This is a genomic window from Bacillus yunxiaonensis (genome assembly GCF_037104695.1).
Classification (GTDB): Bacteria; Bacillota; Bacilli; order Bacillales; family Bacillaceae_G; genus Bacillus_A; species Bacillus_A yunxiaonensis.
This window is the reverse complement of sequence record NZ_JBAWSV010000001.1, coordinates 1-230,686: the sequence shown is the minus strand read 5'-3', so window position 1 is coordinate 230,686 and position 230,686 is coordinate 1. Positions and strand designations below refer to the sequence as shown.

230 protein-coding genes, 8 pseudogenes, 2 riboswitches and 3 other annotated features (1 of these 243 cut by a window edge) are annotated in these 230,686 nt (G+C 35.3%); of the genes and pseudogenes, 66 read left to right on the top strand and 172 right to left on the bottom strand.

The genetic code is table 11. The annotated features are described in order from the left end of the window. From WAX78_RS01170 to WAX78_RS01150, 5 genes are all read right to left on the bottom strand, one after another. Positions 1–995: the 5' portion of an aspartate aminotransferase family protein gene (locus WAX78_RS01170; protein ID WP_336480484.1), read on the bottom strand. Its footprint begins 316 nt before the window's first position; the window shows 995 of its 1,311 coding nt (coding positions 1–995); it begins with the start codon at positions 993–995; the stop codon falls past the left edge of the window. Between the two features lie 826 nt (positions 996–1,821). After that, a complete protein-coding gene (locus WAX78_RS01165) occupies positions 1,822–3,294 on the bottom strand; it encodes an NAD(P)/FAD-dependent oxidoreductase (protein ID WP_336480483.1) in 1,473 nt (490 codons plus the stop codon). 221 nt (positions 3,295–3,515) lie between these two features. Beyond that, entirely contained in the window at positions 3,516–3,674 is a 159-nt protein-coding gene (gene yjcZ / locus WAX78_RS01160) for a sporulation protein YjcZ (RefSeq protein ID WP_336480482.1), read from the bottom strand. A gap of 107 nt (positions 3,675–3,781) precedes the next feature. Next, positions 3,782–5,527 (bottom strand): adenine deaminase, encoded by a 1,746-nt coding sequence (gene ade / locus WAX78_RS01155; RefSeq protein WP_336481328.1) that lies wholly within the window; start codon positions 5,525–5,527, stop codon positions 3,782–3,784. 51 nt (positions 5,528–5,578) lie between these two features. Beyond that, a riboswitch (purine riboswitch) is annotated at positions 5,579–5,682 on the bottom strand. Positions 5,683–5,949: 267 nt separating this feature from the next. Then, entirely contained in the window at positions 5,950–7,581 is a 1,632-nt protein-coding gene (locus tag WAX78_RS01150; protein WP_336480481.1) for an APC family permease, read from the bottom strand. Between the two features lie 56 nt (positions 7,582–7,637). Next, positions 7,638–7,717, bottom strand: a riboswitch (ZMP/ZTP riboswitch). A 339-nt stretch (positions 7,718–8,056) separates the two neighbouring features. Here WAX78_RS01150 and WAX78_RS01145 point away from each other — a divergent pair. Continuing rightward, positions 8,057–8,821, top strand: a complete 765-nt coding sequence (locus WAX78_RS01145; RefSeq protein WP_336480480.1) for a DUF4397 domain-containing protein — start codon at positions 8,057–8,059, stop codon at positions 8,819–8,821. Between the two features lie 161 nt (positions 8,822–8,982). Then, positions 8,983–10,215, top strand: coding sequence for an aminopeptidase (locus WAX78_RS01140; protein WP_336480479.1), 1,233 nt, complete (start codon positions 8,983–8,985; stop codon positions 10,213–10,215). Between the two features lie 327 nt (positions 10,216–10,542). Here WAX78_RS01140 and WAX78_RS01135 read toward each other — a convergent pair whose 3' ends face one another. Further along, positions 10,543–11,682 carry a BA2291 family sporulation histidine kinase gene (locus WAX78_RS01135; protein WP_336480478.1) on the bottom strand — a complete coding sequence of 380 codons (1,140 nt, stop codon included), beginning with the start codon at positions 11,680–11,682 and terminating at the stop codon, positions 10,543–10,545. A gap of 176 nt (positions 11,683–11,858) precedes the next feature. On the opposite strand from WAX78_RS01135, the gene WAX78_RS01130 reads away from it, so the two are divergent. Continuing rightward, the gene (locus WAX78_RS01130) at positions 11,859–12,251 is read left to right on the top strand and encodes a YueI family protein (RefSeq protein ID WP_230575774.1); all 393 of its coding nucleotides are present in this window, start codon (positions 11,859–11,861) and stop codon (positions 12,249–12,251) included. Between the two features lie 175 nt (positions 12,252–12,426). Here the strand turns inward: WAX78_RS01130 and WAX78_RS01125 are convergent, their stop codons facing one another. After that, complete coding sequence (locus WAX78_RS01125) at positions 12,427–13,782, bottom strand: hemolysin family protein (protein ID WP_413789162.1); 1,356 nt, start codon at positions 13,780–13,782, stop codon at positions 12,427–12,429. A gap of 359 nt (positions 13,783–14,141) precedes the next feature. Here WAX78_RS01125 and WAX78_RS01120 point away from each other — a divergent pair, with 359 nt between their 5' ends. Then, positions 14,142–14,633: a chromosome segregation protein gene (locus tag WAX78_RS01120; RefSeq protein ID WP_336480476.1), complete on the top strand. Its 492-nt coding sequence runs from the start codon at positions 14,142–14,144 to the stop codon at positions 14,631–14,633. Positions 14,634–14,684: 51 nt separating this feature from the next. On the opposite strand, the gene hcp is transcribed toward WAX78_RS01120, so the two are convergent. The 16 genes and pseudogenes from hcp to WAX78_RS01040 all read right to left on the bottom strand — a co-directional run bounded on the left by hcp (position 14,685) and on the right by WAX78_RS01040 (position 33,603). Then, complete coding sequence (gene hcp / locus WAX78_RS01115; RefSeq protein WP_336480475.1) at positions 14,685–15,971, bottom strand: hydroxylamine reductase; 1,287 nt, start codon at positions 15,969–15,971, stop codon at positions 14,685–14,687. 106 nt (positions 15,972–16,077) lie between these two features. Beyond that, the gene (locus WAX78_RS01110; protein ID WP_336480474.1) at positions 16,078–16,674 is read right to left on the bottom strand and encodes a hypothetical protein; all 597 of its coding nucleotides are present in this window, start codon (positions 16,672–16,674) and stop codon (positions 16,078–16,080) included. Between the two features lie 404 nt (positions 16,675–17,078). After that, positions 17,079–18,929 (bottom strand): hypothetical protein, encoded by a 1,851-nt coding sequence (locus WAX78_RS01105; RefSeq protein ID WP_336480473.1) that lies wholly within the window; start codon positions 18,927–18,929, stop codon positions 17,079–17,081. Beyond that, positions 18,919–20,733 (bottom strand): AAA family ATPase, encoded by a 1,815-nt coding sequence (locus tag WAX78_RS01100; RefSeq protein ID WP_336480472.1) that lies wholly within the window; start codon positions 20,731–20,733, stop codon positions 18,919–18,921. Before WAX78_RS01100 ends, WAX78_RS01105 begins: the two co-directional genes overlap by 11 nt. Before the next feature lie 83 nt (positions 20,734–20,816). Further along, on the bottom strand, positions 20,817–21,077 hold the full coding sequence (locus WAX78_RS01095) for a LemA domain protein (RefSeq protein ID WP_336480471.1): 261 nt from the start codon (positions 21,075–21,077) through the stop codon (positions 20,817–20,819). Between the two features lie 190 nt (positions 21,078–21,267). Then, positions 21,268–22,695, bottom strand: coding sequence for an arginine-ornithine antiporter (arcD, locus tag WAX78_RS01090; protein ID WP_336481327.1), 1,428 nt, complete (start codon positions 22,693–22,695; stop codon positions 21,268–21,270). Positions 22,696–22,935: 240 nt separating this feature from the next. After that, the gene (locus tag WAX78_RS01085; RefSeq protein WP_413789161.1) at positions 22,936–24,426 is read right to left on the bottom strand and encodes an ABC transporter permease/substrate-binding protein; all 1,491 of its coding nucleotides are present in this window, start codon (positions 24,424–24,426) and stop codon (positions 22,936–22,938) included. Beyond that, positions 24,413–25,402, bottom strand: coding sequence for an ABC transporter ATP-binding protein (locus WAX78_RS01080; protein ID WP_413789144.1), 990 nt, complete (start codon positions 25,400–25,402; stop codon positions 24,413–24,415). Before WAX78_RS01080 ends, WAX78_RS01085 begins: the two co-directional genes overlap by 14 nt. Positions 25,403–25,505: 103 nt before the next feature. Then, the gene (locus WAX78_RS01075) at positions 25,506–26,063 is read right to left on the bottom strand and encodes a YdcF family protein (RefSeq protein WP_336480469.1); all 558 of its coding nucleotides are present in this window, start codon (positions 26,061–26,063) and stop codon (positions 25,506–25,508) included. 471 nt (positions 26,064–26,534) lie between these two features. Next, a complete protein-coding gene (locus tag WAX78_RS01070) occupies positions 26,535–28,253 on the bottom strand; it encodes an alpha-keto acid decarboxylase family protein (RefSeq protein ID WP_336480468.1) in 1,719 nt (572 codons plus the stop codon). A 429-nt stretch (positions 28,254–28,682) separates the two neighbouring features. Beyond that, positions 28,683–29,912: an MFS transporter gene (locus tag WAX78_RS01065; RefSeq protein ID WP_336480467.1), complete on the bottom strand. Its 1,230-nt coding sequence runs from the start codon at positions 29,910–29,912 to the stop codon at positions 28,683–28,685. Position 29,913: 1 nt separating this feature from the next. Beyond that, the gene (locus tag WAX78_RS01060) at positions 29,914–30,450 is read right to left on the bottom strand and encodes an NADPH-dependent FMN reductase (protein ID WP_336480466.1); all 537 of its coding nucleotides are present in this window, start codon (positions 30,448–30,450) and stop codon (positions 29,914–29,916) included. A gap of 163 nt (positions 30,451–30,613) precedes the next feature. Continuing rightward, positions 30,614–31,249 carry a response regulator transcription factor gene (locus WAX78_RS01055; RefSeq protein WP_336480465.1) on the bottom strand — a complete coding sequence of 212 codons (636 nt, stop codon included), beginning with the start codon at positions 31,247–31,249 and terminating at the stop codon, positions 30,614–30,616. A 13-nt stretch (positions 31,250–31,262) separates the two neighbouring features. Next, positions 31,263–32,381, bottom strand: a complete 1,119-nt coding sequence (locus WAX78_RS01050) for a GAF domain-containing sensor histidine kinase (protein ID WP_336480464.1) — start codon at positions 32,379–32,381, stop codon at positions 31,263–31,265. 193 nt (positions 32,382–32,574) lie between these two features. Then, a pseudogene (locus tag WAX78_RS01045) lies at positions 32,575–32,943 on the bottom strand (IS110 family transposase); the annotation flags it as partial. 231 nt (positions 32,944–33,174) lie between these two features. Further along, positions 33,175–33,603, bottom strand: a complete 429-nt coding sequence (locus tag WAX78_RS01040) for a DUF4367 domain-containing protein (protein WP_336480463.1) — start codon at positions 33,601–33,603, stop codon at positions 33,175–33,177. Between the two features lie 737 nt (positions 33,604–34,340). Here WAX78_RS01040 and WAX78_RS01035 point away from each other — a divergent pair. Next, positions 34,341–34,847, top strand: coding sequence for a DinB family protein (locus tag WAX78_RS01035; RefSeq protein ID WP_336480462.1), 507 nt, complete (start codon positions 34,341–34,343; stop codon positions 34,845–34,847). 480 nt (positions 34,848–35,327) lie between these two features. On the opposite strand, the gene WAX78_RS01030 is transcribed toward WAX78_RS01035, so the two are convergent. Beyond that, positions 35,328–35,825, bottom strand: a complete 498-nt coding sequence (locus tag WAX78_RS01030; protein ID WP_270709576.1) for a P-loop nucleotide/nucleoside kinase family protein — start codon at positions 35,823–35,825, stop codon at positions 35,328–35,330. Positions 35,826–36,164: 339 nt separating this feature from the next. On the opposite strand from WAX78_RS01030, the gene WAX78_RS01025 reads away from it, so the two are divergent. Continuing rightward, entirely contained in the window at positions 36,165–36,323 is a 159-nt protein-coding gene (locus WAX78_RS01025) for a hypothetical protein (RefSeq protein WP_336481382.1), read from the top strand. A 170-nt stretch (positions 36,324–36,493) separates the two neighbouring features. Here WAX78_RS01025 and WAX78_RS01020 read toward each other — a convergent pair whose 3' ends face one another. Then, positions 36,494–36,874, bottom strand: a complete 381-nt coding sequence (locus WAX78_RS01020) for a hypothetical protein (protein ID WP_336480461.1) — start codon at positions 36,872–36,874, stop codon at positions 36,494–36,496. A gap of 594 nt (positions 36,875–37,468) precedes the next feature. Here WAX78_RS01020 and WAX78_RS01015 point away from each other — a divergent pair. The 5 genes from WAX78_RS01015 (at position 37,469) to WAX78_RS00995 (ending at position 42,895) form a co-directional block, all read left to right on the top strand. Next, positions 37,469–38,050, top strand: a complete 582-nt coding sequence (locus WAX78_RS01015) for a Crp/Fnr family transcriptional regulator (RefSeq protein WP_336480460.1) — start codon at positions 37,469–37,471, stop codon at positions 38,048–38,050. Positions 38,051–38,177: 127 nt separating this feature from the next. Next, a complete protein-coding gene (locus tag WAX78_RS01010; RefSeq protein ID WP_336480459.1) occupies positions 38,178–39,194 on the top strand; it encodes an NAD-dependent epimerase/dehydratase family protein in 1,017 nt (338 codons plus the stop codon). Positions 39,195–39,406: 212 nt separating this feature from the next. Beyond that, on the top strand, positions 39,407–40,837 hold the full coding sequence (locus WAX78_RS01005; RefSeq protein WP_336480458.1) for an IS4 family transposase: 1,431 nt from the start codon (positions 39,407–39,409) through the stop codon (positions 40,835–40,837). Between the two features lie 251 nt (positions 40,838–41,088). Then, positions 41,089–41,700, top strand: coding sequence for a hypothetical protein (locus WAX78_RS01000; protein ID WP_336480457.1), 612 nt, complete (start codon positions 41,089–41,091; stop codon positions 41,698–41,700). 604 nt (positions 41,701–42,304) lie between these two features. After that, on the top strand, positions 42,305–42,895 hold the full coding sequence (locus WAX78_RS00995; protein ID WP_336481326.1) for a class I SAM-dependent methyltransferase: 591 nt from the start codon (positions 42,305–42,307) through the stop codon (positions 42,893–42,895). A gap of 41 nt (positions 42,896–42,936) precedes the next feature. Here the strand turns inward: WAX78_RS00995 and WAX78_RS00990 are convergent, their stop codons facing one another. The 9 genes and pseudogenes from WAX78_RS00990 to asnB form a co-directional block, all read right to left on the bottom strand. Continuing rightward, positions 42,937–43,485 (bottom strand): cysteine hydrolase family protein, encoded by a 549-nt coding sequence (locus tag WAX78_RS00990; RefSeq protein ID WP_336480456.1) that lies wholly within the window; start codon positions 43,483–43,485, stop codon positions 42,937–42,939. Positions 43,486–43,616: 131 nt separating this feature from the next. After that, a complete protein-coding gene (locus WAX78_RS00985) occupies positions 43,617–44,105 on the bottom strand; it encodes a hypothetical protein (RefSeq protein ID WP_336480455.1) in 489 nt (162 codons plus the stop codon). Between the two features lie 293 nt (positions 44,106–44,398). After that, complete coding sequence (locus WAX78_RS00980; protein ID WP_336480454.1) at positions 44,399–45,046, bottom strand: nitroreductase family protein; 648 nt, start codon at positions 45,044–45,046, stop codon at positions 44,399–44,401. A 189-nt stretch (positions 45,047–45,235) separates the two neighbouring features. Beyond that, positions 45,236–46,105 carry a D-amino-acid transaminase gene (dat, locus tag WAX78_RS00975; RefSeq protein WP_336480453.1) on the bottom strand — a complete coding sequence of 290 codons (870 nt, stop codon included), beginning with the start codon at positions 46,103–46,105 and terminating at the stop codon, positions 45,236–45,238. Positions 46,106–46,692: 587 nt separating this feature from the next. Continuing rightward, positions 46,693–47,259: pseudogene (locus WAX78_RS00970) on the bottom strand (N-acetylmuramoyl-L-alanine amidase); the annotation flags it as partial. A gap of 196 nt (positions 47,260–47,455) precedes the next feature. Further along, the gene (locus tag WAX78_RS00965) at positions 47,456–47,785 is read right to left on the bottom strand and encodes a hypothetical protein (protein ID WP_336481325.1); all 330 of its coding nucleotides are present in this window, start codon (positions 47,783–47,785) and stop codon (positions 47,456–47,458) included. A gap of 18 nt (positions 47,786–47,803) precedes the next feature. Continuing rightward, on the bottom strand, positions 47,804–48,292 hold the full coding sequence (locus tag WAX78_RS00960; RefSeq protein WP_336480452.1) for a GNAT family N-acetyltransferase: 489 nt from the start codon (positions 48,290–48,292) through the stop codon (positions 47,804–47,806). 16 nt (positions 48,293–48,308) lie between these two features. Then, positions 48,309–48,668 carry a GNAT family N-acetyltransferase gene (locus WAX78_RS00955; protein ID WP_336480451.1) on the bottom strand — a complete coding sequence of 120 codons (360 nt, stop codon included), beginning with the start codon at positions 48,666–48,668 and terminating at the stop codon, positions 48,309–48,311. 97 nt (positions 48,669–48,765) lie between these two features. Beyond that, complete coding sequence (gene asnB / locus WAX78_RS00950) at positions 48,766–50,667, bottom strand: asparagine synthase (glutamine-hydrolyzing) (RefSeq protein WP_336480450.1); 1,902 nt, start codon at positions 50,665–50,667, stop codon at positions 48,766–48,768. A 224-nt stretch (positions 50,668–50,891) separates the two neighbouring features. Between asnB and WAX78_RS00945 the strand changes: the two genes are divergently transcribed. Then, positions 50,892–51,350: an Hsp20/alpha crystallin family protein gene (locus WAX78_RS00945; RefSeq protein ID WP_336480449.1), complete on the top strand. Its 459-nt coding sequence runs from the start codon at positions 50,892–50,894 to the stop codon at positions 51,348–51,350. Positions 51,351–51,376: 26 nt separating this feature from the next. On the opposite strand, the gene WAX78_RS00940 is transcribed toward WAX78_RS00945, so the two are convergent. After that, positions 51,377–51,964 carry an SCO family protein gene (locus tag WAX78_RS00940; RefSeq protein ID WP_336480448.1) on the bottom strand — a complete coding sequence of 196 codons (588 nt, stop codon included), beginning with the start codon at positions 51,962–51,964 and terminating at the stop codon, positions 51,377–51,379. Positions 51,965–52,126: 162 nt separating this feature from the next. Beyond that, positions 52,127–52,585: a helix-turn-helix transcriptional regulator gene (locus WAX78_RS00935; protein ID WP_336480447.1), complete on the bottom strand. Its 459-nt coding sequence runs from the start codon at positions 52,583–52,585 to the stop codon at positions 52,127–52,129. Positions 52,586–52,719: 134 nt separating this feature from the next. Here WAX78_RS00935 and WAX78_RS00930 point away from each other — a divergent pair, with 134 nt between their 5' ends. Further along, complete coding sequence (locus WAX78_RS00930; protein WP_336480446.1) at positions 52,720–53,700, top strand: MBL fold metallo-hydrolase; 981 nt, start codon at positions 52,720–52,722, stop codon at positions 53,698–53,700. A gap of 102 nt (positions 53,701–53,802) precedes the next feature. On the opposite strand, the gene WAX78_RS00925 is transcribed toward WAX78_RS00930, so the two are convergent. From WAX78_RS00925 to WAX78_RS00910, 4 genes are all read right to left on the bottom strand, one after another. Continuing rightward, positions 53,803–54,645, bottom strand: a complete 843-nt coding sequence (locus WAX78_RS00925) for a DegV family protein (protein ID WP_336480445.1) — start codon at positions 54,643–54,645, stop codon at positions 53,803–53,805. Between the two features lie 152 nt (positions 54,646–54,797). Further along, a complete protein-coding gene (locus WAX78_RS00920) occupies positions 54,798–55,049 on the bottom strand; it encodes a DUF2535 family protein (RefSeq protein ID WP_141524979.1) in 252 nt (83 codons plus the stop codon). 155 nt (positions 55,050–55,204) lie between these two features. Beyond that, positions 55,205–55,948, bottom strand: a complete 744-nt coding sequence (tatC, locus tag WAX78_RS00915; protein WP_336481324.1) for a twin-arginine translocase subunit TatC — start codon at positions 55,946–55,948, stop codon at positions 55,205–55,207. A gap of 82 nt (positions 55,949–56,030) precedes the next feature. Further along, the gene (locus WAX78_RS00910) at positions 56,031–56,207 is read right to left on the bottom strand and encodes a twin-arginine translocase TatA/TatE family subunit (protein ID WP_098307191.1); all 177 of its coding nucleotides are present in this window, start codon (positions 56,205–56,207) and stop codon (positions 56,031–56,033) included. A gap of 215 nt (positions 56,208–56,422) precedes the next feature. Here WAX78_RS00910 and trhA point away from each other — a divergent pair, with 215 nt between their 5' ends. Continuing rightward, positions 56,423–57,079 carry a PAQR family membrane homeostasis protein TrhA gene (gene trhA, locus WAX78_RS00905; protein ID WP_336480444.1) on the top strand — a complete coding sequence of 219 codons (657 nt, stop codon included), beginning with the start codon at positions 56,423–56,425 and terminating at the stop codon, positions 57,077–57,079. 30 nt (positions 57,080–57,109) lie between these two features. Here the strand turns inward: trhA and WAX78_RS00900 are convergent, their stop codons facing one another. The 5 genes from WAX78_RS00900 to WAX78_RS00880 form a co-directional block, all read right to left on the bottom strand. Then, entirely contained in the window at positions 57,110–57,829 is a 720-nt protein-coding gene (locus tag WAX78_RS00900) for a lysophospholipid acyltransferase family protein (RefSeq protein WP_336480443.1), read from the bottom strand. Between the two features lie 113 nt (positions 57,830–57,942). Next, positions 57,943–58,578 (bottom strand): FMN-dependent NADH-azoreductase, encoded by a 636-nt coding sequence (locus tag WAX78_RS00895; RefSeq protein ID WP_336480442.1) that lies wholly within the window; start codon positions 58,576–58,578, stop codon positions 57,943–57,945. 331 nt (positions 58,579–58,909) lie between these two features. After that, complete coding sequence (locus WAX78_RS00890; protein ID WP_336480441.1) at positions 58,910–60,904, bottom strand: penicillin-binding transpeptidase domain-containing protein; 1,995 nt, start codon at positions 60,902–60,904, stop codon at positions 58,910–58,912. Positions 60,905–61,159: 255 nt separating this feature from the next. Continuing rightward, positions 61,160–61,648: a dihydrofolate reductase gene (locus tag WAX78_RS00885; protein WP_336480440.1), complete on the bottom strand. Its 489-nt coding sequence runs from the start codon at positions 61,646–61,648 to the stop codon at positions 61,160–61,162. Positions 61,649–61,668: 20 nt separating this feature from the next. After that, the gene (locus WAX78_RS00880; protein ID WP_336480439.1) at positions 61,669–62,625 is read right to left on the bottom strand and encodes a thymidylate synthase; all 957 of its coding nucleotides are present in this window, start codon (positions 62,623–62,625) and stop codon (positions 61,669–61,671) included. 270 nt (positions 62,626–62,895) lie between these two features. On the opposite strand from WAX78_RS00880, the gene WAX78_RS00875 reads away from it, so the two are divergent. Then, the gene (locus WAX78_RS00875) at positions 62,896–64,353 is read left to right on the top strand and encodes a serine hydrolase (protein WP_336480438.1); all 1,458 of its coding nucleotides are present in this window, start codon (positions 62,896–62,898) and stop codon (positions 64,351–64,353) included. A gap of 95 nt (positions 64,354–64,448) precedes the next feature. Here WAX78_RS00875 and WAX78_RS25105 read toward each other — a convergent pair whose 3' ends face one another. From WAX78_RS25105 to WAX78_RS00850, 6 genes are all read right to left on the bottom strand, one after another. Further along, positions 64,449–64,790, bottom strand: coding sequence for a serine hydrolase domain-containing protein (locus tag WAX78_RS25105; RefSeq protein WP_413789143.1), 342 nt, complete (start codon positions 64,788–64,790; stop codon positions 64,449–64,451). Positions 64,791–64,883: 93 nt separating this feature from the next. Continuing rightward, positions 64,884–65,048 (bottom strand): serine hydrolase, encoded by a 165-nt coding sequence (locus WAX78_RS25100; RefSeq protein WP_413789142.1) that lies wholly within the window; start codon positions 65,046–65,048, stop codon positions 64,884–64,886. Between the two features lie 29 nt (positions 65,049–65,077). Beyond that, the gene (locus tag WAX78_RS00865) at positions 65,078–65,707 is read right to left on the bottom strand and encodes an HAD-IB family phosphatase (RefSeq protein ID WP_336480437.1); all 630 of its coding nucleotides are present in this window, start codon (positions 65,705–65,707) and stop codon (positions 65,078–65,080) included. A 135-nt stretch (positions 65,708–65,842) separates the two neighbouring features. Continuing rightward, the gene (locus WAX78_RS00860; RefSeq protein ID WP_336480436.1) at positions 65,843–66,418 is read right to left on the bottom strand and encodes a YpjP family protein; all 576 of its coding nucleotides are present in this window, start codon (positions 66,416–66,418) and stop codon (positions 65,843–65,845) included. Between the two features lie 378 nt (positions 66,419–66,796). Continuing rightward, positions 66,797–68,059 carry an ABC transporter permease gene (locus WAX78_RS00855; protein WP_336480435.1) on the bottom strand — a complete coding sequence of 421 codons (1,263 nt, stop codon included), beginning with the start codon at positions 68,057–68,059 and terminating at the stop codon, positions 66,797–66,799. Then, the gene (locus tag WAX78_RS00850; protein WP_336480434.1) at positions 68,052–68,762 is read right to left on the bottom strand and encodes an ABC transporter ATP-binding protein; all 711 of its coding nucleotides are present in this window, start codon (positions 68,760–68,762) and stop codon (positions 68,052–68,054) included. Before WAX78_RS00850 ends, WAX78_RS00855 begins: the two co-directional genes overlap by 8 nt. Before the next feature lie 231 nt (positions 68,763–68,993). Here WAX78_RS00850 and WAX78_RS00845 point away from each other — a divergent pair, with 231 nt between their 5' ends. Then, a complete protein-coding gene (locus tag WAX78_RS00845; RefSeq protein WP_336480433.1) occupies positions 68,994–69,539 on the top strand; it encodes an HAD-IIIA family hydrolase in 546 nt (181 codons plus the stop codon). A 178-nt stretch (positions 69,540–69,717) separates the two neighbouring features. Here WAX78_RS00845 and WAX78_RS00840 read toward each other — a convergent pair whose 3' ends face one another. From WAX78_RS00840 to WAX78_RS00815, 6 genes are all read right to left on the bottom strand, one after another. Continuing rightward, complete coding sequence (locus WAX78_RS00840; RefSeq protein WP_336480432.1) at positions 69,718–70,158, bottom strand: GNAT family N-acetyltransferase; 441 nt, start codon at positions 70,156–70,158, stop codon at positions 69,718–69,720. Then, positions 70,155–70,628, bottom strand: coding sequence for a tRNA (N6-threonylcarbamoyladenosine(37)-N6)-methyltransferase TrmO (gene tsaA / locus WAX78_RS00835; RefSeq protein ID WP_336480431.1), 474 nt, complete (start codon positions 70,626–70,628; stop codon positions 70,155–70,157). Before tsaA ends, WAX78_RS00840 begins: the two co-directional genes overlap by 4 nt. Positions 70,629–70,764: 136 nt before the next feature. Beyond that, the gene (locus WAX78_RS00830; RefSeq protein ID WP_336480430.1) at positions 70,765–72,204 is read right to left on the bottom strand and encodes a GntP family permease; all 1,440 of its coding nucleotides are present in this window, start codon (positions 72,202–72,204) and stop codon (positions 70,765–70,767) included. A gap of 76 nt (positions 72,205–72,280) precedes the next feature. Then, complete coding sequence (locus tag WAX78_RS00825; protein ID WP_336480429.1) at positions 72,281–73,477, bottom strand: iron-containing alcohol dehydrogenase; 1,197 nt, start codon at positions 73,475–73,477, stop codon at positions 72,281–72,283. A gap of 190 nt (positions 73,478–73,667) precedes the next feature. Then, complete coding sequence (locus WAX78_RS00820; protein WP_336480428.1) at positions 73,668–74,330, bottom strand: HAD family hydrolase; 663 nt, start codon at positions 74,328–74,330, stop codon at positions 73,668–73,670. 14 nt (positions 74,331–74,344) lie between these two features. Then, complete coding sequence (locus tag WAX78_RS00815; RefSeq protein WP_336480427.1) at positions 74,345–74,986, bottom strand: class I SAM-dependent methyltransferase; 642 nt, start codon at positions 74,984–74,986, stop codon at positions 74,345–74,347. Between the two features lie 184 nt (positions 74,987–75,170). Between WAX78_RS00815 and WAX78_RS00810 the strand changes: the two genes are divergently transcribed. The 3 genes from WAX78_RS00810 to WAX78_RS00800 all read left to right on the top strand — a co-directional run bounded on the left by WAX78_RS00810 (position 75,171) and on the right by WAX78_RS00800 (position 78,175). After that, positions 75,171–75,968: a lipid II flippase Amj family protein gene (locus tag WAX78_RS00810; RefSeq protein WP_336480426.1), complete on the top strand. Its 798-nt coding sequence runs from the start codon at positions 75,171–75,173 to the stop codon at positions 75,966–75,968. A 316-nt stretch (positions 75,969–76,284) separates the two neighbouring features. Beyond that, positions 76,285–77,211 carry an ABC transporter permease subunit gene (locus tag WAX78_RS00805; protein ID WP_336480425.1) on the top strand — a complete coding sequence of 309 codons (927 nt, stop codon included), beginning with the start codon at positions 76,285–76,287 and terminating at the stop codon, positions 77,209–77,211. After that, complete coding sequence (locus WAX78_RS00800) at positions 77,204–78,175, top strand: peptide ABC transporter permease (RefSeq protein WP_336480424.1); 972 nt, start codon at positions 77,204–77,206, stop codon at positions 78,173–78,175. The genes WAX78_RS00805 and WAX78_RS00800 overlap by 8 nt, the downstream gene beginning before the upstream one ends. A 204-nt stretch (positions 78,176–78,379) precedes the next feature. On the opposite strand, the gene aspS is transcribed toward WAX78_RS00800, so the two are convergent. Then, the gene (gene aspS / locus WAX78_RS00795; protein WP_336480423.1) at positions 78,380–79,672 is read right to left on the bottom strand and encodes an aspartate--tRNA(Asn) ligase; all 1,293 of its coding nucleotides are present in this window, start codon (positions 79,670–79,672) and stop codon (positions 78,380–78,382) included. 109 nt (positions 79,673–79,781) lie between these two features. After that, positions 79,782–79,994 (bottom strand) — a binding site (T-box leader). Positions 79,995–80,055: 61 nt separating this feature from the next. Next, complete coding sequence (gene ileS / locus WAX78_RS00790; protein WP_336480422.1) at positions 80,056–83,157, bottom strand: isoleucine--tRNA ligase; 3,102 nt, start codon at positions 83,155–83,157, stop codon at positions 80,056–80,058. 54 nt (positions 83,158–83,211) lie between these two features. Beyond that, positions 83,212–83,454 (bottom strand) — a binding site (T-box leader). Between the two features lie 257 nt (positions 83,455–83,711). On the opposite strand from ileS, the gene WAX78_RS00785 reads away from it, so the two are divergent. Then, positions 83,712–83,948, top strand: a complete 237-nt coding sequence (locus WAX78_RS00785; protein ID WP_336480421.1) for a hypothetical protein — start codon at positions 83,712–83,714, stop codon at positions 83,946–83,948. Between the two features lie 38 nt (positions 83,949–83,986). Here the strand turns inward: WAX78_RS00785 and WAX78_RS00780 are convergent, their stop codons facing one another. Continuing rightward, the gene (locus tag WAX78_RS00780) at positions 83,987–84,844 is read right to left on the bottom strand and encodes a nucleoside-diphosphate kinase (RefSeq protein WP_336480420.1); all 858 of its coding nucleotides are present in this window, start codon (positions 84,842–84,844) and stop codon (positions 83,987–83,989) included. Positions 84,845–84,916: 72 nt separating this feature from the next. Between WAX78_RS00780 and WAX78_RS00775 the strand changes: the two genes are divergently transcribed. After that, positions 84,917–85,129 carry a hypothetical protein gene (locus tag WAX78_RS00775; RefSeq protein WP_336480419.1) on the top strand — a complete coding sequence of 71 codons (213 nt, stop codon included), beginning with the start codon at positions 84,917–84,919 and terminating at the stop codon, positions 85,127–85,129. A gap of 65 nt (positions 85,130–85,194) precedes the next feature. Here the strand turns inward: WAX78_RS00775 and WAX78_RS00770 are convergent, their stop codons facing one another. The 6 genes and pseudogenes from WAX78_RS00770 to WAX78_RS00745 all read right to left on the bottom strand — a co-directional run bounded on the left by WAX78_RS00770 (position 85,195) and on the right by WAX78_RS00745 (position 92,387). Further along, on the bottom strand, positions 85,195–86,811 hold the full coding sequence (locus tag WAX78_RS00770; RefSeq protein WP_336480418.1) for an amidohydrolase: 1,617 nt from the start codon (positions 86,809–86,811) through the stop codon (positions 85,195–85,197). 12 nt (positions 86,812–86,823) lie between these two features. Beyond that, entirely contained in the window at positions 86,824–88,317 is a 1,494-nt protein-coding gene (locus tag WAX78_RS00765; RefSeq protein WP_336480417.1) for a sodium:solute symporter family protein, read from the bottom strand. Then, positions 88,314–88,514 (bottom strand): DUF3311 domain-containing protein, encoded by a 201-nt coding sequence (locus WAX78_RS00760; protein ID WP_413789141.1) that lies wholly within the window; start codon positions 88,512–88,514, stop codon positions 88,314–88,316. Before WAX78_RS00760 ends, WAX78_RS00765 begins: the two co-directional genes overlap by 4 nt. Positions 88,515–88,867: 353 nt before the next feature. After that, positions 88,868–90,208 (bottom strand): aspartate aminotransferase family protein, encoded by a 1,341-nt coding sequence (locus tag WAX78_RS00755; RefSeq protein WP_336480416.1) that lies wholly within the window; start codon positions 90,206–90,208, stop codon positions 88,868–88,870. A 51-nt stretch (positions 90,209–90,259) separates the two neighbouring features. Then, positions 90,260–90,610: pseudogene (locus tag WAX78_RS00750) on the bottom strand (aldehyde dehydrogenase family protein); the annotation flags it as partial. Positions 90,611–90,797: 187 nt separating this feature from the next. Then, positions 90,798–92,387, bottom strand: coding sequence for a PucR family transcriptional regulator (locus WAX78_RS00745; protein ID WP_336480415.1), 1,590 nt, complete (start codon positions 92,385–92,387; stop codon positions 90,798–90,800). 357 nt (positions 92,388–92,744) lie between these two features. Here WAX78_RS00745 and WAX78_RS00740 point away from each other — a divergent pair, with 357 nt between their 5' ends. Next, positions 92,745–93,434, top strand: coding sequence for a YjjG family noncanonical pyrimidine nucleotidase (locus WAX78_RS00740; RefSeq protein WP_336480414.1), 690 nt, complete (start codon positions 92,745–92,747; stop codon positions 93,432–93,434). 665 nt (positions 93,435–94,099) lie between these two features. Here the strand turns inward: WAX78_RS00740 and WAX78_RS00735 are convergent. From WAX78_RS00735 to WAX78_RS00725, 3 genes and pseudogenes are all read right to left on the bottom strand, one after another. Further along, positions 94,100–94,672 (bottom strand): annotated as a pseudogene (locus WAX78_RS00735) (SDR family oxidoreductase); the annotation flags it as partial. 18 nt (positions 94,673–94,690) lie between these two features. Next, complete coding sequence (locus tag WAX78_RS00730) at positions 94,691–94,942, bottom strand: Rossmann-fold NAD(P)-binding domain-containing protein (protein WP_336480413.1); 252 nt, start codon at positions 94,940–94,942, stop codon at positions 94,691–94,693. A gap of 329 nt (positions 94,943–95,271) precedes the next feature. Beyond that, on the bottom strand, positions 95,272–97,488 hold the full coding sequence (locus WAX78_RS00725; RefSeq protein WP_336480412.1) for a PDDEXK family nuclease: 2,217 nt from the start codon (positions 97,486–97,488) through the stop codon (positions 95,272–95,274). Between the two features lie 505 nt (positions 97,489–97,993). On the opposite strand from WAX78_RS00725, the gene WAX78_RS00720 reads away from it, so the two are divergent. Further along, positions 97,994–98,587, top strand: a complete 594-nt coding sequence (locus WAX78_RS00720; RefSeq protein WP_336480411.1) for a hypothetical protein — start codon at positions 97,994–97,996, stop codon at positions 98,585–98,587. Then, positions 98,580–98,765 (top strand): annotated as a pseudogene (locus tag WAX78_RS00715) (HNH endonuclease); the annotation flags it as partial. The gene WAX78_RS00720 and the pseudogene WAX78_RS00715, both read left to right, overlap by 8 nt. 730 nt (positions 98,766–99,495) lie before the next feature. Here WAX78_RS00715 and WAX78_RS00710 read toward each other — a convergent pair. Further along, the gene (locus WAX78_RS00710) at positions 99,496–99,966 is read right to left on the bottom strand and encodes a hypothetical protein (protein WP_336480410.1); all 471 of its coding nucleotides are present in this window, start codon (positions 99,964–99,966) and stop codon (positions 99,496–99,498) included. A 308-nt stretch (positions 99,967–100,274) separates the two neighbouring features. Between WAX78_RS00710 and WAX78_RS00705 the strand changes: the two genes are divergently transcribed. Further along, the gene (locus WAX78_RS00705) at positions 100,275–100,736 is read left to right on the top strand and encodes a DUF4429 domain-containing protein (protein WP_336480409.1); all 462 of its coding nucleotides are present in this window, start codon (positions 100,275–100,277) and stop codon (positions 100,734–100,736) included. A gap of 240 nt (positions 100,737–100,976) precedes the next feature. Here WAX78_RS00705 and WAX78_RS00700 read toward each other — a convergent pair whose 3' ends face one another. Continuing rightward, complete coding sequence (locus WAX78_RS00700; protein ID WP_336480408.1) at positions 100,977–101,630, bottom strand: Ltp family lipoprotein; 654 nt, start codon at positions 101,628–101,630, stop codon at positions 100,977–100,979. A gap of 110 nt (positions 101,631–101,740) precedes the next feature. Further along, the gene (locus tag WAX78_RS00695) at positions 101,741–101,995 is read right to left on the bottom strand and encodes a hypothetical protein (RefSeq protein WP_336480407.1); all 255 of its coding nucleotides are present in this window, start codon (positions 101,993–101,995) and stop codon (positions 101,741–101,743) included. Between the two features lie 600 nt (positions 101,996–102,595). On the opposite strand from WAX78_RS00695, the gene WAX78_RS00690 reads away from it, so the two are divergent. From WAX78_RS00690 to WAX78_RS00680, 3 genes are all read left to right on the top strand, one after another. Then, positions 102,596–102,808 carry a hypothetical protein gene (locus WAX78_RS00690; RefSeq protein ID WP_336480406.1) on the top strand — a complete coding sequence of 71 codons (213 nt, stop codon included), beginning with the start codon at positions 102,596–102,598 and terminating at the stop codon, positions 102,806–102,808. Between the two features lie 123 nt (positions 102,809–102,931). Next, positions 102,932–103,309: a hypothetical protein gene (locus tag WAX78_RS00685; RefSeq protein ID WP_336480405.1), complete on the top strand. Its 378-nt coding sequence runs from the start codon at positions 102,932–102,934 to the stop codon at positions 103,307–103,309. Between the two features lie 481 nt (positions 103,310–103,790). After that, on the top strand, positions 103,791–104,147 hold the full coding sequence (locus tag WAX78_RS00680; RefSeq protein WP_336480404.1) for a hypothetical protein: 357 nt from the start codon (positions 103,791–103,793) through the stop codon (positions 104,145–104,147). Between the two features lie 211 nt (positions 104,148–104,358). On the opposite strand, the gene WAX78_RS00675 is transcribed toward WAX78_RS00680, so the two are convergent. Next, on the bottom strand, positions 104,359–104,496 hold the full coding sequence (locus WAX78_RS00675) for a DUF3956 family protein (RefSeq protein ID WP_336480403.1): 138 nt from the start codon (positions 104,494–104,496) through the stop codon (positions 104,359–104,361). 500 nt (positions 104,497–104,996) lie between these two features. On the opposite strand from WAX78_RS00675, the gene WAX78_RS00670 reads away from it, so the two are divergent. After that, positions 104,997–105,209 (top strand): DUF6366 family protein, encoded by a 213-nt coding sequence (locus WAX78_RS00670; protein WP_336480402.1) that lies wholly within the window; start codon positions 104,997–104,999, stop codon positions 105,207–105,209. Between the two features lie 447 nt (positions 105,210–105,656). Here WAX78_RS00670 and WAX78_RS00665 read toward each other — a convergent pair whose 3' ends face one another. From WAX78_RS00665 to WAX78_RS00650, 4 genes are all read right to left on the bottom strand, one after another. Then, entirely contained in the window at positions 105,657–106,169 is a 513-nt protein-coding gene (locus WAX78_RS00665; protein WP_336480401.1) for a cysteine hydrolase family protein, read from the bottom strand. Between the two features lie 36 nt (positions 106,170–106,205). Next, complete coding sequence (locus tag WAX78_RS00660; RefSeq protein ID WP_336480400.1) at positions 106,206–106,403, bottom strand: hypothetical protein; 198 nt, start codon at positions 106,401–106,403, stop codon at positions 106,206–106,208. Further along, entirely contained in the window at positions 106,378–106,998 is a 621-nt protein-coding gene (locus tag WAX78_RS00655; RefSeq protein ID WP_336480399.1) for a DNA/RNA non-specific endonuclease, read from the bottom strand. Before WAX78_RS00655 ends, WAX78_RS00660 begins: the two co-directional genes overlap by 26 nt. Positions 106,999–107,224: 226 nt before the next feature. Next, on the bottom strand, positions 107,225–109,144 hold the full coding sequence (locus tag WAX78_RS00650) for a hypothetical protein (RefSeq protein WP_336480398.1): 1,920 nt from the start codon (positions 109,142–109,144) through the stop codon (positions 107,225–107,227). A gap of 1,013 nt (positions 109,145–110,157) precedes the next feature. Between WAX78_RS00650 and WAX78_RS00645 the strand changes: the two genes are divergently transcribed. Beyond that, a complete protein-coding gene (locus WAX78_RS00645) occupies positions 110,158–110,520 on the top strand; it encodes a helix-turn-helix domain-containing protein (RefSeq protein ID WP_336480397.1) in 363 nt (120 codons plus the stop codon). A gap of 29 nt (positions 110,521–110,549) precedes the next feature. Here the strand turns inward: WAX78_RS00645 and WAX78_RS00640 are convergent, their stop codons facing one another. The 6 genes from WAX78_RS00640 to WAX78_RS00615 all read right to left on the bottom strand — a co-directional run bounded on the left by WAX78_RS00640 (position 110,550) and on the right by WAX78_RS00615 (position 119,070). Further along, positions 110,550–112,457 (bottom strand): TnsD family Tn7-like transposition protein, encoded by a 1,908-nt coding sequence (locus WAX78_RS00640; protein WP_336480396.1) that lies wholly within the window; start codon positions 112,455–112,457, stop codon positions 110,550–110,552. A 212-nt stretch (positions 112,458–112,669) separates the two neighbouring features. Next, entirely contained in the window at positions 112,670–114,301 is a 1,632-nt protein-coding gene (locus WAX78_RS00635; protein ID WP_336480395.1) for an ATP-binding protein, read from the bottom strand. Positions 114,302–114,303: 2 nt separating this feature from the next. Further along, positions 114,304–115,569 carry a Mu transposase C-terminal domain-containing protein gene (locus WAX78_RS00630; RefSeq protein ID WP_336480394.1) on the bottom strand — a complete coding sequence of 422 codons (1,266 nt, stop codon included), beginning with the start codon at positions 115,567–115,569 and terminating at the stop codon, positions 114,304–114,306. An 8-nt stretch (positions 115,570–115,577) separates the two neighbouring features. Continuing rightward, the gene (locus WAX78_RS00625; RefSeq protein WP_336480393.1) at positions 115,578–116,393 is read right to left on the bottom strand and encodes a hypothetical protein; all 816 of its coding nucleotides are present in this window, start codon (positions 116,391–116,393) and stop codon (positions 115,578–115,580) included. Next, on the bottom strand, positions 116,390–117,199 hold the full coding sequence (locus tag WAX78_RS00620; protein WP_336480392.1) for a TnsA endonuclease N-terminal domain-containing protein: 810 nt from the start codon (positions 117,197–117,199) through the stop codon (positions 116,390–116,392). Before WAX78_RS00620 ends, WAX78_RS00625 begins: the two co-directional genes overlap by 4 nt. A 77-nt stretch (positions 117,200–117,276) precedes the next feature. Further along, positions 117,277–119,070 (bottom strand): TnsD family Tn7-like transposition protein, encoded by a 1,794-nt coding sequence (locus WAX78_RS00615; RefSeq protein ID WP_336481322.1) that lies wholly within the window; start codon positions 119,068–119,070, stop codon positions 117,277–117,279. Between the two features lie 347 nt (positions 119,071–119,417). On the opposite strand from WAX78_RS00615, the gene tnpA (WAX78_RS25095) reads away from it, so the two are divergent. The 3 genes and pseudogenes from tnpA (WAX78_RS25095) to WAX78_RS00605 all read left to right on the top strand — a co-directional run bounded on the left by tnpA (WAX78_RS25095) (position 119,418) and on the right by WAX78_RS00605 (position 120,475). Next, a complete protein-coding gene (gene tnpA, locus WAX78_RS25095; protein ID WP_413789140.1) occupies positions 119,418–119,582 on the top strand; it encodes an IS66 family insertion sequence element accessory protein TnpA in 165 nt (54 codons plus the stop codon). Continuing rightward, a pseudogene (locus WAX78_RS00610) lies at positions 119,564–120,078 on the top strand (LysR family transcriptional regulator substrate-binding protein); the annotation flags it as partial. The gene tnpA (WAX78_RS25095) and the pseudogene WAX78_RS00610, both read left to right, overlap by 19 nt. A gap of 31 nt (positions 120,079–120,109) precedes the next feature. Continuing rightward, a complete protein-coding gene (locus WAX78_RS00605) occupies positions 120,110–120,475 on the top strand; it encodes a hypothetical protein (RefSeq protein ID WP_336480391.1) in 366 nt (121 codons plus the stop codon). Positions 120,476–120,706: 231 nt separating this feature from the next. On the opposite strand, the gene tnpC is transcribed toward WAX78_RS00605, so the two are convergent. The 12 genes from tnpC to WAX78_RS00545 all read right to left on the bottom strand — a co-directional run bounded on the left by tnpC (position 120,707) and on the right by WAX78_RS00545 (position 132,230). Continuing rightward, the gene (gene tnpC / locus WAX78_RS00600) at positions 120,707–122,272 is read right to left on the bottom strand and encodes an IS66 family transposase (protein WP_461781918.1); all 1,566 of its coding nucleotides are present in this window, start codon (positions 122,270–122,272) and stop codon (positions 120,707–120,709) included. Between the two features lie 51 nt (positions 122,273–122,323). Then, positions 122,324–122,680 (bottom strand): IS66 family insertion sequence element accessory protein TnpB, encoded by a 357-nt coding sequence (tnpB, locus tag WAX78_RS00595; protein WP_336480389.1) that lies wholly within the window; start codon positions 122,678–122,680, stop codon positions 122,324–122,326. Beyond that, positions 122,677–122,997, bottom strand: coding sequence for an IS66 family insertion sequence element accessory protein TnpA (tnpA, locus tag WAX78_RS00590; protein WP_336480388.1), 321 nt, complete (start codon positions 122,995–122,997; stop codon positions 122,677–122,679). The genes tnpB and tnpA (WAX78_RS00590) overlap by 4 nt, the downstream gene beginning before the upstream one ends. A 477-nt stretch (positions 122,998–123,474) precedes the next feature. After that, a complete protein-coding gene (argS, locus tag WAX78_RS00585; RefSeq protein WP_336480387.1) occupies positions 123,475–125,163 on the bottom strand; it encodes an arginine--tRNA ligase in 1,689 nt (562 codons plus the stop codon). Between the two features lie 48 nt (positions 125,164–125,211). Then, positions 125,212–125,427: a binding site (T-box leader), on the bottom strand. A 40-nt stretch (positions 125,428–125,467) separates the two neighbouring features. Beyond that, positions 125,468–126,244 carry a class I SAM-dependent methyltransferase gene (locus WAX78_RS00580; RefSeq protein WP_336480386.1) on the bottom strand — a complete coding sequence of 259 codons (777 nt, stop codon included), beginning with the start codon at positions 126,242–126,244 and terminating at the stop codon, positions 125,468–125,470. Between the two features lie 45 nt (positions 126,245–126,289). Continuing rightward, the gene (locus tag WAX78_RS00575; RefSeq protein WP_336480385.1) at positions 126,290–126,724 is read right to left on the bottom strand and encodes a BrxA/BrxB family bacilliredoxin; all 435 of its coding nucleotides are present in this window, start codon (positions 126,722–126,724) and stop codon (positions 126,290–126,292) included. Positions 126,725–126,808: 84 nt separating this feature from the next. After that, the gene (locus tag WAX78_RS00570) at positions 126,809–127,192 is read right to left on the bottom strand and encodes a thiol-disulfide oxidoreductase DCC family protein (RefSeq protein WP_336480384.1); all 384 of its coding nucleotides are present in this window, start codon (positions 127,190–127,192) and stop codon (positions 126,809–126,811) included. 5 nt (positions 127,193–127,197) lie between these two features. Then, positions 127,198–128,325, bottom strand: a complete 1,128-nt coding sequence (locus tag WAX78_RS00565) for a conserved virulence factor C family protein (RefSeq protein WP_336480383.1) — start codon at positions 128,323–128,325, stop codon at positions 127,198–127,200. Positions 128,326–128,388: 63 nt separating this feature from the next. After that, positions 128,389–128,727: a single-stranded DNA-binding protein gene (locus WAX78_RS00560; RefSeq protein WP_336481321.1), complete on the bottom strand. Its 339-nt coding sequence runs from the start codon at positions 128,725–128,727 to the stop codon at positions 128,389–128,391. A 159-nt stretch (positions 128,728–128,886) separates the two neighbouring features. Beyond that, positions 128,887–129,618, bottom strand: a complete 732-nt coding sequence (locus tag WAX78_RS00555; RefSeq protein WP_336480382.1) for a Bax inhibitor-1/YccA family protein — start codon at positions 129,616–129,618, stop codon at positions 128,887–128,889. Positions 129,619–129,693: 75 nt separating this feature from the next. Next, the gene (locus WAX78_RS00550; RefSeq protein ID WP_336480381.1) at positions 129,694–131,586 is read right to left on the bottom strand and encodes an ABC-F family ATP-binding cassette domain-containing protein; all 1,893 of its coding nucleotides are present in this window, start codon (positions 131,584–131,586) and stop codon (positions 129,694–129,696) included. Further along, positions 131,583–132,230: an HD domain-containing protein gene (locus tag WAX78_RS00545; protein ID WP_336480380.1), complete on the bottom strand. Its 648-nt coding sequence runs from the start codon at positions 132,228–132,230 to the stop codon at positions 131,583–131,585. Before WAX78_RS00545 ends, WAX78_RS00550 begins: the two co-directional genes overlap by 4 nt. 109 nt (positions 132,231–132,339) lie before the next feature. Between WAX78_RS00545 and WAX78_RS00540 the strand changes: the two genes are divergently transcribed. Continuing rightward, positions 132,340–132,804 carry a hypothetical protein gene (locus tag WAX78_RS00540; protein WP_336480379.1) on the top strand — a complete coding sequence of 155 codons (465 nt, stop codon included), beginning with the start codon at positions 132,340–132,342 and terminating at the stop codon, positions 132,802–132,804. A gap of 146 nt (positions 132,805–132,950) precedes the next feature. Here WAX78_RS00540 and WAX78_RS00535 read toward each other — a convergent pair whose 3' ends face one another. From WAX78_RS00535 to WAX78_RS00525, 3 genes are all read right to left on the bottom strand, one after another. Continuing rightward, positions 132,951–134,876, bottom strand: coding sequence for an LTA synthase family protein (locus WAX78_RS00535; RefSeq protein ID WP_336480378.1), 1,926 nt, complete (start codon positions 134,874–134,876; stop codon positions 132,951–132,953). A gap of 307 nt (positions 134,877–135,183) precedes the next feature. After that, positions 135,184–135,729: a hypothetical protein gene (locus WAX78_RS00530; protein WP_336480377.1), complete on the bottom strand. Its 546-nt coding sequence runs from the start codon at positions 135,727–135,729 to the stop codon at positions 135,184–135,186. Positions 135,730–135,845: 116 nt separating this feature from the next. Next, positions 135,846–136,322 (bottom strand): glutathione peroxidase, encoded by a 477-nt coding sequence (locus tag WAX78_RS00525; protein WP_336480376.1) that lies wholly within the window; start codon positions 136,320–136,322, stop codon positions 135,846–135,848. 224 nt (positions 136,323–136,546) lie between these two features. Here WAX78_RS00525 and WAX78_RS00520 point away from each other — a divergent pair, with 224 nt between their 5' ends. Together WAX78_RS00520 and WAX78_RS00515 are read left to right on the top strand one after the other, a co-directional pair. Next, entirely contained in the window at positions 136,547–136,756 is a 210-nt protein-coding gene (locus WAX78_RS00520; protein WP_336480375.1) for a DUF3925 family protein, read from the top strand. 88 nt (positions 136,757–136,844) lie between these two features. Further along, a complete protein-coding gene (locus WAX78_RS00515; RefSeq protein ID WP_336480374.1) occupies positions 136,845–137,816 on the top strand; it encodes an MBL fold metallo-hydrolase in 972 nt (323 codons plus the stop codon). A gap of 174 nt (positions 137,817–137,990) precedes the next feature. On the opposite strand, the gene WAX78_RS00510 is transcribed toward WAX78_RS00515, so the two are convergent. Together WAX78_RS00510 and WAX78_RS00505 are read right to left on the bottom strand one after the other, a co-directional pair. After that, positions 137,991–138,674 carry a DUF3600 domain-containing protein gene (locus tag WAX78_RS00510; protein ID WP_336480373.1) on the bottom strand — a complete coding sequence of 228 codons (684 nt, stop codon included), beginning with the start codon at positions 138,672–138,674 and terminating at the stop codon, positions 137,991–137,993. Continuing rightward, entirely contained in the window at positions 138,674–139,249 is a 576-nt protein-coding gene (locus WAX78_RS00505; RefSeq protein ID WP_336480372.1) for a sigma-70 family RNA polymerase sigma factor, read from the bottom strand. The genes WAX78_RS00510 and WAX78_RS00505 overlap by 1 nt, the downstream gene beginning before the upstream one ends. Before the next feature lie 213 nt (positions 139,250–139,462). Here WAX78_RS00505 and WAX78_RS00500 point away from each other — a divergent pair, with 213 nt between their 5' ends. After that, the gene (locus WAX78_RS00500; RefSeq protein ID WP_336480371.1) at positions 139,463–140,446 is read left to right on the top strand and encodes a quinone oxidoreductase family protein; all 984 of its coding nucleotides are present in this window, start codon (positions 139,463–139,465) and stop codon (positions 140,444–140,446) included. 31 nt (positions 140,447–140,477) lie between these two features. Then, the gene (locus WAX78_RS00495; protein ID WP_336480370.1) at positions 140,478–141,098 is read left to right on the top strand and encodes a zinc dependent phospholipase C family protein; all 621 of its coding nucleotides are present in this window, start codon (positions 140,478–140,480) and stop codon (positions 141,096–141,098) included. 48 nt (positions 141,099–141,146) lie between these two features. Here WAX78_RS00495 and WAX78_RS00490 read toward each other — a convergent pair whose 3' ends face one another. The 4 genes from WAX78_RS00490 to WAX78_RS00475 all read right to left on the bottom strand — a co-directional run bounded on the left by WAX78_RS00490 (position 141,147) and on the right by WAX78_RS00475 (position 145,404). Beyond that, positions 141,147–142,316 carry a DEAD/DEAH box helicase gene (locus WAX78_RS00490; RefSeq protein ID WP_336480369.1) on the bottom strand — a complete coding sequence of 390 codons (1,170 nt, stop codon included), beginning with the start codon at positions 142,314–142,316 and terminating at the stop codon, positions 141,147–141,149. A 19-nt stretch (positions 142,317–142,335) separates the two neighbouring features. Then, the gene (locus WAX78_RS00485) at positions 142,336–142,863 is read right to left on the bottom strand and encodes a hypothetical protein (protein WP_336480368.1); all 528 of its coding nucleotides are present in this window, start codon (positions 142,861–142,863) and stop codon (positions 142,336–142,338) included. A gap of 90 nt (positions 142,864–142,953) precedes the next feature. Further along, the gene (locus tag WAX78_RS00480; RefSeq protein WP_336481320.1) at positions 142,954–144,642 is read right to left on the bottom strand and encodes a formate--tetrahydrofolate ligase; all 1,689 of its coding nucleotides are present in this window, start codon (positions 144,640–144,642) and stop codon (positions 142,954–142,956) included. Between the two features lie 81 nt (positions 144,643–144,723). Continuing rightward, the gene (locus tag WAX78_RS00475) at positions 144,724–145,404 is read right to left on the bottom strand and encodes a class I SAM-dependent methyltransferase (protein WP_336480367.1); all 681 of its coding nucleotides are present in this window, start codon (positions 145,402–145,404) and stop codon (positions 144,724–144,726) included. A gap of 209 nt (positions 145,405–145,613) precedes the next feature. Between WAX78_RS00475 and WAX78_RS00470 the strand changes: the two genes are divergently transcribed. Together WAX78_RS00470 and WAX78_RS00465 are read left to right on the top strand one after the other, a co-directional pair. Then, complete coding sequence (locus WAX78_RS00470; RefSeq protein WP_336480366.1) at positions 145,614–145,952, top strand: permease; 339 nt, start codon at positions 145,614–145,616, stop codon at positions 145,950–145,952. Positions 145,953–146,310: 358 nt separating this feature from the next. Then, the gene (locus WAX78_RS00465) at positions 146,311–146,817 is read left to right on the top strand and encodes a hypothetical protein (RefSeq protein WP_336480365.1); all 507 of its coding nucleotides are present in this window, start codon (positions 146,311–146,313) and stop codon (positions 146,815–146,817) included. A 138-nt stretch (positions 146,818–146,955) separates the two neighbouring features. Here the strand turns inward: WAX78_RS00465 and WAX78_RS00460 are convergent, their stop codons facing one another. From WAX78_RS00460 to ytfJ, 4 genes are all read right to left on the bottom strand, one after another. After that, positions 146,956–147,165, bottom strand: a complete 210-nt coding sequence (locus WAX78_RS00460) for a hypothetical protein (protein WP_336480364.1) — start codon at positions 147,163–147,165, stop codon at positions 146,956–146,958. Positions 147,166–147,238: 73 nt separating this feature from the next. Next, complete coding sequence (locus WAX78_RS00455; protein WP_336480363.1) at positions 147,239–147,559, bottom strand: hypothetical protein; 321 nt, start codon at positions 147,557–147,559, stop codon at positions 147,239–147,241. Between the two features lie 52 nt (positions 147,560–147,611). Continuing rightward, a complete protein-coding gene (locus tag WAX78_RS00450) occupies positions 147,612–148,388 on the bottom strand; it encodes an oxalate:formate antiporter (RefSeq protein WP_336480362.1) in 777 nt (258 codons plus the stop codon). Positions 148,389–148,549: 161 nt separating this feature from the next. Beyond that, positions 148,550–148,975 (bottom strand): GerW family sporulation protein, encoded by a 426-nt coding sequence (ytfJ, locus tag WAX78_RS00445; RefSeq protein ID WP_336480361.1) that lies wholly within the window; start codon positions 148,973–148,975, stop codon positions 148,550–148,552. Between the two features lie 134 nt (positions 148,976–149,109). Between ytfJ and WAX78_RS00440 the strand changes: the two genes are divergently transcribed. Further along, entirely contained in the window at positions 149,110–149,895 is a 786-nt protein-coding gene (locus WAX78_RS00440; RefSeq protein WP_336480360.1) for a GNAT family N-acetyltransferase, read from the top strand. Between the two features lie 80 nt (positions 149,896–149,975). Here WAX78_RS00440 and WAX78_RS00435 read toward each other — a convergent pair whose 3' ends face one another. The 5 genes from WAX78_RS00435 to WAX78_RS00415 are packed head-to-tail and all read right to left on the bottom strand — an operon-like array spanning position 149,976 to position 152,378. Then, the gene (locus WAX78_RS00435; RefSeq protein WP_336480359.1) at positions 149,976–150,269 is read right to left on the bottom strand and encodes an antibiotic biosynthesis monooxygenase family protein; all 294 of its coding nucleotides are present in this window, start codon (positions 150,267–150,269) and stop codon (positions 149,976–149,978) included. Positions 150,270–150,312: 43 nt separating this feature from the next. Further along, positions 150,313–150,756, bottom strand: coding sequence for a GNAT family N-acetyltransferase (locus WAX78_RS00430; RefSeq protein ID WP_336480358.1), 444 nt, complete (start codon positions 150,754–150,756; stop codon positions 150,313–150,315). 16 nt (positions 150,757–150,772) lie between these two features. Continuing rightward, complete coding sequence (locus tag WAX78_RS00425) at positions 150,773–151,258, bottom strand: GNAT family N-acetyltransferase (RefSeq protein WP_336480357.1); 486 nt, start codon at positions 151,256–151,258, stop codon at positions 150,773–150,775. Then, positions 151,255–151,806, bottom strand: coding sequence for a 2'-5' RNA ligase family protein (locus WAX78_RS00420; RefSeq protein ID WP_336480356.1), 552 nt, complete (start codon positions 151,804–151,806; stop codon positions 151,255–151,257). The genes WAX78_RS00425 and WAX78_RS00420 overlap by 4 nt, the downstream gene beginning before the upstream one ends. Positions 151,807–151,811: 5 nt before the next feature. After that, positions 151,812–152,378, bottom strand: coding sequence for a GNAT family N-acetyltransferase (locus WAX78_RS00415; protein WP_336480355.1), 567 nt, complete (start codon positions 152,376–152,378; stop codon positions 151,812–151,814). A gap of 232 nt (positions 152,379–152,610) precedes the next feature. On the opposite strand from WAX78_RS00415, the gene WAX78_RS00410 reads away from it, so the two are divergent. From WAX78_RS00410 to WAX78_RS00400, 3 genes are read left to right on the top strand one after another with little or no spacing between them, the layout of a single operon-like run. Further along, complete coding sequence (locus WAX78_RS00410) at positions 152,611–153,510, top strand: ABC transporter permease subunit (protein ID WP_336480354.1); 900 nt, start codon at positions 152,611–152,613, stop codon at positions 153,508–153,510. Beyond that, positions 153,507–154,550 carry an ABC transporter permease subunit gene (locus WAX78_RS00405; protein ID WP_336480353.1) on the top strand — a complete coding sequence of 348 codons (1,044 nt, stop codon included), beginning with the start codon at positions 153,507–153,509 and terminating at the stop codon, positions 154,548–154,550. Before WAX78_RS00410 ends, WAX78_RS00405 begins: the two co-directional genes overlap by 4 nt. Positions 154,551–154,565: 15 nt before the next feature. Beyond that, a complete protein-coding gene (locus WAX78_RS00400; protein WP_336480352.1) occupies positions 154,566–155,186 on the top strand; it encodes a DUF1648 domain-containing protein in 621 nt (206 codons plus the stop codon). A gap of 44 nt (positions 155,187–155,230) precedes the next feature. Here the strand turns inward: WAX78_RS00400 and WAX78_RS00395 are convergent, their stop codons facing one another. Continuing rightward, positions 155,231–155,662, bottom strand: coding sequence for a GNAT family N-acetyltransferase (locus WAX78_RS00395; protein WP_336480351.1), 432 nt, complete (start codon positions 155,660–155,662; stop codon positions 155,231–155,233). A 129-nt stretch (positions 155,663–155,791) separates the two neighbouring features. On the opposite strand from WAX78_RS00395, the gene pdxR reads away from it, so the two are divergent. Next, a complete protein-coding gene (gene pdxR, locus WAX78_RS00390; protein WP_336480350.1) occupies positions 155,792–157,186 on the top strand; it encodes a MocR-like pyridoxine biosynthesis transcription factor PdxR in 1,395 nt (464 codons plus the stop codon). A gap of 91 nt (positions 157,187–157,277) precedes the next feature. Here pdxR and WAX78_RS00385 read toward each other — a convergent pair whose 3' ends face one another. The 3 genes from WAX78_RS00385 to WAX78_RS00375 form a co-directional block, all read right to left on the bottom strand. Then, a complete protein-coding gene (locus WAX78_RS00385; RefSeq protein WP_336480349.1) occupies positions 157,278–159,020 on the bottom strand; it encodes a SulP family inorganic anion transporter in 1,743 nt (580 codons plus the stop codon). Positions 159,021–159,089: 69 nt separating this feature from the next. After that, positions 159,090–159,530, bottom strand: coding sequence for a DNA mismatch repair protein (locus WAX78_RS00380; RefSeq protein WP_336480348.1), 441 nt, complete (start codon positions 159,528–159,530; stop codon positions 159,090–159,092). Beyond that, positions 159,520–159,885 carry an ArsR/SmtB family transcription factor gene (locus tag WAX78_RS00375; RefSeq protein ID WP_336480347.1) on the bottom strand — a complete coding sequence of 122 codons (366 nt, stop codon included), beginning with the start codon at positions 159,883–159,885 and terminating at the stop codon, positions 159,520–159,522. The genes WAX78_RS00380 and WAX78_RS00375 overlap by 11 nt, the downstream gene beginning before the upstream one ends. 291 nt (positions 159,886–160,176) lie before the next feature. On the opposite strand from WAX78_RS00375, the gene WAX78_RS00370 reads away from it, so the two are divergent. From WAX78_RS00370 to WAX78_RS00355, 4 genes are all read left to right on the top strand, one after another. Next, positions 160,177–161,052, top strand: a complete 876-nt coding sequence (locus WAX78_RS00370; RefSeq protein WP_336481319.1) for a phosphotransferase — start codon at positions 160,177–160,179, stop codon at positions 161,050–161,052. A gap of 36 nt (positions 161,053–161,088) precedes the next feature. Further along, positions 161,089–161,511: a GNAT family N-acetyltransferase gene (locus tag WAX78_RS00365; protein ID WP_336480346.1), complete on the top strand. Its 423-nt coding sequence runs from the start codon at positions 161,089–161,091 to the stop codon at positions 161,509–161,511. 16 nt (positions 161,512–161,527) lie between these two features. After that, the gene (locus tag WAX78_RS00360; RefSeq protein WP_336480345.1) at positions 161,528–162,400 is read left to right on the top strand and encodes a GNAT family N-acetyltransferase; all 873 of its coding nucleotides are present in this window, start codon (positions 161,528–161,530) and stop codon (positions 162,398–162,400) included. A gap of 573 nt (positions 162,401–162,973) precedes the next feature. Further along, on the top strand, positions 162,974–163,528 hold the full coding sequence (locus WAX78_RS00355) for a TetR/AcrR family transcriptional regulator (RefSeq protein WP_336480344.1): 555 nt from the start codon (positions 162,974–162,976) through the stop codon (positions 163,526–163,528). 345 nt (positions 163,529–163,873) lie between these two features. On the opposite strand, the gene WAX78_RS00350 is transcribed toward WAX78_RS00355, so the two are convergent. From WAX78_RS00350 to alr, 5 genes are all read right to left on the bottom strand, one after another. Beyond that, on the bottom strand, positions 163,874–164,155 hold the full coding sequence (locus WAX78_RS00350) for a cupin domain-containing protein (RefSeq protein ID WP_336480343.1): 282 nt from the start codon (positions 164,153–164,155) through the stop codon (positions 163,874–163,876). Between the two features lie 45 nt (positions 164,156–164,200). Beyond that, entirely contained in the window at positions 164,201–165,619 is a 1,419-nt protein-coding gene (locus WAX78_RS00345; protein ID WP_336480342.1) for an MATE family efflux transporter, read from the bottom strand. Positions 165,620–165,664: 45 nt separating this feature from the next. Continuing rightward, on the bottom strand, positions 165,665–167,137 hold the full coding sequence (locus WAX78_RS00340) for an aldehyde dehydrogenase family protein (RefSeq protein ID WP_336480341.1): 1,473 nt from the start codon (positions 167,135–167,137) through the stop codon (positions 165,665–165,667). Between the two features lie 13 nt (positions 167,138–167,150). After that, entirely contained in the window at positions 167,151–168,428 is a 1,278-nt protein-coding gene (locus WAX78_RS00335; protein ID WP_336480340.1) for an NAD(P)/FAD-dependent oxidoreductase, read from the bottom strand. A gap of 758 nt (positions 168,429–169,186) precedes the next feature. Continuing rightward, positions 169,187–170,362 carry an alanine racemase gene (gene alr / locus WAX78_RS00330; protein ID WP_336480339.1) on the bottom strand — a complete coding sequence of 392 codons (1,176 nt, stop codon included), beginning with the start codon at positions 170,360–170,362 and terminating at the stop codon, positions 169,187–169,189. A gap of 166 nt (positions 170,363–170,528) precedes the next feature. Between alr and WAX78_RS00325 the strand changes: the two genes are divergently transcribed. Continuing rightward, positions 170,529–170,990, top strand: coding sequence for a DinB family protein (locus WAX78_RS00325; RefSeq protein WP_336480338.1), 462 nt, complete (start codon positions 170,529–170,531; stop codon positions 170,988–170,990). Between the two features lie 79 nt (positions 170,991–171,069). Here WAX78_RS00325 and WAX78_RS00320 read toward each other — a convergent pair whose 3' ends face one another. From WAX78_RS00320 to spoIIP (WAX78_RS00240), 17 genes are all read right to left on the bottom strand, one after another. Further along, positions 171,070–171,264 (bottom strand): 4-oxalocrotonate tautomerase, encoded by a 195-nt coding sequence (locus WAX78_RS00320; protein ID WP_336480337.1) that lies wholly within the window; start codon positions 171,262–171,264, stop codon positions 171,070–171,072. A 21-nt stretch (positions 171,265–171,285) separates the two neighbouring features. Beyond that, positions 171,286–172,074: a 2-keto-4-pentenoate hydratase gene (locus WAX78_RS00315; protein WP_336480336.1), complete on the bottom strand. Its 789-nt coding sequence runs from the start codon at positions 172,072–172,074 to the stop codon at positions 171,286–171,288. A 5-nt stretch (positions 172,075–172,079) separates the two neighbouring features. Next, positions 172,080–173,105: a 4-hydroxy-2-oxovalerate aldolase gene (dmpG, locus tag WAX78_RS00310; RefSeq protein ID WP_336480335.1), complete on the bottom strand. Its 1,026-nt coding sequence runs from the start codon at positions 173,103–173,105 to the stop codon at positions 172,080–172,082. A gap of 3 nt (positions 173,106–173,108) precedes the next feature. After that, positions 173,109–174,017, bottom strand: a complete 909-nt coding sequence (locus WAX78_RS00305; protein WP_336480334.1) for an acetaldehyde dehydrogenase (acetylating) — start codon at positions 174,015–174,017, stop codon at positions 173,109–173,111. A 33-nt stretch (positions 174,018–174,050) separates the two neighbouring features. Next, positions 174,051–174,830 carry a 2-keto-4-pentenoate hydratase gene (locus WAX78_RS00300; protein WP_336480333.1) on the bottom strand — a complete coding sequence of 260 codons (780 nt, stop codon included), beginning with the start codon at positions 174,828–174,830 and terminating at the stop codon, positions 174,051–174,053. Positions 174,831–174,900: 70 nt separating this feature from the next. Beyond that, positions 174,901–176,370 (bottom strand): aldehyde dehydrogenase, encoded by a 1,470-nt coding sequence (locus tag WAX78_RS00295; RefSeq protein WP_336480332.1) that lies wholly within the window; start codon positions 176,368–176,370, stop codon positions 174,901–174,903. Positions 176,371–176,382: 12 nt separating this feature from the next. Next, positions 176,383–176,841 (bottom strand): RidA family protein, encoded by a 459-nt coding sequence (locus WAX78_RS00290; RefSeq protein WP_336480331.1) that lies wholly within the window; start codon positions 176,839–176,841, stop codon positions 176,383–176,385. Beyond that, positions 176,813–177,856: an amidohydrolase family protein gene (locus WAX78_RS00285; RefSeq protein WP_336480330.1), complete on the bottom strand. Its 1,044-nt coding sequence runs from the start codon at positions 177,854–177,856 to the stop codon at positions 176,813–176,815. The genes WAX78_RS00290 and WAX78_RS00285 overlap by 29 nt, the downstream gene beginning before the upstream one ends. Next, positions 177,841–178,380 (bottom strand): 3-hydroxyanthranilate 3,4-dioxygenase, encoded by a 540-nt coding sequence (nbaC, locus tag WAX78_RS00280; protein WP_336480329.1) that lies wholly within the window; start codon positions 178,378–178,380, stop codon positions 177,841–177,843. Before nbaC ends, WAX78_RS00285 begins: the two co-directional genes overlap by 16 nt. Positions 178,381–178,402: 22 nt before the next feature. Then, positions 178,403–178,945: an adenylyltransferase/cytidyltransferase family protein gene (locus tag WAX78_RS00275; RefSeq protein WP_336481318.1), complete on the bottom strand. Its 543-nt coding sequence runs from the start codon at positions 178,943–178,945 to the stop codon at positions 178,403–178,405. 33 nt (positions 178,946–178,978) lie between these two features. Then, positions 178,979–179,725, bottom strand: coding sequence for an IclR family transcriptional regulator (locus WAX78_RS00270; RefSeq protein WP_336480328.1), 747 nt, complete (start codon positions 179,723–179,725; stop codon positions 178,979–178,981). Between the two features lie 156 nt (positions 179,726–179,881). Further along, complete coding sequence (locus WAX78_RS00265) at positions 179,882–181,357, bottom strand: 4-hydroxyphenylacetate 3-hydroxylase family protein (protein WP_336480327.1); 1,476 nt, start codon at positions 181,355–181,357, stop codon at positions 179,882–179,884. A 334-nt stretch (positions 181,358–181,691) separates the two neighbouring features. After that, positions 181,692–182,837 (bottom strand): stage II sporulation protein P, encoded by a 1,146-nt coding sequence (spoIIP, locus tag WAX78_RS00260; protein ID WP_413789139.1) that lies wholly within the window; start codon positions 182,835–182,837, stop codon positions 181,692–181,694. Positions 182,838–183,051: 214 nt separating this feature from the next. Further along, the gene (locus tag WAX78_RS00255; protein WP_336480325.1) at positions 183,052–184,011 is read right to left on the bottom strand and encodes an SPFH domain-containing protein; all 960 of its coding nucleotides are present in this window, start codon (positions 184,009–184,011) and stop codon (positions 183,052–183,054) included. After that, the gene (locus WAX78_RS00250; protein ID WP_336480324.1) at positions 184,011–184,442 is read right to left on the bottom strand and encodes an NfeD family protein; all 432 of its coding nucleotides are present in this window, start codon (positions 184,440–184,442) and stop codon (positions 184,011–184,013) included. The genes WAX78_RS00255 and WAX78_RS00250 overlap by 1 nt, the downstream gene beginning before the upstream one ends. A gap of 665 nt (positions 184,443–185,107) precedes the next feature. Beyond that, the gene (locus WAX78_RS00245; RefSeq protein WP_336480323.1) at positions 185,108–185,848 is read right to left on the bottom strand and encodes a M15 family metallopeptidase; all 741 of its coding nucleotides are present in this window, start codon (positions 185,846–185,848) and stop codon (positions 185,108–185,110) included. 347 nt (positions 185,849–186,195) lie between these two features. Next, the gene (gene spoIIP, locus WAX78_RS00240) at positions 186,196–187,350 is read right to left on the bottom strand and encodes a stage II sporulation protein P (RefSeq protein WP_336480322.1); all 1,155 of its coding nucleotides are present in this window, start codon (positions 187,348–187,350) and stop codon (positions 186,196–186,198) included. An 89-nt stretch (positions 187,351–187,439) separates the two neighbouring features. Here spoIIP (WAX78_RS00240) and WAX78_RS00235 point away from each other — a divergent pair, with 89 nt between their 5' ends. Beyond that, positions 187,440–187,730: a hypothetical protein gene (locus WAX78_RS00235; protein ID WP_336480321.1), complete on the top strand. Its 291-nt coding sequence runs from the start codon at positions 187,440–187,442 to the stop codon at positions 187,728–187,730. A gap of 153 nt (positions 187,731–187,883) precedes the next feature. On the opposite strand, the gene csaA is transcribed toward WAX78_RS00235, so the two are convergent. Both csaA and cbpA read right to left on the bottom strand, forming a co-directional pair. Further along, positions 187,884–188,213, bottom strand: a complete 330-nt coding sequence (gene csaA / locus WAX78_RS00230) for a chaperone CsaA (protein WP_336480320.1) — start codon at positions 188,211–188,213, stop codon at positions 187,884–187,886. A 154-nt stretch (positions 188,214–188,367) separates the two neighbouring features. Further along, positions 188,368–189,015, bottom strand: coding sequence for a cyclic di-AMP binding protein CbpA (gene cbpA, locus WAX78_RS00225; RefSeq protein ID WP_336480319.1), 648 nt, complete (start codon positions 189,013–189,015; stop codon positions 188,368–188,370). 265 nt (positions 189,016–189,280) lie between these two features. Between cbpA and WAX78_RS00220 the strand changes: the two genes are divergently transcribed. From WAX78_RS00220 to WAX78_RS00210, 3 genes are all read left to right on the top strand, one after another. Next, positions 189,281–190,168 (top strand): hypothetical protein, encoded by an 888-nt coding sequence (locus WAX78_RS00220; RefSeq protein ID WP_336480318.1) that lies wholly within the window; start codon positions 189,281–189,283, stop codon positions 190,166–190,168. Positions 190,169–190,398: 230 nt separating this feature from the next. After that, positions 190,399–191,712: a hemolysin family protein gene (locus tag WAX78_RS00215; RefSeq protein WP_336480317.1), complete on the top strand. Its 1,314-nt coding sequence runs from the start codon at positions 190,399–190,401 to the stop codon at positions 191,710–191,712. Beyond that, positions 191,709–192,191 carry a DUF456 domain-containing protein gene (locus tag WAX78_RS00210; protein ID WP_336480316.1) on the top strand — a complete coding sequence of 161 codons (483 nt, stop codon included), beginning with the start codon at positions 191,709–191,711 and terminating at the stop codon, positions 192,189–192,191. Before WAX78_RS00215 ends, WAX78_RS00210 begins: the two co-directional genes overlap by 4 nt. A gap of 25 nt (positions 192,192–192,216) precedes the next feature. Here WAX78_RS00210 and WAX78_RS00205 read toward each other — a convergent pair whose 3' ends face one another. Next, positions 192,217–192,837, bottom strand: coding sequence for an NAD(P)-dependent oxidoreductase (locus WAX78_RS00205; RefSeq protein WP_336480315.1), 621 nt, complete (start codon positions 192,835–192,837; stop codon positions 192,217–192,219). A 105-nt stretch (positions 192,838–192,942) separates the two neighbouring features. Further along, entirely contained in the window at positions 192,943–193,140 is a 198-nt protein-coding gene (locus tag WAX78_RS00200; protein ID WP_336480314.1) for a hypothetical protein, read from the bottom strand. 187 nt (positions 193,141–193,327) lie between these two features. On the opposite strand from WAX78_RS00200, the gene WAX78_RS00195 reads away from it, so the two are divergent. After that, entirely contained in the window at positions 193,328–194,113 is a 786-nt protein-coding gene (locus WAX78_RS00195; protein ID WP_336480313.1) for an SDR family oxidoreductase, read from the top strand. An 80-nt stretch (positions 194,114–194,193) separates the two neighbouring features. On the opposite strand, the gene WAX78_RS00190 is transcribed toward WAX78_RS00195, so the two are convergent. Further along, the gene (locus WAX78_RS00190; protein ID WP_336480312.1) at positions 194,194–194,652 is read right to left on the bottom strand and encodes a spore coat protein; all 459 of its coding nucleotides are present in this window, start codon (positions 194,650–194,652) and stop codon (positions 194,194–194,196) included. A 32-nt stretch (positions 194,653–194,684) separates the two neighbouring features. Then, positions 194,685–195,872 carry a cardiolipin synthase gene (gene cls / locus WAX78_RS00185; protein WP_336480311.1) on the bottom strand — a complete coding sequence of 396 codons (1,188 nt, stop codon included), beginning with the start codon at positions 195,870–195,872 and terminating at the stop codon, positions 194,685–194,687. A gap of 158 nt (positions 195,873–196,030) precedes the next feature. Between cls and WAX78_RS00180 the strand changes: the two genes are divergently transcribed. Then, entirely contained in the window at positions 196,031–196,120 is a 90-nt protein-coding gene (locus WAX78_RS00180) for a YjcZ family sporulation protein (protein WP_098310481.1), read from the top strand. 235 nt (positions 196,121–196,355) lie between these two features. On the opposite strand, the gene WAX78_RS00175 is transcribed toward WAX78_RS00180, so the two are convergent. The 5 genes from WAX78_RS00175 to uptA form a co-directional block, all read right to left on the bottom strand. Next, entirely contained in the window at positions 196,356–197,222 is an 867-nt protein-coding gene (locus WAX78_RS00175) for a TIGR03943 family putative permease subunit (protein ID WP_336480310.1), read from the bottom strand. A gap of 3 nt (positions 197,223–197,225) precedes the next feature. Beyond that, on the bottom strand, positions 197,226–198,122 hold the full coding sequence (locus tag WAX78_RS00170) for a permease (protein WP_336480309.1): 897 nt from the start codon (positions 198,120–198,122) through the stop codon (positions 197,226–197,228). A gap of 211 nt (positions 198,123–198,333) precedes the next feature. Next, complete coding sequence (locus tag WAX78_RS00165; protein WP_098310478.1) at positions 198,334–199,275, bottom strand: magnesium transporter CorA family protein; 942 nt, start codon at positions 199,273–199,275, stop codon at positions 198,334–198,336. Positions 199,276–199,613: 338 nt separating this feature from the next. Beyond that, positions 199,614–200,993, bottom strand: a complete 1,380-nt coding sequence (locus WAX78_RS00160; protein ID WP_336480308.1) for a putative polysaccharide biosynthesis protein — start codon at positions 200,991–200,993, stop codon at positions 199,614–199,616. Between the two features lie 345 nt (positions 200,994–201,338). Continuing rightward, on the bottom strand, positions 201,339–201,941 hold the full coding sequence (gene uptA / locus WAX78_RS00155) for an undecaprenyl phosphate transporter UptA (RefSeq protein WP_336480307.1): 603 nt from the start codon (positions 201,939–201,941) through the stop codon (positions 201,339–201,341). 153 nt (positions 201,942–202,094) lie between these two features. Between uptA and WAX78_RS00150 the strand changes: the two genes are divergently transcribed. Then, the gene (locus tag WAX78_RS00150; protein WP_336480306.1) at positions 202,095–202,301 is read left to right on the top strand and encodes a hypothetical protein; all 207 of its coding nucleotides are present in this window, start codon (positions 202,095–202,097) and stop codon (positions 202,299–202,301) included. Then, entirely contained in the window at positions 202,279–202,530 is a 252-nt protein-coding gene (locus WAX78_RS00145; RefSeq protein WP_336480305.1) for a GNAT family N-acetyltransferase, read from the top strand. The genes WAX78_RS00150 and WAX78_RS00145 overlap by 23 nt, the downstream gene beginning before the upstream one ends. 38 nt (positions 202,531–202,568) lie before the next feature. On the opposite strand, the gene WAX78_RS00140 is transcribed toward WAX78_RS00145, so the two are convergent. Continuing rightward, the gene (locus WAX78_RS00140) at positions 202,569–203,186 is read right to left on the bottom strand and encodes an NUDIX hydrolase (RefSeq protein WP_336480304.1); all 618 of its coding nucleotides are present in this window, start codon (positions 203,184–203,186) and stop codon (positions 202,569–202,571) included. A gap of 82 nt (positions 203,187–203,268) precedes the next feature. Then, positions 203,269–204,342, bottom strand: coding sequence for a CotH kinase family protein (locus WAX78_RS00135; RefSeq protein WP_336480303.1), 1,074 nt, complete (start codon positions 204,340–204,342; stop codon positions 203,269–203,271). Positions 204,343–205,181: 839 nt separating this feature from the next. Between WAX78_RS00135 and WAX78_RS25090 the strand changes: the two are divergent. After that, positions 205,182–205,250: pseudogene (locus tag WAX78_RS25090) on the top strand (CotG/ExsB N-terminal domain-containing protein); the annotation flags it as partial. Between the two features lie 17 nt (positions 205,251–205,267). Here WAX78_RS25090 and WAX78_RS00130 read toward each other — a convergent pair. The 7 genes from WAX78_RS00130 to WAX78_RS00100 form a co-directional block, all read right to left on the bottom strand. Beyond that, complete coding sequence (locus tag WAX78_RS00130) at positions 205,268–205,897, bottom strand: hypothetical protein (protein ID WP_336480302.1); 630 nt, start codon at positions 205,895–205,897, stop codon at positions 205,268–205,270. Beyond that, positions 205,816–206,175 carry a hypothetical protein gene (locus WAX78_RS00125; protein ID WP_336480301.1) on the bottom strand — a complete coding sequence of 120 codons (360 nt, stop codon included), beginning with the start codon at positions 206,173–206,175 and terminating at the stop codon, positions 205,816–205,818. Before WAX78_RS00125 ends, WAX78_RS00130 begins: the two co-directional genes overlap by 82 nt. Positions 206,176–206,275: 100 nt before the next feature. Further along, a complete protein-coding gene (locus tag WAX78_RS00120) occupies positions 206,276–206,893 on the bottom strand; it encodes a phosphoserine phosphatase 1 (RefSeq protein ID WP_336480300.1) in 618 nt (205 codons plus the stop codon). 14 nt (positions 206,894–206,907) lie between these two features. Continuing rightward, positions 206,908–207,453: a short-chain dehydrogenase gene (locus WAX78_RS00115; RefSeq protein ID WP_336480299.1), complete on the bottom strand. Its 546-nt coding sequence runs from the start codon at positions 207,451–207,453 to the stop codon at positions 206,908–206,910. Positions 207,454–207,476: 23 nt separating this feature from the next. Beyond that, the gene (gene fosB, locus WAX78_RS00110; protein WP_336480298.1) at positions 207,477–207,893 is read right to left on the bottom strand and encodes a FosB/FosD family fosfomycin resistance bacillithiol transferase; all 417 of its coding nucleotides are present in this window, start codon (positions 207,891–207,893) and stop codon (positions 207,477–207,479) included. Between the two features lie 329 nt (positions 207,894–208,222). After that, positions 208,223–209,875, bottom strand: coding sequence for a peptide ABC transporter substrate-binding protein (locus tag WAX78_RS00105; RefSeq protein ID WP_336480297.1), 1,653 nt, complete (start codon positions 209,873–209,875; stop codon positions 208,223–208,225). A 239-nt stretch (positions 209,876–210,114) separates the two neighbouring features. Then, a complete protein-coding gene (locus tag WAX78_RS00100) occupies positions 210,115–210,567 on the bottom strand; it encodes a methylated-DNA--[protein]-cysteine S-methyltransferase (RefSeq protein ID WP_336480296.1) in 453 nt (150 codons plus the stop codon). A 251-nt stretch (positions 210,568–210,818) separates the two neighbouring features. On the opposite strand from WAX78_RS00100, the gene namA reads away from it, so the two are divergent. Next, entirely contained in the window at positions 210,819–211,859 is a 1,041-nt protein-coding gene (gene namA / locus WAX78_RS00095; protein WP_336480295.1) for an NADPH dehydrogenase NamA, read from the top strand. A gap of 29 nt (positions 211,860–211,888) precedes the next feature. Here the strand turns inward: namA and WAX78_RS00090 are convergent, their stop codons facing one another. Both WAX78_RS00090 and WAX78_RS00085 read right to left on the bottom strand, forming a co-directional pair. Next, entirely contained in the window at positions 211,889–212,548 is a 660-nt protein-coding gene (locus WAX78_RS00090) for an oxidoreductase (RefSeq protein ID WP_336480294.1), read from the bottom strand. A 77-nt stretch (positions 212,549–212,625) separates the two neighbouring features. Further along, a complete protein-coding gene (locus tag WAX78_RS00085) occupies positions 212,626–212,769 on the bottom strand; it encodes a hypothetical protein (protein ID WP_098310466.1) in 144 nt (47 codons plus the stop codon). Positions 212,770–213,040: 271 nt separating this feature from the next. Between WAX78_RS00085 and WAX78_RS00080 the strand changes: the two genes are divergently transcribed. Continuing rightward, complete coding sequence (locus tag WAX78_RS00080; protein WP_336480293.1) at positions 213,041–213,979, top strand: metal ABC transporter substrate-binding protein; 939 nt, start codon at positions 213,041–213,043, stop codon at positions 213,977–213,979. Between the two features lie 502 nt (positions 213,980–214,481). On the opposite strand, the gene WAX78_RS00075 is transcribed toward WAX78_RS00080, so the two are convergent. Next, entirely contained in the window at positions 214,482–215,432 is a 951-nt protein-coding gene (locus WAX78_RS00075; RefSeq protein WP_336480292.1) for a CobW family GTP-binding protein, read from the bottom strand. A 180-nt stretch (positions 215,433–215,612) separates the two neighbouring features. On the opposite strand from WAX78_RS00075, the gene WAX78_RS00070 reads away from it, so the two are divergent. Then, complete coding sequence (locus WAX78_RS00070) at positions 215,613–216,515, top strand: aldo/keto reductase (RefSeq protein WP_336480291.1); 903 nt, start codon at positions 215,613–215,615, stop codon at positions 216,513–216,515. 39 nt (positions 216,516–216,554) lie between these two features. Here the strand turns inward: WAX78_RS00070 and WAX78_RS00065 are convergent, their stop codons facing one another. Further along, positions 216,555–218,027 (bottom strand): flavin monoamine oxidase family protein, encoded by a 1,473-nt coding sequence (locus WAX78_RS00065; RefSeq protein ID WP_336480290.1) that lies wholly within the window; start codon positions 218,025–218,027, stop codon positions 216,555–216,557. Between the two features lie 181 nt (positions 218,028–218,208). On the opposite strand from WAX78_RS00065, the gene WAX78_RS00060 reads away from it, so the two are divergent. Further along, the gene (locus WAX78_RS00060) at positions 218,209–218,400 is read left to right on the top strand and encodes a DUF3896 family protein (protein ID WP_154713261.1); all 192 of its coding nucleotides are present in this window, start codon (positions 218,209–218,211) and stop codon (positions 218,398–218,400) included. 138 nt (positions 218,401–218,538) lie between these two features. On the opposite strand, the gene WAX78_RS00055 is transcribed toward WAX78_RS00060, so the two are convergent. Further along, the gene (locus WAX78_RS00055) at positions 218,539–219,606 is read right to left on the bottom strand and encodes an FUSC family protein (RefSeq protein ID WP_336480289.1); all 1,068 of its coding nucleotides are present in this window, start codon (positions 219,604–219,606) and stop codon (positions 218,539–218,541) included. Positions 219,607–220,090: 484 nt separating this feature from the next. Beyond that, a complete protein-coding gene (locus WAX78_RS00050) occupies positions 220,091–220,657 on the bottom strand; it encodes an AAA family ATPase (RefSeq protein WP_336480288.1) in 567 nt (188 codons plus the stop codon). 679 nt (positions 220,658–221,336) lie between these two features. Between WAX78_RS00050 and WAX78_RS00045 the strand changes: the two genes are divergently transcribed. Both WAX78_RS00045 and WAX78_RS00040 read left to right on the top strand, forming a co-directional pair. Beyond that, entirely contained in the window at positions 221,337–221,747 is a 411-nt protein-coding gene (locus WAX78_RS00045; RefSeq protein WP_336480287.1) for a DUF1259 domain-containing protein, read from the top strand. A 75-nt stretch (positions 221,748–221,822) separates the two neighbouring features. Continuing rightward, the gene (locus WAX78_RS00040; RefSeq protein ID WP_336480286.1) at positions 221,823–222,824 is read left to right on the top strand and encodes an LLM class flavin-dependent oxidoreductase; all 1,002 of its coding nucleotides are present in this window, start codon (positions 221,823–221,825) and stop codon (positions 222,822–222,824) included. A gap of 177 nt (positions 222,825–223,001) precedes the next feature. Here WAX78_RS00040 and WAX78_RS00035 read toward each other — a convergent pair whose 3' ends face one another. Together WAX78_RS00035 and WAX78_RS00030 are read right to left on the bottom strand one after the other, a co-directional pair. After that, positions 223,002–224,267 (bottom strand): MDR family MFS transporter, encoded by a 1,266-nt coding sequence (locus WAX78_RS00035; RefSeq protein WP_336480285.1) that lies wholly within the window; start codon positions 224,265–224,267, stop codon positions 223,002–223,004. 73 nt (positions 224,268–224,340) lie between these two features. Further along, the gene (locus tag WAX78_RS00030) at positions 224,341–224,799 is read right to left on the bottom strand and encodes a DUF3939 domain-containing protein (RefSeq protein WP_336480284.1); all 459 of its coding nucleotides are present in this window, start codon (positions 224,797–224,799) and stop codon (positions 224,341–224,343) included. A 384-nt stretch (positions 224,800–225,183) separates the two neighbouring features. On the opposite strand from WAX78_RS00030, the gene WAX78_RS00025 reads away from it, so the two are divergent. After that, entirely contained in the window at positions 225,184–226,224 is a 1,041-nt protein-coding gene (locus tag WAX78_RS00025; protein WP_336480283.1) for a YkvI family membrane protein, read from the top strand. Positions 226,225–226,271: 47 nt separating this feature from the next. On the opposite strand, the gene WAX78_RS25085 is transcribed toward WAX78_RS00025, so the two are convergent. The 5 genes and pseudogenes from WAX78_RS25085 to WAX78_RS00005 all read right to left on the bottom strand — a co-directional run. Further along, positions 226,272–227,090 (bottom strand): methyl-accepting chemotaxis protein, encoded by an 819-nt coding sequence (locus WAX78_RS25085; RefSeq protein WP_413789160.1) that lies wholly within the window; start codon positions 227,088–227,090, stop codon positions 226,272–226,274. Positions 227,091–227,210: 120 nt separating this feature from the next. After that, positions 227,211–228,110: pseudogene (locus WAX78_RS25080) on the bottom strand (HAMP domain-containing protein); the annotation flags it as partial. 550 nt (positions 228,111–228,660) lie between these two features. Then, the gene (locus WAX78_RS00015; RefSeq protein ID WP_413789159.1) at positions 228,661–228,960 is read right to left on the bottom strand and encodes a hypothetical protein; all 300 of its coding nucleotides are present in this window, start codon (positions 228,958–228,960) and stop codon (positions 228,661–228,663) included. Between the two features lie 520 nt (positions 228,961–229,480). Beyond that, complete coding sequence (locus WAX78_RS00010) at positions 229,481–229,852, bottom strand: DUF3979 family protein (RefSeq protein WP_336480280.1); 372 nt, start codon at positions 229,850–229,852, stop codon at positions 229,481–229,483. A 228-nt stretch (positions 229,853–230,080) separates the two neighbouring features. After that, positions 230,081–230,686 (bottom strand): methyl-accepting chemotaxis protein (locus WAX78_RS00005; RefSeq protein WP_336480279.1); only part of this gene is annotated, 606 nt, incomplete at its 5' end.

The window sequence follows — 230,686 nt, the reverse complement described above, 5'->3', positions numbered from 1 at the left end:
TCAGCAGCCGCTTCTGGTAAACGATGCTTCTCCGTATATTCAATCACCGCTAAAGCTGTCGCAGCGGAAAGAGGATTTGCACTTAATGTATGTCCACTCATTACAGAACGAGAACCACGCATAATCGGTTCCATCACGCGATCACTTACCATAGTTGCTGCCATCGGTGTATAGCCAGCTCCTAATCCTTTTCCTAGCGTCATAATATCCGGCTGAACACCCCAATGTTCCATCGCAAACCATGCACCGGTACGGCCAAGTCCTGTCATGACTTCATCAGCAATAAATAAAATATCATAATGCTCACAAATATCCTTAATCACCTTATAATAATCCTTCGGCGGTACAATTGCTCCCCCAGCTGCGCCGATAATTGGCTCAGCAATAAATGCCGCAATATGCTCCGCTCCAATACGTTCAATTGCTCTCTCTAACTCTGTTGCACATGCAAGTTGACATGTCGGATACACCTTTTGTACTGGACAGCGGAAACAATACGGTGCTGGTAATGTCGGATAATCTTCCAACATGGAAACAAAGCGTTGCCTACGCAGTGGATGCCCAGACAATGATAATGCTCCCATTGTAATTCCGTGATAACTCATCCAGCGAGACAAAATTTTATTTTTCCCTTGAATACCGCGCTCTTGAAAATGTTGAATCGCAATCTTCATTGCCGTTTCATTTGCCTCTGTACCACTATTAACGAAAAAACTCCAATTTAAATCCCCCATATTTAAATCGCTCAGCTTCTTCGCAAGCTTCTCTGCCGGCTCACTCGTAAACTGCGAGCGATATACAAATGCAATCTCCTCTGCTTGCTGCTTAATAACTTCTGCAATCTCTTTTACGCCATGTCCGATACTTGCTGTAATTGCTCCTGACGAACCATCAAAATATTTATTACCGTTTTGATCATATAAATATACACCCTCCCCATGCGAAATCATCGGATAAGGTTGACCAACAAGTGGTTTAATTAAGTAATCGCGCATGACGCTTCCCCCGTTTCTTCGACTCATATGTAAATATGAAGAAAATCGACTTTTCCCTCATAAAAAAAGAACTCTCTGCTTATGCAGTGAATCTATTAAAAAGCCATTATTATAGAATATAAAAATAAATGCATAAAAATGAAATAGAAAGAAATTTCAGAAATAACTAAGTGGAAGTCAACAATATTCTCTCTACATCCCCCTCCTTACACAAACACAACCAGTAACTAAAAAATCCCCCTTACTCCTCTCTTCTAAAATAACCTTCGAAGTAAAAACATGTTGTTAATGTGTAAACTTCGACAACCCTCTAGTAAATCTCCTTCCTTTTTCTTCACTTTATCCCGTATACTTTCAAATAAATTTAGACAAAATTCAACAAGGGAAAAATTTCTATTAACCAATCATCTCCTCTCACTTCTTTAATTCTTAAAATAGAAACCGCATTGCTTCTTAGCGCAAAACGAAAGAGAGCCCTATGACAAAGAACAACAGGTTAGTATAACAATCAAATTTAATTCCCTAACTTGAGATTTTTAATAAAGTGAAACTTCGATGGTAAGGGATTTCTTCACTTTTCTCTCAATCTTGAGGTGGGGGTCTTACTGCCCACGAATAACGGGATAAATTTATTTCTTCTACCTTTCCAACACCTATAAGTGCTAAATTACATACTATGTTCTAATTCTTATAAATAGCTAACTATCAGTGATTTCCATTGTATATTATATTTTTAATAGACATGTCATTTCATTCAGTTGATGAATTAATCCTAAAAAAAACGATCTTATTTTATACAATAAGATCGTTTTTCTTCTATTATATATTACCCCACTACAACTTCTTCTCTTTTTTCTGTTTTACTCGTTAAATGTTCTACAATGTGACGAGCGATGTGAACGCCGCATGCACTTGCTTGCGCTAGTCCGCGTGTTACGCCAGCACCGTCTCCGCCTAAGTATAAGCCGGAAATTTCAGATTCAAAATGTTCGGTTAGTTTCGGTCTTGCGGAGTAAAATTTCGCTTCTACACCGTAAAATAATGTATGTTCAGATGCAATACCTGGTGTGACATGATTCAATGCTTCTGTCATTTCAATTAAACTTTTCATTGTATTGTATGGTAACACAAGACCTAAGTCACCTGGTACTGCTTCTTTTAATGTCGGCTCAAGGAAACCTTCTTGAATACGCTTCGGTGTAGAACGACGACCTTTTAAAATGTCTCCGTACTTTTGTACCGTAACTCCGCCCATTGAAATACGGTTTGCTAGACGTGATACTTCATGCGCGTATTCGTTCGGCTGATCGAATGGCTCTGAAAATTGATGTGATACTAAAAGCGCAAAGTTCGTGTTATCACTGCCAAGCGCAGGATCTTTGTACGCATGACCATTCGCTGTCATAATACCGGAGTGGTTTTCAACAACAACGTGACCAGACGGGTTACTACAAAATGTACGTACTCGCGTTCCGACAGATGTATTGAATACGAATTTCCCTTCATAGAGATGCTTGTTGATTTCCTCCATCACAATGTTTGAAGTTTCAACACGAACACCAATATCAACTTGGTTCGTGATCATTTTTAAACGGCGCTTTTTCATAATTTTTGTTAACCAAGCAGATCCATCACGCCCTGGTACAATTACTATTTTTTTCGCAGATAGCATTGTTCCGTCTTTTAAAACAATGCCGCGTACGACATGTTCATTCTCTACTTTTTCAGTTACGATGTCGTCTACTTCTATTTTAAATTTCATATCGATTTTCTCTTTTAAATATTCGAAAATGCTTTTTAAAATTTCTAAGTTTTGTTCAGTACCTAAGTGGCGAACTTGTGCACGCAATAGTTTTAATCCAGCTGCGTAAGCGCGTTTTTCGATATCACGAACTTCATCTGTTAATGGATCTGTAATTGAAGTAGTTGCACCGTGTGCTAAGTTAATTTCATCCACATATTTGATTAAATCCATTACAGTCGATGCAGATAAATAGTCTGTCATCCAACCACCGAATTCACTTGTAATGTTAAATTTCCCGTCTGAATATGCCCCTGCACCGCCAAAACCATTTGTGATTGAACATGCTGGTAAACATCCTGCATGATCTTTCTTTCCAGCAGCAGGTGGACACTTCGTTATTTTCTTCTGAAGAATCGGACAATTACGACGATAAATATCATGTCCTTTATCAATTAACAGCACTTTTGCATCTGGCATTTTAACAATTGTTTCATAGCAAGTAAAAATCCCAGCAGGACCTGCACCTACAACAATTACATCATAGTTCGTATTCATCTATTCATTCCCCCATTGCATTCCTTAGAAAACCCTTACTAAAAGTACCATGTTCTATTTGGAATGTCAACGGATTTAACGAATTATACGTAAAATAACAACGTTAATGTTCGTGAAAAAACTATTTTATCTCTATTTTTTGGTTAAATAAGGATTTTACAAAAGAAAGAACCGATTAATGTATAATTAATCGGTTCACCATGACGCTCTTTCTAAATAACCTAGAAGCGCACGCAAGTAGCTCCAATGATAATTAGTAAAATGAATAGCACAACAATGATCGCAAAGCCAAATCCAAGTCCACAGCCTCCAGCGCCATAACCTCCGTAGCCACAGCCACCGCCGTAGCCACAGCCATAACCTCCACCATAACCCCACATAGTTTTTCACTCCTTACATCCATTTAAAATAGTTTACATTGACAAAATATGTAGGACGAACGTCATTTTGTATGTGTGTTTGCCTAGTAATAAAAAAAATCTCCAGCTTAGCTAGAGATTTCATCTACTGTGTAGTCAATATTTACCGGAATGTGTTCAAATTTCGTAACGTCGAATAATCCATCTACTGTCATTTTTAAATTCGGGATTACTGGTAAAGATAAAAAAGATAGTGTTAAAAATGGGTTAAATTCAGTTTGTGCACCAAGCTGTTGTAAGCTTGTATTGATTGCTGTTATTTTTTTATAGACAAATTCCGAACATTCTTCTGACATAAGTCCAGCAATGTTCAACGATAATTGTTCAAGTACTACACCATTATTTACAACAACCATACCGCCTTGTATGTTATGAATAGTTGTAATTGCCTGTAATAGGTCTTCATCATTTGTTCCAACCGCGATAATGTTGTGAGAATCATGAGCAACTGTTGTCGCAATAGCCCCTGATTGAAGACCAAATCCTTTCACGATTCCAATTCCAATTTGTCCTGTTCCTTTATGACGCTCTACAACCGCTATCTTTAATTGATCGTCTCTCACGGACGGAATAAAATATCCTTTTTCTATCGTTACTGTCTCGATAATATGTTTCGTAATGAGCTGATTTGAAACAATTCCAATGATATTTGCAAGCATACCTTTTCCCATATGCAATTGTAAATCTTTTTCACTGATTGCAGGAAGATGTACAGAGTTTGTAACCGCTTCGCATTGCTTTTCTTTCATTTCTTCTCCAACATATTGTCCATTTGCTGCAACGCGTACCCCTTTTGTGTATACTTCATAAATCGAAAACGTTTCTAAATCATCAAGTAAAAGAAAGTCCGCGTCATATCCTGGTGCAATTGCCCCTTTTGTCTTTAAACCGTAACACTGTGCTGCATAGAAGCTTGCCATTGAAATAGCAGTAATCGGTGCAATGCCTTTCTTAATTGCAAAGCGCACATTATAATCAATACTTCCTTCTTCAATTAAGTCGTCTAAATGTTTATCATCTGTGCAAAATATACAACGTTGTGCATTTTTTTCTGTGACAGCTTCTAATAACGCCTCTACATTTTTCGCAACAGATCCTTCCCGGAGCATGACATACATGCCACGCTCTAAGCGATCTAACAGTTCTTCTTTTGTCGTACATTCATGATCCGTTGTAATCCCAGAAGCCCTGTATACATTGATATGCTGTGCACTTAGTCCAGCTCCGTGACCATCAATACAATTGGTTAATAGTAATTTGTTTAACATATCATCTTTCGCTTCAAAAACAGCTGGAAAATCCATTACTTCTGCAAGTCCTAACACTCGTGGATGTTTCAAGAATGGAGATAAATCTTCCGCATGCAATACTGCACCAGCTTGTTCAAACGATGTTGCAGGTACACATGATGGAAGCATCATATATACATCAAGAGGAAGATTTTCAGATGTATCTAACATAAATTGTATACCATTTGTGCCATGTACATTGGCAATTTCATGTGGATCGGCAATGACAGTCGTCACACCATGTGGAAGAACAACTTTTGCAAATTGTCCTGGCGTTACCATAGAAGATTCAATATGAACATGAGCATCAATTAACCCTGGACATACATAACGGCCTTTCGCATCGATTTCTACTTTTCCTTTATATGTTCCAATGCCAGCAATTACACCTTCTGTAATTGCAATATCTCCGCTCATGATTTCTTTTGTAAATACATTTACAATTTTCGCATTTCGAATAACAAGGTCTGCTTCTTTCTTTCCATTTGCAATAAAAATAAGGTTCTGTAACTGTTGTTTGTTCATCATGATGTTCACGCTCCCTATAAAAATATACGAGAATAAACAGATGCCGCGCACATCTTGATTTACTCTCGTAGTCAAACTATTTATTCGGTAGTTTGGTAGAAACTTGTGGACCATATCTCCACGATTATACGAGAAATTTCTAGATTAATTTTCACATAGTCTAACTGGTCTCTTTAAAAAAAGCAAGATTTTTTACATATCTATGTTTTTTATATTCTCCTACAACTATCTTAAAGATATAAAAAACGACTCTGTCTTTTTTACATAACTGTATGAATAACATTCCTACGCTAAGGAGTTGTCTATTTGTACAGCTCACTCAAACTGTCGTCTCATTATCTCAACCATTCTAATTATTTATAAAGAAAAACGCAGCACATCGCTGCGTTTTTCTTTATAAATATGGGAATGCAAAAAATTTACACCGCTTGACTTTTAGAAGAAAATTCACTCTTACCATCTTGACCTGATAAAGATTCATTAATTTTCTCAGCTTCTATCATGTATTCTGTATAACTTCCACTTCTTACTCCCCAAAAATAAAAGACAAGGGCTATTACTGTAATAAGAAGCATGTCCCAACCATATGGGATTATATTCATTCCGCCAAATTTGTAACTACCAAGATATGAAATCGTTACCATACACAGTAAATATACAATTAACCAAATGCTTGAACGGAGTTGATTTTTGAATCCGCGCCATTTATTTTTATATTGATAATAAAAATAAATCGGTAATCCAATTGCCATGATGAACAATACCTCACCTGTTAGCGGCCAACGTGCCCAATACAAAGTAAGAGATGCAAAAACAAATCCACACGGAGCAATAAAATTAGCTCCCTTTAAACGAAATGGTCGATATAAATGTCCTGCTGTATTTCGTAATGTCATCAGTGCAATTGGCCCCATAATGTAAGAAATTAACGTGGCAACTGAAATAATTTCAGCTAAAACACCCCATCCACGAAATAATATTAAAAAAAGAAAACATATACATAAGTTCAAAATTAATGCTGGACGAGGAACACCATACACAGGGTGTAAAACACCTAATTTTTTTGGGAGATAACCATTTTTCTCCATTCCATAAACCATACGAGCTGTTGTTGCAGTATAAGTAGTTCCAGACCCAGATGGAGAGATAAACGCATCGGCATACAGTAAAATAACTAGCCAATTCATTCCGAGTGCAATTGCCAAATCAGCAAACGGAGAATTGAAATGTAAATGATTCCATCCTTTTGCAATTACCACCGGATTTACTGCTCCGATAAAGGCAATCTGCAGTACAACATATACAACCGTAGCAATCAAAATTGATCCAATGACTGCAATTGGAATAGAGCGGTTCGGCTTATTCGCTTCGCCGGCCATATTGATTGGACTTTGAAATCCATTAAAAGCAAATACAATTCCAGAAGTAGCAACTGCCGTGAGCACACTTGCCCATCCATATGGTGCCATCCCCTGTGAAGTTGTAAAGTTACTTTCTTGAAATCCGACAAATAACAAGGCACCAGCAGTAATTCCAGGCACAATAATTTTAAATATTGTAATCCAAGTATTCGCCTTTGCGAAAAGATTAACTGTCCAATAGTTTAGGAAAAAATATACAAAAAGTAATATAGATGCAACGAGTAATCCTTTAGATGTTAGTACATTATCTTGCACAAGTGAATGTGTCCAACTAGCCCATTTCCACGGCCATGTACTCATATATTGAACTGAAGCAATGGCTTCTACAGGAATCGTGGAAGTAATTGCAATCCAATTGGCCCACCCTGCCAAAAATCCAACCAATGAACCGTGGGAATATTGTGGATACTTTACCATTCCTCCTGTTTCAGGAAACATAGCTCCAAGTTCTGCGTAAGACAGTGCAATAAATAAAATAACGACCATACCAATCATCCAAGAAAATATAGCAGCTGGCCCCGCAATTTCTGCAGCTCTCCAAGCTCCAAATAACCATCCTGAACCAATCATGGAACCGAGCCCCGTCATAGTAAGGGAAAACGTTCCCATCTTCCTGTGCATAGAATTCATCCCAATCTACTCCTTTTCTATAATAGAAAAATAAAAAGCACTTGATAGAAATATCAAGTGCTTGCCCAGGCGCGCGGCTCATAAATCCATATGCTCCCTCATGGTAATCCATGTTGCGCCAGTTACATATGGGAATTAAATTCTTTTTTTAATATACAATACTATTAGAAAATTAACAATAGATTTAATACATTTTATATAATTCAAAAACAAACATATAATTATTTTTTGATAATAACAATTTATTATCTTATCTTTTCTTTTCAAAATATAAAAAACGCAGTTAAAGCTTTCATAAATCATTTATTTCCAAAACTTAATGTTACAAATGCTAATTTTGTACGAAAATATTCTTTAACTTTTACCATAAAAAATCAATTGTAACAGAACTTTTTCCTCATCAACAGTTATCAAGTACTTATGACATTTGTACATGCATATAGTTGTAATAATGATACTAGAGGAGGGAAAATAAATGAATCCATCTGAAGTAGAAAAGTATGCGCAGCAAGCTGCAATGTATGAGCAACTTGCCTGTTATTACAAATATATAAATCCACAAAAATATATGGAATTATATTTGAAACACTATAAAGCTATGAAACAATTTGTACAGGCTTACGAACAAAGCCGGATATCACTACCACATTCAAGCGAACAATCATTACCATCTCACGTTCGAATCTTACACGCTTCTCCTGATGCATCCACTGTTGATATTGTCATAAATGGACAAAAAGTGGTGAAAAACATTTCGTTTAAGCAACATAGTCCATACCTTTCACTTACACAAGGACAATACCGCATTGATATCGTACCTGCCGGTGATGAAACTCCAATCTTTTCAGCTCTGGTTCCTATAATGGGGAACCATGCATATACCCTTGCGGCAGCTGGTAATGTTGATAAACTTCAACTGTTACCTCTCATTGATAATACACCTCTACCATACGGTCAAGCAAAAATACGATTCATCCATTTATCTCCTGATACCCCCGAAATAGATGTAGCTTTAAAAGATGGAGAAAAACTGTTCGAAAAGGTTGCATTTAAACAGGCAACAGATTACTTGCAAGTAAGTCCTGGCGTAGCAGATATAGAAGTATCAGTTGCGGGAACAAAAAACGTTGTATTAACAATTCCCGAAGTGAAAATTGAGGCAAATAAAATTTATACAATTGTTGCACTTGGTTATGCAAATAAATCACCAAAATTGGAAAGTTTGTTTTTGACAAATTAAATTTTTCACAAACATATCATCATTTCTAATTTTATAAAGCAGCCTCTAGTATGTACAATCTAGTTACTTTATTATTTCATAAATAACGAAAACAGAATAGAAAAAATATTCAATTTAATTTATAATTTTATAGGAATCTATATATTTCCAGGAGGTTGCTCATGACTCATTTTGAAGAAAATTTAAAAAAGTACGCACAATTAGTTATACAAATGGGGATCAATATTCAAGAAGGACAAACTCTCGTCATCCATGCACCTATCACATCTGCTCACTTAGTTCGTGAATTATCAAAGCAAGCCTATAAATCAGGAGCAAAAAATGTCCATGTCGAATACTCAGATGAAGACTTAACGTTAATTAAGTACTTATATTCGCCACTAGAAGGTTTGAAGGAATTTCCTCATTGGAAAGCAAAGGGGCTCGTTGAATTAGCTAAAAATAATGCTGCTTTTTTATATATCGATGCATCTAATCCTACTCTTCTACAAGATATTAATGCAGAAAGACTTGCAATCGCTATGAAAACAAATGCTTCTGGTATGAAGGAACTTAACGAATACCGAATTAGTAGTCAATGTAGTTGGTCAATTATTTCTGTACCAACCATCGAATGGGCCTCTCAAATTTTCCCTGAACTCAATGCAGAAGAAGGCGTCAATAAATTATGGGATTTGATTTTTAAAATTACAAGAGTAACTGATGATAATCCAATACAGGCATGGCAAGAACATATTCAATTATTAAATAGTAAAGCACATCATTTAAATGAGAGAAAGTATAAAAAACTTCATTACAAATCTGATATAACAGATTTAACTATCGAACTCCCTGATAACCACAAATGGCTAAGTGCACAATTTCAAAATAAATTACATACTCCATTTATACCAAATATGCCAACAGAAGAGGTATTTACTGTTCCATTAAAAACAGGAGTAAACGGTGTAGTAGGAAGTACAAAACCCTTAAATTACGGTAGTACATTAATCAAGGATTTCTCTCTTACTTTCCGTGAAGGAAAAGTTGTTGCTTGTTCAGCTGAAACTGGTTATGAAACATTGAAAAAGTTACTGGAAACAGATGAAGGAGCTTTGCATTTAGGAGAAGTGGCACTTGTTCCGCACGATTCACCCATATCTAATACAAACGTTGTCTTTTTCAACACATTATTTGATGAAAATGCATCCTGTCATCTCGCATTAGGTAATGCACTTCCTATGTGTATTCAAGACGGTATTAATATGAGTAAAGAAGAACTTCAAGGAAATGGATTAAACGATAGTATTACTCATGTCGATTTTATGATTGGATCTCCAGATCTTGATATTGACGGTGAAACGTCAGACGGAAAACTAGAGCCTATCTTTAGAAAAGGTAATTGGGCATTTTAATTTTTGTGTCAAATCATAAAAATTTAGATTTTAAATAAAGTGAAACTTCCATCAGTGGAGAGCTTTTTCATCTCCCTCGCTTCTCCCTGAATCTTGAGGTGGGGGTCTTACTGCTCGTTAATGCGGGATAAAATTGCCATAAAAAATATCAACTCATTTTGTACACTCCACATTTTGATATGACAACATTCCTTTTAACAAAAACACACCGTTCTTATTTTGAACGGTGTGTTTTTAAATTTAACAAACTAACGCACTATTGCATTTCTTGACACAAATAATAGGTACAATTATCCACAGCACTACTATAATACATTTCACTTTATTTTATATCGATTTTTCAAAAGAAATATGAAATTCTGTCCATTCTTCTGTTGACTTACATGTAATAGACCCTTTATGTTTTTCCACAATTTGCTTACAAACAAATAAGCCAATTCCAGTTCCTAACTTTTTTGTCGTTACAAATGGTTCAAATATTGTTTCAATATTTTTTGGCGGAATCATCGGGCCATTATTTTTAATAAAAATATGTATTAGTTCTTCATCTTCACACACATCAATAACAATTCTCTTACTTTCTGCCACTCCTTCAAGAGCGTCAATAGAGTTCATTAAAATATTTAAAAACACTTGCCTAACTTCACTTCGATACCCGATAAATGGTATTGGATACGGCAGATTTTTCTCAATAGAAACATTTGCATTCACTAAGCTTGGATATAAGAACTGGATAATATCATGAAATAAATCATTCAGCCAAAACCGCTCTGCTTCATTCCAAATTTCTTTTTTAGAAACAAGTAAAAATTGAGAAATTCTAAAATTTAATTGGTCAAGCTCATGCGAAATAATATCTAAGTACGGAAGATGGGGTTGATCTGATTGTAACAGTTTTACAAATCCCATAATAGAAGTTAGCGGATTGCGAAACTCATGAACGAAACTTGCTGACATTTGTCCCAAAATTGTCAATCTCTCTTTATGTGTTTCGTTAATAAATTGTTGCTTTTCTTCTAAATTTTTCGAGATAATTTCTGAGTATTTCAAAACTGTATAATAGATTAGGCGGTCAAAACAAGTATGTATTTTTGCCATGATTGGTTTCAATTCACGAGCACTCACATCTAATTCACACATTGCCTCAAACAATTCATTTCGCCCTATATTCGCATTATAGACAAAGTCTCCAATATTTGCATCTGCCCCCGCGCGCTCAATGGCGATTTTCTCACATAACGTCCTAATATGTTCAACTTCTTTCTCTTTCATAATGAGTTCCATCATTAATGTTAGTAAATTTTCCCCGTTTTCAATAATTTCGTCTTTAAACGGATCGTTTTCTGAAATAATAATTTTGTTTTTCCAGTTCTCTACGAATTGTTGACTATTCTTTTTTAAGTAGGTACAAAACATTTTACTAATATCCTTATCGATTGGAAAAACCCCCATTCCCTCCATCTCCATACGAAAAATACCCTATATATTTTGAATATTAACACAAAAAACGAATTTCGTTAAGAGAGTAATGTCACATTTTGTTATTTCATGTTGATAAAATTTTAAAATATAGTACGTGAAATTATATTTTTGCATCCTTTTCATTTCTTTCGTACAATAGAAATAGGAAAGGTGTGAAAAAAATGGGAAATAAAAATGTGGAAGATTATCTTCAAGAAGGCATTCATGGACAAAAACAAAACAAACCTGAAGAACGAAATATGTTTTTAAGCACATTGCGTGAGCGTGTAGAAATCGCATTAACGATTGGGCAAGTGATGCAAACAAACGTATATACAGCAGTAAAAGAAAGTATGGGTTCTTCTCAAGGGTTAACATTGTATGTGAACGGTAGCATCGCTTACCCACATTTATCTAAATACATTAAATTAGCAAACGAAAAACAAGTACCGTTTACAATTGTACAAAATAAAGATACAAACACACCAATCGGCCTTGTACTCGCGCATGATACAGCGGTTGAGAAAGAGCATATTTATGTAGAAGATGAGATTTATAAGCAAGAAATGAACTAACAAAAATGCACCTGACTAAAAGTCGGGTGTATTTTTCGTATTAATGTGAAAATATTTTTACGAATGCGACGGCAATTCATCCCCACCTTAAACTGGGCTATGCCCCGCGCATTTTGAAGATGGGGTTTTCTTGCCATTTTTCGATAAATAAAAAAACCTTACCATATGGGCAAGGCTATGAACTTACTTGTTCTTGAAGCGACACATGTTGTTCTGTTACTTCTACAGGCTGCGGTGCAATCTGCTTCGTCACTTCAATTTGTTTAATGTAATGACCATCTAATTCAACAATACGAAACTTATAATTTTCAATGTCCACAATACCACCTTGTTCAATTTCAAGGTGTTCTGTTAAAATCCAACCGCCAATTGTATCAACGTCTTCATCGTTAATTGAAAGCCCTAATAATGCATTAACTTCACTAACAAGTACTTTTCCTTCTAAAATTATTTTCGTTTCGCTAATGCGTTGAATCTCCGGCTTTTCATCCGTATCAAATTCATCTTGTATGTCACCAACGATTTCTTCTAATATATCTTCAACTGTTACAAGTCCAGATGTTCCGCCGTATTCATCCACTAAAATTGCCATATGTGTGCGTTCACGCTGCATTTTCACAAACAAATCATGAATAGCAATTGATTCAATAATTTGGATAATCGGACGAGCATACTGTGCAACGGTTTCTTTATTTGCACCATTATGTTTCACAAAATCTGTAAAAATATCCTTAAAATTCACAAAACCAATAACATGATCTTTATCGCCGTCAATGATAGGATATCTTGTATACTTCTCATTTGACATCAATTGCATTGCTTCCGTAACAGATTGCTCTTTTTCTAAAATTACCATCTCTGTGCGTGGAACCATAATTTCTTTCGCAAGTCGATCATCAAATTCGAAAATCTTGTTTACATATTTATATTCCGATTGATTAATTTCACCATTTTTATAACTCTCTGATACGAGCATACGTAACTCTTCTTCTGAGTGTGCTACCTCATGCTTATGCATTGGCTTTAACCCAAACATTCTCGTAACAATACGTGCCGAACCATTTAATGTCCAAATAAATGGATACGCTAGTCGATAAAAAAGGATAAGCGGCTTTGCAACTGCTAAACTAATTCCTTCTGCCTTTTGAATTGCCAATGTTTTTGGAGCTAACTCACCTACTACGACGTGAAAAAAAGTAATAAATATTAAAGCTAGAGAAACAGATAAGACGGATCCCAACGAGGGAGGCACTTCCAATCTTGCAAAAATCGGATCAAGCACACGTGTAACCGTCGGCTCTCCTAGCCATCCAAGGCTGAGTGCTGTCACTGTAATTCCTAACTGACACGCTGATAAATACTCGTCTAAGTTTGTAATGACTGTTTTCGTAGCCGTTGCACGTTTATTTCCTTCTGCAATTAAATAATCGATGCGTGAACTCCTAACTTTGACAATTGCATATTCAGACGCAACGAAGAAAGCAGTTAAGGCAATTAAAACAATGACCATACTTATACTAAATATGTCCAAATACATTTCCTTACTCACTTTGTAAGTAAGGAAGCCACCTCCTAATGGTTTTATTCTAAAGAAAGGACTTCTCTAACAATCTTACAAGTTTCTACACTAGCAATCACCTTTTATACATTATATGCATACATAAAAAAGATATTTACGTTTATGATAACGAAACTTATACTCTCCGTCAAATAAGAGAAACAGCTGAAATTAGACAACTTTTGTTCATTTTCGAGATGTTTCCTTTCTTACAAATTTATTTTTGTGAATAAGCACTTTCTTTGCCGATTTCCCACTTCTTTTGTCAAGCATGCAGGGAACGAACAAGCTATCACGAAACCTTCTAACAACAAGGTATGGGAGGGGTTATTGTGGAATATAAAACGCCGATGATCGCCAAAAAATTAGGTACAAGTCCAAAAGCTGTCATCCGTCTTGCACAGCAAATTGGGTTAGAATTAAAAAAGAATAAATTTGGACACTATGTTTTTTACGAACAAGATTTACAACAAATGCTTGAATTTCAACGCTCTGTATCGAACCAAGAACATGAATCATCTTCTTATCATGCTGCTCAAGCAGCACCATCCAATGAAATGCAGCAATTTATAACACAATTAAAAGACATTTCCTTACGCTTGGATCGACTAGAAGAAAAATTACAAGAAAAAGCAGATGATGTTGTGAATTATCAATTGTTACAACACCGTAATGAAATGGAAGAAATGAACGCAAAAATTGAGCAATTGGAAATGGCACTTAAACGAAAAGAACCAATTTATATTACGCAAGAAGTAGCAGCAGCAAAACAGGAAGAAAAACCGAAGCGCCGTAAAATGCTTTTAAGTATTTTTGGATTTTAATATATCATAATAAAAAAAGACGATGTTCTTCATAAACATCGTCTTTTTTTATTATGATAGCATAGCTTTCATATCTTCTTCTGCTGTTGTAATTAGTTTTAAGCGAAATGCATCTTGTAACACTTGCAGTACGCCTGGTGATATAAATTCCGGCGCTTTTGGACCGATGCGAATATCTTGAATACCGAGGCTAAATAACCCAAGTAATATCGCTACAGCCTTTTGCTCAAACCAAGACAGTACAATACTGACTGGCAGCTCATTCACTTCACATTGAAACGCTTCTGCTAAAGCTACTGCAATTTCCACTGTTGAAATCGAATTATTACATTGCCCCAGATCAATATAACGTGGTATATTCGTTTCTGGTACAACGCCATAATCTACATCATTAAAACGAAATTTCCCGCAAGATGTCGTTAAAATAACTGTTTCTGCTGGTAAAGATGTTGCTAATTCACGGTAATATTCTCCACCTTTTCCCGGCGCATCACAGCCAGCAATTACAAAGAAACGTTGAATTTTACCAGCTTTCACAGCATCAATAATTTCTGATGCCAACGATAATACCGTCTCATGATGAAATCCTGTTATTAATTGTTCTTCTGATTCCATTTGTACATCCGGAAGTTTCAATGCCATTTCAATAAGCGGTGTAAAATCATCATTTTCAATTTTACGTACTCTCTCTAACCCTGCAACGTCATAAGAAAAGAAGCGATCTGCATATGTTCCTTTAATTGGCATAACACAATTTGTCGTTGCTAATATAGCTCCTGAAAATTTTTCGAATAAGCGACGCTGATCGTACCAAGCCTTACCGATGTTCCCTTTTAAATGTGCATATTTTTTCAACTGCGGATAGCCGTGTGCTGGCAGCATTTCAGAATGTGTATAAATATTGATATTTTTTCCTTCTGTTTGCTTTAATAACTCTTCTAGAGCATATAAATTATGCCCTGTCACAATAATCGCTTTTCCATAGGCACGATTTTGTGTAATTTGTACTGGTTCCGGCACTCCAAAATGTTCAGTATGTGCCTTATCAAGTAGTTCCATCACGCGAATAGCAGCTTTTCCGACTTTCATTGCCATATCTAAATGTTCTTGTTCATTAAAGTTTGAATTTGTTAACGTCATATATAGAGCTTCATGTGTTACTGCATCTACAAACGGATCTGTGTACCCTAGTTGCGCTGCATGGGTGCGATATGCAGCAATTCCTTTTAAAGCAAAAACGATAATATCTTGTAAGCTTGCAATTGTTTCGTCTTTACCACAAACTCCAATCACTTTACATCCGCCGGTAGGCGTTTGTTCACATTGATGACAAAACATCATTCCCATCCCCTCTCTAGCAATCTTTACAATGTAAGCGTAATACAAATTGCTATTGGAAGGTGTGATGATAATCACATGGAATGATGCAATTTTGTGACACTATTCATCTTGTTAACATAATTTTTTTACTGTTCTCTTTAATCAACGCTTGCGCATGTGCATTTCCTTGAATCACATCACGAAACTCTTTTAAAGAATACATATGAGTTAATCCTTTCATAACATGAATGCGAACCGGTACACCTTGCAGTTTATCATTAATAGCGAACGAATCATCAATTGGTTCAATTGGAAACCCTAATGAACGTAGGTACATATACATACGCTTTGTTACAACCGCAATATACCACTCTGCTTTTACTTCTAAAGCATATATAAATAAAATCGTCGCAAGTTGTTTAAATTGTCCACGACCGCGAGATGTTTTTGCAATGCTTAATTTTCCAATTTCGTACACGTTTTTTAAACCTTGTATATATTCATTTTCAGAAAACGGGTAAAAAAACTCGGAATTTGATTGCTCAGGTGTTTTATAACTTATACATTCGACAGTTCCGATATAATGATTTTCTTCTACCAATAAAAATCTTGAAGGTGTTAAATTCCGTTCTACAAACATTAAGTTTCGTTCTTCACAAAAATCTCCCCATAATTGTTCGAACCAGAAATGGTCTTCCTTTGTTTGAACACGTTGGAACATACTCCACCGCCTTTCTCATCACCCTTTACTTTTTTGTTAGCGCTTTCAACATCTATCATATAAAAAGGAAACATGCTATGCAAGAAAAACTATTTCTTTATTTATAGTTTCCATATATGAATCATGATTCCTGTATTACTTTTATATTTATATAAAAAATTTACAAAAAACATGACAACATCTACAAAAAGGAAACATGTTACATATAGGAAATAATATACTCACCTTAAGGTTCAGAGGAAGCAAAAAATAAGTGGGGATAAAGTCCCCCACTAATAAAGTGAAACTTCCATCAGTGGGGGTTTTTTTCATCCTCCACTGATGGAAAGCTCTCACCAATCGGGCGTATGCCAGCAGTTATCCCTCACCTATCTTCTGTAGAAAAGCGGGATAAAAATTTCACTTTATTTCCTCATCTCCGCTAACCAATGCTGAAAAATATTTACTAGTTCTTTTTTCCCTGCCAGCCTCTCTTCTCCCTTTTTCGTTTTATACGGATACAATTGTAAAAATACACCACAACCTGCTTCAATTTTTTTCGCATGCATATTGCTTCCTGGATATACACATATAACTTCATAAATCGCACGGCGATGAAATAATCGTTTTCCATTCTGCTCTTTTACATATTTAATTGACCAATATTTGTACATCTGTTCGGTTGCTCTCGTATTTCCAACTGGTTGAAAAATGTTATACATCGGACTATATTTCACTTCAATAATTATAGATGATTGATATTCGTATGCAGTTTCTCCTCTTTTATAACAATCAATACGGATATCTGGCTTTTTTGTGTCTTCTCCATTATAAAAATGACTATTTTTACTGAGCGCAATAAGCGGATGTGTTTCAATTAAATCATTAAATGCCACATGCAACTGCAAATCTTTATTGTCTAACACAATTGTGGTTCCATCTTGTAAACCGTCTAAATAAAAATAAGATTGAATTTGCTCTGCAATTGACAAGTAATCAATAAAACCAATCTCTTGAAGAATTGCAATAACAGTAAAATACGCATAGTACTCATAGATTAAAAATGTCGGCTTATAAACAAATAAAAACGATGGTTCTAATTCATTGCGATGCGGTGAAAATTCAAGCTGATGTAATAATTGATGATATACAGGAGGCAGCGAATGCGTTGTAAGCGTGGCTTCTTCCCGAACCCCTCTCCAAAACGGTGTGTATAGAAGATATGAAAAATATGTGAGTGTACTTTGTAAAATTGTATAGAGCACTTTATACTCTTGAATTTTCATTGCCATTTTACGTAGGTCAGTGTCTTTTAACAAATGAATGTTGCGATATTTTTGTTTGTCTCGTTCGGTCACAGATCCATTTCGTTCAATTGTTTGTAAAATGGTATGTACTGCTTTTTTCTCTTCTCTCCGCGTTTGTTGTTCACTCTCTAGTTTCTGAATAGTTTCACGTAAAAATGAATCAATTTCTAATAGCTTGTTATAAAATTGCTTCGTTTTATATTTTACATAGCCATTTTCTTTACAATGCTTTTGCTCTCTAAAGCAGCGATTATACCATTTTGCATACGGTTTTTTCTCACGTGTAATGATGCTTTTTCTTGTTGGTTTTCTCTCTCTCATCTCCCATATATATTCTTGTTCGAAATTTGTTTTTTGCTGAACTTCATAATATAACTGCTTTACTTTTTTCATTTTTTGCGGCAGCGTACGGAGCATGCGCATATATGAATAATCTTCAATATCTGTAAACGTAACAAACGTCTTTTTATAATACCCACGATCTAAAATAATTCCACCTAGCACAGACTTTACATATTGCTGAATTAACTCTAGCTGATCATCAAAAAAGTTTTTCGGAACAATTTGAAATGCTCCGTAAAATAGTTCTTCTCCAACCTGCACTTCAAAATGATATACACCACAGCGCCATGGATATAAATAGTCTGTTTTGCCATGCTCATACAGTAAAGCAGTACGTTGTCGTTCATGGAGTTCATATTTCCATTCCATATGTTGCTTTTGCCCTTCATATACTTTATTCCAAATAAACGTAACCTTTATTGACTTTTGTGATTGTATATGTAACCGTAGCGGTTTTAATTCTTGAATTTTGTACACACACGAAGAAATTGAAATTGGCGAAGCACAAAGTTTATTCAATACAACATGCTCCCCCTTCTCTTCTGCACCTACTATTATTTTCAGTACAAAAGGAAGCCTCTCTCCTGTCTCCATAATTTCGGTTTCATACGCACTCTCATTTAACATATCCGTACAGCTCCAATTCCCGCCGTTTTTGCTTCATGTACATTAGAGAATGTTCAAAAGTTGATACACGATTTGCAAGTGCTGATTGCAGCAATTGTACAAGAGACATCTCTTTTTTTCCCTCTTCACGAAGCAATGCACCAATTGTTGCTTCTGTACCACGTAACTTCGTTAAAATACGTTGTTTTATTTGAAGGTCAAATGCTTCTTCACGACTTATTAACAAAGATCGGCCTTCATCACATGGAATATTTTTTAAATAAGATGCAATTGCTGACGCAACGCGAAATGAAATTCCCTTTGAAGTATCGTGAAGAAATAACAGTTGATGCATTTTATCTAATAACTCTAGCTCTTCATCTGTAAATACATCAAGCATTGCCTTACGATGAACCCAGTTCATTCGAAATTCTGATGCGGAAACAGAAAATGCAAACGGGAAATGTAACGTTTTTCGCTCCACCATGTTCATTTCACAAAATGGAATTTTTTGAAGTAATACAACGTTTACACGATCTAATAAACGGTCAGATAGCTCCTTTGTTGTTTCATCAAAATTAACTGTACCAATAAAAATGATATTATCACTAATTTCAATTTGTGATGGTATATCCTGTTCTTTTTCATTACAAGCTGCATACAAAGATAAAATACGATTTTTCCGATCTAACTGCAGGAGAGATAAAAAAGGAGTAAACCAATGCTCAATATACGACATATTCATTTCATCAAATACAATCATATATAATTGATTTGGATTTTCAGCGGCTTCTAAAAGTGTCCGTACAAGTTTTGTTTCACTTTCCATATACGTTCCATTTGAATGTAGATAACCTAGTACATCATGAGGTTCTTGATAGGATGGTGACACTGGAACCCAAATAAGATTTTTTCCAAATGTTAATCCGAGTGCTTCCGCATAGGTTTGCACAAATTGTGATTTTCCAATACCAGGCATACCCCCTACTATTGTTAATAGATTTGTCTTTACACAAATATGAAAATTGTAAATATCGCTCTCATCCATATATAATTCTTTTTCTGCGATAATTTGCTTTACATATTGTAAAAATGAATGTTCACGTTCATTCCATTCATTTCCTTTCTCTTGTTTACCTGTATCGATAATTTCAATTTGTTTTCCACTCTCTTTTACTTGTTTTTCTAACTGTTCATACACTTCTGTTCGAACAAAAAACAAACTATTCTCGACATTCATCTCGGCATATTGCATCCAATCATCTATATCAAGGTAACGAACATCCCCCCTCTGCTCTCGATACATAATGGCACTATACGAAGGCTTCAAAAATATATTCCCATATATCCGTCCTTCATACCATAACAACTCTGGCGTACCGAAATCATGAGGGAATTTTGGTATCAAAAATGAAACATATCCTTTTCCAAGTTTTCTTTCCAATGCTTCTCTCGCCTTTGGAGCTGATAGTTTAGGAGAAGGAATCATTTTATAGGAATTTGCTATTTCACGTTCTTCAGCACGTATTAATTCCACATATAAAGCACCTCCTGTATAAGAAAGACGAAATAACAACAATTGTTTTTCTTGTTTTCCTTCTTTTATAGTTGCAAAAAACTTTTCATTTTGTTTATTTTTATATAAACCCTCAAATATATAAGAACTTTCTCCAAAAGCAGCTTCAATAATGTTTGGAATCGGTGAAAGACAAATGACAAAAAATGAGCCTTTCTTCTCCTTCTGCTCTTCTACAAATTTCCCAACAAAACGCATATGCTGTAATCTTTTTACAAAGCTTGGATGAAGAGCTTTCTCTAGTTTCATCTCGCTCACCTTCTTTTTTCGATGCTTTTATCATTGTATGAACAATAAAAGCAAACTAGAAACAAAAAACCTGACGCTTATCGTCAGGTTAAATGAGAACCTTGTTTTTCTTGAAAAATTGCATTGTGGGCAATCTTCATTTTTGCTAATACATAACGTAATGTATCTTCTGCATTCTCGTCTCCGTGTAAATTCATATTGGCTAAAACTTCTACAGAACACGCTAAATTCTCTACCGCTCCGCGCAGTTCGGGATGTCGATTAAAGAACGATTCTTGCACTAATAATTTCCGAACATCTTTTGCTAACTCTACAATTCGCACCAATTTTTCCGTCTCTTCCATAACAATCCCCTCCTACACACCTTATAAACTAAATATTCTGTTAATTAATAAAAATCCCTGCTATTTCTTTTAAAATTGATACATAAGAAACCACGCAGAAGCACTGATTCCCTTTTAGATAAACCATATCCACCAATAAAAAAGGATTTATGCTCTCACTTTAGCATAAATCCTTTTTGAATTGATATGTTTACATTCCAATCTTTCCAGTAGCTAACATATAAATAGACGCACATGCTGCGAGTAAAATGACAATCATCACATATTGTTCAGCACGGGTAAAACAACGATTTCCTTGTTCTTTTCTTGCAGCGACATACACGATAAGTCCAATACCATATACTAAAGAAACAAGTAATAGGTTTTTCAATCCAGCTGCATACACAAGCCAGAAACCATATACTGATGCCATAATAGCAAGTATCCCATCTTTCAATCTGTTTCCTTCATATGCCTTTGTAATTACTAATTTCAACTGATATAGTGCTGAAAATACATATGGAAGTAAAATTGATGTTGATGCAATAAAATACATGATTTGATATGTGGATGCTGAAAATAACACAATAATAAATATTGTTTGGGCAACACAGTTTGAAATCCATAATGCCATATGCGGTGTATGATTTTTATTCGTTTTTGTAAATACCTTTGGAAATACACCGTCTTTTCCGGCCACGTGAGAAATTTCCGAAACAAGTAAAAACCAGCCGATTAATGTACCGATAAGAGAAACGATTAATCCTAAGTTAATAACCAATGCTCCCCATGGACCAACGACATGTTCAAGTACATGTCCCATTGACGGCGTTTCAAGTGCTGCTAGTTCCTCTCGTGACATCGCCCCTAGCGATAAAACAGAAATAAGAATATAAATACTCATTACTAGCAGTAAACCAAATACAGTTGCTTTTCCAACATCACGACTACGTTTTGCTCGTCCTGATAAAACGACCGCTCCTTCTACACCAATAAATACCCAAAGCGTAACGAGCATCGTGTTCTTCACTTGTCCAAATACAGAAGATAATGAGACAGTGCCTTTTCCCCAAAAGTCATGCGTAAATGTATCCCAACGAAACGCCGTAATCATAATTACAATAAATAGCACAATTGGAACAAGTTTACCAATTGTCGCAATAAAATTCAAAATAGAGGCTTCACGAATTCCAAGTAAAATAAGAAAATGAAGCGTCCACAATACGAGTGATGCACCGATGATAGCCGGGACATTATTACCGCCTTTAAAAATTGGGAAAAAATATGCTAATGTGTTAAATAACATCATAATTGTTGCAACGTTGCCTAAAATTCCAGCAATCCAATATCCCCATGCGCTGTTAAATCCAATATATTCCCCAAATCCAGCGCGTGCGTAGCTATAAATACCACCCTCAAGTTCAGGCTTTCGATATGCCAACGATTGATATACGAGGGTAAGCGGAATCATTCCTAGCCCTGTAATACACCAACCAATTAAAATAGAACCGCTGTTGGCCCCTGTTGCTAAATCGTGCGGTAAACTAAATGCCCCGCCTCCAACCATTGTTCCTACTACAAGTGCGATTAATGGAAAAAATCCTAATTTCTTTTCTATTGGTATCACCCCATCTGCAATTTCTTGATGTCTTCTTTCCGTTCTAACAGGCATTCATATTATGAGTCATTTATATATCCAATACGTACCCTGAAAATGACGAACTGTTTCATGTTATATTCTTTCAGAAAAACATTACTTATTCTAAAAGAAAACGAACAAAAATGGAATACTTTTTCGAAAAAAAGTATAAGTATGCATAAAAAAAGTCGTTTATTTTTGTATAAACGACTTTTCAAAGGTTATATTTGTAATTTATGTCTATTTCAACAGTCCTTCTTTTTGTAAAAATTCATGTGCTACGTTCTCTGCTGCTTTCCCTTCTACATTCACTTCATAATTCATTTTGCGCATTTCTTCATCGGTAATTTTTCCAGCAAGTTTGTTTAGTGATTTTTCAATCTCTGGATATTTCTTTAACGTTTCTTCGCGTAATAATGGTGCTCCTTGATAGGGCGGAAATAATCCTCTATCATCTTCTAGTACTTGTAGACCATATTGCTGTAATTCACTGTCTGTTGAATAGGCATCAATGACATTTACATCACCAGATTGAACCGCATTATAACGCAATTTTGGTTCCATTGTTTTTAAATTCGAAAACTGTATATTATATAGCTTTTGTATTCCTTTATATCCGTCTTCTCGATCTGCAAATTCAAGTGTAAATCCAGCTTTCATATGAGAAGAGACGTTTTTCAAATCAGAAATAGTTTTTATGTTATACTGCTCCGCGATTTGTTTTGGCACTGCTAATGCGTATGTATTGTTATATTTCATTGGTTTTAACAGCTTCATATTATATTTCTGCTCCATGCCATTTCGCGCCTGCTCATATACTCCTTGACGATCTGTACTTTTTGGTTCTTCTTTTACGAAAGTTGATAATGCTGTTCCTGAAAATTCCGGATAAATATCAATTTCTCCAGATTTTAATGCTTCAAATACAAAAGACGTTTTTCCAAAACCTGGTTTTGTTTCTACTTTTAAATCGGTATCCTGTTCAATTAATTGTTTATACATCTGAATTAAAATTTCCGGTTCTGAACCAAGCTTACCAGCAATTATGATATCTTTCTTCTGTGTACTCCAAAGAAAAGGTGCGATTATAATTACAACTACAGCAACTGTTGTAACAACTATTCGCCTTGATGAATATCCTGCACGCTCAATCATGCGTAGCACTCCATCAAAGAACAATGCTAATAGTGCAGCTGGAATAGCACCTAACAAAATAAGAGCGTGATCATTTCGATCAATTCCAAGCAAGATAAGCCTTCCTAATCCCCCGCCTCCAATTAAAGCGGCTAATGTCGCTGTACCAACAATTAGTACCATTGCTGTCCGAATCCCTGCCATAATAAAGGGCCAGGCAAGTGGTATTTCTACTTTCCATAATCGTCTCCAGCCGTTCATACCCATCGCTCTTGCCGCCTCAATAAGCGATGGATCTAGTTTGCGAATACCTGTATATGTATTTCTTAAAATAGGAAGCAATGCATAAGTAACAAGAGCGATTATAGCTGGAACCTTTCCGATACCAACTAATGGAATTAATAACCCAAGAAGCGCTAAGGAAGGAATGGTTTGCATGACAGCAGAAGTACCAATAACCCATTCGGCAATGCGTTCTCGTCTTGTTAACAAAATTCCAAGTGGAACCGCGATAAGAACTGCGAAGAATAAAGCAATCAACGAAATTTGTAAATGTTCCAAAAGAGCACTTAACAGTTCCTGTTTACGCTCTTGCATCGTTTGTAATAATGCTGACACTGTCTATCCCCTTTCTTTCATTTGATTGACTATGAACGATATGTTGACTTGTTAATGTACCAATATATGTACCATTTTGTTCGATTGGTATTTCTTTTTCATGTTTTAAACGAAGTAAAGCATCTTGCAAGGTAACTTCAGTCGATAGTGGGGTACCATCAACTCGTTTCCCTTCTTGTACCAATACGGATACTTTATCCTCTACTTTTCTATTATCATACCAAGTTGATAATCTTGGCTTCCCAATAAATTCTTCTACAAATGCATTTGCGGGATTTTGTAAAATGACTTCTGGCGTATCAAGTTGGACAACTTTTCCATCTTTCATTATACAAATGCGATCACCAAGCGATAACGCTTCTTGCATATCATGTGTTACGAAGACAATTGTTTTTTGAATCTTTCTTTGTAAGGCTACTAAATCACGTTGCAACTGCCCACGACTTAAAGGGTCCAGTGCACTAAATGGCTCATCCATTAAAACAATTTTCGGATTAGCAGCAAGTGCCCGCACAACACCAACACGCTGCTTTTGACCGCCAGATAATTCATCTGGCATACGTCCCCTATATATATTGGGATCCAAATCAACCATTTCTAATAATTCATCAACACGCTTTTGAATTTTCGTTTTACTCCATTTGCGCATTTCTGGTACAACCGCAATATTTTCTGAAATTGTCATATGCGGAAATAACGCAATTTGTTGCAATACATAGCCAATATCCCATCGTAATTCATGAATGTTATAATCCCGAATGTTCTTTCCATCAATAAAAATGTCGCCTTCTGTTGTTTCAATTAATCGATTAATCATCTTCATTGTCGTTGTTTTCCCACACCCACTCGGGCCAATCAAAACAAAAAATTCCCCTTTACGAATCTCTAACTGTAGAGAGTCTACTGCCTTCGTTCCATCATCAAATGTTTTTGAAACGTGTTCAAATTGAATCACATACACAACTCCTTTTTCATTCTCTCTTCCATTCTCACGGAAATTCGAGCTATTTTCAAATGATTTGTTTTTTTAAAAATAAAAAAGAGCTCTATATTGAGCTCTAATGATCCACTAAAATTGTTTTCATAATAGCTGCATATTCACGTATATATGCCTTTTTCTTTGAACGCTTTGGCGTTGGTGCAGCAAGCGATTCCATCCTCATCCCTAAACGATTTGCAATAATTTTTGTTCGGTATAAATGATAAGTGTTGCTTACTACAACAGCATGCTTCACATCATATAAATCAATAGAAAACTTTATATTTTCATATGTACTTGTAGAACGATCTTCGAGTAAAATTCGTTCTTCTTCAATACCGTTTTCCATTAAATAACGGCACATACTAAGTGCTTCTGGAATATCCTCGTCGTCTCCTTGCCCACCAGATACAACTACTTTTACTTTTGGATGTATCTGTAAATAACCTAGTGCTGCATCTAAGCGATATTGTAGTGATAATGATGGTTTATCTCCAAATAATTTTGCACCTAAAATTAAAACGTACGGTGCCGTATGGCTTACTTTTTCATTGGCAATTTTCTTAATGCGATATGTTATATAAACAACATATAATGGCGGCAATAACAACAGTAATAATAAAAACCATTTATTCATATAGCAGTTCTCTCCCTTTCCTTATATTATATAAAAGAAAGGGATTATGCAGAAGTACTTTATCTTGTGGTTCGCACTTGATTTCAAAAAATAGCGAGGTATCCATATTAAATATATATAAAGACTTGTAAAGATTGAATTTAAAAGCCTGTATTTCTTGTTGAAGAATCACACCCGTTTGTTTAAGTGTAATAATTCACAACCAAGATTCCAAGTTCTTCCTATTAACTCTTACCCACATGGACCACCATTTTTTTAGATAATCCATAATGTTCACATGAGTTAAAAAACAACATCAAAATGATGGTATTTTTTGTCCATCTGGGAGTAACAGAAAGAATTGCTTAGCAAAGTTTAGGTAGCTAATAGAAGGAAGCGGCTTAAAAATGCTAATTTTTCTCCATAACCATTTTTCAAGGGTACCCCTTAAAGATTAGATCCATCTGTCAGGAACACTCGTGTTATTCGGGACTATTTCTGGCTGCGCTGCGTCTCCTGCCTCTCCATATAACTGCGCATCTGTCGCATATATTCGGGTGCGTCCATCGGATTCCCGGCGATCATTTCAATGATACAGAGTCTTTCGGCACGTTCCTTTTCAGCTTGGGTTATAGCTTGATCAAGCTCTCCATAGGTCCGGACCGTAACAGTAAACGCGTTGCCTCCAAAGACTTCGGCCAGCTTAGTGTAAGACCATCGAGGGATTTGGTTGTACTTTTGATCTTCTGTTTTGACATTCAAATATTTCTCGATCGTATAACCATCGTTGTTCAAGACGAAGATTATGGGCTTGCAGCCGTAATAGAGCATGGAACTGATCTCCTGGGCTGTTAGTTGCAAGGAGCCGTCACCTGTAAACAGCAACACTCGGCGTTCCGGAGCGGCGATAACAGCACCGAACGCCGAGGGGGTTGCGTAACCGATGGATCCCCAGCCTCCTTGCCCAATATATGTTACATTGCTCGGCAGTCTCACCTCAGCCATTCCATTGTAGAACGTCCCTGTCTCGGCGATCACAATATCGCCTTCTTTCAGCATGCGCTGAAAAAGAGGATAATAGCCGGACGCCATTAGAGGCTCTTCGGCACTAGCTATGACTTGATCGTAAGGGAATAACAAATTTCCTGCCAAACCTTGACCTATGTAACCCACCTTCTGCACTGCAAGCAGCATGTCGGCTGCAAAAACATTCGGATATTCCGCCTCAGCGACCTTGACCATGTCCGGTTGAATATTGACAGTCACCAGCGGGTTCAGCTTTGCGGTAAAATTCGCAGTGTTGGTGTCCGCCCATAACATGCCGACCGCAATGATACAGTCTGCATTTTCCACCGTACTTTGGACTTGAGAACTTCCGAAAGAACCTAGGTACATTCCGATATAATTTGGATGGGTTTCGTCGAATGCCCCCTTTCCAAACATCATCGTCACAACAGGCACATTCATAGCGTCGGCCAGCCGTCGAACTGCTGTCTGAAGGCCAAAGCGCATTGTTTTGGCATCCACCAGAATAACCGGCCTGTGAGCACGCTCTAGCATCCGACGGACGTGATTCGCCGCAGCCTGAAGGGCTTTTAGGTTGGACGTTGGACGCGGCGGCATCGGCTCTTTCCGGGCATTGATCGGCTTGGTCACTATATCATCAGCCACAACCAGGTATACCGGCTTTTTCTTTTCCTTAGCAATGCGAATCGCAGCCGGAATTTCAATCTTGGCGTTTTCCGGCGTAAGCACCGCGGTATAAACCGTAATCTGCTCATACACCTTGCGGAAAACATCAAAATTCCCATCCATTAGGGTGTGGTGCATCAGCTTGTGTTCCTTTTGATCCTTCTCAGGAGGCGCACCCACAATGTGAATGATTGGCACATGCTCGCTGTTGGCTCCCGCTATCGCATTGCAGGCGCTGAGCTCCCCGACCCCGAAGGTCGTAATAAGAGCAGACATCCCTTTGATTCTTGCGTAGCCATCCGCAGCATAACCTGAGTTTAGTTCGTTCCTTCCATTTATAAACCGGATGCCGTTATACCGCTCCAGGGTATCAAGCAGTGTAAAATTATAGTCCCCTGCGACGCCGAAAATTTCGGTAATGCCCTCCAGCTTCAAGCAATCGAACAAATATTGGCCAACTGTTTTTTGAGCCGTTCCGGTTGGCGAGCCAGAGCCGCCCTCCGCCATCATTTTATCCATCGCTCACTCACTCCTTATCCATTTCTTGGGCTTGTTCTATGTAATAGTACCCTTTTAATAGTTCCCTTTCATTGAACAGGTTATCCGGCATGCGGAGCGATGAGCGATCTTCTGTGCGTTATATCCTTTAATTATTTTGTTCAAGTAATGGTAACATTGACGAAATGATATTATAAGAAAAGATAGTAGGGACATTCAATCCTTACTATCTTTTCTGTTAATATTTACATGTCTTTAAATTAAATCCCCGCTATGTTTCTAGCCTTGACGCTGCCCTGCATTTTGGGCATTGCGTGCTTTCTTTGAAGAAGTATGATCTTGCGTTTGATTTCCTTTATGCTTAGCAGAACCTAATGCTTTTGTTTTTCCCATATCATTTCACACCTTTTTTAGAATGTTACATCTATATGATGTGTATTAGATTCGCTACTATACAACCGTTTTATTGGTAATATCAACTCGTTCTTGTCGCTGCACTTTCACATACAAAAATCCCATACTCGCCGCGCCAATTAATAATATGCTCAGTGCATAAAACGGAACCATAACACCAATTTGGGACACAAATGTTGTAAAGGCAAGAAGAAGAATGACGCGTACACCTGTACCAACAAACCGAAATAGACTATCAACACGTCCAATTACTTCGTTTGGAACTTGTTCCATCATGAGCACATTGCGTGCAACACGTGTGCCAGCATTTCCAATCGCCATAAAAATAGCAAGGCCATACAGTAAAAAGACTGATGGCTTTATAATCATTACGGTAATTGAAATTGTATAAATGAACATCGTTAATACAATTGACACTTCTGTTTTTACATATTTCATAAGAATTGGAATACCAATTCCTGCAAACATTGCACCGATACCGTACATCATTCCTTCCGTACCATATACGGATCCACTTTCCTTTAACACATCCGAAATGTACACAGGCATTAAATAGTTTGTCATCATGACACCGATAAACGGCATATATGTCGCAAATAGAAACCAAAATAATTTCTTTCTTTTCTTCATAAAATGAACGCCTTCAAAAATTTGCTTTGTGAATGGTTGTTTTCCGCTTTCTGTACTCTGTCTTGTATAAGGAATAAATGACAACAATATAAATGCGCCTACATATGCTAACATATTGATGAATAAAATCCATTTCACAGCAACAATTGTAATCATAAAGCTGGCGACCGCACCAGCGATAACTTGTGTCAATTGTCCCTGTATTTCCATCGTTCCACTTAATGATTTATAATGTTCCGGTGCAAACGCTTCTTGATTAAAGGCGAAAATGTTCGGATAGAATACTAAATAATAAAATGAACCTGTTATATACAGTACAATGTAATGTATTGTTTCATAGGAATGACCTGTGAATCCCCAACATACCATAATACCAACAGCAATTGCTCCAATGGCTTCATTCACTAAGAGTAGCGTTTTACGAGAAAAACGATCAATACAATGTCCAATAAACGGTGTACACAAAAACATAACAAGTGTAGATATAATTGAAATATAGCCAAACATTGTATTTCCACCTGGTGATGTTACAAGTAACCACGAAATCGTAATCATCGTAATGCCGGAGCCAATGGCCGATAAGCTATTGGCTCCAAGAATATAGTACAACCGAGAATCACGGTAAAGAGATGACATATTAATCAGCTCCTAACTGTTTTTTCAGTTCTGGAAAAATGCTCATGTATCCTCTCAATTCTTTTAATAAATCCGCAATAAGTGGTTTTGCATCTTCACCTAGTTCTTCGTTCTGTACATGAAGACTATCAATGACAACCTGTTTCGGAATGACATTTGCATATACACCTCTTGCAACAATGCGCATACTATTTAATGCATTTATACCGCCTTTACCGCCGCCTGCAACTGCAAGAAGTCCAACCGGTTTATGCATAAACTCGCTGCTTCCAAGAAAATCAAATGCGTTTTTCAGTGCACCGCTCATTGCATTATGATACTCCGGTGTGCAAAGTACAACACCATCCGCTTCTTTTACAAGCTGCTTTAACTTTGTTACTGCTTGTAATTCATATTGAGAATTTTCTCCGTTATATAACGGAAGCGCTTCAATAGCTAAATCATATAATTCTCCATCATAAGTCTGTGCAATATGTTTTGCAATGACGCGAGTTTTACCAGATTTACGTGGTGTACCGTTAATTACAACTAGTTTCATGATTATTTCTCTCCCTTATTTGAATTTCTATGTTTATCTTATCAGAAAATTCCCTCTTATAAACCGTAAAAAAGACGGAAAACGATTGAGAAAATAGTATGAAAAAATAAAACAGAAACTCATACGAAAGTATGAGTTTCTGTTTTATTTCAATTACCCCTTCTTATACAACACCATGTTTTACCGCATACAGGGCTGCTTGCGTTCGATCATCTACATTTAATTTAGCAAGGACATTTGAAACATGTGTTTTTACAGTTTGTTCTGTAATATGTAGCTCCACTGCAATTTCCTTATTACTTCTTCCTTTAGCGATTTCACGCAGCACTTCTTTTTCCCGCTTCGTTAGCATAGATAAACTATCTTGTTTTATCTCAACTGTTGCTTGGCGTCCTAATAAAGCAGGCGTTACTTTCGGATGGAAATTAGCATTCCCTTGATAAACTGCAATAATAGAAGCTACAAGTTGATCCGGTTGTACTTCTTTTAATTGATATCCATCTGCACCTGCTTCGAGTGCTGGAAGAACATAATCTTGTTCTGAAAAACTGCTTAACATAAGTATTTTAATAGATGGATCATATTGTTTCATACGCTTCGTTGCTTCGATTCCATCCATTTTCGGCATCGACACATCCATTAATACGACATCAGGTCGTTTTTGTTGAATAAATTGCAATGCCTCTTCTCCATCTCCCACTTCACCAATAATGTCAAACTCTTCTTTTGTCTTTAAAAAGAAAACAAGACCTCTTCGTACAATGTGATGATCCTCTACAAGTAACAGTCTAATTTTCAATGAAATTCCCCTTTCAAATGGGTAATTGAATCCCAATTTTCGTTCCTTCTCCCGGTTTCGTTTGAATATGAAACTTCCCTTTCATTAACTCAATACGTTCTTGCATATTTTTCAAACCAAGCGCAGAATCTCTTACTTTTTCTTTCATAAACCCTACTCCGTTATCTTCGATTTGAAACTTCAACATATTGTTTTCTATTTTTATATGTACAAATACTTTTTCACAAGATGCGTGTTTTTTACAATTATGGAGCGCTTCTTGGCTAATACGCCATAGCATTTCTTCCATTTCATCGCTTATCGAAATAACTCCATCAATTCGCATGGTTACATGGATACCAAGTAAATTCCCATAATTCTGAATTGCTTCAGCAAGACCTTTTTCTAACCCCTCAGGTCGTAATTGCCAAATTAATAATGTCATCTCTTGCAGTGCCTCTTGTGATAACTCTCCTATATACATCAACATCTCTTGTAGTTCTTTATCCTTCGTCATATCAATCGTTCCTCTAGCCGTTAACATAATTGAAAAGAGAAGTTGTTTGACAGAATCATGTAAATCACGTGCTAGTCGATTTCTTTCTGCCACTACTACGTATTTTCGTTCTTTCTCAACCAACCTAATACGTTGAATCGTTGTCCCAATTTGAAGAGCAATCGCTTCTAATAAAGCTAATTCTCCTTCTGTAAAGTGCGTTTTATGGGGAGAAGCGACATTTAATAATCCAAACTTTTCCTCTCCTGCTTGAAGGGGAATCGTCGCATGATGAGTAATACTCTCTGTTTCTCCCCATTCAAATTCAATCGCATCTTCAATTCGCTTACATTCAATAATATTTGTTGCTTTTTGCAAACGTCCAGCAACAAATCGATCAATACACCAACAATCCCCTTCACACATTGGTTTCTTTTCTTCCCATGTAAGTGCTGGTGGCAAATTTGTATCGACAAGCATTCGATGCGTTCCTTTTTCATCAATAAAAAAAATCCATCCTGTTTGCAAATTCATAACTTGCAATAGCGTATGTAGTACTTTTTCTAACATTTTCTGCAAATCAGTCGCTTCATTTAATAACTCGGCAATTTCTTTTAACGCTTGTAATCGATGCATTTGTTTTTCATTTTCATTCATGTTCCATCACCATTTCTTATTATAACATCAAGAAAATTTCAAATACTACAAATAAATAAAAACTTCTATAATGTAGTGTAGTGCTTTCCGAGAAGAAAATAAAAAATCCCTCTTGGAAATAGCACTATTTTTATACCGTAAACAGTTGTTTTTTATCTTTTAAAACACTTACAGGAAGTTAGTATTTTCAGTCCTAATCTACCTCTGTTTCGATTAATTCAACATCGTCAGATGTTGAATCTCCCGCAAGCTTTAATGCTTCTTGATAAAACTTCTCCGAGCTGACATTTTTTGTTCTTTTGTCGTAAACAGAATCCCAAGGAATACCTGTTGCTTGTGCGTGTTTTACAGGGTCATATTTTTGCCCCGTTTTAAGCATCATATATAGGATTTTGGCAATCTTTCCACACATATGTCCAATTGCTGTTTTCCCATTCATTTTACGCTCTACAAGACGATGATAATAGGAGCTGAATACGGACGGTTGCTTTTTCATCGCAATGATAATCATCGCCATTTGAAAGAGAACACGACGTGCATCTCGAACACCACTAAAGGTCATTAAAGCGATTATGCTGCGAAATTTTCTTTACTATGAGGGTTTAGAGGCTCGTGGTAAAGAAAACGTGGAATAAATAACGTTCATCGGAGAATAGCTATCCCATGTTTTTTTATTTTTTGAAAGGGGGCTGGGGAAGAGTTCCCCAGTAGGGGTAGTGACAGGGTTGCTGTCATAGACTGCAAAGTATGAAACAATAAAACTATAAAAAGTGCGCCGTACAAGTGAATAACGTTAATTCATTGACTTTGCGATTTCTAACATTTTTTCTTTCGGTAATCTTGAACTTTGCATTTCTACATATGTTCCAGCTTGTGTCCAACGAAGTAAACCACCCATAATGAGTTCTCCGTTCTTATCCAATTTCCCACTATCTCCCCATTTTGAAAAATAACCTTTGTTTCCATTGATATCGATTTGTTCAGCACGAGGGAACTCTTCATCGAATAATGGAATTCTTTTGCTCAGATGAATAGCAACCATCAGCTTTGTATCCTTGCTATCCATATAATGTAGCCTTATCCAAGGGGATGTTTTTGTATCTAATGTCCAATCATCTGGAATCTTTTTTGGAAATAAAATAGTGAAATCAACTTTTCTCTGTATTTCTGGAATAGTGGTGCTGTTGTGATTATACTTAATTTCTTTAGCCATGATTGTCATTGGATAACTAATTAAAAGTATAAAGGTAATGAATAAACGAAATGGAACTATCAATTTATTACCTCGATTCTAATTAATTTTTCTGACAGGTAGTATTTCCAAACTATCATTTTTTATTAAATAACCTGTCTCTTTTGTTTAACGAAGGATCATGTATGTTCCATACACATTCAGTTAACCTTTCTGTGTCTCACAATCATGTAGCATAATCCAAAAAATTGAAACCCGATAGGGTTTATTTGGTATGCAAATCTTTAAAGAACTTACACTGGATCTTTAGAAAAAAGAAAAAATCTCACGTGAAATTAAACTTATACAATCTTAGCTTGATGGGCATGGGGTAGCACGCACATTTTAACATTTTTATACGCTAAGGGATTCTCAAAACTCATTTCTGCTAATTCCATTTGAGATTTTGATTTAGAGATAAGTTTTGAGACAGATTTAAAGCTATCTTTACGACATTTTAAGGTGAATTTTGTTTGTCTCAAATACCTACGTTTTTGAGACTTCTTTATGCTTTTTATTTGTATTTGATAATTTAAAAAACCTAAAATATACATAAACTTGCACATTTTAGGCTCATTATTTTTATTGGGGTAAAGATACCCTTAGCGACAGAAAAATGGTCAAGAGATTTCATCCGAAAAAAAATCGTGTATAATAGTTGAAGAATCCATTTCGATGTATAGAACACTATACTATTCGAAATAACATCAGAATCTAGGAGGGATATAATGAACGATACGCTTGAGCTATTTCGTTACCATGTTTGGGCTAATAAAAGAGTTTTTGATCATTTAAAGAAACTTCCTGATGATCTGTATCGTAGACCGCTAAAAAGTGTATTTCCTACCATCAGCGATGCATTAGCACATATCTATTCTGTGGATAACACTTGGATAAGCATAATGTCCCATGAAAGTCCTGAGGACATTTATGCTGCAATGACTAGCTCGCGTGAAGAGGTAAACGATGCCACGCTCGATGCATTTGAGGCTTACTTTGATAAAATAACGGCTCGATATGAAGAGTTTATTTTGAACCATCAATCTAATTTAGAGACAATATCTGAGTATCCGCTTAAATTCGGTGTGTTGCGGGCTAATTACAACGATCTCATTAGACACGTGGTTAATCACGGCACATATCACCGTGGTAATATTACTGCAATGCTTAGACAAATGGGTTATGAAGGTATTTCTACAGACTATGGATTTTACCTTTTTGAACTGAAACGATGAACACTCCCTCGGGGGTGTTTCTTTATAAAGGTCGTCCTCGATTTGTCTCCGAAGTATTTTCTCCTGTATTTTCTTCACGTTTCCAATCGTTACATGTAAATCTAGGGCGAATTGATGTCCATCTACGATATTCGTAAATTTAGTCCCTTAGCGTATATTTTCGTTAAAATGTTGGCGGTACGCCAAATTCGTAAGATGAGCTTTATTTAAGTTTTAAAGGTTTCTTTTGTTATTTTGTTATACTACTCATTCATTGAATAAAAAAACATGTATTCCGTATACATGTCAGGTTAACATAACGTAACATTATCGGGATTCAATGTATTTAGAAGACTATTAAAAGTCCTCCAGATTGTTTAACTGGAGGACTTTCGTATTCACATAATTATCGAAAGCGGAAGTTATTTTGGAGATAGGTTTGCTTACTCCTGGAAGGAGACTCAATTCTTATGGTTCTATAACGCTGTGTTAAACTTCTTGTTATTCTTTTCCGCTAAACTCTAAAATATTTAAACCCTCAGATTCTTTTGGTGATTCAAAAAAACTAGTAACATGAATAAACACCGCTTCCGTGTCAAAAGCTTCCCTTTCGGGTTGTTCGTTACGCCTTTGTGCAATTTGACGTAGGCATTGCTCGTTATTTAGATTAAGGAAAATGAGTTGATGGCTTGCATTGACTTCTGATGCCATATCCAAAAACCATTTTCGCAGTTTTTGAGTGTTAGCTGGAAAATCCATCACTACATCTGTACCGACACTTAATATGTTTTGGACATGTTTTTTCACCAACGGTTTGAGCTGTGCTGAGAATTTTAGATAGTCCTCAAATGATGCCAACTGATTGGGATAAAGAGATGACAGCCATTCATCCTCAGACAACAGTACCGCATTTTTATCTATCGCCCATTGTTTTGATTTAGTTGATTTTCCTGCACCCATTTTTCCACAGAAAAAGTATAGCGTGCCCAATTGTTTCATATTTTTTAACTCCTCGTGTTTATTTTATTTTTCTACCTCTAAACCGAACTACCTAAGTTTAACCGCTTCTCCTTTTTTTTAATTGTACCATTTCAAAATAACGGTTTGTCAGGATTTTCAGATGTATATTGTATACATGATTGGTTAACATAACGCAACATTATCGGGATTCAATGTATTTAGAAGACTATTAAAAATCCTCCAGATTGTTTAACTGGGGGACTTTCGTGTTCACATAATTATTGTTGTAGGAAACTAATAAAGTAATCAGGTTTACTTCAGTAAAATAAGGTATATTATATTTGTTGAATAGATTTTCTTTAAAGACAAGAAAAGTAGGTGAACAAAGTGGGAAAATATCAATTGGATTACAAAAGTCAGGTAGCTGTGACAAAGTTTCATGAAAAACAGACGCCTGCCAAATTTGATAAAAAGCAGCAAATTGAAAAATTGCGTGCGGAGTATTTGAAAAAGAAGCAAAAACAAACAGATAAATAAATTGTGAAAAATGCTATAAATATTTATTCATAGAGAGTTAACATAACGTCCTATTATGGGAATTCAATGTATTTAGAAGCCTATTAAAAGTCCTCCAGATTGTTTAACTGGAGGACTTTTGTGTTCACATAATTATCGTTCTCGGAAGTGTATTTAAAACCACCATTAACTTAATAAGAGTCTAATATCTCAAGTTTCTTAGCTAATACCCAACCACTTAGACCATAAGATGCACAAATGTTGTAATAAAAATAATTCCCTTTTATTAATGTTTCCTCTAATTCTTTAATATCTTCATAGCATATAGGCCAGCAATAAGATTTTTGTTGCTCTAATAATTTCTTATTCTCTTTAAAAAAATCTGGAAGTGGAACTTTGTCTATATTAAAAATAATGCTGTTACTTATTTGGGTTTCAAAAAAATGTGCTAAGACACCTGAAAAAACTATATATACATTGTCTCCTGATTCAGTAAGAGTGTGAATACGAATTTCTTCTTTCTCAAGATTAACTTGGTATGAAACAATTGTATTATCGTGAACACTTATCATAATTTCACTCCTTAAATTATAGATATTTGATTTTTGTTTCTTCAATATTATTTTTCTAATTGTAACATTTGAGAGAACTGACTCATTAAGGTTTTTAGATGTATAGGATATTCATATAAGGTTAACATAACGTAACATTATCAGCAGTAACCAAACCCCAGAAAGCCATTCATGCCAAGAATTTGCCAGCCTTCCGTTCCCTCTACTGTATGCAGGATTTCATGTATCCCTGTCACAATAGCATTTGGCAGTTCAAATCGGTCTCGTTGCCTACATGAAATTCTGCATATCCTTAGCGTATAAAATCCGCGTTTTGTCGTCAGTACCCCATGCCCATCAAGCTAATATTTTGAAGTACCCCCAAAACGAAATTTTTATCTCTTGATATTTATTTATGAAAATTAAATTCATTTTTTCGTTTTGGGTAACAGCCAATTTCTTAAGTTGATGGATGTGTTGCTACCCTAATAAGTGCTAATCGTTGATTGTATTGAATTTTAAGTAAATCTATTATGTTGCTTGACATGGTTAAATGCTATAATAGTAAATTGTGGATAAAGGATATGCCTTATATGTTTAGAGAGGTGATGAATTATGCTTAATAAGCCGAGTGATTATATTGAAGCTGGTTTGAAGCTGGAGTTGGAAGAAGATTTAAAATACTTATTTAATTCAACAGCTGATATAAAGATGGTACCAAAGGGTACAATTGTTTTAAGGCAGGGGCAAAGAGTTTCTTCACTGTATTATATTCATAAAGGAATTATGAGAGGCTATTATATAGATGCTGCAGGGAATGATGTGACAAAATGTTTTGCAGCTGAAACGGAATTTGCCTGTGCAGAGGGTTTATTAAGAGTTGAAGAAGCTAGATTTAGTGTAGAAAGCCTGCAAGACAGCATTTGTGTAGTTATTCCGTATAATGCCATAGACCAAGGTATGAAGAAAACTAATCAAATGAAGGTTATATTCGCTAATTATATTCAGAAGATTCTTGTTGGTATGCTAAATCGAGAACAGGCGTTACTTATGAAAGATGCACTGGAAAGGTACATGGAGTTTAAAAGAGAGTATTCTTCTTTAGAAAGTAGAATAAATCAATCATATATTGCTTCTTATATTGGAATTAGAGCAAGCTCACTTAGTAGAATTAAGAGAAGTATGAAAATAGAATAAACGTTTTTAGGAAACATCAAATAAAAGTATTTGGTGTTTTTTTATTGCAATTTACATATGTCAATTACAACAGGCTATTATCGCATTATGATAGCTGGTGTAATCACTGATTTAGGAGGATTTATTTATGAAGAAAATTTCCTTGGTAACAGGTGCAAATGGTCATTTGGGTAACAACTTGGTAAGGGAATTATTAAAAAGAGGAGAAACTGTTAGAGCAAGTGTACGAGATTTAAATGACAAAGAACCATTTATAGGCCTTGATTGTGAGATCGTCTACGCCGATTTGAGGGATAAAGACTCACTTCATAAAGCACTTGATGGAGTAAATACCTTATATCAAGTAGCTGCTGTATTTAAACATTGGGCACAAGATCCTGAAAAAGAGATAATTATTCCTAATGTTGAGGCAACTCAAAATATAATGGAGGCTGCTAAAGAAGCAAATGTAAGAAAAATAGTATATGTAAGCTCCGTAGCAGCATTGTCATTGGACAAGACAAACTTAAAGGGTAAAATTGATGAAACTACATGGCTTGAAAACAGTCATGGAAATGCATACTTTGATTCAAAAGCACGAGCTGAAAGAACAGCTTGGGAGCTGGCAGAAAAATATGATTTGGATATGGTTAGCGTCCTTCCTGGTGCAATGATTGGTGGAGAGTTTTTAAAGAAAACTCCAACCATACTGGCCTTCGATAGTATTCTTTTAGGAAAGATGAAAGTTAACTATATAAGTGAAATGACGCCAATAGATGTAACTGATGTTGTGAAAGGTATGATTACTGCAGCGGAAAAAGGTGTAAGAGGTACAAGATATATCTTAGCTAATGAAGAGCCTGTAACTTCAGATGATATCATTAAAATTGCAAAAAAATTTATTCCTAGTCTTGAGATACCACAAAAATATACTAAAGAACAGTTGTTAAATTTAGCTGATAAACTTGAGTCTGAAGCAAAGGAAAAGAATACTCAGCCATCACTACTTAGAAGTCAGGTAGAATTATATTATGGTGGAATAAATAGACACTATGACCTTACTACATCAAGACAGGATTTGAATTTTAATCCTAAGTTGGGTGAAGTGGCATTAGAAGAGTATTTTAAACGGGTTTTTGCTAGCCTAAGAAAAAAATCCTTATAATGAATCGGCTACACTTAACTGGACAATAAAATAAAGGTCAAGTAGACTTACCGCCAATTCTGGGCATACTTCTAACTCACATAAGTGAACAGTCCCAGAAACTTTATATGGGGTCCCACCACATCGCCATCAAGTTAAGAGGAATTTGTATCTATATAACGAAAAAAACGCTATTCTTTTTGTAGAAATATACAAAAAGGATGGCGTTTTTGATGAATCCTATCATTTCAAATGAACTGAATCTTTTCGCACAAGAGCTACAATACTTTTTATCTCCAGTAGTCCTACAAGATATCGCCAAACAAGTTGGCTTTGTACAGCGATCTAGTAAGTATCAAGCAAACGAACTCATTGCCCTTTGCGTATGGCTAAGTCAAGAAATCGCTAGCGCATCACTTACACAATTGTGCAGTCAGTTAGAAGCTTCAACAGGGGTACTGATGAGCTCAGAAGGATTGAATCAACGCTTTAATCCAGCCGCTGTCGCATTTCTTCGAGAAGTCTTTACTTCTCTTCTCACACAAAAACTCTGTTCAAATCACTCACTTTCTGCACACATGATCTCTACTTTCAATCGTATCCGTATTTTAGATGCGACAATGTTTCAACTGCCTGAACATTTCGCCACTAACTATCAAGGGTCAGGTGGGAGTAGTAATACGGCAGGCGTAAAAATTCAATTGGAATATGATTTACTTAGTGGTCAATTTCTTAACGTGCAGCTTGGACCAGGAAAGAATAATGATAAAACATACGGTACCATCTGCATTGAAACCATAGAGGCGGGCGATTTGTGTTTACGTGATCTTGGTTACTTCGATTTAGGAGACTTACAAACTATTCATGATAAAGAGGCTTACTATATCTCGCGGTTGAAGCTGAATACACGCATTTATATCAAGAACCCTGAGCCAGGATACTTCAACAACGGCACGTTAAAAAAGCAAACAGAATACATACAGCTTGATATGACACAAATGATGTCGAGCCTAATCCCCGGTGAAACGATAGAAATCTCCGAGGCATACATTGGGCAAAATCAGAAGCTTCCAGCACGTGTCATTATCCATCGTTTAACCGATGATCAAACGCAAACACGCCTGAAAAACCAAGCGATACGTGAAAAGAAGAAAGGCATTGTCATGAAGGATAAAAGTAAACGTTTAATGGGCATGAATGTATATATCACGAACACGTCGCTAGAAGAAGTACCAACGAACTACGTGTACTCATTGTATTCACTTCGTTGGCAGATTGAAATTTTGTTTAAAACCTGGAAGTCATTTTTTGAAATTGATGAATGTAAAAATATTAAAAGAGAACGCCTAGAATGTCATTTATATGGACAACTCATCGGCATTCTCCTCTGTTCTTCTACGATGTTTCAAATGCGACAGTTTCTGCTTGAAAAGACAAAGCAGGAACTGAGTGAATACAAAGCGATTTATATGATTAAAGACTATTTTCCATTACTGTTTCAAGCGATAGCCGTTGGAACAGAGGAACTTTTGAAAATTCTGCATCGCCTTTATCAGCTGCTTAAAAAGAACGGTCGTAAATGTCATAGATATAAGAAGATGACCGTCTTTGATATTCTAGGGATTGTGTATAAAACGACGGTGAAGCATAGACAAGCTGCCTAGCGAAAAAATCGCGTTTTAATAGGCTTCTTTAGCATGCCTATTTTTCTATCACTTGCTAGTTTTGAAACAAGGATCATTTTGTATCTATTAATTTACTTTGTTAGCTTGATGGGCATGCGTCAGTACCCCTTAAAGAAAATTGGATTTTTAGGTTAAAATTTAGAAGAGGTTGTGAAATTCTGTACTTAAAGTAACTGGCAGGATAATTGAACAAAGTTAGGAAAGAATATACCATAAAAAGGTTCGAGAAAATGAAAAAAATCGTTTTTGTAGTCTTGGTTTTGTTAATTTCTATTGGTACAGTTGAGAAAGTATCTGCTCGTTCTTTACAATCAACTGATGATACATTAGAAGCTGTTAAAAACCAAGAATTATCAATAATACAAGCAATTGAATTAGCATATCCATCTGCATTGAAATGGAATAAAAACGCTCAATTATTACAGGGAGTTAATATAGACAGAGATAAGCCCGGGAAGTCAATTGGGAGCAATGGTAAAAGAAAATACTGGAATATTGATTTTGGGGTGCCAGATACTAATAAAATATTTTTAGTCACTATCTATGAGGGAAAAATTGTTGAAGCAAAGGACGTAACTGGGAAAGGTGATTCTCCTTATCCTAAAGAAAGGTTTATAAGATTGGAAGATATTAACTACGACTCTCCTCAGTTACTTAAAAAAGCATTAGAATTAGGTGATATTCATCCAGGTAAAGATTGGGCTAAAGGCTATAATTTTATAATTAGAAAAGACACAGAGAGAAACATTAACCTAATATTAGTGATAGGTTGGAATGGTGACCAGACAAAAATGAAAGCAGTGGGCTTTAATGCTTCAACAGGAGAATATATTAAACCATAGTATGTAATTTGTTGTTTCTTCTTCAACAATTAAAAGAGCGATACATATTAGTCATGTATAATATGTATCGCTCTTTATTTTTTATGACTTTTTACGATTTAGATCTTGATAATATCTAATCCTTACTATCTTTACTCATAATATTTATATGTCTTTAATAAAAAAAGACCCTCTTGCTGCGGAGTCTTTTTTCTATGTACGCCAATGCTCCAAAATAAAGGAAAGAGTTACTGCTCAAGAGCGTACCCACATTATAGAAAGAGATGCACTGGTATTATCATTATATTTCATATTGTATTGTATCATCTAATAGTTTTCTAGATAGTTGATTATTCTTATTTTTAAGTTCCTCGATGCTTCACATCTGCGGATACGCCTCCCGCTATGGGCTATTTCCTCCTCCAAAACCAATTAACCCCTTATATAATTCCTCTGTTTTAAACTCTTTCGCGTATAGTATGTAGTCTTTTACTTTTAACTAATTTATTCTGAAAAGACTACGGAAATAAAGGAATTCAAAAAATTATAGAGAAAAATAGAAAAGGGAATTTATACCTCCTGAATTTTTTCAACATTAAAACAAGAGAAGAAAGGTATGAGTAATTTGAGTGTATTGAACAAATTAATTGAACAAGCTAAAAATCCAAAAGGTTTTGTCGGATCATCTATGCTATGCATCATGAATGTGGCTCATACCAGTATGACCAAATGGGCTTTAAGCAACATTGAAATTATTGAACATGCGAACGTGCTCGATATTGGTTGCGGCGGGGGGAAAACAGTACATACTCTCTCGAAAATGAATCCTCACGGAAAAATATACGGTATAGATTATTCCGAACAGGCAGTAGAAAACTCTATCAAAACAAATAAAAAAGATGTGGATTCAGGAAAAGTTCTTATAAAACAAGCAAGTGTATCTTCTATTCCTTTTTCAAATCACTTTTTTGATATGATTACTGCATTTCAAACACATTATTTTTGGCCAGATTTAGAGAATGATATTAAAGAAATATTTCGTGTGTTAAAACCAAATGGCTATTTTATCATTGTGGCTGAGCTCTATAAAATAAAGTATCATATGACAAAATTTAAAACAAAAGAAGATGTAGAAAAATTACTAAAAGAAACTGGATATAACAACGTGATATTTCATGAACATAGGGGATCGATTTGTATAGTTGCAAGAAAATAGCAAAAACGCCAGAATCCTTATTTTTCTGGCGTTTTTTCCTTTTACTTTACTTCAGCTTGTAAACAAGACTTTAAGTGCTGTAATGCAAATTTATGCCCTTGGTCATTAAATGACGCAACTGCCTTTTCGTATACGGCAATACGAAATCCCTTGTTATAAGCATCTACTGCTGTATGTAACACACAAATATCTGTGCAAACACCAACAAGATGCACTTCTTGTATCCCTCTTTCTCGAAGCTTAATTTCTAAGTCCGTTCCAGCAAAAGCGCTGTACCGTGTTTTATCCATGTAGTATACATTTTCATTATTTTTGTATTTTTCGTATACATTTTGCAATTCACCGTATAAATCTCTTCCTCTTGTTTCTGCTATATTATGCGGTGGAAATAATCTAGTCTCTGGATGATAAGAATCATTTTCTACATGTTTATCAACGGCAAACACAACATAATCTCCAGTTTCAATATGCTGCTTCGTTATTTCTACAATATACTCTTCTATAACTTGCGCTGGTTTTCCACATGTTAGCGCCCCATCTTCTGCTACAAAATCATATGTATAATCAATATTAATAAGTGCTCGTTTCATCTTTCCTCTTCCTTTCGTTTCACATTAAACAATAGAAAACGTGTTATAACGACGACTTATTACAGATTCGACATATGTTATAACAATCCCTATGAAAACAAAAGAAACCTGCTCCTAGAGCAGATTTCTTCTTACTGTGCTGGTTTATTTTCAAACTTCGCCTGGGCAAAGTTAATTACTTTTCCATTTGGATCATTATTTTCATATTGGATTGCTGTTACGGTATGAATACCTGGTTGTAATGTCTTTTCTTTTAATGCAACTATCGTTTGTGTTAGTTCGATTACTTGATGCGTTTCTTCAAATTGTTTATCAACATATACAAACACTTCTTTATCCTGTTGGAAATTTGCAAGTTCGATTTCTACTTGTTGAATAATCGTATCTTTTTTGATAAATACTACAGGCACACTCCCATTTTCTGATGTACCATCTGGCGTAGTAACTTTCACTGTTCCTTCACCAACTGAAGTTATTCCTTCTGGGAATGGATATTTGCTTTTTTGCTGTGCATTAACAGTTTGTTCTTGCCGCGTTTCTTCCTTTACTTTCTTTTCTTTTGTTACTCCGCAACCTACTAACAACATAACAGATAATCCAGTGATTATGAATTTTTTCAAAATCCATTCCCCCTGTATCTTAATGTTAATTTATTATATAAAAATAATTTTAGAATATATGCATCTATTTGAAACACTTTCATAAACAAAGCACGTTACTTTACACAACTTACTGTACCATACTTATCCCTCTATTATCATCATTATTTGCCCAAGAAATTTTTAGTAAATCTTTTTCAGTATTCTTTACAGCCTCTTAATTATATATTTCCTTCATTTCTACATGAAAAATAATCTTAGTCCTTACAACTAAGATTATTTCAACGTTTATCTCTATTAATAGAAGCCTTACTTTATTTAATAAATTTTGTAATTTCTGCTACTTCTTTTCGAGCTAACTTTTTCGGCTGATCCTTTGGATGCCCTAACGAAATAACCATATTAATTTGTTTATCAGATTCAATTTGTAAATAGCTTCTTAGCTCATCCTGTGCTAATAACACCGGTCCTGTCATTGGACATGTACCAAGACCGCGAGCATGGGCCGCGAGCATCAAATTTTGTGCAGCTAAACAACTGCTTTTAATCCCTTCTTCTTCCCAAATAGACTCTGGAACAAAATCAATCGGATCAAAAATCTTTTCACGAAACTTAGACTGATATGGCGTTGCTAAACAAATGATTAAAACAGGCGCATCTGAAAAAGCTGTTGCGTATGGTCCAAAAGAACGAGTCAATAACTTCGCTGCTTTTTCTTCTCCTTTTTCTGTAGCCTCTTCTGCTCGTTTATGTAATGCATTCCATGTCATTTCTTCTATGTCTTTGATTTTGTCACGATTCATAATAACGACAAATTCCCACGTTTGTGAATTTGTATCACTCGGTGCATATCTCGCACAATCAATAATTTCTTCGATATCTTCCACAGAAACGTCTTGCTCTGTAAATTTACGAACGCTACGGCGCCCATGAATAATCTCTTTGAATGCTTGATAATCCATATAATTCAAAATCCCCTTTTATAACGTTTTCAAAATCCCTACCTGTCTGATTATATCATATAACCAAAAAAAGCTGGACTTGTTCCAGCTTTTTAAGTTTTTATTTTATCCCGCTATTCGCAGGCAGTAAAAGCCCGATTAGGCGGACTTTCTATCAGTGGAGGATGAAACCTCCCACTGATGGAAGTTTCACTTTATGTTAGCAGTATAAACACTTTCTTTATACGCAGCCTGCAACTTTTTTATAACTCGTTGTTCTTCCGTTTGGTACCAATCTTTCCCAATTTGCGTTACTGGTACAATTTCAATAGGCGTAGCTGTAAAAAAACACTCCTCCGCTTCATATACTTCTTGAAGGGAAAATTGGCGTTCTTCTACAGGAATATTCAACTGCTTTGCTAAGGAAATTACGTGATGACGTGTAATTCCATACAAAATAAATTGATTCGCAGGGTGTGTAATAAGGGTTCCATTTTTTACGATAAAGAAATTAGAATGACACCCTTCTGTTACAATGCCATTACGAACTAAAATTGCTTCATAATAGCCTTCTTTTGCAATTTTATTTTTAATCATGATATTAGGAAGTAGATTAAGAGATTTAATATGACAACGATGCCAGCGTATATCTTCAGCTGCTGTCGCTTTAATTCCATTTTCTATAAGAGAAGTTGGCCTCGGAAATGGTACGATATTTGCATAATATGTAGGTTGGAGATTTAATTCGAACAAGTGATTTCTAGGTTGTACACCTCTCGAAATTTGAATATATACATTCCCATCTTCTTTAAATTGATTCTTTTCAATCAATTGTTGCAATTGAGAAATAAGTTCTTCTTTTGAAAATGGTGGTTCTAATTCAATTTCCTCCATAGATCGGAAGAAACGATCTAAATGGAGATCTAATAAATGAGGCTTCCCATCATATAAACGAAATACTTCATATACTCCATCCCCAAACTGTAGCCCTCTCTCTTCTAATGAAATCATTGGTTCTTTCTCTTTCGTATTCACAATGCTTCCATTAAATAAAATCCAATCTTTATGAACACTTTTCATAATCTCTCGCCTCCTCTTCATATATACTTCCATTGTACAACTTGAATTATTTAAAAAGAAAGAATTTTCACTCTTTTATACAACAAAAAACTTCTCTACATTTATTGTTATTCTTAAGAAAATCATAAAATTAATTTGTAAAAGATAAAATTACAGTAACGTAAATTACTCCTCCCTTAAATGCTAACACAATCTACAAAAGGACTTGCTCATAACATATATATATACATAAAATATTAGACGCGAACCGTTTAAGGTATCTAATTCTCACAGTTTTTTATCTCCTAAAAAGGGGGGATTAGTTTGGGGTTTCTCGAAGGATATAATAGTTTCAGCGGGGCATTTTCGCCTTTAATTGTACGTTCTATTCATTCTTATAGTCAGAATTGGAAGCAGCGATTTCACAGGAAACAGCGCCAAAAGCTACGAATGAATAAAAGAAGACGTTATTATCTCAAGCAATTATCATAACGGAAAGCCTCTTTGTACATTGAAAAAGTATAGTTTTCTACTCACAAAAATTAGGGATCCCTGTAAAATACATGGAACCCTAGTTTTTTAGTATACATCCCATTTTAAAGATTTGTTGGAGGATTCGGATTCTCTTTTGCGGGCAATCCCATAATATTCACAATTCCGCGTGTATAGGCTTGACATATATCTTCAATAAATTGTTGATTCTTTAGTAAATTTGCATCAAGCGTTGTGTCAATAAATGCTGTTTCTGTTAAGAGAGCGTCCATCGTTGTTTCTCTTAATACTGCATAATTTGCCGTTTTAGCACCGCGGTCACGCAAACCATACTGAGTTAAAACAGAACTTACTGCTTCATGCATTTTTGCTTGTTTTTCTGCCGCAGAACTACCGCTTGGGAGACCATTATAAATATAGTCTTCATAGCCTGTCCCACCACCGTCATTAATATGAAATGAAATGAAGAAATCAGCATTATATGAATTAGCGATATTTGCCCGTTGTGATAATGCTAGGTATACATCGCTATCACGTGTCATTTCAATGTCCACATAATAGTTCGCTAGTAAAATATCACGAACACGCTGTGCAACTTGTAACGTAAGATTTTTTTCTACTAAGCCATTTCCAACAGCACCGGAATCATATCCATCATGTCCTGCATCAATGACAAGTTTCATCAGTCATTCCCTTTCTTTCCCTTGATTAAAACGCATATTATTGTGCTTGTCTTATTTTATTCATAAAATTGATAGAATGTGACAATGATAAAGTGAAACTTCCATCAGTGGGGCTTTTCTTCATCCCCCACCTATCTTCTCAACCTTGAGGTGAAGATTTTACTGCCCGCAAATAACGTGATAAATAAAAACCGCCTTATGAAAGACGGTTTCCATCATCTCGTTTCAACCAATTTAAAATAAAAATATAAGTTTGATAGTGGATATATCTCATACAAAATAGACAGAATAGAATTCCCATACCAATACCGCTATACAGTAAACCTAATTTTAAAAAAATTGCAATTGGTGGTGGGAAAAAAGTGATTTTTTGCAAAGTATATAACGCAAGAAACAATATTGAAAACAAAGGGAAATATCGCCACTCATATGGTGTACGCTTCTTATTCAATATATTTTTCACAAGTAATTGAAATAACTCTGCAAATAAAAAACAGCTTAAAACTATAATAAGCGCTAGTGTCATTCCCATACACTTCCCACCTTATTTTATAATGTACTGATAAAATAACACATCTTGCCACTCATTAAACTTATAGCCAACCTCTCGAAAACATCCTACATATGTAAATCCCATCTGTTCATGCAACTTCACACTTATGTCATTCCCCTTTGTAATCCCCGCAATAATAGTGTGATGCCCTGCTTCTTCAGCCAATTGAAGTATGCGACCTAGCAATTTCTTCGCAATACCTTTCCCACGCGCTTGCTTTCCCACATAAACTGAAATTTCTACCGTCTGCTTATATGCCTCTTTTTCCCGAAATGGTGATAAAGAGCAATACCCAAGTACGATACCATCTTCTTCAGCAACGATGACTGGGTACATTTCATTATGTGCATCAAACCACACATTCATTTCTGTTAATGATTTCTCTTGCAAATCAAATGTAGCGGTTGTATGTACAATTGCGTCATTATATATATGTAAAATAGCTCTTACATCTTCTCTATATGCGCTGCGAATTTCCATTTCTTCTTCTCCCCCATTACAATTGCTTTATATAAACATGATTATTTTGTTGAAAGCCAAATTGTTCAAAAAACGCTATCACTCTTTCATTCTTATCTATAAGTGTGATTTCAATCTCTTTCACGTGATCTCTTTTGACAATTTCTTCAAACGTGTAATAAGCATTTGTTCCATACCCGTATCCTTCATAATCATGATGAATGAGAAGATACGATAAAATGGCTTTACTTTGTTGCACAGTATAATCAATAATCCCTACGTATGTATCGTCTGCTTTTATACAATACGCTACATCTTGAGCTGGTAGATCATGAGAAGAAAACATTTCTTCTATTACTAAACCTGTTTCATTGATAACTTTTTCAAACGTTAACATAACTATTTCACCTTCATTCTTATTATTATTGTATCAAGTAGGACAAGTATTTATGAAAAAAACCTTAAGATAACAATGTTATCTTAAGGTTTTCTATTTATACTAAGCTATAAGCACGCTTTGTTTCTTCATGGAACACATTTGTATCATATTTATGCTCAACAAAAATTTGATGCCATACCATAAATGCAAGTACTGTCCAAATTTTACGGCTGTAATCGCCTTTATCTGCACAATGCGCTTCTAATAAGTTTAATACGTACTGCTTGTCGATTAAATGCTCTGTTTTGCTTTCTTTAATAATGTTTACAGCCCAATCATGCATTTCATCTTTTAACCAGTGACGAATTGGTACTGGGAAGCCTAGTTTCTTACGATCTAATACGTGATCTGGTACAATACCGCGTACAGCTTCACGTAAAATTGCTTTTGTTGTACCGTTTGCAATCTTTAATTCTGTTGGAATTTTAGATGCAACATCAAATACTTCTTTATCTAAAAATGGTACACGAAGTTCTAATGAATGCGCCATTGTCATTTTATCAGCTTTTAATAAAATGTCACCGCGCAGCCATGTGAACATGTCAATGTATTGCATTTTGCTTACATCATCGTAATTCTTAATGTCATCATACAATGGCTTCGTAATATCCATGTAATTCACACTCTCATTGTAGTGCTTCATAAGCGCTGCTTTCTCTTCTTCACGGAAAATTTTCGCATTTCCATAGTAACGCTCTTCAATTGGTGTACATCCGCGCTCTAAGAAGCTCTTTCCTTTGAATCCTTCTTTTAACGCACCACTTAACGCTTTTAGCACACGCTTTCCTGGACTAGGAATGTAAGAGAACATTTTTAAAGAGTTTGGCTCACGATAAATGTTATATCCACCAAACAGCTCGTCTGATCCTTCACCAGAAAGAACAACCGTCACATGCTTACGCGCTTCTTTCGCAACGAAATACAACGGTACAGCTGCTGGGTCCGCTAACGGATCATCCATATGCCACATAATTTTCGGGAATTCATCCATGAATTCTTGCGGTGTTACGAATACGCTATAATTTTTCACACCTAATTTTTCTGCTGTCTCTTTCGCTACGTCAACCTCACTAAAACCGCGACGATCAAAGCCTACAGAGAAAGTTAACAGATTTGGATTCATTTCTTTCGCAATAGACGCGATAATCGATGAATCAATACCACCAGATAAAAATGAACCTACTGGTACATCACTACGCATATGCATTTTTACAGAATCGTATAATACGTCGCGAATTGCTTGAATATGCTCTTCTTTCGTTGCATCAGATGCATTGAAATATGGTTGCCAATAACGGCGAATTTCCATCTCTTTACCAAGCTCTTTTACAAAGTAATGACCCGGCTCAATTTTGTTAATATCCACTGTTAATGTTTCAGGCTCCGGAGCATATTGATACGTAAAGTAATGTTGTAGAGAAGCTGGATTTACTCCTTTATCTTCCATCACATGTAAGATACTTTTCTTTTCAGATGCAAAGAACGTTGTATCTCCGTGCTGTGCAACGTAAAGTGGCTTAATACCGAAATGATCACGCGCACCGAAAAGTTTTTTCTCTTCGCGATCCCAAATCATAAATGCAAACATACCACGAAGGTAATCTACACATTTTTCTTTCATATGAGCATACAATGCAATGATTACTTCTGTATCAGATTGCGTCGCAAATGTTGCACCTTTTTCAAGAAGCATTTCACGAAGCTCTACATAGTTATAAATTTCACCATTAAAAATAATTACATAACGATCATTTTCATAGGTTAACGGCTGATGTCCTGCCTCTAAGTCAATAATACTTAAACGGCGGAAGCCAAATTGTACATGTTCATCACGGAAGTATCCTTCATCGTCTGGACCACGGTGAAAGATAATCGTATTCATATTTTCAAATTGATGTTTTTCTTCTGCTGAAAACTCTCTAGGGTTTTCACATAAACATCCTACAAAACCACACATACTTTCTTACCCTCTTTCGGTTTTCATTCTTTTTCTATACTACTAACCCTATTTATACTAGCATAATCATAACAATATGGCGACAAAAAGTACAAAAAAACCGCTCCTATTCTTATCTTATCCTTCATCAACTTTCAATTTCTTACACAACTGAAAAAAAACACACTCACATTTAGGCATTTTGGTCATATGATATTTCAGATTTATCTTTAGGAGGAGAAATTATGAGTGATGAACAAAAACCTTCACGTCCGCCATTTCGAAGTTATTTAAAGCAAATTGATGACTTTTTCGAACAAACTCCGCTTCGTGATGTTATTGCAGATATGAATCACTTTTTCCAAAAAGGAAATCGTTTATTAACATTCCCTGTTGATTTATTTGAAGTAGGAGAAGACCTTGTTATAAAAGCTGAACTTCCTGGTGTTCAAAAACAACAAATTCAAATTGAAATACAGGGTGAATACTTAAAAATTTCCGTAAAAGAAGATGTTTTAGGAGAAGAAATAAAAGAATCACATAATTATTATCGCCGCGAACGCGCAGTGTCAGAAGCTTCCCGCATGATTAAACTACCGTATACGATTAATAAAAAACAAGCGAAAGCTTCTTATCAAGATGGCATTTTAGAAATTCGTGCTCCAAAACTTCCGCAGCAACATGATATTTTATCGATTGAATAAAAAAGGATGCCCATTCGCATCCTTTTTTACTGTGTTAAACGCTTAATATCACGTAGTATATCATCATACGGTGTATTCGTAATACCACTATATTTCTTCAGGACTTTCCCGTTTTGATCTACTAAATAAAATGATGTCCCATGAACAACTTGATCTGTATTTTCAGGTTTGTCAACAAGCATTTGGAAATTTTTCTTTGCAAACTTTTCAATGTCATCTTGCGTATACCCAGTTAACAAATTCCAGTTCTTCGTATCATCTGTGAACTTTTGTGCGAACGCTTTTAAATTTTCGGGCTTATCTACCTCCGGATCAACACTGAACGATACAAACTGAACATCTAGTTTTTGTTCTTTTGCTAACTTTTGTAATTTCGCCATATTAGCCGTCAGTGGCGGGCATACCGTTTGACAGTGTGTAAATACGAAATCCGCTACCCACACTTTTCCTTTTAAATCTTTCGTGCCAAACTTTTCACCATTTTGATTTATGTATTGAAAACTTTCAACATCCCAATTTAATGGATTTCGAAGTTTTGATCCTGAACTGCATCCAGCTAAGACTAGTAAGCAAAGAGCAGTAAGAATACCAATCCATTTTTGATATTTCTTCATTCTAGAACACCCTTCTCTCTTTCAAAATATAACATTTCTTCTATCCTATGCTAACGAACAGTAAGAGTCTGATTTGTAAGATATTCCTATCAACACAAGGACAATCCTACTAATGAAAATTTCACTTTATTGTAACAAAGATAAACACTACAAGAGAAGTGTTTACTTCACTTGTTCACTAAATCGTACTAATTTTTCAATAGCTTCTTCTTTATTGAATGTGCTAAACCATCTATAATCTTCGTCATCTAAAATACGATAATGTTGACTGACAATATTTTGCTGTAAGCAAAAAGGACCCTTTTTCTCAATTTCCTTCCACCATACATGTCCACCCATCGTTTTTTCTTTTTTATATTCAATATGATGATGAGAAATTGTTTGGACAACTTCAAGAGCAGATCCCCCAAACGCAGTTTGTAACACTTCGCTATCTTGAAACAACGCACATACCGCAACAACAGTCGTCCACGAAGGTGAATTGCGTTCTTTTTCAATTTGAACTAGCGTCTTTTTGGAAAGACCTAAAATCTCTGCCATTTCTTCTTGTGTATAATTATGTTCTGTTCGAATCAGCTTCATTCTTTTCGCGATTTTCAATACCACTTGATCTTTATTCATATGAACACCTCTTCTTGCTTTGTAAAGATTACCTCGTTGTAATTTTACACTTTTTTAATAATTAGTCAATTTCATTGACTTCTTTCCTTAACAACACTTCAATACAATAGTACTAATAGATTTCATGTGAGGTGATGTTCATGTGTGAAAAGCGTTATGAGAACATGGATAATATTAGTACAAAAAAACCAATAAGAGAATTTTTACGGTGGAGAAAAGAACGCAACCAAAAGAAGAAAGACTTTTCTTTCGTTATAGAACAATCGCCTGTAAAACAAGCTGCATTTTTACGTGCAAATAAATATAAAACAACCGTTACATGGATTGGCCACTCGACATTCCTTATTCAAACAAATGGACTCAATATTTTAACTGATCCTGTATGGTCTAAAAAAGTTAAAATTGTACCACGACTTACAGATCCTGGACTGATTCTTGAAGAACTACCGCCCATTGATGTGGTACTTATTTCTCACGGTCACTACGATCACCTTGATTTTCCAACGCTTCGTCAACTAAAATCGGATGTACTATATTTAGTGCCAAGCGGTTTAAAAAAGTTATTTTTACGAAAGAAATTTTTCCATGTTGAAGAATATAACTGGTGGGAACATACAGTAATTGATAATGTACATTTGCACTTTGTTCCAGCTCAACATTGGACGAGAAGATCATTATTTGATATGAACTCCTCTCATTGGGGAGGATGGATCATTGACAATAAAACAACCGAAGAAACGATTTATTTTTGCGGTGATAGCGGATATTTTCGGGGGTTTAAAGAAATCGGAGAACGTTTTACTATTGATATTGCCCTCATGCCAATTGGAGCCTATGAACCCGAATGGTTTATGAAAATATCACATATTTCTCCAGAAGAAGCAGTGCAAGCGTTTTTAGATATAAAAGCAAAACATTTTATCCCCATGCATTACGGTACATTTTCGCTCGCAGATGAAACGCCAAAGGAGGCAATTACAAGACTTCGTAACAATTGGAATTTACGAATGCTCCCTTGGGAACAATTGCACGTTTTATTTCTTGGGCAAACATATATTGCTACTTCGCCTTCCGTACAAGAAGAAAAAGTAAACAAAGAAAATACGCATGTATAGTACATTTACAAAATCAGTACATGATTATGCGTGTTTGTATCGTGCACATTATTTTTTGTACTACACAAAAAAGCTACTTGAATATAATCAAGTAGCTCTTTTCTATTCTGCGAAATAAGAGAATCCAATCGCCCCAACACCTGTATGTGTACTAATAACAGGTGTTGTAAAGAAAATTTCTGATTGTGTAAATCCACTAATCTTTTCAACTGCCTCTTTCATCTTCTGCGCTAACGGTAATGCTTTTGCATGTGGAATTGCAACTGCTTTTACTGTTTTACCAGCTATATCTTCTTCAAATATTTTCGCTAATGTTTTTACGACTTGTCCTTGACTACGTACCTTAGTAATCGGATTGAGGACCCCGTCTTCAACACTAGCAATCGGCTTAATATTTAATAAAGATCCAATCATTGCTTTTCCTTTACCAATACGACCGCCTTTTACAAGATTTTCTAACGTATCAACGACAACGAATAGACGCGTGTTTTTTCTAACTTCTTCAACACGTTTTAAAATATCTTCTAAAGAACGTCCTTCTTGCGCCATTTTCGCTGCCTCAATTACTTGATATCCTAAAGCATGAGTAATCAATAAAGAATCTACTACCGTTACTTTTGTATCTGTCATTGTTGCCGCACTGCTTGCTGTCGCAACTGATCCACTTAGGCCATGTGTTAAGTGAATCGAAAGAACTTGGCTGCCGTCCTCGCCTAAACGATCATACAATTCTACAAATGAGCCAACTGCTGGCTGAGATGTTTTTGGCAATTCTTCCGATTTTTCCATTTCATCAATAAACTCATCAGGTTGTAAATCTACACGATCTAAATAAGTTTCTCCGTTCACAGAAATTGATAATGGGATAACATGAATATCATATTTCTCAATCACATCTTGTGATAAATCTGCCGTTGAGTCTGTAACAATTTTAATTTTTTGCATATTTTACTTCTTCCCTTTCCACTACGCTCTCCCTGTTATTATACTAGTATTCCCACTGCTTTCAACAGTTTGAGGTGATTTTCCGACAAAATCCTCGCTTTTCGAAGCAAAAAATGTAAGGCAGAGCACTTTTGCTCTGCCTTACATTTTTTCTATGCATTTTTTTCTAACGTATTTGTTTCATATACATTTGAATAATCATTCCATTTTAAACAACTTCGCAAATATTCTCGAAATGAGTACGAAAATCTTGGTTGTTTTTGTTTTTGAATTTTGGAGATAAAGAGCTGAAGACGCGACTGAATTTGAAACGCTAATGGGTGCTGTGTTTGTAGCACAGGAATTTCGACCACCTTTACGCATTTTCCTGTTGGATGAGTAAAATAAAAACTCTTCATAATCACGATATCAATCCTCTTTTTTTTTGGATTTATAATGTTAGTATAAACCGACAAAGACAAAAAGTTTGTCTAAATTTTGGAGAAGCAATAATTTTTTTCTTCTTTATATTGTATACGCTTACATGAATAGTATAACAAATAAATAAAAAAAGTGCCTGTTATAAAGGGGCACTTTTCGATCCAAAATCATTTTCACGACTTTGTTTACGCTTATACACAATTTTCGACAGAATGATACTAATTTCATATATACATATAAGAGGTACCGCTACTAAACTATGAGATAAAAAATCAGGTGGCGATATACATGATGCTATAATAATTAACATAACATATGCATATCTCCTTATACGTTGCAGCAAGGATGGCGTTAACAAGCCTATACTTGTTAAGAACATAACAACAATAGGTAATTCAAATATAACTGCAAATGGTACCGTTAAATTTAATACAAAATAAAAATATTTCTCAGTTGTAAACATCGTATTAAACATCTCATTTCCAAGCTGCGTTAAAAAGTGAAATAAAAACGGCATCACAATAAAATATCCGAAACATAGGCCTGCAATAAATAATATAAATAACACAGGAATGTACATTAAAGTCATTTTTTGTTCCTTCGGATGCAAACCCGGCTTTACAAATAACCATAATTGAACTGCAGCTATTGGTATTGTACAAACAATTGCACAGAGCGAAGCAATGGAAAAGAAAATCCATAACACATCACTTGGACCTAAAACTGTCAATTTCATTGTTAAATCTTTCACCAGAAAAAAATAAATATCTTTTGCGTATACAAATCCTATAATTAAGAAAAAAACAAATGATAGGACGGTAATAATTAAACGCTTTCGCAATTCACTAATATGCTCTATAACACTCATTTCTCGATCATCCATTTTTTTCACCACTCTTTTTCATCAGATAAAAAAGATGCAAGAGAGATTCCCGCCTTACATCTTTTCTAAATTATACAATATATTATTTACGTTCTTTATCTTGAAAAGCATCATCTGTTAATTCTTTTGTTGATTTCTTAAATTCTTTTAAAGTTTCTCCTAAAGCTCGTCCAATTTCAGGTAATTTTTTGGGACCAAATAAAATAAGTACGGCTACTAAAATTAAAATTAAGCCTGGAAAACCAATATTTGAAAACATATTTCCATCCCCCTTATAAGTAGATTGAATGGTTCTACTATCCCTTAATTTCATTTTGTCAAAAAAGTTTGTAAACGTCAATGTATCCGCTGTCTTTTGTCAAAAAAATTTGAAAATATAATTTTTATACAATTTTCATTTCCTATTCCTTTTGTATATGATATGGTGAAAGAAACTATACTCCTCATTTTACTATGTGAGAAAGGAGTCGAAACATGGCTCAAAAGATGACTCGAATGACTCAGTTTGTTAAAGAAGAAATCGCAAATGCAATTACACATGGCATCGGTGCCATTTTAAGTATTCCTGCGTTAATTATTTTAATTATTCACGCATCAAAGCACGGAACTGCATCAGCAATTGTTGGATTTACTGTATATGGTGTGAGCATGTTTTTACTATATTTATGTTCAACGCTATTACATAGCATTCATCATCCAAAGGTAGAGAAGTTATTGACTATCTTAGATCATTCTGCCATTTATTTATTAATTGCCGGCACATATACACCATTTTTACTCGTTACACTGCGCGGGCCACTGGGCTGGACATTACTCGCAATCATTTGGACATTAGCAATTGCCGGAATCGTCTTTAAAATCTTTTTTGTACGTCGTTTTATTAAACTATCGACTTTGTTTTACGTCATTATGGGCTGGCTCATCATTGTTGCTATTCAGCCGTTATATGAAAACTTAACAGGGCATGGCTTTTCCTTATTATTAATCGGTGGAATTTTATACTCTGTCGGCGCCATCTTCTTTTTATGGGAAAAGCTCCCATTCAATCATGCAATTTGGCACGTATTTGTATTAGGTGGAAGTGCGATGATGTTCTTCTGTGTTTTATTTTATGTATTACCTGTAGCGTAAAAAAGTCTCAGCTTTATAGCTGAGACTTTTTTACTTATTTAGCTGACCCGCAATAATATCTTGCGTATATTTCGTTAATTCTTTAATATCCATATTTTGATATTGTTCTGCTGTAATTGGTTTCGAAATTGTGACTGTTGCATGCGCCGGTTTCATTCGATTACCGTTTGCTTCAAACATTTTATAAGTCCCGTCCACTGTTACTGGTAAAATCGCTACACCTGATTTGACAGCAAGATGGAAACTACCAGCTTTAAATTCTCCCATTCCAGCACCCTTACTACGAGTTCCTTCTGGAAAAATAATGATAGAATGTCCTTGCTTCAACAGCTCAATTCCATCTTTAATAGCTTGTAAAGATTGACGGCGATCCTTGCGATCCATAAATACACAGTTCATCAATTCCATCCATGTAGATACAAGTGGAAACTTTTTAATTTCTACTTTCGAAACAAATCCAATTGGCTTATTTAAATAGCCCATTAAAACAGGAATATCCATATCACTTTGATGATTACTTACTACTAGCACTGGCTTATCCTGTGGTACATTTTCAAGTCCATTCACTTGTACTGTTGATCCAGCTACATGAATCATCTTCTTACCAAACCAATTTGTTGTTTTAAACACCAGACGATCTTTTTCTTGCGGCGATAGTGTATGTAACTTTCGTTTTATACGCCACATTCTTGGCGTAATACCAATTACTATTAAAATTAAGTAAAAAATCTTAAAAACCGTTTGAATCATATAGAACCCCCACATATTGTAATTCCGTACTTCATTATACTAGACAAACGAAGGAAAAAGAAGAAAAAATGTCCAAACGACAAGCGTTTGGACATTTTTTATAATATGATAGATTAGAATTGTTTTGCTAATTCACGTGCTTTTTCAATTGCTTGTTCCTTAATTTCAGGTGCCTGTGCAGGATTTGCACTCATACCTTCTACTGCAATATATTCTACTTCCGTTACACCCATGAAATTTAACATCGCTTTTAAGTGGTTACCGCCAAAATCCATTGCTGCATATGGTCCTTCAGAGTAAACGCCGCCTGTTGCTTGGATATGAAGCGCTTTTTTGCCTTCTAATAAACCAACTGGACCATTTTCAGTATATTTAAATGTTTTACCTGCAATTGATAAATTATCTAAGTATGCTTTTACAACTGGTGGATAGCTCAAGTTCCACATTGGTGTTACAAATACGTATTTATCTGCATGCATAAATGTTTCTAAGTTCCCACTCATTGCTGCAACTTTTTGTTGTTGGCTTTCACTTAATGTTTCAAAGCCTTCTCCTGCCCCAAGTTTCCCCCAAGCAGCAAGCACTTCACCATCAATTGCGGGTACGTTTGTATGGAATAAATCAATTGTTACAACGTCATCTTGTGGATTCGCTTGTTTGTAAGCATCAATAAATGCTTCTCCTACTGCCATGCCAAATGATACTTCTGCTGGATTTGGATTTGCTGTAATAAATAGTACTTTTGTCATATTGATTTCTCTCCCTTTTTTCTCTTCGTTAATATCTTCAATTCGAGATTTTATTATTGAAAAGTAAACAACTTACCTTACATAAGTAATAATATATAATTAACGTTTATCTGTCAATAAAAATAGTAACTTTTTTTTCGTAAGTAAATAACTACATTGCGCAAAACTTTCATCGGTGAAAGAAATCCATAACCAAGTTACGGAAAGTTATCAACAATTAGAGGCATATCGGCAGTTATTTCCCTCTCTTCTTTGGTTTCTCATCATCTTCAAGTAGAAATATCAAAAAAAATAAGCTATCTCACTTTTGAATGAGATAGCTTATTGTCCATCACTTTTGAAACACACGTTTGACTTTCTCAGCTGGAATACTACTTCCACCTCTACCTTTTACATCTTCAATCATCATTGCCACAACCATATTTGGAGAATTTGCATCAAATGCAACAAACCACCCTAACTCTTTACCATCCGCTTCTTTTGATTCTTTTAATTCCGCTGTTCCTGTTTTTCCAGCAAGCGTAATACCATCTAATTTTGCAATCTTACCTGTTCCTTCTGGATCATTCACAACTTTTATTAAAGCGTCTTTCAAAATAGCACCGTTCTCTTTTGATACCACATTTTCTTTCCATGCCTTTACCTGCTTTTCATCTTTTAAAAGGTGTGGAGATGGAATATTTCCCTCATTTACAATTGGCGCATAAGATAATGCAACGTGAAGAGATGACATTAAAACTTCCCCTTGACCATACCCTGTATCAGCAAGTTGAATATCATTTTTTATACCATCTTTTGCAATTTGCGAAGTTGCAAATCCATATTCAATCGGTAACTTTTCACCAAATCCAAATTTCTTCGCTTCTTCTATAAACTTATCTTTACCAATTTTTAATGCTTCCTGCGCAAAATAAATGTTATCAGAATACATCATTGCTTTTTCAAAATCAACTGGATTGACATCTTTGACACGCGTTACATAATAGTTACCCCAAGAAGAATCTTTTGCCCATTTTACACCATCAATTTTAATAGATTCTTTTGGATTTAGTACTTTTGTTTCTAAACCAATTGCGCCTGTAATTGACTTAAAGACGGAGCCAGGTGCGTATACTTGGGTAAACCGATTTGTCATCGGCTTTTTCGGATCATTATTCCAAGCATCTCGCTCTGCTTTTGCTGACTCTCTTATCATAGCGTTTGGATTGTATGATGGACTACTTACAAGCGCTAATGTTTCTCCTGTTTGTGGATGCACTGCTGCACTTGAACCCGCTTCGCCCTTCATTTCTGCATAAATTTTTTGTTGCAAGTTCCCATCAATCGTAAGTGTAATATTTTCGCCATCTTTCGCTTCTTTTTTAGAAAGTTCTTTCAATTCTTTTCCTTTTGCATCGGCAATATAAACACGTCCGCCTTTTTCACCGCGGAGTTTATCTTCAAAAACACTTTCTAGACCTGTTCTTCCAATAGGATCATCGGCTTTATATCCTTTCCCTTCCATTTTCTTTAAATCCTCTGCATTCACTTTCCCCATATAACCAGTTAAATGTGCCGCAGCTTCTCCTAAAGGATATGTCCGAACATTCACTGTACGCGTCGCTACACCGGGCATAGATATGTAATCATTTTCATTTGCACCCTCAGGCAAAATAGAAAGCGGAACATAGTAGCCTGGTTGTACCCATTTCGCTGTTAATCTCTTTTCGATATCTTCAACCGACATATTTAATAATTTTGCTAATGTTTCTTTAGTTTGCTGAGCTGATTCACCTAATTTCCCAGGCACAACTCCAACTTCTGAAGCTTTCCCATTCGTTGCTAATCCACTTCCGTTCCTGTCATAAATTTCACCGCGCTTTGGCGAAAATGATTGAACAAGTACTTTATCATCTTGTTTCATAGTTGGAAAAATAAATGATGGATTCCAATCAACCTTCCAGACGTCCTTATCTCCATCCTTTTCTTTCACAAATTTTGCATCATTTTCAAACGTAATCTTCCCGCCGATTGTATCCATGCTTACTTTAAAAGGTACATTCGCATTATTTTTCTCATCTTTTTTGTCTTCTTTTTTCGTTACTGCTTCTACTTTTAAATTTTCAACCGCAATTCCTGTATAAACATTTTCATATTTCTTTACAAAATCTTCTTTTGTAATCGACTGCTTTGCCTCTTTCGATAACTGTTCATACATTTTATCAAACTTTTGTTCATTCCATGCTTTTGCATATGTATCCATCGCTTGCTCTGGCTTCTCTTCTTTCCCGCAGCCTACTATGAATAGCATTGAAAAAATAAAAAGTATTCCCCATAGTTTTTTCACTTCTTCTCCTCCTTTACGCCTCGATGTTATTATAATATAAAACTCCAATTTTACAAAAATATCCCAATATAAAGAGCGATGCAATATGCACCGCTCTTTATATTATTCCTTCTATAAATCTTATTTTCTTCTTTTAATAAGATTGTGAACAAACAGAAGAAGTTATATCATTATTTCGTTTAGAAAAGATACGATTCACTATTTACCTAAAGATAAAAAAGCTTAGTATATGTCACATACCAAGCTTTTTTATCTTTATTTTCGTTTACCATACACATGATAAGCATATGTATATGGATTTTTCTCATCTGTCACGCCTTGTTCTACAGATATTTCTTCCCACTCATCATAATTGATTTCCGGGAAGAATGTGTCGCCTTCAAATACTTCTTCAATTTTCGTAATGTACAAGCGATCCGCAAACGGAAGAACTTCTTTAAAAATCTCTGCACCGCCAATCACAAAAATTTCTTCATTCAGTTGCTCGTCCATTTTCTGCACATCATCAATAGAATGGATGACTTCACAGCCTTCCATTTCATAATTTTTGTTACGAGTTAAAATAATATTTGTTCTCCCAGGTAAAGGTCTTCCAATAGATTCAAATGTTTTTCTTCCCATAATCATTGGATGTCCCATTGTTACTTTTTTAAAATATGCCAAATCTGCCGGAAGATGCCAAGGCAATTGGTTGTCTTTACCGATTAGACGATTTTTATCCATTGCTACAAGTAATGAAATCATATATATCCCCCTATCTTCGTTTACACAGCTACCGGTGCTTTAATTGCTGGATGCGGATCGTATCCTTCTAACACAAGATCATTCATTTCAAAATCAAAGATAGATTTCACATCTGGATTTAGCTTTAACGTTGGGAACGGACGCGGTTCACGTGCTAATTGTTTTTCCACTTGTTCAAAATGGTTTGTGTAAATATGTGCATCACCAATTGTATGAACAAACTCACCCACTTCTAAACCACACTCATGCGCAATTAAATGTGTTAATAACGAATAACTAGCTATATTAAACGGAATACCGAGGAAAATATCACCGCTGCGTTGATATAGCTGACAAGATAATTTCCCATCTGCCACATAAAATTGGAATAATGTATGACAAGGTGGCAGTGCCATACTTGGTACATCTTCCGGATTCCATGCGGATACAATTAAACGGCGGGAATCTGGGTTTTTCTTAATCATATCAATTACGTCTTGCAATTGATCAAGCGTTTCTCCAGCAGTCGTTTTCCAAGCACGCCACTGTTTCCCATACACATCTCCTAAATTACCGTAACGCTTCGCAAATTCGTCATCTTCTAACACTTTTGTTTTAAACAATTCCATTTGTTCTTCATATTGCTTATTAAATTCTTCATCTTGCTGAGAACGCAGTCCAAAGTCTGTCATATCTGGCCCTGTATACGTATCGCTCTCTATCCAATTTTTAAACGCCCATTCGTTCCAAATATTATTATTATGCTGCAACAAATAACGAATGTTTGTGTCACCTTTCATAAACCAAAGAAGTTCGCTCGCTACTAAACGAAACGGCACACGTTTTGTCGTAAGTAACGGAAAACCTTGACTTAAATCAAAGCGCATTTGATACCCAAATACAGATACTGTTCCTGTACCAGTGCGATCTTCTTTTCTCGTACCGTTTTCCATAACGTGACGGCACATATTTAAATATTCATACTCTGCGTGTTTCATCAAGTAACCTTCTTTCACAATTGCTTTATGTAACATTATTTTTTCCTATATGGAGTTTATCATATATGCATTTGAATTTCACACAGCCTTTTTAGTAAAAAACTCTCTCGTATAGAATACACGCGCAGAAACCTAGTATTAAAAAAATTTTTCACCTTCAAAATCTGACATAATTTTGTAAATCTTTCCCACAAAAAGAAAAAGGGTTTTCCTATCCTTTTCAAGAAACTATAGTGCGGAAGTAAATAATATATGAGTGGAGGTTTTACTATGCAAAAAATTGAAATGCCTCTTACAAGTAAATTACATACAAAAATCCAAAACATGATGAAAGATTTAAACGTCCCTGGAGCTGCAGTTGCTATCGTAAAAAACGGAGAAGTAGTATTCTCAGAAGGTTATGGGTTCCGTGATACAAAAAATAAAAAATCAGTTACCCCAAAAACGTTATTTGCAATTGGTTCATCGACAAAAGCATTTGGTACACTTTCTTTAAGCTTACTCGCACAGCAGCAAAAATTTAATTGGGATACACCTGTGCAAACGTACATTCCAACTTTTTCACTTCATGATCCGCTAGCAAGCACACAAACAACAGCTCGTGACCTAGCATCTCACAGGACCGGCGTTAGTCGTCATGATACATTATGGTATGTCTCTTCTTTAACTCGACAAGAAATCGCTGAAAAAATTCGCCACTTAGAACTAGATGCACCATTTCGCTCGGCATTTTTATATAACAACTTAATGTATGCCACGATTAGTTATATTGCTGAAAACATTACAAATCAAACATGGGAACAATATGTAACAGAACATATTTTAGAACCTCTCCATATGGAACGCACAAATTTTTCAGTTAGTACTTCACAAAAATCAGATGACCATGCACTTCCTTATATCGAGAAAGATGAAAATATAACAGAAGTACCTTTCTGCAACCTTGATACCATTGGCGCTGCTGGATGTATGAACTCAAATATAGAAGATATGGCAAAATGGGTGTTACTTCATTTAAATAAAGGAAAAGTTGGTGAACATGAACTACTTGCACAAGATTTGCTCCAACAAATGTATACACCACATATTCCAATTCCAGATGATCCAATGTTCGCTCTGCCGGAATGCCCATTAAACAGCTACGGTCTCGGCTGGTTTATTAGTGCCTATCGTGGACATAAAGAAATCCATCACGGCGGAAATATCGATGGATTCACATCTCTCGTTTCTTTTATGCCAGAACATAATATTGGTCTTGTCGTGTTAACGAATTCCGGTAAAACGTTACTTCCTTCTTACCTTGCGCATCAAATTTATGATGAATTGCTTGGATTAGAACCAATTGATTGGCATAAACGTGCTGTAGAAGATACAGCACAGCTTAAAGAAATAATGAAAGAAATGAACAAGCCACTACCACAAGTAAAGGAAACCGTTCTTTCACATCCGTTAAAGGATTATACCGGAACGTTCGAACATCCTGCTTACGGAACAATAGAAATACACAAACGAAATGAAACTTTATACTTAAAATTTGCCTCATTTGATATTGAAATGAACCATCATCACTATGATATGTTCAGTACAAAATGGGATGTTTTCCAAATGGAAATGAACATATTAGTTTCTTATGAGATGAATACAGCAGGTGTACTAAACGAGCTTAAACTGCACCTACCAGCAACGTTAAGCACAAAGCCACTTCTGTTTACGAAAACTGAAAAATAGAATTTTCACTAGTAAAGTTTATTCCCAAAATAAAGAGCGCTGACTTTTGTGCAGCGCTCTTTTCCTTTAAACAATCCTACTTGTAATTCGGCTCATTACATAGTAAGAGATGCAAATATTTCTCCAATAATGCCCTTCATTTGATGAACTCCTAAATCTGTATTTGTCATAATGACAACACCTATTTCTAAATACGGATAAGCAACCAGCATACATTGAAATCCTATCCCCCAACCAAGTGAGAAAATTTCAATTTTTTCTCCTGAACCATCGAGAAAAACGCCTAGACCAGTCCATTCTTTACAACCTTGTGAAGTAATGAGTTCTTTTGCCTTATTTTCAGAAAGACCAATTTTACTTTTACCTTTTAAAGAATTCATTAATTCAATTACTAAAATTGCTAAGTCTGTTGGTGTTGTCCAAAGTCCAGAAGCCACTGGATATGGATAGATTGGATATTCACCATGAACTATTTCTCCTTTTTTATTGTGACCACAAGAAAATTGTCCATTTCTTACTTTTAACAGCGTTTATTCTAATGTGCTGTTTTTCATATGTAACGTTTCAAAAATATGTTCATTCATTAACACCGTAAAAGGTTTACCACAAACATCTTCTATTAATTGCTGTATGATACAAAAGCCTGCATCTGAATATTGAAAGTCACTGTCTGGTTCATACATTTTCTCCGACATATTCCCCTTGCTACCTTTCCCACTTTATACTATTTTGAATTCACAACACTTACAATTTCTTTTGGCATATTCACAATATAATTCGGAGATTCATCCCGTACCGTTTCTATCACATCATAGCCCCAGCTTACCCAAATTACTTCTACACCAATTTTTTTACAAGATACAATGTCTCGAAGTTCATCTCCAACATAAATCACATCGGAATTTTGTAGTTTATTTGCTTTTAAAAATTTCTTTATCACTTTGTCTTTTCCAAAAATGTTATTAGAACAAAAAACATCATGAATAAAATCAATTTCATTATGACGTAAAAATTCCCGAATATGCTCCTCAGCATTCGATGATACAATAACAATTTCATAGCCGCTCTCTTTCAACGTCTGCAAAACATCTCTTATTCCATCGAACAAAGTAAGATTTGAGATCGATGGTTGATATAATTTATAAAACTCTAATGCTATCATAGGGATTTTGTACAGAGGCACGTGAAGCAATTTACACCTCTCAGGAATTGATAACTTCCGCAATGCTTCAACATCCTCTTCTCTTACCTGTTTAAAACGGTGTTTCTCTGCTATTTCATTGAAAATAGGAATAAAGATATCTTTAGAATCTACTAACGTACCATCAAAATCAAAAATAACATATTTATTCATTACGAATGCTCCTTGTTATCATGACTTTTATATTCTTTATACTTATGAATTCTCTTTCAAATTGATATTACCTTTTATTTACTTTTTCTTCATCTCCAAAAAAAGAACAAGGCATATAACCTTGTTCTCCTTTTCCTATGAAAGCCATTGCGGCGGTGTATTTGTATTCCAATAAATATCCCCAAGCTCATGGTGTGCTGTAAAATCATCTTCATAACGATGATAATGAAAATTAAAATAATAGCCGTCTTGCGGCGGATGATCTCGTCTCACGTGAAAACGCAGTAAGTCATTTCCGGTTTTTGTATCATAAACATGAAAAATTTTTTCATGTTTTCCACCTGCGGGCTTTTGCGAAATCGCTAAAGACTGTAATGAATCTTCTGGTGTAGTCTTTGCAAGTTCTGCAATTGCTTCTTCTATTTTCGGCAATACAATACCCTTAAACTCATCTTCAATTACTGGTCCAATTTTCGATCCAAATTTCTCCATTGATTGCCGCTCTGCTTCTTGCATCGCATAAGAGAGAAATACTTCTGGGCTTATCTCATTTTGTTTTTCATCCAATGTATACGGCGTTCGCTCTAGATTTTGCTGTTTTGTAGGCTTGTCCGCTTTTGCATTGTCAAGTAGCACAGAAGGAGGTGTTACTAATCCAAATGTAAATATAGTAATTAATGTGACGAGCGTCTTTTTCATCCAATTTGGCATTTTACATACCTCCCTTTCTTTGCTTATGTTTTTATAACTGTTTCTTCCATTATACAAAATGATGCCAATTTTTGCACTTTACAAATTTATTAACGTTAACATTATTTATAAAAATTTGAATATGGAATAGTAAGATTTCATACAATAAGTATTATTCTTTGGTTTTACTAGGAGGTTTTTCTTTTGAATCTCGATCTTCTCTTTTCAGGTGTAAGCATTGTTGTTCTCATCTATTTTATGTATGTGTCCATTACAGATTAACAAAAAGAGCTATACAGCTCTTTTTTTGTTAAGTATAAAGTTCAACTAACTATTAGCAGAGATTTTTCTTCATTCTCCACTGATGGAAAACCCAACCAATCGGGTTCTTACATACATTTATATTCCGCTTACTTTTTTTGCTTTTTCAGTATCTTGATGAGAGAGTCTTACCGCCCGTTTGTTCGGGACAAATAAAATCCACACTGTTATTAAGATTGCAACTCCCGCACAAATTCCAGCAGCCATGACATAAAATTGCGCTAGTACAACAATACCGTATACAAATAAAGCTGGTATAAACAAATATCCCTTCGCCTTCTGTGAAAGCCATAGTTTCTTTCCGTCTGAACAATATAACTGTAAAAATAGTTTTCCAGAAAAAACTTTCCATATGTCACTTGAATAACGAAATATTGCAAATGAAGCAAACAAAATAACGATTGTAGCAATCCACCATGGTGCAATCCAAATCGCATTTGCACTAACAAAGACAATGCGAATGTAAAAACCACCTGCATCACCCGAACGAAAATATTCCTTTAAAAATGCTTCAATGATTCTAGAATCATTGCTATTTCCTATTAATATACGTTTAGAACGCGGAAATAGCCACGGCTTCGCTGCATTTGTAGGTTTTTGTACCTGACCTCCAAATGCCATAATTTGTGTTGTCCATCTCATTTCTTCTCTTTTTTCTTTTTCAATTTCTTTAAAGAAGAAGCGATGATAGTGCATTTTTTCTTTTACTAAGAAAAAACTTATGATAAAGAGAAGTAAAAAGAAAAAAAACGTATAAAAAGACTGTTGTAGTATATATCTAAATGTTATACCTACATATACAATCCCTACAAAAAAGAGAATACTTTTTATAATTATTACTTGCCACTGCTTATGGAATCGAACATCAATATAGCGTTGCAACAGGGCAAATGTGAAACGAAAACAAGTCAAAAACACAAAACAGAAAAAAGCTTGCACACCAGTTCCATTCAAACTTTTCAAAAAAATTGGTAGACATAGAATGATTATAAGTGCACTTGTGAAACAAATGCGACAAAAAGAATAGACCATTCCATATTTCATCATTTGTTTTATATAACTTGGAAATTGAATTAAAAACAAACTATCCGCTTGTTCTAAAAACGAGCGTACACTTCTTGAAAATGTCGCTACATAAAATATAAGAAATCCGGCAGAGCAATATAATACATCTTCAGATGTCAGTCCATGCTTCCAAAGTGAAGCATAATAGATCCAGCTAAAGACAAGCGCTGGAACAATTAAGTATAATGCAATCGTCCAATCGACAACGGATCGTATCGCCCTCCACTTTCGTTTTACCTCATGAAACAACCTTCTATAAAATAGTTTTCTAATCATGTTGTTCCCGCCTTACAATTACATCAAAGCAATCTAACAATGTGCCTTCTGGCATATTAGCAAGCGTTTGAATGCTATGTAGATTTCCATTTGCAAATAATGTTCCTTCTGAAATTAATAAGAAACGCTCACATATTCTTTCTGCTGTATCTAGCACATGCGTGCACAGTAAAATACCTGCACCGCGTTCCTTTTCTTTATACAAAAAATGAAGAAAATCACGAGTCGCTGTCGGATCTAATCCAATAAACGGTTCGTCAATAATATAAAAGTCTGGTTCTGTTAAAAAAGCTAAAATAAGCATCGATTTTTGTTTCATTCCTTTTGAAAACTTCGATAAATATTCATGCTTATGCTTGTCCATCCGAAACGTACGTAACAACTCATCCGCTTGGATTTCCCAGCTTCCTGATTCAACATCCCTGGCGGCCATTAATAGTTCAATATGTTCCCACAATGTTAAGTAATCATAATATGTCGGATGTTCAGGTACATATGCATACGGATTCTTTTTATCTCCAAACGAAACTTCCCCTTCCATATGCGCCAATAATCCAAGAATCGATTTTATTGTTGTACTCTTTCCTGCTCCGTTTGCGCCAATTAAAGCAACTAGTTCACCTTGTTCAATTGAAAAAGCAATATTATGAATCGTTTGTTCTCCAGCTTCGTATCCAGCCGATTTTATGTTAACTTGCAGCACATGTACCCCTCTCTCTCTACAGAAAATTACAATAAATACCTATGAAAATAATAACATATTTTTCTATAAAAATACTTTTCAAACTAAAACGCAGCAAAGATGCAATTCATATGCAGGAAAACAATGTTAATAGTAGAATCCTTTATATTCTGAGGTCAAAATATTTTTTGTTATTCCATGCACACCTTTTTATAAAACATTTCTAGCAAACGACGAGAAAGGACATATACTATGACAAATAAACGAAGCATCGAAGCTATTTTTATCGATCGTGACGGTACAATCGGCGGCGATACAACGATTCATTATCCTGGAAAATTTCAGTTATTTTCATTTACTAAGATAACTCTAGATAAGCTAAAAGAACAAAATATACAACTATTTTCTTTTACAAACCAACCTGGTATTGCTGATGGTAAAGCAACAAAAGAAGACTTTATTGAGGAATTAGAAGCATTCGGTTTTGACGACATATATCTTTGTCCGCACCGGCACAGTGATGGCTGTACATGTCGTAAACCTGAAATAGGAATGCTTCTTCAAGCAGCGAAAAAACATGATCTCGATTTAACAAAATGTGTTGTAATCGGTGATCGCTGGAGTGATATTGTTGCAGGTATAAAGGTCGGTGCAACAACGATTTTAGTACAAACAGGGGCTGGATATGATGCATTACATACATATCGTCATAAATGGGCTAATATGGAGGCTAATTATATTGCAGAAAATTTAGAATATGCTGTTTCATGGCTCTTTACACAACATATCTTACAATAAAAACAGCAATGCCATGTAAAATGGCATTGCTGTTTAATCAGCTCACTCGTCCTTGCATACCTCAACTGTGAAAATACTAAAATTATTTCTCTATAAAAAGCTTGTCCCTACATATTCATATATTATGAGACTGAATCGCCATATGCTTGGTTATGTATCACTAGTTATATATGGATTTTTATAAATTCAATTCATAATGAAAATAGCGATCATCTCTTATATAACCGTTCCCTACATATAAATGCTGTGCTGTTGCATTATCTACTTCCGTTTGGAGCTTTAATCCTTTTGCACCTGTCTCCACTGCAAATTGCTTCGCCTTTGCTAACAATTCTTTCCCTACCCCAGTTCCTCTTGCTTCCTTTCGCACAAATAAATCATTTAAAATCCATAACTCTTTCATCGAAATAGACGAAAAAGAAGGATATAGCTGCGTAAATCCAACGTATTTTCCATCTTCTACTGCCACAAAGATAACGGATTCTTTTCGTTCTATACGTTCACGTAAAAATTGTTCTGCTTCTTCAATATTAGAATCTTGTCTATAAAACATACGATATTCATTAAATAGTGTTGCTACTCCTTGTAATTCTTCTATAGATGCTTGATATATTTTCACTTCTCTTCGCTTCCTTTCCAATAGTTCTTCATTAAATCCGTTGCCCAATCTGGCTGCCGGATTTCTTCTCTTGGCAAAAACTCTTTCATAACTGGCTTCATATCTAAAATAGGGGTACCATCAATCGCATCTAACCCTTGCACTACTAATTTCTTTCCTTCTCTACGTACTACTTTTACAATTGTAGCACCTAATTTATTCGGACGATTTTTCCCTCGCTGTGCAAAAATACCAACTTTCGGATACTCTTCATTATTTCGAGGATGTCTTGCCGTGTACTGAATGTTGTCATCTGTTACTCTATCAAAATAAAAAATAACTTCGATATGTGAAAATTGTTCAATCCCTTGTAAACTCTCTTCTGTATATGAATCCGTCAATTCAATAACAGACTCGATTTCTCCCCACAAATCATCTTCCACAGCAATTCGTTCATTATGTACAAAAGCGATCGGTTGTAACGAAAACATCGTATCCCCCCTTTTTTGTAACCCCTTACATTATAATATATTTTCTGAATACTTTCCAGGAATAATATATCAGTTTACATAATGATATTATGTGAAAAAGAAGAGAAAGCATTTAACTCTCTCTTCTTTCTGAATATTATACAAGACCTGTTAAGCTATACGTGCCAATTACAACAAATACCGCTACGGTTTTAATAATTGTAATCGCAAAAATGTCACGATACGATTGTTTATGGGTTAATCCCGTTACTGCAAGTAGTGTAATAACGGCCCCATTATGCGGTAATGTGTCCATACCACCTGATGCCATTGCAATAATACGATGCATAACTTCTAATGGAATATTAAATTGCTCCGCAGCTGCAATATATTTATCAGACATTGCACTTAATGCAATTCCCATTCCCCCAGAAGCCGATCCTGTTATACCTGCAAGTACATTTGTCGTAACCGCCCCATTAACAAGCGGATTCGTAAAAGTTGTTGAAATACTATCACGAATTACCCCAAATCCTGGAAGCGCTGCAATTACGCCGCCAAATCCATATTCTGCACCTGTATTCATTGCCGCTAGTAATGCTCCGCCAATACTTGCATTTAACCCGGTTTGAAAATCTACAAATACACGCTTCCAATTTAAAAGAATTGTTGTTACGATGCCAATTACAAGTGCTAATTCTACTGACCACACCCCAAGTACTCCAGCCAGTTCTACTTTCCCAAAACTTTTTAAACCAATGGATGCAAAATCAAAACCATTTGGATACCATTTTGGAATAGCAATTGTAAAAAGTTTATTCATCACACCTACTAAAATAAGTGGAACAAAGGCGAGCACTTGACGAAGCGGTGTAATATCAACCGTTTGAATTGACGGTTTTACACTTTGTTCTGCTTCGATGGCTGCTGCCATTTCAGCACTTCCATCTTTAAATCCATAATACCCCTCGCCTTGCGCTTCTGCTTTGCGACGGCGCCTTTCCAAATACACCATACCAACTATGAAAACAAAAATAGCTCCTGTAATTCCTAAGAAAGGACCCGCATAAATATCTGTCTTGAAAAAGGTTGTCGGAATAACATTTTGAATTTGCGGTGTTCCTGGAAGTGCATCCATTGTAAAAGTAAGAACCCCAAGCGCAATTGTACCAGGAATGAGACGTTTCGGAATATTTGCCTCGCGAAACAAATTAGCTGCAAACGGAAATATAGCAAATGCCACAACAAATACACTGACACCACTGTATGTTAAAATAGCCCCCATTAATACAATTGCAAGTATAGTCCGTTTCACACCAACAATTTGGATAATTGTCTTTGCGATAGATTCTGCGATTCCTGACATCTCAACTACTTTTCCGAAAATCGCTCCTAGTAAAAATACAGGGAAATATAATTTAATAAAGCCAACCATTTTCTCCATAAAAATATTTGAAAAAAAAGGCAAAACGTAAGTCGGTTCTGTTAACAAAACAGCAAACAGAGCACAAATCGGTGCGAATAAAATGACAGAAAATCCACGATATGCCACAAACATTAGCATACTAAGTGCTAATAAAATGATTACTAATTCCATATGTTCCTCCTTTGTAATTTCCAAGGAAATTTTTATAGAATTTTCAGTTTATTTAACTTGGATTGGTTTTATATTTTCACACAATTTCTTCGCAATCTATAAAGTTATAATCGTAACAAATTCGATATAATTCTATCACTTCCCCATACGAAGGAATGCGAGGATTGTTACTTGGACTCCCACTTGCAAGTGCATCTTTCGCCATCTTTGCTATAACCATTTCAAACTTATCTTTATCTATCCCATATTCTCTCATATTTGGAATACGTAAATCTGTGCAAAGATGCTTTATTTCATTAACAGTAAGATGTGCAAACCCTTCATCTGATAACGCTTTCAAATCTGGTCTAATTGTACGCCCAATATCCGAGAGACGTTTCACTGTATAATCTTTCGTAAACTCTAATACCGCTGGAAGTAGCATTGCATTTGATAAACCATGAGGAACATGAAACATTGCTCCAATAGGACGGGACATTCCATGAACTAATGTTACAGACGCATTTGTAAAAGCAATTCCAGCTTGCATTGACGCAAGCATCATTTGCTCCCGAGCTTCTATATTCTGTCCATCTTCATAAGCAATACGAAGGTATTTCATAATCTTTTCAATTGCTGAAAGTGCAAATATATCAGTAAGAGGTTGTGACAATCGAGAAATATATGCCTCTACCGCATGACATAACGCATCTATTCCAGTTGCAGCTGTTACATGAGGTGGAGTAGACACTGTTAATAATGGATCCACAATAGCTACTTGAGGTATAAAACTTGGATGCTTAATCATCATTTTTACATCTGTGCTTGTATTTGTAATAACAGTCGCACTCGTAACTTCAGATCCTGTTCCGGCAGTCGTTGGAATAACAATAAGAGATAGTGGTACCTTTGTTATCGGATATTGATTACCAACGTATTCTCCAATATCCCCTCCGTTTGTTGCGATAACAGCAACGGCCTTTGCAACATCAATACAACTTCCTCCGCCAAGTCCTATAACAAGATCACATTCATTCTCATAACAAGCAGCTAACGCTCGTAATACATGCTCATCTGTCGGCTCAGTATTCACATCAACAAAAGTCACAACTTCTATTTTTTTGGCTGTTAACATTTTCCTGCACCTGTCTACATAACCAAGCTCATTCATAATAGAATCGCTTATTATCAATGCTTTCTTGCCATACTGAATTGCCTTTTCTCCTAGTTTTTCTAACGCATTTGTTCCATATAAGACTGTCTCAGGTACTCTAAATTCTGAAATTCCTTGCAAATATACCCCTCCTTCTTTCTTCATCCGTATACTAGCTACGCTAGAAATAACAGTTTACATAACAAGCTACTTTTACAATTCCACTTCGCAACTAAAATTCCTCTTTCAAATGCCAAATATAGTCATTTTTTATAACATCTATATACAAAAAAAGACAAGGTGACCACCTTGTCTTTCCAAACAAATTTTATCAATCTATTTTTTCTAATACATAAACAAACTTCTTTATATTTTCTACTTCTTCAATAATATGAGTAGCTCCCGCTGCCACTAATTCTTCTTTACTGCCATATCCATACATTACTCCGATAGAATCAATTCCAACTTGCTGCGCTCCAATTATATCATGCTCTCGATCGCCTACCATAACCACATGACCTTTCTCTAAATCGTGATATGTATGTAAAATATGCTGGATAATGTCCGTTTTTGCAATACGTGTCCCATCTAAGTTACTTCCGACAATCTCTTCAAAATAATGTGCCATCTGAAAGTGTTCCAAAATTTGCTTTGCAAATATAGTCGGCTTAGATGTTGCCACAAATAAACGTTTTCCTGCATTCTTTAAATCTTCTAAAACACTAGGAATATGTTCGTATACGTGATTCTCAAGCATCCCCTTATCTTGAAAGTATTCACGATAATATGTTACTGCTTCGGTTACTTGTTTTTCATCCATGCTATATATGCTAGCAAAAGAATGTTGAATCGGCGGACCGATAAAAGAAAGTAATTTTTTATCATCTTGTTCATCAATCCCCATTTTTCTCAGGGCATATATGACCGAATTTACAATCCCTTCTTTCGGATCTGTTAATGTACCATCTAAATCGAATAAAAAAGTTGTATACATTTATTCTCCTCCGCTCACTTTACTTTATATAATATGAACCAAAAACATGTATTCATATGAATCTCTAAATCAGTTGCAAATGGTTCGAAAATAGCTGCAAGTTCTTCCTTCGAATAATAATTTTTTATAATTTCATATTGCTGGCCATCTGCTAATGAACGGATTTTATATGTATTTTCATCATTAATCTTAGAAATAAGTGTTCCGCCAATCCCTTCGTTATACATATTATCTGCCATACATACAATAGATCCTTTTTCTAAAACTGCATGAAATTGTTCTAAAAAAGAGAAAATATTTTCTTTCGGTATATGGGAAAGCCAAAAGTTTGCATAAGCCCCATCGAACGTTTTTGTTAATTGATTCAATTTATATGCATTCCCCTGTACAAAGGAAACTTTAGATGATAAAAGCTGTTTTTCTTTCGCTATAGTAAGTACTTCTTCCGAGTAATCAATCGCAGTAATGTGCTGAGCTGTTTCAGCAACATATTGTGTCCAATATCCTGTACCACAAGCTACTTCGAGTACAGTCTTTCCCGTAAACTTTTCTTTCAAAACATCTTGTATTTGTAATAGTTCTGCTTGTCTAATAGGGTCTTCTCGAAAATATACCTCTTCATAAATTTTCGCTCGATTACTGTAATATGTTTTCATCCCCATCCCCCTTATCATCCTAGACACAATCTTCACTATTTTACAAAACAATCACCCAAATGTAAATATTCTGTCAATACACAAGCCACAAGTCGCCATCAAGCAAAAAATCAATATGTACAAAAATCTTTTCATCATGTATGATTAGATTTATTTTCCAATTTGTAATAGATGGTGAATACATATGACGACAAAATTAATTTTCATAGTAGTTTTTACAATTATCATTCACGCAGTAGAAACAAGTTCTTATAGTATCCGACTTGCAGGCATTCGCTTGAAAAAGATTGCTGTTTCCTTATCTGTAGTTGGAATCGTGTTACTTGTTTCAAGAACTTCTAACTTACTACAAGCCTTTTTGCTTAGCGGCATCGTCGATCAAGCAAAGCTAGACGATACTATCGATTTAGAAGGAACAATTCGTCTTGTTTTATTAGCCGCTTCCATCGGTACATTACTAGCCATCTTTTTATATCCGACTCTCACAAAACTATTTGGCTATGTGATTCAAAACTTTGAAACGGACGGTTCTTTCATTCGCATGATGAAAACAAATAACATTCAAAAACTAAAATACACAAAAAAATATGTCCGTTTTCCAAAATTGGAAATGATTCATCGGATGCGAGTTGGTGGCATTCCAAATCGAATTATGCTCATTAATATGTTCGCTACTGCTATTTATACAGCAGGTGTACTTTCTGCTTTATATGCTTCTTTTTTAAACCCAGCGTATGCAACAAATGCAAGTACGGCTTCTGGTCTCGTTAATGGGTTTGCAACAATCTTACTAACTGTGCTATTAGATCCAAGAATTGCTCTATTAACGGAACGAGCTCTCCAAAAAGAAAACGGTGCGGAAACAATGGGAAAAATGTATGGATGGTTAATGATTTCTAGATTTTTAGGAACATTACTTGCCCAAGTGCTTTTTGTACCAGGAGCTCATTGGATACTGTGGATTATTTCAATTACGAATTGAAAATAGCGTGGTAAAAAAGTTCTTATTATTTATGAGAACCTTTTTTATCACGCTATTTTTAACCTTTTATTTTTAAGCATTTACATACATCCCACCACGAATTGTTTTGTTTCTTTACAGATAAGGAATTACTATTTATAAGTTTTCCCACAGTCTTTTTACATTCTTTTTCATACCATCTTTTAATCCCCTTTTTACTACCTCTAAATATATGGTAATTTATCGAAAGTGAAGAAAATGTAATGTTTCATAGAAGGATTCCAATAAAATAAAAAGAAATAATTAGAATATTTTGTAAAATAAGGAGATTTGTAGTATGACATTTATTAAAAATTTCATTTTACTTTTTATTCGATTTTGTCTTATTGTTTTTGGTATTATAGCTATCTGTTGTTTACCGAAATTATTTCTTACTGAATCTAAGCAGCTACCAGCTACAGGAGGGATGACGATCCCACCTACACTACATCTTAATTTTGAACAATACATAATACAGATACAATCAGTTTTTCACTCCCTTCTCAACCCTGCTAAAATGACATACAAAGTAGATGTTGTGATGAAAAATGTACCTGATCGTGATCTGTTTCCATTTATATTAGACACTTATGTATATACATTAACTATTATGATTGTAGCCTTTCTTGTCGCTGTTCTTCTTGCAACCTTTTTCGCCAACCTAACTTTCTATTTTTCAAAACGCATTCAATCTGCCATTTTGAAGGGATTACATGTATTAGAGACATTACCTGATTTATTTGTTGTCTTCTCCATTCAACTCATTGTAATTTGGATTTATAAACATACAAACTTACTCCCTACAATACCTTTTTCAACAATGCAAGAGAAAACATACTTTTTACCTATCGTTACACTGGCTATTTTGCCAACTATTTATTTATATAAAATTACTTTACTCAACTATCATACAGAAATTGAGAAAGAATATACTACTTTCGCATTAGCGAAAGGTATGAAACCATTCTATGTTTTGTATAAGCATGTTCTTATCAATGTATTACTATCTATCTTTTATAACGCAAAATCCATTTATTTCTTTATGCTTTCCAATATGATTGTACTTGAATTTTCATTTAATATTTACGGTTTATTGCAATTTCTCATTACACACCCAACACCAGAAATTATGGCCATTGGCATTCTCCTATTAACTATTCCGTTTTATATTATATTTGAAATTTTAAAATGGGTTCTTCCGGGAAGAAGGGACATACATGTTTAAAAAACTACTAACAAATAAACGATTTCTAGCTGGGTTAAGTATTTTAATACTTTTAGTTGTGAGTAGCTATATGCTAGACTCATATTCCAAAACACATAAAATTGAGCGTATCCCTGAATTTAGTTATAAAGATAACATGCCTATTCGTACTGCACCTGCCCCTCCCTCTCTTTCTCACCCTTTAGGTGTGGACGCAGGAGGTTATGATGTACTACGAACGGTACTTACACACGCAAAAGCACCAATTATATCTGCATTTTTAATTAGCTTAATGCGAATTACTATTTCACTGATTTTTGCTTTTTTCTATGCTTATTTCTACCGAGGAGTAAGATGGTTCAACTGGCTGTTCGAAAGTTTTCAATACGTTCCTCCTACACTTTTAGGTATCTTATTATTGTCACATGTACAATATCTTCTTATGGATCAAAAATCTGAATGGTTCATATATGTAATTACTGTACTTATTCTCATTGGAATACCAAATTTGACTCAGCTAATCGGAAACGAAATTCGCTTGTTGCTGCATAATGAATTTGTCACGGGCTCCAAAGTGCTTGGCGGAGGGATCTTTCACATTTTCAAAACGCATATCCGTCCATATTTACTGCCTAAAATATTCTTATGGTTAAACCAACAACTATTGCAAGTGCTCGTTCTCATCATGCATTTATCATTATTTCACATGATTTTAATTGAAATCGGTGGTTCCATATTTCTGATTAGTAGTAATTTCCAACTCCTTATACTTACTCCTTGGGTTACATACGGTCCAGTTCTCTTTTTCACCCTTCTTGTATTGGTAGCTTATATGATGAGCTCTGGTGTACAGTCCGTTTTACAGACGGAAAACAAGTTAGCTGAACACTCTTTATTATTTAGCATGATTAGAAAAGAGCAGCAAGAACAATGCACAAAGCGTAAAGGACTATTAAAAAGAAAACAGGTTCATATAGGAAAATAAAGTGAAACAAACCATCAATGGAGATTTTCCTCATCCCCCACTGACGGTTTGTTGAACGAATCGAGCGTATGCCAGTAGTTGTCCCCCAACTATCTTCTTTGCTTCTCTCTGAATCTTGAGATGGGGGGATCTTACTGCCCGTAAATGTAGGATAACCTCATAACAAATCCCCGGTACACGAACCGGGGATTGTTTCACTTTATATTACGGTACTAACCGCGTACAGTCCCTTGGAAATGCACTTGCTTCGCGAACATTCGATAAGTTTAAAAATTTATATACGAGTCGTTCTAGTCCAATAGCAAACCCTCCATGCGGCGGACACCCATAGCGAAATGTATCGATATACGATTGAAAATTTTCTACATTTAATCCCTTTTCTTCAAAAGAACGAACTAACATAGTATAGTTATGAATGCGCTGCGCACCTGATGTAATTTCTAATCCTTTATACAATAAATCAAAAGAGTCTGTGACAGAAGGATTTTCTTGATTTGGCATTGTGTACATCGGACGTGTTTCTTTCGGATAATGAGTAATAAAGACGAAATCACTATTGTATGTTTCTTTTACATACTTCCCAAGCAGTTTTTCTCCTTCTGAATCTAAATCGCCTATTGGAGATTCTTTTCGATACTCTTTTTGTAAAATGTCTTGCGCTTCCGTAACCGTTAATTTCGGAATCTTTGTAATAACTGGTATGTCAATTTGAAGCAACTGTAATTCCTTTACACAATATTGTTGCACTTTTTCAAACATATACCGAATTACATCCGTTTCAAGCTGCATCACTTCATAAAAGTCTTCAATAAACGCAAGCTCAACGTCTAAGGAAATGTATTCGTTTAAATGGCGAGATGAATTGTGATGTTCAGCGCGGTACACCGGTGCCACTTCAAAAACACGTTCTAATCCGCCAGCAACCATCATTTGCTTATAAAATTGTGGTGATTGTGCTAAATATGCTTCTTTCTCAAAATAATGAAGCTGAAATACATTAGCTCCGCCTTCCGCCCCTTGTGAAACAATTTTCGGTGTAAAAATTCTTGTAAAATCGTTTTGAAGTAAATATTCACTAAAGGCATGTGCAAGCATTGATTTAATTGTAAAAATCGCTTGCACTCGTTCATGCCGAAGTGATAACGTTCGAGAATTTAACATTTGATCTAAACCAACTTGCAGTTTCTTTTTATTCACTTCAAATGGAACCTGCTCTGCACTGTTTAGAAGCTGTACATCCTCAACTAATACTTCTACTCCAAGTTCCGTTTTATCTGTTGCAATCACTTTTCCTATAACTTGCACAACACTTTCTACTTCTACCTTATATCCAGCCCATTCTTTTTCAAGAACACATTGCATGACACCTGTTCGATCACGGAGTAATAAAAAACTTATATTTCCTAGATGACGAATTTTCTTTACCCATCCTTTTAATACAACTGTTTCATGCGGTGTACATTCGCTGATAAGCGACCGCTTCATTTGTTGACTCATATATTCCGCCTCCTATTGTTAATTGTATGATTGTATATTTATTATTATCGTTGTCATCATCATCCACGGCCGCTCACCTCCTTAAAAGAATACAAAAATCCGCCCCTATATAAGGGACGGATTTCACCGCGGTACCACCCAAATTGTCACATTGACCACTCTTCGCCTGATAACGGTAGGTTCCGTTTACTTTTACTAGTTGTTCACGTTCAAAATAACGCTCACAGGTGTCTTTCCATCACGCTGCACCGCAATCTTCTCAGCTCCCGATTGCTCTCTGTAGATCAGGTCACGATGTACTTTTCCCGCTCATCGCTTTTTGTATTTACGGAATATTCTATCCTTTCGGCATACGAAATGCAAGTCATTTTTTGAATATTTTTTTAACTCACTGAACTAAGCTTAATCAACACCTTCTTATTTCCTACTTGAATTTGTTCTGCATTTTGTAATGATTCATTGAATAGCAGTTGTTTCATGAGTAAATTTTCTTGCAGCAACGCTTTATACTCTGTTACTACACGTTGCAGTTCATCATCACCCTGAATTTCAATATTTACACGCAAGTTCACAGGTAAATTCAGTTGTTTTCGATATTCCTGCACAGCGCGAATAAATTCTCTTACCATTCCTTCCTGGAGCAATTCATCTGTTACATTTGTGTCCAGCATAACGGTATATAATCCGTACGTAGCAACTGCAAATCCTGCTTTCGGTACTCTTTCAACAAACACATCATCTAATGTTACAGTGACAGCTTCTCCAGACAGCAATTGACATGTTGCTTGTTCACTGTATATAAACGCAGTTACTTCTTCACTACATAAGTTTTGCAGCCAATTATTTACCGTATTGATTTGCTTTCCGAATTTCGGTCCTGCTTGTTTAAAGTTTAGTTTTAACTGATATGACATATAACCGGCTTCGCTATGTTCGACCGTAACTTCTTTCACATTTAGTTCATCCATTACAATCTCTTTATAAGAATCCCAATCCATTTCTTGCTTCTCATGCTCAAATACAACAAGTTTTGCTAATGGCTGTTTTACTTTTAATGTATGTTGATTGCGAATACTGCGTCCTAGCTCCACTACTTGCAAAATAGCTGCCATCTCTTTTTCAAGCTGCGTATTGATAAGCGTTTCTTCAAATGCTGGATAATCTGCTAAATGAACACTGCTTCCTTCCAAATTCAAATGAATATCCTCTGCTAAAAACGGCGTAAAAGGCGCAAGCAACTTACTAATTGTAACAAGTACTTCATGAAGCGTATCATATGCCGCTGCTTTTTCAGCATCCATACCAGATGCCCAAAAACGACTACGTGAACGTCTTACATACCAGTTACTTACCTCTTCAACTAATAATGCTATTTCACGAGCAGCCGTTGTAAATTGATATTCTTCTAAAGAACATCTTACTTTCTGAATCGTACTATGCAATCTTGATAATACCCATTCATCCAGCTTTGTTTTCTTTATGCTATACTTCTGTTTTGGATTGTATTCATCTAACTCTGCGTACAGTACATAAAAGCTATATACATTTAACAACGTATCAACTAGTTTCGACTTTGCTTCTTGTACAGTTCGTTCTGAAAAACGCTTTGGATTCCACGGCGCACTATCTACAAGAAGTGCCCAGCGCAAGGCATCCGCTCCAAATTTCTCTACTAAATCTACTGGGTCCAAAGCATTCCCTTTACTTTTTGACATCTTTTGTCCATTTTCATCTAACACATGGCCAAGTGATAATACACGCTTATAAGGTGCTCTGCCAGTGTACAGCGTAGACACTGCAAGTAAGCTATAAAACCAACCGCGCGTCTGATCAATTCCTTCAGCAATGACATCTGCTGGAAACTGTTCTTTAAATAACTCTTTATTTTCAAATGGATAATGGTACTGCGCAAATGGCATCGAACCGCTATCAAACCAAACGTCAATAACTTCTGGCGTACGCTTCATCGTTTCGCCGCATTTCGAACAATTTACTTTTACTTCATCCACATATGGCTTATGCAGTTCAATATTTTCATCTACAGCGCCAGTTGCACAACGTCTTAGCTCTTCGATGCTTTTCGGTGCAAATTGATAATTACAAGCGCTGCACTCCCACACATTAAGCGGCGTTCCCCAATACCGGTTTCGGCTAATATTCCAATCGACCATATTTTCTAAAAAGTTCCCGAATCGGCCATGCTGAATATGCTCTGGGTGCCATGCAACTTCATTATTATTTTGTAAAAACAGCTCTTTTAAAGCAGTTGTTCGAATAAACCAACTCTCATTTGCGTAATACAATAGCGGTGAATCACAGCGCCAACAATGCGGATAACTATGCTCATACTTCTCCTTATGATAAAGAAGACCATGTTCAGCTAAATAACGAACAATAGCAACGTCACACTCTTTTACAAATTTTCCTTGTAAAAAAGGAACATCAGATGTGTATTCTCCTTTCTCATTCACAACATTTACAAATGATAAACCATGTTCTTGGACAACTTTATAATCATCTTCCCCGTAAGCAGGCGCGATATGCACAATTCCTGTACCGCTATGTGCGGTGACAAAATCAGCACTTACAATACAATGACCATTTGTAACCTCTGTAAACTGAAATGGCGGTACATAAGAAAGACCTGTTAATTCGCTTCCCTTGTGAACAGATAACACTTTATATTCTTGCTGGAGTACATCTTTCGCTAACTCTTTCGCAACAATATAAATGTTTTCTCCTTGCTGCGCCCGAACATATTCCATCTCTGGATGAACCGCTAACGCTACATTAGCCGGAAGCGTCCACGGAGTTGTTGTCCATCCAAGAACATACTCGTTTTCTCGATTTACAAGCTGAAATTTAACAGTTGCACTTAAATCCTTCACTGTTTTATATCCTTGCGCTACCTCATGTGAGCTTAATGATGTTTGACAACTTGGGCAATAAGGAGAAACGCGGTGCCCTTTATATAACAACCCTTTTTCATGAATCGTTCCAAGAATATGCCAAACGCTTTCAATATAGGAATTATCTAATGTGATGTACGGCGCATCCATGTCAACCCAATAACCGATACTCCCTGTAAATTCACGCCACTGCTTTTCATACGTAAATACACTCTCTTTACATTTTGCAAGAAAGGCTTCTACACCGTACTTTTCAATATCATGTTTACCAGAAATACCAAGCTGTTTTTCAACTCCTAGTTCTACTGGTAATCCATGTGTATCCCAACCGGCCTTACGCAGCACTTTGTATCCCGTCATCGTTTTATACCTTGCGACCAAGTCCTTAATTGTCCGTCCTAGTGCATGACCGACATGCGGAAGACCATTCGCAGTCGGCGGTCCTTCATAAAAAACGAAAGATTGTGCACCTTCACGATTTCGAATCGATTGCATAAAGGTATCCTGTTCATTCCATTGCTTACGAATTCGCGCTTCTCTCCTTACAGCTAATTCTTTCACATCTACCTTCTTCATCTACAATCACTCCTTATGACATAATTAAAAGTACACAAAAAACCCGTCCCTATCATTAGGGACGGGTTTACCCGCGCTACCACCCTACTTCTATTGATCAACCGTTCAATCAATAGCACTCAGCAACGTACAATCATACGCGTTCCTTGTAACGGTAGACAACCGTTCGAACTTACTATGTTCAGTTCGACTCCTCGGAGATGATTTTCAAACATACACCGAACACCGGCTTTCAGCAATGTACCGGCTCTCTGGGGAACAGCGATATATTTTACTCTTTCTCGTCATCAGATTTGTATACTTTTATTAACAGTTATTTTATTCCAATACAACATTAATTGTCAACTAATTCAGAATATTTTTCTCAAGCTATATTTTATATTTAATTATTACCTTTACTACTCTTTTTCATTCCACATCTATTGGAACGTTACATGAATATGAGAATGCCCTATGGTTAAACTACTGAAAGAATCAAAACGTCTACTATCACGAAAACATTGTACAATTCATACTTACGGTACTATATTTTAAAACGAAATGGTGGTGTTTTTATGGCAGATTTTTTAGAACCAATCGATTATGAAACAGGTACAGCAATTCAAACTTTTAACATCATCGAAACAAATGCTACTGCTGATGGATATGAAGTTCTTTTAAATATTGATTTAGACAGTGGTTACGAATTAGAAAATGTCAAAATGAAAGTTACCCTTGAGGAATTAGCAGGATACGAAACAACTGATATTCATGAAGGAGTAAAATATGCTTTAGGATTTTTTCATGAATGATCACACCGACATAAAAACCTTCAGTATACTGAAGGTTTTTATGTAAAACTTAGCATTGTCGTTTTCAACAAACAGGCTTCCCATTTTGTAAGTTTTAAACCAGCTTTATCGAACGCTTGAAATAGTATATTGAAGTTTATTCTTTTAAAATTTTTGTTGTTAGTTATACACTCTAGTAATTTGTCTTTGCCAATGTACATGTAAAACATCCGATATTCCTCCTGCAAGGTATTATACAACCAAAGCTGCTTCATTGACTCGCTTACACTCATGGCCTGACGTTGTTTTTTATCAAGAAAACTTATATATCTTTTCTTTACTTTCATATGCATGGATGAAACTCGTATACATTGCCGTTTGATACGAAAATATATATCTATAACATCAAGATTGCCCGCTTCTTTTTGCTTAAGTACGTATGAAGCATTTTCACATTCTAATTGTTCTATCTCTTCAGCTGTAAAAAACAATGATGCTTCCCGTTTCACTGCGTTTGTACAATCTGCAGAGTGAAATAGATTAAATATCCCATTCCTTGCTCCAAGCGTACTTCGTATCGTTCCTTTCTTTGCTTTTTCAGGCTTGAAGTTTCCCTTCCACTTTTTTTCAATCAGCTCGGAAACCGATTTATACGGTGGTTGTGGTGTACCTTGAACCAACACGCATAAGCTTTCTCCTAAATTCATGAATTCAGATTCTAATTCCCACCACCATTCAGAATACTTCTTATTTTCATCCCAATATAAACGCCGGCATAAATTCGGTGTAATCGTCACATATTTGCAGGCAAGAATTTGAAATCCTCTTCGTCCTAGAAACGACAGAATTTCTCGTTCTAAATTTAAGTATACTGCGTCTGGTTTGCATATTACGAACCCTATGTTGTCCCAATTCAATATCTATATCCCCCTTCCACCCTATGCAATACTATATGGCAGAACAGGAAAATTGCTTATGCGAACATACTAATGATTATGTTTATACATCCAATTCGAACTTCCAACATTATTGAAACGAATGTAAATGCTGATGCATATGAAATTTTTTTGAATATTGATTTAGACAGCTATTCCAAACCAGAAAATATAAAAATGCAAATTACCTTTGAGGAATTAGTAGGATACGAAACAACTGATATTGAAAAAGGGATAAAATATGCTTTAAGGTTCTTTAATAAGTAATTGTATATTTAAAAAAGTACCACCTGTTAAAGGTGATACTCATTCTTTCATGATAAAGTTATGCGCTATCCGATTAAGGAAGTTGAATGCTGAAATACAATTTCACCGTCCAACATTGTCAGTTCAACCTGTATATCCTTAATCTGTTCGTGAGGAACGTTTAAAATCGGTTTGTCCAAAACAACTAAGTCTGCAAGTTTCCCTACTTCGATGCTGCCTTTCATCGTTTCTTCAAAACTTGCGTACGCGCCATTCCAAGTAAAGAGTTTAATTGCTTCCAAAATGCTAACACGCTGATTGGCTCCGACTTCCTGTCCCGATGAACTCAAGCGGTTAACAGCGACATGAATACCAAGAAGTGGATTTGGCATGATAACCGGGCTATCGGAAGCAGCTGCAGCAATGATACCAGCATCAATAAAATCACGAAGAGGATACATATGATTTACTCGCTCACCATAGTCCTTTATATACCCTTCCCCAAATTCATAGAAGAACCCAGGATTAGGAATAGGAACCACTCCAAGCTTTTTCATGCGGATAAGTAAATCCGGCATTGTCACCCCCGCATGTTCAATCCGATGCCGATGATTTGACCGCGGATATTTTTCCAGCGCACGTTCCATACAAGTAAGCAACATATCAATCGCTCGATCTCCCTGCGCATGTGCCGTAATTTGAAATCCTTTTTCGTGTGCTTCTCCCAATATCTCATCCAATTGCTCCTGACTATAGTAGAGAATTCCGCAATCATTTGGATTACTTGTGTAGGGTTCCCTCGTTGCAATTGTCGGACCGGTGCTGGCACCGTCCGTAAATACCTTTGCAGGACCAATTCGAAACCACTCGTTACCTAGCCCTGACAAAATACCGGCATCTATCATTTTCTTAATGTAAATTTCAGGATGATTCAGTTCACAAATCATGGCATAAATCCGTGTCTTCACAGCCCCGGAAGCAACTGCTTTCTGCATTGCTCTAAAGACGGAAGCACCGTATGAACCGGCATCATGAATACTCGTTATTCCTAATTTCACAAACTCATTACTAGCTAGAACAAGCCCCTTAATCAGTTCCTCTTCGGAAAATTGCGCGAGTGCATACATACTCATATGAGCGGTTTCATATAACAATCCGTTAAGATCACCGTTTTTATCCCGTCCGATGATTCCTCCCTCGGGATCAGGGGTATTTTTGGACAAACCAGCCAATTCAAGTGCTTTGCTGTTTACTACGGAAATGTGACCGCAAGTACGTCCAACGATAATTGGATGCTCCGTGGAAATCTCGTCAAGCTCCCATCTCGTGGGGAAACGCTTTTCTTCAATTGTATTCTCGTTAAATCCCCATGCCCGGATCCACTCTCCTTTAGGCGTCTGGCCCGCCGCTGCTTTTCCCTTCTCCAGAAGATCACGTAAGGATGTCAAATGCATCTCCTTGAAATCAATACCGAGCTTATTCGTTCCAATAATCGCCATGTGCAAATGGGAATCAATGAAACCAGGCAGTAAACTCTTTCCTTCCAAATTTATGACATGTGTGTTGTCATGAATGTAATTCTTTATTTCTTCGTTTGTACCAACTGCAATAATTCGGTTCCCTTTTACTGCAACTGCTTCCAAGATTCTGTTTTTCTCATCAACTGTAATTACTTCACCGTTTAAAAATACACGATCCGCCATTTTAAATCCTCCTTAAATTATTGTTTTTGTCTCCTCTTTCTGAACAAGCGGCCGATGACCGTCTTCAAGCGTTCGTGTCATCATACTGACTCCCACCATAATAATCGTGTTTACCAACAAGGCAATGAACCCAATATTGATATCCTTCACAACGGAAGGAAGTGTTGGAAATAGCGTACTAAACGACGTCTTAGAGATGGTTACGTAGGCCACTGTTGCTATTCCGCAAATAATTCCTAGAAAAGCTCCATATTTATTTACGAAATTACGTTTCGATAAACTAAACAGAAGGGGAGGAAACAATTGGGTGACTAGACTATAGCCCATCAAAAGCAATGTAGACAGAGAATTTCCTTTGTCCAAAGCAAAGTACACCGAAATCAGTGTAATGACTGGAACAGCCCACTTCGCCACATTCATCATTTGACCCTCAGTAGCAGATGGGACGAAGAACTTATAGATATTTTTTGAAAACAACGTTGATGCTGACATCAACATAATGGAACTTGGCACAAGTGCAGTCAATAATCCAGCCGCTCCGATGAACCCAACGACCCATGGTTCAAACGACATAATTGATATTCTCAATAAAGCCAAGTCCCCCTCGGCTCCCTTTAAGTCCGGAACCTTCAAGAGTGCCGTATAGCCTACAAAGACTATAAACAACAGCATAAGAGTATATACCGGCAAAATGACTGCATTCTTGCGGAATACCTTTACGTTCTTAGCAGCGAATACTGGTGCAAGCGCATGTGGCCACATATAAAAACCTAGTACGGACAATAGGACAGTGGAAATGAACCATGAGATACTTAATCCCTCTTTAGGAAATGTCAGAAACTCTGGCTTCGTCTGATGAACCGCTTCAAACATTGGTTGGATTCCACCGTAATAGTGGTATGGAATATAAAGTCCTAAAAAAACGACTACGATCAAAATGGTGATATCTTTTATGACGGCTGTCCAAGCTGATCCGTGAATTCCTGATATCATCACGTAAATAGTAACCGCGATGGCCCCGATCCAAATTGCAGCGGTAGGCGATATGGAGCCATAGGACGTTTCTGATACGATAATTCCTAATCCTTTTAATTGAAGAATAAAATAAGGGACTACTGCAATTATGCCGACAATAGATACAAGAATCCCTAGATAAGGACTGTTGAACTTCTTGACGAAAAAATCGGATTGGGACACGATTTGATGTTTCTGAGAAAATTTCCAGATGGGAGGAAGCAACCAGTAAGAAAGGATATACGCCAATGTGATATACGCCAGTACATATAATGCTGCCGTTCCACTGCGATAAACCCAACCGCTTGCCCCGAGAAAAGTAAACGTTGTATATACCTCTCCCGCAAGTAACAGGAATACGAACATGGTCCCAAAACCTCTCCCACCTACAGACCACTGCTCCAAATTCATTTTTTTTCCCCTTGTTGCGCGAATACCCAAATAAAGAGAGAGAAGTAAGAATCCAAATATAATAACTAATGCAATGCTCATTCTGTATCCCCCTCTCCGTTATCAGGATCGATTCGATAGATGATGGCCATTACAATAGAAGTTAAAACAACCCATAACACAAACCAAAAAAGGACAAACGGCATTCCAAGTACAAAGGGAGTTACCTTGTTTACGAACGGGATACCTCCCAACATACCGATAAACGGCAGCATTCCTAATATATGAGTTTTTTTCAACTTCTTACAGCCCCCTCTTCATGAATCAATTTGGTCTACTTCTGACATTTGTTAGTTACCTATACGATTCAAAGTCTTCTTCTCTTGTTTCTTCAAAAACGCAAGATGAATACCACACCCCCTCAAATCGACTAACTATTCAGAAAATTAAAGATAAAAAATGAGAGCCCTCTTTCTGATAGAGTGAAACTTCCATCAGTGGGTTTTTTCATCCCCCACCTATTTTCTTCGCTTTTCTCTGCATCTTGAGGTGGGGGTCTTACTGTCCGCAAATAGCGGGATAAATGTACTTGTTTACATTGTAACATTTCGAAGTTATTTTATATCGCCTTATTCATTTAGGTTAGTCCAACCTATTCAAGTTCCGCTACTGCCTTTTTTATTGTTTTGACGATAAATTCAAAGTCTTCTTCTGTAATGTTTAACGGTGGTGCAAGCATGAGTACATTGTTATATCCTGCAACCGTATCACCGTTTTTACCAATGATCAATCCTTGCTTTTTGCAAGCTTCAATCACAGTATTAACTTTCTTTATATCTGCAGGCTGTTTCGTTTCTTTATCTTCGACGAGCTCAATTCCTATTAAAAACCCCTTGCCCCGTACATCGCCGACATATGGATAGTTTCTTAGTTCTGATAATTCTTCAAGGAAACGGTCACCTAAAACCCTTGCATTTTCAATAAGTCCTTCCCTTTCCATAATCTCAAGATTCTTCAGCGCAACTGCACAGCTCGCTGGATGTCCGCCAAATGTATTGACATGGCGAAGGTGATCATATTCTTCTGTCCCTTTAAACGCTTCATAAATGTCTTTTCTTACAGCGGTTGCTGATAATGGAAGATAAGAACTTGTAAGTCCTTTTGCCATCGTAACAATGTCCGGTTTCACACCATAATGCATAAATCCAAATTTTTCTCCTGTTCTACCAAAGCCGCAAATTACTTCATCAACAATAAGAAGTACACCATGCTTTTCACAAATTTCTTTTACCTTCTTCATATAATCTTCAGGCGGCATAAGTACACCGCCGCCGCTAATGATCGGCTCCATAATGACTCCGGCAACGGTTTCTTTTAATTCCCACGTAATGACACGATCAATTTCTTCAGCAAACTTAAGATTTTCTTCTTTCGTATGACGATAAGAATCAGGTGGCGTGACATGTAAAAAGCCTTGTCCTAACGGTTCATATTTATACTTACGCTGTGCTTGCCCCGTTGCAGCAAGAGCTCCCATTGAATTGCCGTGGTAAGCGCGATAACGTGAAATAAATTTATAGCGATTGTGTTCACCGGACTGCTGATGATACTGGCGGGCAATTTTAAACGCTGTTTCATTTGCTTCAGAACCACTATTGGAGAAGAAAATGACGTATTCATCACCAAGCCATTCATTTAACTTCTCTGCTAATTGAATAGCTGGTAAGTGACTTTGGGATAATGGAAAATATGGAACATCTAAAAGCTGTTGGTAAGCTGCTTCCGCAAGCTCTTTGCGGCCATATCCAACATTTACACTCCATAAACCAGACATGCCATCTAAATAACAATTCCCTTCAATATCAGTTATTTTCGACCCTTTTGCATCTGTAACAATCATTGAAGAAGCAGCTGCATTATAACGACGCATTGCATGCCAAACGTATTGCTCATCTTTTTTTACAAAATCTTGTCGTTGATCAACTTTTTGCATAGTTATTCCCCTTCCTTTAATACTGAGCCGTTAACATTTTTTTCTTGTATAAAATTCAACACATTCAATCCCCCGTTGTACTTCACCGTAAGCTTCTCTATAACTTTTTCCGTTCTCTAGAGTAATAAGTCGGGCCAATGCCTCCCAGTTTTCAACTAATAACTGTTGGTAGCGAAATAGAATACGAGCCCGTCGAGGCACAGCAACTTTTCTCCATGCTTTAAAGGCTTCTTTAGCGGTTACAACAGCTCTATCTAAATCTTCTCTAGTCGAAAGCGGTACACGGGCAATGACCTCTCCCGTTGCTGGATTTTGTACTTCTTCAACCTGTTTACTTGTAGATTCTATCCACTGTCCGCCAATGTAGTTTTTTAATGTTTGTACGCTGTTAGTTACTACCATAGTGAAAACCTCCTGTTCTGAAATAACGATTCTGTGCATTTATTATACCTGAACCAGAAAGCGCTTTCAGTAGACAGTATGTAAACTTATTTATAAAATAATTACTACATTTTGGTGATATCCAATCTATTTATTTACAAATAGTCCAAAGGAAGAAAACATAGAGTAAAGTATTCAACATACTTGATTACGGTTTAGAAGCAGATACATACTCATAGGCAGTGATGGCAAATTCTATCGCTTGTCGTTTATGGAAATCCATAAAATCTTCACCTAAGAGCTCATTTAATTTTTGAAGTCGTTGGTAAAGAGTCTGCCGAACGATATATAAATTTGTTGCTGTTTCTTGCTTAGAGCCATTGCACTTAAGGTAAGTTTTTAATGTTTCCATTAGTTTTCCGTTATTTTGCTGGTCATAAATGAGTACAGGGCCTAAATAATCGGAGATAAAATCATCCAGATCTCCTTGTTCATTAACTATCGACACTAAACGAAAGATATGTAAATCGTCATAAAAACAGCTCATATGTCCTTTTGGCATGTTCTCCTGAATGATTAATGATTCTTGTGCCGTGTGATAGCTCTTTTTTACATGGCTTAATTTATCTATAAATTTTCCGACACCAAATTGGATTTGACCCACCTGGTATTTTTCCATTAATTCTGTTTTTTGCAAATGGTCGATTCCCGCTTCGATTCTACGTTTCCAATCACTCATTTTCCGCTTGTTCAGCAATATGAAAATCATTTGATTCTTCCTTACAGTAGCTAAAAGAAGGAAACCCTGCTGTTCAAATATAGAACGAAAGAGTATTTTTAAATAAGTGAAACCCGAGCTTTTTTGGTCATAGTCATCGATTTTACAGAGTAACACAATACAACCGTTTACTTTGAGATTAGGCTCAAGCTCAGTAATGTATCTATGAATTCGCTCTTCACTATGCGCCCCATCGAGCCATCTTTGAATCCATTCCGTTTCATCAGCCTTCCTTCGTTCTTCAACATATAACTCACGTAATAGGTTTTGCGCCAATGCTATGGCACTTCGGTCTATTATAAGTGATTCAAATCCATTTATTTCAGATTCTGAAACGACGAAGAGGTCTCCAAATTTTTGATCTAAAGCTTGTATGGATTGACAAAAAATAGTTACATCCTTTTGCACATTATCTTCTCTTAAAAATGTAATGATTTTCTCTTGTTCATCAGGCGTTTTTTCAGAAATAATTTGGATTTCACCTTCTTTTGAACGGTACAATACTGTCATTTTTAAATAATCATGTAACAGCTGCAAGATTTTTGATTGTGAGTTAGATGTAAGGAGCAGCCGATTTAACTGATGGGAATAGTCTTCTAAATCTGAAATCATTTGATAGTGTTTTTTCAATAAAAGAGTATGTACATCTTGTGTAATATCAACAAACCGTACTTCATGATAGAAAACGATTAATGGGAAATCGTGACAATCGGCTAATTCTATAATTTCTTGTGGCACGTCAGTCATATACATTCCTAATTCAATACAAAGTCCCGCAGCATTCGCATTAATAAATTCTTTAATTAATGAAAGAAAAACTTCTTTATCTCCGTTCCATCCAACTCCTGTAGAAAGGATAAGTTCATTTCCGTTTAAGAGATTTCCAATTCGAGGTATTTCCATAATATGTAGCCACTTTACCGTTCGGCAAAGGCCGGCTTTCCCTGCTATCACTTTCGCATTTTGAAAATGCCTATGCTTTAAGATTTCCTTTACTGATAAATTAACCCCTGTATTCATTTTATCGTACACCTCTTTAGAGTTTAGAAACATTAATTCTAATAATATTTTATTTGAAAATTCAAAATTACACAAAGTACAAAAAACTAAATACAGGTAATTTTCCCGTGCTCAAGTTTTCTCATAACCCCTGTTTAATATGACATATGTCATATACAACACTTTATAAATATTGTAATTTATAAAGTGTTGTATAGCATAATAAGTATTTTATATAAAACTAGATTGGTATTATACTTGTTATGACATTTTGTAACAAAATGCTATAGGACATCATATAAGTACGTTGACAAGACTTTTTTATAAAAAAGTTTGTATGTGATAACTAGAAAAACGAACTATATTTGGAGGATTAGTATGAAGTACGAGATTATAATATTTGATGCAGATGAGACTCTATTTGATTTTAAAAAATCTGAAAAAGATGCTCTTAAAAATACTATGCTTGCGTTTAATATAGAATATGATGAAAATCATCATTTAAAAGTATACAAGGATATAAATACAGCTATATGGAAAGAGCTTGAGGATGGACTTATTACTCAGAAAAAATTAAGTGTTGAAAGATTTAAACGGTTATCAAATAAATTAAATGCTGAATTTGATGAAGTTGAATTTGCACAATTATATATGAAACATTTATCTTATGCATCTTTCTTATACGATGAGAGTATAGACCTTGTAGAAAGTCTGCATAAAGATTATAGACTTATTATAATTACCAATGGTCTTAAAGATGTTCAAGATCATAGAATAAGAAAATCTATTATAGCAAAATACTTTGAAGATATCGTAGTTTCTGAGGATGTTGAGGCATCAAAGCCAGACCCTAAAATATTTGAACACGCTTTAAACAATATACAGCATACTGACAAGAGCAAGGTATTGATGGTAGGAGATAGCTTAACTTCTGATATACAAGGCGGGATCAATTTTGGTATAGATACGTGTTGGTTTAACCCTAATAAAATTGTAAATACATTAGAACTCAAACCTACTTATGAGATTTCAAATTTGATGGAGCTTAAAAATATACTAAAAAAATAGATTTATTAAGACAGCGGTTGTCTCAAAATGATTGAAAACTCGTTTTGAGTACAACCTTTTTCATTTTATAAAATTAATCTAGGTTTACTAATTAGCTGAAATGTTATAAATAAAAAAGAGAAAGAAATTGATAAACACTCAATTGTTTAATGACAACTAATTGTGTTACTACGAAACCCCAGCAAATCACAAATTTACACTTCTATTTTTTCACATTGTGACAACTATTAATGTTACTAGAATTTCAACATTCAATAGAATTGTTTTCTGATAGTTACAACTATCAATGTTACCAATAAAAATGCTTACGCTTGCTTTATATGTATTAATGTATATGGTATACAAATACACTTTGTATCTAGAGCACCCTTAATGTCTAGATAAGAGCATTGTATCTATTGGTTTGGAATAAAGTTTGATTAAAATAGAACCGTAAACGCTGGATTTATAATAGAAAAAAACTCACATTTTGAAAAAAGATTGTTCAAAATGCAAGTTCAATTTGTTATTAGATGATTATTTTTTATAAAGTGAAACTTCCATCAGTTCCTTAATATAAGGATTTATATAACTTCGGAGAACTCCATCCTTCTAATTATATAATGTATTAGTAATTTGAATAACACTCATTTTCTAAAAGCTTTCATCATCCCTTTCTGGCGTCTTTAACTGCTTGTTCTCATCCCCCCATTGACATGGACTATTTGACCAGTGACGTAACTCGAATCATCACTGGCTAAATACATAGGCTGTGGCAAGTTCATACGGCTGACCGGCTCCTTCATTGGTGTCCCATACCCAAAACTCATCATTTCTTCAGCAGGAAAACTTGAAGGTATGATTGGTGTCCAAATTGGCCCCGGCGAAACACCGTTTACACGAATTCCATCATACACTAAGTCGAGGGCAAGTGATCGGGTAAATGTAATAACGGCTCCCTTTGATGTAGCGTAATCAAGATTTCCCTGCTGTCCTTCATATGCGGATGCTGATCCCGGATTTATAATCGAACTACCTTGTTTTGAATAAGATAAAGCGGCCTTCGTTAAATAAAAAAAAGAAAAAACATTGGATTGAAAAACTCGTAGAAGTTGCTCACCGGTAATTTCCGTTATTCGTTCTTTCGGGAAAGATTCCGCACAGTTATTTGCAATAATATCCATTTTACCAAACGCATATAAGGTTTGCTGGACCACTTGATGGCTTGTTTTTTCTTGTCCTAAATCTTCAACAATGGCAAGGCAACGTTGCCCTAGTTACTCAACACACTGTTTCGTTTCTAATGCATCAATATGCTCATTTAAATATGCAATAACAACATTTGCCCCTTCCTTAGCAAATGCATACGCAACTGCTCTTCCAATCCAACTATCTCCCCCTGAAATAATTGCTACTTTCCCCTGTAATTTGCCTGTTGTTCGATAGGTACCGATTTCTGAAATAGGTCTTGGCGCCATTAAGCATTCAAACCCTTGAAAGGATTTATCTACCGTAGAAATCATGTACATATTAATTTTAAATTATCCAAATTAAGTGTTCATCAATATATCACTTATTAAGCAGATAGTATACATGATTTCATTTCTCTACATAATAGGTTGTTTTCTATTGAAATATGTACACTTTATCTCCATTATTTTGTACATATATCTCTTGGTCAGATTAAGAATATTTAAAGTAATTATCCATCGGTCTAACTTTAAATGATTAAAACATGTTTAGATGTTTTAATAGCATTCTCTGATATGCTTGTTCAACATTTCTGATAAATGTCTTTCTTGTTGATAGTAACAAAAACGCAGCAATCAAAGGAAAGCTGCGTTTTAATTTTACTGTTTTATTTCTGTAGAAAGTAATTTTCTAAAATCTCTTCTATATTATCGAATTCCCAATATGGTATAACAAGAAGAGGGATGCCTTTGGAAATACAATATTGCTTTTTAATTGTATCCCTTATAAGTAAATCCTCAAATGTTTCAACTCCCCCAAAGAAGTCTACAGGGGCATAGTGTTGTCCACCTTGATATTCAATTAAACAAATCAGGTTTTCGTTTATAAAGACCGCAAAATCAAATGGCATCTTCCGTTTATATCTACAATCTTCAAATTTATATTGTGGTTTAAACGAAATACTTTTATTGTTTAGCCAATCCAAAATTCTTTTCTCTCCCTTGGATTGGCTACATTTCGGACATCTACTTCCACGCAGAAAATTGCTAGGGGTCGCAGGATATTGGAACGATCCTCCATCTAAACATTTATGATGTTTTAATAAAATTGAAGAATTCGCGCCGGTATATTCGCCTTCGACGGTATACTCTTCCCCGACCAAATCATACACTTCCTGTTTAAATTGCTCAATTGTCTTTCTTGTTTGTTCAGCTGTACGAAGAGGGGCGCACTTTGGACATCTTTGCCCTTTTAAAAAATTACTAGGAAAAGGAGTATATTCGTGTGTTCTTCCATCCAAGCATGTATTGTGTCTCATAGAAACGGTTTCTTTTGAGCCTTTGTAAGTTTCTAACACTGTATATTCATCCCCTACAAGTTCCCGAACCTCTTGTACAAATTCTTCATGTGTTTTAAGAAAGTTCCCAAAACACTTTGGGCAACGCTGCCCATATATGAAGTTTGCCGGTTGCATTGGAAACTCATTAGTTCCTCCGTCCAGACATTTGTTATGCTTCATTAAGATAGGGACATGAGATGAAACATAATCCCCTACGACACTATATTCGTCGCCTACTAATTTAAATATTTCCACTTTGAATTCAGCAAGTGTTTTTCTTAGTTTGTTAGCAGCTTTTATTACACCACACTTAGGACAGCGAATTCCCCTTAAAAAACTATCTGGAGTAACAGGATACTCGTGCTCTCCTCCATCTAAACAATATTTATGTAACATTGTAATGTACTCGCGAGAGTTAATGTATTCACTTACTACCTGATACTCATCACCTACTAAATCAAATACCTCTTGTTTAAACTGTTCTATTGTTTTTAAAAAGCTTCCAAAACATTTTGGACAACGGGTTCCACCAAAAAGGAAGTTTCCAGGTCTTACAGGAAAATCATGAGTTCCTCCATCCCAGCAATATACATGCTTCATTTGAACTTCTTTTTTATTTCCTTGATACTCACTTAGTACAATGTACTCCTCTCCAACCAAGTCATACACATCTTTTTTAAATTCTTCATCTGTCTTCATAGGAGTTCCATAACATTTTGGGCACCTAGATCCTGATAAAAACGCATTTGGTTTTATTGGATATTCATGAGTTCCCCCGTCTAAACAAGTAATATGCCTAATGAGTATCGGGATATGAGCTGTGATATATTCTCCTAACACCTCATACTCTCCGTTACCCTTTTCTAAAACCTCCTGTTTAAATTGCTCTGTTATTTTTTTATGAGTACCAAAACATTTAGGACATCGAGTACCATTTAAAAAATTTGATGGTCTTACAGGGTATTCATACGAGCCTCCGTCTAAACAATTATTATGTTTCATCATAATGTCTGTCCGGTTATTTTTATATTCTCCTAACACGGTATATTCATCTTTTATTAATTCTTGGACTTCTCTTTTAAACATTTCTGTTGTTTTTTTTCGGACATGGACAGGTTTTGGTTGTTGCTTTTTACATTTAGGACAACGTTTTCCTTTTAAAAAACTTATAGGTTCCATCGGAAATGCATGAGAAGAGCCATCTATGCACTGATTGTGAATAAATTGAACAGGTTTCCAAGAATTAAAATACTCATCCAAAAGAGTATACTCTTCCCCTACCAATTCATAAATTTCATTTTTAAATGCATCAGCACTTTTTCGGAATTTATCCCCCACCTTTACCCTTGCGCATTTAGGGCAACGTCTTCCTTTTAAAAAATTACTCGGTGTCACAGGGTATTTATATGTTGTTCCGTCCAAACACTTGTTGTGTTTCATCTGTATAGATTCTCTGGCTGTAACATATTCACTTAAAACTGTATATTCTTCTCCTGTTAGTTCATAGACTTCCTTTTTAAATTGTTCTGTTGTTTTTTTAGGCACTGGACATCCTCTCCTCTTTTTGTGTTTTATCTATTTTTCGTTCGTTCATCAATCTTGAACGCCTCCACTATTAAACAAACAGATATAAATTATCCTTTTCCCAACTTTTTGTTCTCTTCAGTTTTTCAACTAACCTTTTTGCCATCTCCTTTTTTTGCTTTTGGTTTATTATAAATGAATCTTTCTTTTAAATAATCTTTCAGTTTTATAAAAAAGTTTAATCAAAACTCATTTCGACTTCTTTAATTTAAGAGATAAAGCATCTCATTTTTTTATACACGTCGTAACTTTATTCAAAACTTCGCGTCTTTTTTTCAAACATCGTGACTCAATTTCAAATTCATAATAATATTTCACATGAAGTTCCTCTAGATTTAATGCATTACATTTCTGAGCTAGTAACTTTAACATTATAAGTTTTTTATAAAATATGTTTAAATCTGAGTTTAAAAATATTTTAATATGGAAAAAAATATTTATAAGTTCTTTTTAGGAGGTTACCAAAATGTCTATCATATGTGCTAATGTAAAAATCTCAGGGATTAGACCACTTTTATTCAACAGATTTAATGAAGATGCAATACCTATCACACGCCAAGAAAAAAGTGGGGTTCCAGGAAATAATCCAGAAGAATGGAAAAAGACTTTTCAAATTACTACAGACAGACAGCTTTACCTAGATCCTATTTATATTTTCTCTTGTTTACGTGCCGGTGGAAAGTTTATATCTAAAGGAAGAGGTACATTAGAGCCAGATATAGCCTCAACTCTGCAAGTATTAGATACTAAGATACTGATTAACCGGTTTTTACCCCCTATCACAGAGGTTACAAGGAATGAAAAAGATAATGTCTATATTGATGTAAGACCTGTATCAAGAAGGGGTGTAAAGAACATACGTTATCGTCTAGCTGTTTCACCTGGTTGGGAAACAGAATTTCATATTGTTTGGGAAGGCACTATAATTAACCGTGAGCAAATGCGGGCAGTCTGTCAAGATGCTGGAGCTTTTGCAGGGCTGGGAGATGCAAGAAAAGTTGGATTCGGGAGATTTGAGGTAACTGAATTCAATATCATTCAAGGTAAAGTCTATGCCTAAGAAAAGACCTCCCATAGAAACTTGGAGAGTAACTATTAGACCTTTGGTATGGAACAGAGATGGAGAAAAATGTGTACGCTGCGAGAAGACAGTTTTGCTAACTGAATGTCATATAGACCATATCATAAGTGGATTAAGGGGTAACAATAAAATTAATAACTTACGTACATTATGTAGGAGATGCCACGTCTTGCGTGCAGACCATTTTCACAGAGGAATGATTGCAAAATCTTTAAAAGACGGAATCATCACAGCGGATTGGCGTCAACACGTATGGGAAGAAGAACAATAAAACCATTAAAGTACAGAGTTAGTGTGATTAAGATATGATTTGATAGGACTAAAATTAATCAACTTTCATCAGCTTAGATTTATAAGTAAGCTGATGAATTATAACTGTTGAAACAGAGATATCTGTACAATAGGAGATGACCTCCCTATTGCTGATGAAATAGGTCAATAATAAGGTTTGGTATGACATCTTCCGGCTAGGTTCGGATCGGTGCGGTTCGGTATGGTATGGTTTTATCTAATTTAATATAGTATTGTTATCATTCTTTAATAACTACCTTGTCCTCTTTATTTTTCCTTGTATATTTTCTTCTTAATATTTACTATAATTCTTATGTTGTCCTGTTGTTGAATTGAAATAAAGTTTATTAAAAACAACCTAAAAGTGCTGGTTTTAATACAAAGAAAACAAAATCCTTTTGAACAAAGATTAATCAAAATTAGTTCGTTAAGTCTATTAATAAACTATCTTTTTATAAAAAAGTTTATTAAAAACAAATTTCTAAATCTTTATAAATCAAAGGTTTAGCCCAAAATATTGTGTCGTTTTTATCAAACTTTATTTTAAATCTACAAATTTCGCGGATTTAAGAGGAAGCGCTCTTAATTGAGTGCTTTTAATTCATGACTCTTAGTAAGTTTATTGATTCATTCATTTGAGGACCATATTGTAGTCGTTCTTTTTGATAGCACTCATATTGATTTATTAGTGTATTAAATTTTATCTCTTCTAATGGTTGTTTGTTTAATCGAGCATCACAAATCATAGCTAGAATATCTTTTAGTGTAGTTACTTCCAACCTAAATGGTTCGATGTAATTCATAAATATCTCAGCTATGCGTTGTTCTTCTTCATTTCCCATTAAAACAGCTGCGCTGATTTCTATGTTTGTTTTGTTAATATCATTGATAATAGCTAAACACATGTCATGTAATAACTCATAATTAGGTAATTTAGGTTTTCTAAATATTTTAGAGAAAAAACCTTGTTTTGGAATGTGAAAAAATTGATTATGTACATCTATACTGTCTGTCAATAGTGAGTTAAGAACTTCAGCTGTCTTGTATAATCTCCTTGTTTGAGACATATTTCTCTCTCCCTCGAAAGTGTAATCACTTAACATCATAACAGAGTAAATGTTCTTTTCTTGTCATATCGTGTCGATGTTGGGAGATAAAAATGTCATTTTATTAAGGTGAAAGGTGGATTTTACCTTTTTGTATTATTGATGGATCAGCATTATATTTGAGTTACAGCTTCGTTATTCATTTTCACTCTTGCTCCGTTTTGTAACGGGGCCTTTTTATTATGGAGAACGAATATAAATAATCCAAAGCATAAGAATAGAGTTATAATATTCTATAAATGTATATATTTTCGAGGGGGAACAGCTAAATGAATAAAGTTTTTGAATTCAAAGGTGCAGGGAAAACTATTGTAACAATTGATGGCAATTTCATTCGTGTAAAAAGAAAAGGAGCACTTAACTTTTTTAATCATGGATTAGATGGCGAAAAAACTATAGATGTTAACAACTTAACTGGCGTACAAATGAAAGCAGCTGGATTTACAAGTGGGTACATACAATTTATATTCCCTGGAAGTAAGGAAAGTAAAGGTGGTGTATTTGCTGCAACACAAGATGAAAATACAGTTATGTTTGTAAAAAAAGAACAACATATGGCAGAAGAAATAAAAAAATACATAGAAAACTTTTTAGCTAATAAAAGTAACCCTCAAGTTGCAGCAACAACTAGTGGAGCCGACGAAATAATAAAATATAAGGAATTGATGGATCAAGGAATTATTACAGAAGAAGAGTTCCAAGCGAAGAAAAAACAATTGTTAGGAATATAAAGAGGTCCTTCTGACAAACGAGGATATTATACTCTAACCAAATTTCAACCAAAAAAAGTCGAATTCCTGTACGCTAAGGAATCGACTTTTTAATTTGAATAAGTACTCTATATCGAGTGCTTATTTCATTCCTGTTTGTCCTTTTCCAGATACACGTTTAACTCCATCTTTTGCTTTGATAAAACAAATGCACTTGCAAGTGCATTTTATTCTAAATTCTACATGGGTGTTTTTTACGTTTTATTTACCTAAATTATTAATAGCGTAATCGGCTTCTTCTTGTGTAAATTTTTCACCGTTTTCAGAAGTCAGTTGGTCCCTTATCGCTTCTGGTGACATACTCATTGTTTTCTGATAACTTTTTGCTTTTTTCAAGGCATTTTCATTAAAATTGGCTTTCATATTGGCAATTGCGTACTGTGCTTCATCTTCAGCAAATTTTTCACCGTTTTCAGAAACAAGCTGATCATGAATTCCCTGTTTTGACATGTTCATTGTTTTTGCATAAGATTCAGCTTTTTTCAAAGCATTTGCTTTCCAATCAAATTCAAGATTATTCATTGCATAATTAGCAGCTTCTGCGGAAAACTTTTCACCATGTTCAGAAACAAGCTGATCATGAATTCCTTGTTTTGACATGTTCATTGTTTTTGCATAAGATTCAGCTTTTTTCAAAGCGGACTTATATTCTACAGGAACGTTATCCTTTGCCTTTGTTTCTTCTTTCTTTGGTTCCTCTTTTTTCGGTTGCTCTTGCTTAGTTTCTTGTTTTGGCGTTGTAGAAGTAGTTTTAGCTTCTTCTTTTTTATCTCCACTATTTCCGCCAGCTGCTGCAACGACGATAATCACAACGATAACCCAGAACCACCATTTTTTGTAGAATGGTTTCTTCATAATTGGTTTCCTCCAATATGTAAAATGTAAGATTTTCGAGACAATCATATCAGATAGAAATGAAAATTAATGTCGTATAATGTCGAAAGTCAAAAAGAAAAAAGACAGTCTCATTGACTGCCACTTGGGTAGTATACGGGTGCTTGTTTTGCAAGATCCCTTATTTCATCTTTAAGTTCTTTTCTTTCCCAACTACTAGTTGTATTTCTTAATTGGTCTGCTTTTTGAGAAACTTCTTGGTTCCATTCACTTTCCCTATAATCAGTTTGGTCAATAACAGATGGTTCTTTTCCTATAAACGAACCGATGTAAAAAGTTAGTGCAGCCATAGATGAAAGTATAAGTAATTTTTTTCTAGTCTTCATAACGAGCCCTCCGTTTATGAATATTTTACCACAAAGAAAATGAGCTTTTCTGTCATACTTTTTCTTATCCTTTCTAATGATTTGAACGTTGAAACGGAGTTTTGGTAACTTAGAAAAATAAATTGGATAAATTTTCAAAAAATAGTGTGCGAGTAGAACCGACCTAGATATAATAATAAATAGAGAGATAAATAAACTCTCAGAACTCGGTAACTAATCGTAATTGAATAGAAGAAAAAGAAATAGCTTGGTTAAGTAAAATACAAGGTGTTGTTCCTAACGGTTCAACACCTTTTTTGGTTTTGGTACCGTTGGTGTGAATGCTCATGTCACCGTTATTACATGGTGTTTTTAGTTTTTTTCCAAAAAGGTAGGTGGTACTGCCAAGGTAGAGATGTATTCCGGAAGTTGAATATAGTTACTGCATCTTCATCATACTGTCAAGCTTCTAGCATCATCATCTACATGCTTCTACTGTTGCTTCATCTACTACATCTGTTGATACTTCGATCTAATCGAACGATTGACTGACAACATCTACTGACGATGCTTACTCATGTTGATGTACCTACTATCATACATACCTACATACGTACGTATATGATAACTATATCTTCACTATACGGGGTACTGACGGCAAAACACGGATTTTATACGCTAAGAATATGCAAGATTCCATGCAAGCTACAAGAACGGTTTGAACTGTCAAATGCTGTTGTGACAGGAATGTATAAAAGCCTGCATACAGTGGAGGGAACAGAAGGCTGGCAAACTCTTGGTATGAATGGATTTCTGGGATTTGATTACTGCTGATAATGATACGTTATGTTAACCGAGCATGTATAGAGGATTCAGTACTGTTTTAGTACTAACCATAAATTTAATATAGTAAAATGGAAATATAAGGAATCTACAAAAAATATGTAGGAGGATTCGATGAGACAAATAAAGTTCCTGTTTGTTTTAATAATGCTTATATTAGGAGGTTGTTCTAGTGATAAGTCCTTTATCCTTAAAGGTGAAAGCAAAAATTGGAAGGGGACATACAACGGTTATGTATATGATGAAAATAATGAGAAAAGTGAACTTACTCTAACTTATAAAGGGGACCCTTCAAAAGTTAAGGATAATGTTAAGTATAACTATGAAACTGGTAATGGTGGAGGAAACGGAAATGTTCCACTAACTCAAAAATCCATTAAAATTAAAAAGACATGTGGAGGTTGTGCTACGACTGATAAAAATGATGTAGTAACAATTACTGTAAGTTGGAACGATAAAACAGAAACCCTTAAACTACAATCTAAAAAATAAATTCCGCTAACGGAATTTATGTAAACGTAATTACCCCTATCTTCTAAATAGGAGTAATTATGTTCTTTAAATCAGAAAAGTCAGAAAATTCTTTACATTGAGAGCGCTTTCCTGTATGATAATAATGGGTTGGATGGCACGAGTGGCTATCAGGGTATCTGGCGTAGGTGGGGCCGATACTATGGACAGGGTAGAAATATTATTTTTTACTATTATGAAACTATATATATTATAAAAAAGAGTGAAAAAGGAACTGACTCATAAGATCATGAGTCAGTTCCTTTTTCGTTTTGCTACCGATAAGTGGGGTTATGTTAACTTGATGGGCATGTATGGTAACCCCCAATAGCAATTATCGTACATGCTGCCGTGTTCTGGGTGACATCTTGTTTGTTGTTAATGAAAATAAGTAAAGAAGATAGACTAGTAAACAAGCTGTTTTCTACTTTTAAACATAGAATATAATGAATTCTATTTTAATATGAGGGGGGAACTTATATTCATGAGAGATTTTGATGTTCGTCGTTGTAGATGTGATCGTGACTTCGATCGTGACTTCGATCGTGACTTCAATCGTGACTTCGATCGTGACTTCGATCGTGGCTTCAATCGTGACTTCGATCGTGACTTCGATCGTGACTTCGATCGTGACTTCAATCGTGACTTCGATCGTGACTTCGATCGTGACTTCAATCGTGACTTCGATCGTGACTTCGATCGTGACTTCAATCGTGACTTCGATCGTGACTTCGATCGTGACTTCAATCGTGACTTCAATCGTGACTTCAATCGTGACTTCAATCGTGACTTCAATCGTGACTTGAGATTCTTTATATAATAAAGAAATTATTAGCGAATGCCGTCGCAGACGTAACCGTGATCTTGACTTCGATCGCGATGACTGTTGGGATTGGTAAATCCCTTTGGAAGAGTGCTTTGAGAAAAAGCACTTTTTTTGTTCAAGAATTTTCTGGTCTTATTTGTTAAGGGAAGATAAGAATAAATAAAAAAGAGAGCCGAAGCCCTCTTTTGGAATCAGAATCGGTTAATTAAGAACAAATTGGAATTCCTAATGCTATTAAAGTCAATGCTACTTCAAGAGAAACCTCAAGTCTAGCAACTTCGATTCCAGCTACTGAGAGAACTAAAAAAGGTTGGCCATTTACGAATAGAATACAGCTTGTCATGTATACGCCTCTTTTCTAGTAATCTACTACAGTATATGAATTCATTTTAAATACACAATAGTTAAATATTCAGATTTAACATAGTTGATAAATTAAACCTATGCTAACAAAACAAACGAAAATAAGCGTCATTCCATAAGTTCAATAAAATTAACGATTTGAATGTATACTTTTGCCGGTGTTTTCTTCGAAATACGGAAAAACATCGGAAACTCAATATTTAAAGGGATTTGAATGTAAACTAATATTGAAAAGTTTACTTTCAATCAGAAAAGGTTAGCTTCTTTAATATAGCTTTACTTGAACCATAGATCTCACACCTAAAAACAAGGAATAAATCACCCTAACATCTTACTATAGGTTTTTGGTTTTTATCTTTTTTATATAAAAAAATTTTTCTTTAATTTTAAAAGAAGATCTTATCTTTCAAAAAAAGAAAAAACAAACATAGCTATTACTAAATAAGTAAAATATGAATTAATTTTGGAGGTGATTATTACATGGGTTCAAAAGAAACACCAAAAGAAAAAAGAGAACGCTTAAGACAAAATGAATTGAAAAATAATCCTACAGGTTCTTTGAATGAGGGATTAAAAAAAGCGGAAAATGGTAATTTAGTAGATTTATCTGGTGGTATGGGTTGGAAAGGTACAGGTTTATTAATTTTAGTGTTAGTTTTAGGATTTATTATATACAATTTTATTTTTCGTTAAGAGGGAACAGTTCGTTAGTACTTAAAAAATTTTTTTATTAAGTAGAATACTAAAAATTACCTATCATTAACTTTACTTACTTTATTTGTTAATATAGAACCAAACCAAAGGAGAGTGATTCATATTAAAAAAATATTGAAAATTATGATTTCTGCCTTTGCTTTGTTTCTTTTTGGATTTTTGTCAACGGGGACAAGTTATGCTAGTACTGATTTCTCCATACCAAAATGGCATTTTTGTATAATGGTAATAAAGTTGTTTAATTTCACTCTTAGAAATATAGTAACGATCTATCTATTGCGTTGATAGATGGTTATTAAAGATGTTTAAAAAGTGAATTTTTCTTTCATTCTATAATTTTTTAAGAATGATAAAGTTGTTTAATTTTCGCTGAGGAATCCTCGTTTTAGGATTCCTGTGATTGATCGATGTATATAATCGTTCATTCTAAGATTCATCTTCTATCAATTTTAAAAATCTGCGGTTCCATATATTTTCATAAAAATCAATCGTCTCTTTTGCAGACATAAATGGATTATTCAAAGTGGAGGTTGCTTTCTGTACCATGAAGTTTTCGTATCCTAATCCATGAGCAAATTTAATCGTAGCATCCATACAGTATTCTGTTTGGGCGCCGCAAAATTCAATACGATGTACAGCTAATTGGTCTAAAAGATTTTTCAAGTTCGTTTTGTAAAAAGAATTTGCATGTATTTTTCTTACAAAAAAATCTTGTTCTTGAACATCTAGATTGGCATTAATAGCCCAAAGTTCTTCTTCAGGTACTAATTCTTCATCACAGTGTTGAACAAAAATGATTGGTTTATGTAATTCTCTATATAAAGAGATTCTATTATTTACTTTAGTGAGTAAATTTTGTAAATCAAATAAATGATCTCCGCTGTAGCATACACCATTTTGTAAATCGATGACGATTAAAACATCTGCACAAGTCTCCATTATTTTTACCTCTTTCATTTTGCAATATGTTAATACTTATTGTTTACCAACTAGTTTAGAAGTACCATCTTTATAGTCAATCTCTACACCATCTTGCACGTTGTAACAGAATACATTAAAATCTAAGTGGTCATTATTAACCGTTTTCGCTTTCATTTGTACACCTCTCGCGACTAACTCGTCACCGATAAATACTGGTTTTACTTCGTTAAAGTACATAACTTCCTTTTTCAACCTCTTTATCTACCATGTTTTCATACTTTAACATACTATGTCGGTTGAAATCTTTTGTACCAGTCATTAAATTCTTGGGGTTGTCGTTTTGACCAGTTAGTTGATATCCAATTAAATGACTTCTATCAAACAATGTACTACCATCACTTAATTTCTTTTGATGCCAACCAGTAGGTTTTGTGTTCAATCTCTCGTCTCGTTTTTCTTTGGGTTGAATTTCTTTACCAATTAGTGCTGTTGCTACTCCAACTCTGTTCTTACTATCTAAGTTAGAGAACTCTTGCCATGTAGGATTTGTATTCTTCAACTGTACTTTATCTAATTGATCTTGTGTAAAATCAGCTTTATTTCCGTTTACTTCTACTACTTTTTGACCTTTGTAGTTCTTTGCAATGTCCTCTATGTTATAAGACTGTTGTTGGTGGCCGTTAGAAGTCTTATTTTGAGTCTGATTAGATTCTTGTTTTTTTTGACTCTGTTCTGCTACTTTTACCGTATTGGTTTCTTTACTAGCTTGTTGGTTTTCACAACCAGTACCTAAACCTAATAATGCTGTTGTTAACGCTAATGTAGATAATAGTCTTTTACTTAACATGCTATAACCTCTTTACTTATTAGTCTTCAAAAACTGTTCTTGGGGTCACCATACATATCCATCAACTTAAGAACTTTATAACACCCCCAAAACAAAAAAATGTACATTTTTTTGTTTTGGGGTATTTGCTTTTCTTAGCTTGATGGTGATGTGACTCTACCCTTAAAGGGGTAAAACGGTGCAACTTTATTTCAAATCTACAACAGTTCCAATACGGACTTCAGGCTTAATAATACTTTCTCTCTATTCTTTTTTCGTAAAATTCCGCCAATCTTTCTTGTAATTTAGCGATTGGACCAAGAATATTAAAGCCAAATAAACCAGACATCGGTAAAATTACAGTGGCAAATAGGAGGATTATACCCTTGAATATAGAAGGAATATTGAAATTCTGTATAAAAGGAGCAATGTATAATAAATAGGCAATAAATAAAAGTGGCAATGATACAATAAACATCACAGAATATTTCGCTCTTGCATTAGCTAGATTCAAAATATTCTTCTTTCTTTCTTCGAGAGTCATAGCCATTTCTTCCTTTTTTGCATTAAGTTCTTCCTGTAATAACATAATTTCTAAATCTTTTTCTTTTTTCACTTCTAATAATGCCTTTTCCTCGCCTTGTTTAATCTCTTTTAAAATCTCTTGAACGGTCCCAATAGTAACTGCGTCCTCTTCACCTAATGTCTTTTCAACCAACAGTTCCTTTGCACCTTGAGTGTATCTGAGAATGGCTAGATCTTGATAAGTTATATCTCCCGTTTTTTCATATATATTTAAAGTTTCAATATATCTTTCCCATAAATGCTCCTTAGGTGCTACAGCTGCATAACAATCAGCCATCAACCTCTTACTTGGGAGATTCGGAGCTTTACTTGGGTTTTTTAGCCAAACTAAATTAGTAATAACAGAGTCGTGTAATACTGGGGGAATTAATTTAGGAAGTTCTTCATTAAAGAAAAATTCATGTACACTTTGTGCAAAATTATAGTTAGTAGTTACAAAAAATGCTCGACTGTCCTCAATATGAAATGATTTTTTCCCTCTTCTTAATCGCATAATTGCAGATGTTGATTGCACATCTTTTGCAAGTGCATTTTCCCTTAAATACTTTACTCGTGAACTAAGAAAAGTTGTTAGTTCTTCTTCAGAAATAACAAACTCATGTTTATCAAAAGGAGGTTCTTCAATAATCTTGATTTTTAGATTTCCCTGAATTTCCTCATCAATATTATAGATAATTCTCTCTACATCACTTGAACTATAACCCTTTCCCAAAAAATTACTAATCGTACCATGGATATCAGCATGGGATGCAGTAAGATTATTTTTACACCACTCTAAAATCCCAATGATTTCATCTACATTATGTCTGAAACATTGCAATATAGCTTTTGACTCTTTTAACATTAATAACAATTCAGAACATGGTTCTTTCCTTGCCTCACCTGAAAATCCTAATGCATATATAATAAATGAAGTATCAAAATAGACCTCTGTACCCTTAAAGTACATCCCTAACACATCAGGCTCTGTATAATATATTGCATTAACAAGCATATTGCCTTTAACAACTTCTATTAAATAATCATATAAGATAGAATAATCAGACCTTATTTTTTTTATATAACTAGATACTATTATTAAATCTTTTTGCGTGGTATCTAGTTTCTCTTTTACACTTGTTTTTCTTATCGATTCTGCTAAAATTGATATTTGATTTGAATCAATAAAATTCCCCAAGGCCTTTTCTGCCCATAAATTATCAACATCTAGGTTATATTGTTGTTTAGTAAATAGAACTAAATCGTTGATTAACCTTTCATGTTTCTCCAATATTTTAATCCTATTTTCTTCAAAATGTGTTTCATTTAACTTTTCATAATTAGGCTTAAAAGAACGTTTTTCATATTTCAAATAACCATTGGGTCTTAATCTTTTTTTCAGTATTGTATTAATTACGTTTATAGGGAGGTCTAGTTGAAACATGGTCTTTAGCCTATCTTTCACATCATTCGCAGATATTGTTTCTACATTTGCTCTTCTTAATACTTCTTTCACAAATGGAACAAAATTATCATAATAATCTTTATTATGTCCATCATTTACAGTTAAAATAGCATATGTAAGTAATTGTTTTTGATTCATATTTCCTCCTTATACAATACTATTAATCCATGCAAAAAAATTAGTATAATTTAACAAAGATATTTTACCATATATCTACCACTCACTTAGACTTCAACTGGTAATTTTGAGAAAAAATAAATTATTTATGTAGTTATTTCTTCAAATTTCCTTTTCTCTACACTAACTTAACTAATAAGGTTCTTGCCCTATGTCGAACATTTTTATAGCTATTTCTTGCTTTTATAATTGTCACACCTTGATGCTCAAGATTTTGTAATGAACTGATTGTCCAAGTGCCACTATCATTCACAAGATACATGAGTAAATAGTTATAAATAAGATTCTAGTCATAAATAGGATATGCCGATAAAATTAACATCGATAATGATTTATTTTCACGACCAACTTCTAAAATATTAAACTGCCTCCCATTAGTCATATATACTTCGGCAATCACATAATGTCATCTCATAATACCATCACTTAATTTTGTAAACTTTCGTTCCTCTAACCCACCGGATAGCATATCGATAACCACTCGAATCACTTGTACTTGTGGATGCTATCTACACTTTATACATCCAAAATACTTAATACAGCTACTTTACTGTTATTTGTTTCCTCTCACTTAAAACAGTACTTATTTTGATGCTCTTGCATAACTTTTTCACAGGAACTTCATATAAGTGTAGTACCTAAACTCTTTGAAATTAAACATTCTATTATTTAGATAATCATATCTAATCTTTTAAAGCGGTGCAACTAAAAAAATGATCCAACTTTATTTAAAAAGACGTATCTTTTTTATAAACATTACGACTTAATTTCAAATCTACAGCTCTTTTTTGGTTAGCTTATCAACGCTTTTAATACTAGATTAATTAAATATTATTCTAAAACGACACAATGAGATTTACGGAAAGATTTTAAGACATAGACCACAAAAAAGAACTTATAAGTTCTTTTTAAGCTAATTTAATCATCTTAACTTTATATTTATCCTTCTCTAATCTGATAGAGAGGTGATACATATGTCTGACTTTCTGAAAAGTGTAGGCGGAAATGTGCGTTTATTACGCAAAAAACAAGGTCTTACACAAGAAGAATTGGCTGAACGGACCGGGTTACAAGAAAGCTACATTGGTAGTATAGAGCGCGGTGAGAGGAATATATCATTACTTAGCCTCGAAAAAGTTGCTATTGGTCTAGGTGTTTCACCAAAGACGCTACTTAACTTTCGTGGCGTTGATTCTCTAGACACTATTGAACAAAATGAGCTTGTTAAAGCAATTGATACATTATTGTCTGATAAAGAAAGCTCAGAACTAAAATTTATTCTTAATTTTCTTCACGACTTATCTATATTCGTTGATAGCAAAGAATTTAAATCTTAAACACATTATTACACCTAATACAAAGGCGATTAAACATCGCCTTTATCATTCATCATTTCCTTCATATTAAAGTTTATAGGATTTGTATACATATTCACTTGATAATGTATTTCTTTCCATATTTCTTCAGACATTCTTTTCAGATTAAGAAACCCTGCCTTTAACCTGATTTGATATGGTGACATCAACTTCCCCTCTCTGAAAATCTCACTAGCTGCCCATTGAATACGGCGTATTTGAAACTTTTCTACTGTTTCAACAACATTCTCTAAATATGCCCTTGAATACGGTAGTTTATCTATGTGATTTCGAAGAGAGTATCTATGGCCTGTACTCTTCTCTAGTCTAGTTTGGGTGATTCGAATAGGCTTCTTTTGAGAACGTAATTCCTTTACTTCTTTCTGTAAATCTTGCAGAATTTCTTTGTCCCTCTCATTCCATGAAGTCTTTCTTTTTGAAACCCTTTTAACCTTTTGCGGTGCTGGTCGATTAGCATACAACCATTCTTTATTATGGATTTTTAGCCAATCATATAGAGCCGGATTACGTTTTCTTAGTTGTGTCATACTATCATTAGGATATAATTCTCTAAGACTTACAAATGCCTCTGTTCGTTCCAGCATAAGTGCGTCCTGACGCTGCTTCTTCACCTCTTCAAGATTATACGATTTTAGATGCGCACTTATAGTTACACGATGCACACCTAATCTATCTCCAATTTCTTGTAATGTTTTTCCATTAGCCCTTTCTTCTAATACCTTTTCCTTCCATAAAACTCCATACTCTCTTACATTGTTATACTTATATAAATTATATTTATCATCCCTCTCGGATAAGCGGGTATATACAAAGCCACATTCACAGTAGAATACACCGATAGTACACTTTCTCCTGCTGCAATACTCTAATTCTACATGAGAGATTATATCCTCTCCATAATGTATAGCGGCCTTATTTAAACAGGGATACAGACCCTTTCCAAACGGATTTTCTAATTCTATCTCTCGTTTCATATCATAGATATCCTGACCAATAAATTGTAATAAAAGTAAGTGCCTTAGTGGATGAGATGTATAATTTTTTCGAGTAAGTATTAATTTTAGCCATGTGTCTGTCTGATTAGGTAAATGACTCTGTAATAGTAATAAACCGTGTTGACCATAGAATTCTATTATGTCTTCTCTGAGCAATTGTTGACGGTATATTCCTTCGGTAGTTACGTATCCTTTATCCCTCAAAAAAACCTTATACCGTTCCCGCAAACCATCTCGTTCATAAAATATGTTAGAATTTAACAACACTGCACTTTGTTTGGCTAAATTTATTAAGTTATCATATAACCTTTCACTACAACCTGCAATGACTGGACTACCCTTACAAACATCTAATGATGCTGTTATATATTTCACTCTTGATATTCCTTTATATTCTACCCTACTTTTATGTAGCGATATTTCATGTTTTGGACATATAAACACACTTGGAAGCTGGTGTAGCACTCTCCAATAAGATTCACCATGAATAACCATATCTTCCTTTAAGCACTCTGGACAAAAGCGTAGATGGCTAGGTGGCTGAATAAAAGAAGCGCTACTACCGATTAATGACATAACCGATGAGCCGCTTTTTGTACCTTGCAGCATCATTTTGTACGCATTATGCTGAATATCTTTATTAGTAAATGCTACGTAGTATGGGTAAGAGGTATGTTTATAAACCCAGTCTTCAATGGGCTTCATTTCAAAATGAAGTGCTCTTTTATAAACAGAAAGAAGTGAAGTCGGTAGGTCTATACTAATATTTTTATTTACGCCTTTAGAACCAAATAAAGCCTGCATAGTGTTCGTTGTACTCAGATGTCCAGTTCGTACATGATATCGAGCAAAGGCACTATATAGAGCTTCCCCTTCGTACATATTAGGAAAAAACGTAAACATAATCTCTCCTTATATATATTTACAAATTTATTTCTTAAATTATAATAAAAGCCGGGTTAAAATGTTCACCCTGGACTAATAAGAATGTCCATAGGGCTGAATCTCTTAAGGTACATAGCTCTTTTAAAACAGGTCACTATTCAGCTTTTTTTAGAATTTAGGACAAAGAATTGTTTACTTTATTTAAATATAAAATTTAACGTTAACTTAGTTTACATAGACCAGTCCTCAAAAGGTTTTTTTATCCAGCTAGCGAGATTTAAAGACTCGTAGGCAGCTTGCTTATTATCACGTCCCTTATTTACAATATCAAGTAGCATTACGTCTTTTATTTTTTTCTTCCCCCGTCTTAACTTGGGCTTCTCCGCTGGCTGTAGTTCCTTTATCGCTTTCTGTACTAGCTGTATAGAATCAAAGTGTGGGTTCTGTTTCATTATCTTGTCAACTTTGTGCATTGCTTTATCTTCATCAAAACCAAGATGTACCAAGGAAGAAACCGCTTTTTCTAAATCTCTAATTTCTTTTTCTTTTATGCGCTTCTGTTCCGACAAAGAATTAATTCTTTGTTTCATATCAAATTTTAGTCTGTATTTTTCTAGATACATATCAATGTCTATTGGAGTAATGTCTTCATATTTAGCCAAATCTATTTCTGATCCATCACGCAAAGCTTTTAACATAGGCTTAACTAGCTTTAAATCTTCATCAGCCGTTTGATAGATAAGGTCTGGAGTAATTAGCTCTGTACCGTCATAAATAGCCCTAGCTTGAGCTAAAACAAAAAGTTTCACTGCGATATCCACTATTCCTTGACTCGCATCATAGAGTACCTGACTCATTTCTTCTGAAAGAGATGTCTTGTTCTTTACCCATTGATATTTCCACATCTGCTCCATCAGCATTGTCCATTCTATGTCATATTCCATAGGTGTCCAAACCATATCTCCATGTCCACCAGCTCTTCGTGCTTGTCGAAAATCATTCTGAAAGATTTTTCTAGCTTTCATTGTTCCAATCATAATAACTGGTATACCAATTTCATTAGAGAGCGTAACAAAGAAGTTTAACATATCCTGCGCTCCCCCACGTTTTGCTAAAATATGTTGTATCTCGTCTATAATAAGCACTCCAATATGATGAGTACGCGCTATCATAGCTACTTGCAGCACCATCGTACTTATATTTCCACGCTTTCCAAACTTTACAGCATAATTCGTTCCTACTAGCTCATCAATTTTTATAAAAAAGTCTAAGCACAATGTTTTTAAGGATCCATCATTGGGACAGTCAACTTTCACCCAAACTATTTGTATGGCGTTTATAGGACTCTTGTGTAAAATTAAACGTGGGTATAAGTCTAACACTCGTTGAATACCACTTGATTTACCTACGCCAGGAAAACCTATAATTGCAAAACTTGACGATGTTGAACGTGAATCTTTTATATTAGTAAGCCCCTTATTGTTAACCAGATTGTTATAGCACTCATTTATTAAGCGCACATTTTGAGGGTTATTTGGATTTCTAGATATATAACCGTCGCGAATAAAACGCGAGAAACGACTTTGTAATTCTAGATGGCGTACAACGGGTTGAAAAAACTGGAAAACTGTTGTTATAGCATGAAATCTTTCAGCTTTAGTTAATTGCTGAACATTCTCATCCATAGGTGGCTCATGAATCATAAGATCAAAGGCTTCCTCATCCTCCAAGATTGGGGGAAGCGCCTCAATCAAAGGGTTGCCTTGATATTTCGTGAGATTCTGCTTATAATAATAAGCTTTTTGAGCCTCTTTACCGTTTTCCAATATTATACTTTCGTATTTTATACTTTTATCAGTCATGACTACTCCTTTTTCCTCCTTCTAAACATCTCCTCTAAACTTCCTTTTCGAGCCTCAGTATACCGAACCGGAGCAGTACTAGTTGGAGGAACTTGTTTGCCCTTTGAATTTTCAAAATTGCCTGCAGCCTTCTCTAAAGCGCGATTCATTCGAATATTTTTAGTTTTATCATTATCTTTAGATTGCTTTATTTCTGTTTTCTTTGCTTCTTGTGTTACAGATTCAATCTCTGCAATAAAATTAATTTTTTCTTGCAATTGCTCATGTTCCTTTTGCCTTACTCGCTTCCTTTCCTGCTCCCATAGGTTCTCTATTTCTTCTAACCATCTATCTCTATAAATGTTATCCTTTTCTAATAATTCGCATTTTTCGATTTTCTCTTCCCCCACCATGATAATATAGATGTGGTTTAAGTTTCTCGGATTATATGCAATTTGAACCTTCCAGTTACCTTTAATGGCAGCTTTAGAAAACCATTGCTCAGTAATAGCTGTATTGCAAGTATAATGCATTTTTTTAAATTTAATACCTAGTTGTGTTACTGTTGCCTGCGCACGCGGTAATAGACAAAAACGTACAAATTCCTGGGGAAAAGAACGCAGTTTACCTGACCGGTTTTTAATTCCCCATTGCCATAATTCTGTAGGAATTGGAGATACATCTTGTTCAATCATTTCCTTATTCCGTTTGTATTCTTTCATATACCTACTATTATGGTGTAGAATAAAATATATAATGATTTTTGTATACTGTTCAACTGTTAAAGCTGCTTGTTTTCGAGGATCCTTTGCTCCCCGCTCCTGAAAATCTGTTTCTATATAGCCTGGTAAAAATGGTTTTAACGCTGCATCTAAACTAGCGAATGAACGCTCTATTGTTCCCTTCATATCAGCCCTGTAACTAGCAGTGTGATCAACTGAAACATTTATTCCTTCAATAAACGATGTTGCACCTTTGTATAAAGCTTCTCCCCGATCAGCTAAAAAACGTTCTGGCACGTGAGCAGAAGGCCATTTCCCCTCTGTAATCTCAATACTATATTCCTTACAAAATTCAATTTTGTTTTGAGTAGTATTCATAATAGCCATCATAACACCGTTCCAAGAAGGATGGTCAAGTCCTACATGCATTCCTACTATTAACCGAGAATATACATCAATTACTAAGTAAATGATAGGACGCCCTACTCCCCAACCTTTATTAAACCTAGAAACTAAATAAACATTACCAACCGTCGCATCTATTTCAAATCTTGCTCCTGGTCCCATTACCTCATTTAAGACAGATCCTGTTTTTCTCTATATTCTCTTTCAAACTTCTTATTACCCTTTCGCTTTTTTATAGTAAATTCCGATGAAAATAATTTCTTTAAATGATATCTAAATTGGCGTATTGTCGGTATTTGGTTTGGATTTTGAATAGCTTTCTTTAAAATTCCATTATCATAGTATTCATACTCGCTAAAATGCTCCTTAATCATCATTTCGTATGCATATAACATCGTTGCCTTATTATTATTTAAGTAGTACTTTTTCCCTGCTTTCTTAATGATTTCTAATATATCCTTATTAACGCTAATACCGGTATTTCCGTCTTTTCTTGGTCTTCCTGTCTTACTTTTATATTCTATTTCTGTATGATCTCTTTTTCCTCTTTCATAATTCGGGAGAATAGCATTTGGATTCATTCCGTTTTGCCAATACTTTCTAAGTAATCTATAAATTCTAGGCTTAGTCATTTTTGACTCTTTAATAGCACCCTTTAGTAACTTCCCTCTTGTATCACTTTTATAAATTTCAGGTTCTGCAGTTATTAAAGGATACAGAATTCCCCACAATTCATCCCTAAGTCTCTGTTGTTCTTCATTTCTTGGTTTCTTATAAATAATGAACAAATCATTCTTCTCTTTTTCCCACAATCTTTTCTCTACATATTCATCCAATAGACTAATAGGATATTCGATTGGTAATGCATTTTTATCTTTAACATTAATAATATATGAAGAAGTGTACTCTTCATCTATCCACAGAATCCGATAATACCTATCGCTACCTACCTCATGTAATATTTCATTAACAGTAAAATAAATCATATTTGATCCTCATAGTTTATTTTAAACTCTTTCTTGTACATGTTAAATGTAAGAAGTAAAGACATATCCTTTAATAAAATCTTTTTTCTTGCCATTAAGTGCTTAAAAATAGCTAGAGCAGATCCTACTTGCAAATCATATAAAATATCAAAATCATTAGCTATGCCTATAATATTTTGTCCATCTTCTGCCTCTAAAAAATACCTCATGAATAAACAACTATACTGCTCTAATTCCGCATGTAACCAATAGTTAGAATGAAATTTACTAATGTTCACAATTTCATTTGATGAAAGTTCTTTTTCAGTGACAATACCCCAATCTATTTCCTTAGATATGTAGTATTCACGTTCAATTTCTAATTTCTCTAACACACGTGAATCTTCCAGCTTCTCACTAGGTTTCACAGTGCGAGCTAAATATTTAATCTTTCCATTCTGAAGAACTTTAATTAAAAAGTCTGTTGTAAATGGTATTAACACACCTGTTTTATTATCTATTGGATGTTTAATATTTTTTTGCTTGCTAATTTGTTCTGTTGCTTGAATGTCTAATGGATACTGTTCATATATGTCAACAACTTCATCTACCCATTCTAGTAAATAAAAAAATTTCATTTCTAAGTCAGACATAAGATGGTGTTCTCTCTGGGTTTTCCATCCCTTTTCCTTATGTTGCCTTCCTTCAGAAGGTACGTCATCCACCTTTAACCATGGTTTATAACGTTCTAATTCTCCTGTTCCTCTCCCCTCTTTTATATATCGATTAATACGCGTTTCTGTCCATCCGTAGTTCTTACCTCCCACTTCCTTCCCTCCATTCACTTGCTTAACTTTTAAAACCTAGCAAACTACAACAATACAATTATTATTTTAGAAAATACCTATAGATTATAACTGTTTACTATTTCTATGATTTTTTCATGTGCACCTTCACTTATATAATCTTGATTAATATTAGCGGCTCTGCGAACATTATAATATGTTATTTTCGTTCCCCTTTTAATTAGCTCCTTAAGTACATGGTTTATCTTCCTTATCTGAAACTGCTCAACTGACTCTAATATCGAATCTAAATAACATCTAGTCTTAGGTAAATATTGGAGATATCTACGATCAATTTTTCCACTCTCTAATATTTCCCTGTTTAATCTATTAATTGTTATACGCTGTGGTTTTTTCTGATTCAACACATTCTGAACTGCTATTTTTACTTCATTTAATATTTTTTTATCCCTTTCTCCCCAATTAATAGGGCGAATACCCCGATTATTTACGTTAGGACAGTTCTCCTTAAGCCATTCTGGGCAATGTCTGAACAAAAGACTAAATTCCTTACTATACGATTCATTGCGTAAACTACTTATAGAATGGTTAGGGTACTTTTTCATTGCGGCTAGCCATCTTGCTTTATAATAATCTAAATCTTTTCTAGCACCTTTTAATTTCTGTCCGCTTGTGTAATCCATATACCTTCTATACAAATTATAATATTGCGTATATTCTTTGATATTTAGGACAACTTTAACAATCTTATGTAAACGTTCAAAGTCATTTCTCCATGGTCCTACGTCTTTAATTTGAAATACACGTACTTGGGTATCCCCTACTTTTCTAGTAAACTTAAATCCACAACTACATTCAAAATAACCAAGTTCCTGTCCTTTATAAACACGTAGTCTTGTTTCTTGAATAACCGGTTGCAAATAATGTGAGGAAAATGGGTTTAAACATACATAAGGTGGATTTCCAAAAGGATTGATGGGTGTATTGCTATACTTATAGAAAGTATCAATATTTTCATCTAAGAATAAAATTAAAAGAACATGCTTTAACGGATGAAAAGTTTGCTGAATTTTTTTAGTTATAATATATAACCAATTACTTCTCTTAGTTTCATCAAAATCTGCTTTTAGAAAGTGTAAGGTATCTTCTCCATAAAATTCCTTAAAATCTCTATAAAGTAGTTCTGAACTCACTGCGTTACCACTTATATATCCTTTTCTACGCAACAAATATCGATATATTGTGGGAATTTCTTCAAAATCAATTGGGATACTACTCTTTGCAACTTTAGTACATTCTTCCGCAATTTTTATTAACCATTCTAAAGTATTATTATTAACCTTATATACCGATTCTCGTTCGAGAGGGCAGTTTTCCAAATTAGCTTGCTCGAGTTTATAGCTATCTCCTTTAAAAAATGGATTCCACAAAACATCACTATGTCTTAATAATTCCTGATGTTTTAGACAAATAAATACACCTATTAACTGCTGATCTCTTCTCCAATAAGTCTCTCCATACTTTTCATAATCTTCCACTATGCATTTCGGACAATATCTAAATTTTTCATTAGAATAAAGCTTCTGTACGTTAATCGAGTTCATCTTTAAGTTTCCTCTCATAACTTCCAATAAATTATCTCTTACTGTATTCTTAGCAAAATTAGAAATATAATTGTATAATGTATAATTTTCTATCCATTCCTCTAGCTTTCCTACTTCAAATAGTCCACTTACTTTTTCGTGTAAGTATATTAAATTTGCTGGAATACCGGCATGTATTCTTATACCCTTTTTATCAATTAATTCAAATACTGTCTGCCTATAAGCAGTATGGCCTGTTCTAACGTGATAACGTGCAAACACACTATACATCAATTCATTTTCATAAATATTAGGAAAAAAAGATAATATAGAAACTCCCCCTTAATAAATAGAATAGAATTTCTTGCTACGAATAACTAAATTTCAGTTCATCTCAACATTTATTAACTACTACAACTTATAGTAACAAAAATTCTGATAACTATCATTATTACAAATTTAACTTATAATGTATTATCTTCTAATCTCTTTACAGAAGGGCACATAGAAATTTGTCAAAAGTGATTTCATCTCTCTTTTCAAATTTATGAAGCTACTAAACAGTTACCAAAAGTAAGCGTCAAATATTCCCCACCTGCCATTTATAAATAACCCATGAGATAATCTCCTTACATACTACATGTGGAAGTTTTTTTATGGAAAAACACCTATTAAAAAAAGAATGGGAAGCCTATATTCAAGACTATAAATACAGTGGATTATCAAAAGTTGCTTGGTGTCAAAAACAGAACCTACTGGCTCATCGGCTTTACTATTGGTTGAAAAAATTATCACCTCAAAAGGAACACTTAAGGAAGTAGAAGATTGGTTATTGTCTCGCGTCATCGATATCGGGATAGTTATCCTTCCAAATGAAGAAATGAAAATTATCCCATTGACAAGGGGGAAAATGGTTGTGGTACTACGAGATGATCACACCCTATATAAGAAATCAGCTATTACAATACAGAATTTGAATAATGAACCAATCATTATTTTTAAAGGGGGATATGAACCTCCGATTATCGATATGTTTAAACAAGACGGAGTACCGCTCCGCATTGAATATGCAGTTTCTACTGTAACGACATCACTAAATATGATACAAGAAGGGCTAGGATTGGCCATCTTAGCTGAGTTATCCTTATCTAATCTACCCCCGAATGTCGAACTCGAGAGCTAGAACCACAAGTTTGGAGAGAAATAGGTCTAGCTGTCCCTTCATTAAAGGAATCATCGCATTTCCCCATGGAAAGGGAGCATCCTGGAGGGGAATTATCTATTTCTCAACATAACTTTTTATGTACATTAATATAATGTATATATAGCAAATAAAAGGAGGAAATTCATGTATACTAATTCTCAAATGCCGAATGATCCTCGTTTTAATCAGCAATACCCACAATATCCGAATGATACACAACACACTCAACAAGCTCAGCATCCTAATTTACGCCAGCAGCAATATATCCCTCAAGAACCCACTCCACAGCAAATTCAACATGCTGTGGGTACTCACTATCTTTATTTAAAAGATCCAGTTCTACAAATTGTTAGACCTTGGGTACAGTATGGAATTCAAGAAACTCAACACAATCCCATTCCCCACGCTATGACTGAATTAGCTGCAATCATGTTCTTAATTGGAAAAGGCTACGACCAACAACTGGCACATTACATCGTCGAATCTTGGGAAAAGAATGGGCAGTTTTAAAGGCTCATTTCTATAAGATTTTTGTAAAAAAAAATGATTTTTGCAGTCCAATTATTTATTGAAGAGATGCAAGAGCTGTTTTCTTTGTAAAATAAGCTTATCCCTTATATGCAGGGGGAGCTTTTTCTTTATAATTTTCTGTCCAAATTGTACGAGAAATGGAAGTTTAAAAGTAAACGTAAAGTAACTCCAAAATATACAATAAAAGTTGATTTTGGAGTTATTTTTTGTTTACTTCACTTTTTTCGGCACTCTACAGCTAGATGGTAAATCCGCTGACCACGGCAAGATTTTATCCATTTCCTCTTTATTGTTTAAATCGATGTTGGGAAGTGTTTCAAATAAATAACGAAGATAATGATAAGGACTTAAACCATTCTCTTTTGCAGTTTCCACCACACTATACATGATGGCACTTCCTCTGGCACCTCGCGGTGTATTTGAGAACATCCAATTTTTTCTCCCGATTACAAACGGTTTAATAGAACGTTCACTTCTGTTGTTATCGATTTCTAAACGACCGTCTAATAAAAAAGCTTCAAGATGATTCCATTGATTCAAACAATAAGTGATGGCTTTGCCTAGCGCACTTTTTGGTAAAACACGATCTTTCTGTTCATGAAGCCATGCTGAAAAAAGGTCCAGAATGGGCCTGCTTTTTTTCAGTCTCTGCTCATATCGCTCGGTAGGGTTGACATGTCTGAGCTTCCTTTCAATCGAATAGAGTTGATTACAGAAGTGTAAACCTTCGCTCGCCTTCACTTTTTTCCCCTTCTGTGAATCAGGTAAAGCCTTTAAGGCTTCATCAAACTTTCGTCTCGCATGCGCCCAACATCCGATAAGGGTGACATCCGGTACTTGATGATAACCACTATATCCATCTACCTGTAAATATCCTTCAAAACCAGTTAAAAAACGTTTCGGATGTTCGCCTGCTCTTGTAGGTTGATAGTCATAGAGGACAATAGGGATATCCTCTCGTCCTGTACGATATAACCACAGATAGGACTTGGTTGTTGCGGCTCGACCAGGTACGCGTAAGACTTGGAAGGTTGTTTCGTCCGCATGAAGAATGGTTCGAGTAAGTAAATGTTCATGCATCCTTTCATACAAAGCCACTAACCATCGATCCGCCCCATATAATAACCAATTTCCCATCGTTTGTCGTGATAAGAAAATTCCCATTCGTTCAAAATGCTTTTCCTGACGATAAAGAGGCAATCCTTCTACATATTTTTGTGTCATGATATACGCCATAATCGATGGGGAAGCGATACTTTTAGGAAAGGCAGGGGCTGGCATCTTAGCCGTCACAATCGGTGTAGATACCTCATCTAATTCACACTTACGACAAGCGTATACATACCTCTTATGTTCCGTCACCTTTACTTCCGCAGGGACAATCGTCAGTTCCTTACGGACTTCTACACTCATCTCATGCAAAGCACCACCACAGCACAAACAAACCTGTTCCATATCAAGTAAACGATATTCAATCGTTTCAACCGGAAGGTTTTGGACAGACTCATCCCTATGACCGCGTTTCTTCTTACGACTATAGATGATTGTTTCAACAGCTGATTCAGGGGTTTCAGAGTCACTTTCTTTCTCAGCCTCATTAAACAGTTCTAAAGCGAGTTGATTATTAGGTGTTTTTTCGCTAGACGTACCAAACCGTTTTTGTTGACTAAGACGAAATTGTTCTTCATACCATTTCACTTTTTCCGTGAGTTCCTCTACTTGAGCTTGAAGTGATTCAATTGTGGGTTGTTTTGAATGTGAGAGTGTTGTTTTCATAGATAAATCCATTCGATAAAATCATCCAAATTCCTTTTTCATATATGATTTTTATAGAATGGTTCTCGCATGTACGGCTTGATGACCTTGTTTTTGTTGAAAAGCAAATCCATCAAGAAGCCATCTCAATTGTCGTCTTGATATGGTAAGTGGCACACCCCGATGACCAGTTGACCAGTAAAACGTTCCCTTTTCCAATCTGCGATAGTGCAACCAGAAACCATTATGTTCCCAAACAAGAATTTTTAGTTTATCGCGTGAGCGATTACAAAAAACAAATAAACAAGAAGAAAAAGGGTCTAACTCAAATTCTTCCTTTACAATAGCTGCTAGTCCATCAATTGATTTACGTAAATCTGTTGCCCCTTGTGCAAGATATACTTTTTCAATTGCGATTTCGGATATCATTGTTGTTTCACCGTCTGTATCACTTGTAGGAGCACTTGTGGAGTAAAAGGCACATCTAACTCAATAGTGGCTTCTTGCATGTGAATTCGAATGGTGGCATGTATGTTTTCTTCTACGACAGGGACATTCATAGAAATCCAATTCACACGCTCATTTTTATTTTGATCTTCCGTTTCAGGTGATAATTTGTTTAGCCAGTAATATAGCCGATGAACCGGTAGGTTCTGTTTCTGACACCAGGCAACTTTTGATAATCCGCTGTTTTTATAGTCTTGAATATTAGTTTCCCATTCTTTCTTTAATAGGTGTCTTTTCATAAAAAAAACCTCCACATGTAGTATGTACGGAGATTATCTCATGGGTTATTTACAAATTGTAGGTGGGGAATGTTTGACGCTTACTACCAAAATAACTGTATGGTATTAAAAGAAAATTTAAAAACTCTCCTCATGCGTTTGGTAATAAAGCGTACGAAGAGTTATTTACATAAGGAGAGAATTTTGGTATTTAGTTTGTTTATATTAACAATAATAAAATCTTAAGCAAACCACATCTTAAAAGTATTACATAAAATGGTCAAACAACAACAAGAAAAGCGAAATCATCATAGTAGTACTTTGTTATTTTAATGTATTTTTATTTAAAATAAATTATTTTTATTCAAATATCTTTTTTCATTCATTAGTAACATTAATACTTGTAAATTCCGTTATAGTAACACTGATACTTGTAAATTTTATGATAGTAACATTAATACTTGTCACTTGTCACAATTCCCTTCTCTTTCACATCCTCTACATCTCCTCAGGCGCTTCCATCCCAAGCAAACGTAAACCTTCTTTTAATACAATTTCCACCGCATATACGAGTGCAAGTCGACTTTCTTTCTCTGCATTTTCTTCTAAAATACGAATGTTACCATAATATTTATTAAACGCCTGCGCCACGTCTAGTAAATATTTTGCAATCTGAGATGGCTCGTATTTTACAAAAGCTGTTTCAATGACTTGCGGAAAGCGATTTAACAATTTTATCACTGTCCAGCTTATATCATCTGTTAACTGTAATTCTTGTTTCTCAATATCTATATCGCTTTTTTTCAATAGCGAACAAGTACGGGCATGTGTGTATTGTACGTATGGTCCTGTTTCTCCTTCAAATTTCAACATATTTTCAAGTGAAAATTCGATGTTATGCATGCGTTCGTTTTTCAAATCGTGGAAAATAATTGCGCCAACACCGACTTGCTTTGCTACTTCATCTTTTTTCTTTAAGTTAGGATTTTTCTCTTCAATATTTTGCTTTGCTAGCGTAATTGCTTCTTCTAGCACTTCTTCTAATAAAACAACTCTTCCTTTACGAGTAGACATTTTCTTACCATCTTTTAAAATAAGTCCGAATGGAACGTGCGACATGCCTTCTACCCACTCAAATCCTAATTTCTTTAGTACAGTGAAAAATTGTGAAAAATGCAAACTTTGTTCTTCCCCAACGACATACAGTGCTTTATCAAATGCATACGTGTTTTGACGATATAATGCAGCTGTTAAATCACGCGTTGCATAAATAGTAGCACCATCTGACTTTTTAATTAAACATGGCGGCATTCCTTCTGCTTCTAAATTGACCACTTGTGCTCCATCTGATTCTTCTAGTAAACGATGTTCTTCTAGAAGCGAAACGAGATCATCCATCTTATCATTATAAAATGCCTCGCCTTGAAAATTCGAGAATTCTACGCCAAGCAGTTCGTAAATACGAGAGAACTCTTTTAAAGATTCATGACGAAACCAATTCCATAAATATACCGCTTCTTGGTTTTCATCTTCTAACTTTTTAAACCAAGCACGTCCTTCTTCCTCTAACTCTGGATATTCTTTTACTTCTTCATGAAAACGTACATATAACTTAAATAGCTCACGAATCGGATCTTCTTTGACAAGTTCTTCATCGCCCCATTTTTTATAGGCGGTAATAAGTTTCCCAAACTGCGTTCCCCAGTCACCGACGTAGTTAATGCCAACGACTTCGTAACCACACTTTTCACATATATGTTTTAATGCATTTCCAATCATTGTAGAACGTAAATGCCCCATCGAAAATGGCTTAGCTATATTAGGAGATGAATAATCAATTACAACTGTTTTTTCTTGCCCAAAGTGCAACTGCCCATATTCTTCTTTTTCGTCTAGTATTGCATTTAACACTTCATTACTTACAGTTTGACGATCGAAGAACACATTTACATATGGTCCAACCGCTTCTACTTTTGTAAAAAATGGGTGAGATAATTTATCTGCTAGTTCCTGCGCAATAACTGCTGGTGCTTTTTTATATTGTTTTGCCAATGTGAAACAAGGAAAGGCTGCATCTCCAAATTCATCTTGCTTTGGTGTTTCAATTAAAGCGGCAATTTGTTGTAATGATAAACTTGGTTCTAATACATCGAATACATGCTGTGCAAACTTCATTTTATATTCCATCAGTATCTTCCTCCTTTTTATCAATAAAAAAACTCGCCTCTTTTCTAAAAAAGAGACGAGTTTACACCCGTGGTACCACCCTTGTTGTTCATCATGAACCACTTTCCCGTTTATAACGAGGTTAGGGAGCCCCGGCTTACTCTACTACACCGTTCAAGCAGCATCTCCGAAGTGCGCTTCATTATTTTCTCTGCACTAGGCTTTCACCATCCCTAGCTCGCTATCGCTTCTGAAAATAATTACTCTCTTCATCCAAGATTTTCTATGCAATTGATTATAGTCCATTATACATATTATCTGACAATTAGCAAGTTTCAATTACACCAAAATGAAATTTAGAGCTTTTTCGTTTATATACAAAAAAGTTATGTTTTTCAAAACGCGTACTACGAAAATGGTCTTTTAACACAACCCGTTTTCGCGCTACACGCTTAGCCTCTTTAATTGTCTCATCCGTAATATCGTTGTACAATGCAAAATGTTTTAAACCACGAATACCGTCTGATTCTAATACTGTTTCTTCAAACATCGGATCTAAATATACTACATCGTAGCTATGATCTGCACATTGTTGCAAAAAAGATAAATGCTCCGTATGCTTTACTGTAATTCGCTGCATTGCTTCGTTAATTTCTGTTACACCTGCATCCCACTGTTGAAGACCTTTTTCAATCAAATATGCCATATAGCGGTTGCCTTCTAATCCAGTGACTTGTCCCGCTTCTCCTACAGCATAACTTGCCACAATGCTATCAGATGCCATACCAAGTGTGCAATCTAATACCATCATCCCTTCTTCTAGCTTCGCGGCTTGTAGAAATGGATCATGTTCACCGCGCATTAATCGCTTCACACGAAACATTGCTGAATTTGGATGAAAAAAGAACGATTCTTCCGTTCCTTGCGGGTAAATCGCTAATCGATTTTTCCCAACAACAAGTACATCTTGTTTATATTGCTCATGTAATTCATAAATAGGACGATCATTTCTCACAAGAAAAGAAATTTGCAAATCCGTTGCTATTTTTTCAGCATATGCAGTCATTTCTTTATTTGTTCGTCCTGCTGTCGTTACAATCATTCTGTCACCTCATTACAAAGAAAAAGGGAGAAAATCTCTCCCTTTTTAGCAATGCTTTTCAAAAGCTTGTTCTAAGTTATTAATAATCTCTTCCATTGTTGCACCTTCAATTTCATGACGGTGAATAAAGTGAACAACTTCTTTACCTTTTAATAGTGCCATAGATGGTGAAGATGGCGGGATATCATCAAAGTAAGAGCGCATCATTGCTGTTGCTTCTTTATCTTGACCTGCAAATACAGTTACAAGATTGTCAGGTTGCTTTTCAGAACGTACAACCGCTTGACCAGCTGATGGGCGTGCTAAACCTGCCGCACAACCACAAACAGAGTTTACAACAACTAATGTTGTCCCTTCTGTATTTTCCATGTATTCTTGTACTTCTTCTGCTGTCGCTAATTCTTTAAATCCCGCGCGTACTAACTCTTGGCGCATTGGAATTACCATTTGACGCATGTATTCTTCGTATGCATTTGTCATGTTACTTATCTCTCCTTCAACTTTCATTCCAGATTTATCATATCACGCTCTAATAATAGACGCAAAAGAAACATAATGACTTTCTTATTTTTCCTTCGGAAGTTCGCAAACCCCATTTTTACAATGTCCAACGGGGACAATTTTTCTTTTTGTTGCAATATAATCATATAAAAAATGACCAAATCCAAACAGAATCGATAATTTAATAAAAGGGACAATTGCCCAGTATGCAGGAATTGCTTTTGCTAAAACATCTACACTTTTAATGCCTTTATACCAACGACTATCTTTATAAATATATAGCTGTTTCTCCATATTTTGCTGCATCTCTTCTGATAAGCAATATTCCTGGACAATTTCTTCTTCGCGAAAAGAGACAAATTTGATTTTCCCCTTTTTATCTAGTTCTTTCGTTCGATTTGCAACCTTTGTACACATTGGGCACCAGCTATCATAAAAAACAAGCATGGCTATTATTCCCCTTTTCGATACTCCGTCATTTGCTTCCAAACAGAACCTTTTGCTTCTTCTCCACCTTCAATACGTTCAAGAGCTAAACGAGCTTGCATCGCTACCTCAAATTCTGGATCTTCCTGCGCTATACGAAGTGCCGGAACTGCGCTTTCATCACCAATTTCAAATAAAAACATTGCCGCGCGCCAGCGTACAAGTTTACTTGGATCTTTTAATGCTTTGATCATGACGAACATAGCAGCAGGATCACCAATATCTGATAAACAGTCACCCGCTGTACGGCGCACACTTACTGACCTATCTAATAATGCCTTATACAGTAAAGGTAATACGGCATCACCTTTTACCATTCCTAAATAAGCAGTTGCTAAGCGGCGAATCGATACTTTTTCATCTTCTAACGCTTTCTTCAGTACAGGAATATCTTCTTCTGTTGGATCCATTTGTTCAAGTGCCGCATAACGTTTTGTCCAATCAGAATCATTCATCATTTCCTCTGTTACTTTATATGGCTGACGTTTTGTAATCGTTACTTCTTTCGCTCCTGCTTGCTGTAATAATTCTTGTACAATCGCATCTACACGATCAGCTGGATATGCCGCAACAATCTCTTCCACAACTTCTTTCCCAATGTCTTCAAAGTCACCGTAGCGTGTACTTTGCTCAACCCACTTACGTTCTTTCACAACATTTGGCGCAGACATCTGTACTTTCATAATTGCTTCTTTAAAGCGATCTGGCAATCCAACTCGTTCCTCTGTTGTACCATCTGTTAACTTCACTTGCATAGGAATAGTAAAGAACATTTGAATAAATACTTTTACTTCCCCAAAATGCGCATTGGCTTCTTTTTCACTTTCTGTTGCTACTTCTTCCCCAAATACAGCACGTACTTGCTGTAAAATATGTTTCCAATCATATTTTGCATTACGCTCTACCGCTAAAAAGTCCGCAACATGATACACACCTTTAATACCTTCAATTTGTAAAATTTGCTGCACTCTTTCCGGAGCTTCTCCCATATTAGTACGTGTATAGTTATTACGCGCTCCTGATGGTAACACTTCATTTAAAATAACTTTCATTGTATTTGGACTTGGTGTCGGTTCAATCCCTTTAATCTTCACGAATATTGTCTCTCCTTTATTGCTGTTCTTAGTTGTATTGTAACATGTTCTGAAATAAGACTCCTACTGAGGTGCTTGCTCTTTTTTCTTCTCTAAAAAAGTAATTCTTTCAATAACAACTTCTGTCTTATATATTCTTTTTCCGCTCTCATTATTGTATTGACTCGTATGAATATGTCCGGTTATACCAACAAGTGCTCCTTTTTTGCAGTATATCGTTACATTTTCCGCCGATTTCCGCCAAATCATGCAGTTAATGAAATCTGCTTGCTGCTCTCCTAAACTGTTACGAAACCCTCTATTTACTGCCACACAAAGACGCGCATAAGCAATCCCTTGCTTTGTATAATATAATTCTGGATCTTTTGTTAATCTACCGATTAATACAACTCGATTCATCATACGATTCATTTCACCTCTTCTTTTTTTCTTTATTGTAGAAAAAAAGAAGAGTACCGTAAAAAACGTAAAAAGATATTTTTTTTATAAAAAACTCATTTTTGTCTCTATAAAAAAACAAAAAGAAATCCTGCATGATACAAACATGCAGGATTTCACATTTTAATCATTTTTTACAAAGTAAGAAACGAAGCGTAAAATTTCTAGGTATAACCAAACTAATGTCATCATTAATCCTAATGCGCCGTACCATTCCATATACTTCGGAGCACCGCCGCGCGCACCACCTTCAATGAAATCAAAGTCTAACATTAAGTTTAATGCAGCAACGACGATTACAACTGCACTAACAATTATGCCAATTGTTCCACCTTGATGTAAGAATGGCACTGGCACGCCAAATAGTTGTAGAACTAAAACGATTAAATACATAATCGCAATCCCAAACGTTGCTGCCATAACACCTGTACGGAACTTATCTGTCACTTTCACAACACGTGTTGCATATAACACTAACATTGCTAGTAAAATAGAAATAGTTAATAACACTGCGTGTAAAATAATATAATCACCAAAGCGCATTGTATATACAGCAGAAATACTTCCTAACACTATTCCTTCCACCGCTGCATAAATTGGTGCTGTAATTGGTGAAATACGCGGTACAAATGCCGAAGCAAACGCTACAATTGCCGCTATAATTAAAGCACCAATTAATACTGGTAGTTGCATCTTATTTTCTATCATCTGCATGTATGCGTACACAGACGTTCCTAATAACAATATAAGCATAATAAACGTTTTACCAACTGTACCACCGATTGTCATCGCTGAAGTACTTACGCCCTCTTTTCGAAACGCCTCTTTCTTTAACATTGGATTGGATGTTCGCATGATTTCCCTCCTAAAATAGGTTCTACCAATAGTGTAAATATTTTCCCTTTATATTTCAAGATATGCAGCTTGTTCTTATTTTAAACCTTCTACAATGTCAGATAGTTCACTCCAACGCTCCATTGTTTGCTCTAATTCTTCTTCTGTTTGTTGCTGCTCTTCAGAAAGCTGCTGAGCTTTCGTATAATCAGCACCAACTTTCTCCAATTCTTCTGCAATACTTTCAATTTTCGCTTCTAGTTCTGCAATCTTATCCTCAATCGTTTCCCATTCGCGCTGTTCATTATAGGAAAGTTTACGTTTTCTTTGCTGCTTTGGAGCTTCTTCTACTTTCTTTTCCTTCTGCACTTCTACTTTTAACAGTGCTTCTTGTGCTTTTTTCTCATCTAAATAATCGCTATAACTGCCAAAGAAGATGCGAACATGACCATTACCTTCAAAAACAAACAGTTCTTCTGCAATTTTATCAAGGAAGTATCGATCATGCGACACAGTAAGCACAACACCTGGAAACTCTTCTAAATAATCTTCTAGCACAGTTAACGTTTGCGTGTCTAAATCGTTAGTCGGCTCATCTAGAAGTAAAACGTTTGGTTCTCCCATTAAAATGCGTAATAAATACAACCTTCTTCTTTCACCGCCTGATAATTTATTAAGCGGTGTACCATGTGTATGCGGCTCAAATAAGAAACGTTCTAGCATTTGCGAAGCACTAATTGTTTTTCCATCAGTCGTATGAACAACTTCAGCTGCTTCCTTAATATACTCAATCATACGCTGATTTAAGTTCATATCTTCATTTTCTTGCGTATAATATGCAATTTTTACCGTTTGTCCAACTTCAATCTCACCGCTGTCTGGTGTAATTTTACCAGCTAGCATATTTAATAGAGAAGACTTCCCACTACCATTGGCACCGATAATACCAATACGATCTCCCGGTTTCACAATATATTGGAAATTGCGGAGAACTGTTTTATCCCCAAATGTTTTTGTCACATCTTTCAGTTCAAGTACTTTCTTTCCTAATCGGCTGCCTCCAAGCGCAATATCAACGTTTTGTTTTGCTGTTGGCCCTTCTTGCTTTTGCAATTCATCAAAGCGCTGAATACGTGCCTTTTGCTTCGTAGATCGCGCCTTCGCACCGCGGCGAATCCATGCAAGTTCACGACGATATAAGTTTTGACGCTTTGCTTCCTGTGCCATTTCTTGTTCTTCTCGAAGTGCTTTCGCTTCTAAAAAGGCACCGTAATTTCCTTCATAGCTATACAACTTACCATTATCTAATTCAAAAATACGGTTCGTTACACGATCTAAGAAATAACGATCGTGTGTAACAAGTAAAACAGAACCTGTATATCGTGATAAATATTCTTCTAGCCATTCTACTGTTTCATGATCGAGATGGTTCGTCGGCTCATCTAAAATTAATAAATCTGGTGTTTGAATAAAACATTGCGCCATCGCAACACGTTTTTTCTGTCCGCCTGATAAATTTCCTACTGCCGCAGAAAAATCAGTAATACCAAGCTTCGTTAACAACGATTTTGCGTTTGCATTTGCTTCCCAAGCATTCATTGCATCCATACGCTGCTGCACTGCAAATAATGCTTCTTGCGCTTTTTCATTTGTTGGATTTTTTTCTAAGTTCAATAATGTCTGTTCATACTCACGAAGAAGACGAATTAACGGTGTATCGCCATGGAACACTTGCTCAAGTACAGTTAAATTTTCTTTAAAATCTGGTTGCTGGGATAAATAACTAATCGTATAACCACGCGTATGTGTCATTTCTCCTGTATCTGGAATTTCTACACCTGCAATAATCTTTAATAACGTTGATTTACCAGTTCCATTTACACCGATAATACCAGCGCGCTGCCCCTCTGCAATACTAAAAGATAGACCATTAAATAATGGTTTATCTCCATATGATTTAGATACATTTTCGACTGTTAACATTCTCATATTTGTGCATTCCACTCTTTCATAAATTGATCAATAAATTGCTCCATATAGCAGTGACGCTCTTCTGCTTCTTCTTTCGCTGCAGCTGTATTCATTAAATCTTTCAATTTTAGTAGTTTTTCATAAAAATGATTTAACGATGGTTCATCACTTTTTCGATATTCTTCCTTCGTCATCGCTTCACGCGGCGGAATTTTCGGATCATACATTAAACGTCCCTTTGCCCCTCCATAAGCAAATGTCCGGGCAATCCCAATTGCTCCAAGTGCATCAAGACGGTCTGCATCTTGAACAATCTTCCCCTCTAACGTCGCTACCGTTCCACCATGTCCACCTTTATAAGACATGTTGGTGATAATATGAACAATATGATCTACATCCTCTTGTATAATCTCTAATTGTTCAAGCCAATCTGTTACTTTTTTCATACCGGCTTCTTCGCTTTCATTTAACTTCTCGTCTGCGACGTCATGAAGCAAAGCTGCCATTTCAATAATGAAGCGATTTCCACCTTCCTTTTCAGATAATGCAATCGCTAATTTATGTACACGTTCAATATGATACCAGTCGTGTCCGCTTGCATCTTTTTCTAATATGCCTTTTACAAATGTAATCGTTTTTTCAATTTGTTCTTGTTTTTTCATAATATCTTCACCCAATTCATTATTGTAACACGCCCTCATTTTTTCATCACATATTTTCTTGTCCGCCCATAGTATATGTTGTACTTAGTATCATGAAGGAGGAAAAAAAATGTTTTATAACCCGCAACAGCCCTATCCACAGCAACCATCCTATCAACCAAACTATGAACAACAGCCACACCAACCGTATTACTATGATCCACGTGTCCCTCAATCCGACCCTACAATGCCAACAGAACCAACACAACAACCATACTATCCATCAAACTATGAGCAACAACCATACCAACCGTATTACTATGATCCACGTGTCCCTCAATCCGACCCTACAATGCCAACAGAACCAACACAACAACAAATCCAACAATATGCTTTACAATATCACCACTTAAAACAACCTGTATTAAACCTCGTAAAACCTTGGGTAGACTACGGTGTAAAGGAAGCAAAATATACTTCCGTGCCACATGCCATGACTGAAGTTGCTGCTATCACGTACTTAATCGGTCGCGGTATGAACCCGACAGTTGCTCATCATATTGTAGAATCTTGGGAGAAAAATGAACAGTTTTAAAATTGTCCGTCTAGTAAAACATACAAACAAAATAAGTACCAAGCGACCTTGTTATAAGGAGATTTTGGTGCTTTTTATTTTTCTACACAATATAATTAACAGATATAGCAAAAACCCGTTGCCTTTCTCAGGCACCGGGTTTTTCATTATTTCTTCTGATCATCTTTAATAGCTGTTTTAATTGTTCCTGATTTCACTTTAGTCGCCGCATCTGAGAAACGTAACAAGTCACCTTGAATAATATTATCGGACATTTTCAATTCTGACTGTGCTCGATCAATAAGTGATTTCGCCTCTTGTTGTGGTACTTGAACGACTTGACCATTTAGACGATCGTAGAATGTGTTATTGTAATAAATATATTTGTCTGTAATAAAGCTTCCATCACGTTCTACAACGAACGGTTTTCGATCTGGTGAAAATAAATCATGACCAAACTCAATATCATTAGAAGTATCAACTCCTAATAAGTGAAGAATCGTTGGTTTCACGTCTACTTCACCAGCAGGAGCAGTCATTGTTTTTCCTTCTGTTTGACCTGGAACATGAATAAATAATGGTGTACGTTGTAACTGCATGTGATCATACGAAGTAATTTCATTTTTCCCTAAATATTGTGCCATCGCACGATTATGGTTGTCTGAAATACCATAGTGATCACCGTAAAAGACGATAACTGAGTTATCATATAAGCCAGTGTCTTTTAAACGTTGAATAAATTCTTTTAAAGCTTCATCTTCATAGCGCGCTGTGACAAAATAATTATCTAATGTTTCGTCACCTGAATTAAATGGTTCAATCATTTTTATACTGTTATCATACGTAAATGGAAAATGGTTCGTTAACGTGATAAAACGAGAATAGAACGGCTGTTTGATTTGTTGTAACTTATCCACAGATTGATCAAAGAAGTCTTTATCTTTCAATCCCCATCCTATTTTATTCTCTGGTGTAATTTTATAATCCAATTCATTATAGAAACGATCATATCCTAAGGACGGATACATCATATTACGATTCCAGAACGTAGCATTATTCGCATGGAATACAGATGTATAGTAGCCTTGTTCATGCAAAATTTCTGGAGTTGCCATATACTCATTTCCAGCATTCGTAAAGAATACAGAACCGCGATCTAACGGATATAATGAGTTATCAATCATAAACTCTGCATCCGATGTTTTCCCTTGTCCTGTCTGATGATAAAAGTTTTCAAAATAATAACTTTCTTTTTTAAATTGGTTTAAGAAAGGTGTAACTTCTTGTCCATTTACTTTCGAATCAATTAAAAAGGACTGCGTTGATTCTAAAGAAACAACAATAACGTTCTTTCCTTTTGCCATACCAAACATATTTGGATCAGGTTTTGTCTCCACTGTTTTCATATAATTCTCTGCTTCTTGAATTTTACTTCCATCAGCAAATACTTTTTGTGAGCTTGTCTTTGCTTGCAATCCTAAATCGTAAAACTGATGAACATATAACCCAAGATTTTTCACAAGCATAACGCGGTCAAATGAACGAGTTAATAATTCAGGACGTTCCTTTTCTGCAAAACCAAGGTTTACCATGAAAATAGCTATACTGATTAAAAAGTATAGTGCCTTCATAGAACCAGAAATACGCTCTGTTTTTGCAAATTTAGGCTTCTTTTTAGCAAGGTAAAATAAAATGATAATATCCGCAAACATTAATAAAAACTTAATGTTGAACAAAGCTTTTACACTAGTTCCTAATCCGTCCATATTCGACGTTTGCATTAACACTGGAAGTGTAACAAAATCATTATAAAAACCATAAAACATTACATTACCAATGAGGATAATGGTCATAATAAGGTTAATAATGATAGCTATATAATTTCTTTTTGGTCCCTTCGCAAATAATGCAAGCCCAATTAACACTAAAGAAGATGCTAACGGACTAATAAAAAGAATCCATTCTTGCGTCGCAGATTCTAACTTCAAATCAAAACTAAATCGCGTAACAATATATGTTTTCAACCATATCAAAATAGCGGTTAACAAAATAAAACGCATATTTTGAAACTGATTTTTTAACGCTTCCTTCATCTCTCTCTTCCTTTCTGACTAGAACATTTGTTGAATGAACACATAGAATATTTTTTCATGTATTTATGGCTTCTTTCTCACCGAGTCATTGTATCGAATACTTTTGTATTTCGTGTGAACTTTTTCTTTTTTTTTTATAAAATTAATAAAAAAAATTCTTCTATTTGAGCCTTTATTTCACTATAATTCCTTCAATTTTTCTTTCTAACTGTTAGCGTCCTTATGGAAAATCGCAATGAACATATAAACCGAATGATTAATCATTTGGTTTATTCTTTGTTTCTTGCGTCTTCAATGTTTCTGCATATCAGTTTTTCTTTTCTTCTATTTTTTCCTTTGCTTTTTCAGCTTTATCTAAAGATTCTCCAATCTCCTTCTGTTTTTCTCTTACTTTGTCAACACTATCTACCACTTTAATTGCTTTATCAATACCATCCTCCTCTATTTTCTTTCTCTTTTCATCTCTCGCTTCTTCTTTTTTCTCTATATCTTTCGCCTTCTGCAACATTTCTTCAGCATTTGACTCTACAGCTTTTTCAAGTGACGCGTCTTTTTTCATATCTATTACCTGATTTGCCTTTTCAATTGTTTGTTTATAATCGCCATCTTTTAATGCAGAAGCTCCGGATTCCATCCATTTTGCAACCTTCATATAATTTTTTGTTTCATCCGTAGACTTTTCTTGATTCGCTTTTTCAAACCACATAATTGCATCACTATACTTCTCATCTTTTAATGCTTTCATGCCCGCATCAACATGTGCATCATAATTACTGGTGCTGCAACCGGATAACATAATAAATAAACATCCTATAGTAAAAATAAATTTTCTCAAGCTATTCTCCTCCCGCATCCTTATACTACTATATTATTTTTGAATGCACCTATCAATGGAAACTCTTCTCTGCTATCTTTATTTTTAAAAGTAGCTAACAAAAAAAGAGGCTCTTCTATATCAGCCTCTTTTCTTTATAGTTCCTTTTCAATCTCCTTTTCTAGCTGTTCTGGTTTCGTCTTGGGTGCAAAACGCTTCACTACCTTGCCATCACGTCCCACTAAAAATTTTGTGAAATTCCACTTTACCGCTTTCATTCCTAATAGTCCTGGCGCCTGCTCCGTTAAATAGTGAAATAACGGATGCATGTTATCCCCTTTTACATCTATCTTTGCAAACATCGGGAACGTCACACCATAATTTAGTTCACAAAAACTCGTAATTTCTTCTGCTATTCCTGGCTCTTGGCCTCCAAATTGATTACATGGGAATCCCAGTATTTCAAAACCTTGCTCTTTATATTTTTCATATAAAGCTTGCAATCCTTTATATTGCGGTGTAAAGCCGCATTTGCTGGCAACATTCACAATTAATACTACTTTTCCTTCATACTCACGTAACGATTTCTCTTCTCCTGTTATTGTTTTAGCAGAAAAATCATAAATTGTCATATGTATTACCTCCTTAATCTCATACAATCGCTTATGTCTATCATAAAATGCAATGTATATATTGTCTAATGAGAACGCTTTACTTTCGTTCAAAAAATCGACACAATTCACTAGACATTTTACTTGGAAAGTTTTACAATAAAAATGTGAACAAAATGTGACGGTTTATCTTCTAAATTGTGACATTTTCAATTCTATTATTAAAAATAGGGATGGTGTTGACAATGAAAACTGCACAACGTGAAAAACTTTCTAATCGCGAATTTTATTTCGTATTATACATGATGATGTTACTTGTCGTAGGATGGTTTATGGATGTTAATGGTATTTTCTTAAGCAAATACTTTAGACTAGCGGGAATGATTACTGTTCCAGCAATTGGTGGTCTTGTTGGCTACTTTATTATGTCTCTTAGTAAACAACAAAATAACTAAACGCATTACATAAAGGCAGAAAACGATGTTTCGTTTTCTGCCTATTCTTTTATAATAAAAGAATAGTAAATTACAAGGAGTGATAAGTTTGAACAAAGTAGAGAAAATATCTTCACAGTTATATATCATCGACGATCACGACTTACAACATGAACAACGTACAGGTACATACATCTTACTCGGTGATGAGATCACTGTAATTGAAACGTGCGCTGCACCTTCTCTTCCTTATCTATTAGATGGATTACAACAATTAAATATACAGCTTGTCGATATTAAAAATATTATTGTCACGCACGTTCATCTTGACCATGCTGGTGCTGCTGGTATTATGATGGAAAAATGTCCTAATGCAACGCTATTCGTTCACTCTCGAGGCGCTCGTCACATGGTTAATCCGACAAAACTCATTCAAGGCGCAAAAGCTGTGTATGGAGATTCATTTGAAAAACTCTTTCATCCGATTTTGCCTATCCCAGAAGAACGCGTTCATATCGTACAAAATGGTGAAACACTGCAAATCGCAGAAAATCGAACGCTTACCTTCTATGATACGCCTGGCCATGCGAAACATCATATTAGTATTCACGATTCCTTAACAAATGGTATATTTACAGGCGATACGATTGGTATTTACTACCGTCAATTAGCTGAGCTAGGTGTTGAACTTTATTTACCAACAACATCTCCTACGCAGTTTCAACCTGAAGCTATGTTAGCTTCAAAAGACCTCATTCAAAATATGAATGTCGATTACATTTATTTCGGTCATTATGGTGCTTCTTCTCATGTCTCTGACGTCTGCACAGAGCTAGAACATTGGCTCCATATATTTGTCGAAACTGGCAGGCAAGTATTTAAAAAAGAACAAAACTTTGAAAAAGCAAGCCATCAACTGTCTACTCTACTGTTAGAAAAAGTGTCATCGCATCTTACGAAAAAAGGTGTTCCAACAACACATTCTATTTATGATTTGTTGAAACTTGATATGGAAATTAGTGCGATGGGAATTATTGATTATTTTACAAAGCTGGAACAAACAAAGATGACTATAAAGTGAAACTTCCATCAATGTTTGTTCATCTCCCACTGACCTGATCGTTACAATTGGTTTGATTCTTTTAGAGTTTACTACCTTGAAGAAACAGTCTTACTGCTCACAAGAAAATATTTATCGCTATAGCACAAAAGAGTCCATCTCTTAACATGGACTCTTTTTCTATAGAAAATATTCTTATTTTTGTACTTTTTCATTTACATCATCCATAAAACTTTGCGCTCGCTGAAATTCTGCTTTATATTCCTCAGGAACTTGTTCTATCTTTTCTGAGCCTGATGATTTACTCTTCGCTAACATTTTTTCATATGTCATCAGTGCATGTATATACTGTTTATACTCATCAGATGTTAGCACTTCTTTACTCGATTTCTCTCCGTTTAACTTATCAAAATACGGCTGAATCTCCATTAAAGTCTTTGTCATTTCCTCTTGTTTCTCTTGAGAAAGTTGATCGTAATCAATATTACCGTTCTTGTCTCCATATTCGATTTTTGCATTCGTTATTACTTTTAATAATGTTGTAAACTCTTTATACTCTTTTTCTCCGATTTCACCTTTCGCTTGGGATAACTTAGCATCTAAACGCATATAACCTTGTAGTGTTGCACTTGCAAAGTGTTTCTTTACATTATCAAATGATCCATAAATACCATCTGCCAAAAGAGATTGATACGCAAAAGCGCTCGTTGGAATAAGTAAAGCCGCTGCTAACACACCTGTCATAAGACGCTTTTTCATTGTTTTTCCCCCTTGTTTTGCTTTGATCTGACTCATCACTTTTTCTTTCAATTCAGGTGATGGTACAATTCCTTTTGTTTCTTCTTGCAAAGATGCTCTTACTCGGTAATCGAGATTCATTATAGTTCCCCCACTTCTTTTAATGAGATATTTCCCTCTCGCTCTTTTTGCCGTAATTTCTTTAAGGCTGCATGGATTCTAGATTTAATCGTTCCAATTGGTAAATGTAAAATACTTGCTACTTCTTCTTGAGAATAGTCATGTAAATACCGAAGTATAATAACTTGTTTCAGTTTATAAGGTAATTTATGTATCAATGTAACAAGTTCTTGATTTGACAGCTTATTGACGATTTCATTAGAAAAATCAAATTCAATTGGTTTTTTCTGCTCTTCCGCTTTTTTCACAATACGTAGACGCATCCATCTCTTTCTCCTATAAGAATGAATTTGTCTTACAGCAAGACCCATTAACCATGGGCGAAAAGGTCGTTCCTGATCAAATTGACTAAGTGATTGATATAATTGCATATATATTTCTTGGACGACATCATCTATATCCGATTTTTCCTCTATCAAAAAATGGGCTGTCTTATACACATCTTCAATCGTTTTATCGTATAGTTCACTGTACGCTTCTTGATTTCCTGATAAAGTCTGCTTGATAAGATAAACATATTCAGCTTCTTTCTCCATCCTCAATGCCTCCTTCCTTATGTCTTACACTATATATTGGCAAGAAAAGAAAATTTCGTTCGATTTTTTTGAAATAAATTTTTAATAGGAAATTTATTAATAGCACCTGTTTCATAATGCTTCCTTATAATTCTTGATAATTATTATATAATTTTCCATTTTATAATGGCCGTTTAAAATAAATTATAGAATTTATTTATAGGAGGGTATATCATGAAAGCCATTGTTGTAACTGCATTTGGAGGTCCTGAAGTAATGAAGTATACAGACATAGCCATACCGTCTATCAGCGCTAAGCAAGTTCTAATTCGCGTTGTCGCAACAAGTGTTAACTTTGCCGATATAAAATCTCGATACGGAAAGAAAGGAACAGGAAATCTACCTTTTATACCCGGCATAGATGCTGCCGGAATCGTAGAACAAGTTGGTTCTAAAGTAACGAATATTAAAGTGGGACAACGCGTTATTGCTTTTCCACTTAACGGATCTTATGCTGAATATGTTGTAGCAGATGAAGAGCTTACTTTTGCATTACCAGATGAAATTGATTTTGAAACAGCTGCAGCCTGTCCGATTGTTTCCTTTACAAGCTATAAACTTCTAGCAGATGTTGCAAGACTACAACAAGATGAAACAGTTCTTATCCATGCCGCTGCAGGAGGAATTGGCACAACTGCCATTCAACTCGCTAAAATTTTGGGTGCTGGAAAAGTCATTGGAACGGTTGGAAATGAAGAAAAAAAGAAAAGTGCTTTAGAAGCTGGGGCAGATCATGTGATTTGTTATAAGGAAGAAGATTTTGTACATAAAGTAAACGAACTCACAAATGGAGAAGGTGCAGACGTTATATTGGATTCTATTTCTGGTACTGTATCAGAGAGAAGCTTACAATGTCTTGCGTTCTATGGCCGCCTTGTCCATTTTGGAAACGCAAGCGGTGATATCGGAACATTTCAAACAAAAAATTTACATGCAAGCTGTCGATCTATTCTCGGTTTTAGCTTTGGAACAACTCGAAAAAAACGACCTCATTTACTCCGCCATACTGCTGAGCAAATATTTCCTCTTTTAAGCACTGGTAGCTTACAACTTAAAATAGGAAAACGTTTTTCACTTCAGGATGCAGGAAAAGCACACGAATGGGTTGAAAGTAGACAAAGTACAGGAAAAGTTCTATTAACTGTTCAGCCAACATAATATGATTCTCTTTTTAACGGAGGTATTTCTCATGGGATCAAGAATTATGCATGTAATTATAGCGAATTTGGTTGCAAAAAAATTGGCGATTCAGGACAAAACTTCTTTCCTACTCGGAGGAATTGCAGCAGACGCAGTTCATTCAAGAAACGAAAAAGAAATATCGCACTTTTATATAGGCACAGTAAAGAATTATACAAGAAGAATTGATTATGAAGCATTTCTTAATAAATATAAAGTATATAAAGATTTTCCTTTCATATTAGGATACTATACACACCTCATTGCTGATGATATATGGCTGCAAGGATTCTATCTCCCCTGGCTCAAAAATCGAATAGATCATGATCCTAATATCCTTTCTTTGTACCATCATGACTTTAAGCTTTTAAACGGAAAGTTGCTACATTCTTATGATAAAGATAAGAGTCTATTTCATACCTTGAGTATGAACGCGAATTTGGTAGGTATCGAAGAAGTACTCGAGGAAAACATTCATTCTTTTAAAGCATTAGTTTTTGAGGATATGTTGTACCCACAGCAAGATTTATATGAACCTCTACAAGTATTTACAATGAATCAAATCATTGGTTACATAGAAACTTCTCTTCATAAAAGTGTTTTCTGTTTAGAACAACTGTGTATTACCTGATAAAAAAAAGCCGTGACTACATAATATTCGTAGTCACGGCTTTTCAATTTATCTAGGCTTCTTCTTCCCATTAAATGCAGGTTTCTTTTTCTTTGGAGCTTTCGGTTTCGATTCAACAAACGATCCTTTAAACATTTCTTGCTTATTGAATTGAATACCTAACTTCTTCGCAAATTGAAGTAACTTCTTCTCTTCTTGCGGTGTTACAAGCGAAACGACTGTCCCTTCTTTACCCATACGTCCTGTACGTCCTGAACGATGAATATATTGATCGAGTGTATCTGGTAATTCTAAATGAATTACATGTGTTAAATCATCAATATCTAATCCACGTGCCGCAATATCTGTCGCTAATAAAATTTCTACTTTTCCTTGACGGAATGCTCGCATCGTTGCTTCACGTTCTTGTTTGTTTGCTTCTGCATGAAGAGCTGCTGCTTTCATCTTACGGAATTTCAATTTTTCAGCAATTTCATCTAATCGAAATGGATCATTTAAGAAGGCAACTGCTTTTACATCACCACTATGCATAATTTTACGGATAAAATCATTTTTTTCACGACGTTCACAAACGATATACATATGTTCAACAAGGCTCTTCGTTTCCGTGCGTTTTACGCGAATCATTTGAGGTTCAACGGCAAAATCACGCGCTACTTCCTCTGCATCTTTTGTCATTGTTGCAGAGAAGAATACGACTTGACGATCACGCATTGTCGATTTCATAACATCAGACACAGCATCTATCATCTTTTGTTTTACAATTTGATCAAACTCATCAAATACAATTGTTTTCACTTCATGCATTTTCAATTTCTTCATGCGGATTAGTTCTAAAATACGTCCAGGTGATCCAACGATTACTCGCGGATGTTTCTTTAACTTCTCTACTTGACGCTTAATATCCGCACCACCTATTAAAGATGCACCTGAAATTTCAGTACCTGCGGTAAACTTTTGCACTTCTTCATGAATTTGCATCACAAGTTCACGCGTCGGTGCTAAAATTACAACTTGAGGTTGTTTCACTTCAGGATTAATTTTATGTAAAAGTGGTAATAAATACGCTAATGTTTTACCTGTCCCAGTTGGAGATTCAGCAATAACATCTTGTCCTTCTAGAATAGTTGGAATAGCTTGCTTTTGGATTTCAGTAAACTCTTTAAAACCAGCCTTCTCCCAAGCTTGTAGCAAAAATGGTTGCATCTCTTTTATCATTTCTTTTTCTCCTTTATATCTATTTTTGAAGAAATTGTTGTATTATTCGCATCGTTTCTATCATATGAGAAATAACAGCTATTAAATCATCAACATGGTCTTCTGTAATCGCTTTTTGAAATAAAATTTCTACCTTATTATGATATGAAATCGCTTGCTTATTATATTCGTATGAAATTTGCTGCGTAATCATTCGTTCTTTTCCCCATATGGATTGTAACAACGCTTCGATTTCTTGACAATCTTTTTCCGGATGCTCCAAAGAAAATGCAAAGAAAAGCTTCATTTCACAGCCAGGTACAAAATATGGTACCTCTAATATCTCACCTGATAAATTTTTTGCATCAACTGATAATAAAAATGTTGCCTCTACTAGTGACTCTATATACTCTTTCAGTTGAAACGAAATGGTATATGTACGACTAAACGATGCGAGATCCATTATATCTTTTCGGTCAGTTACAATGATGTCACCATGCAAATCAAAATCATATACAGCTCCCTCAACAATAACCTTTAAATTTTCAAAAGCAGTTGGATCAAACATATATTCCTCCAAAAAACAAGCGCCTTTCCATCGAAAGGCGCTGCGTGATGTACGTATAGTTTACCGATAAAAGAGAAGAAATACAACCTTTTAGAATAAACCTACTGCTTTTCCATCTTCATTTACGTCCATTTGAAGAGCTGCTGGTTTCTTCGGAAGACCCGGCATTGTTAACATTGTTCCTGTTAATGCTACAATAAATCCAGCACCAATTGATGGTTTTAACTCACGAATTGTTACAACAAAGTCAGTTGGGCGTCCTAATTTTGTTGCATCATCAGAAAGAGAATACTGTGTTTTTGCCATACAAATTGGCAGGTTGCCCCATCCTTCTCCTGCAAATTGCGTTAATTGCTTGCGAGCTTTTGGTGCAAATTCAATATCTTTTGCACCATATACTTTTTGAGCAATTGTACGAATTTTTTCTTCTAATGAAAGTTCTAAATCATATAAAGGTGCGTATTTATTTTCACCTTTTTCAATTACTTTTAATACTTTCTGTGCTAGGTCAACACCGCCTTGACCACCTTTTTCCCATACTTCTGTTAATGATACTTCGTAACCGCGCTCACCGCACCAAGTTTGTAAGTACTCTACTTCAGCATCTGTATCTGTAATAAATTTGTTGATCGCAATAACAAATGGCACACCAAATTCTTGAATAGTTTCAACGTGTTTTTGTAAATTTTCCATACCTTTTGCTAACGCATCAACATTTTCTTCTTTTAACCCATCTTTCGCTACGCCGCCATGCATTTTAAGAGCACGAATTGTCGCAACAATGACAACAGCTTCCGGCTTAATACCTGCTGCTCGTGCCTTAATATCTAGGAATTTTTCAGCACCTAAATCTGCACCAAAACCAGATTCCGTAATCACATAATCACCAAGTTTAGCTGCCATTGTTGTTGCGATTACACTGTTACAACCGTGTGCAATGTTGGCAAATGGTCCACCATGAATAATTGCTGGTGTATTTTCTAACGTTTGTACTAAGTTTGGTTTTAACGCATCTTTTAAAAGAAGTGTTAATGCACCTTCTACCCCTAAGTCTTTTACTGTTACAGGCTCATTATCCATATTGTAAGCTACAACAATACGAGCTAGACGTACTTTTAAATCTTGTACATCTGTCGCTAGGCAAAATACAGCCATAATTTCAGATGCAACTGTAATATCAAAACCATCTTCACGCGGTACACCTTGTACTGGTCCACCTAGACCGATTACAACATTGCGAAGCGCACGGTCATTTAAATCTACACAGCGCTTCCATACAATTTTACGTGTATCGATGCGAAGATCATTTCCTTGTTGAATATGGTTATCGATAAATGCTGCAAGTGCATTATTTGCAGTTGTAATCGCATGAATATCGCCTGTAAAGTGAAGATTAATGTCTTCCATTGGTACGACTTGCGAATAACCACCGCCCGCTGCACCGCCTTTTAATCCCATAGTTGGTCCAAGAGATGGTTCACGAAGTGCAATAACTGCCTTTTTACCAATTTTATTAAAAGCTTGCCCTAAGCCAACTGTTACAGTTGATTTCCCTTCTCCTGCAGGAGTAGGGTTAATCGCTGTAACTAAAACAATTTTCCCATCTTCTTTTCCTTGTAAGCGCTTAAAAATTTCAAGAGATAACTTCCCTTTATAATGACCGTACGGCTCTAATTCTTCTTCTAAAATGTTTAATTCTGATGCAATCTCTTGGATTCTCTTCATGCTTGCTTCTTGTGCAATTTCAATATCAGATTTTACTGTAGTAGTTGCTGTCATATTCCCTAGTCCCCCTTTAATTAGTTCTGAAAATATTGTATCAGTTTTTTGTATTTTCTGCACTTATAATCCTCCTATAAGTTACTTCTTTTGAAACATAAATACCCACATAAATGTTAAAGCTTGCTGCAATTCAAGCGGAAGTTGTCCAATCATCTTTTCATCTACCCCTCGCTTATATACCCCTATTCCATCTATCATTTGCAATCCTTGCTCCTGTGCAAGCTTTTGAAACTCCCACGGCATCATCGTATTACAAATGACATCTTTTCCATATAGACGTGGATAGCTATTTTCACGCGGCTTTGCTGTTGGTCCTAAAATGGCAATACATGCAAAACCTTCTGGTGCTAATACCCGCTTTATTTCTTGCAATGCTTGAAGAGGTGCTTCCGCCCATTCTAATGAATTTACTGCTAAAACTGACGCAAACTCCTCATCTTGAAATGGTAATGCAGCAAGATCTCCTACTATAAACGATAAATTAGGACCTTCACCGCGTTCTTTTCCTTTTTCAATCATTTGCTCTGATAAATCAATACCACAAACCTTGTAACCAGCTTTATTTAGTTTGTATGTGCCATATCCATCTCCACACCCTACATCAAGAACAGTTGCCCCGTTTCGTATGTATTTTTGAAAAAATGGAATAATTGTACTACGGCTGCCACTATCCCACATTTCTTGACTATTTTGATTCCAAAAATCAGCATTATTATCCCATTTCTGCTGTGCTGCTTCATGCCAATTAAATTTTGTCATTATTGTCCCACCTTTACATTTTACATCTACTTAAAAGTCATTCTACATCATTTTACATTATTCCTGTTTATTCTTAAGGAGAGATGGATAACATAGCAACGGACAATTACTTTCTCCATTTTTTATTCGTTTGGATATAAATAACAAGCATGTTTTTTTCTTTATAAAAAATACTAAACATACCCTAAATCGAAAGAGAGGGCTATTCATTGCAAAAGAAACGAACGCATCATTTAAAAAGCGGAGAAAAACAGGAAGAATATGCGGTAGAAATTACCCCTCAGCGCCTTCCAATTAGACGTCGTCGTAAAGAAATCCATAAAGAAGAAGACAGAACGGACGTTGGTACAATTGTTGGGTACATTGCATTATTTCTCTCTTTATTTTCAATTGCTTTCTATCCTATTACATTTGGATCTCTTTCCATCTTAATTGGACTTCTCGCTGTTCGTTATGAAGCAAAAACACTTGGATATACAGCTATTGGCTTTGGAGGATTTTCTCTGCTTTTCAGTTTATTATATCCTCTCTTCTTATCAGCCTTTTAAAAGGCGCTTTCTTATAAAGTGAAACTTTTATCAGTGGGGGCTTCATCCCCCACTGATAGAAAGCTCTCACCAATCGGGCACACGCCAGCAGTTATTCCCCACCTATCTTCTTTGCTTCTTTCAATCTTGAGGTGGGGATCTTACTGCCCACGAATAGCGGGATAAAGAACTAAAACAAAAAATATTTGCAAGCTAAAAAAGGAGTGAATCTTCACTTCTTTTTTAGCTTGCAAATCTATCACCTTCATTATTACGTTTTATAATTGAGTAAATTATTCATTCTAAACTTAGAGGATTGTCCATTTCAGATGCCATCAGGTTACATATAATTTATTAAAAAAGGAGTTGTTATAGCAGTTTGGAAAATAAACAAGTAGATGCCTCTGTTGAGCAAGACGGACAGCAAACTATCGTTGAACATTCTATACATGAGAAGCTAAAAGTTGTAATTGTTATTAACAACCAGTTCACTAATACACCAAATACTACACAGCTAGCAAGTGGCTCAGGTCGAAGCAGTGCTGAAGGAAAAGCCAAAAATGAAGGCATAGAAGGCACCCAGTACGAACCACATGAAAACCATAAAACATGCTGTGAAGAAGAAATTATCATCATTCTTAATAATCAGATTAATTGTGCAGGAGGGAACGATTCTAATTCATCCGCTACTCAAGTAGCAAGCGGCGGTGGTACAAATTCGGAAATTGAAAATTCCAATACGAAACAACAATTTTCAGTTGGTGGCTCAAAAGATGCTATAGGATTAAACAAAAGAATGAATAGTGGCCAGATAGAAGCATTTTCCAAAGGTTTCAACTCAAAACAACAACCTTCTGATGGTGGACCTAAACTTTTCATTTCTTAAAGAATAATATACTCATTCCCACTGATAAAAAGCCTTCACCTATACCTATCTTCTTTTCTTAGAATACTGAGATGAAAGCTTACTACCTTTTACGTATGGGGATACAACAAATGGATGCATTTGTTGTATCCCTGCTTATTAACGAAATAACATCACATAACCGCAACCACTGCAATGATAAGCGGTAATTTCTTGAAACACAGGATAGTTCTCCTCATCTCGCTGTTCAATAAATACTTTTTCAAAGCGATACATATTCGGAGCATATGCCCAATCTTGTTTTGTACGGGCATATAAAGTGGACGAAAAAAAATCTTCGCCTCCACAAACCATACAAGTCTTTTGCAAAATAATCTCCTCCCCAAAGCCTGTCTTACCATAACTATATGAAGAAGAGTATAAAAAAAAGACCTTCTAAACATTAGAAAGTCTTTTCAGAGGAAAAGAGGAACATCCCCAATATTCCAATGGCACTATACGTCTTCTTTTTTCCTGTTTCTGTTTGAAAGGTTTGTTCTATTTTCATAAAGAATACTCGGTTTTGAACATCACTACTAACAAACTCCAGTTTCTCTTCTTTATTATCTTTTTTCTGTGTACAATTAAAACTCACTTCATTACATACAATTGAATATTCATCTTCTAAATGTTTTTGAAAATCCGCTTCTTTCGGACAAGTTAATAATAAAATTGCTACAAATATAATACTACTAATACCTACTATTGTGAAAGTCTTCTCCATTTTGTCTCCTTTCCAAAAAGAAAGAAAACTTGACGTATATCGCCAAGTTCCCTTAATTCATTATCCACTGCCACTCTTGTTCTTTCTTATCAAAGATAAGCCATCCAGTTTTAGAAGCTTCACTTTTCAAATCTTCTAAACCATCTAGAACTTCATTTGTACTTTCATACGAGCCAATGACATAAACAGGAATCTCTAAGCCACGTCTTGATTCTATTTTTCCTGCTAAGTCCAAGTATAAACCATCTTCCATAAATGGCAGAAGTTCGAGAATAACCTCTTTTGAAATTGCTGGATAGATTTTCGATTTTTGAAAGAATGCGAATCGTTTTTTTCCAAATGAGCCAATTTTATAAGGAATTACCTTAGTAAGCATTCCAACAAAGTCTTGCATTCTTCGATAATATACTTTATTATACCAGCCATCATCATGAGAAAGATAAACGAACCTATTTTTCAAAAGTGGAAAAAAAGCCTTCCCAAGCGGTTCCTTTTTGTGCGCCAAATATAGCAATTCTGCAATTTCTTTTGGCTCTAATTCATCCAAGTCATTTACATCATCAAAATCAACCCAGCAAAATTCTTCAAACTCTTCAACATCTGCTGCAATTAATTTATGTATGTTCTCTTCTTCTGCATATTCAAATAAGGTATGATAATTTAAATCAGTCCATTCAAAACTATGCTTTAAAAGCAGGACTTGATGAAGCGGTGAAGGAATATTGCTTGCAAACTCCTCAAAAGTAATTCCAGATGTGATAAAACAATGATTGCGACGATTACCATTAATGTAAATCATATTTTTGATTTGGTCAGATCCTCCAGACAAAGCACCTAGCCACCTTCGTTTTATATGTTTCAATACTATAGGATATTTTATCACGAAAATTTTTAGAAACATAGAAAAAACTATAAAAACTATTTACATTTTTATGAGTTTTATTACATCACCATTACAAGAAAAAATGCCTGCTTATAAACAGGCATTTTTCATACAATTTCATCTGGATTTTGTGGATAATGCGAACTATCCTGTTTTTTATTATTTTGAAAGATCGACTGAATCTTATCAATTGTTTGCGGTGCAAGTTCAATTACTTTCTCTGCCAAGTGCGTTGCATTTTGCAAATGAAGAATATTTACACCATCCTTATTCACAACGAGAAAGGCCACCGGTGTAATAGAAACTCCCCCTGCACTACCACCACCAAATGCAGGATGACTTTGTGCCTTTTGCACGTCATTTGTGGAAAAATCTGATCCACCTGCACCAAAACCAAATGCTACTTTTGAAACAGTTAAAACAACACCGCCATCTGCTGTTTGAACAGGTTCACCAACAATTGTATTTACATCAACCATTTCTTTTAAATTTTCCATAGCAGCTTTCATTAGCCCTTGAATTGGATGATCCATCGTTCTAACCTCCTTTTTCATATCTTTCCTAGTTTTTCCTAAACATTGTGAACTAAACATAAATTTTTCGTTGATTTTTAAAATAACACGTACTAATATTTAGAAAATACAAACAAAAAGGGGTTGCGGCAAACATGATTCGAAAATTAGCAAAACAAGAGCACCAACAAGTACTTTCTTTTTTAAAGAAAGAAGCTGCATTCAATTTATTCTTAATTGGTGATATTGAGGCATTTGGATATGATCAAGATTTCCAAGAATTATGGGGACAGTTTACGATAGAAAATGAATTACAAGGTGTCTTATTGCGCTTCCATGATTCCTTTATTGCTTATGCTCAAGATTCATTCCAGCCAGAAGCGTTTATTGATCAATTTACTAACCATGACTACATTAAACTCTCTGGAAAATCAGAGGTTGTGGAACAATTTGAAAATCTAGATAACCTAAATCTTGGTAAAAAAATCCATACATACTTTTGTGAATGTACAACCGAGAAACAGTTCGTAAAAAATATAAATAAAGAAAACATAAAAATGGCAACGGTTGAAGATGTGGATCGTATTATGCATTTACGAAAACAAATTACTGAATTTAAGATGGCAAACAATGCAGGTAAACTCCTTCGCCAAGCAATTGAAACAAACACTGGACGGACATATTACATAGAAGAAAACGGAGAAATTATCGCGTGCGCGTCCACATCTGCGGAAAATTCATTATCTGCTATGGTTGTAGGTGTATGCACACACTCAAATCACCGCGGAAAAGGATATGCTTCTCAAATCATAAGTAAAATGATTCAAGATTTTATTGCTGAAGGAAGAACACTTTGTTTATTCTACAGCAACCCTGCTGCTGGGCGAATTTATAAACGATTAGGCTTTGAGGACATTGGAACTTGGACGATGTATCGCTAAAGTGAAACTGCCATCAGCGTAAAATATCTTCATTTCCCACTGATGGCAGCTTCATTTTATTACAATTATACTTTCTTCTCTCACGATTCCACATGTTGAAAATGCTCAACAACTGGAAACGGCTCATAAAAATGATGCAATCTCTTTTTCCATTCTTCATATTCACTCGATTTCCGAAACCCTTCCGTATGATCTTCTAACGTCTCCCAGTTCACTAATAGAAGATATTTCCCTTGAGCTTCTATACATTTATGAAGTGTATGACCTTGGTAACCTTTCATAGAAGAAATAATGGCAGAAGCCTCTTGAAAGGCATTTTCAAATTCATTCTCCAACCCGCGTTTCACTTGGAGCATTGCTGCTTCTAATATCATAACTCTCATCCTTTTACTTTTATTTCACACTAGAATTCACAAATTACATACCCTCACGTTTCAAGCTCATAACAATTTGCCGCTCAACGAAGCCCATCTCTTTATACAACTCTTTCGCAAAATTTCCTGCAAACACGTTTAAACGAATTTCCGAATAGCCTAGCTTATTTAGTTCATCAATTGCTGCTCTCATAAGTTGGCGTGAAAGATCTTGACCACGATAAGAAGGCAACACATACAATTCATAAATGAAACCTATTACTTCTCCAGAAAAATAGTCTTTATTGCTTCCAATCAATATCCATCCATTCAAAATATCATCCTGTTTTATAACAAGATAAAATGCTCCTTTTTCTAAAAGCGGCACCGTAATTTCTAGTACTTTCTCTTGGCTAAACTTACTTGTCTTCATAGTCCCTTCATATAAAGACTCGGCCGCATGAACTAAAATTTTTTCCGTATCGCTTTCAGTTGCTCTTTGGATCATACGATTCTCTCCCCTGTTAAACATGCAATACCATTCTGAGTGTTTTTAACATATAACCATCAAAGTCTTCCACGAACGCATCTACCACTGCAAACCCCTTTGCATTATAAAATGCTTTCCCTTTTTTATTCTCTGTTTCTACGTTAATATATATCTTCTTAACACCTTCTAATGTTGTAATTCCTTTACGCAACAACGCTGTTCCCATACCACTACCTTGATATTCAGGCAATAAGTAAATTGCCCCTAACTCCGTTTCATATTGATGCTTTATCGGTGAAAAATTTGCAAATCCAACAACTTTCCCCTCTACTTCTCCTACAAATAAGTGTGAATGTTGTAAACGGTGGCTCATCATGTCATGAGAATAAGCATGCTGTAAAAACTTCTCTTGCACCGGTACCGGAATAATGTCTTTATATGTATCATTCCAAGAAGTCTTGGCCACATGTTGTACAGATGGAATATCTTCTTCTTTCATTTCACGAATGACAAAATTCATAAAGACTCCCCCAATCTATACTCTGCTAATATGTTACACTTCACACACATTCCATCTTCATATACGACTTGGATTAATTTAATACAATCTACTGCTGCTCTCATCGCTTCAAATTTCTCGCATACATGTTGAAAAGCTTGTCCTAATTGTATTTCCGTTAGTCTACTTGCTATTGTACAATGTGGAACCCATTTATCTGGTACATAATAGGAATCTGTATTATCTTGAAAACAACTAAAATATTCATGATAGTTTGTATGAAACTGTTTCAGGTTTGTTGTTGTCGTCGGTGCATAAAACACCGTTCCATTTGCCGGGAAACCACCTATATGAGAAAATTCAATTTCAATAGCTTTCATACGCTTTGAAAAGTGATGCAGCTCTTGCTTAAATGTCTGAACATCAAGCTGCTTATAATCTGCTAATGTAATATGTGGTTCCATTCCTTCAATATTGTTTATATAAGGTGACAAATCACTTAATTCATCCCACTTCTTATATATGTGTGTTGCAAATATTTTATCAAACGTTACAATAACTGCGTACAAACTGCTCATCTCCTCGGTGCTTTCATTTCTTCCCATTCCTCACGGATCATCCCCATCCGAATCGAATCGTAATATTCTCCATTATAATAACGGCATTTTCTCATTCTTCCTTCTAATTGCATGCCAAGCTTCTCAGCAACTTTCATCATGCGACTATTTCCTGACCATGTTGTCAAACCAACCCTTCCAATCGTCATATGTTGGAATAGAAAGTCAATGTACATACGTAAAGCTTCTGTACCATAACCTCCATTCCAATATGTTGGATTGTAAATAGTAATGCCAATCTCTAACCAACGTGAAGGCTCATGCTCCCAGTAATATGTTACGATTCCTATGATTTCACTATCTTTTTCGATGATGAGCTGTGAATACGGGTCTTTCTCGAGCTTAGAATGTATTCTTTCTTGAAATACCGAAAATTCTTGTCTTACAAAAGGAAAATACGGTGCGTCCCACCTTTTCCATTCTGGTTTTTCCTCTTTATATATTTCTTGCCAAAGCGGAAATAAATCCTCTTCTTCTATCATTCTAATAGCTATTTTTTCCCCTTTTACATAAAGTTGTTTCATAACTGCCTCCTATGCTTGCTTTCTCATCCTTCAATTACCATGTAGCAATATACTGTGTAATCTGAACTATCAAAGATAGTACGAGACACCATTGTCTATCATTAAAGGGAACTAAAAAGATACTATATTTCTTTACTAGTTCTATCTATTATAATGTTTTTTCTGAAAAATCAAAACAAACAACCGATTATTTTGTATACTATTGTAAAAATGTTTTTTGGGGAGGGATTTTATGCTAAGGAAGATATCTCACATTCTATTTCAATTACTAGCTACTTTTATAACTATACTCTGTTTAATAAATGCTCCGTTTTTATTCACCAATATGAAAGAAAAAAGCATTTCATTTGAACCATTTCAATTTATAAATCATGTAGGCGGCACATTAAAGGAACTATCTTTATTACAATCTCTTTCATTCGAACAAATTTCTCTGAGCGGTACAAGAACAATCCCTCTATTTCCAACTGTATTTGAACCGTATACATACTCATTTGCTATTTTATTTGCAGCTTTCTTTCTCGCCTTATTTATTGCAACAGGTATTTCGTACGTATATTTCTTATCTTCGAAACAACTAAAAGATAAGATCGATAAAATCGTTTTCTTATTAGAAGCCGTTCCTGATGTAATGATTATGATTGGATTACAAGTATTTTTTATGTGGGTTTTACGGACAACCGGTAATAAACCGATAGAAATTATGACATTTAGTGATAACCGCGCTTACTTATTACCGATTTTTTGTCTAGCTATTCTACCAACGTTACAAATGTTTCGCATGATGATTCTATATATTAAGGAGGAAGAGGTAAAGCCATATGTTGAAGTCGCTTACGGGAAAGGCTTTTCAGCTGGATATATTATGCGCGTTCATTTGTTTAAAAATATCGTTATCCATTTATTCCATCATTCAAAAACAATTTTTGTATTTTTACTCTCGAATTTATTTGTATTAGAGTACGTATTTCATATGCATGGGATTATAAAATTTTTAATACAAGTACAGCGTTTTCCAACTGTCACTTTCGTCGTGCTTATTATGATTTTGCTGCCATTTTATGTACTATCCCAAATCAGTTCTAACTCTATGAAGAAATGGCAAGCACAAATGAAAGGAGAAATAGCATGAAATCCATTTGGAAATCAAAGCGCTTTTTAATCGGATTTATTTATCTCACTGTCTTTATTATCGCTAGCTTTGTTTATAGTTGGTACTTTAAAGAAGATACATTAAAACCAATGCGCCTTCTATACAATAAAGAAGGTGAATTAATTGCATCTTCTCCATTTTCACCAAAGCAAATGCCACCGCTTGGTTCTGATGCTTTTGGAGAATCTATTTTTTATCAAATATTGGATGGGGCGAAGTTTACAATTTTATTTGCAATTGTGATTAGTATACTACGCATTGTATGTAGTACCTTTTTCGGCATTATATTAAGTTTATATGCAAAAAAGCTAAAAAATTTTATACAAGCCTTTACAGAGGTATTTTATTACGTACCAACTGTTTTCATCGCTTCTATCCTTATTTTTCCGGCTTTAATGAATGTGACATCAAACGCTGATCGATTAGAACCCAACATACAGCTTGTCTTTTATCAAGCAGCCGTTTTAATTTTCGTTGCTGTCCCTACATTAACATTATATATTTCCGCTGAAGTTGATGAATTTATGAAACAAGAATATATAATCAGTTCACAAATAATGGGGGCAAACCGTTTTCATATTATTCGTAAACATTTACGTGTTTTGCTCAGTGAACGTCTCTTTCTATTATTTATGCAACATATAATACAAACTCTTCTACTCATTATTCATTTAGCATTATTGGGATTGCTTATCGGTGGGGTTCAAGAAAAACCAGTATCCGAAGGGACTTCTAAACCTATCTCACTCTCAAATGACTGGGCTGGACTTATTGGTTTAAATTATTATCAAATTAATGTCTCTAGCTGGATCGTTCTTAGTACACTGGCTGCATTTTTCCTTACTATTTTAATAATTAAAATGATGACAAATGGTATTCAAGATGCACTAGCTAAAAGAGAACAACAAATAGCTGAGATCTCAATAAACACAGACAAACAAACATCTGTACAACATAGACACTCCTTCACCTTCGCTAATAAAAAAGAACATCCTTATCGTTCTTCTGCAAATATGTAAAAAGAAGGGATTATTATGAAAAATAAATTCAGTGTAATTTTGCTATGTATGATTATTACGACAAACATCATTCTATATTTTTTCTTGCCGCCGGAAGTTGTAACAAAGTGGGATTTTAACGGGAATCCCACTTCTACTCTGACAAAAGGAACACATGTAACAATCGCTATTCTTTTATCATGCTTTATCGCTTTTTTATTTGAAGGTTTGTCACAAATGATGGAAAATGCGCGTTTTTTCAAATGGATTGGGAATGCAGTATTACTGTTCCTTTTCTTTACCGACATGACTCTCTCTCTACTTGCGCTTGGTTACAATCTTCCTCATGAACAACTCATTCTCTCTGCTACCGGACTACTTTTCATTTTGATCGGCTATTTCATCACAAAGGTTGATGCAAAAAGTTCTACTATGTCCTATCAATGGAATAGCAAGATGCTGGAGAAAAAGTCACAAAAAATATGTGGTGTTTCTATTATGTTAACAGGTTTATGCATCGGTATTTCACCATTTGTATTCCCTTCTTCTCTCATACATTATGCTCTCCTTGGAACAATTATCATTATGACAGTTGTAGTCACTGGCAGTACGATATATTTATTTATAAAAGATCAAAAGCAGTCTTCTTCTCTATAAAACAAACGATTTGTATGAAATAAAGCAGAAGACTATCCTCTGCTTTATTTTATTTCCTTATGAAATGCATAACTCACCTTTTCATATCCTTCTCTTTCATAAAAACGGTGCGCATCTATTCTTGGAAATGCTGAAGTTAATACGACACAAGTACAATCATTCTCTTTCCCCCACCCCTCAATATACGATAGTAGTTTTTCTCCATGTCCTTTTGAACGATGTGCTTCCGCTGTAACAAGATCATATACAAAGACATGTTTCTTATTATAAAAATTTGTACAAATTGCCGTTCCTGCTAAACTCACTACTTCTCCCTCACTATTATATAAAGCAAATAAACGATAATTTTCTTCTTTCATTCTTTCTAAAAGAGACTGTGCTTCTTCTTGAGAAAGTGTGGGCCGCAACTGCTGTAATACCGGTAACACCTTACAAAATTCTTGTTCTGTTTTTACCTCTTGTACACGTGTATTCATATTCTTTCCCTCCAATTATTTATAAAAAATTCAAAATGTTTTATGATTGTTATTATAAAAAGCAGATGCCCCTTTTGTAAGTGGCAGTTTTATTCTTTTTTATAGGGGCAGTTTGAAAGGAAGATGCCAATGGAATTGATCATCCCTTTAGATTCAGAAAGTAAGACACCGCTTTACATACAAATTTATAACTATATAAAACAAGAAATCTTACAAGGGAATATCGAAGTCGGTAGTCGTCTTCCATCTCACCGCAATTTATCTTTGCAGCTTGGTGTAAGCCGTAATACAGTGGAATATGCATATCAGCAATTAATAGCTGAAGGGTATGTAGAAAGCAAACAAAAACGAGGTTTATTTGTTGCTGACGCAGATTACGATATGATCCGAACAACAAACAATAAACATATTGTAGATGAAGAGAAACCTGTTCGAGAGAGTTTACGTTATGATTTCAGTCATGGAAGCATTGATATACCCTCTTTTCCATCGTCAACTTGGAAAAAGATAACTAGTAATTGCCTCCTAGAATATGAGAATGATTTATTTACAAAAGAAGACCCACAAGGTGAATGGCAGCTTCGCTCTGAAATTTCTCGTTACCTGTATCAAGCACGTGGTGTGCATTCTACTCCAGAACAAATTATTATTGGAGCAGGTACACAACCGCTTCTTTGGTTACTTTTACAATTACTTGGGAATGAGTACACATATGCAATGGAAAATCCGGGTTTTCACAGAGTAAGAGCTGTCATGCAAAGCTGCGGATTACATATACAGCCCATTTCTCTAGATGAAAAAGGGATTCACATTTCTTCTTTATATAAATGTAATGCTGATGTTGTATATGTAACACCTTCTCATCAATTTCCATACGGAATGATTATGCCACTTTCCCGTCGAATGGAGCTACTCAAATGGGCTAGTGAAACTGATAGCTATATTATAGAAGATGATTATGACGGTGAATTTCGTTACACAGGAAAACCTATCCCTTCCTTACAAGGATTAGATACAAATGGACGTGTCATTTACATGGGAACATTTTCGAAGTCATTTTTGCCTTCACTCCGAATGAGTTATATGGTTCTTCCACAACCTTTGCTAGAAGTTTATCAACACCATGGTACCATCTTCAAACAAACTGTTTCAAAAATACAACAACTCACGTTTGCAACATTTATGAGAGAAGGTTATTGGAATCGACACTTGAACCGAATTCGCACTGTATATAAAAAGAAACATCAATTATTAGTACATACAATTCAACAAGAAATGAGCCCTCTCGTCGATATCATAGGTTCCCAGTCGGGACTTCATATTGTATTGCATGTTCATAACGGAATGAATGAACATGAGCTTATTGATAAGGCTGCTGTAAAAGGTGTGAAAGTATATCCATTATCCCTATATGATGCAGTAAATGATTTACAGAAGGAATCTTACGTATTGATGGGGTTTGGTGGATTATCAACAAACGATATTACCTTTGCCATCCAATTATTGAAGAAAGCTTGGTTTTAAGTAACATACACAAAAAGTGCTGTAAACGATGTATTTTATCTGTTTACAGCACTTTTTTATTTCTTATTATCTTAAAATAAATGTTTACTTTTTAATAATCTAACGCACTGACTGGTTGAGATTGATGAGAAAGCTGAGTACATTCATGAAAAGCAAAATGTTTACAACCTATACATTTTTTTGTATCCAACTGTTCTAAAGCATAAGTAATAGCTTCTCCTGTATGTTCAAAAAAGTTCTTTTCTCCAATTTCAGCATACAAACCATTTTTATCTAAAGTTGCTTTTAACTCAGCTTTGATTCCTGAAACAAGAAGTACTCCACCTTGTTTTTTAAAATGATGAACAATATTCCTAAAATAAGATTCTCCTGTTGTATCAATAAAAGGAACCTTTCCCATACGTAAAATTAATACTTTTGGTTTATAATGAATAGTTGCTAAAATGTTTTGTTCAAACGTTTGAGCAGCTCCAAAGAATAACGGACCTTCTATTGTATAAATACTAATTTGTGGACAATCATGCGTTTTATTCACCACATGTGGCAGCAACTTTTCGTTCTTTCTTGTATGATCAGGAAGCACTTTAGATATAACAAGCATGTTACTCATACGTTTTGTAAATAAAATAATAGCTAAAACAAGACCGATTTCTACAGCTGTTGTCAAACTAGTAAACACAGTAAACAAAAATGTTACAAGTAATACAAGAGAATCTCCTGTTTTCATTTTAAGGATGTGAGCAAAATGTTTTTGTTCACTCATATTCCAAGCTACTACCATTAAAATGGGCGCCATACTAGCCAGTGGAATATGTGAAGCAGATGGAGCTAACAGTAAAAGCGTTAGTAAAACAAGCACCCCATGAATAATACCTGACATAGGAGAAGTAGCCCCACTCTTAATGTTAGTTGCTGTTCGGGCAATCGCTCCAGTTGCCGGAATTCCTCCAAATAACGGTGTAACAATATTAGCAATTCCTTGACCGATAAGCTCCTTGTTACTGTTATGCTTACTATTTGTCATACCATCTGCCACGACAGCGGATAAAAGAGATTCAATACTACCCAACATGGCAATAACAAATGCAGGACCAATTAATTGTTCTATACGATCTAACGTGATTTTTGGAATATGAAACTGAGGAAGCGTATTCGGAATCGTACCATATGCTGTACCGATCGTAGGTACATGACCTGAGAAAAATACCGTTGCAATTACAGTTGAAATAACAATACCTACTAATGAACCAGGAACTTTGGGCAAAATTTTTGGTGTTATCAATATCACAAAAAGGCAAATCAAAGCAGTTATAATACTATAAATATTGATGGTATCAATATGGATAAAGATTTCCTTTAAATTTGCTATAAATGCCTCATGCTTTTTTATACCTGTCAGCCCCAAAAATCCAGCAATTTGTCCCGTAAAAATAGTAACAGCAATACCTGATGTAAAACCAACTGTTACAGGACGTGGAATAAACTTAATTAAAGATCCTAGTTTAAAAATTCCCATAAGGCATAAGAGTATTCCAGCTAATAAACCCGCCAGTAGTAAATTTTCATATCCATAAGTAATTACAATGCCTAATAGAATCGGAACAAAAGCACCTGTCGGTCCTCCAATTTGATATTTTGAACCACCAAATAGCGAGGTGAGAATCCCAGCAATACATGTTGTATAAATCCCATACTCTGGTTTCACCCCAGAAGCGATAGCAAAAGACATAGCAAGTGGAATCGCAACAACCCCGACAATCGTTCCTGAAAGAAGATCCTTTTGGAAATGTCCCAATGAGTATCCTTCAAATCTTCCCGTAAATAACCCTTTCATACAAACCCTTCTTTTCTATTTTTAATAAATTTGAATTGCAAACTTTATCTTTTTTTAGAGAACATCAACTTAATATTTACTATACGTTCTGTTCAAATGACGTTCTAACTTACCTATATCTCCGCCTTCTTGCACGTAGATTTTCAACCTTTCTGCTAGAAATTCTCCATCTCGGCTATCTAGCTTCTGTGTATTTATAAGTGCTGTAATCGATACCTTCTCTGGAGTCATATCTCTACGAAACATCTGCCCTGGAATTTCGCTCCAAAAACGATTCCATTCATCCAGTAATCCTATTTGATCAAATAAAAAACTTTGAAATCCGCATAACCAAGCTGTACAGGCTGTATTCCTTTTTTGACATCCAACCCCATCTTGTAAATGTTGGCATGAAAAACAACAAGAATTCCCACTTGTAATACAAACATCACAAACGTGATGAGCTCCTATTGAACGAAATATTTCAATTCCGTGTTGGATAACAACTTCTTTCTTAACCTCAATACTCAACCTGTGTCTCCTTAGCTATCGTTTCACCGTCAGTTTCATCCAGTTCTTCTAACATTGAAATCGTATCAATCAAATGGTTATTAAAAATTTTCCTTGCAACTTCTAATAAATTCATAATCATTGGATCACGAAGAGAATATAAAACTCGTTTTCCATCTTTGGTACCAACAACAATATTTTTTGCACGTAATACACTTAACTGTTGAGAAACCGCAGAGCCCTCCTTGTTAAGAATGCTTTGAATTTCATTTACACTTTTTTCCCCCTCTGACAGCAATTCGAGAATACGAATTCGCAATGGATGTGATAAGGCTTTAAAAAAATCAGCCTTAAATTGTTGCATTTCCCCACCCATTCAAACACCTCCATTACTTATTATTAATTTTACATACTCTAGAAGTATCATATACATCTTCAAATGTTTGAATATGTATATGATACTTCTAGGGTTTACAATTTTCAATACAAATCTTGAAATGTTAACAAAAAAGCAAAAAAGTGCTGTAAACGATGTATTTCATCTGTTTACAGCACTTTTTCTATTCTGCTCCATCACTTACCCACCTAAAATATCCCTATTTTACCTATAAATATTATATAATGATTTTGAATGAATTTTCCGAAAAAGGAGTCCATATACGATATGATGCTACAAACGATGTTTTCTTCTCCTATCTTACATATAGAAGAATTACATCCTGGCTACGAAGACCATGCAAGCGATGTATGGCTTGTAAAAACAAAAGATGAAGAAGTCATCGTTCGTTCTTCTAAATTAGAACAAGAACCAAATAATGATTTTTGGTGGGGATGTAAACAATTATTCGGAATTGACCCACGATCTGTTCATAATCTAGAAATTGTCAATCATACACTCGGGCAATATACAGCTCTTCCTATTCCTAAAGTGTTACGTAAGTATGTACTAGATCGTGAGTACATTGTCGTTGAAAAACTAGAAGGACAAATGCTGCAATCCTTCTTCAATCAGCCTGACTCTTTACTATATAACTTTGGAAAAGAATTAGCTGAAATTCATCAATACAAAACAAACTATGTTGGCAATCCATCTAGAACACATCAAATTCCGTTACATAGCTTTCATCAACATATGATACAAACTAGCACCGAACTTATAGAGCGATTTCACTCACATAATCAAAAAATTCGTAACAGGTTAAAAAAATTTATTTCTCAAACTGCGTCTCTTCCTACCCCAGAAGAAGCATCATTCGTTCTTATCGATATGGATCCAACACAATTTTTAACAGATGGGCAAAAAATTACCGGACTTGTAGATACAGAAGCTTACGCTATCGGACCGCGAGAATTTGATTTGATTGGATTAGAATATTTATTTACAAAAACAGAAGCTGCAGCATTTCGAAAAGGCTATGAGACTATCTCCCCTCTTCCAAGCTTGACACAATGCAGAGAACCATATCGATATTTATATCGTTTACTTTCTGTTCAAGGAAGTGTGGACCTAGACGAGTGGATGGAACACCCATCTTTCTTTTAATTATCAAATAACACAATATAAGGAGGAGAATACAAAATGCAAATTCAAAACAAATGGAGTCAAAAGGACAGCGATTATATTAGAAAACAATTAATCGCATTCAATCATTCACAAGTTTCAGGCAGTGAGAAATCACTTGTTAAAGATGTCTGTTTAACAGTAAAAAATGATAATGAAGAAATAGTAGCTGGTTTAATAGGGAATATATTTTGGCAATGCTTACACGTCAATATTTTATGGGTCAGTGATAGTCTGCGCCATAAAGGTTATGGTAGTAAACTTCTATTAGAAGCTGAACGAACAGCGAAAGAAAACCATTGTAACCTTATTAAACTTGATACATTTAGCTTTCAAGCACCCGAATTTTATAAGAAACATGGCTATGAAGTATATGGTGTTGTAGAAGACTTCCCAAAAGGACATACACACTATTACTTACAGAAAAGATTACTAGTATGAAATGGAGAGTGATTCTTTGACGATAAAAAAAAAGAGTATATTAACCTCAGAAGACATACAACAAATCATTGATTTAGCAACATACTGTGAACATATCGATGGGCTGGAGTATAAGCCTTCTTTATATGTAGATGTACTCCAAACAAGAAATAAAGATCAGGTGAATGATTTTCTTTATTACCAAGACGACAAATTAGTTGGTTTTATAAGTATGTATGAATTTGAAAGACCTACTAAACTTGAATTAATAGGAATGGTCCATCCTTCATTTCGAAGGCAAAAAATATGTAGTAACCTTCTAAATGCAGCTTTTGACGAAATAAAAAATCGCAACATAAATGAACTATTATTCATTGTAAATGCTGCTTCTACAAGTGGAAACGCCTTTGCTAAATCTTTTGGATTACAAATTTCGTTTAGTGAATACTCTATGCGATTTAAAAAAAATTCAACTTCTTTTATAAATAGAAAGAATACAATTCACCTTGTACCAGCTACTACTGAGGAATTGCCGAGTATCGCTAAAATTGCAAGTAAAGCTTTTAACGATTCCTTACAAGATAATATAACATGGTTACATAAGACAATATCAGCACCTAACCGTCAGCTTTACATGGCTCTTTTCAATCACGAAGCAGTAGGAACGATAACCGTTTCTCATGAGGAAGAGGTCACATCTATCTCCGGCTTTGCTGTAGATCCTTCTTATCAAGGTAGAGGAATTGGAACAAACATGTTACAAACTACTGTACAGCGATTATTAGAAGAAGGAAAAAGAAACATTACACTAGAGGTAGAAACAAAAAATGAGAATGCTTTGCAACTCTATAAGCACTGTGGTTTTGAAATTACTGCAAGCTATCATTACTATGATTTGATTAACAAATAGTTCAGAAGTAACCATTTTCAGTTACATAAAAAAGAAGAATGCATAACTTTTATTTAGATTCAAAAAATTTGAATCTATCTTTGTTTCACCATGAATACATATATAATGTTACACATTATATAAAGAAAAAAGAGGATAGATACAAGCAGAAAAATTCTGTATGTTCTATCCTTTTTTTGTACCACAAATATTTTCATTTCCTACAACATTTTTATTGATGTTCGCGAATAATAAAGTTGTGAAAAATATAATACAATGAAACTCTTTAAAAATGCAGAGCATAAAGGCTGTGTTATAGATTGAAAATACTTGAAATAGTCAGGTTAAGTGCCTTTTCGGACAGGGAGTTGTGCTGTATCATGGAAGATATGTACCTTTCCGTTTTTAATTGGGAGTTTGTTTCCTTCCCCCCCTGCTAAAAAGAAAGGTGTTATGTGTCAATAAGGGAAATGTCCCAATAGAGAATATGGCACAGACACAGACAAGGGCTAAAATAATTTTCAAGGTACGAAAGTTGAGTAACTTAGTTTAGATAACCTTTTCAGCAAATTTCTAATTTAAGGAGTACCGGGAATGAGAGAACGCATTATAAAAGCTTTTATTGAAGAGATTCATGATAAAGGTATGAAGTTCACAATGGATGATCTAGCAAAACGCATTGGTGTAAACAAACGATACCTTTATCAACATTTTTCTTCAAAAGTTGAAATTTTAGAATTAATCATTGATCAATCGTTATCAGAGTTCGATGAAAAAACAGAACAAATTATGAATAATACATCTTTAAGCCTGATTGAAAAAATCAGACAGATTTGTACTGTGTTGCCCAATTTTGAGTTTTACGACTTCAAAGTGTTGGAACAAATGAAGCGCTATTACCCAGAGCAATGGACAAAAGTGAATAACGCTTTGAACGAGTGGGAAGCTCTGCGCTTGTTACTCGAAGAAGGTATACAGCAGGGTGAACTCATTGAAATCAATACAACACTTGCTGTAAAGCTGATCATAGATGCTACAAATTCTGTCTTTGATCGAAATTTTTATATGGAAAATAATATTACCTTACCAGAAGCCCTCTCATCTATCGTAGACGTATTATTGTTCGGCTTAGTCAAAAATAAATCATAATAGTGGTCTAATTAAAAAACGAAAAGGAACATTTGTTCCTTTTCGTTTTTTCTTTATAAAGTGGCCTTCTTGCGTCTCGCTTACCATTCTTTTTCTTGTAATAGCGATATAAGCTGGGATGGGCTTATATGCAATGCCTGTAAAAAACAGCATTACTCGGGATAACAATGTCGGCTTTTGATTTATATTTATTAGAAAACACCTTATAATAGTTCCAATATTCTGAAATTTTATTAACGTAAAGTAAGCTACAATCGCATATGATCCAAGATTAGATACGGCGCTGTTATCATAAACCAGGCAAAGTATACGGCTGTGATAATCAGATGCGCTCCTAATTTCACATTATTTCAAATTGATCTCATGGTTCATTTTATAATTCTTTTTCAAAAATTCTGGGCAATCCCATTCACAAACAAGATCTTTAGCCAGAGAAACAACCCAGTCCTTTGTAATATGATACCTTTCTCCATCAACAGTAATAAACACCTCACCGTCTATCACATAGAAAACTTCCTGCTCTTCTACATGCCAAGTTCCTTTATTAGGTTCGCCTACCCATGCTTCCCAAGTGTCAACACCTAATTGTTGTGCTTCTTCATCTGTAATTTTTTTCGCAAAAAACATTATCATCTTCTCCCTTTCTTATAGGTAAATTTGAAGGAATAGATTCTATAAACGTACTGTCTTAACATTCGTATCTTTTAAACGTTTGAACTCTTTTTTCATAAAGTATATGGCAATGAGAATGCCCGGAATTTCTGCAGCAGGACCTGCGTACCATATACCTTCTACACCCCAGAATTTCGGGAAAATAAATAGAAACGGGAACAAGAACAACAGCATTTTGCTAACATTAATAAACGTTGCGGTCCAGTTTCTTTCTTGGGATTCGAAATAACCGGATATAAGTAAGCTGACTGCATTAAGCATAAACAAAGAGTTGAATACAACTGTCGTCCAAATGCCCAGTTTCTGCAATTCAGGATTACCGCCGGAAAAAAATGATACAATCGGATCTGCAAAAATGATTAGTAAAGCAGTCGCAATCAAAAAGAAAGCAACCGTAAACATGAGTCCAATCTTAATTGCTTGTTTAACACGATCAAGATTGCCCGCACCGTAATTATAACTAATGATCGGTTGAAGTCCCGTCATCCCACCGAGTGCTGCTAAGGCGAGCAGATTTGTAATATAACCGTTTTGAATCGTGAAAGCGGCAACGTGCAGCCCACCACCGTAGCTTTGCAGTAAGTTGTTGAAGATAATAATGGCAAAAAACATCATGAACTGACTCGAAAAAGATGCAAATCCTGTCCAAGCCACCTCACCAATTGTCTTGAGATCAATCATCATATCCTTTATTTTTGGCTTAAGCTTTGTTTTACCGAACCAAAAATAAAAGATTAGTAAAGCAGGGATCGATTGTGAAATTGTATTCGCCCACGAGGAACCCATCATGCCCATGTCATATTTCACTACCATAATCCATTCTGTAATTCCGGCAACAACCGCTGCAACTAACCAACTGTTCATTGATAATACAGGTTTTTCATCGATATTGGTAAAAATACTTAGTACAACCGCCAATATCGTTATTGGCAATGAAATCCACAATAGTCGGCTATATTTCACCGCATATGGAAGTGCATCCTGACTTGCTCCGAATAAAGTCATGATTTGATTTTCAAAGACCAATCCAAGTACAGCTAGCAAAGTGGAGATGAAAAGAGTAAACCATAAAGTTTGTCCCATAATGCTCCTAGCTTCTTCGATTTTCCCTTTTCCAAGCCGAAGCGAAATGACCGCTCCGGCTCCTATACCAAAAAGAACGCCAAGCATACGGGTAATAACCATGATTGTAAATCCAATTCCGATTCCTTCCACTTCCAGCTCCTGAAAGCCGCTGACGAAATAGCCATCAACAATCGATACCACTCCAAGAATCGCATTCGCCATAATTCCTGCCAAAGCAAACCGTAAATATAGTAAAGGAATACTTTTGGTTCCCAGTGCTGAATCATTTACTGACTTATTCATAATTTCTGCTGTTTCTTTCTTTGGTGAGGGACGGTTTCCTGCTATTTCCATACTCATGCCCTCCTAAAAATAGTTTATACAGCAAGTTAAGCCAAATTAATTCGCATACCACCCTACAGGCTTAGCATGTTGGTGGATATTGATTTGCTTCATTTCCATAAAGTGCTCCAGCCCAACAGTACCTAACGCTCGGCCGATTCCACTTTGCTTATATCCCCCCCAAGGCCCTTCAACATAAGCAAGGTGATAACTATTGATCCAAGTAATTCCCGCACGCAATTTACTAATGACACGTTTTGCTCGATCCATGTCTTCAGTAAATACAGCACCAGCTAATCCATAAATGGAATCATTCGCTTTTTGAATTGCATCTTCCTCATCTTTAAATTTCTGCACAACAAGGACTGGACCAAAAATCTCTTCCTTAACAATACGCATATTCGTGTTTACATCAGCAAAGATCGTTGGTGCAATAAAAAATCCTCGATCAAGCCCATTTTCTGTTAAGCGCTTACCACCACAAACTAATTTTGCACCTTCTTCGATTCCACTCTTGATGTAATGTAAAACGTCATTCATATGAGCTTCGTTCGTAAGCGCTCCCATTTCAATGTTCTCGCTTTCCCCGTTGCCAACTACAATTTTGCTTGCACGCTCAGCCAATCTTTCAACAAACTTATCGTAAATTGTCTCTTGTACAAGCAGACGGGATGCAGCGGAACAAACTTGCCCAGCATTATGGAAAATACCGAACATCGCATTCTCGACTGCAGTTTCAAAATCCACATCGTCGAACACAATAAGTGGAGATTTACCTCCCAATTCAAGTGTAATTTTTTTCATATTTCCCGCAGCTGCGCGCATAATGCTTTGGCCTGTTTTTGTTCCGCCTGTAAAGGCAATCTTATCAACATCATGGCTCTCGGCAAGCTCATTTCCAACTTTTGATCCAGGTCCCAATACCAAGTTTGCCACTCCGACCGGAAGCCCGACTTCCTCAATAATTTCAAATAATTTAAATACGCTTACAGGAGTGACCTCCGCAGGCTTAATTACAATTGTATTTCCAGCAGCGAGTGCAGGAGCAATTTGCCAAACAGCTAACATAAGTGGGAAGTTCCAAGGGACAATAAGCCCACAAACACCAATCGGCTCATGAATAATAATTGTTTCCGAAGAATCATCACGCGTGTAAGATTCTTTTTTCATGCCTTTGATCAAGTCAGCATAATAGCGGAAGCATTGAATCGACACCGGAATATCCACATAAGTTGTTGCACGTATAACCTTACCGTTATTTGCAGTTTCCAAATGTGCAATTTCAGCCGCCTTCTCTTCAAGACGATCTGCAATCTTATAGAGATATTCAGCTCTTTCATCAGCCGATAAATCCGACCAAATCCCGCTGTCAAACGCTTTGCGAGCCGCCTTAATTGCCACCTTTGCATCATCTTCTGATCCATCAGCAGACGTTGCGATCACCTCTCCAGTTGCAGGATTCATAACGTTTCTTCTAGCACCGGATAACGCTTTTACCCATTTCCCATCAATGAACATGTTAATTTTCACAATTACCTCTCCTTTACGCAAAAATATCATGCAGTTTGAAACCAATATGCGCTAAATTTACAAGCATAGTTTTCTGATTATGGAACGGGAATGATTTCAGGCGTTCCTTTTCAAATCGATATCCACCTGCACTCCCCGTAACAATCCATTGTGCCAATAACTTACCAAACAACGTTGAGAGAGAAGCGCCGTGGCCCGTATAACCTGTTGCGAAATATGCGCCTTCTTTAGATCTTCCGATAACCGGGAATGTATCAATTGTAACCCCGATAAATCCACCCCAACGGTATTCAATTTTGCTTCCTGCCAGCTTCGGCATCAAGTTTACCATGGCATCGTAAACTTTTTGATACACGCCATCATCTAGGTTTGGACGAATATCGCCACCGCCAAATACGATTCGATTATCTGGTGTACGACGGAAATAGTAAAGAAAACTACTTGTATCAAAAACCATGCGATCTTTAGGAATGACAATATTCAACAATGACTCCGGAAGCGGTTCAGTTGCAATAATACGTGCCGAAATTGGCAGTACACCTTTGTTCAGTTCATTCATGATTTTTCCAGAGTAACCATCTGTCGCCACAATAATGTCTTTCGCAATAACAGAACCTTTTTCTGTTTCAACTTTCACACTATGTTGACCGTACTCGATGGATAATGCTTTAGAATGCTCAAAGATTCTTGCACCGATCGATTTAGCTGCTTCTCCTAAACCAATTGCATAATTCAGTGGCTGGAACGAGTAACTCGCGTCGTCGACTAAGCAGCCATGATAAACTGGGGAATCGATTTCTTGATGCAATTGACTTCGATCAAGCACTCTTGATTCGTACCCGAAATTTTTGTTTAAGTATGCGCTTTCAAGTTTCAATTCTTCAAAATGCTTTGCTTTGTAAGCCGCTACAATGTGACCCGTCTTTCTAAAGTCGCAGTTGATTTGATGTTCGTCAATAATTTTTTTTACCAGTTCAATGCCAAACAAGGAGAGATCGTTTAGCTGTCTAGCCTCGTCGGAACCATACTTTTTGGCAAGCTGCTGCATCGTTGGCTTATAGCCTGGCAATACCATCCCACCGTTACGACCGCTGGCGCCGTATCCAATCGTTTCTTGCTCTAAGACAATGACATTCTTTCCTAACTTTTGCAAATGATAAGCAGAGGAAAGACCTGTGAAACCAGCGCCAATAATGACAACATCAGCCTCTTCATTTCCTTCTAGAGTTGTTCCTTTCTCATAGCTATTTGCAGTCGCTTTCCATAGAGAGAGTGTATTCATTTGATTCATCTTATCACTTCCTTCTTCCTATTTATTTGAAAGAAACATTTTAGCGAGGGATACCGAATACAAAGGTGTACAAAAATTTTTTCTACTACTTGATTTACGGGTAATCCTCTATTAGAAATCAAGCGGCATAACCCTTGTAACTAAAAATGTTATTATAGTTACTTGTTAATTATACTGAAAATACAGAATTATTCAATAATTTTTTCAAGCATGGTTCAAGTAATCTATAAATCTTTTCCATACTGATACTATGACTCTAAAAAAGGGACGTGGCCAGTATGGAAAAGATTGTTTTTGGCAATATATTTCTCTGCTATGAGTAATCGTAGTACAAGCTATTTTTTTGACAGTTTCATATAGGTCGCTCCCTGGAATTCTCCAACCTTCTTTATCGCTATTACGGAATGCTGTAAAAAATTTGCCAGAACGTAGCCATTCTTTATGGTCTCCCCGAGTTTTCCTAAAGTAGATGCCAATTCTTTCACTGCATATACTTTCCTCTAATCACCTTTAAATAGATCGGAAATACAGAATACGTTATCGTTATAGCTAAAGTAATTGTTGCTATAAATAGATTTTTCGTTCGGGATGTTGTTGTAAATGAGGTTATGCAGAGGTCTGTAAATTAAAAAAGTACACCACTTTCTTTAAGTGGTGTACCCGTATTTATATAATGTGTAACATTATATAAATTACCTTGACTCTGTAATAATAATTATCTATTTTATGTTATATATTTTACAGAGTAATTCTTCTTTTTACTTTCTTCTTAATGGATTTACAACTTCAACGATTTTACCATCTTCTTTGTATACACGTGGAATTCTTCGGTCTAACATACACGTTACTTCATAGTTAATTGTCCCTAACATATCAGCAATCTCTTCTACTGTAATCTCTTCATTACCTTGTTTACCATAAAAGACAACCTCATCTCCAACATGCAAAGGCATAGCTTTCGTCACATCAAGCATGAGTTGATCCATACAAACCCGCCCAATAATAGGTACTTTTACACCATTAACTAGCGCATATCCTTTATTTGATAATTGACGGCTAAATCCATCTGCATATCCAATTGGAATCGTGGCAATCCATTCATCACCTGTCGTAACGTAAGTATTACCATAACTTACACCACGCCCTTTTTTCGCATGTTTCACATGGGCTACTTTTGACTTTAATGTTAAAACTGGTTGAAGTGAAACTGTTTTATGGTCCACTTCTTTTGATGGATACATTCCATATACCCCTATTCCAATTCGAACCATGTTTTGAAATTCGTTATCTAGCTCCATTGTTCCTGCACTATTGGAGCTATGAATGAGCGGCAAATGAATCCCCATATCTTTTGCAGTATTTACTGCCTTCTCAAATAAATCTTTTTGCATAAAAGTATATGCTTTATCTACTTCATCAGCAGTTGAGTAATGTGTAAACATTCCTTCTACTTCCACATGTTTCATTTCTTTCAATTCTTGAAGAAACGGTGTCACTTCTTCTTCTTGTAAGCCAATTCTACTCATACCTGTATCAACTTTAATTTGAATACGTGCCTTCTTTTGCAGACGTTCCGCTATGCGGTCAATATTTCTTAAATCCTCAGTCCGATATACCGTCATCATAATATCGTATTCAATTGTATCTTCTACAGCTTCTTCCGGCGTATAACCTAAAATTAAAATTGGTACAGTAATTCCTGCTTCACGCAGTTCAATTCCTTCATCTATAAAAGCAACAGCAAGATGACTTACTCCAGCTTTAATCGCTGCTTTTGCAATTTCAATAGCCCCATGACCATATCCATTCGCTTTTACTGCTGCCATCATTGCAATATTTTCATCGCTTACACGTTTTTTATATTCTCTTACATTATGTTTTACAGCATCTAAATTAATTTCAATAATTGTATTTCTTCCGTATCTTGAAATCATTATTCTAACTCCTAACTCAATAATTCCATTCTATTTATCATTCAATAGGACATTTAACAATATAATACTTTTCATTTTTTTCGTCAAACTACAAGAATTTTCGAAATTTTTAGTATGATATAATACTCTTAAGATACTATTATAAACGGATGCGAGGAGAAATACAATGTTTGTTCAAGCCGCACTGCACCAATTAAAATTTGGGATTGATTCTACAATACAGATGTTAGAACAATTTACTTACGATGAATTACAACATCACCCTATCAAAAACAAGCGATCCCTCTTTGAAATTTATACACATTTATCCCTTATTTGTTATGCCGATCTTCTTATTTTAAACGGGGCATCAAAAGAAGAACTACATACATTTTACTCACAACATGTGCCTTATACGTTTGCAGAAGTTCAGCAAACAATGAAAGAAGGTTACCATCTTCTTGCTAAAACATTTCAAGCATACTCCTTAGCAGAGCTTGAAGAAACCACACATTCCTACTGGGGCGTTTCTTATTCTCGCTTTGAATGGTTACTTGAAATTGTTGCCCATTTTTATCATCATCGCGGACAGCTACATACTTTATTGACAGAACATATGAAAGACCCACTAATTCCTTTATTCGAATGAAAATAAACTGCATATGCATTTCAACAAAAAAGCAGCAGCCAATCATATTCATACAATTGGCTACTGTTTTTTTGTTGAATTAGTATTTTTCCACACCGCTTTTTGGCTTTCCTCCAACGCCCCAATGTGTATCAGGGATTTCAGTAACTAATACACGTACACGCTCTATATCTACTTCCAGACTTTTTACTACAGCATCTGTTACATTCATAATGAGATGCTGTATTTGTTCCTGTTCCCTTCCTTGAAGGATTTGAATTTGTACAATGGGCATATCAATCTCTCACTTTATATTTTATTTACAAAACATCGATACGCTTCCAAGTCCATCAAACTGCGCAATTATTGAATCGCCCGTTTGAAAAGCAATAGCTTCTGATAAAGCTCCGCTCAGAACAATATCACCTTTTTTTAATCCTTCATTTTGCATACCCAGCTTATTCACTGCCCAAGCAATGGCTGAAGCAGGATGGCCAAGTACAGCTGCTCCAGTTCCAACAGTAGCCATCTCTCCGTTTTTAGACATAACCATTCCGACTTTTGCTAAATCTACTCGCATTGGATCAACCCATTTACTTCCTAAAATAAATCGTGCAGATGAGCAATTATCTGCAATTACATCTGGAAGCGTAAACTTAAAATTTAAATAACGACTATCGATGACTTCTAGAGCCGGTGTTACATATTTTGTCGCTTTCATAACATCTTCCGCCGTAATATTCGTTCCTTGCAAATCTTCCCCCATAAGAAACGCAATCTCTGGTTCTACTTTCGGGTGAATGAATTGGTCATACTTGACCGGCTCCCACTCCAGAGCTAACATATCACTTACTAAGTATCCATAAATTGCTTCGTTAATCCCCATCATTTGTTGTTTTGCTTTACTTGTTAACCCTAGCTTTACACCGACTCTCTTGGAACCTTCTACTATTTTACGATGCACCAATTTTTTTTGTAGTACATAAGCATCAGCTACTGTTAATTCTGGATATTGATCCGTAACCTTTACAACTTCACATACTTCTCGTTCTGCATGTAACAAATATTCAATAATTTCTGTATCTGCACCTTTTACAAGCACCATTTGAATTACACCTCCGATTTCGCTTTTGCTAATTCTGCTGCTACATCAAGAATCATATCTTCTTGTCCGCCAACTACTTTCCTCTTTCCAAGCTCTATTAAAATATCACGCGGGTCAATTGAAAACTTTTTCCCAGCTCGTTCCGCATGTAATAAGAAACTAGAATATACACCTGCATAGCCCATTATAAGACTTCCCTTTTGAATTTCCTGAGGCCCCGGTAACATTGGACCAACAACGTCTTCTGCTAAATCTATCATTTTATATAAGTCTATCCCAACATCCATTCCCATCCGTTGTAACACACTAAGCAATACTTCTGTTTGCGCATTTCCAGCACCTGCTCCTAAGCAGCGTACACTGCCGTCAATTCGCGTCGCCCCTTCTTCAATTGCTGCGACCGTATTGGCCACTGCAAGTGATAAATTATTATGACCGTGAAACCCTATTTCAATATTTAAAGATTGGCGCAATGCACGAATGCGCTCACGAACTTCATTCGGTAATAAGGCTCCCGCTGAGTCTGTTACATACACTGCTTGTGCCCCATAACTTTCCATAAGTTTTGCCTGTTCCACAAGCTTCTGAACTGGCGCTGAGTGTGCCATCATTAAAAATCCACATACTTCCATTTCCAATTCCCTTGCAAATTGAATATGCTGCGCAGAAACATCTGCTTCTGTAACATGCGTCGCAACTCGTACTAACCCCGCTCCTAGTTGCCTTGCTTGTTTTAACTCATGTACTGTTCCAATGCCAGGAAGAAGTAACACCGCTACAGTAGCTTGCTGACATTCTTCTACTGCTGCTTCGATTAATTTCATTTCATTTACAAGTGACTTGCCATATTGGAGCGTCGATCCTCCTAATCCATCCCCATGGCTTACCTCAATATAATGCATACCAGCTTGATCTAAAGCTCTCGTTACAGTACGAACTTGCTCTTCTGTAAATTGATGACGCATAACATGACTGCCATCTCGTAAACATACTTCTGTAATTTTAACTGGCTTATCCGTATTTCGTTTCATATGTTACACCCCTTTCACTTTGCTAGAAATCATCTCGTTGTCTTTTGATTTCAACATATGACGTGCATAATCTTCTCCTACTTTCATAGCAGCAGCGGTCATAATATCTAAGTTTCCAGCATAAGGAGGAAAATAATCACCCGCCCCTCCTACTTCTAAAAATACAGTTACACGATCCCCATCAAACATCGGCTCTTGTTTTAACCTATAACCTGGCACATATGTTTGTACGGTTTCAACCATTTTGTAAATTTCTTTTCGAATGACATCTTCATCCATATGTTTTACTTCACAATATACTGTGTCTCTCATTAAAATTGGTGGATCAGCTGGGTTTAATATAATTAAAGCTTTTCCACAATCAGCACCGCCAATTTCCTCAATCCCCCGGCGCGTTGTAATTGTAAACTCATCGATATTTGCTCTAGTGCCAGGACCTGCACTTAAACTAGCAATCGTAGCAACAATTTCTCCGTACGTAACATCTGCTACTTCATTAATTGCATGTACAATTGGAATCGTCGCTTGACCGCCACATGTAATCATATTCACATTTCTAGCCTCTAAATGTTCTCCTAAATTTACAGCAGGACACACAAACGGCCCACGAGCGGCAGGAGTTAAATCAATAGCTACTTTCCCTAATTCTCTTAAAATTTTTGCATGTCGCACATGTGCTTTTGCTGAGGTCGCATCAAATATGATATCTGCTAAACTCGGATTATCAATAAGCGCCTGAATACCATTATCAAAAATGTCATACCCTTCTTGTTTCGCTCTCTTTAATCCTTCTGATTCAGAGTCAATGCCGATCATTGCTGTCAATTCTAGTACATCACTTCTTTGTAACTTATACATTAAATCTGTCCCAATATTTCCTGAGCCCATAATCGCTACTTTCACTTTCACCATGCTTACGCTTCACCCCTTTGCATGATTTGCATATTACGCAAAATGTACACATACCGAACCGAGAGAACCAAATTCTGCTGTAATTGTATCTCCGTGAGAAACTGTAACTGCCGCTGATAAAGCTCCTGGTAAAATTAGTTCTCCTGCTTTCAGCGAAATATTAAATTCATATAATTTATTGGCCAGCCATGCAATTGCATGTGCTGGATGACCAAGAGCAGCTGCACCAGCACCTGTTGCAATTAATTCATCATTTTTATAAAATGACATACCCGCTGTACGTAAATCGACTTCATGTAAAAGAGAAAATTTTTCACCAACAACAACTTTTGCTGACGAGCCATTATCAGCAACAGTATCTACCAGCTTAATTTTCCAGTCTGTAATGCGACTATCAATAATCTCCAACGTTGGAACAATATATTTTGTTGCCATCAAAACATCTACATATGTAATATTAGGGCCGACTAAATCTTCTTCCAGGATAAAACCAATTTCAGCTTCCACTTTCGGAGAAACGAATGAATCTATAGAAAGTTTTTCTCCATTATCCACTTTCATATCATCAAGTAGATGACCATAATCCGGCTCATTCACACCTAGCATCTGCTGCATTGCTGCGCTCGTTAGTCCTACTTTCTTCCCAATAATAGTCCGACCTTCCTGTATCTTCCTGTTTACAACTTCTAATTGAATTTCATAGGAGTCACGAACTGATAAATCTGTATAACATTCTGTAAAAGCAGAAATCGGTTCACAAGTACGTTCCGCTTGTATAAGTTCATCTGCTAATTTTTCTATTAAACTTCTCATCCATCGTTCACCTCATTTGGAAAACCCACGGAAAACGCTAATCCACTCCGCTTTTGTGGGTTTTCTTTTATTAAAGTTTCATCGTAATTGTTTTTGCTTCTGTGTAAAATTCAAAACTATGACGCCCACCTTCTCTTCCAATTCCACTCGCTTTTGTGCCGCCAAATGGTGTTCGTAAATCTCGAATATACCAACAATTGACCCATAATAGTCCGGAATCAATTTCCGAAACTACCCGCTGTGCTCGTCTTAAGTCATTCGTCCAAACGACACCCGCTAAACCATAAATTGAATCGTTTGCAATGCGAATTGCATCTTCTTCTGTTTTAAATGGAATAACAACTAAAACAGGACCAAAAATCTCTTCTTGAGCCACGCGCATGTGATTGTCTACATCATATAAAACAGTAGGTTCATAGAAATTCCCTTCTGTTAATCCTTCTACTCTTTTTCCTCCATAAGCTAATTTAGCTCCTTCAGAAACTCCAATTTCCACGTATTTATCTACTGTTTCCAAATGAGATTTTGACACAAGTGCACCCATATCTGTGTCTTCATCAAGCGGATTACCTACTTTAATTTTCTTTACAGCTGATATAAACTTTTCAAGAAATTGTTCATAGATACTCTCTTGTACGAGCAGTCTTGATCCCGCTAAGCAAATTTCTCCTTGGTTGCGATAAATCGCCTCGATTGATCCTTGTACTGCTTCATCTAAATTCGCGTCTTCAAACACGATATTAGCTGACTTCCCACCTAATTCTAATGAGACTGGAATTAAATTTTCCGAAGCATTACGCATGATCATTTTCCCTGTATTACTTTCTCCTACAAAAGAAATGCGCCGCACAGCTGAATGTGTCGTCATAGCAGTGCCTACCGTACTACCCGGTCCTGTAATAATATTAAGAACTCCTGGCGGTAACCCTGCTTCATTTGCAATCTCTCCAAGCATCACCGCACTTAGCGGTGTATACGACGCCGGTTTAATCACAACTGTATTTCCAGATGCTAAAGCAGCAGACGCTTTCCACGTCATTTGCATAAACGGTAAATTCCATGGAATAATTAAACTCGTTACACCAGCAGGTGCATATTTTGCGTAAGACATTACATGATGTTGATCATAATGCTCATGCACCATATACTTTGCCATCTCTGCAAAGAATCGAAAATTATGAGCTGCCCGAGGAATATCAAAACCTCTACTTTCTTTAATCGGTTTTCCAACATCAAGCGTTTCAATATAAGCAAGTTCGTCTACTTTCTCCATAATTAAATCTGACATCTTACACAAAATATGCGAACGTTCTTCCACAGACATTTTACTCCAGATACCACTCTCAAACGCACGCTGTGCAGCCTCAATCGCAAGCTTGGCGTCCTCTTCACTTCCTTGTGCAACTGAGGCAAGCTTTGTATTCGTTGCAGGATTTAACGTATCAAACGTTTCACCCGAAATAGCATCGATATATTTCCCATCGATAAACAGCTTAGCGTCTTTTACATTTACCTTTTCGGCTAACAGTTCCTTCCTCACAAAGCATGCCTCCTATTCTGCAACTTCTAAAATCATTTCGATTTCAATCGCTGTATTATTTGGTAACTGCGCCATTCCGACAGCTGAGCGGGCATGTTTTCCACTTTCTCCAAATAGTTGTACAAGTAAATCTGATGCTCCGTTCATGACTTTCGGCTGCTCTGTAAAATCTTCTGTACTATTTACAAAGCCGAGAAGTTTTACAACCCGTTTTACTTTGCTTAAATCACCTAACTCTCGCTTAACAACACTTAGTAAATTCAGCATGGATTGCTGCGCAGCTTTATATCCTTCTTCCACTGTCAAATCTCTTCCTAACTTTCCATGGTACTGATCGACACCTTGACCAGCTGTAAACAACAACTCTTTCACTCGTACACAGCTGACATAGTTCCCAACAGTTGGTCGAAGTGCCGGTAACATAAGACCGAGTTCTGCTAATTTATTCTCTGGTGTTTGCACTTTCTGCATAAACAACACCTCTTCTTTTCATATCAATATTTAAAAACTGAGCAGCATTTCCACCTAACATCGCTGCTTTTTGTTCTGCTGTTAATTCCAGCGTCTCATCGATTACTTTTCCAGGATGAATCTCGCGAAGTAAAAATGGATAGTCAGAACCCATAAAAATTTTCTCATGACCAAACCGCTCGATCATGTACTTAATATTAATTGGATCATAGTTTAAAGAATCAAAATAAAATTTCTTTGCATAATAACTTGGCGGATATGTTGTGAGTCTTAAATGAGGCCATACATGCCATCCTTGGTCTAAACGAGGAAGAATGTAAGGAAACGATCCGCCTCCATGAGCAAAACAAATTTTCAATTTAGGAAATTTCTCCATAATACCACTCCACACTAGAGTAGCAGCTGCAAGGGCTGTTTCACTTGGCATCCCTACTGTATACATGAAATTGTGATGCGGCATTCTGTCACGGCCAAGCGTTTCCCATGGATGAATAAAGATTGGAACTTGCCATTGTTCTGCCATTTGAAAGAACTCAATAAATGACGGATCGTCTAAGTTTTTACCATTCACATTCGTACCAATTTCAATTCCATGCAGTTTTAATTCTGTTACACATCTTTCCATCTCTCGTATTGCAGTCGGACCATCTTGCATAGGAACTGTTCCTAAACCGACAAAACGATCTGGATATTGTGAAACGGTTTCTGCTATAAAATCATTTTGAATACGAGCCATTTGTTCCGCTTCATTTGGATTTGCCCAGTATGAAAATGTAACTGGAATCGGAGATAAAACTTGAATATCCACGCCTTCACGATTCATATCTTCAATTCGTTTTTCTGGACACCAGACTTGATCTGTAACATCGCGGAAGTTTTTCCCTCCAACCATAATTGAAGCTCCGCACGTACAAGTACGCTCCAATATCGGCCAACGTCCTCCACCAAATTTTTTTTCAAAATCCGGAAATGTTTCAGGGATAATATGTGTATGAAAATCTATTCGCACTTCCATTCCTCCACTTCTTCCGGCATAATATGTCCGCAATTTTTGCATGCACGAATTTCCTTATTAGAATTAAAGCTATAAATAGCTTCCTTTACTTGTTTTTCAATATCCTCTAATTGCACACGTACACGGTGCATTTCATGATTACATTTATCACAGAACCAAACAAAATCTTCTAATTCCCCTGGTTTGCGTTTTCGTTCAATTACAAGACCGTACGTATTTGCAACTCGATGAGGTGAATGAGGCACCATAGCTGGCAACATAAAAACATCACCCTCTTTTACCGTTACCACTTCACGTTTTCCTTCCCCAGTAATACATTCCACATAACAATCCCCTTTAATTTGATAAAAGAATTCATCAGAAGGGTCGACATGGAAATCACGTCTTCTATTTGGACCACCTATAATCATTGCAATAAACTCTGAATCTTGCCATATGACTTTGTTATTTACTGGTGGTTTTAATAGTTCTTTATTTTCATCGACCCATTTTAATAAATTAAAAGATTGTAATATTCCTGACATTCTTATTCCTCCTCGTATTTGATTACATTATTTCAATCGGCCTTCCTAATAAAAGTTGAGCATGCTGTAATTCGCCCTGATATAATTGATCACGAATTCTTGTTGAAGAAATACGTTCTCCCTCTTCACAACAAACTGTTTCGACAATGGAAACAGTGAAGTAATCTGCAAGTAGATTTATATCGCCTTCACGATTTTTTCCAAACCGAAAATCTTCCCCAACAAAAATTTCTACTGGATGTAATCGTTGTAACTCTTGAATGAAACAAATGGCCTTCCTTGTTACATACGATTGATTAAAGCGAACGACAACTACATGGTCTACACCTAACTCATTGAATCGATTTAATTTTTCCAGAATTGGCGTTAACACGTGTACTCCTTGAAAATAAGATCGCGGCGGAGGATCAAATGTATACACGACATTTTTAACATGTAACTCCCTGCTTTTCTCAACCGCTTTACGGATCACAGCTTGATGACCTTTGTGTACACCATCAAAAGCACCAATTGCGACAACTGATTTTTGTATTATCGGTACACCTTCATCATGTATATAGATGATTCATACCTCCTCATCTCTTTGCTGAAACTGATATTAAATATCTAAGTAACCAAACTCTTTCGAAATCATTTGCGCTGTATTCATCACGCTACGAATAATTACTTGCCGGTCTCTTCCCTGCATATAAGAAATAGGCCCAACAATATTAAGGGCTGCAACCGTTCTTCCTGTATAAGAACGAATAGGCGCAGCAATTCCATATAAACCATGCTCGTTTTCGTTATCACTAATAGAATATCCCTGACGACGAATTTCCTGTAATTCCTCTTGAAACCGTTTCATGCAGGTAATCGTGTTAGGTGCTCGTGGTAAAAGACCATTTTTGACAGCATGTTCAACAAAGGAAGGATTAAAAGAAAGAAGTACTTTTCCTGTACTCGTACAATAAGCAGGCTTTCTTGATCCAACATGTGTTGATATTTGGATAGAATCTTTTGACGATATTTTCAAAATAAAAACAACGTCTCCACGGTCAAACATACCGATATGCACTGTTCCATTAAATTTTCGTACGAGCTCTTCTACAAATGGAATTGCTCCGCTATAAATTTCTTGTTGAAACATCACTTGATTTCCCCATTCTAGTAACTTCCAACCTAGACGATATTTTCTTTGCTCATCTTGAATTAACATTCCTTCTTCGCATAATGTGCGAACAAGGTGATGAATTGTGCTTGGATTCATCTTCAATTTTGTTGCAATTTCTGAATTTCCCAATACGGGCTCATTACTAGTAAAACAATTTAGAATTTTACAAATTTTACTGACAGACGCTATCAAAATACACTACCTCCTATATTTCAGTTACATATACAATTCGGTTGATACATAGCTAAAATTCGTAAGAAGTTTTACATCCTAACAGTAAAATTCTTTTTAATTATCTGTTGCTCCTTCCTTTCACATTAACATTGTAAGCGCAATTAAAAATAATAATCACTTTAGTGCTCTTTCTGATGCAATTGCCCCTTGTAAAGCATCTTCTACTAGAGACAATGATTGTTTTTTCTTATACGCGTTATAAAACATACCCATTTTCCGAACCGGATCACCAGAGTAATAACGCTCATATTGTAATAATCGTTGTCCAAATGCTTCACCGCATAAATCCCAAGCTAACTTAAACAAGCGGACACGTTCTTCGGAAGATACACCTTCACGGCCAATATAGTACTTATGCATATCATCTTGAATCTCGGGATTCATAAAATCAGCGCCTGTTGGAGACATAAGGAGACCACCTGCACCAATCGTTTGGATAATTTCAATTGCACGCGGATACATTTTTGGTAATAAACTACGAATTGTGTCGAGTGGTAATCTTGCTGGTATCGCTTCACCATATGCATTCATTTCATATTCATATTCTGCAACTTGAAGTAAAGCACGAATTGTTTCTACGTCTTGCATGAGCTCCGCTAACTGATTTTGTACATTTAAGAAACCATCTACTCCAATCGAATCAGCTAGCTTGATTGCCACTTCCGCAGCAAATGAAAGTTTCACAAGACCTCTTACTCCCGATTGATGAGCAGGTTGGTGACCAATTCCTGTCTTTGGATATAGTTGATTTCCCGCCTCAACACTTTGATAAATAAATACTTTATCCCATGGAATAAACACATTGTGGAATACTAAAAGTGCATCCATCTCTTCAAATCTTGATGCGAGCGGATGATCAAATAATGACCGTTTTCCATCTTGCATCGGTTCACGACAAAGAATACGTAATCCAGGGGCGTCGATTGGAACTGCAAATGAAATTGCATGGCGCTCATCACCAGGTTTAAAACTTGGATAGGAATAAATGATAACTTCATCAGTAATTGGTGCAAGAGTTGCTAGCATTTTCGCACCACTCACATACATTCCTTCTTCTGTTTCTTTTACAACACCTAAATGCATTGTCGCATCTTCTTGTTGATGAGAGGCTTTGCTTCGATCATTTTGTGGATTGATAATCGCATGCGTTAAAAACAAATCCTGATCTCGAATATGTTTATAGTAATTTTTAATATTTTTTCCCCACTCTTGGTCGAACTGTTCAAAAAACCAAGAGTTACTCGCCATTGAAGTCACTGTAACATTTAAAAAATCCGGTGTCCTTCCCATCAAACCAAAAGTCGCTTTCGCCCATACCTCAAACAATTCACGACGTGCTTTTAAATCCTCATAGTTTCTCGGCACTAAAAATGCATTAGAGACTCGTTCTCCTGTCTCTTCACATACATGAGTAATTTTATCCCGATATGCTGGATCATGCTGCATATCATATAATTTTGCAATTTGCAAAATTGGTTCACGAAATACATCTTCATTCACCACATCCGTTACTCTTCTACCACCTATCCAAATCTCTGGATTTCTTGCTTTTAACCCCTCGATATATTGAGCACCTGTTCGAATCGCCATACATAACCCCTCCAATGTATACGTTTTCAATTTTTAACAAACTTAAAAATACGAAATATCCTCCTCTCTTAAGTTGACAGAATTTTTAATCATTATAGAAAGATTACTGTGCTCAAACAACTCACATATTTCACATTATGAAATCCTATCATTTTTTTTGAGATAGATTGAAACTTCCATCAGTATCCTCCATCTAATTTCTTTACTTCTCTCTCAATTTTTGGGTAAGGGTCTTATTGTCCACGAATAGCGGGATAAAGTACAACTTTCATTTATCTTTAGGAAATAGAAAAGGAACGGTTTTCCGTCCCTTTTCTATTTCTCTTATTTTTCATTAATAGTTCACTTTCTCCGCATCCCAATAATACTTGCTAAATGCTTCTGCTAGTACATCAATAGAGTTATACAATTCTTCTAGCGTATTATCAACACCACCAACTTCTACAAGTAAAGCGTTGGGAGATAAATCTTGATTATATGTACCATCTCCCTTATTTTTGTCTTTTTTAAAAATGCCTCGGCTGAGTCCATAATAATGGTTATCTAAATATGAGTTAATTGCGTTTGCGATTTTCATATTCTCTTCTCGCCCTTCATTTTCCATCCCAATAATAAAATAAAGTCTTGCGTATGACTTTCCATTAATCACTTTTGTTGTAACATTCTTACGCTGATCATCTCGGTGAATATCAATCGGAAATACGATTTGCTTATTTTGAGCTAGCGCTTCTTTTACATATCCATGCGATGCTTTATAAGCCTGATACCACTTCATCTTTTTCTGCGCTAATAAATCTCCCATGTTTGTCTTGTCATGTAAAGCTGGAATTCCTTGTCCTTCTAATTGCTGTTTTAATCTCGTACCAAGTAGTGAAACATTTACATCTGGACTTGATGCTTCATCTGGAATTTTTGCTCCAGGTAATAACGGTAAAAACGACTCCCAACTATGCGTATGATAAATAAATACGGCATTTTTTCCCTCTATAGCATTTCCTTTCTTTTGAATAGGATTATTCTTTTCTGCTTCCTGAACTTTTTCTTTAGCCACTTCACGCTCTTTCGTAATTTCTTCTATCGGTACACTTGATTCATTTGGTATATTTGTATAATCCGTTCCTTCTCCAGCTACAAGAATGTCAGAATAATAGTTTGCCATTCCTGGTATTTCTTTTCCCATAAATGTTCGAATATCTTGCAAACGCATATCTGTTGTTAATGAAAACAATAACGCTCCTACTGATTCTCGTTTCTTTGTTTGAAAATATTCAAAAGAAAAATAATGATTTTCCATTTCAATCATTTGCATAAATCCCTGTAAAGAAATTTTTCCAAACCATTGATTCACATAATATGATTTCATTGTATGTAACATCGTTGTGACTAACGATGCAGCCACTAAAATGAAAAATGCATAAGAACACAATAAAATTATTATCTTCTTACTATGTGCCTGAGAATGTACAAAATACTTTTTCATCGTACCACCCTTTCTATACATGGGTATGTACAAGCTTTATGCGATATACATTCTAATTTACACTATTATGTCCTGCACGTTTTGAAGTTTAATATATACACATACTATCTAATTCGTATATGTATTTTCAGCTTCATCTTATTCAGAAATAAAGAATTACAAACATCCACTCCAAAAAAAGAAGAGAAATGGCAACCATTTCTCTTCTTCGTTTCTATTGTTCTGTTGTCGTATCTATAGAAGGCTGCTTTTTCTCTTTAAACAGCTCTCCAATTGCTCCTAAGCTTCCTAATGTTTCAACGGCATTTGATGGAAGGAACACTTTGTTTGCTGGCCCTTTTGCAATCTCAGTTAGAGATTCAAACGACTTGTACGCAAGAACACGCTCATCAAGTCCTGCTTGACGCAGCATTTGAATACGGTTTTGTTCGGCTTTCGCAATTTCTTCAATTGCTTTTGCTTCCCCTTGTGCTTCTAATTCTTTCGCTTCTCGTAAACCTTCTGCCTCCCGAATTCGCGCTTCTTTGTCACCTTCAGCCATTAAAATTTTACTTTGTTTTTCCCCTTCCGCACGAAGTACTTTATCCTGTTTTGCTGCTTCTGCTTCAAGGATAATTGCACGTTTATTACGCTCTGCTTTCATTTGTTTTTCCATCGCTGCTTGTATGTCTTTTGGGGGATTAATATCAACAACTTCAACGCGTTCTATACGAACGCCCCATTTTTCTGTCGCCTCATCAAGCGCTAAACGAATTTCTGTTGAAATTTTCTCACGACCAGATAACGTTTCATCAAGCTCCATTTTCCCGATGATTTGTCGCATTGTTGCAGATGTAATATTACGAACCCCAAATTCATAATTTGAAATACCATATGTTGCAAGCTCTGGGTCAACCACTTGATAGAAAATAATCGTATCAATCTCAACTTGTACGTTATCTTTCGTAATTACTGTTTGCGGTGGCACATTTGTTTGTTGAATGCGCAAATCATGATAAAGACGTACACGATCGATAACTGGGATAATCATATTTAAACCTGGATGCATAATGCGCTGAAATTTACCTAGACGCTCTACAACACCTACTCTTTGCTGCGGAATAATTTTAATTGTTAACACAATAAATACAATAACAATCAATACTAAAATAATCGATAACGTTAAACCAACCATTATAATTCACACTCCCTTTTCACATGTACAACTGTACTACTCCTCTTTACAACAATAACGCTTTCTCCATCTAAAATTGGTTCATCAGAAACAGCAGTCCACATATCTCCATCTATTTTCACAATGCCATTTGCTTCATTTGTAATCGTTTGCACTATTATACCTTTTTTACCAACAAGTTGATCAACTGCATCTGTATACCCTTTTGCCTCCCGAAAATTCTTGGAAATACGTTTTGTAAAGATTGTCAAAATAAGACTGACAATAGATGCTATAACCACTTGGAGAAGCAAAGAATTTGGTACAAATAGTGCAATTAGACCTCCGACCACTGCACCTATTCCAAGCCATAATAAGTAAAACGTAACAGTCAACATCTCTGCGATAAATAAAAGCCCGGCAATGACAAACCAAATTACCCATCCTGCCATGTGCAACCCTCGCTTCCATTCTATTTTTTATATGTATATGAGAGAAAGAAAACTTTATCACGATGTATCGAATAACCGCTAAAAAGCTAAGGTACCCACAAATAACAAAACTTTGCTATCATTAGAAAGGATACAGTATCCCATCGATTAATAGATGAAGAATACATTAAAATGTTATATTAATATATTCTTTATTACACATGAAAAATCCTCTTAAAAATGACAAAAAAATATTTTTTTCAAAAATGAAACCATAAAATAAAGTGAAACTTCCCTCAGTAGAAAGTTCTTCATCCCACACTGATGGAAAGCTTTCTCCGATCGGGCTTTTCGGGCAGTTATCTCCCACCTATCTTCTTAGCTGCTCTCTACTGCCCCAAAATAGAGGGATAAATAATCTAGATAAGACATAATTACATTACCTAAGTGGACATTTCCTACATATTAGCTAATTCGATCATATATACGTCTTGCTGTTGTTTACATTATACTGTTTTATCACTTACGTATACGTAACAGCAAAAAAGCGATATCTCTCAGATAGAAACATCGCTTTTTTGTTTACGCATATAATTTTCTCTTATAAAACATCGTCATTCCATCATTTCCCCCTCAAAATTCAGAGCAAACAAAGAGGCGAAGATGAAGCCCCAATGATGGAAGTTTCACTTTATAACTTCTTCTAAAGTAAACTGATTTTCATATAAATACGTCGCGTATGGATTCCCAACATAACGAACATGCCACGGCTCATACGTATATCCTGTTATGGCTTCTTTTTCTTTCTCATAACGGATAATAAAACCAAATTTATGAGCATTTTCAGCAAGCCACTTTCCTTCCTTCGTATCTCCAAATAAAGGCTCTAATTGAAAATTTGCAGATTGTGATGTAATGTCGATTGCTAACCCTGTTTGGTGTTCACTTGTACCGGGAACTGCACTAGACATCGCTGTTTTTGCTTCCCCATCTTGTTTTTTATACATCGTATTTAATGCTTTTTGCCGTTCAAATGAACGAAATGCTGAAACAGCATATAAAAAGATTTTTTCACTATTTGCTTGTTGAAACATGTGCTCTAATGCTGTAGCAGCTTCTTTACGCATTTTCTTTTTTTCATTGTCGCCTTCATATAAAAAACGAACTTTTGGTATAACTAAATCGTGCGGTTCATACAAATCTGGTAAACGCCTTTTCTTATTCACTAGGACAAGAGTTGAGTCTGGATTGTTAACAACCGCAAGTCCTCCCTCTACTTTTGCAATTGTTTCTTGTACCTTCGGAAAAACAACGTTTCCTTGCGCTTCTATCGCTTGTTTTTCCTTATGCTCTCTATATTGCAGCATTGCAATCGTAATCATTCCAATGACAATCGCTATACTAAACAACATCCATTTTTTTTTCATATAACATCCTTTTATTCTAATAATTTTTCCACACAATACTTATCAACTTCGGTTACGCTCCATAACAGTTCATTCTAAACATCACATACCATATATTTTTTCCCATTCTCTCATCCGTTTAAACAATTCGCTTCAACTTATTTCCAAATTTTAAGTATGCTTTTGCTTCTTATACTGCGATTTACCTATTCATTACGATTACGTTGTTTACATAATAAAATTATTTGCAAGAATCACTTTATAAATGAACATTCGCTACTATTTTTCTAAATCCCTTTTCCTTTCTCATAAGATAAAGAGACAAATTTCGATGCAAAACAAATAGCGTAAGCAACGTTTGCTTACGCTTAACCATTCACTTTCTCCGCTTGCCAATAGTACTCACTAAATGCTTCCGCAAGTATGTCTATACTACGATTAAGTTCCTCTTCTGTATTATCAACACCGCCTACTTCAATTAAAATCGCATGACCAGATAAATCTTGATTATATACACCATTTCCAGAGCTAAAATCTTTTTGAATAACCCCTCTGCTTATTCCAGGATATTTTTCCTTTATTGACTCATGCAGCGCTGTTGCCAATTGCAAGTTTTTTGCATAATTTTTGTTTCCCTTCCCAATAACAAATGCTAACTTTGCATATGATTTATCACCAATTGTTTTCGTTGTTACCTCTTTCCGAGCACTATCCCTATGCAAATCAAAAAAATATTGAAGCTGTTTATCGCTGGCCATTGCTTCTTGCACAATTTCACGAGACATTTTATAAGAGCTATTACTGTTTAACCCTTTACTAATTAGTTTTTTACCCACATCCGTTGTATCATTTACTGCTCCAATCCCAAGACTTTCAAATTGTTCACGAAGTCTATTTCCAAACAAAGAAATATTTGTAGTTGCGCTCGTTGCTTTATTAGGATCCGGGTCATTCGTTAAATTTAATAATGGCAAATATGACTCCCAGCTATGCGTATGATAAATAAATACGACTTGCCGATTTCCCGTCGTTTGTGCTGGCTTCGGTTTCTCTTTATTCGAATCTGTTTTTTGAGGCTTTCCTTGTTCTCCTGTCCGATCTTTTACAAGTTCTTCTAGAGGTACACTTGATTCAATAGGCAAATTTGTATAGTTTGTTCCCTCTCCAGCAATCACAATTTCCGTGTCATACTTCGAAAACCCTGGAAGTTCTGTTCCAATTAAACTACGAACGTCATCAAAGCGAATATTTGTCGTTGCAGATAAAAGAAACGAAGAGATAGAAAAATCTGCATTTAAATGACGATATTCTTGTGTAAAGTAACGATTTTCTGACCCAAGCACATACATATATCCATTCATAGAAAGGTCATTTAACCATTTATATAAATACGTCGACTTTGTTTCTTTTAATGATGTTACAATCATACTAACAAACAAAAAAGCAGCCATCATTCCTATTAAAAATAGAAAGATAAATTTTGGAAGACTTGTCCGTTTTACATAAAAATGGCTTCGATTCATTAGATCACCCTCTCCCTATAAACATATGTACAAGCTATAGAGAATAGACCAAATGCAATTTGGCAATATTGGCATTGAGGTGAAAAGAATTGAAGCTGATAATTGGATTATTTCCTATTATATTATCTTGTTTATTTGTTCTACTTTCGGTACATCCACGCATTCGCATTTTGTTGGATCTATTCGCATACGTTTGTTTATATGGATTTGGCATTATTATTTCATTAGTTATATACGATGTATTACTTCAACATACTGTTTTTATGACAACAATACATCGTATATTTTTAAATCCACTGTTTCTGCTTACTGGTGCGTATATCGGTATATACGTTTTATATTTGATACTGCATAAACTCATTTCAAACGTAAGAAATTAAGGGAAGGTGATTTGATGAAAATGTTTATATTCTAATATATAATGCAGAAAATATATTTATCGTAAACGTGATCTCGCTACAGTTACTTTTTCACCACTTGAAAATTTTCTGCTGCACACTTTAAATATGTTTTTCTATGTCCCCTCCGACTTTTTAGCTAATCGCTGTTCCATTCGGCACTTCCGTACCTGGTTCCAATAAAATAACGTCGCCTTTTTCAGGAACACCACCAAGCACAAGTACTTCAGATTTGAATCCAGCCACTCGTTTTGGCGGAAAATTAACAACCGCAACAATTTGCTTTCCAATGAGTTCTTCCGGTGTATATCGTCTCGTGATTTGCGCACTTGACTGTTTCATTCCAAGTTCACCAAAATCAATCTCTAGCTTAATAGCGGGTACTCGAGCTTCAGGAAATACTTCTGCTCGATAAATCGTTCCAATACGAATATCTAATTTCAAAAAGTCTTCAAAAGTAGCCATTTCAATATTCCCCCTTACCATTTATATTAGACAGTTACTTTTATTTCCCTTCAAAAAAGAAAGATGCCTATGCACCTTTCTTTTTTACTTCCCACAATTCTTTCAAACTAGATAAGAAAAATCCATCTCCTATTTCCAGAGATGAATTTCCCTCTTACTCTACAATTTCCACTTCTCGTGAATTTTTCATTTCTTCCACATGTATAACGCGGAATCCATGATCCTCTAAATCTTTTAAAAGCGGTTGCAATTCTTCTGTCGCAAATCCTTCTCCTAATGTAAACATAATTCTACGTACATAAAGTGCGTTGTTATCAAATGTCATTAGACTTTGAATTCCACTATATTTTTTCAGTACAGTTGATAGCTTTTGAATAGCACCGTTATAATCTTGCGTTCCGATCATCACTGAATACACACTAGAGTGAAGGCCCCATGCATCTTCTAATAACTCAAATACTTTTTTATGTGTTAAAATACCAAGAAAAAGTCCATTGTCATTCACAACAGCAATATATGGTAACTCTTTAATTGTAAAGAATACTTTAAAGAATGAAGAATCTTCTTTGACATACCCATCTTTATTGCGCAATAACTCTTTCACATTATCATTTAAAGAACCTTTATATTCTAAAATATCTACTTTATAAATATTCCCTAAGAATGTTTCTTCATTTTTATCTAGAACTGGAACACAGCGATATCCTGTTCTATTTAAATGATCTAGCGCTTCTTGTAACGTATATGTATCCTTACAAAATAACACTTCTTTTTTTGAAACATAGTTTCCCTTTACCCTCATAAAAATCCCCCTTATGTAAAAATATATTCTGTGTCATAAATATATAATATTTTCAGAAAAAAATAAATAATTTATTTAATTTTTCTGACTTCATCCATTATCTGTCATCATTTCTTCATAAATATTTCATTTTTTCAACAAATATGGAAGGAAATATTATATGAAAATTTTCTTTCCTATCGAAAAGAGATTGTATCTTCTAAAAAGAAACGTTAAAATAATAGTAATAATTTTCAGAATTTTATAAAAGTAGGTGGAATATATAGTGTCTTCTATTATCTCTTATGTGTATCGTTTTCTTTTGGGCTTTATAGCTATTATTCTTATTAGTCCAATTCCTGCTGTTCTTCTAAACAACAAACAATCCTATTTTGAAGTACTATATACCATCATCAATCATTTGGTGCATTTTCGTTCTATCTCTATTCCGATGACAGATTGGATTCATGAATCATTCTTTTTTTCTTCTTATCAACCACATGATATATCAAAATCATTTGATTTACATGAAAGTTCAACCCCGTTGTTCCCGTACATATGGAAATTATATTTTTTATCTATGATGCGATTCTTACTTTCACTTACTATCGGTTTTCTCATCAGTCTTAGAATTGGTCGACTTTTTATTAAGTTATCTCCTAAAAATAGAAAACGTTTTTCATTTTTACGCTGGATTCCATTTTCATTTGGTACTGTCCTACTACAATGTATCGTCATGACGCTTTTTCTATTCACAGCATCGTACATATCTTTTCCATACTTTTCTTCCCTTTTAATCATTTGTAGTACGTCCATGATTATTATTATACAAGCCATCAAAACATGGATTCCTTTCTTATATACAGTACAAGAAACAACACATGTGCATGATTCAGCTTTTTTTAGTAATACACTTTTCACTTCGCTGCTTGCAAGCCATAAATCTATCGTTAGTTCCATATTGATTTCCTTTATATATATGGAGTGCATTTTTCATGTAAATGGGTTATTTCAATTGATTGTACAGTATTGTGTTAGCTCACCAATACTGGTCACAATAGGCCTTTTATTACTGTATATCCCATACATGCTGATTTCTCTCTTACAAATATTATGGAAAAGAAATCGCCATATTGCGCATATTCATACACTATCACGCACAACAATAAAGTGAAACTTCCATCAGAGGGGGGCTTTATCCCCCTCTGATGGAAAGCTCTCACCAATCGGGCTTTTACGGGCAGTTATCTCCCACTAATCATATTCTTACGACCATTTTTTCATAAAATTTCATATTCTCCGCCCCATTTCTTTGACTATTCCTTCCTTTTCCATATATTATTAAAGTGAAAATTTTATTCAGGAGGTGACATCTTTATTCTAAGTTTGGAATAAAGAATATCCTTGGACATACTAAAACTTTTTCTCATCGCTTTACTCATTCTTATTTCCGGCTTTTTCGTTGCATCAGAGTTTGCTGTTGTGAAAGTACGCAAAAGTCGGATTGACCAACTTGCCAATGAAGGTAATAAACAAGCAATCCTAGCAAGAAAAGTTATTTCCAATTTAGATGTATACTTATCTGCTTGTCAGCTCGGTATTACCATTACTTCATTAGGACTCGGTTGGCTTGGTGAACCTACTGTGGAGCACTTATTGGAGCCGCTTTTTGAAAAAGTGAATATAACAGGTTCGATGAAACATACGTTATCATTTATTATAGCTTTTAGCGTAATTACATTCTTTCATGTGGTACTAGGTGAACTCGTTCCAAAATCATTTGCTATTCAAAAGGCCGAACAAATTACATTGAAGTTCGCAAGACCTTTAATTCTATTCGATAAAATAATGTATCCTTTTATTTGGTTATTAAATAGCACAGCACTCTTTTTCACAAAACTATTTGGATTACAACCGGTAAAAGAAAATGAACTTTCTCACTCTGAAGAAGAGTTACGCCTTATTTTAAGTGAAAGCTATAAGAGCGGGGAAATTAATCAATCTGAATATAAATATGTAAACAACATTTTTGAATTTGATGATCGAGTTGCAAAAGAGATTATGGTTCCACGTACTGAAATGATCTGTTTATCAACTGAAAATTCATTAGCGGAAAATATGGAAATTATATCCAATGAAAAATATACGCGTTATCCAGTTATTGGAAAGGATAAAGATGATGTTGTCGGAATGATTAATACAAAAGAAATCTTTCATGATCAAACAAGAGGGGCCAGTAAGCCGCTAGAGTCATACATACATCCCGTTTTAACTGTATTCGAAACTGTACCAATTAAAAAGGCACTCATTCATCTACAAAAAAATCGTGTCCAACTAGCAATTATTATGGATGAATATGGTGGAACTGCAGGTCTTCTTACAATGGAAGATATTATTGAAGAAATTATTGGTGAAATTCAAGATGAATTTGATATAGATGAAACACCAATGATCGAGAAACGGAATCCAACATTAACATTACTTGACGGAAAAGTACTTATTTCTGATGTAAACGATATGTTTGGCCTTCATATCGATGATAGGGATTTAGATACAATCGGAGGCTGGTTCTTGTCACAAACAATTGACGTAAATATTGAGCCAGGCCATATTATTCAATATGAAAATTATCAGTTTAAAGCATTAGAATTAGATGGCCATCAAATAAAAAAAATTGCCGTTAGTAAAATAGATACACAAAAAGGAGCTACACTGTGAACGTCTTATTAACTATATGTATTATCGCTTGTTTCATTATATCGTTCATAGCGTTTATTTATCCGATTATTCCAGGTATACTTGCTTTATGGGCTGGATTTTGTATTTATCAATTTGGTATTAACGACTTAGAATTAACAAGCTCATTTTGGTTTATTCAAATTGTATTTACAATTATTATTTTCACTACTGATTTTATTACGAATAGCTATTTCTTAAAAAAGTACGGAAGTACAAAATGGAGCGAACGTATCGGCATGATTTCTATTATTGTTGGATCGTTCTTTTTCCCGCCATTTGGGCTAATTATTATCCCATTCCTTTCCGTTTTCGTAACAGAATTAATGCATAAAAAAGCACCACAAGAAGCCTTTATGGTTGGGGTTGCAACAGTTATCGGATTTTTAAGCAGCACAATAGCTAAAGCGATTTTACAAATCATTATGATTATTATATTTGTATGCTATATTATTTTTTAGCCATCCTTATGATAAGGATGGCTTTTTAATAGGCAATGCCAACGCGTTTTTTATAATGAATATCATGGTAAAGTAATTGATAAGCAAAATGGGCTGTATCTCCAACTGTGATCTTCACACCACCTAGTGGTAACACATCTTCTTCAGTTCGATAAGTAGCTGTTTCTTCTCCATCTATTAAGTGTGTTGGACAGACAATCGTCCATTGTAATTTGCTATTCTCTAAAGCCAAATAAGCTGCTACATGGTCTTCTGCTGCTGCCGTTGTCTTTCGACGTGATTCACTGGATTGAAAGCGATATAATTGCGGATTCACACGTGCCTGTAAAATCCCAGCCGTTCCAATTGTTATAACTCTTATAATCCCTTCCTCGTTCATAGCGTCTATAATATTTGGCAAACTTTTTGATAACGTTCCGTTTCCATCGGTACCAAGTGCACTAATTACAACATCTGCTCCCTTTACACACTCTCTCACATCTTCTTCATTCCATACATTTCCCTCTATTACACGAAAGTTCTCATGTTGTATTTGTAGCTTCTCTTTATTTCTCACAAGCGCTGTCACCTTATGATTATCCTGTAATGCAAATTTTAAAATTCCGACTCCAACTCGACCTGTTGCTCCAAATAAACATATATTCATACTAACTCACACCCTTTCACTCTCTCTATTGTTTCTGAAAAAGCAAAAATACGCAACAAAAAAGCTTTCTCATTGATCGAGAAAGCTTCTATCATCATATAACACTTATTTCTTTTCACTAGAGTTAGAGGAACTATCTTTTGAATCTTTATCTTTTACTTCTCCGCTCGTTTCTTTATCCTTGCTCGTGCCTTCTTGTTGCGTCGTCTCTTCCTCTTTTTTCTCCTTATCTTTACTACAACCTACCATAAATAAAGAGCTAGCAAGTGCAATAGCAGTTAACGATTTAACCCATTTATTCATTTGCTTATCCCCCTTTTGATAGAATATGTACATTGTTATATTACTTTTCTTTTTTAAAGGAAATATTAGAGATTAGTAAAGGAATGGTTAAAAAGTGTAAATTTTCCGAAAATTTAGGGTGATCTATTTTAATTTCTTCCTCATTTCGTTTATACTAAAAAAAATTCAGGAAGAAAGGCTGATTGAAATGGAACTTGGGTTACAAGGAAGAACAGCGCTTGTTGTTGCATCGAGTCAAGGACTAGGAAAAGCAATTGCTACTCAACTTGTTACAGAAGGCGCAAATGTAATGTTGTTGAGCCGTAATGAAGAGAAATTACAAAAAATTCAAAAAGAACTCACTCAATTAAATACTGGAAACGTTGCTTATACTGTATGTGACATAACAAATACTGAAGATATTAAACAAGCCGTAGAACAAACCATCCAAACATACGGAATAATTGATATCTTAATAAACAATGCCGGAGGCCCAACACCAGGTACTTTTGAACAATTATCAGACGAAAATTGGTATCATTCATTTGAATTAAATTTATTAAGCTACGTTCGGATGATTCGAGAAGTACTTCCACACATGAAAAAGAACGGCGGGAAAATTATTAATATCGCTTCTTCTTCTATCAAAGAGCCAATTCCTGGTCTACTTCTATCTAACACATTTCGTGTAGGTATTACAGGCTTAACAAAAACGCTCGCTTCTGAATTTGCACCGTATAACATTTTAATTAATACGATTGCACCAGGACGAATTGCTACTGAACGCGTTGCCTCTCTTGATAATATGGCTGCTCAGAAACGTAGTATTTCAGTAGAGGAAGTGCAAAAAGAATCTAAAGCAACTATTCCACTCGGAAGGTACGGGCAACCTTCAGAGTTTGCGACATTTGCCACATTCCTTGTATCCGATGCAAACACCTATATGACGGGTCAATCCTTTTTAGTAGATGGTGGCATGGTAAAAGGATTATAACGAATTTGAATATCAAAAATTTACTTTTTGTTACACATTGAGTGGAAAATAACAAAAAGACAGCGGTATCGCTGTCTTTTTCATCCATATTTTTCTTCATCCATCATTGCTTGTATGCTATACTCTTTTTTCATAACATATTGCCACACGCTGTATGCGTTTCGATTCATTTTCAAAAAACAACTTTCTAAAAAAGAACGAAATTCTGGATTTGCCACTTGGATCGCCACCTGTGCATACCCAAGTGCCAATCGCTTCAAATGTGAAATATACGAAAAGGCAATTTCTATATCATCTTTTTGTCCACTATAGTTCTTATGCACTGTTTCAATTGAGGATGAAACTGGATACTTACCAATAACATGCTGTACATTTTCACCTTCTTGAAAGTTAATCTGTTCATTATACGCTTGTAATAAGTATGGTAAATGTTGCTGTAACAATTCTTTTAATTCATTATCACATACTTCTTTCATATACTCACCAATTACACATATTACTTCATAGCTATAACTCATGAGTTCGTCAATATAATCCATTCAATATTTCCTCCTCTCTACTGATATGTATGCTATAAATAAAACGACAGAACCATTGATACTCTTGCAAGAAATTTATCCCACATATTCATTTTTTCAAAGTCTTTCTCTGAAAATTGCTTTGCTTGCTGGAAATCCCTTTGCAAACTATGTTGTATTTCACCAATGATTTTTCCTTCATAAATAAAACAATCTGATTCTGCATTTATATAAAAACTGCGATTATCAAAATTCGCAGTTCCGATGTCTGCAAACTTATCATCAATAAGAGTCACTTTCCCATGAAAGAAACCGTTTCGATATTGATATATTTCTGCTCCAGAACGCAGTAATTTTTCCAAATAAGAATAAGCTGCCTGCTTTAATAGCAAAGCATCACTTTTGAAAGGGACAAGAATTTGTAATCTTACTCCCCTCTGTAATGCATTTTGTAATCCCGTCATCATTTCTTTACTGGGCACAAAGTAAGGAGTTGCAATAACAATTGATGTTTTCGCACTTTGTATCATCTCTTTGTAATATGTCGTCCATAAACCTTTTCCATCTGTAAATACATATCGATACTTGTTACTTCCTTGTATAGGCGTTATCTCATGTGGGGATAACTCTTTTCCAGTATCCAATTCCCAATCTTTTGCAAACTGGCTTTTCATATCCTGTGCACCTGAACCAGTAATACGAACATGGTAATCACGCCATTTTCCAAAACGAGGATCCTCCCCAAGGTATTCATTCCCTATATTGAATCCCCCTACATATGATATATTCCCATCTACTACCGCAATGCGGCGATGATTGCGATTATGAAGTGTATAAAAGAAATTTTTGAAACGAGGCTTTTTACTAAACGTAAATTGCACACCACTCTGCTCTAATTCTTGTATCGTTTTTTTATTTATTTTATATCCTCCAACCCGATCCACAGACAATTTCACATCAACACCTGAAGCTGCTTTTTGCTTTAATAATTGTAAAAATTTTTTACTTACCTTATCTTTACCTACAATATAAAAATGAAGATAAATATACTGTTTCGCCTGATCAATATCAGCAAAAAGATCTCGATATAAATCATTTCCATCTACATAAAGCTTAAAATCACCATAACGAATCTGTGATATCAGATTTTCTTTTACACTGTTTCTGCCTACTTCTACATCTGCGTTCATCCATATCACCAAAATTCCTATACATAAAAGGAGGAACAGAAGTTGTCTCATCAAAAATTCTTTCCTTTCAAATCATCATTTTTATATGTTTCCCCCTCACTATATCCCTATTCAATAAAAAACATCATTTACATGGCATATATCCCTGTCAAATCATTCCGAAAGTGCATATTGTATTCTGTAACCTAAAACAAAAGGAGGAAAAAACAATGGGCTTTGGAGTTCACGGCGGCGGGTTTGCGTTAGTTGTTGTATTATTTATCCTCTTAATTATTGTGGGTGCTGCTTGTTTTTGCTAACTAGCTATCCACTTCATACAACTTTTATGTAGACCAAAAAACTATGAAAAAGAACATCTAGTGATTAGATGTTCTTTTTCTGTTTATAATGATAATATGAACCTTTCATCAGTGGAATTTTTCTGTATCCCCACCTAATCTTTGCTTTTAGCATAACTTTGAGGTAAGAATATTACTGCCCACGAATAGCGGGGGAAATTTTATAAAGTTTTCATTTATAAAAAAGAAGCCGATTTTATGAATCGGCTCCTCGGTATACATATGGATCTTTGGGAGATTCTACTGTACTCCATTTTGTAACTTCTAATACAGGTATATTTGCGTGAAACGGTTGATAAAACTCTGTTGAAATTGTTCCTTCAACTTGAATCCAATCATCATTCTTCCACTGAGCATCTTCTGGTTTCTTGACCAGCATCCCATACACACCTGAATCAGCAACACAGTGAATAATTCCAAAGCGGAATACAAAGTATTGTTCTTTTTTAGAAGAATCATCACGGAATACAAACCCCTTAAAAGAAATGGTTTTACCCGTGAATTGGCCAGGATAGTTATATACTACTTCCATCCCTTTCAAAAAGTCTGTATCGTTTAAAGCAATTTTATCTTTTGTTACGAATTGCTTCTTCTCTTTTTCCATGAGTTCCCGATAACCTTCTTGTCCATAGTAAATGCTCGTATCAGGTTTTAAAAACTGTCGATTCATAAACGGGTCTGTATTTCCTGGCTCCGCAACAGGGAAATGAAAACCTTTTGCTTTTACGATATCAGAATCTAATGTTGCAATTGGGAAAAAGAGCCCCGTAATAATTGGAAAACAAAATATTGTATACGTGACAATACGTTTCCACCGTGTGTTTTCGTCTTTTGAATGATCATGACCACAATGACTTGTATTGCAATCATGATCATGGTCATGTTTACCATGCTCTTTTTGAAATGCGATAATCATTTGAATCACAGTTAAAAAACCTAAAATAATCGCTGCTGTTTTTGATAAATACGCATATTTCATATTGATATATTTCGTGATATCACCCGAAATATGAAGTTGTGCTAACAAAATTGTAAATCCAAGTAAAATATAAGCTCGAAACATCGATTACCACCCCATCGCATAAATGAGTAGTGAGCTTGCATAAACAACGACTGTAATTAAAACAATAACTACAATAACAAAACGTGTTTTAAAATTCGCAAGCATCATAATCATATTTTTAATATCTACCATCGGTCCATATACAAGAAAGGCGACTAGAGCCGGTGTTGCAAATGTACTTTGGAATGAAGATGCAATAAACGCATCAGCTTCTGAACATAGCGACAAAATAAAAGCAAGTCCCATCATAACAATTGGTGAAGAATACGGTCCTTGTCCAATTGCAAGCAGCGTAGAAGTCTTCACAAAAGTTTGTACGCTTGCCGCAATAAGAGCACCGATAATTAAAAATTTTCCCATTGAGAAAAACTCTTCCACAGCATGTGTACATACGTCCCAAAATTTTTGACGAAATGGACGATTATGATCTACCACTGGAAAATTAGTATTTCGTAGTTGATGATCTTTAAACATAAACGATAATACAAGACCAACAATAACAGCTACAATAATAGCTACAATAGCACGATACCAAACCATATGCATACTGCTACCGAACGCTACATATGTCGCAAATAAAACGACAGGATTTATAATCGGTCCAGTCAGCATGAAGGCAATACCAGCGTAGGGCGGTACTCCCTTTCCGATTAGGCGTCGAACGATTGGAACTATTCCACATTCACAACCAGGGAACATCATCCCTAGAAAAACAGCTAATAATACAGCCAGAAAACGATTTTTCGGCATCCATTTTGCTACCATATCTTCTGTCACAAACATTTGAATGAATCCTGAAATGAATACACCAATTAATACAAATGGCAATGCTTCAATTAAAATTGAAATAAAAATCGTATTCATTTGCAGGAACGCTTTTGGTAAATGAAACATTTCCATGATGCATATCCCCCATCTTTTCAGTAACAATAAGTAATTGTAACTGGAATCCATAAATTGAACAAGTAGTTATAAAAATTAACCTAAATGGCATATTATACATATTTCATTTCGTAGATTAATGAACAGCAGTGTGCAAAAATGCTAATTTCTCAATACTTTAGAGCAAAAAAGCTGTTTTGGAAATGTTCCAAAACAGCTGAGTTTCATATTAAAAATAACGTTTCTTCCAAAAAACAAAGGCCATTACGCAAGATAATATTGCAGATATAATCATAGCCATTAAAAAACCATGAGGGTTTCCACTTAAAGGAACCGGAACGTTCATTCCAAAAAAACTGGAAACCATTGTTGGCACTGATAATATGATTGTCATAGAAGTTAAAAACTTCATAACACTGTTCAAATTATTGGAAATGACAGAACTAAATGTATTCATCATACCACTTAAAATATGGCTATATATTTCGGCCATCTCAATTGCCTGCTTATTTTCAATTAATACATCTTCAAGTAAATCTTGATCATCTTCATACATTTTCAAAAATGTATTATTTCGCATCAATTTTTGAATCACAATCTTATTTGCCTTTAAAGATGTCGTAAAGTACACTAAGCTTTTTTCAAGTCCTAATAAAGTAAAAATCTCTTTATTTTTCATCGATTTATTGAGCTCATGCTCTAAATCCGTTGTTTTTCGATTAATCTGTTTTAAATAACGTAAATAATAAGTAGAAATCGTATATAAGAGCTGCAGTGCAAAACGTGTCTTTTTAAAAGTATAAAATTCTTTAATACGTTGATTAATAAAACGTTCAAAAATCGGATTTTCTTCCAAACAAATTGTAACAAAACATTCCGGCATGACAATCATACCAATCGGAATCGTATCATACATTGAATTTCCTTCTTCGTCATGTCTAACTGTTGGAATATCGACGATAATTAAAGCATTATCATCTTCTTTTTCAATACGTGAACGTTCTTCATCATCCAAAGGGTCTTTAATGAAGTCCAATTCTACGTTTAATGTTTGAACTAAAAATTGAATTTCTTCCTCTGTTGGATGAAGCACATTAATCCAACAGCCTTTTTGAATTTCCTCGATTTCTTGTAGTTTTCCGTTTCGGTCTGTTAAATAAATATTTAACATACTATCACCCCGATTCTTTTTACATGTAGGAACCAACCTCACTTTGAAATAACAGTCTATTTTAAACCGCCATTTTCAGCATATGAAACAAATGGGAAGATTTCAATAGAAATTTCTTTTGAAAACGCTTTTCTTCACAAATAATTAAAATAGAAAAAGACAGAGCGCCCTCTGTCTTTTATCCCGCATTAACGGGCAGTATGCCCCCCACCTCAAGATGGAGAGAATCGAAGAAGATAGGTGGGGGCTAACTGCCCGTAAAAGCCCGATTAGTGAGAGCTTTCCACCAGCGGGGTATGAAGAACCCCCCCACTGGTGAAAGTTTCACTTTATAGACATTATGTTGCCTTTATAACATATTTGGAAAGTATCCACAAGTTAAATGAAACTGAAACAGTATAACCAGCATACGTTGCAATAATAAAACTAATATAGTCAAATTGCTGAAGCAATACAATATTTAGCACAATTTTTATCCCTACTCCTATAAGCAAACCAAGCACCGTTTTTCGCTGTTGATTAATTCCTTGTAGCATGGCCGCTGTTACAGAAAAAAGTGAAAAGAGTATACAAGCCGGGGCGTAATAGCGTAAAATCACACTTCCTATTGCTGGATCATTCCCCGTCCCAAATAGTAATGTATATACCGGTTCAGCTAAAAGCATCATTCCTAACGATGCTGGAATCGTAATAAATACCACAAGCAAATTTGTCCTTGTAAAATGTTTATATAATAACTGTTCATTTCTTGCTACATACGCCTTTGTCATTTCAGGAACGAGCGACATGCTAAAAGCTGTAGCAACAGAAACTGGAATTAATACAATCATTTGTACAAGCCCAATAACTGCATTCATTTTTTCTGCTTCCCGTTGTAAATATCCCATCTGCATTAATAACTTATTAATTGTAAATGTATCAATTGTTTGATACAAAGGAATTGCAAGACCTACAACAACAAATGGAATGGAGTATGCAAATAATTCTTTATAAAGTGTAAAAAATGACTTTGTCGTTTGCGGAACACTCATACTTTCTTTTTTCTTTAAATGTCTTCTTCTCTTTATGTAATATCCAATTAAGATTCCCAGCCCTGCTACTGCCCCTACAAAAGCACCAAACGTAGCAACTCCAACCGCCAACGCTGTTGATCCTTTATATATATGGAGCATCGCAAAACTTCCGATTAAAATTGTTAGCACTCGAAAAAATTGCTCGACCACAACGCTTGAAGCAGATGGACCCATCGATTGAAACCCTTGAAAAAATCCACGTAATAAGCTCATCGATGGTACAATTAATAAAGCAAAACTCACGATTCGAATATTATATGTAACAGCCGTCACACTATTGCCCGTTTGATCTCCGGTATCAATAACAATTTTCGCCAGCTGAGGAGCTAAACTATATAATAATAAAAATGATATAATCCCCATAAAAATCATAAAAATAATCCCGCTTTTCAATACTCGCTTCACCGTGTAATAATCGTCTAATTCATTATATTTAGACACCATTTTTGACACTGCTAACGGAAGACCCATTGTTGCAATACTAAGCATAATTGTATAAGGACGATAAGCATATGTATACAATACATATCCACCCGTTCCAACCATCGCAGTAAAAGGAATAACGTATATAAACCCAAGCATTTTCGAAATCATCGTTGCCATTGTTAAAAAGAATGTTCCGCGTAAAAACGGTGATCCTTTCATGAAATTCCTCCGCTATACTGTTTTACTACACCATATGGACAACTTTCTACTTTTAGAACTTATACAAAGTGAAACTTTGATAAACTAAGCTCTCACCAATCGGGCGCATGTCAGCAGTTATCCCCCACCTATCTTCTTAAGAAAAGCGGAAGCGGCTTGCTCAGAATCGTAGGACGCCCGCGCTCAAGGCAGAGAGGCGTTTTTCGCATCGTCCGGGGGGCGAAACGACCGGAGATTCTAGCCGCTAGAGCTGGTCAATGCTTTACTCTGAATCTTGAGGTGGGGATCTTACTACCCGCTAATAGTGGGATAAATAAAGAAAAAGCCAATGAAAATCCATTGACTTTAACGACCTGTTTTTCTTTTTTTCAATAATTTCATACCTATGTATACAGCAATAAAAAGAATGGCTGCTATTGCGAAATAATGCGTATAGTCAGCAGCATATTCTTTAATATGACGCCAATTCCCACCAAGTTTTTCACCGAAATAAATAAACAGAATAGACCACGGAATAATTGCTAGTACCGTATATATTGTAAATCGTTGTAATGACATTTTAGCTAATCCTGCTGGAATCGATATCGCATGACGTACAAATGGAATAAAACGCGCAGAGAAAATAACACCTACACCATATCGGTTAAACCATTCTTCTGCCACATCTAAATGTTTCTTTTTAATCAATATATATTTACCATATTTTTCAACAACTGGACGCCCACCATAATATCCAAGCCAATAAAGGAAAATTTGCGCTAAAGTTCCACCAATCGTTCCGGCAATGACTGCCCCAACGAAATTAAGTTCTCCCTTTGCAACTAAAAAACCCGCATAAGACAGTACAATTTCACTTGGAATGATTTCAATCATGAGTCCTAGCGCAATCCCAAAGTACCCAAGACTTATAAAAAATTGTAGTAACTGATCAATCAAATTTGCTAGCATTTTTCACTTATCTCCTTTTTTTACTTCACATACTTTCCTATTATTTCATAAAACCATGTCCTTGCCAATATGTTGCTACCTATTGATATAAAACTATGTAATAATTAAAAGTATATACTAAAATATTTCTAATCAGAAGGGAGGAAGTACTCGATGAGATATAAACTACTAGAAACTATTCCAAAAGATAGGAAAATAATAAAAGATTTATTGACCTTATACGAAGAAATTTTTCAAGTTTCCAATACAAATCTACTAAGAGAAATAAAAGAAAAGAAACATTTACTTTTAATACTTGCATTCGATCATGAAACTGTAATTGGCTTTAAAATTGGCTATGAAAGAAAAGCATTTCTATAGTTGGATTGGCGGTGTACATCCAACCTATAGAAAACAGGGCATTTCCTCAAAACTGATGCGTATGCAGCATAAGTGGTGCAAAGAGAATGGCTATAAGACAATTCAAACAAAAACAAAAAATAAATGGAGAAACATGCTTATGTTAAATATTAAACATGAATTTAATATTATCGGTACATATACCGATGAAAAAGGTGAAACAAAAATCATATTAGAAAAAACATTGTAGTTATCAAAGTAACTTTACATATAATCTTTGTTATTTTTTCAATCTATTAACCTTTCTTTATTCGGATTTTTCATATAAGCAAACATTTGCCGGATTTGCCATTCCGTATTTCTTCCTATCGATAACTCCGGCAATTCGTCTTCTCCAAAAAACTGAACATCTTCTGTTTCAATACCGATTTGTCTTTCACCACCTACTATTTCACAACTAATAAATATTTTGTATACATCAATTGCAGAAGGTGATGATTGATGTTTCTGCTTATCAAAGATAGATAGTAATCGGAAATTTTCTACTTTGTAACCTGTTTCTTCTAACACTTCTTTTTGCGCAACTTCCGTAGGTGTATAACCAATATCCGCCCATCCACCTGGAAGCGCCCATTTCCCATCACTTTTTTCTTTTACAAAAAGTAACTTCTCTTCTTGAAATATGACCGCTCGTATATCCACTTTTGGAGTTTGATAGCCCGTTTCATTTGCAAATAAGTGTTCGACCACTTCCCAGTCCATTTTTGTATAATGCGACATCATTTCAATTGATAATTTCCGAAGCTCTTGAAAACGTTCTATATCATACACATCTTTGGAATATGCTAATCCTACCTGCGCAATTGCTTGTATTTGTTTTACCCATTCGATCCACTTTATCTCCATCACTTCACCTTCCCCCACCTAGATTACATTTATTGTATAACAAAAAAAGAGATTGGTCTTTCAATCTCTTTTTTGTTCGCCTTCATAATTCATCTAAATGTTCTATTATAAATCCACGACGCTTTTCAACATATTGAAAAATCAAATTTGGTTCATTATCAAATGCATCTATTTTCTTTTTCATGTACGGATCTTGCAAAACATATGGCCGAATTTCTCCATGCATTCCTTCTACTTTCGATTTTATATAATTTACTGTAAACTGGTTTGAGAGAATCTCTTCCAAAATTTTTCGATACTTCTTCCTAAATACATCAACATCAAGTAATCTAGCACTTAATGTATTAAATCCTTGAATGCGAGAGTAATCATATCTCATCTCTCGACCTCGTACATCTCGCCCCCATGTTGCATCATAATCCCATGGAATCATTTCAAACAACTTTGTTTCTTCATTATGATAGAGTGCATAATTGTGAACAAATCCATCGTAGTTTTGTGTGAATACAACACCCGCTAACCATCGTAAATATTTATCAACATCTACATATTTTACAATCTCTTTCTCATACGCCGCTCGCGAAATTGTATTTAACTGATAGACAAATTCATTTATATATTCTTCGCTATGTTCATTTCTACATTTGAACTCATATCCGACTGATAATTTCGTTTTTATACCCTTATCTAGTTCACTCATTAAAGAGAAATTGGCATCATCATCGACTGCATAATAAATTGAGCCGCTTGGCAAATTACGGCTGCGTAAAAAATTTTCATCTACAGATTCTAACTGTAAATACACGCCCTCAAATCGATTATTAATCTTTATAAGGACATATTGCGACTTTGGAGATAATGTACCAATGTCAGAAAAAAAATCCAGTGATAACTTATTTCTGATTAAAGACGAATCATTAAATTCGGAATTCAAATGCATTTCATGTACACCTTGAAAAAATTTCGGCTTGTAAAACATCACATGATATGATTTTTTCTCAAATTCCCGAATGTGAGAGCCGCGATATACAATATCAATATCATACTTTCTGTTTCCATATGTTAACTTAGCTGCAACAGGATCATCAGACCAAACATCTTTTCGCAGCGCTACAATATTCATTGGGTGAATATAAAATTCATAAGAAGGTAACATATTCTCCCTTCCCTTCTCTTTCATCTACAATCAATGTATGCTTTTCCTTTTCCTCTTGCCACATCCGCTATATGTTTTTTATCACATTTTAGCGTTGTTTCAGGCAAATAAAGAAATTCCTTCATAAAGTGAAACTTTAATCAGTGGGGGGTTCTTCATCCCCCACTGATTATCAGCCCTCACCAATCGGGCTTTTACGGGCAGTTTATCTCCCACCTAACTTCTTTAGAAAAGCGGAAGCGGCCCGCTCAGAATCGCAGGACGTTGGAGCTCAAGGCAGAGAGGCGCTTTTTGCCTCGTCCGAGGGGGGCGAAACGACCGGAGATTCTAGCCGCTAGAGCTGGTCAATGCTTTCACTGAATTTTGAGGTGGGAGTATTACTGCCCGCAAATAGCGGGATAAGTGTATACGAAAAGGATTAATCTTTCGGTCTATGATAAAAAGAGGGATTTATGAACTGTGATATTCAAAAATAATAGAGGAAATAAGGATTACTGGAATAAAATAACTTTCATATCAAGAGCCCCGTTCCCACAATCAGAAGTCTGACAATGTTCCTACTGTACAAAGATAAAAAATGCACTTCTATGACGAAATGTGTCCGCTATTCAAAAAACACTACCAAACAAAACATTCCTGTAGATCAAAAATTTAGCTATCAATAGCGTTGTTTCACTAAACAGAGTAGACTACCTACCGCAGACTATCCCTTAGGATAAACCACCATTTTCCAAAAAAAAACAAACACAATCCATCCGCTTAACATACTTTATTAACAGAAAACACATTATTTAAAAATAGATGGAAATCTTATTTCTTTCTAAGGGGGATTTTGATAGATGTATACCAAAGATGATATTCAAAAAGCAGTAGAAGAAGTGAAGAGCGCTGGCATGGAAGACTTCTTGAACCAAGAGCCTGAGTCCTACTCTAAACGTTCTCGTTCTTGCCGTTCCAAACGTTCTCGCTCTTGCCGTTCCAAACGTTCTCGCTCTTGCCGTTCCAAACGTTCTCGTTCTTGTCGTTCCCGCTCCGAACGTTCTCGCTCTTGCCGTTCTCGTTCCAAACGTTCTCGCTCTTGTCGTTCTCGTTCCAAACGTTCTCGCTCTTGTCGTTCTCGTTCCAAACGTACTCGCTCTTGCCGTTCCCGCTCTCGTTCTCGCTCCCGTTCTCGTTCCAAACGTACTCGCTCTTGCCGTTCTCGCTCTCGTTCTCGCTCCCGTTCTCGCTCCCGTTCTCGTTCCAAACGTACTCGCTCTTGCCGTTCCCGCTCCCGTTCTCGTTCCAAACGTTCTCGCTCTTGCCGTTCCCGCTCTCGTTCTCGTTCCAAACGTTCTCGCTCTTGCCGTTCTCGCTCTCGTTCTCGCTCCCGTTCTCGTTCCAAACGTACTCGCTCTTGCCGTTCCCGCTCTCGTTCTCGCTCTCGTTCTCGCTCCAAACGTACTGGTCCTCCCGGTCCTGGACGCTCTCGTTCTAAACGTACTCGCTCTTGCCGTTCTCGTTCTCGTTCCAAACGTTCTCGCTCTTGCCGTTCCCGCTCTCGTTCTCGCTCCAAACGTACTCGCTCTTGTCGTTCCCGTTCCAAACGTACTCGCTCTTGTCGTTCCCGTTCCAAACGTACTCGCTCTTGTCGTTCTCGTTCTGAACGCTCTCGTTCTTGCCGCTCTCGTTCCAAACGTACTCGCTCTTGTCGTTCTCGTTCTGAACGCTCTCGTTCTTGCCGCTCTCGTTCCAAACGTACTCGCTCTTGCCGTTCTCGTTCTGAACGCTCTCGTTCTTGCCGCTCTCGTAGCTAATATCATATATGCTCAAAACATATACGAATTCTTTCATTACTCTAAAAAATTCAAAGTGGCCTTCACTTTTTTTAAAACACAAATAGACCGCTTTAAGCGGTCTATTTATCTATTAATTTTATAAAACTATAAACTCTTTATACCTCTTCAAAATGTGCAATATCAGCAAACATGTGAATTGTACCTTGTCCTTCTACAACTTCAATCATACTTAAACTTGCACTATGCATGAAAGGACCGTCCCATGTTTTTTCGATAGAGCGTTGATCAAAGTGTCCCATCATAAGCAATGATGTAACAGCATGAGAAACAATTAAAACACTCTCTCCCTCATGCTTTTTAAGTATGTATTCAAGCCCCTTTAATACACGCGCTTTTGCGTCATAAAAATTCTCCCCTAAATTTGATTCATATTGATGCGGTGCATTCCAAAATAAATCAAACTCTTTCGGGTATTTTTCTTGCAATTCAACTTGTGTATATCCTTCCCAAACTCCCATATCAATCTCATATAAATGTTCATCTGCTACAATCGGAATATCTCTATCACCTCTAATTAACTGAGCTGTGTGCATCGTTCGTCCACTTGGACTACTGTAAATAATATCAAGCGGCATATTTTTCATGCGGTTTCCTAATTGTTTCGCTTGCAGCACTCCAGTTTCGGTTAAATTAGAATTTTTTCTGCCTTGCATTCTTTTTTCTACATTCCATTCTGTTTCCCCGTGACGTGTAATGTATAACATCGTTTTCATAATTATCCTCTCCTTCACCAACTCGGTCTAGCATCCCATGGTTCTAATGTTCCTACAATCCATTCCTGTTGTTTATTTTGAATTCCTGCTATAACCCCACTTACAATTTCATCGTGTGTTAACCACCTCGAATATTTTTCTTCTACCACAAAACCTAATATAATTCGATAATAACTACATAAAGAAGAACATCTTACTTTTTTATTCGATTTATAAGCACTGCTTCCAAGTATATGAAATAATTCCCATTCTTTCGAAACGGCGTCAACCTCCTCGCTAATCATTTGTAATGCATCTACAGCTGTGGAATGAATCCAAGCAACAACAAGGGTAATTGGGCCATTGTTTTTTATTGAATTTTTAATTTTAGCACGCAATTCATCACTATCGTGATAATCAACAGCTAAACACGTAACTCTTTCAGAAGCCTTACATATATTTTTTATTTCCTCTAAACGCTTTACATTCCGACCGATTACAGAGGTATGAAAACCTTGTTCAACAAACCACTTTGACACTTCCTGCAACATTCCCGTTCCACCAACGACAAGCACATGCATGACTTCTCCTCTCCCTCCGATATTTAGTAAAATACCATATGCGGTTTTGCTTCTTTGTAATATTGTACTCTTTCTTGAAGTGTCCCTGTATGAAATTCAAATTTATGACCATCTGGATCAGTAAAATAAATAGAATCACAATCTCGCACATCACGTTCTCGTCCTTGTAAAATATGTACCTTATTAGCTTCAAGACGATGTAATAAGGCTGCGAAATCCTCTTTTTCTACTGAAAAGGCAATATGTGTATACGACTGATAAATTTCGTTTCTTGGAATATCCTTTTCTTCATTTAACGCAAACCATATTCCGCATACGTCAAAATAGGCGAGCTTTCTACCTTTTACAAGTAACTTCCCTTCCAACACGTATTCATAAAACTGGATTGATTTCTCTAAGTTAGAAACAGAGAAGCAAAGATGGTTCATTCCTTTTATCACTGTCGTTATCTCCTCTCAATAAAGTGAAACTTCCATCAGTGGAGGGTTCTTCATCCCCCACTGATGAAAAACTCTCACCAATCGGGCGCATGCCAGCAGTTATCCCCCACCTATCTTCTGTAGCAAAGCGGAAGCGGATCTCCCAGAATCGCAGGACGCCCGCGCTCAAGGCAGAGAGGCGCTTTTTGCCTTGTCCGAGGGGGCGAAACGACCGGAGATTCTAGCCGCTAGAGCTGGACAACGTTCTTCTCTAAATGTCAAGGTGAGGTTTTTCTACCCGTTAGTGCGGGATAAAAAAAGATGCGCAATATTTGCGCATCTTTATCGTACTATTTTTTTGTAATATATGTCCATTTATAGCTAAAATCTCCACCAAATGTATGCTTAACAGTTCCTTTTACCTTAGATTTTTCCAGGAAAGCAACGCTCTGCTGATAAACTGGCGAAATTGCAGCATCATCAAATAAGATTTTTTCCGCTTCAGAAAGTGCCTTCCATCTTGCTTTCTCATCTGTTAGCAACTCACCTTTTGATTTTGCAACGAGTTCATCATATTTTGGATTAGCATATGCCATTTCATTAAATGCGCTATCTGAAGTAAACATATCAATATATGTCATTGGATCTGGATAATCCGGGCTCCACGCTGATAAGGAGAAATCATATTGTAACTTCTTCTCTAAATCTAACTTTTGTTTAAATGGCTGCTGTTTAATATTAACTTTTAAACCAGGTAAGTTTTTCTCCAGCTCCGATTTAATGTATTCTCCTACTTTTTTCAAATTATCTTTATCGTAGTTTAACATTTCAACTGTAATCGTATCTTGACCTAACTCTTTTTTCGCTTCTTCCCATAGTTTTTTCGCTTTTGCTGCATTATCTTTATCATCACGGAAGTTTTTATTTGTTTCACGGAAGTCTTTTCCATCCGGTCCTTTTGTGAACTTTTGTGGTACTAAGTAGTATGCAGGTAACGAGCCATCATTTAAGATCGTATTTGCAATTCCTTTTTTATCATACGCTAGGTCAATAGCTTCACGCACTTTTTTATTCGCAAAAATCGGATTCTTCTCATTAAAACGAATAAAATACATACGTGGGTCTAATTCTGATTTAAATTCTTTGCTGTTTCTATACTTATCAACAAATTCTGAACTTAAAATTACTCGGTCTACTTCGTTGCTATCATATAAATTTACAGCTGTTGATGTTTCCTTTACAACATTTACATTAATTTCTTCTAGCTTCACATTATCTTTATCCCAATAGTTTGGATTTTTCTTTAATTGATAGCTTTGTTCATGTTTCCATCCACTCATCACAAACGGTCCATTATACAATAATTTATCTGCTTCTAATGCGTATTTATCCCCTTGTTCTTTCACATATTTTTCATTTAGCGGGAAAAATGTTGGGAATGTCGTAAGCTCTAAGAAATATGGTGTAGGTTTCTCTAACTCAACCACTAATGTCTTATCATCTTTTGCTGTGACACCGAGCTGTTCAAGCGGTAGTTCTCCTTTATTAATTTTCTCCGCATTTTTCACATCAAACAAAATAAAAGCGTATTCCGATGCAGTTGCTTTATCAACAGCACGTCGCCAAGCAAACACAAAATCTTGTGCTTTTACAGGCTCTCCGTTTGACCATTTTGCATCTCGCAAATGAAATGTATACGTTTTCTTATCTTCACTAATTTTCACATCTTTAGCCATACCAGGCGTTGGCTTATTCTCTTTATCTAACCGATATAATCCTTCCATTGCGTTTACAAATACACGAAACGATACAGTATCAGTTGACTTCGATGTATCCATAGAAGGAATTTCTGCTGTTTCTAGTAAATTTAGCACTTGTTTATCAGCAAGCGCTTCATTGCCGCTCTTTTCTGTTGTTGATGCTTTTTCTCCATTTCCACATCCGGCAACTAACACACTTGTAGAGAGTGCAATTGCTGTAATAAGTGATGCTTTCTTCTTCATAAATCTTTTCCCCTCTTTCTGTATATAACAATTAAAAATAAGACCAAGTACTCTTGATTAGTATTATACATAATTTTCTGATAATTTCAAATACTATCTGTAAAAAAAAGAAAAAGTGAAACATGTCACTTTTATCTCATAATTAACGAAAACATAATTCTATTAATGTCTGTTTTACTTTGTAAAATACCCTTATCATCTCATGAGAACAGATCTTAACAATTGAAAGATTTGTTCTATTATCTTAAAAACCCTTCATGCTTTAATAACCATTCTTTCCGCCAAAGTCCCCCTTCATAACCTACTAATTTTCCATTTTTCCCAATAATCCGGTGACAAGGCACAATAATAGAAATCGGATTTTTACTGTTTGCTCCGCCAATAGCACGTACAGCCTTTGGATTTCCAATTTTCTCAGCAATATCAAGGTAAGAGGCACTTTTTCCATATGAAACACTGCAAAGCGCATTCCATACTTGCTTCTGAAATGGAGTTCCTGTTGCTTGGATCGGTACAGTAAATGCTGTTCGTTTCTTATGAAAATATTCATCTAACTCCATTACACACTGCTCAACGGTCGGATGAAGAACATCTTCTTGTTTTTGTTCTACAAATAATACTGAAGAAATGCCATTCTCATCCCCTTTTACTTCAATCCATCCAAGTTCACTTTCATAATATGCTTGATACATAAAAACCTCCTAGTTCTTCATTTATTTGCTATTGTATCATGACGTAAATCTTCCATTCTAAAACAATGAGATTATAGTGATTCACTAAACGTAGACTAATCATAACATAATATTTCTTAAGCATTTCGTTATGGAAAAAAAGAACACGATGCTACAATATTATCAAAAAGATTGATTTAACCACTTTGGATTTATAAGCAAATTAAGATTGAATCATTCCCATTTAGATGGAATAAAGGAGGATCATTATTGTGAACAGTCAGTTATTTTCACCGTATACAATTAAAGATGTTACACTAAAAAATCGAATTGTTATGTCACCTATGTGTATGTACTCCTCTAACAACGAAGATGGAAAAGCAACAAACTTCCATTTTGTTCACTATGCATCGCGTGCGGCTGGTCAAGTAGGGCTTGTTATGTTAGAAGCTACAGCAGTAACACCTGAAGGACGTATTTCCCACAAAGATTTAGGAATTTGGGATAATGAACACATAACGGGTCTACGTCAAATTGTCGATATGACTCATGAATATGGAGCAAAAGCAGCTATCCAGATTGCACATGCAGGTAGAAAAGCTGTTCTCAATACAGATCCTATTGCGCCATCAGCTATTCCTTTTGATTCTTCTATGAAAATTCCTGTACAGATGAGCAAAGAACAAATACAAGAAACGATCACTGCCTTTCGAAATGGGGCGGCGCGCGCAAAAGAAGCTGGATTTGATATCATCGAGTTACACGGAGCACACGGTTATTTAATTAATGAATTCTTATCTCCATTAGCAAATCACCGCACAGATGAATATGGGGGATCCCATGAAAACCGCTATCGTTTTTTACGGGAAATTATTGATGAAGTGAAAAAAGTATGGAATGGTCCGTTATTCGTTCGTATCTCCGCACATGATTATCATCCAGAAGGTTTAACTGTAAAAGACTATGTAACATTTGCGAAGTGGATGAAAGAGCAAGGCGTTGACCTTATTGATTGTAGTTCCGGGGCTGTTGTACCAGCACATATTGATGTATATCCTGGTTATCAAGTATCCTATGCAAAACATTTAAAAGAACATGCTTCTATCGCTACAGGGGCTGTTGGACTTATTACAAGTGGCATACAGGCAGAAGAAATTTTACAACAAGGTTCTGCTGACTTAATTTTTATCGGTCGGGAGTTATTACGAAACCCATATTTTCCAAGAACAGCCGCGAATGAACTTGGTTTTGAATTAACTGAACCATTTCAGTATAGCCGAGCTCCAGGAAGAATTAAAAACACTACCAAATAAAAAGAGAGAGAAGGCATCTTCTCTCTCTTTTATTTCATCTTAGCAATTTCCGAAGATTCATGTATATGAACCCCTGACTCTTCGCGCAGCGCTGTTACATACATTCCTCTTGCCACTTGCTCTGCTGAAATTGGTTTATATTTTGTAAAAGACCCTTTAAATAAAAACGGCATAATACCTGAAATCTTTTCTCCCAGTCTTTCCCCAAAACGAAACTCTTCTCGTTCTCCAAGTAAAAGAGATGGTCTGAAAATATGAATGCCTCCTATGACTAGCTTCTTAATATCTTCCTCCATCTGTCCTTTTACTTGTGAATAAAAAAATAGTGACCTCGGATTCGCACCCATCGAAGAAATAACAAGAAAATTTTGTACTCCTTGTTCTTCTGCTAAACGAGCAGCACGTATTGTATAATCATAATCAACTTTTTTAAAGTTTTCTTTCGTTTTTGCTTTTTTAATTGTCGTACCAAGGCAATTAAACACATCATCTACAGCAAAAAATTCTTTATATTGTTCTAAAATCGAAAAATCCACTTGCTTTTGTTGCAATTTTTCATGTTCCCATTCCAGCGGTTTTCTTACAAAAATCGTAACTGAATCATAATAGTCCGAATCAATCAGTAACTGTGTCACTTCTTCTCCGACTAGACCACTAGCTCCAAGTACTAATGCGGTTCTTGTTTTCATCCGTTTCTATACCTCTTTATTTTCTAATATCTTTCTCTATCATAAGCACAGCGTAATACAATATGCAAGCGCTTTGTTTATTCTTTTTCTCTTTTTGGCATCTCAGTAATTGTACTTGGATCTCCTAAATTCCGAATAAGTGCTTTTAAAAAAAGAAGCACACATGATAACGGACACACAACAGCCAATATCAATAAAATCGCTTCGATTCCATATTCCATTCGCTCATCCCCTTTTTGCACCCTCTATCACACTATATGAAAGAAATGGAAAGATATATGCAAAAACATAAAAAATAAACCATAGCATTGTGACAAATTTAGAACAAATTATAAATCGTAATCATTATTATTTATTGCAACATTTCCAAAGATGTATTATACTAAATCGGTGAATCAAAACGTAATTATTCCGTTTTATTTAAAAGAAAGATATTCTTTCTTTTTGTTAGAGAAAATGAATGCTAGAAAGTAAAGAGATGAGGAACATAAAATGAAGAAAAAATCACTTATATTTTCATTCGTACTAATATTTACCCTTATTTTTGCTGGATGTTCGAAACAAAATAACACAGCAAATAAAAAAGACGGCAAACTTTCCGTCTATACAACTATTTTCCCCTTAGCTGACTTTGCTAAAAAAATCGGTGGTGATTATGTAGACGTAACAGCCATTTATCCACCAGGTGCAGACTCTCATACGTATGAACCAACTCAAAAACAAACTGTACAGGTTGCAAAAGCAGATTTATTTGTATATAACGGAGCTGGATTAGAACCATTTGCTGAAAAAATGGAAAAAACATTAAAAAATGAAAATGTTAAAGTTGTGAATGCATCAAAAGATATAGAACTACGATCTTCAACTGAAGAAGAACATGAAGATGGACATAAAGACGAACATCAACATGATAAAGACCCTCATGTTTGGTTAGACCCAACACTTGCCATGAAACAAGCTGAAACAATTAAAAATGCTCTTGTTGAACTACAACCTGAACATAAAGAAGTATTTGAGAAAAATTTTGCTGCATTGCAAAAAAAATTCACAGGTTTAGATAGTCAATTTAAAGAAGTGGCTGATCATGCAAAGACAAAAGAAATTTTAGTTTCTCATGCTGCATACGGATACTGGGAGCAACGCTATGGTTTCAAACAAATTCCAATTGCAGGTATTTCTGCTTCTGATGAACCGTCTCAAAAAGACTTAGCTTCTATCGCAGCAACAGCAAAAGAGCATGGATTAAAATATATTTTATTTGAAACATTCTCTACACCAAAAGTAGCAGAAGTCATTCAACAAGAAACAGGAACAAAAATCTTACGTTTAAATCACCTTGCAACAATTTCCGAGGATGATGCGAAAAAGAATAAAGATTACTTTACATTGATGGAAGAAAACATCAACACTTTAAAAGAAGCTACAAACTAAATGTGCCTTCCCTTTCAGACAGCTGAAATTTTTTCAGCTGTCTTTTTCATAGGCTACAGCTTGACTTAAATACAATAACAAGTAAAATTATCCATATTAACTTTAAAGATATGATTCAGAAAGTGAGTTGGAACTATGAATCTTCACATTTGTGAAGTAACAGCACATAATTGGCGTTCAGTCGCTGCTATGCAGAACAAAACATGCTCTCGCTTTCTCCCTCTGTTTTTACCCTCGCATGTGGCAGAAAAAAGCCCTAACCGCTTCTATGCATGATTAGATGATCTCTCCCACCTAAAAAGAAAGAGGAATTTTATGTGTTTTTTTCATCCCCCACTGATGGAAAGCTCTCACCAATCAGGGTCTTACTACTCGTGAATAGTGGGATAAAATTTAAATAACCAAAATTCATGTTAAAACAGCTATTGGTTCAAAAAAGCTAGTTGAAGCTGGAAAAGATTAATTGCACACTAAAAACAAGCCTGCAGTTCAAAACGCAGGCTTATTTTATACATTCCTGAAAATGCTCTTGAAACCATTCTTTATTTAAGTCTTTACCAATGAAAACAATCTCACTGACACGTTCTTCTCCTTCTTTCCATTCCCTGTCATATGAAGCAGCGAATAACGTGTGTACACCTTGGAAAACTATGCGGCGATTTACCCCTTCAACAGATAATATTCCTTTATAACGGTATAAATACTCTCCTAATTCTTGTACAACAGCTGACGTCCATTCATTTATCTTTTGTAAATCAAGAGGACGCTCTTCCCTTAGCACAAATGACTTTACACCTTCTAAATGATGTTGTTCTTTATGCGGATAAATTTCTAACTTATCACGCGTTTTAAATGTTTGTATATCTAGTAATGAGGGAATATCTACTTCACAATTTGTTGTTGGGATTAATTTTGCAGTTGGATTAATCCCTTGTATTTCAATAAGCAAATTTTCTTTTTCTACTGGTTCTATTAAATCCAATTTATTTACTAAAACCATATCAGCAAAAGCAATCTGCTCTTTTGCTTCTAAACCTTTTTCAAAGTGTTTATGTATATGATAGCTATCTACTACAGTTACTACACCATTAATTTGGTATGCAGACTGAATAACAGGGTCTAAAAAGAATGTTTGAATAATTGGGCCCGGATTTGCAAGCCCTGTTGTCTCAATCACTAAACCTTCAAAATCCATTTGACCTGTCGCTTTTACTTCTAGTAAATGCTTTAGTGCGACAAGCAAATCTTCACGCACTGTACAACATAGACAACCATTTGTCATTTCCATAATTTCTTCTTCTACATTCAGTATCAATTGATTATCGATACCAATTTGTCCGATTTCATTTACAATAACCGCAAGTTTTTTTCCATGCTCTTCAGATAAAATACGATTTAATAAAGTTGTTTTCCCTGATCCGAGAAACCCGGTTAATATCGTTACTGGAATCACTGTGCTACATCTCCTTGTTACATATATGATTACGTATTATATCATAGGTTGTCTTCTTATTTTCTAAATACGAAACATATTAGTTGTAAGCATGTCTACACGAATATATAATAATGGTAAATAAGAAAACCTTTTCATATTGACTAGGTTCATACATATCAGCAAGGAGGACCTTCATAAATGGAACGAATTCAAATGGCTCAAAACCTAGAATTTTCTCGAATTATCCAAGGGTTTTGGCGCTTAGCAGAATGGAATATGACAGATCAAGAATTACTTTCCTTCATTGAATCTTGTATGGAGATGGGCATTACAACGTTTGATCATGCCGATATTTACGGCGACTATACATGCGAAGCTTTATTCGGCAAAGCGCTTCAAGTAAAACCAAGTTTACGTGACAATATGCAAATTGTTACAAAATGCGGAATCGCTCTCACATCACCTAAATTTCCTGAACGCTACGTCGTTCACTATAATACAAGTGCTGAACATATTATAAAAAGCGCAGAGCAATCACTACGAAATCTGAATACAGACTATATCGATGTATTACTTATTCATCGTCCGGATCCATTCATGAATCCAGCAGAAGTTGCAGAAGCTTTTTCTCGTTTAAAACAAGATGGAAAAGTACGACACTTTGGTGTATCCAACTTTCTTCCTTCTCAATTCAACATGTTAAGTTCATATTTAGATTTCCCGCTTGTTACAAATCAAATCGAAGTATCTGCTATGCAACTTGAACATTTTGAAAAAGGTACGATTGAACATTGCCAAGAAAACAGAATTTCTCCTATGATTTGGTCTCCTCTTGCTGGCGGTGAAATTTTCAAAGGGGAAAGTGAACGTGTAATTCGCTTACGCCATACATTGGAGAAAATTGCCACTGATTTTGGCATTACTGGAATCGATTCTATTATGTATGCATGGCTACTTGCTCATCCAACCAATATGCTGCCGATTGTTGGCTCTGGCAAACTAGAACGTGTCAAAACAGCTGTTGAAGCAACAAAACTAACATTAGACCGTCAGCAATGGTTTACAATCTTTGAAAGTTCAAACGGTCATCCAGTTCCATAAGTATACAAAAAGAACATGAGATTCATTCTCATGTTCTTTTTACATCTGTAATTGATTTATTGCTGCTGCGCTACGAATTCCTGATTCAATTGCGCCTTGTATCCAGCCATGATACAACGTAGTATGATCACCTGCAAAATATATTCTTCCTTCTGGTTTCACAATATCATCCTGTAATTCTGATTGTTGATTTGCCTGAAAGACTGCAAACCCTCCTAATGCGTACGGGTCTAATGTCCAACTTTTCGATATCCCAGAAATAAATTCATCATACACTTGATGTCCAAGTATTGTCCCTAAATTTTGCAAAGTATAATAAATACGATCACTTTCAGATAAGCCATCCCACAACAATGCATCATACGACCATGTATAACTTCCAAGTACCATTCCAGGACCTTTTGTACCAATACCATGACTTGGATAATATGCATAACGAATAGGCAAATCAGTAATAATGCGGCCACCAAGTTGACCCTGTTCTTCCCAAAAGCGACTTTTAAACTGAATTCCTATTTTCGTAGCAGCCATATAATGTAGTTCTCGAATGGCTCTCCATTTTCCATGAGAAACAGAATCGTACGGATCAATTTCAACAAATCTCATTGTTGTAAACGGAATGGTAACAATGACAACATCACCTGTAATACTGCTGTATTCAAACGTTTTTTCATTACGCAAATATGCTGTAATTCCTTTTTCGTGCTGCGCTAGTTTCATTAATTTTTGCTGAAAGACAATATCATCTTGTAATTGCGGTAAAAAAGCTTTGGGCAATGCGTCGTTGCCACCTTCAATTTCATAAAACCCTGTAGATTGCTGTAAAATATAAATAAAGCGTAATGTTTCTACAAAAGATCTTTCTAAAAATCCCTCTAAATCAAGAAGTACCCCTATCATTTCTACTGCAGCTGGTGAAAAAGATACCTTATATTGGTGCGGATAATCTTTTAAAAACTCTGCTGTAGAATACCTACCAAAATCTTTCTCTACAATACTCCAATTTTTTTCTGGGTCTCTTTTAATAAAATCAAGAATTGGTTGTATTGCTAACATCAACAACTCTTCCGATGATTTTCCTTCTTCATTCACTGCAACTGGATAACGTAAAATACTCGGATTTTTCTCATATTGTTTCAATGTTGTCTTGCGACCATTTGCATATATAATATCTGTGTCATTTCGATTAATAAATGGGTTTAACTTTAACCCAAACTTCTTATTGTATGCAAGTGTTAGTTCATGTGTATAAGGAATCCGCATTGCCCCAACATCTAGATATAAGCCTGTTTCCGGCATCCTAACTGTATAAATGCGCCCGCCAATTCGATCATTTGCCTCTAATATTTTCACGCGATGACCGGCGGCCTTCAATAACGATCCAGCCACTAACCCTGCCATGCCTGCTCCAATAATAATAATGTTCTTCGGTACTGTCGTTTTCGGTAATCCATTGTCAATAATAAAAAGCATCTCGTTTGTTGTAAGACGGGATTGCATATTTATTTGCATCATCCCACACCCCTACTCATCAGTACAAAATCATAGTTCAATGCATTGTATTCATGGAAGGAATGTACTATTCTTAGTCTTCTGAATTTTCACAAAAAATTAAAAAGGTTATGCACCCATTTCTTTTATTTAACCGTATAATGAAAATGTAGATAGGAAATGTAAGGAAGGGGATGGAAACATGAAACGCTCTTACAACTATCATGAAATTAAGAAACAATTAGAAAATCAAAAATCTCAACTATGTAAACGATTAACAGATGTAAAATTAACAGAAAGTGAGCGCGATGAAATCAAGAGAACGATTGATAATTACGAATATATTCTTACTTTAGTTGAAATGAATCATTTTGAAAGAGGAATTTCTCATTAAAAACGGATGTGCAAATTATAAAGACTTAAAAATTAAAAATAAAGGTAAGTATATATTAATTATGTTTAATATATACTTACCTCTTATTTTTTGTTCAATACACAAGGCACCATAGATTAGAGGAAAAGCTAGTCGTTATTATTGTTCTTTTCTTAACTCCTGAATTAGTTTGAGCGTATCATTATACAAGCTTAATTGATATCTATAGGGCTCTAATTCTGGTGAGATATTGATTTGTACAGAAATCGAAGATAAATCCAGTAAGTCTAAGGTAAATTTAAAACTCTTAGAGTTTTGATGTTTTTCTAGACTTACGTTAAGTTGCTTTTCTATGTATCTCCCCAACATTTGTAATTGAATAGCCCATTGTTGTTGATCAACTTTTGAAATAACATCTGTTTTGGACCAGTCATTGAATGTGTTTAGTATATTGGAAATATAAATATACCCTGTCTTTAACTGCAAGAGGAATTGTTCGTTTTGTTTTAATATTTGTTTTTTATTCTTAATAAATGGATTTAATTTCAAACTTTTTTCTGCCAACTTAAAATCTTCTTGTACTTGATGCAATTCCTGGAGTAGATTTGTTATATTCTTTCTTAGATCTTGTCCTTTAACAGGGTCGCAGTTAGTATTTACCCAATGGGCTGTCTTTGCAAATAGCTGTACAAGATGGCATCCAAATTGATTTAACGTCCAACGAGCTTCTTTCACATAATTGGGTGGAAAAATCAGCATATGAATAATAATGGCGATAAGCGCTCCTACGATAGTATCTCTGATTCGATCTGAAACATAATAGCTCGTTTTATGCACAAAGACAAAGACTAATAAAATGGTTAAAGCCACTTGATGTATGATGGTTTTATGTACCCTTAATATAACTGGAATCAACATTCCTCCTAACAGTAATAATCCTATCGTCCATCCGTTCACTTCTAAATGGCTGACAATAAAAACAGTAATAGAAATTCCAAAAATAGTACCGATAATTCTGTAAAAAGCATACGTGGCAGAATGCTGGACAGTTTCTTGCATAGAAAGAATAACAGTTAATGGTGCCAAATAAGGGTGTTTTGATCCTAACATTTTTGCTAATTCCCATGATAGACCAGAAGCTAAAGCTATTTTTGTTATCAGTATTAATCCTTTTCGTAGTCCTGTTTTTTGTTTACCTGTTTTTTGTTTACCCGTTTTTTTTTGCATAAAAACTCCCTTGTTCAAAGAATGATCTTACATACATTTTTGATAGGCTACAGTTCTTTCATCCCTACATTTACTGTGAAAATGGTTTCAAGAACGGATGTATCATGGATATAATTATTTCCCCTGCCCCGTTCAATACTTTTTATACTCTCATCATCCATATAGCTATATCTTTTCCAACCGTTGAACTTCCGATAACACTGATTATGTAAAAATAAACCCCCTTCAGATTTTCTTAACAAGTTTACTTGTGAGGTGTAAAACGTAAAATAACACACTATTTTTTAGTACAAATCGCAGATAATTCACATTACAATTCACACACAAAAAAAGAGCTTGGAAATTTCTCCAGGCTCTTTATAAATCTAACTATGTTCTTCTCTAACTAACGCTCCCGCTAGCTTAATAACTTCCTCTTTTTAAATAAGTACTCCTTTTGTAAAATTCAAACATCACTTGATAATTATTAACGAACTGAGAATAATCATAAACATTCAGCAATATGAACAACTTCTTTAATAACAGAATCAACTTTCTCGTTGTCTTTAATTACAAATAAATGATCTGCTTCACATTCTACTGGGTCTGTTACATCTTCTTTTAGGGATTCAACCTGTTGCCGAACAAGCACTTCCTCAAAATTAGAATAAGCACCCCTAAATATATTGGTACTTCGCCCGCTTTGAGTAACTCGTTCATGAAGAACATCATCTGGAATATCAAAATGAACCAAGATACGGACAAACTCATCTTTATTAAACAACTCTTCAAGCAAATACAATCGCCCATTTCGACTTCGATTTGAGTTGCAAATAATAAGATTTAAATCAGTGTGTTCTTTTGCATAATCGACAATTAACTTTGAGAGAGCATACTTAAGAGTATTAGGTCCTTGTTTTGGTTGTAAGTTCTTATAATAAGTGTTTATAAATTCAGCATGGTTATCTTGGTCCATAACAAAAGAGTTATTTAACTCTTTTTCTAGAGCTCTTGCAAATGTAGTTTTCCCACTATGAGTTTTACCTACTGTAATAATTACTAACCTTTTCATAACTTCAACCTCCATTGTTACATGCTCATTTTATTACAGCATAAGTTATTTCATTAAACTGCTCAGTTAGTTGAAGAAGCAATATTGTACCCTCAATATATACCATGAAAATCCACTATCCCTATAATAATGGATATCTTTCATAGTAAATTGCTTTTCAGTTAGACTAAGTTGTTGTGCAGGCGTTTTTTCTAGTTCCGCTGTTTTTATTTTCCAAACAAAAGTTGTTGAAAATTCTTAGAATAGTTACAGCCATTTGAGCATATTCTGGATTGAAGTTTGCATAAATGGAACTCTTGCTATCGCCTCTGGCTGTAACAAGCGGTCTTTCTAATATTGATAACTTTCTTTTCATTTGTTGCATAAAGTTGTTTGTTGTTCTATCGCTTACTTATAAAACCATATCTGCAATATACTCAGCATCATATGAGCTTAAATCTATTTTACAATCTACAAGAAAATCTCCTTTATCTTTTGATGGTAAAGGATGCTCAATCGATTTTTTCATCCATACTTTGTAAGTTAACCACCCATCTATTTCTATTTTGTGAAACTAGTGAGATTTCAATTGGTTTGCCAATCTTAAATAAGCCAATTTATAATTGGGATTTGGACTAAATCCTTTTTTATATTAAATCTCTAAATACATCATTTTGTGTAATAAAGGGGGATTAAATTTATGAACAATTTTAATTTTCTTTGCGAACAATTTGCCACAATCCTTAAAGGAAAAAGTAAAATAGATCAGGGTGCTTGTTCGGTATCTTTCCATCGCAATTTTAGGGTGCTTGTTCAAGGGAAACCAAGTATGTCTGTAATACCCGCAGGAGTAGGCTTTGAATCTTTGGATCAAAATGGTAATGCGTTGAATTTAGGGGAAATTGCTGTTTTGCAAGAAGAAATCCCTTCGTTTATGCAATCCATTGTACAACAGGGAATTATTGTTAGTGCTCTACATAATCATTGGTTATATACGAATCCATTAATCATGTATGTTCATGTCCAATCGGTAGAGCCACCATTAAATTTTGCAAAAAAAATGGCAAATTCTTTTTCGGTCTTAAGTAGCTATCCCGTTGCTGATAGATAAAGCAAGCATTTTATTATACATTTTTAGTAAGTGAATATATAATACTGCGTAAATAACAAAAGAGAGGTATTATATATGATAAAATTAGGCGTTCTAGACCAATCTCCTATCGCAGAAGGAAGTACAGCAATTGAAGCGTTTTCAAATACAGTTCGACTTGCACAAGAAGTTGAACAACTTGGCTATACTCGTTTTTGGGTATCAGAACATCATGACTCTACTAGCTTAGCAGGTTCAAGTCCAGAAATCTTAATTTCTCACATAGCTGCTAAAACAAATCGTATTCGAGTAGGTTCCGGCGGTGTTATGCTCCCTCACTATAGTCCTTATAAAGTAGCCGAAAATTTCCGCGTGTTAGAAGCACTATACCCAAACCGTATTGACCTTGGAGTTGGACGGGCTCCAGGTGGAATGCCTATTGCCACACGGGCACTCCAAGAAGGGAAAATGATTTCAATCGATCAATACCCTGAACAAATTCAAGACTTATCCCTATATTTGCATGACCGCTTACCAGATAATCATCGCTTTGCACATTTACATGCTTCTCCAACTATTCCAACTGCACCAAATCTTTGGTTACTTGGTTCTAGTGGAGAAAGTGCGATGATTGCTGCTAAACAAGGTACAGCTTTCACATTTGCACAATTTATTAATAGTTATGGCGGTCCAGAAATCATAAAAAATTACCAAAATCAATTCCAACCTTCTTTCTTAGGAGAAAAGCCGCAATCTATCGTAGCTATTTTTGTCATTTGTGCAGAAACAGAAGAAAAAGCACAAAAAATTGCATCTAGCTTAGATCTAGCCCTTTTATTAATTGAACAAGGTATACGTTCAACCGGCACACCATCTATCGAAAAAGCTCTCAATTATCCATATAGCGCATTTGATTATTTACGTATAAAAGAAAATCGAAAACGAATGATTGTTGGCAATCCAAATCAAGTAAAAAAACAAATCTCTATTTTAAGCACGGCTTATAACACAGACGAATTCATGATTGTAACAATCACGCATGATTTTGAAGATAAATTAAACTCCTACCGCTTATTAGCAGAGGCTTTTCAATTGTAAAGTGAAGCCACCATTCATCATGTTCGTACATTTATGAAAAATTTTTCACCCACGCATCATGAAAAGTATTACAGACACTGAACTTATAAAATTCGAAATTAAACTAGTACAAGAACGAAAAATAAAATCTATGTATAAAATAAAACGCCCTTTCAAAAAGAGAGCGTTTTATTTTATTTATTCATTCAGCACCTTTTTCACCTGAATTTTTCGTTCTTGTAACAAACCGAACATCACAGAATATAAGAATGCACTCAAAAACGCAAGTACTGCAATGATGTAAAATGTGTATTGATAACCTATCCATGCTGTTAAGGGAATCGCAATTGGTGCAATTGTTCGGCCGACAGACCATCGAAGTGTTGCTGCCGCAAAATATTGTCCTCGCATATGTGCAGGCGCCAACTTAGAAACGAAACTATTTTGGATTCCAACAACGAATAGCTCTCCGAACGTGAAAATGAGCATAGCAATAATAAGGCCCCAAACTGATATAGTGTGAGGAAAAATAATCATTGCTATCCCATATGCAAAAGAAGATAAAAGAAAGATAGTCCGCTCAGAAAAATAATTTGCTAGCCTTGTTACATATACAGTAAATAGAGCAACCAAAAATCCATTTTCTGCAATAATCCAGCTAAACAATGTTTCTCCATTTAAAATCAAATGAAAAAACTCTTGTGTAGGAACATTTTCTTTTATGTATACGGCTAACAATAAGTCAAGCTGAGTGAAAGTTTGAGCAACAAGAATACCTGCAATAATGAATAATAGAAAGACACGATCTTGAAAAATAATTCGATAATTCTTAATCTGCTCATTCACAACAGTAAGCCATCCTGTTCGCTTTTCTACTTTTTCCCTCTTCTCTGGTAACGTCTCTTTTATAAACTTAAGTAATACAAATGCAACTATAAAATTAATTACAATACTTGCTATTAACAATTCAAAGCGATGAGAAAAAAAGAAATACGCTCCTAAAATCGGCCCCAGCACAACATTAATATTAATCATTGTATAAAAAACAGCAAATACTTTACTTTGCTGTTCTTCAGATACTAAATCAGCAACCATTGCTGCACTTGCTGGATAATATAAAGAACCCATAATACCAATAATAGAAAAAGCTATAAATGTTAAGATAGGCGATTGCAACCACGGCGAATTGGCAAAGGCAAATAGTACAAATGCAGCACTTTGTACAAATGCAGCAAATACCATCATACGCTTACGACCATATGTATCTGCTAAATAACCACCTACTAAATTAGCAAAAACAGATAAAACTTGCGATAACACAAGTAATATTCCAGCCATCGTTTTTCCTAGTTCTTCCGCAAAATATATCGCCATAAACGGAAGAAGCATCCAAAAGAACAATCCAAAGAGCCATTCTCCTACTAGACGAATCTTTAAATTTAAGTCCCATTCTCTCAAAATCATGATGTCCCCTCATCTCTATACCCTTACGCATAATATTTACAAAAAAAGACAACAATTCTTCATTGTTGTTTCTTTATTGTACAATAGTTTTATTCATTTTATCAGGCTTGCTTGTCACTAAATAATGTTTCTCTGATATATATAAATCACGTTCTAGCGTCCTTTTTAAGTATGGTCCTAACTTTATCGAACATATAAGCCGATTCTCATTGCCTTCAACGATTGGAAAAGATTCTTTTTCTGTTACATATTGATCGACAGCACGCTGTACATCATCAATTTCTTTAACAAGAGCAAGATTTTTTTGTGTATTCTCAAATACTTCAAGTGTTTCCTTCGTAATAATGAACGCATTTGTAGGAAAAGCCGGTAAATATGGTTTTAATAAATCATAATTAACCGTGTAATCATCATTTACTAATACCGTATATACCACGTTCGCATTCGTTTCAAGAAATTTTGCCATAGCAAGTTCTAGCTCATCTTGTGTAATTTCCCTTTCTTCCTTTCCTTTATTAAAAAAGCGAAACATCTTCTTTTCCCCCTTTTTGCTTCATTATACCATAAATTACAAGACAAATATGAATAATACAAAAAATCTCACTTCATCGTATGTTTGTCCAAACTCCTTCATATGTATGTAATAAAGTAAAAATTTCAGCAGTGTGGGCTTTCCCCCTCATTGCTCATTAGTTGAACCAATCCTTGTGGATGGCTCCTCACCTCGAGATTCAGAAAAAATAAAGAAGACAGGTAGGGAATAACTGCCCATAAGAATCCAATTAGTCGTGCTTTCCATCAGTAGAAATGAAGAAAACTTCTACTGATGAAAGCTTCACTTTATCCCTATTTACTCTGAATGTTAGGGTGAGGGTGCAAGATAAATCAAGCTCATCATACAAGAAAGAGGGATTAAATGGATAATCAACAATGGAAAGTAGCAAAGAAAATTGCTGCTACTTATATAGGTACTGTTGTGGGAGCTGGATTTGCAACAGGAAGAGAAATCGTTGAGTTCTTTACAATCCATGGTACATACGGAACAATTGGTATTTTAGTAAGCGGTATTTTCTTCATTTGGTTAGGTACAAAAATGATGATGCTTTCTTCACAAATCGGAGCATTTTCTACTCAAGAATTTAACAAATATTTATTTGGGGATATCTTTGGTAATGTTGTAAATATTTTATTACTTCTCGTATTATTTGGTGTAACAAGCGTCATGCTTTCCGGAGCTGGAGCGGTGTTTGAAGAACAACTTCGCCTACCAAGACAGCTTGGTATCTTTATAACGATACTTGCTTGTATTGTAATTGGTAGCAGAGGATTACAAGGAGTATTTGAAGTCAACTCGCTCGTCGTACCAATTATGATGATTTTTATTGTAGGACTATCTATTACAACATTCTTTCATGATGCAACTTCTCTTTTCAACATAACACCTTCTGAAAATTGGAATGTCAAATGGATTACAAGTCCAGTCACATATGTTGCACTCAACCTCTCTCTCTCCCAAAGTGTACTTGTGCCATTAGCAAGTGAAGTGAAGGATCCGCAAGCTATTAAGTGGGGTGGTATATTGGGCGGAGCGGGTCTTTGTTTAATTTTGTTATGTAGTCACTTTGCTATTTTATCTGTTGAACAATTTTATCAATACAATATTCCAATGGCAGAAGTTGTACGCCGCTTCAATGCTACTTTTCATTTCTTTTTTGTGTTAATTATTTTTGGGGAAGTATTTACAACACTTGTTGGCAATGTATTTGGTATGACAAAACAGCTTCAGTCTATCACTGGGTGGAAGAGTAACATCATTATTTATTTCATCTTACTAATTAGTTATTGCTTTAGTTATATCGGTTATAGCGAATTACTTCATATGCTATATCCTGTAATTGGCTGGATTAGCTTAATTCTTCTTCCAATTATCGCTTTCAAACAACAGCAAAAAACATAAAAAAACATCCGTTAGTAACGGATGTTTTTTGTCCACGCACTATTTCATTACACTTTAAATCGTTCAATTAACACTTGTAACTCTTCAGCCATTTGTGATAATGTTCCAGCTGCTGAACTAATTTCTTCGATAGACGCTAATTGTTCTTCGGCCGATGCCGCTATACTTTGTGTACTAGATGCATTATTTTGTGCAGTTACCGCAATTTCACCGACTGAAACTGACACTTCATCTGCCCCTTTGGACATTTTTTGTGCTATCCCAACCATACTACTGATTTGTTTTGCAATTTCATTTGTAGACTGTAGAATCTCTGTAAAACTTTTCTTTGTTTCATTCGCAATAATAATACCAGACTGCACTTCTGTATTTACATGATTCATAGAGCTAACTGTTTTTCTCATATCTTCTTGAATTTCTGTAATTAACTTTCCAATCTCATTTGAAGATGTACTAGATTGTTCTGCTAATTTACGAACTTCGTCCGCAACAATCGCAAAGCCTCTTCCATGTTCTCCTGCTCTTGCTGCTTCAATTGCAGCATTCAATGCTAATAAATTCGTTTGATCAGCAATATTTTGGATCACTTCTAATATATCACCAATTTGTTTCGATTTATCAGCTAACAATTGAATGACTGCATCAGATTCTGAAACTGACTCACGAATGGATTGCATTTGATTTACTGTTTGTTCAACAAGTTTGTCCCCATCTTCTGCTTTTTCACGTGTATAAGCAGAGGAATTGGAAATAGCAGAGGAATTATCCGCAACAAGCTGAATTCCTTCTGTTACTTCTTGAAGTAACAGCGCTCCCTGTTCAACACCTTTTGTTTGTGTTGCTGCGCTGCTTGAAACTTGGTCCATTGCCGCTGTAATTTGCTCAGTCGCTTCACTTGCTTGTCTCACGCTTGCTGTTAATTCTTCGGAAGCAGCGGCTACATGTCCGGCTGAAGAATTAATTCTTGAAATCAACTCACGTAACGACTGAGCCATTTCATTGAAGCCTTTTCCAAGCTGACCAATTTCATCATTCGAGCGCACTTCAATCGTTTCTGTTAAATCACCTTCACTAATCCTATGAGAAGAAATCACCAATTGTTTTAAAGGTTTCGTAATAGAACGTGTGATGAAGTAAATAATCGCTCCTCCTAATATAAGAGAAATCACTGCAATCATTAACGTATTATAAAAGATAGGTTCTGCAGCTTTACTAACTTCATCTGTATACATCGTACCACCGATTTTCCAACCGGTTTTTATATTTGTTGCAAATACCATTTTCTTTTCTTTATCTCCGTATGAATACGAGAACGTTCCATGATTTGTTTTGTATATTGGTTTTGCCCAAGCATCAGGTGCTTTTGTACCCGACTTCTCTTCTGGGTGGGCGATAACATTTTGACTTTGATCTAGAATAAATGCATATCCCTTTTTACCAATATTAATCGTTTTGGTTGTTTTTAATAAACTTTCCAATTTTAAATCAATGCCGATAACGCCACTACCGTCATCTAATTTTTTGGCGATTGTAACAACAATCTGTCCGTTTGATTTAGCTTTGTAAGGTTGTGTTAGAACAATACCGCCATTTTTTTTCATTGCGTCTATGTACCAAGGCCGCTCTTTCGGATTATACCCTACAGGCATTTGCACATAAGGCTCTTCTATAAACACCCCATTATCAGTTCCTACATAAATTTGCATTACTTCAGGGTGTAAATTTACATACTGCGCAAATAGTTTCCTAATACTTTCTCCATTTTCAGATTCATACATATTACGCTGAATTATTTTAGAAAACTGTGTAACATCATTATACCTTGCGTCAATCATGTCATTAATTACATTATCTAATATTTTAATATTGTCACTGGCACTACTCATAATTTGATTTTCAAAATTCTTCTTTGCACTTTGATAAGACATGGTACCAATTATAGAAACAGTAGAAATTAAAATGACAAAAAATGAAAGTAGAAGTTTTTTTCCTACATTCATATTCTGAAATGGTTGAAACAACTTTGACATACAGATCCCCCTTTATGTTCTCTCCAAGATGATAATTTAAAAGTATATGAAATGAAGAAAAAATATGAATGAGTGGAATATATGACATTTTTCGACTCATACTTTGTAAATTCTATATAATTAATTTCCTTTTGTCCATATATAGGTATATATTAATTTAAAACATAAAATATAGGAATTTACTTCTAGCAAAACTTCTGCCAATACTATTTTCTTTCCCACACTTATACTTAGTTGAACGAATCAGTCGCATGCCAAGGGTTATCCTTACCTATCTTCTATCAATTTTTTAAAATCTTGGGGAGAAAAATGCTAATAACAAGCAAAAAACGCTCAAATTTCTGAGCGTTTTTTGACGAAATATTTTACTATCCTTATTGAACTAAAATTTAAAAGTATTTGTACACTACGGAGCAAATTCAATTTGACCAGTAAACAATAAGAAAATCATGATTATCCAAAATATAAAGAAGGAGGAGGAGAGGATTAAAGATATTATAGGAATTACATTTTTCTCTGTTTTCTTCACTATCCCAATTATAGAAAGTAAGATACCTATTCCCGTAAGAAAAAATGTTATATAATCTCCAACTAAACTTCCGATATTTGCTATTCTTGTCGGTGTTACAAAAACAATAAAAAAGCACATAACCCCAATAACCAAAGAAATATAGCTAATTATACCTTTCTTCTTTGGAATAACCATTTTGCTTTCCAAATAAACACAACCTTTCTAAATAAAAACATTTTACCCCCCAACACAATTAACCAATAAATTGGTCATAATAGGAAAATTATTTTCAAACTAATCCGTTAGTTTAAGTACAACCTTTGCAATCTATTAATTTATTTTAGCACATTTTTCCAATTTATTCAAAAAAATAAGTTCGCTTGATATTAAGCGAACTACCTTAGATAAATGACATCTTTTAAATCAAACTTTTTATCTGTAATTCCCAATCGTTGAGCGGGTGTTTCCATTACTCCGTTTGATTTATATTCGAAACAGTTTTAGCACTAGTTTTAACAACACCACATAAATTTATGTGGTAGTTTCAATTTGTATGCATATTGATGTTCTAATTATTATGCTAAATTGACTAAAACATTGGTATAACAACAAAAACGGGGACAACAATTCATATGTAAATTATTGTCCCTAATTAAGTTGTTATTTATTGTTTTCTCCCCAATAACCGAACCCGTTAATTAGTAACGGATGTTTTTTACTCACAATCTTCACATACTTCCCAGTACAATCCCATTTCAATTGCAAGAAATGGTTTTAACTGTAGTCGAATCATACGGCTTGGCATACGATCTAATACAAATTGAAGGGTTTCCTCTTCTTTTATAATATCCACCTTTTGGACAGCGATACGTTGAATCGTTGTAACCTGCTGACCATCTTTATATAAAACGAGACGAATCTCATCATCTTCATTAAAAAATAGTTCTATAATTGTACCTTTCGATAATATTTCTTCTGTTATAGAATACGCACCATTTTCCTCTTGAATGTAATATTTCCAACCTCGATTATTTCCAACTTCTTGCGGAAGAACTTGAAAAAATGATGCAATCTTCTCATGTAGCATAACATAACCCCTCTCATACCTCTTGCTCATTATACCCTATTCTATATAGTACATTTATTGTACCACAAATGACTATAACAGCTGTATTTTCCCGTCCGAAACTATATACTATTAATACTCATAAAATAAAAAAGATGACATACATCATCTCTTTCACTCATTAATAAGCTATTTTCATCATAACTAAAACGAAAAGTGCGTGGATTACCTTTTCCACGCACTTTTTCATTACACTTTAAATCGTTCAATTAGCACTTGTAACTCTTCAGCCATTTGTGATAATGTTCCAGCTGCTGAACTAATTTCTTCGATAGATGCTAATTGTTCTTCAGCAGATGCTGCTACACTTTGTGTACTAGATGCATTATTTTGTGCGGTTACTGCTATTTCACCGACTGAAACTGACACTTCATCTGCCCCTTTGGACATTTTTTGTGCTATCCCAACCATACTACCGATTTGTTTTGCAATTTCATTTGTAGACTGTAGAATCTCTGTAAAACTTTTCTTTGTTTCATTCGCAATAATAATACCAGACTGCACTTCTGTATTTACATGATTCATAGAGCTAACTGTTTTTCTCATATCTTCTTGAATTTCTGTAATTAACTTTCCAATCTCATTTGAAGATGTACTAGATTGTTCTGCTAATTTACGAACTTCGTCCGCAACAATCGCAAAGCCTCTTCCATGTTCTCCTGCTCTTGCTGCTTCAATTGCAGCATTCAATGCTAATAAATTCGTTTGATCAGCAATATTTTGGATCACTTCTAATATATCACCAATTTGTTTCGATTTATCAGCTAACAATTGAATGACTGCATCAGATTCTGA

Bases quoted from the DNA above. Each gene is read 5' to 3' on its own strand.
- WAX78_RS00290 (WP_336480331.1), bottom strand. From the start codon at position 176,841: ATGCAGAAAGTGCAAACACCAGAGAATAAATTAGCAGAACTCGGTCTT.
- WAX78_RS01040 (WP_336480463.1), bottom strand. From the start codon at position 33,603: ATGACAATCATGGCTAAAGAAATTAAGTATAATCACAACAGCACCACT.
- WAX78_RS00125 (WP_336480301.1), bottom strand. From the start codon at position 206,175: ATGAAAGAATTCGTATATGTTTTGAGCATATATGATATTAGCTACGAG.
- WAX78_RS00205 (WP_336480315.1), bottom strand. From the start codon at position 192,837: ATGAATATATGTTTATTTGGAGCAACAGGTCGAGTTGGAGTCGGAATT.
- WAX78_RS00410 (WP_336480354.1), top strand. From the start codon at position 152,611: ATGCTAAGGAAGATATCTCACATTCTATTTCAATTACTAGCTACTTTT.
- WAX78_RS00200 (WP_336480314.1), bottom strand. From the start codon at position 193,140: ATGAATAAATGGGTTAAATCGTTAACTGCTATTGCACTTGCTAGCTCT.
- tnpA (WP_413789140.1), top strand. From the start codon at position 119,418: ATGGAAAAACACCTATTAAAAAAAGAATGGGAAGCCTATATTCAAGAC.
- WAX78_RS00165 (WP_098310478.1), bottom strand. From the start codon at position 199,275: ATGTTAAATATTTATTTAACAGACCGAAACGGAAAACTACAAGAAATC.
- WAX78_RS00265 (WP_336480327.1), bottom strand. From the start codon at position 181,357: ATGGCGATTCGAACAGGTGCTCAATATATCGAGGGGTTAAAAGCAAGA.
- WAX78_RS00925 (WP_336480445.1), bottom strand. From the start codon at position 54,645: ATGCAAAAAATTAAAATTGTTACAGACTCAACGGCAGATTTATCACAA.
- WAX78_RS00745 (WP_336480415.1), bottom strand. From the start codon at position 92,387: ATGAATACAGGGGTTAATTTATCAGTAAAGGAAATCTTAAAGCATAGG.
- WAX78_RS00645 (WP_336480397.1), top strand. From the start codon at position 110,158: ATGTCTGACTTTCTGAAAAGTGTAGGCGGAAATGTGCGTTTATTACGC.
- WAX78_RS00050 (WP_336480288.1), bottom strand. From the start codon at position 220,657: ATGAAAAGGTTAGTAATTATTACAGTAGGTAAAACTCATAGTGGGAAA.
- WAX78_RS01005 (WP_336480458.1), top strand. From the start codon at position 39,407: ATGAATCCTATCATTTCAAATGAACTGAATCTTTTCGCACAAGAGCTA.
- WAX78_RS00710 (WP_336480410.1), bottom strand. From the start codon at position 99,966: ATGTCTCAAACAAGGAGATTATACAAGACAGCTGAAGTTCTTAACTCA.
- WAX78_RS00250 (WP_336480324.1), bottom strand. From the start codon at position 184,442: ATGGCAGGATGGGTAATTTGGTTTGTCATTGCCGGGCTTTTATTTATC.
- yjcZ (WP_336480482.1), bottom strand. From the start codon at position 3,674: ATGTGGGGTTATGGTGGAGGTTATGGCTGTGGCTACGGCGGTGGCTGT.
- WAX78_RS01110 (WP_336480474.1), bottom strand. From the start codon at position 16,674: ATGTTCCAACGTGTTCAAACAAAGGAAGACCATTTCTGGTTCGAACAA.
- WAX78_RS00690 (WP_336480406.1), top strand. From the start codon at position 102,596: ATGATAACTATATCTTCACTATACGGGGTACTGACGGCAAAACACGGA.
- WAX78_RS00730 (WP_336480413.1), bottom strand. From the start codon at position 94,942: ATGTACATGATTTCTACGGTAGATAAATCCTTTCAAGGGTTTGAATGC.
- WAX78_RS00605 (WP_336480391.1), top strand. From the start codon at position 120,110: ATGTATACTAATTCTCAAATGCCGAATGATCCTCGTTTTAATCAGCAA.
- WAX78_RS00255 (WP_336480325.1), bottom strand. From the start codon at position 184,011: ATGGTTGGTTTAACGTTATCGATTATTTTAGTATTGATTGTTATTGTA.
- WAX78_RS00560 (WP_336481321.1), bottom strand. From the start codon at position 128,727: ATGATGAATCGAGTTGTATTAATCGGTAGATTAACAAAAGATCCAGAA.
- WAX78_RS00990 (WP_336480456.1), bottom strand. From the start codon at position 43,485: ATGAAACGAGCACTTATTAATATTGATTATACATATGATTTTGTAGCA.
- WAX78_RS01130 (WP_230575774.1), top strand. From the start codon at position 11,859: ATGGGAAATAAAAATGTGGAAGATTATCTTCAAGAAGGCATTCATGGA.
- WAX78_RS00530 (WP_336480377.1), bottom strand. From the start codon at position 135,729: ATGCGGGAGGAGAATAGCTTGAGAAAATTTATTTTTACTATAGGATGT.
- tnpA (WP_336480388.1), bottom strand. From the start codon at position 122,997: ATGAAAAGACACCTATTAAAGAAAGAATGGGAAACTAATATTCAAGAC.
- WAX78_RS00055 (WP_336480289.1), bottom strand. From the start codon at position 219,606: ATGCAAAAAAAAACGGGTAAACAAAAAACAGGTAAACAAAAAACAGGA.
- WAX78_RS00170 (WP_336480309.1), bottom strand. From the start codon at position 198,122: ATGGAAATGTTTCATTTACCAAAAGCGTTCCTGCAAATGAATACGATT.
- WAX78_RS00195 (WP_336480313.1), top strand. From the start codon at position 193,328: ATGGAACTTGGGTTACAAGGAAGAACAGCGCTTGTTGTTGCATCGAGT.
- WAX78_RS00105 (WP_336480297.1), bottom strand. From the start codon at position 209,875: ATGAAGAAGAAAGCATCACTTATTACAGCAATTGCACTCTCTACAAGT.
- WAX78_RS00415 (WP_336480355.1), bottom strand. From the start codon at position 152,378: ATGAAACAACTTTATGTAAAAGGGGAAAAAATAGCTATTAGAATGATA.
- WAX78_RS00060 (WP_154713261.1), top strand. From the start codon at position 218,209: ATGAAACGCTCTTACAACTATCATGAAATTAAGAAACAATTAGAAAAT.
- WAX78_RS00400 (WP_336480352.1), top strand. From the start codon at position 154,566: ATGAAAAATAAATTCAGTGTAATTTTGCTATGTATGATTATTACGACA.
- WAX78_RS00160 (WP_336480308.1), bottom strand. From the start codon at position 200,993: ATGAAAGGATCACCGTTTTTACGCGGAACATTCTTTTTAACAATGGCA.
- WAX78_RS00740 (WP_336480414.1), top strand. From the start codon at position 92,745: ATGAAGTACGAGATTATAATATTTGATGCAGATGAGACTCTATTTGAT.
- WAX78_RS00865 (WP_336480437.1), bottom strand. From the start codon at position 65,707: ATGAATAAATATGTTATTTTTGATTTTGATGGTACGTTAGTAGATTCT.
- WAX78_RS00435 (WP_336480359.1), bottom strand. From the start codon at position 150,269: ATGATATTAGAAGCAGCAATGCTCCAAGTGAAACGCGGGTTGGAGAAT.
- WAX78_RS00880 (WP_336480439.1), bottom strand. From the start codon at position 62,625: ATGAAACACGCAGAGTATGAATATTTAAATATGTGCCGTCACGTTATG.
- WAX78_RS00670 (WP_336480402.1), top strand. From the start codon at position 104,997: ATGGGTTCAAAAGAAACACCAAAAGAAAAAAGAGAACGCTTAAGACAA.
- WAX78_RS00315 (WP_336480336.1), bottom strand. From the start codon at position 172,074: ATGGTGCTTGTAAAAGGTGCAGATACAGAAATTATTGAATATTTGTTA.
- tsaA (WP_336480431.1), bottom strand. From the start codon at position 70,628: ATGTTTTCGTTACAACCGATCGCTTTTGTACATAATGAACGAATTGCT.
- WAX78_RS00335 (WP_336480340.1), bottom strand. From the start codon at position 168,428: ATGAATCAAATGAATACACTCTCTCTATGGAAAGCGACTGCAAATAGC.
- WAX78_RS00300 (WP_336480333.1), bottom strand. From the start codon at position 174,830: ATGAGAAGTTTAATAGAAAAATTAGCAGATGAACTTATACAAGCGGAA.
- WAX78_RS00085 (WP_098310466.1), bottom strand. From the start codon at position 212,769: ATGGAATATGGAATCGAAGCGATTTTATTGATATTGGCTGTTGTGTGT.
- WAX78_RS00895 (WP_336480442.1), bottom strand. From the start codon at position 58,578: ATGACAAAAGTACTATTTATTACAGCAAATCCAAATCCAGCAGAAGTA.
- WAX78_RS01010 (WP_336480459.1), top strand. From the start codon at position 38,178: ATGAAGAAAATTTCCTTGGTAACAGGTGCAAATGGTCATTTGGGTAAC.
- WAX78_RS00030 (WP_336480284.1), bottom strand. From the start codon at position 224,799: ATGTTTCGCTTTTTTAATAAAGGAAAGGAAGAAAGGGAAATTACACAA.
- WAX78_RS00145 (WP_336480305.1), top strand. From the start codon at position 202,279: ATGAAAGAAAAGCATTTCTATAGTTGGATTGGCGGTGTACATCCAACC.
- WAX78_RS00625 (WP_336480393.1), bottom strand. From the start codon at position 116,393: ATGATTTATTTTACTGTTAATGAAATATTACATGAGGTAGGTAGCGAT.
- WAX78_RS00350 (WP_336480343.1), bottom strand. From the start codon at position 164,155: ATGTTTTTTGCGAAAAAAATTACAGATGAAGAAGCACAACAATTAGGT.
- ytfJ (WP_336480361.1), bottom strand. From the start codon at position 148,975: ATGGATCATCCAATTCAAGGGCTAATGAAAGCTGCTATGGAAAATTTA.
- WAX78_RS01030 (WP_270709576.1), bottom strand. From the start codon at position 35,825: ATGAAACAATTGGGCACGCTATACTTTTTCTGTGGAAAAATGGGTGCA.
- WAX78_RS01000 (WP_336480457.1), top strand. From the start codon at position 41,089: ATGAAAAAAATCGTTTTTGTAGTCTTGGTTTTGTTAATTTCTATTGGT.
- WAX78_RS00700 (WP_336480408.1), bottom strand. From the start codon at position 101,630: ATGAAGAAACCATTCTACAAAAAATGGTGGTTCTGGGTTATCGTTGTG.
- WAX78_RS00090 (WP_336480294.1), bottom strand. From the start codon at position 212,548: ATGAAAACAAGAACCGCATTAGTACTTGGAGCTAGTGGTCTAGTCGGA.
- WAX78_RS00540 (WP_336480379.1), top strand. From the start codon at position 132,340: ATGTTTTATAACCCGCAACAGCCCTATCCACAGCAACCATCCTATCAA.
- WAX78_RS00505 (WP_336480372.1), bottom strand. From the start codon at position 139,249: ATGGAGAAAGAAGCTGAATATGTTTATCTTATCAAGCAGACTTTATCA.
- WAX78_RS00495 (WP_336480370.1), top strand. From the start codon at position 140,478: ATGGGATCAAGAATTATGCATGTAATTATAGCGAATTTGGTTGCAAAA.
- WAX78_RS01105 (WP_336480473.1), bottom strand. From the start codon at position 18,929: ATGTTAAATGAGAGTGCGTATGAAACCGAAATTATGGAGACAGGAGAG.
- WAX78_RS00035 (WP_336480285.1), bottom strand. From the start codon at position 224,267: ATGATTTTGAGAGAATGGGACTTAAATTTAAAGATTCGTCTAGTAGGA.
- WAX78_RS01020 (WP_336480461.1), bottom strand. From the start codon at position 36,874: ATGATAAGTGTTCACGATAATACAATTGTTTCATACCAAGTTAATCTT.
- WAX78_RS01050 (WP_336480464.1), bottom strand. From the start codon at position 32,381: ATGAATGAAAATGAAAAACAAATGCATCGATTACAAGCGTTAAAAGAA.
- cls (WP_336480311.1), bottom strand. From the start codon at position 195,872: ATGAGACAACTTCTGTTCCTCCTTTTATGTATAGGAATTTTGGTGATA.
- WAX78_RS00815 (WP_336480427.1), bottom strand. From the start codon at position 74,986: ATGAAAACATATTACAGTAATCGAGCGAAAATTTATGAAGAGGTATAT.
- WAX78_RS00720 (WP_336480411.1), top strand. From the start codon at position 97,994: ATGTCTATCATATGTGCTAATGTAAAAATCTCAGGGATTAGACCACTT.
- WAX78_RS00860 (WP_336480436.1), bottom strand. From the start codon at position 66,418: ATGCCAAATTGGATGAAAAAGACGCTCGTCACATTAATTACTATATTT.
- WAX78_RS00135 (WP_336480303.1), bottom strand. From the start codon at position 204,342: ATGTTACCTTCTTATGAATTTTATATTCACCCAATGAATATTGTAGCG.
- WAX78_RS00535 (WP_336480378.1), bottom strand. From the start codon at position 134,876: ATGAAGGAAGCGTTAAAAAATCAGTTTCAAAATATGCGTTTTATTTTG.
- WAX78_RS00665 (WP_336480401.1), bottom strand. From the start codon at position 106,169: ATGGAGACTTGTGCAGATGTTTTAATCGTCATCGATTTACAAAATGGT.
- WAX78_RS01015 (WP_336480460.1), top strand. From the start codon at position 37,469: ATGCTTAATAAGCCGAGTGATTATATTGAAGCTGGTTTGAAGCTGGAG.
- WAX78_RS00955 (WP_336480451.1), bottom strand. From the start codon at position 48,668: ATGTTAACGTTTGAAAAAGTTATCAATGAAACAGGTTTAGTAATAGAA.
- WAX78_RS00305 (WP_336480334.1), bottom strand. From the start codon at position 174,017: ATGGTGAAAGTGAAAGTAGCGATTATGGGCTCAGGAAATATTGGGACA.
- WAX78_RS00680 (WP_336480404.1), top strand. From the start codon at position 103,791: ATGAGGGGGGAACTTATATTCATGAGAGATTTTGATGTTCGTCGTTGT.
- WAX78_RS01145 (WP_336480480.1), top strand. From the start codon at position 8,057: ATGAATCCATCTGAAGTAGAAAAGTATGCGCAGCAAGCTGCAATGTAT.
- WAX78_RS00785 (WP_336480421.1), top strand. From the start codon at position 83,712: ATGGCAGATTTTTTAGAACCAATCGATTATGAAACAGGTACAGCAATT.
- WAX78_RS00425 (WP_336480357.1), bottom strand. From the start codon at position 151,258: ATGAATTTTGTCATTCGTGAAATGAAAGAAGAAGATATTCCATCTGTA.
- WAX78_RS01065 (WP_336480467.1), bottom strand. From the start codon at position 29,912: ATGTCATCTCTTTACCGTGATTCTCGGTTGTACTATATTCTTGGAGCC.
- WAX78_RS01085 (WP_413789161.1), bottom strand. From the start codon at position 24,426: ATGCAAGAGCGTAAACAGGAACTGTTAAGTGCTCTTTTGGAACATTTA.
- WAX78_RS00025 (WP_336480283.1), top strand. From the start codon at position 225,184: ATGGATAATCAACAATGGAAAGTAGCAAAGAAAATTGCTGCTACTTAT.
- WAX78_RS00875 (WP_336480438.1), top strand. From the start codon at position 62,896: ATGCAAAAAATTGAAATGCCTCTTACAAGTAAATTACATACAAAAATC.
- WAX78_RS00190 (WP_336480312.1), bottom strand. From the start codon at position 194,652: ATGGATTATATTGACGAACTCATGAGTTATAGCTATGAAGTAATATGT.
- WAX78_RS00040 (WP_336480286.1), top strand. From the start codon at position 221,823: ATGATAAAATTAGGCGTTCTAGACCAATCTCCTATCGCAGAAGGAAGT.
- nbaC (WP_336480329.1), bottom strand. From the start codon at position 178,380: ATGTCAGGAATATTACAATCTTTTAATTTATTAAAATGGGTCGATGAA.
- WAX78_RS01150 (WP_336480481.1), bottom strand. From the start codon at position 7,581: ATGAATTCTATGCACAGGAAGATGGGAACGTTTTCCCTTACTATGACG.
- alr (WP_336480339.1), bottom strand. From the start codon at position 170,362: ATGATTTCAAGATACGGAAGAAATACAATTATTGAAATTAATTTAGAT.
- WAX78_RS00405 (WP_336480353.1), top strand. From the start codon at position 153,507: ATGAAATCCATTTGGAAATCAAAGCGCTTTTTAATCGGATTTATTTAT.
- WAX78_RS00650 (WP_336480398.1), bottom strand. From the start codon at position 109,144: ATGAATCAAAAACAATTACTTACATATGCTATTTTAACTGTAAATGAT.
- WAX78_RS00855 (WP_336480435.1), bottom strand. From the start codon at position 68,059: ATGATTAGAAAACTATTTTATAGAAGGTTGTTTCATGAGGTAAAACGA.
- aspS (WP_336480423.1), bottom strand. From the start codon at position 79,672: ATGAGTCAACAAATGAAGCGGTCGCTTATCAGCGAATGTACACCGCAT.
- ade (WP_336481328.1), bottom strand. From the start codon at position 5,527: ATGAACAAACAACAGTTACAGAACCTTATTTTTATTGCAAATGGAAAG.
- WAX78_RS00830 (WP_336480430.1), bottom strand. From the start codon at position 72,204: ATGGAATTAGTAATCATTTTATTAGCACTTAGTATGCTAATGTTTGTG.
- WAX78_RS00695 (WP_336480407.1), bottom strand. From the start codon at position 101,995: ATGAAGACTAGAAAAAAATTACTTATACTTTCATCTATGGCTGCACTA.
- WAX78_RS00525 (WP_336480376.1), bottom strand. From the start codon at position 136,322: ATGACAATTTATGATTTTTCTGCTAAAACAATAACAGGAGAAGAGAAA.
- tnpB (WP_336480389.1), bottom strand. From the start codon at position 122,680: ATGATATCCGAAATCGCAATTGAAAAAGTATATCTTGCACAAGGGGCA.
- WAX78_RS00685 (WP_336480405.1), top strand. From the start codon at position 102,932: ATGAGACAAATAAAGTTCCTGTTTGTTTTAATAATGCTTATATTAGGA.
- WAX78_RS00010 (WP_336480280.1), bottom strand. From the start codon at position 229,852: ATGCTACATGAGAAGATTGCATCATTTTTTCAAGTTCTTCCGCAAGAA.
- WAX78_RS00245 (WP_336480323.1), bottom strand. From the start codon at position 185,848: ATGAAAAAAAAATGGATGTTGTTTAGTATAGCGATTGTCATTGGAATG.
- WAX78_RS01140 (WP_336480479.1), top strand. From the start codon at position 8,983: ATGACTCATTTTGAAGAAAATTTAAAAAAGTACGCACAATTAGTTATA.
- hcp (WP_336480475.1), bottom strand. From the start codon at position 15,971: ATGTTTTGTCATCAATGTGAACAAACGCCTACCGGCGGATGTAAAGTG.
- WAX78_RS00370 (WP_336481319.1), top strand. From the start codon at position 160,177: ATGCTACAAACGATGTTTTCTTCTCCTATCTTACATATAGAAGAATTA.
- pdxR (WP_336480350.1), top strand. From the start codon at position 155,792: ATGGAATTGATCATCCCTTTAGATTCAGAAAGTAAGACACCGCTTTAC.
- WAX78_RS01070 (WP_336480468.1), bottom strand. From the start codon at position 28,253: ATGGATAAAATGATGGCGGAGGGCGGCTCTGGCTCGCCAACCGGAACG.
- WAX78_RS00080 (WP_336480293.1), top strand. From the start codon at position 213,041: ATGAAGAAAAAATCACTTATATTTTCATTCGTACTAATATTTACCCTT.
- ileS (WP_336480422.1), bottom strand. From the start codon at position 83,157: ATGAAGAAGGTAGATGTGAAAGAATTAGCTGTAAGGAGAGAAGCGCGA.
- asnB (WP_336480450.1), bottom strand. From the start codon at position 50,667: ATGTGTGGTTTTGTAGGATGTTTATGTGAAAACCCTAGAGAGTTTTCA.
- WAX78_RS00935 (WP_336480447.1), bottom strand. From the start codon at position 52,585: ATGAATAAAGATCAAGTGGTATTGAAAATCGCGAAAAGAATGAAGCTG.
- WAX78_RS00845 (WP_336480433.1), top strand. From the start codon at position 68,994: ATGACAAATAAACGAAGCATCGAAGCTATTTTTATCGATCGTGACGGT.
- WAX78_RS00480 (WP_336481320.1), bottom strand. From the start codon at position 144,642: ATGACAGCAACTACTACAGTAAAATCTGATATTGAAATTGCACAAGAA.
- WAX78_RS00065 (WP_336480290.1), bottom strand. From the start codon at position 218,027: ATGCAAATAAATATGCAATCCCGTCTTACAACAAACGAGATGCTTTTT.
- WAX78_RS00805 (WP_336480425.1), top strand. From the start codon at position 76,285: ATGACATTTATTAAAAATTTCATTTTACTTTTTATTCGATTTTGTCTT.
- WAX78_RS00475 (WP_336480367.1), bottom strand. From the start codon at position 145,404: ATGACAAAATTTAATTGGCATGAAGCAGCACAGCAGAAATGGGATAAT.
- trhA (WP_336480444.1), top strand. From the start codon at position 56,423: ATGGCTCAAAAGATGACTCGAATGACTCAGTTTGTTAAAGAAGAAATC.
- WAX78_RS00395 (WP_336480351.1), bottom strand. From the start codon at position 155,662: ATGAATACACGTGTACAAGAGGTAAAAACAGAACAAGAATTTTGTAAG.
- WAX78_RS00630 (WP_336480394.1), bottom strand. From the start codon at position 115,569: ATGGGACCAGGAGCAAGATTTGAAATAGATGCGACGGTTGGTAATGTT.
- WAX78_RS00910 (WP_098307191.1), bottom strand. From the start codon at position 56,207: ATGTTTTCAAATATTGGTTTTCCAGGCTTAATTTTAATTTTAGTAGCC.
- WAX78_RS00325 (WP_336480338.1), top strand. From the start codon at position 170,529: ATGTTTGTTCAAGCCGCACTGCACCAATTAAAATTTGGGATTGATTCT.
- WAX78_RS00550 (WP_336480381.1), bottom strand. From the start codon at position 131,586: ATGAGAATGTTAACAGTCGAAAATGTATCTAAATCATATGGAGATAAA.
- WAX78_RS01060 (WP_336480466.1), bottom strand. From the start codon at position 30,450: ATGAAACTAGTTGTAATTAACGGTACACCACGTAAATCTGGTAAAACT.
- WAX78_RS00800 (WP_336480424.1), top strand. From the start codon at position 77,204: ATGTTTAAAAAACTACTAACAAATAAACGATTTCTAGCTGGGTTAAGT.
- WAX78_RS00285 (WP_336480330.1), bottom strand. From the start codon at position 177,856: ATGGAAGTGCGAATAGATTTTCATACACATATTATCCCTGAAACATTT.
- WAX78_RS00015 (WP_413789159.1), bottom strand. From the start codon at position 228,960: ATGGTTATTCCAAAGAAGAAAGGTATAATTAGCTATATTTCTTTGGTT.
- WAX78_RS00655 (WP_336480399.1), bottom strand. From the start codon at position 106,998: ATGTTAAGTAAAAGACTATTATCTACATTAGCGTTAACAACAGCATTA.
- WAX78_RS00490 (WP_336480369.1), bottom strand. From the start codon at position 142,316: ATGATAAAAGAGATGCAACCATTTTTGCTACAAGCTTGGGAGAAGGCT.
- WAX78_RS00365 (WP_336480346.1), top strand. From the start codon at position 161,089: ATGCAAATTCAAAACAAATGGAGTCAAAAGGACAGCGATTATATTAGA.
- spoIIP (WP_336480322.1), bottom strand. From the start codon at position 187,350: ATGAATCGAAGCCATTTTTATGTAAAACGGACAAGTCTTCCAAAATTT.
- WAX78_RS00520 (WP_336480375.1), top strand. From the start codon at position 136,547: ATGAAAACTGCACAACGTGAAAAACTTTCTAATCGCGAATTTTATTTC.
- WAX78_RS00900 (WP_336480443.1), bottom strand. From the start codon at position 57,829: ATGATTCAAACGGTTTTTAAGATTTTTTACTTAATTTTAATAGTAATT.
- WAX78_RS00770 (WP_336480418.1), bottom strand. From the start codon at position 86,811: ATGGCGGATCGTGTATTTTTAAACGGTGAAGTAATTACAGTTGATGAG.
- WAX78_RS00940 (WP_336480448.1), bottom strand. From the start codon at position 51,964: ATGAAGAAATATCAAAAATGGATTGGTATTCTTACTGCTCTTTGCTTA.
- WAX78_RS00150 (WP_336480306.1), top strand. From the start codon at position 202,095: ATGAGATATAAACTACTAGAAACTATTCCAAAAGATAGGAAAATAATA.
- WAX78_RS25100 (WP_413789142.1), bottom strand. From the start codon at position 65,048: ATGTCGGAGAAAATGTATGAACCAGACAGTGACTTTCAATATTCAGAT.
- WAX78_RS00965 (WP_336481325.1), bottom strand. From the start codon at position 47,785: ATGACACTAGCGCTTATTATAGTTTTAAGCTGTTTTTTATTTGCAGAG.
- WAX78_RS00320 (WP_336480337.1), bottom strand. From the start codon at position 171,264: ATGCCCATTGTACAAATTCAAATCCTTCAAGGAAGGGAACAGGAACAA.
- WAX78_RS00375 (WP_336480347.1), bottom strand. From the start codon at position 159,885: ATGGGTGGGGAAATGCAACAATTTAAGGCTGATTTTTTTAAAGCCTTA.
- tnpC (WP_461781918.1), bottom strand. From the start codon at position 122,272: ATGAAAACAACACTCTCACATTCAAAACAACCCACAATTGAATCACTT.
- WAX78_RS00675 (WP_336480403.1), bottom strand. From the start codon at position 104,496: ATGACAAGCTGTATTCTATTCGTAAATGGCCAACCTTTTTTAGTTCTC.
- WAX78_RS00545 (WP_336480380.1), bottom strand. From the start codon at position 132,230: ATGAAAAAACAAGAACAAATTGAAAAAACGATTACATTTGTAAAAGGC.
- dmpG (WP_336480335.1), bottom strand. From the start codon at position 173,105: ATGAAACGAAATACGGATAAGCCAGTTAAAATTACAGAAGTATGTTTA.
- cbpA (WP_336480319.1), bottom strand. From the start codon at position 189,015: ATGAGGGTAAAGGGAAACTATGTTTCAAAAAAAGAAGTGTTATTTTGT.
- WAX78_RS00070 (WP_336480291.1), top strand. From the start codon at position 215,613: ATGGAACGAATTCAAATGGCTCAAAACCTAGAATTTTCTCGAATTATC.
- WAX78_RS01135 (WP_336480478.1), bottom strand. From the start codon at position 11,682: ATGGAGATGGAGGGAATGGGGGTTTTTCCAATCGATAAGGATATTAGT.
- WAX78_RS00635 (WP_336480395.1), bottom strand. From the start codon at position 114,301: ATGACTGATAAAAGTATAAAATACGAAAGTATAATATTGGAAAACGGT.
- WAX78_RS00820 (WP_336480428.1), bottom strand. From the start codon at position 74,330: ATGTATACAACTTTTTTATTCGATTTAGATGGTACATTAACAGATCCG.
- WAX78_RS00555 (WP_336480382.1), bottom strand. From the start codon at position 129,618: ATGCGAACATCCAATCCAATGTTAAAGAAAGAGGCGTTTCGAAAAGAG.
- WAX78_RS01165 (WP_336480483.1), bottom strand. From the start codon at position 3,294: ATGAATACGAACTATGATGTAATTGTTGTAGGTGCAGGTCCTGCTGGG.
- WAX78_RS00945 (WP_336480449.1), top strand. From the start codon at position 50,892: ATGAGTGATGAACAAAAACCTTCACGTCCGCCATTTCGAAGTTATTTA.
- WAX78_RS00485 (WP_336480368.1), bottom strand. From the start codon at position 142,863: ATGTTTGATCCAACTGCTTTTGAAAATTTAAAGGTTATTGTTGAGGGA.
- WAX78_RS00430 (WP_336480358.1), bottom strand. From the start codon at position 150,756: ATGATCCAAAGAGCAACTGAAAGCGATACGGAAAAAATTTTAGTTCAT.
- WAX78_RS00570 (WP_336480384.1), bottom strand. From the start codon at position 127,192: ATGCTTGTTTTTTATGATAGCTGGTGCCCAATGTGTACAAAGGTTGCA.
- WAX78_RS00045 (WP_336480287.1), top strand. From the start codon at position 221,337: ATGAACAATTTTAATTTTCTTTGCGAACAATTTGCCACAATCCTTAAA.
- WAX78_RS00580 (WP_336480386.1), bottom strand. From the start codon at position 126,244: ATGATTGTAACGACAGCAGGACGAACAAATAAAGAAATGACTGCATAT.
- WAX78_RS00640 (WP_336480396.1), bottom strand. From the start codon at position 112,457: ATGTTTACGTTTTTTCCTAATATGTACGAAGGGGAAGCTCTATATAGT.
- tatC (WP_336481324.1), bottom strand. From the start codon at position 55,948: ATGGATGATCGAGAAATGAGTGTTATAGAGCATATTAGTGAATTGCGA.
- dat (WP_336480453.1), bottom strand. From the start codon at position 46,105: ATGAAAAGTGTTCATAAAGATTGGATTTTATTTAATGGAAGCATTGTG.
- WAX78_RS00885 (WP_336480440.1), bottom strand. From the start codon at position 61,648: ATGATTTCATTACTTGTAGCAATGGATAAAAATCGTCTAATCGGTAAA.
- WAX78_RS00180 (WP_098310481.1), top strand. From the start codon at position 196,031: ATGGGCTTTGGAGTTCACGGCGGCGGGTTTGCGTTAGTTGTTGTATTA.
- WAX78_RS00440 (WP_336480360.1), top strand. From the start codon at position 149,110: ATGATTCGAAAATTAGCAAAACAAGAGCACCAACAAGTACTTTCTTTT.
- argS (WP_336480387.1), bottom strand. From the start codon at position 125,163: ATGGAATATAAAATGAAGTTTGCACAGCATGTATTCGATGTATTAGAA.
- WAX78_RS00765 (WP_336480417.1), bottom strand. From the start codon at position 88,317: ATGAGCATTGCATTAGTTATTATATTTGGATTCTTACTTCTCTCTCTT.
- uptA (WP_336480307.1), bottom strand. From the start codon at position 201,941: ATGCTAGCAAATTTGATTGATCAGTTACTACAATTTTTTATAAGTCTT.
- WAX78_RS00355 (WP_336480344.1), top strand. From the start codon at position 162,974: ATGAGAGAACGCATTATAAAAGCTTTTATTGAAGAGATTCATGATAAA.
- WAX78_RS01075 (WP_336480469.1), bottom strand. From the start codon at position 26,063: ATGAATAAATGGTTTTTATTATTACTGTTGTTATTGCCGCCATTATAT.
- WAX78_RS00345 (WP_336480342.1), bottom strand. From the start codon at position 165,619: ATGGAAATAGCAGGAAACCGTCCCTCACCAAAGAAAGAAACAGCAGAA.
- WAX78_RS00140 (WP_336480304.1), bottom strand. From the start codon at position 203,186: ATGGAGATAAAGTGGATCGAATGGGTAAAACAAATACAAGCAATTGCG.
- WAX78_RS00385 (WP_336480349.1), bottom strand. From the start codon at position 159,020: ATGAAAGGGTTATTTACGGGAAGATTTGAAGGATACTCATTGGGACAT.
- WAX78_RS00500 (WP_336480371.1), top strand. From the start codon at position 139,463: ATGAAAGCCATTGTTGTAACTGCATTTGGAGGTCCTGAAGTAATGAAG.
- WAX78_RS00755 (WP_336480416.1), bottom strand. From the start codon at position 90,208: ATGCAAAAAGTTGATCAACGACAAGATTTTGTAAAAAAAGATGAGCAA.
- WAX78_RS00100 (WP_336480296.1), bottom strand. From the start codon at position 210,567: ATGTATCAAGCATATTATGAAAGTGAACTTGGATGGATTGAAGTAAAA.
- WAX78_RS00705 (WP_336480409.1), top strand. From the start codon at position 100,275: ATGAATAAAGTTTTTGAATTCAAAGGTGCAGGGAAAACTATTGTAACA.
- WAX78_RS00775 (WP_336480419.1), top strand. From the start codon at position 84,917: ATGATTATGTTTATACATCCAATTCGAACTTCCAACATTATTGAAACG.
- WAX78_RS00960 (WP_336480452.1), bottom strand. From the start codon at position 48,292: ATGGAAATTCGCAGCGCATATAGAGAAGATGTAAGAGCTATTTTACAT.
- WAX78_RS00510 (WP_336480373.1), bottom strand. From the start codon at position 138,674: ATGAATCTCGATTACCGAGTAAGAGCATCTTTGCAAGAAGAAACAAAA.
- WAX78_RS00980 (WP_336480454.1), bottom strand. From the start codon at position 45,046: ATGGATTATCAAGCATTCAAAGAGATTATTCATGGGCGCCGTAGCGTT.
- WAX78_RS00575 (WP_336480385.1), bottom strand. From the start codon at position 126,724: ATGACAAATGCATACGAAGAATACATGCGTCAAATGGTAATTCCAATG.
- WAX78_RS00810 (WP_336480426.1), top strand. From the start codon at position 75,171: ATGACGACAAAATTAATTTTCATAGTAGTTTTTACAATTATCATTCAC.
- WAX78_RS00115 (WP_336480299.1), bottom strand. From the start codon at position 207,453: ATGCATGTGCTTGTCGTTGGTGGAACGGGAATGTTGCAGGAAGTGTCA.
- csaA (WP_336480320.1), bottom strand. From the start codon at position 188,213: ATGGCTACTTTTGAAGACTTTTTGAAATTAGATATTCGTATTGGAACG.
- WAX78_RS01035 (WP_336480462.1), top strand. From the start codon at position 34,341: ATGAACGATACGCTTGAGCTATTTCGTTACCATGTTTGGGCTAATAAA.
- WAX78_RS01100 (WP_336480472.1), bottom strand. From the start codon at position 20,733: ATGAAACTAGAGAAAGCTCTTCATCCAAGCTTTGTAAAAAGATTACAG.
- WAX78_RS00175 (WP_336480310.1), bottom strand. From the start codon at position 197,222: ATGTTTCGAGCTTATATTTTACTTGGATTTACAATTTTGTTAGCACAA.
- spoIIP (WP_413789139.1), bottom strand. From the start codon at position 182,837: ATGAAAAAGTATTTTGTACATTCTCAGGCACATAGTAAGAAGATAATA.
- WAX78_RS00120 (WP_336480300.1), bottom strand. From the start codon at position 206,893: ATGAAAACGATGTTATACATTACACGTCACGGGGAAACAGAATGGAAT.
- WAX78_RS00455 (WP_336480363.1), bottom strand. From the start codon at position 147,559: ATGGAGAAGACTTTCACAATAGTAGGTATTAGTAGTATTATATTTGTA.
- WAX78_RS25085 (WP_413789160.1), bottom strand. From the start codon at position 227,090: ATGGACCAAGTTTCAAGCAGCGCAGCAACACAAACAAAAGGTGTTGAA.
- WAX78_RS00930 (WP_336480446.1), top strand. From the start codon at position 52,720: ATGTTCATGTGTGAAAAGCGTTATGAGAACATGGATAATATTAGTACA.
- WAX78_RS01095 (WP_336480471.1), bottom strand. From the start codon at position 21,077: ATGGAAGAGACGGAAAAATTGGTGCGAATTGTAGAGTTAGCAAAAGAT.